Source organism: Paenibacillus sp. EB106-05-06-XG162 (assembly GCF_058791655.1).
The window spans coordinates 57,672-288,357 of record NZ_JBYTDT010000004.1 but is presented as its reverse complement, the minus strand read 5'-3'; the positions used below and the strand labels follow the sequence as shown (position 1 = coordinate 288,357).

At 46.2% G+C, this 230,686-nt stretch carries 237 protein-coding genes, 1 pseudogene, 1 riboswitch and 1 other annotated feature (2 of these 240 only partly in view); of the genes and pseudogenes, 205 read left to right on the top strand and 33 right to left on the bottom strand.

Annotated features, from left to right (window positions below; genetic code table 11):
- From AC3WU2_RS12525 to AC3WU2_RS12515, 3 genes are all read right to left on the bottom strand, one after another.
- Positions 1–1,458: the 5' portion of a sensor histidine kinase gene (locus AC3WU2_RS12525; protein ID WP_492454497.1), read on the bottom strand. Its footprint begins 195 nt before the window's first position; only the first 1,458 of its 1,653 coding nucleotides appear in the window; it begins with the start codon at positions 1,456–1,458; its stop codon lies beyond the left edge, outside the window.
- Positions 1,459–1,499: 41 nt separating this feature from the next.
- Entirely contained in the window at positions 1,500–2,873 is a 1,374-nt protein-coding gene (locus AC3WU2_RS12520; protein ID WP_492454495.1) for a response regulator transcription factor, read from the bottom strand.
- Positions 2,874–3,145: 272 nt separating this feature from the next.
- Positions 3,146–4,324 carry a winged helix-turn-helix domain-containing protein gene (locus tag AC3WU2_RS12515; protein ID WP_492454493.1) on the bottom strand — a complete coding sequence of 393 codons (1,179 nt, stop codon included), beginning with the start codon at positions 4,322–4,324 and terminating at the stop codon, positions 3,146–3,148.
- Between the two features lie 253 nt (positions 4,325–4,577).
- On the opposite strand from AC3WU2_RS12515, the gene AC3WU2_RS12510 reads away from it, so the two are divergent.
- Both AC3WU2_RS12510 and AC3WU2_RS12505 read left to right on the top strand, forming a co-directional pair.
- Positions 4,578–9,725 carry an AAA family ATPase gene (locus AC3WU2_RS12510; RefSeq protein WP_492454491.1) on the top strand — a complete coding sequence of 1,716 codons (5,148 nt, stop codon included), beginning with the start codon at positions 4,578–4,580 and terminating at the stop codon, positions 9,723–9,725.
- Positions 9,700–9,909 carry a hypothetical protein gene (locus tag AC3WU2_RS12505; protein WP_492454489.1) on the top strand — a complete coding sequence of 70 codons (210 nt, stop codon included), beginning with the start codon at positions 9,700–9,702 and terminating at the stop codon, positions 9,907–9,909. Before AC3WU2_RS12510 ends, AC3WU2_RS12505 begins: the two co-directional genes overlap by 26 nt.
- Before the next feature lie 65 nt (positions 9,910–9,974).
- Here AC3WU2_RS12505 and phnE (AC3WU2_RS12500) read toward each other — a convergent pair whose 3' ends face one another.
- The 4 genes from phnE (AC3WU2_RS12500) to AC3WU2_RS12485 form a co-directional block, all read right to left on the bottom strand.
- A complete protein-coding gene (gene phnE, locus AC3WU2_RS12500; RefSeq protein ID WP_492454487.1) occupies positions 9,975–10,772 on the bottom strand; it encodes a phosphonate ABC transporter, permease protein PhnE in 798 nt (265 codons plus the stop codon).
- Positions 10,769–11,581, bottom strand: coding sequence for a phosphonate ABC transporter, permease protein PhnE (gene phnE / locus AC3WU2_RS12495; protein ID WP_492454485.1), 813 nt, complete (start codon positions 11,579–11,581; stop codon positions 10,769–10,771). The genes phnE (AC3WU2_RS12500) and phnE (AC3WU2_RS12495) overlap by 4 nt, the downstream gene beginning before the upstream one ends.
- A complete protein-coding gene (phnC, locus tag AC3WU2_RS12490; protein WP_492454483.1) occupies positions 11,578–12,354 on the bottom strand; it encodes a phosphonate ABC transporter ATP-binding protein in 777 nt (258 codons plus the stop codon). Before phnC ends, phnE (AC3WU2_RS12495) begins: the two co-directional genes overlap by 4 nt.
- A gap of 87 nt (positions 12,355–12,441) precedes the next feature.
- Positions 12,442–13,407, bottom strand: coding sequence for a phosphate/phosphite/phosphonate ABC transporter substrate-binding protein (locus AC3WU2_RS12485; protein ID WP_492454481.1), 966 nt, complete (start codon positions 13,405–13,407; stop codon positions 12,442–12,444).
- 261 nt (positions 13,408–13,668) lie between these two features.
- On the opposite strand from AC3WU2_RS12485, the gene AC3WU2_RS12480 reads away from it, so the two are divergent.
- A complete protein-coding gene (locus tag AC3WU2_RS12480) occupies positions 13,669–15,597 on the top strand; it encodes a bifunctional 2',3'-cyclic-nucleotide 2'-phosphodiesterase/3'-nucleotidase (protein WP_492454479.1) in 1,929 nt (642 codons plus the stop codon).
- 45 nt (positions 15,598–15,642) lie between these two features.
- Here the strand turns inward: AC3WU2_RS12480 and AC3WU2_RS12475 are convergent, their stop codons facing one another.
- Positions 15,643–15,852, bottom strand: coding sequence for a DUF6199 family natural product biosynthesis protein (locus tag AC3WU2_RS12475; protein WP_492454477.1), 210 nt, complete (start codon positions 15,850–15,852; stop codon positions 15,643–15,645).
- 160 nt (positions 15,853–16,012) lie between these two features.
- On the opposite strand from AC3WU2_RS12475, the gene AC3WU2_RS12470 reads away from it, so the two are divergent.
- From AC3WU2_RS12470 to AC3WU2_RS12415, 12 genes are all read left to right on the top strand, one after another.
- Positions 16,013–16,492 (top strand): GNAT family N-acetyltransferase, encoded by a 480-nt coding sequence (locus AC3WU2_RS12470; protein WP_492454475.1) that lies wholly within the window; start codon positions 16,013–16,015, stop codon positions 16,490–16,492.
- Between the two features lie 18 nt (positions 16,493–16,510).
- A complete protein-coding gene (locus tag AC3WU2_RS12465; RefSeq protein ID WP_492454473.1) occupies positions 16,511–16,918 on the top strand; it encodes a zinc ribbon domain-containing protein in 408 nt (135 codons plus the stop codon).
- 69 nt (positions 16,919–16,987) lie between these two features.
- Complete coding sequence (locus tag AC3WU2_RS12460) at positions 16,988–17,542, top strand: hypothetical protein (protein WP_492454471.1); 555 nt, start codon at positions 16,988–16,990, stop codon at positions 17,540–17,542.
- A gap of 24 nt (positions 17,543–17,566) precedes the next feature.
- Positions 17,567–18,154 (top strand): HAD family hydrolase, encoded by a 588-nt coding sequence (locus AC3WU2_RS12455; RefSeq protein ID WP_492454469.1) that lies wholly within the window; start codon positions 17,567–17,569, stop codon positions 18,152–18,154.
- 49 nt (positions 18,155–18,203) lie between these two features.
- Complete coding sequence (locus tag AC3WU2_RS12450; RefSeq protein WP_492454467.1) at positions 18,204–18,785, top strand: DJ-1/PfpI family protein; 582 nt, start codon at positions 18,204–18,206, stop codon at positions 18,783–18,785.
- Between the two features lie 5 nt (positions 18,786–18,790).
- Complete coding sequence (locus tag AC3WU2_RS12445) at positions 18,791–19,474, top strand: GNAT family N-acetyltransferase (protein WP_492454727.1); 684 nt, start codon at positions 18,791–18,793, stop codon at positions 19,472–19,474.
- Between the two features lie 107 nt (positions 19,475–19,581).
- On the top strand, positions 19,582–20,460 hold the full coding sequence (locus tag AC3WU2_RS12440; RefSeq protein ID WP_018755046.1) for a radical SAM/SPASM domain-containing protein: 879 nt from the start codon (positions 19,582–19,584) through the stop codon (positions 20,458–20,460).
- Between the two features lie 36 nt (positions 20,461–20,496).
- Positions 20,497–21,216 (top strand): DNA alkylation repair protein, encoded by a 720-nt coding sequence (locus tag AC3WU2_RS12435; RefSeq protein ID WP_492454465.1) that lies wholly within the window; start codon positions 20,497–20,499, stop codon positions 21,214–21,216.
- Between the two features lie 353 nt (positions 21,217–21,569).
- The gene (locus AC3WU2_RS12430) at positions 21,570–22,169 is read left to right on the top strand and encodes a class I SAM-dependent methyltransferase (RefSeq protein ID WP_492454463.1); all 600 of its coding nucleotides are present in this window, start codon (positions 21,570–21,572) and stop codon (positions 22,167–22,169) included.
- Positions 22,159–22,653 carry a DedA family protein gene (locus AC3WU2_RS12425; protein ID WP_492454461.1) on the top strand — a complete coding sequence of 165 codons (495 nt, stop codon included), beginning with the start codon at positions 22,159–22,161 and terminating at the stop codon, positions 22,651–22,653. Before AC3WU2_RS12430 ends, AC3WU2_RS12425 begins: the two co-directional genes overlap by 11 nt.
- A gap of 15 nt (positions 22,654–22,668) precedes the next feature.
- The gene (locus tag AC3WU2_RS12420; RefSeq protein ID WP_492454459.1) at positions 22,669–23,355 is read left to right on the top strand and encodes a response regulator transcription factor; all 687 of its coding nucleotides are present in this window, start codon (positions 22,669–22,671) and stop codon (positions 23,353–23,355) included.
- Complete coding sequence (locus AC3WU2_RS12415) at positions 23,345–24,451, top strand: HAMP domain-containing sensor histidine kinase (RefSeq protein ID WP_492454457.1); 1,107 nt, start codon at positions 23,345–23,347, stop codon at positions 24,449–24,451. The genes AC3WU2_RS12420 and AC3WU2_RS12415 overlap by 11 nt, the downstream gene beginning before the upstream one ends.
- Here AC3WU2_RS12415 and AC3WU2_RS12410 read toward each other — a convergent pair.
- On the bottom strand, positions 24,396–25,259 hold the full coding sequence (locus AC3WU2_RS12410) for a helix-turn-helix transcriptional regulator (RefSeq protein ID WP_492454455.1): 864 nt from the start codon (positions 25,257–25,259) through the stop codon (positions 24,396–24,398). The two genes, AC3WU2_RS12415 and AC3WU2_RS12410, sit on opposite strands and share 56 nt — an antisense overlap.
- Positions 25,260–25,396: 137 nt before the next feature.
- Here AC3WU2_RS12410 and fabF point away from each other — a divergent pair, with 137 nt between their 5' ends.
- Together fabF and AC3WU2_RS12400 are read left to right on the top strand one after the other, a co-directional pair.
- Positions 25,397–26,635 (top strand): beta-ketoacyl-ACP synthase II, encoded by a 1,239-nt coding sequence (fabF, locus tag AC3WU2_RS12405; RefSeq protein ID WP_492454453.1) that lies wholly within the window; start codon positions 25,397–25,399, stop codon positions 26,633–26,635.
- A gap of 93 nt (positions 26,636–26,728) precedes the next feature.
- Positions 26,729–27,691, top strand: coding sequence for an acetylxylan esterase (locus tag AC3WU2_RS12400; RefSeq protein WP_492454451.1), 963 nt, complete (start codon positions 26,729–26,731; stop codon positions 27,689–27,691).
- Positions 27,692–27,752: 61 nt separating this feature from the next.
- Here AC3WU2_RS12400 and AC3WU2_RS12395 read toward each other — a convergent pair whose 3' ends face one another.
- The 3 genes from AC3WU2_RS12395 to AC3WU2_RS12385 form a co-directional block, all read right to left on the bottom strand.
- On the bottom strand, positions 27,753–28,547 hold the full coding sequence (locus AC3WU2_RS12395; protein ID WP_492454449.1) for an ABC transporter ATP-binding protein: 795 nt from the start codon (positions 28,545–28,547) through the stop codon (positions 27,753–27,755).
- Entirely contained in the window at positions 28,531–29,457 is a 927-nt protein-coding gene (locus AC3WU2_RS12390) for an ABC transporter permease (protein ID WP_492454447.1), read from the bottom strand. Before AC3WU2_RS12390 ends, AC3WU2_RS12395 begins: the two co-directional genes overlap by 17 nt.
- Before the next feature lie 70 nt (positions 29,458–29,527).
- Positions 29,528–30,574, bottom strand: coding sequence for an ABC transporter substrate-binding protein (locus tag AC3WU2_RS12385; RefSeq protein ID WP_492454445.1), 1,047 nt, complete (start codon positions 30,572–30,574; stop codon positions 29,528–29,530).
- A 280-nt stretch (positions 30,575–30,854) separates the two neighbouring features.
- Between AC3WU2_RS12385 and AC3WU2_RS12380 the strand changes: the two genes are divergently transcribed.
- From AC3WU2_RS12380 to aspA, 5 genes are all read left to right on the top strand, one after another.
- On the top strand, positions 30,855–32,549 hold the full coding sequence (locus tag AC3WU2_RS12380) for a M3 family oligoendopeptidase (protein WP_492454443.1): 1,695 nt from the start codon (positions 30,855–30,857) through the stop codon (positions 32,547–32,549).
- A gap of 286 nt (positions 32,550–32,835) precedes the next feature.
- Positions 32,836–33,669, top strand: a complete 834-nt coding sequence (gene thiD / locus AC3WU2_RS12375; protein ID WP_492454441.1) for a bifunctional hydroxymethylpyrimidine kinase/phosphomethylpyrimidine kinase — start codon at positions 32,836–32,838, stop codon at positions 33,667–33,669.
- A complete protein-coding gene (thiE, locus tag AC3WU2_RS12370; protein WP_492454439.1) occupies positions 33,666–34,331 on the top strand; it encodes a thiamine phosphate synthase in 666 nt (221 codons plus the stop codon). Before thiD ends, thiE begins: the two co-directional genes overlap by 4 nt.
- Before the next feature lie 58 nt (positions 34,332–34,389).
- A complete protein-coding gene (locus AC3WU2_RS12365; protein WP_492454437.1) occupies positions 34,390–35,613 on the top strand; it encodes an MFS transporter in 1,224 nt (407 codons plus the stop codon).
- A 169-nt stretch (positions 35,614–35,782) separates the two neighbouring features.
- Positions 35,783–37,207 (top strand): aspartate ammonia-lyase, encoded by a 1,425-nt coding sequence (aspA, locus tag AC3WU2_RS12360; protein WP_492454725.1) that lies wholly within the window; start codon positions 35,783–35,785, stop codon positions 37,205–37,207.
- A gap of 453 nt (positions 37,208–37,660) precedes the next feature.
- On the opposite strand, the gene AC3WU2_RS12355 is transcribed toward aspA, so the two are convergent.
- Complete coding sequence (locus AC3WU2_RS12355) at positions 37,661–38,521, bottom strand: AraC family transcriptional regulator (protein ID WP_492454435.1); 861 nt, start codon at positions 38,519–38,521, stop codon at positions 37,661–37,663.
- 130 nt (positions 38,522–38,651) lie between these two features.
- Between AC3WU2_RS12355 and AC3WU2_RS12350 the strand changes: the two genes are divergently transcribed.
- From AC3WU2_RS12350 to AC3WU2_RS12340, 3 genes are all read left to right on the top strand, one after another.
- Positions 38,652–41,147 (top strand): CoA-disulfide reductase, encoded by a 2,496-nt coding sequence (locus tag AC3WU2_RS12350; protein ID WP_492454433.1) that lies wholly within the window; start codon positions 38,652–38,654, stop codon positions 41,145–41,147.
- A 19-nt stretch (positions 41,148–41,166) separates the two neighbouring features.
- Positions 41,167–41,427 (top strand): metal-sensitive transcriptional regulator, encoded by a 261-nt coding sequence (locus AC3WU2_RS12345; protein WP_018755065.1) that lies wholly within the window; start codon positions 41,167–41,169, stop codon positions 41,425–41,427.
- A 137-nt stretch (positions 41,428–41,564) separates the two neighbouring features.
- Positions 41,565–42,863 (top strand): alpha-glucosidase/alpha-galactosidase, encoded by a 1,299-nt coding sequence (locus AC3WU2_RS12340; protein ID WP_492454431.1) that lies wholly within the window; start codon positions 41,565–41,567, stop codon positions 42,861–42,863.
- Here AC3WU2_RS12340 and AC3WU2_RS12335 read toward each other — a convergent pair.
- Positions 42,860–43,813 (bottom strand): L-lactate dehydrogenase, encoded by a 954-nt coding sequence (locus AC3WU2_RS12335; protein ID WP_492454429.1) that lies wholly within the window; start codon positions 43,811–43,813, stop codon positions 42,860–42,862. The genes AC3WU2_RS12340 and AC3WU2_RS12335 overlap by 4 nt on opposite strands.
- 194 nt (positions 43,814–44,007) lie before the next feature.
- On the opposite strand from AC3WU2_RS12335, the gene AC3WU2_RS12330 reads away from it, so the two are divergent.
- Positions 44,008–44,292, top strand: a complete 285-nt coding sequence (locus AC3WU2_RS12330; RefSeq protein ID WP_314585194.1) for a HesB/YadR/YfhF family protein — start codon at positions 44,008–44,010, stop codon at positions 44,290–44,292.
- A gap of 77 nt (positions 44,293–44,369) precedes the next feature.
- Here AC3WU2_RS12330 and msrB read toward each other — a convergent pair whose 3' ends face one another.
- On the bottom strand, positions 44,370–45,335 hold the full coding sequence (gene msrB / locus AC3WU2_RS12325; protein WP_492454426.1) for a peptide-methionine (R)-S-oxide reductase MsrB: 966 nt from the start codon (positions 45,333–45,335) through the stop codon (positions 44,370–44,372).
- A gap of 209 nt (positions 45,336–45,544) precedes the next feature.
- Here msrB and AC3WU2_RS12320 point away from each other — a divergent pair, with 209 nt between their 5' ends.
- From AC3WU2_RS12320 to AC3WU2_RS12245, 16 genes and pseudogenes are all read left to right on the top strand, one after another.
- Positions 45,545–46,738: a peptidylprolyl isomerase gene (locus AC3WU2_RS12320; RefSeq protein ID WP_492454424.1), complete on the top strand. Its 1,194-nt coding sequence runs from the start codon at positions 45,545–45,547 to the stop codon at positions 46,736–46,738.
- 97 nt (positions 46,739–46,835) lie between these two features.
- Positions 46,836–47,135 (top strand): antibiotic biosynthesis monooxygenase family protein, encoded by a 300-nt coding sequence (locus tag AC3WU2_RS12315; protein WP_492454422.1) that lies wholly within the window; start codon positions 46,836–46,838, stop codon positions 47,133–47,135.
- A 186-nt stretch (positions 47,136–47,321) separates the two neighbouring features.
- Positions 47,322–48,113, top strand: a complete 792-nt coding sequence (locus AC3WU2_RS12310; RefSeq protein WP_379348915.1) for a lipid II flippase Amj family protein — start codon at positions 47,322–47,324, stop codon at positions 48,111–48,113.
- A 34-nt stretch (positions 48,114–48,147) separates the two neighbouring features.
- Positions 48,148–48,615, top strand: coding sequence for a GNAT family N-acetyltransferase (locus AC3WU2_RS12305; RefSeq protein WP_492454420.1), 468 nt, complete (start codon positions 48,148–48,150; stop codon positions 48,613–48,615).
- A 134-nt stretch (positions 48,616–48,749) separates the two neighbouring features.
- On the top strand, positions 48,750–49,175 hold the full coding sequence (locus AC3WU2_RS12300) for a GNAT family N-acetyltransferase (protein ID WP_492454418.1): 426 nt from the start codon (positions 48,750–48,752) through the stop codon (positions 49,173–49,175).
- A 37-nt stretch (positions 49,176–49,212) separates the two neighbouring features.
- Positions 49,213–49,340, top strand: a pseudogene (locus AC3WU2_RS12295) (metal-dependent hydrolase); the annotation flags it as partial.
- Positions 49,341–49,788: 448 nt separating this feature from the next.
- Positions 49,789–50,871, top strand: coding sequence for a nucleotidyltransferase family protein (locus tag AC3WU2_RS12290; RefSeq protein ID WP_492454416.1), 1,083 nt, complete (start codon positions 49,789–49,791; stop codon positions 50,869–50,871).
- A 32-nt stretch (positions 50,872–50,903) separates the two neighbouring features.
- A complete protein-coding gene (locus AC3WU2_RS12285; protein WP_492454414.1) occupies positions 50,904–51,629 on the top strand; it encodes an HAD family hydrolase in 726 nt (241 codons plus the stop codon).
- Entirely contained in the window at positions 51,604–52,185 is a 582-nt protein-coding gene (locus AC3WU2_RS12280; protein ID WP_492454412.1) for a GNAT family N-acetyltransferase, read from the top strand. The genes AC3WU2_RS12285 and AC3WU2_RS12280 overlap by 26 nt, the downstream gene beginning before the upstream one ends.
- Positions 52,186–52,253: 68 nt before the next feature.
- Complete coding sequence (locus tag AC3WU2_RS12275; protein ID WP_314585209.1) at positions 52,254–52,817, top strand: FAD-dependent oxidoreductase; 564 nt, start codon at positions 52,254–52,256, stop codon at positions 52,815–52,817.
- Positions 52,818–52,931: 114 nt separating this feature from the next.
- Positions 52,932–53,774, top strand: coding sequence for a DegV family protein (locus AC3WU2_RS12270; RefSeq protein ID WP_492454409.1), 843 nt, complete (start codon positions 52,932–52,934; stop codon positions 53,772–53,774).
- Between the two features lie 193 nt (positions 53,775–53,967).
- Positions 53,968–56,037, top strand: a complete 2,070-nt coding sequence (locus tag AC3WU2_RS12265; protein WP_492454407.1) for a copper-translocating P-type ATPase — start codon at positions 53,968–53,970, stop codon at positions 56,035–56,037.
- A gap of 123 nt (positions 56,038–56,160) precedes the next feature.
- Complete coding sequence (locus AC3WU2_RS12260; protein WP_018755082.1) at positions 56,161–56,586, top strand: hypothetical protein; 426 nt, start codon at positions 56,161–56,163, stop codon at positions 56,584–56,586.
- Between the two features lie 101 nt (positions 56,587–56,687).
- A complete protein-coding gene (locus tag AC3WU2_RS12255) occupies positions 56,688–57,047 on the top strand; it encodes a hypothetical protein (protein WP_492454404.1) in 360 nt (119 codons plus the stop codon).
- Positions 57,048–57,136: 89 nt separating this feature from the next.
- Positions 57,137–57,838, top strand: a complete 702-nt coding sequence (locus AC3WU2_RS12250) for a response regulator transcription factor (protein WP_492454402.1) — start codon at positions 57,137–57,139, stop codon at positions 57,836–57,838.
- Positions 57,838–59,148, top strand: coding sequence for a HAMP domain-containing sensor histidine kinase (locus tag AC3WU2_RS12245; RefSeq protein WP_492454400.1), 1,311 nt, complete (start codon positions 57,838–57,840; stop codon positions 59,146–59,148). Before AC3WU2_RS12250 ends, AC3WU2_RS12245 begins: the two co-directional genes overlap by 1 nt.
- Positions 59,149–59,185: 37 nt before the next feature.
- On the opposite strand, the gene AC3WU2_RS12240 is transcribed toward AC3WU2_RS12245, so the two are convergent.
- The gene (locus AC3WU2_RS12240; RefSeq protein ID WP_018755086.1) at positions 59,186–59,905 is read right to left on the bottom strand and encodes a Crp/Fnr family transcriptional regulator; all 720 of its coding nucleotides are present in this window, start codon (positions 59,903–59,905) and stop codon (positions 59,186–59,188) included.
- Positions 59,906–60,226: 321 nt separating this feature from the next.
- On the opposite strand from AC3WU2_RS12240, the gene adhE reads away from it, so the two are divergent.
- The 20 genes from adhE (at position 60,227) to AC3WU2_RS12140 (ending at position 87,273) form a co-directional block, all read left to right on the top strand.
- On the top strand, positions 60,227–62,839 hold the full coding sequence (gene adhE / locus AC3WU2_RS12235; protein WP_492454397.1) for a bifunctional acetaldehyde-CoA/alcohol dehydrogenase: 2,613 nt from the start codon (positions 60,227–60,229) through the stop codon (positions 62,837–62,839).
- A gap of 171 nt (positions 62,840–63,010) precedes the next feature.
- Positions 63,011–65,275: a formate C-acetyltransferase gene (gene pflB, locus AC3WU2_RS12230; RefSeq protein ID WP_492454722.1), complete on the top strand. Its 2,265-nt coding sequence runs from the start codon at positions 63,011–63,013 to the stop codon at positions 65,273–65,275.
- A 58-nt stretch (positions 65,276–65,333) separates the two neighbouring features.
- Positions 65,334–66,080 (top strand): pyruvate formate-lyase-activating protein, encoded by a 747-nt coding sequence (pflA, locus tag AC3WU2_RS12225; protein WP_492454720.1) that lies wholly within the window; start codon positions 65,334–65,336, stop codon positions 66,078–66,080.
- A 194-nt stretch (positions 66,081–66,274) separates the two neighbouring features.
- Complete coding sequence (locus AC3WU2_RS12220) at positions 66,275–67,660, top strand: extracellular solute-binding protein (protein WP_492454395.1); 1,386 nt, start codon at positions 66,275–66,277, stop codon at positions 67,658–67,660.
- A 110-nt stretch (positions 67,661–67,770) separates the two neighbouring features.
- Entirely contained in the window at positions 67,771–68,655 is an 885-nt protein-coding gene (locus tag AC3WU2_RS12215; RefSeq protein ID WP_492454393.1) for a carbohydrate ABC transporter permease, read from the top strand.
- A gap of 2 nt (positions 68,656–68,657) precedes the next feature.
- Entirely contained in the window at positions 68,658–69,485 is an 828-nt protein-coding gene (locus AC3WU2_RS12210) for a carbohydrate ABC transporter permease (RefSeq protein WP_492454718.1), read from the top strand.
- Positions 69,486–69,506: 21 nt separating this feature from the next.
- Positions 69,507–71,345 (top strand): cache domain-containing sensor histidine kinase, encoded by a 1,839-nt coding sequence (locus AC3WU2_RS12205; protein WP_492454716.1) that lies wholly within the window; start codon positions 69,507–69,509, stop codon positions 71,343–71,345.
- A complete protein-coding gene (locus AC3WU2_RS12200; protein WP_492454391.1) occupies positions 71,320–72,915 on the top strand; it encodes a response regulator transcription factor in 1,596 nt (531 codons plus the stop codon). The genes AC3WU2_RS12205 and AC3WU2_RS12200 overlap by 26 nt, the downstream gene beginning before the upstream one ends.
- Positions 72,915–74,540 (top strand): glycoside hydrolase family 3 protein, encoded by a 1,626-nt coding sequence (locus AC3WU2_RS12195; protein WP_492454389.1) that lies wholly within the window; start codon positions 72,915–72,917, stop codon positions 74,538–74,540. The genes AC3WU2_RS12200 and AC3WU2_RS12195 overlap by 1 nt, the downstream gene beginning before the upstream one ends.
- Before the next feature lie 164 nt (positions 74,541–74,704).
- Complete coding sequence (locus tag AC3WU2_RS12190) at positions 74,705–76,894, top strand: stalk domain-containing protein (protein WP_492454387.1); 2,190 nt, start codon at positions 74,705–74,707, stop codon at positions 76,892–76,894.
- A gap of 164 nt (positions 76,895–77,058) precedes the next feature.
- Positions 77,059–77,526: a Fur family transcriptional regulator gene (locus AC3WU2_RS12185; protein WP_018755097.1), complete on the top strand. Its 468-nt coding sequence runs from the start codon at positions 77,059–77,061 to the stop codon at positions 77,524–77,526.
- A gap of 5 nt (positions 77,527–77,531) precedes the next feature.
- Complete coding sequence (yidD, locus tag AC3WU2_RS12180) at positions 77,532–77,783, top strand: membrane protein insertion efficiency factor YidD (RefSeq protein WP_492454384.1); 252 nt, start codon at positions 77,532–77,534, stop codon at positions 77,781–77,783.
- Between the two features lie 589 nt (positions 77,784–78,372).
- On the top strand, positions 78,373–80,355 hold the full coding sequence (gene metG / locus AC3WU2_RS12175; protein ID WP_492454382.1) for a methionine--tRNA ligase: 1,983 nt from the start codon (positions 78,373–78,375) through the stop codon (positions 80,353–80,355).
- 242 nt (positions 80,356–80,597) lie between these two features.
- The gene (locus AC3WU2_RS12170) at positions 80,598–81,587 is read left to right on the top strand and encodes a metal ABC transporter substrate-binding protein (RefSeq protein WP_492454380.1); all 990 of its coding nucleotides are present in this window, start codon (positions 80,598–80,600) and stop codon (positions 81,585–81,587) included.
- 29 nt (positions 81,588–81,616) lie between these two features.
- On the top strand, positions 81,617–82,396 hold the full coding sequence (locus AC3WU2_RS12165) for a metal ABC transporter ATP-binding protein (RefSeq protein WP_492454378.1): 780 nt from the start codon (positions 81,617–81,619) through the stop codon (positions 82,394–82,396).
- A gap of 21 nt (positions 82,397–82,417) precedes the next feature.
- Complete coding sequence (locus AC3WU2_RS12160) at positions 82,418–83,227, top strand: metal ABC transporter permease (protein ID WP_492454714.1); 810 nt, start codon at positions 82,418–82,420, stop codon at positions 83,225–83,227.
- A gap of 14 nt (positions 83,228–83,241) precedes the next feature.
- The gene (locus tag AC3WU2_RS12155) at positions 83,242–83,946 is read left to right on the top strand and encodes a cytochrome c biogenesis CcdA family protein (RefSeq protein ID WP_492454376.1); all 705 of its coding nucleotides are present in this window, start codon (positions 83,242–83,244) and stop codon (positions 83,944–83,946) included.
- Positions 83,947–84,038: 92 nt separating this feature from the next.
- Complete coding sequence (mntR, locus tag AC3WU2_RS12150) at positions 84,039–84,464, top strand: transcriptional regulator MntR (protein WP_018755104.1); 426 nt, start codon at positions 84,039–84,041, stop codon at positions 84,462–84,464.
- 183 nt (positions 84,465–84,647) lie between these two features.
- A complete protein-coding gene (locus tag AC3WU2_RS12145; protein ID WP_492454373.1) occupies positions 84,648–86,225 on the top strand; it encodes a family 10 glycosylhydrolase in 1,578 nt (525 codons plus the stop codon).
- Between the two features lie 73 nt (positions 86,226–86,298).
- Positions 86,299–87,273, top strand: coding sequence for a patatin-like phospholipase family protein (locus AC3WU2_RS12140; protein ID WP_492454371.1), 975 nt, complete (start codon positions 86,299–86,301; stop codon positions 87,271–87,273).
- Between the two features lie 51 nt (positions 87,274–87,324).
- On the opposite strand, the gene AC3WU2_RS12135 is transcribed toward AC3WU2_RS12140, so the two are convergent.
- Positions 87,325–87,630 (bottom strand): hypothetical protein, encoded by a 306-nt coding sequence (locus AC3WU2_RS12135; RefSeq protein ID WP_492454369.1) that lies wholly within the window; start codon positions 87,628–87,630, stop codon positions 87,325–87,327.
- A 24-nt stretch (positions 87,631–87,654) separates the two neighbouring features.
- Positions 87,655–88,602, bottom strand: a complete 948-nt coding sequence (locus tag AC3WU2_RS12130) for a DUF1385 domain-containing protein (protein WP_492454367.1) — start codon at positions 88,600–88,602, stop codon at positions 87,655–87,657.
- Between the two features lie 173 nt (positions 88,603–88,775).
- Between AC3WU2_RS12130 and AC3WU2_RS12125 the strand changes: the two genes are divergently transcribed.
- The 4 genes from AC3WU2_RS12125 (at position 88,776) to efp (ending at position 91,577) form a co-directional block, all read left to right on the top strand.
- Positions 88,776–89,330 (top strand): YqhR family membrane protein, encoded by a 555-nt coding sequence (locus AC3WU2_RS12125; protein ID WP_492454365.1) that lies wholly within the window; start codon positions 88,776–88,778, stop codon positions 89,328–89,330.
- An 88-nt stretch (positions 89,331–89,418) separates the two neighbouring features.
- The gene (gene aroQ, locus AC3WU2_RS12120) at positions 89,419–89,856 is read left to right on the top strand and encodes a type II 3-dehydroquinate dehydratase (RefSeq protein WP_314585244.1); all 438 of its coding nucleotides are present in this window, start codon (positions 89,419–89,421) and stop codon (positions 89,854–89,856) included.
- A 48-nt stretch (positions 89,857–89,904) separates the two neighbouring features.
- Entirely contained in the window at positions 89,905–90,978 is a 1,074-nt protein-coding gene (locus tag AC3WU2_RS12115; protein ID WP_492454712.1) for a M24 family metallopeptidase, read from the top strand.
- A 41-nt stretch (positions 90,979–91,019) separates the two neighbouring features.
- The gene (gene efp / locus AC3WU2_RS12110) at positions 91,020–91,577 is read left to right on the top strand and encodes an elongation factor P (RefSeq protein ID WP_379348415.1); all 558 of its coding nucleotides are present in this window, start codon (positions 91,020–91,022) and stop codon (positions 91,575–91,577) included.
- A 115-nt stretch (positions 91,578–91,692) separates the two neighbouring features.
- On the opposite strand, the gene AC3WU2_RS12105 is transcribed toward efp, so the two are convergent.
- Positions 91,693–91,923, bottom strand: coding sequence for a hypothetical protein (locus tag AC3WU2_RS12105; RefSeq protein ID WP_018755113.1), 231 nt, complete (start codon positions 91,921–91,923; stop codon positions 91,693–91,695).
- 205 nt (positions 91,924–92,128) lie between these two features.
- Here AC3WU2_RS12105 and AC3WU2_RS12100 point away from each other — a divergent pair, with 205 nt between their 5' ends.
- Positions 92,129–93,382 carry an aspartate kinase gene (locus AC3WU2_RS12100; RefSeq protein WP_018755114.1) on the top strand — a complete coding sequence of 418 codons (1,254 nt, stop codon included), beginning with the start codon at positions 92,129–92,131 and terminating at the stop codon, positions 93,380–93,382.
- A 181-nt stretch (positions 93,383–93,563) separates the two neighbouring features.
- Here AC3WU2_RS12100 and AC3WU2_RS12095 read toward each other — a convergent pair whose 3' ends face one another.
- The 3 genes from AC3WU2_RS12095 to comA form a co-directional block, all read right to left on the bottom strand.
- Positions 93,564–94,028, bottom strand: a complete 465-nt coding sequence (locus tag AC3WU2_RS12095) for a DUF441 domain-containing protein (RefSeq protein ID WP_018755115.1) — start codon at positions 94,026–94,028, stop codon at positions 93,564–93,566.
- Between the two features lie 84 nt (positions 94,029–94,112).
- Positions 94,113–94,862: a 2-phosphosulfolactate phosphatase gene (locus AC3WU2_RS12090; RefSeq protein ID WP_018755116.1), complete on the bottom strand. Its 750-nt coding sequence runs from the start codon at positions 94,860–94,862 to the stop codon at positions 94,113–94,115.
- 21 nt (positions 94,863–94,883) lie between these two features.
- Entirely contained in the window at positions 94,884–95,702 is an 819-nt protein-coding gene (gene comA / locus AC3WU2_RS12085; RefSeq protein WP_018755117.1) for a phosphosulfolactate synthase, read from the bottom strand.
- 164 nt (positions 95,703–95,866) lie between these two features.
- Here comA and AC3WU2_RS12080 point away from each other — a divergent pair, with 164 nt between their 5' ends.
- From AC3WU2_RS12080 to AC3WU2_RS11945, 28 genes are all read left to right on the top strand, one after another.
- Positions 95,867–96,133: a YqhV family protein gene (locus tag AC3WU2_RS12080; protein ID WP_018755118.1), complete on the top strand. Its 267-nt coding sequence runs from the start codon at positions 95,867–95,869 to the stop codon at positions 96,131–96,133.
- A gap of 76 nt (positions 96,134–96,209) precedes the next feature.
- Complete coding sequence (spoIIIAA, locus tag AC3WU2_RS12075; protein WP_018755119.1) at positions 96,210–97,211, top strand: stage III sporulation protein AA; 1,002 nt, start codon at positions 96,210–96,212, stop codon at positions 97,209–97,211.
- The gene (spoIIIAB, locus tag AC3WU2_RS12070) at positions 97,204–97,725 is read left to right on the top strand and encodes a stage III sporulation protein SpoIIIAB (RefSeq protein WP_018755120.1); all 522 of its coding nucleotides are present in this window, start codon (positions 97,204–97,206) and stop codon (positions 97,723–97,725) included. Before spoIIIAA ends, spoIIIAB begins: the two co-directional genes overlap by 8 nt.
- Positions 97,726–98,036: 311 nt before the next feature.
- A complete protein-coding gene (gene spoIIIAC, locus AC3WU2_RS12065; protein ID WP_018755121.1) occupies positions 98,037–98,240 on the top strand; it encodes a stage III sporulation protein AC in 204 nt (67 codons plus the stop codon).
- Between the two features lie 8 nt (positions 98,241–98,248).
- Positions 98,249–98,638: a stage III sporulation protein AD gene (gene spoIIIAD, locus AC3WU2_RS12060; RefSeq protein WP_026263728.1), complete on the top strand. Its 390-nt coding sequence runs from the start codon at positions 98,249–98,251 to the stop codon at positions 98,636–98,638.
- 19 nt (positions 98,639–98,657) lie between these two features.
- Positions 98,658–99,851, top strand: coding sequence for a stage III sporulation protein AE (gene spoIIIAE / locus AC3WU2_RS12055; RefSeq protein ID WP_492454357.1), 1,194 nt, complete (start codon positions 98,658–98,660; stop codon positions 99,849–99,851).
- Between the two features lie 34 nt (positions 99,852–99,885).
- Positions 99,886–100,656 (top strand): stage III sporulation protein AF, encoded by a 771-nt coding sequence (gene spoIIIAF / locus AC3WU2_RS12050; RefSeq protein WP_492454355.1) that lies wholly within the window; start codon positions 99,886–99,888, stop codon positions 100,654–100,656.
- Positions 100,657–100,693: 37 nt separating this feature from the next.
- Positions 100,694–101,335 (top strand): stage III sporulation protein AG, encoded by a 642-nt coding sequence (gene spoIIIAG, locus AC3WU2_RS12045; RefSeq protein WP_018755125.1) that lies wholly within the window; start codon positions 100,694–100,696, stop codon positions 101,333–101,335.
- 31 nt (positions 101,336–101,366) lie between these two features.
- Positions 101,367–102,140, top strand: coding sequence for a SpoIIIAH-like family protein (locus AC3WU2_RS12040; protein ID WP_492454353.1), 774 nt, complete (start codon positions 101,367–101,369; stop codon positions 102,138–102,140).
- A 142-nt stretch (positions 102,141–102,282) separates the two neighbouring features.
- Positions 102,283–102,771 (top strand): acetyl-CoA carboxylase biotin carboxyl carrier protein, encoded by a 489-nt coding sequence (gene accB / locus AC3WU2_RS12035; RefSeq protein WP_379348393.1) that lies wholly within the window; start codon positions 102,283–102,285, stop codon positions 102,769–102,771.
- Positions 102,772–102,789: 18 nt separating this feature from the next.
- Positions 102,790–104,133 (top strand): acetyl-CoA carboxylase biotin carboxylase subunit, encoded by a 1,344-nt coding sequence (gene accC, locus AC3WU2_RS12030; RefSeq protein ID WP_492454350.1) that lies wholly within the window; start codon positions 102,790–102,792, stop codon positions 104,131–104,133.
- 140 nt (positions 104,134–104,273) lie between these two features.
- Complete coding sequence (locus AC3WU2_RS12025) at positions 104,274–104,681, top strand: Asp23/Gls24 family envelope stress response protein (protein WP_492454348.1); 408 nt, start codon at positions 104,274–104,276, stop codon at positions 104,679–104,681.
- Between the two features lie 110 nt (positions 104,682–104,791).
- On the top strand, positions 104,792–105,331 hold the full coding sequence (gene amaP / locus AC3WU2_RS12020) for an alkaline shock response membrane anchor protein AmaP (protein ID WP_492454346.1): 540 nt from the start codon (positions 104,792–104,794) through the stop codon (positions 105,329–105,331).
- A gap of 13 nt (positions 105,332–105,344) precedes the next feature.
- Positions 105,345–105,575, top strand: a complete 231-nt coding sequence (locus tag AC3WU2_RS12015; protein ID WP_018755131.1) for a DUF2273 domain-containing protein — start codon at positions 105,345–105,347, stop codon at positions 105,573–105,575.
- Between the two features lie 152 nt (positions 105,576–105,727).
- The gene (nusB, locus tag AC3WU2_RS12010; protein ID WP_492454344.1) at positions 105,728–106,174 is read left to right on the top strand and encodes a transcription antitermination factor NusB; all 447 of its coding nucleotides are present in this window, start codon (positions 105,728–105,730) and stop codon (positions 106,172–106,174) included.
- A 111-nt stretch (positions 106,175–106,285) separates the two neighbouring features.
- The gene (folD, locus tag AC3WU2_RS12005) at positions 106,286–107,143 is read left to right on the top strand and encodes a bifunctional methylenetetrahydrofolate dehydrogenase/methenyltetrahydrofolate cyclohydrolase FolD (protein WP_492454342.1); all 858 of its coding nucleotides are present in this window, start codon (positions 106,286–106,288) and stop codon (positions 107,141–107,143) included.
- A gap of 11 nt (positions 107,144–107,154) precedes the next feature.
- Positions 107,155–108,513 carry an exodeoxyribonuclease VII large subunit gene (gene xseA, locus AC3WU2_RS12000; protein ID WP_492454340.1) on the top strand — a complete coding sequence of 453 codons (1,359 nt, stop codon included), beginning with the start codon at positions 107,155–107,157 and terminating at the stop codon, positions 108,511–108,513.
- Positions 108,506–108,775 carry an exodeoxyribonuclease VII small subunit gene (gene xseB / locus AC3WU2_RS11995; RefSeq protein WP_314585272.1) on the top strand — a complete coding sequence of 90 codons (270 nt, stop codon included), beginning with the start codon at positions 108,506–108,508 and terminating at the stop codon, positions 108,773–108,775. Before xseA ends, xseB begins: the two co-directional genes overlap by 8 nt.
- A gap of 31 nt (positions 108,776–108,806) precedes the next feature.
- On the top strand, positions 108,807–109,688 hold the full coding sequence (locus tag AC3WU2_RS11990) for a polyprenyl synthetase family protein (RefSeq protein ID WP_492454710.1): 882 nt from the start codon (positions 108,807–108,809) through the stop codon (positions 109,686–109,688).
- A gap of 716 nt (positions 109,689–110,404) precedes the next feature.
- Complete coding sequence (locus AC3WU2_RS11985; protein ID WP_492454338.1) at positions 110,405–111,010, top strand: hypothetical protein; 606 nt, start codon at positions 110,405–110,407, stop codon at positions 111,008–111,010.
- Between the two features lies 1 nt (position 111,011).
- Positions 111,012–112,901, top strand: a complete 1,890-nt coding sequence (dxs, locus tag AC3WU2_RS11980; protein ID WP_492454336.1) for a 1-deoxy-D-xylulose-5-phosphate synthase — start codon at positions 111,012–111,014, stop codon at positions 112,899–112,901.
- 14 nt (positions 112,902–112,915) lie between these two features.
- Positions 112,916–113,770, top strand: a complete 855-nt coding sequence (locus AC3WU2_RS11975) for a TlyA family RNA methyltransferase (RefSeq protein ID WP_492454334.1) — start codon at positions 112,916–112,918, stop codon at positions 113,768–113,770.
- 86 nt (positions 113,771–113,856) lie between these two features.
- Entirely contained in the window at positions 113,857–114,315 is a 459-nt protein-coding gene (locus AC3WU2_RS11970) for a hypothetical protein (RefSeq protein ID WP_018755140.1), read from the top strand.
- Between the two features lie 8 nt (positions 114,316–114,323).
- Complete coding sequence (ahrC, locus tag AC3WU2_RS11965; protein ID WP_018755141.1) at positions 114,324–114,773, top strand: transcriptional regulator AhrC/ArgR; 450 nt, start codon at positions 114,324–114,326, stop codon at positions 114,771–114,773.
- 24 nt (positions 114,774–114,797) lie between these two features.
- Positions 114,798–116,519, top strand: a complete 1,722-nt coding sequence (recN, locus tag AC3WU2_RS11960) for a DNA repair protein RecN (protein WP_379348367.1) — start codon at positions 114,798–114,800, stop codon at positions 116,517–116,519.
- A 107-nt stretch (positions 116,520–116,626) separates the two neighbouring features.
- Entirely contained in the window at positions 116,627–117,955 is a 1,329-nt protein-coding gene (gene spoIVB / locus AC3WU2_RS11955) for a SpoIVB peptidase (protein ID WP_018755143.1), read from the top strand.
- Positions 117,956–118,148: 193 nt separating this feature from the next.
- Positions 118,149–118,970, top strand: coding sequence for a sporulation transcription factor Spo0A (gene spo0A, locus AC3WU2_RS11950; protein ID WP_018755144.1), 822 nt, complete (start codon positions 118,149–118,151; stop codon positions 118,968–118,970).
- Positions 118,971–119,153: 183 nt separating this feature from the next.
- On the top strand, positions 119,154–119,582 hold the full coding sequence (locus tag AC3WU2_RS11945) for a hypothetical protein (protein WP_492454329.1): 429 nt from the start codon (positions 119,154–119,156) through the stop codon (positions 119,580–119,582).
- A gap of 61 nt (positions 119,583–119,643) precedes the next feature.
- Here AC3WU2_RS11945 and AC3WU2_RS11940 read toward each other — a convergent pair whose 3' ends face one another.
- Positions 119,644–119,814 (bottom strand): hypothetical protein, encoded by a 171-nt coding sequence (locus AC3WU2_RS11940; RefSeq protein ID WP_018755222.1) that lies wholly within the window; start codon positions 119,812–119,814, stop codon positions 119,644–119,646.
- A gap of 426 nt (positions 119,815–120,240) precedes the next feature.
- Between AC3WU2_RS11940 and AC3WU2_RS11935 the strand changes: the two genes are divergently transcribed.
- The 3 genes from AC3WU2_RS11935 to AC3WU2_RS11925 all read left to right on the top strand — a co-directional run bounded on the left by AC3WU2_RS11935 (position 120,241) and on the right by AC3WU2_RS11925 (position 122,643).
- On the top strand, positions 120,241–121,335 hold the full coding sequence (locus AC3WU2_RS11935; protein ID WP_492454327.1) for a C40 family peptidase: 1,095 nt from the start codon (positions 120,241–120,243) through the stop codon (positions 121,333–121,335).
- Positions 121,336–121,460: 125 nt separating this feature from the next.
- On the top strand, positions 121,461–121,862 hold the full coding sequence (locus AC3WU2_RS11930) for a hypothetical protein (protein WP_492454325.1): 402 nt from the start codon (positions 121,461–121,463) through the stop codon (positions 121,860–121,862).
- A 235-nt stretch (positions 121,863–122,097) separates the two neighbouring features.
- Positions 122,098–122,643 carry a DUF4352 domain-containing protein gene (locus AC3WU2_RS11925; protein ID WP_492454323.1) on the top strand — a complete coding sequence of 182 codons (546 nt, stop codon included), beginning with the start codon at positions 122,098–122,100 and terminating at the stop codon, positions 122,641–122,643.
- A 65-nt stretch (positions 122,644–122,708) separates the two neighbouring features.
- Here AC3WU2_RS11925 and AC3WU2_RS11920 read toward each other — a convergent pair whose 3' ends face one another.
- A complete protein-coding gene (locus AC3WU2_RS11920; protein ID WP_018755225.1) occupies positions 122,709–122,993 on the bottom strand; it encodes a DUF2627 domain-containing protein in 285 nt (94 codons plus the stop codon).
- A gap of 164 nt (positions 122,994–123,157) precedes the next feature.
- Between AC3WU2_RS11920 and lpdA the strand changes: the two genes are divergently transcribed.
- The 5 genes from lpdA to lipB all read left to right on the top strand — a co-directional run bounded on the left by lpdA (position 123,158) and on the right by lipB (position 128,904).
- The gene (lpdA, locus tag AC3WU2_RS11915) at positions 123,158–124,579 is read left to right on the top strand and encodes a dihydrolipoyl dehydrogenase (RefSeq protein WP_492454320.1); all 1,422 of its coding nucleotides are present in this window, start codon (positions 123,158–123,160) and stop codon (positions 124,577–124,579) included.
- 159 nt (positions 124,580–124,738) lie between these two features.
- Positions 124,739–125,725 (top strand): thiamine pyrophosphate-dependent dehydrogenase E1 component subunit alpha, encoded by a 987-nt coding sequence (locus AC3WU2_RS11910; RefSeq protein ID WP_492454708.1) that lies wholly within the window; start codon positions 124,739–124,741, stop codon positions 125,723–125,725.
- Positions 125,725–126,708: an alpha-ketoacid dehydrogenase subunit beta gene (locus AC3WU2_RS11905; RefSeq protein WP_492454318.1), complete on the top strand. Its 984-nt coding sequence runs from the start codon at positions 125,725–125,727 to the stop codon at positions 126,706–126,708. The genes AC3WU2_RS11910 and AC3WU2_RS11905 overlap by 1 nt, the downstream gene beginning before the upstream one ends.
- A 176-nt stretch (positions 126,709–126,884) precedes the next feature.
- Complete coding sequence (locus AC3WU2_RS11900; RefSeq protein WP_492454316.1) at positions 126,885–128,195, top strand: dihydrolipoamide acetyltransferase family protein; 1,311 nt, start codon at positions 126,885–126,887, stop codon at positions 128,193–128,195.
- 31 nt (positions 128,196–128,226) lie between these two features.
- Positions 128,227–128,904, top strand: a complete 678-nt coding sequence (lipB, locus tag AC3WU2_RS11895) for a lipoyl(octanoyl) transferase LipB (RefSeq protein WP_492454314.1) — start codon at positions 128,227–128,229, stop codon at positions 128,902–128,904.
- Here the strand turns inward: lipB and prli42 are convergent, their stop codons facing one another.
- Positions 128,905–129,006, bottom strand: coding sequence for a stressosome-associated protein Prli42 (gene prli42 / locus AC3WU2_RS11890; RefSeq protein WP_018755231.1), 102 nt, complete (start codon positions 129,004–129,006; stop codon positions 128,905–128,907).
- Positions 129,007–129,097: 91 nt separating this feature from the next.
- Here prli42 and AC3WU2_RS11885 point away from each other — a divergent pair, with 91 nt between their 5' ends.
- Positions 129,098–130,222 (top strand): M20/M25/M40 family metallo-hydrolase, encoded by a 1,125-nt coding sequence (locus tag AC3WU2_RS11885; RefSeq protein ID WP_492454312.1) that lies wholly within the window; start codon positions 129,098–129,100, stop codon positions 130,220–130,222.
- A 41-nt stretch (positions 130,223–130,263) separates the two neighbouring features.
- On the opposite strand, the gene mciZ is transcribed toward AC3WU2_RS11885, so the two are convergent.
- Positions 130,264–130,425 (bottom strand): Z-ring formation inhibitor MciZ, encoded by a 162-nt coding sequence (mciZ, locus tag AC3WU2_RS11880; RefSeq protein ID WP_492454310.1) that lies wholly within the window; start codon positions 130,423–130,425, stop codon positions 130,264–130,266.
- 120 nt (positions 130,426–130,545) lie between these two features.
- Here mciZ and AC3WU2_RS11875 point away from each other — a divergent pair, with 120 nt between their 5' ends.
- The 4 genes from AC3WU2_RS11875 to fur all read left to right on the top strand — a co-directional run bounded on the left by AC3WU2_RS11875 (position 130,546) and on the right by fur (position 133,591).
- Complete coding sequence (locus tag AC3WU2_RS11875) at positions 130,546–131,112, top strand: NUDIX domain-containing protein (protein WP_492454308.1); 567 nt, start codon at positions 130,546–130,548, stop codon at positions 131,110–131,112.
- Positions 131,109–132,314 carry an endonuclease Q family protein gene (locus AC3WU2_RS11870; RefSeq protein ID WP_492454306.1) on the top strand — a complete coding sequence of 402 codons (1,206 nt, stop codon included), beginning with the start codon at positions 131,109–131,111 and terminating at the stop codon, positions 132,312–132,314. Before AC3WU2_RS11875 ends, AC3WU2_RS11870 begins: the two co-directional genes overlap by 4 nt.
- A 79-nt stretch (positions 132,315–132,393) precedes the next feature.
- Positions 132,394–133,029, top strand: a complete 636-nt coding sequence (spoIIM, locus tag AC3WU2_RS11865) for a stage II sporulation protein M (protein ID WP_018755236.1) — start codon at positions 132,394–132,396, stop codon at positions 133,027–133,029.
- Positions 133,030–133,126: 97 nt separating this feature from the next.
- Entirely contained in the window at positions 133,127–133,591 is a 465-nt protein-coding gene (gene fur, locus AC3WU2_RS11860) for a ferric iron uptake transcriptional regulator (protein ID WP_492454706.1), read from the top strand.
- A gap of 201 nt (positions 133,592–133,792) precedes the next feature.
- Here fur and AC3WU2_RS11855 read toward each other — a convergent pair whose 3' ends face one another.
- Complete coding sequence (locus tag AC3WU2_RS11855) at positions 133,793–134,944, bottom strand: S8 family peptidase (protein ID WP_492454303.1); 1,152 nt, start codon at positions 134,942–134,944, stop codon at positions 133,793–133,795.
- Between the two features lie 115 nt (positions 134,945–135,059).
- On the opposite strand from AC3WU2_RS11855, the gene ald reads away from it, so the two are divergent.
- The 13 genes from ald to AC3WU2_RS11790 all read left to right on the top strand — a co-directional run bounded on the left by ald (position 135,060) and on the right by AC3WU2_RS11790 (position 150,052).
- Positions 135,060–136,166 (top strand): alanine dehydrogenase, encoded by a 1,107-nt coding sequence (ald, locus tag AC3WU2_RS11850; protein WP_492454301.1) that lies wholly within the window; start codon positions 135,060–135,062, stop codon positions 136,164–136,166.
- A gap of 109 nt (positions 136,167–136,275) precedes the next feature.
- Positions 136,276–136,509, top strand: a complete 234-nt coding sequence (locus AC3WU2_RS11845; protein WP_492454299.1) for a DUF4227 family protein — start codon at positions 136,276–136,278, stop codon at positions 136,507–136,509.
- Positions 136,510–136,587: 78 nt separating this feature from the next.
- On the top strand, positions 136,588–137,490 hold the full coding sequence (xerD, locus tag AC3WU2_RS11840; protein ID WP_492454297.1) for a site-specific tyrosine recombinase XerD: 903 nt from the start codon (positions 136,588–136,590) through the stop codon (positions 137,488–137,490).
- Entirely contained in the window at positions 137,490–138,707 is a 1,218-nt protein-coding gene (gene deoB / locus AC3WU2_RS11835; RefSeq protein WP_492454703.1) for a phosphopentomutase, read from the top strand. Before xerD ends, deoB begins: the two co-directional genes overlap by 1 nt.
- Positions 138,708–139,173: 466 nt before the next feature.
- Positions 139,174–140,505: a pyrimidine-nucleoside phosphorylase gene (locus AC3WU2_RS11830; RefSeq protein WP_492454295.1), complete on the top strand. Its 1,332-nt coding sequence runs from the start codon at positions 139,174–139,176 to the stop codon at positions 140,503–140,505.
- Positions 140,506–140,591: 86 nt separating this feature from the next.
- Positions 140,592–142,163 carry an MDR family MFS transporter gene (locus AC3WU2_RS11825; protein WP_492454293.1) on the top strand — a complete coding sequence of 524 codons (1,572 nt, stop codon included), beginning with the start codon at positions 140,592–140,594 and terminating at the stop codon, positions 142,161–142,163.
- A complete protein-coding gene (locus AC3WU2_RS11820) occupies positions 142,117–142,689 on the top strand; it encodes a PadR family transcriptional regulator (RefSeq protein WP_492454291.1) in 573 nt (190 codons plus the stop codon). Before AC3WU2_RS11825 ends, AC3WU2_RS11820 begins: the two co-directional genes overlap by 47 nt.
- 517 nt (positions 142,690–143,206) lie before the next feature.
- Positions 143,207–144,406 (top strand): D-alanyl-D-alanine carboxypeptidase family protein, encoded by a 1,200-nt coding sequence (locus tag AC3WU2_RS11815; protein ID WP_492454289.1) that lies wholly within the window; start codon positions 143,207–143,209, stop codon positions 144,404–144,406.
- A gap of 104 nt (positions 144,407–144,510) precedes the next feature.
- Complete coding sequence (gene spoIIAA / locus AC3WU2_RS11810; protein WP_492454287.1) at positions 144,511–144,864, top strand: anti-sigma F factor antagonist; 354 nt, start codon at positions 144,511–144,513, stop codon at positions 144,862–144,864.
- The gene (gene spoIIAB / locus AC3WU2_RS11805; RefSeq protein ID WP_492454285.1) at positions 144,861–145,334 is read left to right on the top strand and encodes an anti-sigma F factor; all 474 of its coding nucleotides are present in this window, start codon (positions 144,861–144,863) and stop codon (positions 145,332–145,334) included. Before spoIIAA ends, spoIIAB begins: the two co-directional genes overlap by 4 nt.
- A gap of 11 nt (positions 145,335–145,345) precedes the next feature.
- On the top strand, positions 145,346–146,101 hold the full coding sequence (sigF, locus tag AC3WU2_RS11800; RefSeq protein WP_018755251.1) for an RNA polymerase sporulation sigma factor SigF: 756 nt from the start codon (positions 145,346–145,348) through the stop codon (positions 146,099–146,101).
- Positions 146,102–146,285: 184 nt separating this feature from the next.
- Positions 146,286–147,014, top strand: a complete 729-nt coding sequence (locus tag AC3WU2_RS11795) for an NAD-dependent protein deacylase (protein WP_492454282.1) — start codon at positions 146,286–146,288, stop codon at positions 147,012–147,014.
- A gap of 143 nt (positions 147,015–147,157) precedes the next feature.
- Positions 147,158–150,052 (top strand): choice-of-anchor I family protein, encoded by a 2,895-nt coding sequence (locus AC3WU2_RS11790; RefSeq protein ID WP_492454280.1) that lies wholly within the window; start codon positions 147,158–147,160, stop codon positions 150,050–150,052.
- Between the two features lie 61 nt (positions 150,053–150,113).
- On the opposite strand, the gene AC3WU2_RS11785 is transcribed toward AC3WU2_RS11790, so the two are convergent.
- Positions 150,114–152,333 carry a heavy metal translocating P-type ATPase gene (locus tag AC3WU2_RS11785; RefSeq protein WP_492454278.1) on the bottom strand — a complete coding sequence of 740 codons (2,220 nt, stop codon included), beginning with the start codon at positions 152,331–152,333 and terminating at the stop codon, positions 150,114–150,116.
- 34 nt (positions 152,334–152,367) lie between these two features.
- A complete protein-coding gene (locus tag AC3WU2_RS11780; RefSeq protein ID WP_018755255.1) occupies positions 152,368–152,700 on the bottom strand; it encodes an ArsR/SmtB family transcription factor in 333 nt (110 codons plus the stop codon).
- A 161-nt stretch (positions 152,701–152,861) separates the two neighbouring features.
- Here AC3WU2_RS11780 and AC3WU2_RS11775 point away from each other — a divergent pair, with 161 nt between their 5' ends.
- The 23 genes from AC3WU2_RS11775 (at position 152,862) to AC3WU2_RS11665 (ending at position 174,140) form a co-directional block, all read left to right on the top strand.
- On the top strand, positions 152,862–153,497 hold the full coding sequence (locus AC3WU2_RS11775; RefSeq protein WP_018755256.1) for a stage V sporulation protein AA: 636 nt from the start codon (positions 152,862–152,864) through the stop codon (positions 153,495–153,497).
- Positions 153,460–153,921 carry a stage V sporulation protein AB gene (locus AC3WU2_RS11770; RefSeq protein ID WP_492454275.1) on the top strand — a complete coding sequence of 154 codons (462 nt, stop codon included), beginning with the start codon at positions 153,460–153,462 and terminating at the stop codon, positions 153,919–153,921. Before AC3WU2_RS11775 ends, AC3WU2_RS11770 begins: the two co-directional genes overlap by 38 nt.
- Before the next feature lie 157 nt (positions 153,922–154,078).
- Complete coding sequence (locus tag AC3WU2_RS11765; protein WP_492454701.1) at positions 154,079–155,653, top strand: spore germination protein; 1,575 nt, start codon at positions 154,079–154,081, stop codon at positions 155,651–155,653.
- 128 nt (positions 155,654–155,781) lie between these two features.
- Positions 155,782–157,113, top strand: coding sequence for a diaminopimelate decarboxylase (gene lysA / locus AC3WU2_RS11760; protein ID WP_492454273.1), 1,332 nt, complete (start codon positions 155,782–155,784; stop codon positions 157,111–157,113).
- Between the two features lie 153 nt (positions 157,114–157,266).
- A complete protein-coding gene (locus AC3WU2_RS11755) occupies positions 157,267–157,698 on the top strand; it encodes a peptidylprolyl isomerase (protein ID WP_018755260.1) in 432 nt (143 codons plus the stop codon).
- 161 nt (positions 157,699–157,859) lie between these two features.
- A riboswitch (FMN riboswitch) is annotated at positions 157,860–158,020 on the top strand.
- A 216-nt stretch (positions 158,021–158,236) separates the two neighbouring features.
- Complete coding sequence (ribD, locus tag AC3WU2_RS11750; RefSeq protein ID WP_492454270.1) at positions 158,237–159,337, top strand: bifunctional diaminohydroxyphosphoribosylaminopyrimidine deaminase/5-amino-6-(5-phosphoribosylamino)uracil reductase RibD; 1,101 nt, start codon at positions 158,237–158,239, stop codon at positions 159,335–159,337.
- Positions 159,338–159,371: 34 nt separating this feature from the next.
- Complete coding sequence (locus AC3WU2_RS11745) at positions 159,372–160,040, top strand: riboflavin synthase (RefSeq protein WP_492454268.1); 669 nt, start codon at positions 159,372–159,374, stop codon at positions 160,038–160,040.
- 29 nt (positions 160,041–160,069) lie between these two features.
- A complete protein-coding gene (locus AC3WU2_RS11740; RefSeq protein WP_492454266.1) occupies positions 160,070–161,308 on the top strand; it encodes a bifunctional 3,4-dihydroxy-2-butanone-4-phosphate synthase/GTP cyclohydrolase II in 1,239 nt (412 codons plus the stop codon).
- A gap of 36 nt (positions 161,309–161,344) precedes the next feature.
- Positions 161,345–161,812, top strand: coding sequence for a 6,7-dimethyl-8-ribityllumazine synthase (ribH, locus tag AC3WU2_RS11735; protein WP_314585341.1), 468 nt, complete (start codon positions 161,345–161,347; stop codon positions 161,810–161,812).
- A gap of 41 nt (positions 161,813–161,853) precedes the next feature.
- The gene (locus tag AC3WU2_RS11730) at positions 161,854–162,651 is read left to right on the top strand and encodes a segregation and condensation protein A (RefSeq protein ID WP_018755265.1); all 798 of its coding nucleotides are present in this window, start codon (positions 161,854–161,856) and stop codon (positions 162,649–162,651) included.
- Entirely contained in the window at positions 162,620–163,219 is a 600-nt protein-coding gene (scpB, locus tag AC3WU2_RS11725) for an SMC-Scp complex subunit ScpB (RefSeq protein WP_492454263.1), read from the top strand. The genes AC3WU2_RS11730 and scpB overlap by 32 nt, the downstream gene beginning before the upstream one ends.
- Before the next feature lie 116 nt (positions 163,220–163,335).
- Positions 163,336–164,013: a DUF2953 domain-containing protein gene (locus tag AC3WU2_RS11720; protein WP_492454261.1), complete on the top strand. Its 678-nt coding sequence runs from the start codon at positions 163,336–163,338 to the stop codon at positions 164,011–164,013.
- On the top strand, positions 163,986–164,474 hold the full coding sequence (gene ytfJ / locus AC3WU2_RS11715; protein WP_018755268.1) for a GerW family sporulation protein: 489 nt from the start codon (positions 163,986–163,988) through the stop codon (positions 164,472–164,474). Before AC3WU2_RS11720 ends, ytfJ begins: the two co-directional genes overlap by 28 nt.
- A 155-nt stretch (positions 164,475–164,629) precedes the next feature.
- Positions 164,630–165,835, top strand: a complete 1,206-nt coding sequence (locus AC3WU2_RS11710; protein WP_492454259.1) for a D-alanyl-D-alanine carboxypeptidase family protein — start codon at positions 164,630–164,632, stop codon at positions 165,833–165,835.
- Positions 165,836–165,856: 21 nt separating this feature from the next.
- Entirely contained in the window at positions 165,857–166,525 is a 669-nt protein-coding gene (locus tag AC3WU2_RS11705; RefSeq protein ID WP_492454257.1) for a nucleoside recognition domain-containing protein, read from the top strand.
- A 14-nt stretch (positions 166,526–166,539) separates the two neighbouring features.
- Positions 166,540–167,073, top strand: coding sequence for a spore maturation protein (locus AC3WU2_RS11700; RefSeq protein WP_018755271.1), 534 nt, complete (start codon positions 166,540–166,542; stop codon positions 167,071–167,073).
- 89 nt (positions 167,074–167,162) lie between these two features.
- On the top strand, positions 167,163–167,501 hold the full coding sequence (locus tag AC3WU2_RS11695) for a hypothetical protein (RefSeq protein WP_492454254.1): 339 nt from the start codon (positions 167,163–167,165) through the stop codon (positions 167,499–167,501).
- A gap of 20 nt (positions 167,502–167,521) precedes the next feature.
- Positions 167,522–168,268: a pseudouridine synthase gene (locus AC3WU2_RS11690; protein WP_492454252.1), complete on the top strand. Its 747-nt coding sequence runs from the start codon at positions 167,522–167,524 to the stop codon at positions 168,266–168,268.
- Positions 168,269–168,394: 126 nt separating this feature from the next.
- Complete coding sequence (resA, locus tag AC3WU2_RS11685) at positions 168,395–168,913, top strand: thiol-disulfide oxidoreductase ResA (protein WP_492454250.1); 519 nt, start codon at positions 168,395–168,397, stop codon at positions 168,911–168,913.
- Positions 168,914–168,985: 72 nt separating this feature from the next.
- Positions 168,986–170,662 (top strand): cytochrome c biogenesis protein ResB, encoded by a 1,677-nt coding sequence (gene resB / locus AC3WU2_RS11680; RefSeq protein ID WP_379348279.1) that lies wholly within the window; start codon positions 168,986–168,988, stop codon positions 170,660–170,662.
- Positions 170,659–171,921 (top strand): cytochrome c biogenesis protein CcsA, encoded by a 1,263-nt coding sequence (gene ccsA / locus AC3WU2_RS11675; RefSeq protein ID WP_492454247.1) that lies wholly within the window; start codon positions 170,659–170,661, stop codon positions 171,919–171,921. The genes resB and ccsA overlap by 4 nt, the downstream gene beginning before the upstream one ends.
- A gap of 70 nt (positions 171,922–171,991) precedes the next feature.
- Positions 171,992–172,708 carry a response regulator transcription factor gene (locus AC3WU2_RS11670; protein WP_018755277.1) on the top strand — a complete coding sequence of 239 codons (717 nt, stop codon included), beginning with the start codon at positions 171,992–171,994 and terminating at the stop codon, positions 172,706–172,708.
- Position 172,709: 1 nt separating this feature from the next.
- Positions 172,710–174,140, top strand: a complete 1,431-nt coding sequence (locus tag AC3WU2_RS11665) for a HAMP domain-containing sensor histidine kinase (protein ID WP_492454245.1) — start codon at positions 172,710–172,712, stop codon at positions 174,138–174,140.
- Between the two features lie 159 nt (positions 174,141–174,299).
- Here the strand turns inward: AC3WU2_RS11665 and serA are convergent, their stop codons facing one another.
- On the bottom strand, positions 174,300–175,886 hold the full coding sequence (serA, locus tag AC3WU2_RS11660; protein WP_314585360.1) for a phosphoglycerate dehydrogenase: 1,587 nt from the start codon (positions 175,884–175,886) through the stop codon (positions 174,300–174,302).
- 64 nt (positions 175,887–175,950) lie between these two features.
- Positions 175,951–176,179 (bottom strand) — a binding site (T-box leader).
- A 180-nt stretch (positions 176,180–176,359) separates the two neighbouring features.
- The gene (locus tag AC3WU2_RS11655; protein ID WP_018755280.1) at positions 176,360–177,274 is read right to left on the bottom strand and encodes a hypothetical protein; all 915 of its coding nucleotides are present in this window, start codon (positions 177,272–177,274) and stop codon (positions 176,360–176,362) included.
- Between the two features lie 66 nt (positions 177,275–177,340).
- On the opposite strand from AC3WU2_RS11655, the gene AC3WU2_RS11650 reads away from it, so the two are divergent.
- The 3 genes from AC3WU2_RS11650 to AC3WU2_RS11640 are packed head-to-tail and all read left to right on the top strand — an operon-like array spanning position 177,341 to position 179,060.
- The gene (locus tag AC3WU2_RS11650; RefSeq protein WP_018755281.1) at positions 177,341–177,934 is read left to right on the top strand and encodes a CPBP family intramembrane glutamic endopeptidase; all 594 of its coding nucleotides are present in this window, start codon (positions 177,341–177,343) and stop codon (positions 177,932–177,934) included.
- 3 nt (positions 177,935–177,937) lie between these two features.
- Entirely contained in the window at positions 177,938–178,186 is a 249-nt protein-coding gene (locus tag AC3WU2_RS11645; protein WP_492454242.1) for a hypothetical protein, read from the top strand.
- Between the two features lie 25 nt (positions 178,187–178,211).
- Positions 178,212–179,060, top strand: coding sequence for a metallophosphoesterase (locus tag AC3WU2_RS11640; RefSeq protein ID WP_492454240.1), 849 nt, complete (start codon positions 178,212–178,214; stop codon positions 179,058–179,060).
- Positions 179,061–179,086: 26 nt separating this feature from the next.
- On the opposite strand, the gene AC3WU2_RS11635 is transcribed toward AC3WU2_RS11640, so the two are convergent.
- A complete protein-coding gene (locus AC3WU2_RS11635) occupies positions 179,087–179,929 on the bottom strand; it encodes a polysaccharide deacetylase family protein (RefSeq protein ID WP_492454238.1) in 843 nt (280 codons plus the stop codon).
- Between the two features lie 95 nt (positions 179,930–180,024).
- Here AC3WU2_RS11635 and AC3WU2_RS11630 point away from each other — a divergent pair, with 95 nt between their 5' ends.
- From AC3WU2_RS11630 to AC3WU2_RS11345, 58 genes are all read left to right on the top strand, one after another.
- Positions 180,025–180,459 carry a hypothetical protein gene (locus tag AC3WU2_RS11630; RefSeq protein ID WP_492454236.1) on the top strand — a complete coding sequence of 145 codons (435 nt, stop codon included), beginning with the start codon at positions 180,025–180,027 and terminating at the stop codon, positions 180,457–180,459.
- A 355-nt stretch (positions 180,460–180,814) separates the two neighbouring features.
- Positions 180,815–181,429 (top strand): genetic competence negative regulator, encoded by a 615-nt coding sequence (locus AC3WU2_RS11625; protein ID WP_492454234.1) that lies wholly within the window; start codon positions 180,815–180,817, stop codon positions 181,427–181,429.
- Between the two features lie 129 nt (positions 181,430–181,558).
- Entirely contained in the window at positions 181,559–182,251 is a 693-nt protein-coding gene (prsW, locus tag AC3WU2_RS11620) for a glutamic-type intramembrane protease PrsW (protein WP_018755287.1), read from the top strand.
- Positions 182,252–182,525: 274 nt separating this feature from the next.
- Entirely contained in the window at positions 182,526–183,887 is a 1,362-nt protein-coding gene (gene ypeB, locus AC3WU2_RS11615; protein WP_492454232.1) for a germination protein YpeB, read from the top strand.
- A gap of 141 nt (positions 183,888–184,028) precedes the next feature.
- Entirely contained in the window at positions 184,029–184,682 is a 654-nt protein-coding gene (locus AC3WU2_RS11610) for a flagellar brake protein (protein WP_018755289.1), read from the top strand.
- Positions 184,683–184,745: 63 nt separating this feature from the next.
- Positions 184,746–184,976 carry a hypothetical protein gene (locus AC3WU2_RS11605; protein ID WP_018755290.1) on the top strand — a complete coding sequence of 77 codons (231 nt, stop codon included), beginning with the start codon at positions 184,746–184,748 and terminating at the stop codon, positions 184,974–184,976.
- A gap of 134 nt (positions 184,977–185,110) precedes the next feature.
- Entirely contained in the window at positions 185,111–185,812 is a 702-nt protein-coding gene (gene cmk, locus AC3WU2_RS11600) for a (d)CMP kinase (RefSeq protein WP_492454229.1), read from the top strand.
- Positions 185,813–185,815: 3 nt separating this feature from the next.
- On the top strand, positions 185,816–186,388 hold the full coding sequence (locus tag AC3WU2_RS11595; RefSeq protein WP_018755292.1) for a lysophospholipid acyltransferase family protein: 573 nt from the start codon (positions 185,816–185,818) through the stop codon (positions 186,386–186,388).
- 111 nt (positions 186,389–186,499) lie between these two features.
- Positions 186,500–187,735 (top strand): 30S ribosomal protein S1, encoded by a 1,236-nt coding sequence (gene rpsA, locus AC3WU2_RS11590; protein ID WP_492454226.1) that lies wholly within the window; start codon positions 186,500–186,502, stop codon positions 187,733–187,735.
- A 27-nt stretch (positions 187,736–187,762) separates the two neighbouring features.
- Positions 187,763–188,824 carry a type 2 isopentenyl-diphosphate Delta-isomerase gene (gene fni / locus AC3WU2_RS11585; protein ID WP_492454224.1) on the top strand — a complete coding sequence of 354 codons (1,062 nt, stop codon included), beginning with the start codon at positions 187,763–187,765 and terminating at the stop codon, positions 188,822–188,824.
- Between the two features lie 31 nt (positions 188,825–188,855).
- Positions 188,856–189,491 (top strand): YphA family membrane protein, encoded by a 636-nt coding sequence (locus AC3WU2_RS11580; protein ID WP_492454222.1) that lies wholly within the window; start codon positions 188,856–188,858, stop codon positions 189,489–189,491.
- Positions 189,492–189,545: 54 nt separating this feature from the next.
- Positions 189,546–190,868, top strand: coding sequence for a ribosome biogenesis GTPase Der (der, locus tag AC3WU2_RS11575; RefSeq protein WP_018755296.1), 1,323 nt, complete (start codon positions 189,546–189,548; stop codon positions 190,866–190,868).
- Between the two features lie 21 nt (positions 190,869–190,889).
- A complete protein-coding gene (gene plsY / locus AC3WU2_RS11570) occupies positions 190,890–191,504 on the top strand; it encodes a glycerol-3-phosphate 1-O-acyltransferase PlsY (RefSeq protein ID WP_492454220.1) in 615 nt (204 codons plus the stop codon).
- The gene (locus tag AC3WU2_RS11565; protein WP_492454218.1) at positions 191,497–192,543 is read left to right on the top strand and encodes an NAD(P)H-dependent glycerol-3-phosphate dehydrogenase; all 1,047 of its coding nucleotides are present in this window, start codon (positions 191,497–191,499) and stop codon (positions 192,541–192,543) included. Before plsY ends, AC3WU2_RS11565 begins: the two co-directional genes overlap by 8 nt.
- Positions 192,544–192,619: 76 nt before the next feature.
- Positions 192,620–192,892: a stage VI sporulation protein F gene (locus AC3WU2_RS11560; RefSeq protein ID WP_018755299.1), complete on the top strand. Its 273-nt coding sequence runs from the start codon at positions 192,620–192,622 to the stop codon at positions 192,890–192,892.
- 126 nt (positions 192,893–193,018) lie between these two features.
- Positions 193,019–193,321 (top strand): 2Fe-2S iron-sulfur cluster-binding protein, encoded by a 303-nt coding sequence (locus tag AC3WU2_RS11555; RefSeq protein ID WP_492454215.1) that lies wholly within the window; start codon positions 193,019–193,021, stop codon positions 193,319–193,321.
- A gap of 206 nt (positions 193,322–193,527) precedes the next feature.
- Positions 193,528–193,872, top strand: a complete 345-nt coding sequence (locus AC3WU2_RS11550; protein ID WP_492454213.1) for a 2Fe-2S iron-sulfur cluster-binding protein — start codon at positions 193,528–193,530, stop codon at positions 193,870–193,872.
- Positions 193,869–194,621: a YphF family lipoprotein gene (locus tag AC3WU2_RS11545; RefSeq protein ID WP_492454211.1), complete on the top strand. Its 753-nt coding sequence runs from the start codon at positions 193,869–193,871 to the stop codon at positions 194,619–194,621. The genes AC3WU2_RS11550 and AC3WU2_RS11545 overlap by 4 nt, the downstream gene beginning before the upstream one ends.
- 21 nt (positions 194,622–194,642) lie before the next feature.
- The gene (locus tag AC3WU2_RS11540; RefSeq protein ID WP_492454209.1) at positions 194,643–195,389 is read left to right on the top strand and encodes a DsbA family protein; all 747 of its coding nucleotides are present in this window, start codon (positions 194,643–194,645) and stop codon (positions 195,387–195,389) included.
- 13 nt (positions 195,390–195,402) lie between these two features.
- Positions 195,403–195,840 carry a disulfide oxidoreductase gene (locus tag AC3WU2_RS11535; protein WP_492454207.1) on the top strand — a complete coding sequence of 146 codons (438 nt, stop codon included), beginning with the start codon at positions 195,403–195,405 and terminating at the stop codon, positions 195,838–195,840.
- A gap of 375 nt (positions 195,841–196,215) precedes the next feature.
- The gene (gene spoIVA, locus AC3WU2_RS11530; protein ID WP_492454205.1) at positions 196,216–197,694 is read left to right on the top strand and encodes a stage IV sporulation protein A; all 1,479 of its coding nucleotides are present in this window, start codon (positions 196,216–196,218) and stop codon (positions 197,692–197,694) included.
- Between the two features lie 198 nt (positions 197,695–197,892).
- On the top strand, positions 197,893–198,996 hold the full coding sequence (locus AC3WU2_RS11525) for a sugar ABC transporter substrate-binding protein (RefSeq protein ID WP_492454203.1): 1,104 nt from the start codon (positions 197,893–197,895) through the stop codon (positions 198,994–198,996).
- A 44-nt stretch (positions 198,997–199,040) separates the two neighbouring features.
- Entirely contained in the window at positions 199,041–200,558 is a 1,518-nt protein-coding gene (locus AC3WU2_RS11520; protein ID WP_492454201.1) for a sugar ABC transporter ATP-binding protein, read from the top strand.
- Positions 200,555–201,550: an ABC transporter permease gene (locus AC3WU2_RS11515; RefSeq protein WP_379348224.1), complete on the top strand. Its 996-nt coding sequence runs from the start codon at positions 200,555–200,557 to the stop codon at positions 201,548–201,550. Before AC3WU2_RS11520 ends, AC3WU2_RS11515 begins: the two co-directional genes overlap by 4 nt.
- Before the next feature lie 218 nt (positions 201,551–201,768).
- Complete coding sequence (locus AC3WU2_RS11510; protein ID WP_018755309.1) at positions 201,769–202,041, top strand: HU family DNA-binding protein; 273 nt, start codon at positions 201,769–201,771, stop codon at positions 202,039–202,041.
- A gap of 111 nt (positions 202,042–202,152) precedes the next feature.
- Positions 202,153–202,389 (top strand): trp RNA-binding attenuation protein MtrB, encoded by a 237-nt coding sequence (mtrB, locus tag AC3WU2_RS11505; RefSeq protein ID WP_018755310.1) that lies wholly within the window; start codon positions 202,153–202,155, stop codon positions 202,387–202,389.
- A gap of 56 nt (positions 202,390–202,445) precedes the next feature.
- The gene (locus AC3WU2_RS11500) at positions 202,446–203,027 is read left to right on the top strand and encodes a hypothetical protein (RefSeq protein WP_492454198.1); all 582 of its coding nucleotides are present in this window, start codon (positions 202,446–202,448) and stop codon (positions 203,025–203,027) included.
- Positions 203,028–203,143: 116 nt separating this feature from the next.
- Entirely contained in the window at positions 203,144–204,010 is an 867-nt protein-coding gene (locus AC3WU2_RS11495; protein ID WP_492454196.1) for a heptaprenyl diphosphate synthase component 1, read from the top strand.
- Positions 204,011–204,014: 4 nt separating this feature from the next.
- Positions 204,015–204,746: a demethylmenaquinone methyltransferase gene (locus AC3WU2_RS11490; protein ID WP_492454194.1), complete on the top strand. Its 732-nt coding sequence runs from the start codon at positions 204,015–204,017 to the stop codon at positions 204,744–204,746.
- Positions 204,739–205,608: a UbiA-like polyprenyltransferase gene (locus AC3WU2_RS11485; RefSeq protein WP_018755314.1), complete on the top strand. Its 870-nt coding sequence runs from the start codon at positions 204,739–204,741 to the stop codon at positions 205,606–205,608. The genes AC3WU2_RS11490 and AC3WU2_RS11485 overlap by 8 nt, the downstream gene beginning before the upstream one ends.
- A gap of 1 nt (position 205,609) precedes the next feature.
- On the top strand, positions 205,610–206,260 hold the full coding sequence (locus AC3WU2_RS11480; RefSeq protein ID WP_492454192.1) for a UbiX family flavin prenyltransferase: 651 nt from the start codon (positions 205,610–205,612) through the stop codon (positions 206,258–206,260).
- A complete protein-coding gene (locus tag AC3WU2_RS11475) occupies positions 206,217–207,083 on the top strand; it encodes a menaquinone biosynthetic enzyme MqnA/MqnD family protein (protein WP_492454190.1) in 867 nt (288 codons plus the stop codon). Before AC3WU2_RS11480 ends, AC3WU2_RS11475 begins: the two co-directional genes overlap by 44 nt.
- The gene (locus AC3WU2_RS11470; protein ID WP_492454188.1) at positions 207,080–208,054 is read left to right on the top strand and encodes a polyprenyl synthetase family protein; all 975 of its coding nucleotides are present in this window, start codon (positions 207,080–207,082) and stop codon (positions 208,052–208,054) included. The genes AC3WU2_RS11475 and AC3WU2_RS11470 overlap by 4 nt, the downstream gene beginning before the upstream one ends.
- A 59-nt stretch (positions 208,055–208,113) precedes the next feature.
- Complete coding sequence (ndk, locus tag AC3WU2_RS11465; protein ID WP_492454186.1) at positions 208,114–208,557, top strand: nucleoside-diphosphate kinase; 444 nt, start codon at positions 208,114–208,116, stop codon at positions 208,555–208,557.
- Positions 208,558–208,576: 19 nt separating this feature from the next.
- Positions 208,577–209,368: a CheR family methyltransferase gene (locus AC3WU2_RS11460; RefSeq protein ID WP_492454184.1), complete on the top strand. Its 792-nt coding sequence runs from the start codon at positions 208,577–208,579 to the stop codon at positions 209,366–209,368.
- 75 nt (positions 209,369–209,443) lie between these two features.
- Positions 209,444–209,608: a hypothetical protein gene (locus tag AC3WU2_RS11455; protein WP_018755320.1), complete on the top strand. Its 165-nt coding sequence runs from the start codon at positions 209,444–209,446 to the stop codon at positions 209,606–209,608.
- A 177-nt stretch (positions 209,609–209,785) separates the two neighbouring features.
- Complete coding sequence (gene aroC, locus AC3WU2_RS11450) at positions 209,786–210,955, top strand: chorismate synthase (protein ID WP_492454182.1); 1,170 nt, start codon at positions 209,786–209,788, stop codon at positions 210,953–210,955.
- Between the two features lies 1 nt (position 210,956).
- A complete protein-coding gene (gene aroB, locus AC3WU2_RS11445; protein WP_492454180.1) occupies positions 210,957–212,051 on the top strand; it encodes a 3-dehydroquinate synthase in 1,095 nt (364 codons plus the stop codon).
- On the top strand, positions 212,052–212,423 hold the full coding sequence (gene aroH, locus AC3WU2_RS11440; protein WP_492454178.1) for a chorismate mutase: 372 nt from the start codon (positions 212,052–212,054) through the stop codon (positions 212,421–212,423).
- 394 nt (positions 212,424–212,817) lie between these two features.
- Complete coding sequence (gene trpE, locus AC3WU2_RS11435; RefSeq protein ID WP_492454176.1) at positions 212,818–214,368, top strand: anthranilate synthase component I; 1,551 nt, start codon at positions 212,818–212,820, stop codon at positions 214,366–214,368.
- A gap of 34 nt (positions 214,369–214,402) precedes the next feature.
- A complete protein-coding gene (gene trpD, locus AC3WU2_RS11430) occupies positions 214,403–215,446 on the top strand; it encodes an anthranilate phosphoribosyltransferase (RefSeq protein WP_492454174.1) in 1,044 nt (347 codons plus the stop codon).
- Positions 215,436–216,227 (top strand): indole-3-glycerol phosphate synthase TrpC, encoded by a 792-nt coding sequence (gene trpC / locus AC3WU2_RS11425; RefSeq protein ID WP_492454172.1) that lies wholly within the window; start codon positions 215,436–215,438, stop codon positions 216,225–216,227. The genes trpD and trpC overlap by 11 nt, the downstream gene beginning before the upstream one ends.
- A 14-nt stretch (positions 216,228–216,241) precedes the next feature.
- Positions 216,242–216,928, top strand: coding sequence for a phosphoribosylanthranilate isomerase (locus AC3WU2_RS11420; RefSeq protein WP_492454170.1), 687 nt, complete (start codon positions 216,242–216,244; stop codon positions 216,926–216,928).
- On the top strand, positions 216,925–218,136 hold the full coding sequence (gene trpB, locus AC3WU2_RS11415; RefSeq protein ID WP_492454168.1) for a tryptophan synthase subunit beta: 1,212 nt from the start codon (positions 216,925–216,927) through the stop codon (positions 218,134–218,136). The genes AC3WU2_RS11420 and trpB overlap by 4 nt, the downstream gene beginning before the upstream one ends.
- On the top strand, positions 218,117–218,929 hold the full coding sequence (gene trpA, locus AC3WU2_RS11410; RefSeq protein ID WP_492454166.1) for a tryptophan synthase subunit alpha: 813 nt from the start codon (positions 218,117–218,119) through the stop codon (positions 218,927–218,929). The genes trpB and trpA overlap by 20 nt, the downstream gene beginning before the upstream one ends.
- Before the next feature lie 19 nt (positions 218,930–218,948).
- On the top strand, positions 218,949–220,046 hold the full coding sequence (gene hisC / locus AC3WU2_RS11405) for a histidinol-phosphate transaminase (protein WP_492454164.1): 1,098 nt from the start codon (positions 218,949–218,951) through the stop codon (positions 220,044–220,046).
- Positions 220,047–220,097: 51 nt separating this feature from the next.
- A complete protein-coding gene (locus AC3WU2_RS11400) occupies positions 220,098–221,198 on the top strand; it encodes a prephenate dehydrogenase (protein WP_492454162.1) in 1,101 nt (366 codons plus the stop codon).
- 616 nt (positions 221,199–221,814) lie between these two features.
- Positions 221,815–222,408, top strand: a complete 594-nt coding sequence (locus AC3WU2_RS11395) for an RNA polymerase sigma factor (protein ID WP_018755332.1) — start codon at positions 221,815–221,817, stop codon at positions 222,406–222,408.
- Complete coding sequence (locus AC3WU2_RS11390) at positions 222,405–222,995, top strand: anti-sigma factor family protein (protein WP_018755333.1); 591 nt, start codon at positions 222,405–222,407, stop codon at positions 222,993–222,995. Before AC3WU2_RS11395 ends, AC3WU2_RS11390 begins: the two co-directional genes overlap by 4 nt.
- A 108-nt stretch (positions 222,996–223,103) precedes the next feature.
- Positions 223,104–223,691: a histidine phosphatase family protein gene (locus AC3WU2_RS11385; protein ID WP_492454160.1), complete on the top strand. Its 588-nt coding sequence runs from the start codon at positions 223,104–223,106 to the stop codon at positions 223,689–223,691.
- A gap of 131 nt (positions 223,692–223,822) precedes the next feature.
- Positions 223,823–224,947, top strand: coding sequence for a hypothetical protein (locus AC3WU2_RS11380; protein WP_492454158.1), 1,125 nt, complete (start codon positions 223,823–223,825; stop codon positions 224,945–224,947).
- Between the two features lie 272 nt (positions 224,948–225,219).
- Positions 225,220–225,399, top strand: coding sequence for an IDEAL domain-containing protein (locus tag AC3WU2_RS11375; protein WP_018755336.1), 180 nt, complete (start codon positions 225,220–225,222; stop codon positions 225,397–225,399).
- A gap of 125 nt (positions 225,400–225,524) precedes the next feature.
- On the top strand, positions 225,525–225,950 hold the full coding sequence (locus AC3WU2_RS11370; protein WP_492454156.1) for a DUF2487 family protein: 426 nt from the start codon (positions 225,525–225,527) through the stop codon (positions 225,948–225,950).
- Between the two features lie 180 nt (positions 225,951–226,130).
- On the top strand, positions 226,131–226,664 hold the full coding sequence (locus AC3WU2_RS11365) for a Rieske (2Fe-2S) protein (protein WP_379348172.1): 534 nt from the start codon (positions 226,131–226,133) through the stop codon (positions 226,662–226,664).
- 16 nt (positions 226,665–226,680) lie between these two features.
- On the top strand, positions 226,681–227,352 hold the full coding sequence (qcrB, locus tag AC3WU2_RS11360) for a menaquinol-cytochrome c reductase cytochrome b subunit (protein WP_379348170.1): 672 nt from the start codon (positions 226,681–226,683) through the stop codon (positions 227,350–227,352).
- A gap of 17 nt (positions 227,353–227,369) precedes the next feature.
- Positions 227,370–228,251 carry a c-type cytochrome gene (locus AC3WU2_RS11355; protein ID WP_492454153.1) on the top strand — a complete coding sequence of 294 codons (882 nt, stop codon included), beginning with the start codon at positions 227,370–227,372 and terminating at the stop codon, positions 228,249–228,251.
- A 68-nt stretch (positions 228,252–228,319) separates the two neighbouring features.
- A complete protein-coding gene (locus tag AC3WU2_RS11350) occupies positions 228,320–228,970 on the top strand; it encodes a DUF1405 domain-containing protein (RefSeq protein ID WP_492454151.1) in 651 nt (216 codons plus the stop codon).
- A 70-nt stretch (positions 228,971–229,040) separates the two neighbouring features.
- Positions 229,041–229,934, top strand: a complete 894-nt coding sequence (locus AC3WU2_RS11345) for a sporulation protein YpjB (RefSeq protein WP_492454149.1) — start codon at positions 229,041–229,043, stop codon at positions 229,932–229,934.
- An 87-nt stretch (positions 229,935–230,021) separates the two neighbouring features.
- Here the strand turns inward: AC3WU2_RS11345 and AC3WU2_RS11340 are convergent, their stop codons facing one another.
- Positions 230,022–230,686, bottom strand: the 3' portion of a protein-coding gene (locus tag AC3WU2_RS11340; RefSeq protein WP_018755343.1) for a YitT family protein. The gene runs 205 nt beyond the window's last position; 665 of the gene's 870 nt are visible here — the last part of the coding sequence; the start codon falls outside the window, past its right edge; the stop codon is at positions 230,022–230,024.

The following is a 230,686-nucleotide window of genomic DNA, read 5'->3' as shown; positions in this document are numbered from 1 at the left end:
GGTCATTCCAGCCCCGTTGTCTTTCACCTGAATATTCATATAGCCGTCCTGGGCTGCAACGGTCACTTCAATGACTCCGGCTTCATCGCCAAGGCCGTGGTACAAGGCATTCTCGACAATCGGCTGCAGGATAAACCGTGGGATCGTCTGTACAAGCAGCGCCTCGTCAATCTCGTACCGGACATCGAATTGGTAATCGTATCGAATGCGCTGTAAAGCGACATAATCCTTCAATGCGCCGAGTTCTTCATTCAGTGTGACGACTGCGCCTTCCTTGCCGAGATTGTAATGAAGGACCCGGGTGAAAATCGAGACGAGCCGATCGATCTCATCCTGCCCGTTCATACGTGCAATCCATTGAATTGTATTTAACGTATTGTGAATGAAATGCGGATTAATCTGATACAGCAGCTTCTCTACTTCCAAATGTGCTTTCGTCCGTTCCTTTTGCTCAATTTCGGCGAACAGCTCCTTGATATTTGCTCGCATCCGATCGAACTCAAATAATACGGTGTCGAATTCGCGGATATGCGTCAGTTTGAGCTGAGAATTAAATTTGCTGCTGGACATCAGGCGGATTTCTTTCAAAATTTTACGGATGGGCCGATACACCGTTCGCCACACCAACAGCGCAAGGGCTATACTCATCACAAGGCTAGCCAGACTGATGCCTCCGTATTTCAAAAGCCAGGATCGAAACTCCTTTTCAAAATCACGTTTCTGAATCGCAACGACGATGCTCCAACCTTGATCACTGCTTTCTTGGAACAGGTAAGCGCCGGCGGTATTCTGCAATGAAAAATCAGAGTTAGGAGAGAACTGGCTCGGGTCGTCGCTGTACGCGACTTTTCCGTTTTGATTCAAGAGAATATGCGAGGCGTTCATACCGTATTGTTTTTTATGAATGATTTTTTCGAACAGGAGAAGATTTGTTTCGAGATAAACGTAAACCGACTGTGGCTTCATCCCGGGAACATCGATAGGTCTAGTCATGGAAAAAACGCTATTGCGGCTGTGTTTGTAGGCTGTTGTGTGGGGACCGTAAAACGACGCACCCTTAACTCGGGATAACAAGGGGAGAGCTTCGAGTGCAAAATCTGTGCGAATATCTCTGTTTTCAAACCGGATTTCCTTCGGATCAGAAAAATAATAGAGGATCACACCCAAATACGGATTTGTAAAGTTGACCAGGTTCATGTTCCGCTGAATCTCTGTCGTTAACTGCATCTGCTCGAATACCCTTTGGGACGCAAGCAGTCTGGACAGCGATTGTCCGACACTTCCTTCCTGTGAAAGCTGCAGGGATGCGTACTCCATATTGCTGAGCGTATTTTCGAGGTTGATACGTGTTTGCGCCAGCGTGTTCTGAATACCGTTTTCGATTTTTTGCTGGAACACATTTTGTAAGGCCAAATAAGAAATGGCCCCCAGCAGAAGGAGCGGTATCAATGTACTCATCAAGAGGGTGGCTACCAGCCGAGATTTTAAGGAGGTGAAAATCATAGATTCGATCCGCTCCTCTCACATGCCTTCCGGTATTCCATCGGACCCGTGCCAACGCGTTCGCGAAAGATTTTGCTGAAATATTTATCATCCTTATAGCCCGACAACTCGGCAATCCGGTAAATCGGATAAGCAGTTGTCTCGAGCAAAGTTTTCGCTTTGTTGATTTGCAAACCTTTCATATATTCACCAAATGTTTTCCCAGTGATCTCTTTGAAGCATTCACTGAAATAACCGCTGCTCATATTGATTTTGGCCGCGATCATGTCGCGATTGACATGTAAATCCTCCAGCTTCCTCATAATGTGAAGCGCTTTCATGACGGAAATGATAATCTCGTCAAAATAATCAAGCTGCTTCATTCTGCTCCGAATCCGGCTGCGTATTTCGTTAATGCATGCCTTGAATTCCCGCCAGGTTCCTATAGAAATCGGGTCTGTCCTGTTCACGTCCAATTCACCGATGGGGAACAACTCCCGCCAAAGCTGCAGCAATTCGCACAGCATGTCCTGCAACTGGGGGGCGCCTGGTTTGGTCCGTTCGATTGAAGCGCATAGGTTGTTCCAAGCTGTCTCCTCATGAAGCCAATGAAAGGAGAACCACATTTCGTCGAGTATGATCTGGTCCTTATCGGTTTTCTTGTCCTCCGGCGGCGCAGGCAGCAGTACGTCGTATACTTTCCGATGCGGCTCGCATTCGTAAAACAGGTATCTTCGTAGAGCCGATACAGAAGGCTGCTTATGGTCGTACACCTGCAGGAGAACGAACTCATTCGACTCAGCAATGAACTGCCGAATCACCGATTCCTGTAACGTAGAGGTTAGCGACCATACATTTTCGCCCATGGCTGTGATGGAATGAACACCTGCACGCTGCAAATCGGTATACACGTGATTCATAGCGAGTGGATTTCGTGCGGCAATCAACATTTGAGTTCTTTCATCTGCATTGGGATGGGAAAGCGGTCTGCTGGATAGTTGATTCGCTTGCTCAAATTCGATTCTTTGAACAATGCGACATAGAATATCGTCCATACTTTCCTTGTCCAGCTGCGTTTTGACGACATAATCAATCGCTCCAGCGCGCATCGCCTCTTGGATATAATGAAAATCCTGATGGCAAGTGAGGACGACAAAACAAGTCCTCGGATGTTTGATACGCACGGCCTTCATCAGTTCAAAACCGCTCATTGTGGGCATGGTCAAATCAACGAACAATAAGTCGATCGGATGCTGTTCCATGAATTCGAGCGCGGCTCGGCCATTCCCCACATCCCCGATAATAAGAATCTCGTATTTTTCCCATGGCATTGTGGAAATGAGTCCTTTGCGAACAAGCCTTTCGTCATCTACGATCAGTGCTTTCAACATATGGTTCACCGCCTCGATTTCTTTTCGATACAGAAGTGTGAAATCATTATATACATAATTTGGGGAGGTTTAAAGAAGAATCCCCGCTTTGTAGGAATAGAAAAGCAGGACAAATAAGCTCAGACGGCAATCGTCTGAGCTCTTTCTTACCACAATAGAAAGTTTAAGTTTTCGGCATCCGAAAATAGGTTTCTTATTGGCGATAAAACCTACCTTTGACCGCGGTCGCTCATCTTCGAAATAAGCCTCGATAGAGGTTTTCTCACGCTGCGTTACAATTGCAAGCTTTGTCGATCAAATTCCGTCCCGAGGAAAGCGGCAAACCGCTCAAAGCATGCTAGGATACTCTTCTTCATGGCTGAATCAACGACAGTATGATCCTCCCACCACCAATGTTGGACGGTTAATGGGGACTTTCCCCGTTGCTTGGCTGGCTCGAATCGAGCGACGATGTCGTCACCATACACGACAGGAAGCACATAGTAACCATATTTGCGCTCCGCCACTGGCTTGTACACTTCCCAGCGATATTCAAAATCGAATAACTGATGAATAAGTGTCCGATCCCACAGCAAGTTATCGAGTGGTGCTAGAATACAAGCGCGTTTCACAGGTGGGTCGTAGGATAGGGCTTTATCCAAGCAATCAAGATCTGTAGTACGAAGATATAATGGATATTGCAGGCCTTCCACTTGCACCTCCGTAATCCATTTCTTATCGAGCAAGCTTGCAAAAGCCTCATTCCGCTGAGAGCTCTTCATCCCGCCAATCCCAATCCAGGCATCGCTCGGCCGATTCCACAGCAATCCAACACTGCCAATCCGACGCAGCACATACCATGCGTAGAAATCTTCGACCGTCTTAAAAGGGTCTGGCGAGCCATAGAGCTCCGCTGGAATCCACCGTTCGGATAAATCGTAAAACTTGCGCGTCTTTGCTTTATGATGAATGACCAAATGACCCGCGTGATACATTCCTTCCAATGCAGCCCGTGATAGTCTAGCTGGCCCCCATGCCCATTCGACCTTCTCTTCTTCATTAATATCGCTCGAACATAGAACGCCCCGATGTTCAACTTCGGCATGTACGCGATGGACAGCTTCTTGATTCTGATCACACCAAACTTGATAACGTTTCCGGTGCTTTACGAAAAAAGGCCAATCTTCCATTGGAAAGATCGACATGCACTTATCCCAATAATCGATCAGCTTGCGATCTTGATAGAGCAGTTCCCCGAGCATGCTGCGGTCAAATTGAAAAATTCGCGATTGCAGGACAAGTTCGTGATTCATGCCGACGACGTTCAGCGGATCGAATTGGATACAGCCCACTTGGCGAATGTAGGCGAGGATGCCTTCCTTGCCGATATAAGCAGCATCACGGCTTAAACCGTGATAGTACAATAAAAACTTTCTGGCCTGTTGCTTCGTAAGAGTGATCGCAGACATCATTTCACCTCAGATAAGGATTCTTAGTCTCATTATAATCTGAAAACCTGACAACAGGGTGTCATGGATAACAAATTAATCAGAATCCGATTCGTAGTCATATGACAAAGTGATGACAGCAGTCACTACTGGCCAATGCCATTTAACTCTAGAATGTACTATCGAGAATAATGAAGAGATGGTAAGCATTCTGCTAATATCATCCATACTTCTAATAGGAATGGTATAATAAGGGGAATATTGGGTTGATCGGCATATGAACAATAGAATCATAACAGACAATGGGGGCGGTGCAATGCTGCAATTCGCAGGATATGAGTTTGTTGAATGGATCGGAAGCAACGAGGAGATTATTCTATGCCGAATGATCATGATAGAAGACAACATATGTGTGATTGCCAAAACAACTCGGGATACGTATCCAGGCTCGTCGATGATTGCCGCTTTTCAAGAGGAATATGATCTTCTCTGTCATTTCGAAGGGAATGGATGCGTTGAACCGTATGCATTCATTATGGATGGCGAGCGTCCCGTCCTCATGATGCGGGATCATGGCGGGTTCACGATGGCTCATCTGCTGCATTCTCCGGGTTGTGATCTGAAACTAAGGGACCGGATCGCCATTGCACTTGGTGCTGTTGATTGCTTGCTACAGCTGCATCAAGAGAGAATTACGCATCAGGAAATGACTCCATTGCATTTTATCGTGAATCCTGATACGCATGAAGTCGCGATTGCCGATATCCGCATGAGCACAAGCCGTGAAGGCGGAACACCCTTGCGATTCGATGCGAGACTAGATTCCCTGCTCCCATACATCTCTCCTGAGCTGACAGGCAGGACGGGACTGATGCCTGATCATCGATCTGATTTCTATTCGCTTGGGATCGTGCTCTATGAGTGGTTTACAGGCACGCTGCCCTTTTCGCCGCGCGATGCAGCGGATACCGTCTACCATCATTTGGCCAGTAAGCCAGAACCGATGAAAACAAAAGATTTAACCATTCCGTATATGTTATCGGCGATTGTCGACAAATGTATGGCCAAAATGCCGGAGGAAAGGTATACCAGTGCATACGGATTAAAATATGATTTGGAACAATGCTACAGAAGTTATTGCGAATCCGGTCAGATCGAGCCCTTCGTCCTTGGAAGTAAGGATCTGCCGGATCGGAGACTTGCTGGAGATGGCTTCTATGGGAGGAAAATGGAGCAAGCTCGGCTGCTTAAGGCGTTAAAGCGAGCCGCAGCGGGATCAACGGAGATTGTCTGGGTAAGCGGGAGCGGCGGGATTGGTAAAACGTCGTTCGTGAATGAAACTTTCCGTGCTTCTGGGGTATGTTATGTCGGTTCTTGCAAATATGATCCGCACCATACCGCCTTACCCTACGAAGGATGGATTCAAATGATCAATCATCTCGTAGATCAAGTGCTCATCGAAGATGATCTGCTTGTCGATGTATGGAAGCTGCGTATAGCCCATGCTGTAGCAGGTTATGGTCAATTGTTGATCGAGCTTGTTCCTCGACTGGAATTATTGATCGGGAAGCAGCCAACTGTCGCACCGCTCCCAGCCGTTGAGGCGAAGCAGCGGTTCCATGTGGTCTTGGTTCGGTTTATTCAGCTATTTCTGCATCAGGAGCATCCACTCGTGTTGTTTCTGGACGACTTGCAGTGGAGCGACGATGAGACGCTGCAATGTCTAAGGTCTCTGTTAGAGGATCGAGAGACAAGACAATTGCTCGTGATTGGGACGTATCGCGACGATGTTGTTCAAGACACCTCTCCATCTCCTCTACAATCATTGCAAGAGTATGTGCAATCCCGTGCGAGACAAGCGGAACATATTCGACTGACCTCGCTAAGTATAACTGATTTGCAGCAACTGCTCGGTGACGCGATGCAAGTTGAACAGGAGGATACGAAGGAATTGGTTAAGATCCTGCGCCACAAGACGATGGGTAATCCGTTTTTTGTGAGGCAATTTTTGCAGGATTTAGTGGATGCTCAATATATCTATCTACACGAGCCCAGCCGGAAGTGGCAATGGGATCTGGAGAGAATTACCGAGATGAATATCGCGGATAATGTGGCTGCTTACATATCGGATAAGTTATTACATTTACCTACGGAGACTGTATTCGTGATTGGAAGAGCTGCGATCCTTGGTCGTAAATTCAATGTGGACATGCTCGCCGTCCTAACGAATCGGACTCCATCGCAATGCTCTGAAGCGCTGCAAATTGCTGTACACGAGCAGCTGCTTCAAGTGATTGGTGAGGAACGACTGACTTATATGTTCCAACATGACCGGATTCAACAGTCTGCCTACTTGCTCGTGTCTGATGCCGAACGATCATCTGTTCATTTGCAAATCGGACGGTTGCTAGCTGATCGAATGAAGGAAGGGCATGAGGAAGTTCTTTTTGAAGCGGCAAATCACTTTCATTTGGTATCAGAACAGATCATCATGGATTCAGAGCATCGCCTTCTCGGCGCAGAGCTGAGCTTGCAAGCAGGATTGAAGGCCAAACAATCGACTGCGTACGAGACGGCCCTTGGTTATTTGCGAAACGCAACGGATCTACTGGGGGAAGAAGGATGGGAATCTCATTATGCATTGACCCTTCAAGCTTTTCAAGAGCGGGCGGAAGTAGAATTTCTATGTGCGCATTTCGCTGAGGCAAACGATCTGTTTCATCTGCTGATACGCAAAGCGGTATCCGATCTGGAGAAGGCGCGTGTCTATAAAATGAAGATTCAAATTGAGGCGAATCGTGATAATTATGATGAAGTGATTGCGTTAGGTCGCACGGCGCTGAAATTGCTGGGAATGAATCATCATTTTAACCCAAGTACGATCGAATTGCTGGCTCATTGGCTAAAGGTGAAGCGTAAATTAAGCAGGAAAACATTGGATTCACTCCAGCGATTACAGACGATGACAGATGAGAAGCTTCAACTGGCGATGTCTATTCTAGTACATATCACGAATGCCTTGTTCCTAACCAATAAGAAGGGTTGGCTCGCATGCACTTTAATCTTGATTCAAATGACGCTTGATGAGGGGATGTCACCCGAAGCATCGATTGGATTTGTTGGATATGCTCTTTTCACGTATTATATGTTCCATCAGAAAGAAGAGGCTGCCAAGTGGGGAATGCTTGCCTGCGAATTAGCGAAGCCTCACCCCGTATTGTATGTGAAGGTATTAACTTCATTTTCGCTTTGTTTTGATAGTTGGCGCCAATATGCACCTTCGTTGCTGGAGACATTTTCGAGGCAGGCAGGTTATGTCGGTCTAGAATCAGGGGATCTATGGCATAGCAATCAGAGTGTATTAATTCATTGCAGCATATTATTGCATTACGGTCATCCGCTGGGAGATATTTATGCGCGATTGATTGCACATGGCCGGAGCATTAGGCGCAATAATAACAGCCTGCACTGGAAGCAAGCTGCAGTATTTGCGGCCCTGCTTGTTCGATTAACTGGTTACCGCTCACCGGATGATCCTTACGCAGAGACGGACGTCTTGATTGCAGACTTTGCAGAATCATTGCATGGGGATCCGACGCACTTGGTTCAAGAGCTTGTATGCACGTTTCAATATTTGCCAGGATATGTGTTCGGTCAATACGAGGAAGCGAAGGCAGCATTGGCAAAGGCGGCGGCGATTATTGCATCGCGACCTCCTTTTGAGAGCGATAATATGGTTCATTATTTATACGAATCTCTTGTGTGGGCGCAATTCTATGAGGGGGCTAGCCTTAAGGAGCAGCGTGAATATATGGCGAAGCTGCATAAACGAATGGTTATGTATCGGCGATATGCGAAGCGAAGTCCAGCAAATTATGCGCATAAATACTTATGGATTCAAGCTGAGATCGCACGTCTGAAACGGCAGAACAAACAGGCAGAGCTTCTATACGAGCAAGCAATCGAACAGGCGAAATCGAATGGATTAATCCATGATCTTGCGATGATTGCAGAGGGTTATGGGCGATATGGTCTTCGTCATGGGAGACAGCAGCTGGCCAAAATGTATATGACGGAAGCTTATGAAGCGTATTCGCAATGGGGAGCACATGCCAAAGTGGCTGATTTAGAGGAGAAGTATCCACACCTCTTGCAAGTGAAGCGTGAATCGGAGCTTGCGCGAATCGATTACCTCTCCGTCGTTAAATCTGCACAGGCTTTGTCCGGTGAGATGGAAATGAATCGGCTGCTGCATACGTTAATGCACATCATGCTGCATAATGCAGGGGCGGAATCAGGTGCGATTATTTTCGCTCAGGAAGGAAGATGGATCGTTGAAGCTTATGGGTCGGTAGAAGAAATGAACATCGCGTCCATTCCGTTACAAGATGCATCCGATATCCTTCCGGTTGCGATGATCGGATATGTCGCTAGAACAAGAGAGGAATTGGTTCTGCATGACGCTTCGAATGAAGGGATGTTCATGCAAAATGCATACATCATCAGCAATAAGTTGAAATCCGTGCTTTGTCTGCCGATATTACATCAGAATAAACTGATTTGCCTGCTCTATATGGAGAATAAGCTTGCCCCTGGTGTCTTCACTTCGGATCGATTGGATGTGCTTAAGCTCTTAGGTTCTCAGTGTGCCATTTCAATTAAGAATGCGCAACTCTATTCGGGGATTCAATATTTGAAAGATCATCTTGAACAGCAAGTGGAGGAGCGCACTCGAAGTCTGGAGCGATCCATGCGCGAGACGGCGGCGGCGCTCTCTGAGATGTCCGTCTATGCGGAACGGAATCGCATTGCACATGATATTCACGATATTGTCGGGCACACATTGACCTCGACGATTCTCCAGATTGAAGCAGGCAAGCGATTGCTGAACAAAGATCGGGAGGAAGCCTCGAATCGGTTGAAGGAAGCGCAAGACCTTGTACGTCACGGTCTCCATGAAATTCGAAGTTCGGTGCATATGTTGAAAGAGGACAAATATTATGACCTTGTTCAAGCGCTGCATCAGCTGATCGAAGAAACGCGGCGGAACACGGGGGCTGTCATACACGCCTCCATCGGTATGCTTCCTGAGCTAACATTAGCATATAAGAAAACCATATATCATGCTGTGCAAGAAGGGCTGACGAATGGTATTCGACACGGTGAGAGCAAGGAATTCTATTTCACCCTGGAGTACGTAAAATCGATGATAAAAATGAAATTTAAGGATTGCGGTATTGGTGCAAGTGAGATCCATTTAGGATTTGGACTCACGGCAATGCGTGAGCGGGTGGAGCAGCTCGGCGGCCAACTTGTCGTTGATTCTGAACCTGACCAAGGTTGTCTATTGCGAATAGAATTACCTTATTCGATGCGAGATACAGGGGGGTTGGATGCCTATGATTCGAATATTGATCGCAGATGATCAACTGCTGACGAGGGAGGGTCTTCGGACGATCCTTGAAGTTCGTAATTATATTAGTAATCTATATGGGAAATTAGATGTGGTGGACCGTGCGCAAGCGATTTTCGGCTCCAGAGTCTTTTGTAGAATGTGCAGAATTTTGTTAATGGGAGATGGAGTAATTGTAGTTCATGGTGTTATTTGACCCAAGGCACGTTGTTAAAAAGGGAGGTCTCTTAGAGATCTCCCTCTTCTGCTATGGCGAGTCGATTATATGATGCGTTTGCGCAGCCAACCGGATACAAGGTCAGTCAGGATAATCAGTAGGATAATGCCGAGCAGAATGATACCGACGCGGTTCCAGTTCCGTACTTGAAGCGCGAAAATCAACGGTGTGCCGATCCCACCAGCGCCTACGAGACCAAGTGTCGTCGCAGACCGGATATTGATCTCGAAGCGATAAATCGAATAGGACAAAAACTGCGGGATAACTTGTGGAAGAACGGCGTACCGCAAAACTTGAAGGCGATTTGCACCACAGGCGAGCAGGGCTTCCTCAGGACCAGGATCAATGTTCTCAATCGTCTCGGCATAGAGCTTGGCCAACATGCCAATCGAATGGATTCCGAGCGCGAGAACACCCGCAAATGAGCCGGGACCGACGGCCTTGATGAACAAGATCGCTACGATAATTTCGGGAAATACGCGAATGATGCTAAGTACGACTTTACCACTGCCCGAGACGGCCCACTGCTGACTCATATTGGAGGACGCCCAGAATGCGAAGGGAATACAGGTTACAGCCGCAACGACGGTTCCTAGTATTGAGATGACAAGGGTGTCGAGCAAGCCTCGCAGCAAATCTTCACCTTCAGGAATATAGACGAAGGACCAATCCGGATGCAGGAACCCAGTAAGGATGGATTTCGAGACCGATCCGGCTGTCTTCTGTAATCCTTCGAATTGCATACCTTGTATGGCCCAATAATAGATGGCAATCATCAATGCAGCAATCACCCAGAAGCGAATGCGGGAGCTGATGGGTCTCTGCAATGTATCTAGTTTCATAGCAATTTCCTCCGTATCACAGCACTACCATAATCGATCATGAGAACGATGGCTAGCGTCAATAGAATAATGATAGATGCCCGGTCATAACGGAATAAACCTAGTGAACGGTCAAGCAGCAGTCCGATTCCGCCAGCACCGACAAGTCCAAGCACAGAAGCTGCTCTGACGTTGACCTCGAAGGTATATAGGAAGTAGGAGACGAAGTAGGGCAATGCCTGCGGCATGACGCCGAAGATGATCAATTGAATCCGGTTGGCCCCGACAGCGGTCATCGCTTCAAGTGGGCCTGGATCGATGGCTTCGATGGCTTCAAAGGTCAGCTTCGCGATAATCCCGAACGAGAAGAATACAAGCGCCAGCATCCCGGCAAAGGGGCCAATCCCGAAAATTGCCACGAATACGGCGGCGAACAGCAGATCAGGAATTGTCCGTACAAGATTCAGGATCATGCGCATCGGGATCGATATCCATCGATTGGGCATGATGTTGTAAGCGCACAATAACGCAACAGGAATCGCTAGTAAGCCGCCAATCGTCGTTCCCATGATCGCGATTTGGATGGTCTCCAACATCGGTCCCCAAATGGTCGGCAGGTAGCTCCAATCCGGCGGGAACATTTCTTGCAGGAGCGAACCCATCTGCGGTAAGCCGACAACTAACTGATAGGGTGTTACCTCAGTACGAATGGAGCATGCGATCAGTACGAAAATGAATAGCAGCCATGTGGCGAGTCGTTTGTAACGATCGGTTAACGGTGCATTGGACGATGGTTGATTTGCTGAAGTCTGTGATAAAGAAGACCTCATAATACGCCTCCAACTCCCAGCAGCTCGTCCTTCTGGATTGGCCGACCATAAATTTCGGCGAAGACCTGATCCGTTGCTTCTGCCGGCGTACCGTCAAATACCACTTCACCCGCTCGTAGTCCGATAATTCGAGTCGCATATTCGCGCGCCAAGTCAATAAAATGAAGATTGATAATGGTCGTAATGTTCATCTCTTGATTGATCCTTTTCAAGTCGTCCATCACTTGGCGTGTGGTTAGCGGATCGAGTGATGCAACAGGTTCATCTGCAAGAATGATCCGAGCTTCCTGTGCCAAGGCGCGAGCGATGGATACGCGCTGTTGCTGCCCACCGGATAATTGGTCTGAACGTATATAAGCCTTCTCGCGAATGTTGACCCGTTCGAGGGCATGAAGTGATAGCTCAACATCTTCCTTGGGAAACAGACCGAACATCGTCTTGAATGTAGAGTGATAACCGACGCGCCCTGATAGCACGTTGCGGAGGACAGTGGATCTTTTGACAAGGTTGAAGCTTTGAAAGATCATGCCGATATCTCGGCGTATCCGGCGAAGCTCACTGCCTGTGGCACGCGTGACGGATTTGCCATTTACCTTGATCTCTCCAGATGTAATGTCGTTCAATCGGTTAATGGAACGCAGCAGCGTTGATTTGCCCGCGCCGGACGATCCGACAATGACCACCAGCTCGCCTTCATGAATCGTTAAGTTCACATTTCGAAGTCCTGCTGTTCCGTTTGGATACGTTTTGGATACTTGCTCGAACGTAATCATTTTCGTAACACTCGCTCTCTATCAATATAGTGAAAATAGAAACAACACCGTCATGAGGGCTCATGAACGGTGCTGCTCCGTGTTCGCTTACTTAATTTCTTGGCCCACGGCTTTTGCATACTCGCGCACAGGCTCAAAGTTCTTGTCGTCACCTTTGACATAACCTACATGCGTGTATATATCTTTGATGATCTGAGCACCTTCTGTATCATTCGTGATATCGATAAACGCTTGGCTGATCTTATCTCTCCAGCTTTGATCCATATCGTTACGAACACTTACGGTATCGTTAGGTATCTTCGCCGTGAAGTGAAGTACGCGCGTCTTCTCGAATACGTCTGGAACGTCTTTCGCTACCGTGTTCCGTGCGTCTTGGAAGTTAGCGACAGCATCGACTTGACCGTTCAAGAGCGCCATCAGCGCTGCATCATGACCTTTAATCGTAACTCCTTGAACATCCTTGTCTGGGTCGATTCCAGCTTGTTTCAATTCAGCGGCTGGGAAAACATATCCGGCGGACGAAGTTACGTTTTGCCAACCTATTTTTTTACCTTTCAAGTCAGCGAGTGTCTTGATTGGAGAATCTTTCATCACAACGATCATTGCTTTATAGAAATCAACTTTCTCCGTCGTCGGTTGACCTGTTGCATCATCTACACCGAAACGCTGTGCTTGGAGCAGAAGATCTACCGCTTTCTTATTATCGTGTGCCAGAACATAGGCGTTCGGGGGCAGGAATCCGACGTCGACTTGCTTCGAAGCCATGGCCTCGACGATTGTATTGTAGTCAGGTGAGACAGAGACATGAACCGGGATACCTAGGCGGTCGCCAAGCAATTTCTCCAGCGGCTTCGTCTTCGCTTCAAGCGTATCAGCATTTTGTGATGGGACGAACTGTACGTTAAGTTCTTTTGGAACGTAGGCTGTGCTCGCTGCTGCAGTTGAGGAATCGGCATTCACAGTCGTTTCGCTGCTTGCATTTTTGGATCCACATGCGGCAAGGCCTGTAGCCAGGATAATCGTCATACAGATGGTCATTGCTTTTTTGAACATGTTCAAGTTCCCCTCCAGGATTCATATATATTCTATGAGCATCTATCAGATGGATTCATCTGACATATAGGAGCGTAACATAGTGCAAAGATGCAAGGGTTAACTGGGATGGGTATTTGTGTAAAATGAATATGAAAAATGGGGAAGATTGTTATCGGACTGTAAGATGTGAATTCCATGTAAATTACAAGCGGTGAAAAACAAGTTATAGTAGGGATAATGAGATACAATGACGTGTCAGAGAGGGGAATGACGAAGCCAATGGACAATATAATACGTAAGGAGCCGTTGATTACGCTGCGAATTTTGGAGACAACAGACGTGCATGCGAACCTGATGGATTATGACTATTACAGAGATATCCCAGCCCCTGAGCTTGGTCTTGTGCGGACGGCTTCGCTTGTGCATCAGGCTCGGGCTGAAGTTTCTAATACATTGCTTGTAGATAATGGGGATTTGATTCAAGGTACGCCGCTCGGCACTTATTTTGCGAAAATCAATCATGAAATTGAACAGCGTTCGATACATCCTGTCTATTCCGTCATGAATGCGATGGGATATGATGTAGCGACATTTGGCAACCATGAGTTTAATTATGGACTGGATTATTTGGAGCAAGTGGTTGGTGACGCTGATTTTCCCTATGTCAATGCCAACGTATACGTTGCCGAAGGGACAGAACATATTAACAAATTCCAGCCCTACGTCTTGTTGAAAAAACCTTGCATCGATCATCATGGTACGATCCATGAACTTATGATCGGAGTGATCGGTCTTGTTACGCCGCAAATTATGGAATGGGACAAGGCGAATTTGGAAGGGAAAGTAACGGTAGACGATATCGTCAAGACGGCGGCGGAATTCGTGCCGAGGATGCGATCGGAGGGGGCTGATGTTGTCGTCGTTTTGGCACATACAGGCTTTGATGGAGCGGATACGGGGGGACAGGGTGCGGAGAATACGGTGTTGTCGCTTAGTCAAGTCCCTGGGATCGATGCCATCACGTTCTCACATACACATAAGGTGTTCCCGACGAGAGATTTAAAGTCCCTAGACATTTCGTTCAAGGATGCGCAGGGAAATCCGTTGCCTGGTATAGATTATAAGAAAGGGACCATTCATGGCGTAGCGGCAGTACAGGCCGGTTATGGCGGGGCAGAATTAGGTGTCATTGATTTGACCCTTGCTTGGCACGAGGGCAGGTGGACGGTCGTTGATTCACAATCTCATAACAAATCGATTTATGACAGGAAAACAGGTGAGCCGCTCGTATACCCTGATTCACGTTTGGTAGAATGCATTGCGTCAGCGCATCAAGCAACGGTAGACTATGCGAACGCGCCGATCGGGATGACGAGTGAACCGATTTATAGTTATTTTGCGTTTGTACAAGATGATCCGTCGATTCAAATGGTGACGAACGCGCAGACGTGGTATGCCAAACGTTATATCGAGACACATCGGCCGAAGGACAGGCACGTGCCGATTCTATCGGTTGGCTCGCCTTTTAAGGCCGGAAGGAATGGACCTTCCGAATATACCGATATCGACGCAGGTCCGATTGCGATCAAGAGTGCGAGTGATTTGTACTTATATGACAACCTGCTAAAGGCGGTTAAAGTTAAAGGAGCAGTAGTTCGGGAATGGTTGGAAATGTCAGCAGGTGCTTATAACCAAATTGATCCTTCGAATCCGGAGGAGCAGCCGCTGCTTAACCCATTGTTCTCCGTCTATAACTTCGATATCATCGACGGCATAACCTATGAGATTGACGTGACCCAACCAGCCAAATACAATCCAGACGGAACGATCAACGATTTGAATGCCCGTAGAATTGTCAATTTGAAGGTGAACGGCGTACCGATTGAGCTGAATGATGATTTCATTGTGGTATCGAATAACTATCGGGTGTATGGCGGCGGCAATTTCCCGGGCATTCTAGAGGCAGAGGTGGTCATCGATTCCGCAGATGAGAATAAGCAAGTGCTGATGGACTATTTGCTTCAAGAGAGACATCTCGATCCTACTGCAGATCACAATTGGCGAATTGCCTCCATTGAAGCTCCAGTGAAAGTTACGTTTAGAAGCGCACCGGCCGCGGTGAAGTACTTGGATGACATGCCTCGTATTCAATATACGGGAAGGCACGACGACCAAGGGTTTGGAATTTATATGCTTGATTTGCGCTGATCAATATGGAGGACCTTAGACATTGTCTAGGGTCTTTGTTGCTGTTCACCCTATCGTGAGGATTCCGATTAGGATGAAGATTGATCCGGCAAGTATCATAATAAATCCTATGTACCTAGCGATAGACAGATACGTATCGCTTGGTTCGGAATCTTTATTTATCATCCAGCGTTCTTTCGGTCGCCATCCGATGGATGGATAGGTATATCGGAGTATGCCAATTGCAAGAAAGACGATGCCGATAAAAATGATCATTACGCAACTCTCCTCCATTTTTGTCTATTATTTGGATAAAAAAATCAACTCATCTATGTTAAACTAGGAATAGATTTGCTTCCAAATACTAGAATATCATCCGGTTTTGGCAAGCGAAAGTGGCAGAAATATTTTGATTGAAGTGGAGGGAGTGTGGAACTTGGAGCTTACATATAAAACTTATGAATCAGCCGATCCAATCCCATACGATTTATTATTACTTGCAGATCCATCGAAAGACATGGTGGATGATTATTTTCGTCGCGGACATTGTGTGCTAGCTTATTGCGGAGATCGCCTAGTAGGCGAGTTCGTCCTGATTCCAACGCGGCCGGCTACAGTGGAAATTGTGAATATTGCAGTCGATGAAGGCGCCCAAGGCCAAGGGTTCGGGAAAAGATTAGTGAAGCAAGCCATCCAAGAAGCCAAGCGGCTTGGTGCGAAGACCATTGAGATTGGTACAGGGAACTCAAGCGTGATGCAGTTGTATTTGTACCAGAAATGCGGCTTTCGGATTGTGGGTGTTGATGTGGATTTCTTCGTACGACATTACGAGGAAGCGATTGAGGAGAATGGCATTCCGTGTCGTGATATGATCCGGCTTGCTATGGATATCCATCAAGAACAGGCAAGTCATTGATCTAGGAAGAGGGTGGGGATGCAGATGATCGAGTGTCCATGGTGTCATGAAGAAGTTACGATCAAGCACGGGAGATGCCCAGCGTGCAAGAAGAAGCTGCATGAGATTTCAGACGAAGATTTTGAAGAGCTTCAGGATCCGTTGATGCTAGAAGAGGATGAGGAAGAAGAATTTGAAGAATGCAGTGTCATGGAAATGATCGAAGATCGCTTCAAATGCGCCAAGTGCCAGGGTACCGCTTGTAGTGCGAAGGAAGTCGCCATGACAGGAACAGGACTCAGTAAATTGTTCGATATTGAACACCATCACTTTCTATTTGTCTCCTGTCTGGCATGTGGATTCGTAGAGATCTATGATCCCGACGTGCTTGAAGGCCATAAGACAGGACAGCTCAGCACCGTCATGGATATTCTATTCGGCGGGTAGTAGTAGTGATAGTATGCAGCATCATCTGCAGCAGTTGAATTAAATCATAGGATGAAGAGAGGTTAGAAAGTGAACTTTCAGTACAAACTCTTTTCTATCATTATTGGGATTTCTTTTCTCATCTATCTAGCGGGGTATGCTGTGATGCTGTCTGTCATTCGGGTTCTGGATATCACGATAACTTGGGGATCTCTATGTATCGTCATTTTGCCTGGTATCGTCTGGTTCATTCTCTTACGGTATTGTTGGGATAGGGTTGATACCAGACGCTGGGGAAGGAGAATGATTAGCGGAAGTGCTGTTCTAGTTATGCTGATTACGCTTGTACAGCTTGCATCCAATGAATATTATTCCCATTTCAATGCTGCTCGGTGGCTGAGTGATCCAGAAAGTCGGGTTCGTATGGTGTCTGATTTATTAAGCACACGCGATCTTAAGGGGCTGAAGCGACATGAGGTCGAGGAAGTGCTCGGGGCACCAACGGTTTTAACGTATCGTGACCAATCCACTCATCTAACGTATCGCCTCGGATTAGAACGAAGTGTTTTTAGTTTGGATCGTTCTTGGTTACTGCTCGATATGGAGCAAGATTGTGTTATCGATGTTCGAATAACAACAGGTTAAGTTGCAAATAGGGGGGGACATTCCTTGCAGAATAGGTCGCAAGTGATCTTCGATGTTGCAGGTGTGCTCATTTCGAACTTCTCCCCGCATTTCTGGGATGAGATTGTGACTTATGCCGAGGCGCGATCAGCGACGGAATTGCGTAGGCAATTCAAGTCAGAGCTCCGACAGAATTTGTGGAGCAGGGCTGTTCCGGATACGGCGTTCTTCACTTGGATCGCGGACCAAATCCCCGCTGTACACGCCCAAGACGTGGAACGTATCCTTTATTCTCATCTCGTACCGTTGCCCGCCATGGAACATCTATCACGATGGAGCCAGTCGGCAGATATTCATCTCCTCACGAATCATCGCACAGAGTGGATAACTCCTATACTACGCCCCGTTCAACGCTACATCACCAGTATGACCGTTTCAAGTGAGACGGGGTACTGCAAGCCAGATCAGCGGATGTTTCAAAGTGCTCAAGAGAAGCTTCTTAGGAACGGATCTATTCTTTATGTGGATGACCAGGAGAAGAACTTCGCACCTGCTATAGCCTTAGGTTGGCGTACCTTATTAGCCGATGAGACAGGCTATTGGATGACACGTGTGGAAGAACTGCTATTATAGATTACCATGTCCAGGAGCTGCTAGTGTATTGGAAAGAGAGGGATGCGTGTTGAAAATCGCATTTGTGTTGTTTGACTGCGTAACGTTTTTAGATTTTGTTGGATTCTATGATGTGATTTATCATTTGAATCAATTCGAATCATCCAAGGGCGTCACCTGGGATATTTGCGGGCTGACAGACGAAATTACAGACGAGCTCGGAATGAAGGTGAAAGTCCAGAAAATAAGGCCGCATCTGGCAGACTATGATATGGTGTTCGTGCCCGGTGGTCTAGGGACGCGGAAGCTTCGATTCGATGAGACATTCGTAAGTTGGCTGCGCGAAGCGCAAGATGTGAAATATAAAGTCTCGGTCTGTACGGGTTCGTTACTCTGGGGAGCAGCAGGCGTCCTGCAGGGCAAAAAAGCTACAACGCATCCAAGAGCATACGGTCTGCTCGCGGAGTATTGTGATGTCATTCAGGAGCGGATTGTCCGAGATGGCAACGTCATTACGGGCGGCGGGGTAACGACATCGATTGATCTGGGCTTATACATCATAGAATGGTTAGCAGGGGTAGACGCGATGCATGAAGTAAAGCAGCAATTGGATTATCCGTATGTGTCGCCGAAGGTGGTCGAGTTCATTTGAAGCCAATGATTTCCGATGCAGAGCTCATAAAGATTCAAGCGAGAACTCTCTATCGATTGAATGCAGTGGAGAGGATAACGGGAATCAATGAGGGTGACTTTTCCGGGGCGCCGCTGTTGTTCATAGGGAAGACGCAGGAGCGTATCCAGTGCTACTACCATCATCAGATGTCTGATTCGTTAGTAACCGAGTTGGAGGAAGCGATCAGCGATCCTATCTCCATCAACCAGCTCTGCCGTATCATTGAACAGTATCATCCCATTCAGAACATCTGGATGGGTCCTGCCTATGTTTACACGGGGCATTCTACCCATCGGATGGAAGAAGATCAACGTATCGTACAGATTACGCAGCACAATAGCCTATTACTAGGAACGTATTTCGCAGAGCTGCAGGATGTGATTGAAGCCAAAAGCCCAGTCTTCGGATACGTGGTAGAAGGCAAAGCCGTCTCTGTCTGCTGTAGTGCGAGAACTTCGGAGGCGGCGTCAGAGGCAAGTCTTTATACAGCCGAGCCGTATCGTGGCAAAGGATATGCGGCACGCGTCGTCTCTCGGTGGTGTGAGCATCTTCATGCGCAAGGGCGAATTGCGCTCTATAGTACATCATGGGATAATATCGGTTCACAGCGTATTGCGCAGAAGTGTAATCTCGTTCCCTACGGGGCTGATTTTAGTATTTATATGTAATGGCTATCTGCTGCCGATATTTTCACTATTGATCTTATGAATTCATTTATGTCATGATTGATAGGATGGATATAGATAAGTCAACATTGGAAACGGAGAATCGGTACGTGAAGAAGTTTAAGAAATTTTATATAGAGATTACGAGTATATGCAATTTGGCATGCACTTTCTGCCCACAGACAGGCCGCAAGGCGAATTTTATCAAGGTGGACGCGTTCACGAATATACTTGATCAGATTAAACCTCATGCAGAGTATATTTATTTCCATGTCAAAGGCGAGCCCCTCCTTCATCCGAAAGTCGATGAGTTGCTCGATATTAGCGCGGAGAAAGGGTTTAAAGTCAATATTACATCCAATGGGACGCTGCTCCATAAGAACAGGGAGAAGCTGCTTGGCAAGCCTGCGCTGCGTCAGATGAATTTCTCGCTTCACAGCTTCGATGGGCATGAAGGCTCAATAGATAAAGAAGGCTATGTCAAAATGGTGCTTGACTTCGTCAAAGAGGCACTGGAGAAGACAGAAATTATATTCTCGCTGCGGCTCTGGAATCTGGATGAAGATAACCAGACGAATCTAGAGCGCAGTCGGAACCGTGAGATATTGTCATTGATTGAACAAGAATTCAATTTGGATTATCGCATTGAAGAGCAGTTCAAACGCGGCAGCGGGTTGAAAATTGCCGACCGTGTCTATATTAATATGGATCATGAATTCCAATGGCCAAGCCTTCAAGCACCTGAAATTGAGGGTCCGGGTTTCTGTCATGGGCTGCGCAATCAAGCCGGGATTCTCGTCGATGGCACGGTGATACCTTGTTGTCTAGATGGGGAGGGTGTCATTAATCTGGGGAATGTGAACCAGACGAACTTCTCCGAGATTATCGAGAGTGATCGAGCGAATCGCATGGTTGATGGATTCTCACGTCGCGAAGTCGTCGAGGAATTATGTCGGAAATGTGGGTATCGACAACGGTTTGGCACATAGGAAGAGCAGTGGAATAATGAATCGTTAGGAGTTGTGATGCGGGTGACCTTAACTTTAGAAGAAGTGATGGACAAGCTTGAAGCCATGGGCACAGAACAGACGAAGAAAACCTTCCTTCGCCATGGTGCGCAGGAACCGCTCTTTGGGGTTCGGATTGGCGATATGAAGAAGCTCGTTAAGGACGTGAAGAAGGATCAAGCATTAGCCAAAGCCCTTTATGATACAGGCAATGCGGACGCGATGTATTTGGCAGGGCTGACCGTAAACCCTAAGACGGTGACAAAGGACATGCTGCAGCAATGGGTGAAGCAAGCGTATTGGTATACGCCCGCGGAATATACAGTTGCGAATATTGCGGCGGAGAGTCCATATGCGCTTGAACTGGCACGAGAGTGGATGAAGTCTCCGTCCGAGATGATCGCGACCTGCGGCTGGAGTACCTATGCGAATCATGTTATGATTACGCCAGATGAGCAGCTCGACATGGCAGAGATTCGCAATCTGCTGCAGCAGATTGCGAAATCGATCCATACAGAGCGGAATCGGGTCCGTTACACGATGAACAGCTTCGTCATTTCCGTTGGTGCATCCGTGAAAGAGCTTCATGAAGACGCGATGCGCGTTGCAGAACAAATCGGCCCCGTTCGTGTCGATATGGGCCAGACGGCATGTAAAGTTCCGCTTGCTACGGAGTATATGAACAAGATCGCCGCAAGAGGAAGTCTTGGGATGAAGAAAAAAACATGTATATGTTAGAACCTTAATAGAGGTTGTTCAAAAAGTCATCATTTGATCACGAAGTCATTCAAGAAGCATAATCGACATCGAATCTTACGTTCACCTTCGAAGTCCGGTACTCATTTAGGTTTCGCCTAAACTCCGTTCCTCCTTCTTCAGTTTCTCGCAACCTTCTCGGTGCTGAAATGCCGACTTTTTGAACACGCACTAATAGAATAGGCAAGTCTTCAAGAAGTCGCTGCTCGGGATGTCGTACGGGAGCGGCTTTTTGTGCTAGGAAGAAGTCTTCAAAATTTCTTTAGATTTTGCTCTCTCAGAACTTCAGATTTGGTCGATACACTTAGTCTTACTTAGAGAGGGAGTGTATAGCGATGAATTGGGCCGAGGATAAGTGGTTATTCCTGCAGAAGTTTATGGTGAACCCGAGAGAGATTGGGAGCATTACGCCGAGCTCCAGATTTCTAGCGTGCAGCATGTTGAATGAGGTGGATTGGGAATCTACGCATTGTATTGGTGAGCTAGGTTCGGGTACTGGCGCGATTACGGCGCATTTGGCTGAGATTGTGGCTCAGAAGAAGAACTTGCCAGAAGACATGAAGGTATTTTTGTTCGAGAAAGACAGGGTTATGCGAAATCGTCTGGCTGCAGCGTATCCGCGATTTCAAGTTGCTGAGGATGCATTAGATTTGCGAGTAGAAGCACGACAACATCATCTTCAATTCTATGATTGCATCCTGAGTGGACTGCCATTCTTCAACTTCAGCCCATTGCTGCGCAACCAGCTCATGGACGAAATATATCGGTCGTTAAGACCGGGGGGACAGTTCATCGCCTTTCAATATTCCTTGCAAATGAAGCAGGAGCTGAGTCGATATTTTGAAATCGAGAAGATCAAGTTCGTGGCTTTGAATATCCCGCCTGCTTGTATATATGTCTGTCGTAAAAAAAGGACTGCGGACAATGAACGCTGATCAATTGCTGCATTGGATCGACCAGTTCGGTTATGCCGCGTTATTCTTTGCTTTATGGCTCGGGATTGTCGGGCTTCCGATCCCCGATGAAGTGATTGTTATGACCGGTGGAGCTGTTAGTCAGTCGGGCTTGCTGCATGCGTTCCCTGCGTTTATGTTGACATACATCGGCGTGATTACCGGTCTATCGATCGGATATGTGCTTGGGCGATATTGCGGACCCCTGATTTTGGAAAGGCTGCGTAACCAGAAACGGCTGAGACGATCCGTCGAGCGAGCAGAGCGGCTGGTCAGCAGCTATGGCGGGTATGCATTGCTGATTAGTTATTTTATCCCCGGGGTTCGTCATATCTTACCTTATCTGGTAGGAATGCATCAGATGTCTTATCGTAAGTACGCAGTATTCTCTGCGACTGCGGGATTGCTCTGGACCGGCGTTTATTTTATCGTAGGTCTGAAGGCGAGCTATTATATTCAATCGTAAAGGAGGTGGGCTGTTATGCCGACCGTGTTGGTAGTGGATGATGATCCAGATATCCGTGATGTCATTCATGTCTATCTTCGGAATGAAGGTTATCAAGTGGTCGAGGCGGCTGATGGGGTGGCGGCACTCGATATACTACGCAGTGAACGGGTCCATCTGATGATTCTCGATGTGATGATGCCACGAATGGATGGCATTCTTACATGTATGAAGATAAGAGAGGCATCAGGGATTCCGATTATTATGTTATCGGCTAAAGATGCGGACATCGATAAAATCACTGGTCTCACCTCGGGTGCTGATGATTATATGATCAAGCCATTCAACCCATTGGAGCTTCTCGCTCGAGTCAAAGCGCAATTTCGCCGGTTGACTCTCTCGAATTCAGCGTTAAATAGCGACGAAGTTATTCAAGTGCAGGATCTTACCATAGATCGTGTGCAGCACCAAGTCATCGTTAGAGGGCAGGTCGTAAGTCTGACGCCGATTGAATTCTCGATTCTGGAATTACTTGCAAGTCATCGCGGTCAGGTATTTAATGTGGATCGGATCTATACACTCGTCTGGAAGGAAGTAACCGGGTTCTCGGATAACACCGTGATGGTGCATATCCGCAATCTTCGCGAGAAAATTGAAGTAAACCCCCGAAGCCCCGTATATATCAAGACCGTATGGGGGGTTGGCTATAAAATTGATCAATAAACTCTGGGATCGTGTCAGCGGCAAGAAGAGCATCCGTGTCGCAATACTGTGGCGTTTTGTGAGTAGTATCATCATCTTGTTTATGTTTTTTTCTTTGTATGAGTTTTTCACGCAAATACTACCCTTGAAAGGAAAAGGATTCCTAGTGGTATTGGATCCAATCATTTTTTTCGGCGGGCTAATGATCATTTTCTTCACGATGACAAGGCCCATTGTTCGTTATGTGCTTCAGATGGCCGAGGGTTTGAAGACGATATCTCAAGGGGACTTGAACTATCGCGTGCCCGTTCTCCGTGAAGATGAGTTAGGGACCGTTGCGCAGCGTATTAATGAGATGGCAGAGGCGCTGCTCCAGCAGCAGAACAAAGAGCGTGAGCTGGAGAAATCGAAAATGGATCTCATTACCGGGATTTCCCACGATCTTCGCACGCCATTAACAAGCATTATCGGGTATTTAGGATTGATTCGTAACAAATCGTACCAGAATGAAGAAGAGCATGAACGTTTCGTTCAGAATACGTATAAAAAAGCGACGCAGCTTCAGAGCTTGGTTGAAGATTTATTCGAATACACGCGATTAACCTCACATGATGTCACGGTGAACAAAATACCGATGGATGTCAGGGAAATGTTGGAACAGTTGCTAACGGAATTTGAACCGATTGCGGAAGAATATCAGGTCGAAATACGATGGTCCTTGGGCAGCCATCCAGAATACATTGTTGCAGATCCAGAGAAAATCATTCGTGCGTTGGATAATCTGCTGATCAATGCGCTGAAGTTCTCGCGAAGACCCGGAGTCATACAGACGACGCTCCATGTGGAGCCTTCAAACGTATTAATTACGATTGAGAACGATGGGCCGCCGCTGACAATCGAGCAAGAGCAGCACATCTTCGATCGATTCTATAAAGCGGATCATGCGAGAAGTATGAACGCCATTCAATCCGGTTCGGGACTTGGGCTATCGATCGCGAGAAACATTGTCCTGCTGCATAGCGGCGACATTACATTACGGCACAACGAGGGACATTTTGCATTTACAATTCAGCTTCCGCGAGCACAGATTTCGGATGCATCAGTTTTCGTAGTTTAATTTCGGTATTGGACTCTGGTGCGGGCGTGTAAATGCTGCACTTCAAATCTTGTGTGCCTTGAACCTGCAAAGAGGTGAGGTGGAACAGCATCTTGCCTGCTTTGGCATGTCTAAATTCAATGACTACATCGGGTGCAGAACTGACTTGGCTCTGATTCCAGAGCTGTTCGAATTCAGGGTACGCGGTTTGCATGTCACGTAGAAACTGTTCATACCAAGGATCATCCACATATTGACCATAATACGTCCGGAAAATCGATAAGAATCCGTTCACGAACTCGGACCAATTCCCAGCAAGGCTCTTGAATTCTTTACGTGCGAATAACAATTGAATCAGATTGCGCTCCTCGCGTGGAATCTGTTGGAAGTCTATGAATACATGCGCGGCCGCGATATTCCAGCCAACGATTTGGAAGCGGCGATCCGAGATGATCGTCGGACAATAGGTTAATTCTTGCAGAATGTGCTGCAAGGAAGGGCTGATCTCCGGTTGTTCTGCGGTCATAGGTATCTGCGGGTTGCCTGAATCGAGTGCGAGAGAAAATAGATATTTGCGTTCATCGCTTGTTAATTGAAGGGCATTCGCGACACAATCCAATACTGAAGCAGACACTTTAATGTCTCGGCCTTGCTCCAGCCAGGTGTACCATGTGGTGCTGACACCAGCCAGTTGAGCGACTTCCTCTCTTCGAAGTCCGGGTGTTCTGCGGCGTGTGCCGAGCGGTAATCCTAGCGCATCCGGTTGAACCTTCGCTCGTTGTTTGGTTAAAAATTCGGATAGGGCCTGCAGTCGTGTATGATGGTTCATCGATCATTCCGCCTTTCTAATGGTTTCATTAACATAGTACCTGGTACTTATTATACTAGGATAAACAACAACTTGTAATATGATAATCCCTGTGCAAAAATAACGTCAATACGAACGAATCAAAGGAGGCTCTCAACATGGAAAGAGTCGTAATTACAGGGATGGGCGCAATCTCGCCGCTAGGGAATGATATCGACACCTTATGGGATGCGATGGTTCAAGGGAAGTCTGGTATTTCGCATATTCAATCATTTGATACAGCAAGACATAAAGCGAAAATCGCTGGTGAAGTTAGAGGTTTTGATGCGGAGGCGCAATTTGGGCGCAAAGAAGCGAGACGAATGGATCGATTCTGCCAATTCGCCGTTGCTGCGGCAGATCAAGCGGTCGAACAAGCTGGGCTTCAAATGGATCAAATTGACCATGAGCGGTTCGGCGTCTACGTCGGCTCAGGGATCGGTGGGATTCAGACCTTATTACAACAAGACGGCGTGTTGCAAGAACGAGGACCTGAACGTGTAAGTCCAACGCTAGTGCCGATGATGATCTCGAATATGGCCGCGGCGCTCATCAGTATGAAATATCAAGCGTTAGGGTCGACATTGTCGCCTGTGACAGCTTGTTCCATAGGAAATACAGCGATAGGGGAAGCCTTTCGCTCGATTCGATCGGGTGAAGCGGATGTGATCCTGGCAGGTGGTGCAGAGGCAGCAATAACGGAAATATCGTTAGCTGGCTTCGGGAATGCGACAGCCTTATCCACGCGGAATGATACGCCTGAACAAGCAAGCCGGCCGTTCGATCAAGGTCGGGATGGATTCGTGATGGGAGAGGGCGCAGGAATCTTAGTGCTCGAATCTCTTACGCATGCACGGAGCCGCAATGCGACGATCTACGGTGAGGTGATCGGTTATGGTGCAAGCTCAGATGCGTATCATATGGTTGCGACACATCCCGAAGGGTTAGGAGCTTCGCGAGCGATGTCGAAGGCGCTAAGCGACGCAAGAATTACGCCAGAACAGGTGGATGTGATTAGTGCACATGCGACGAGCACTGAACTCGGCGATATCTCTGAGACCGCTGCGATTAAGCGTGTATTCGGCGAGGCTGCATATCGCATCCCTGTGACGGCGAACAAATCGATGCTCGGTCATTTACTTGGCGCATCAGGTGGTGTCGAAGCGATTGCTCTCGTGAAGACACTCATGGAGGGGGTCATTCCTCCAACGATTAACTTGGACCAATCAGACCCAGCCTGTGACTTGGATTACGTCCCGAACGTCGCGCGTCAAGCGGATGTACAGATCGGGATGTCGAACTCCTTCGGGTTCGGAGGACATAATGCTGTGATTCTTATACAAAAATACGAATCGTAATTGTCATGACGATGATCCATATATTGACAGGCATATGAAGACAACGTAACATCGGGATAAAGCAATGATTACATTGTCGGAAGGAAGATCCATATGCCGTTAATTGACTTACCATTACAGCAATTATTCGAATATGAAGGGATCAATCCACGTCCCGATGATTTTGACGCGTATTGGGAACGTGCCTTGAAGGAACTGCATGCGACCGATCCGGAAACCGAGCTCGTGCAGAGCCAATTCCAGACGCCGGGCGCCGAATGTTTTGACTTGTATTTCAATGGCGTGCGAGGTGCCCGCATTCATGCGAAGTATCTGCGCCCTAGGCAAGTTACGGATAAGCATCCCGTTGTTCTCCAATTTCATGGATATACCGGGAATGCCGGGGAGTGGGCCGATAAGCTTGCGCTCGTATCACTCGGATACTCCGTGCTTGCCATGGATGTGCGCGGTCAAGGGGGATTATCCGAAGATGTCGGCGGTGTGAAAGGGAATACGCACAATGGGCATATTATTCGCGGTTTAGACGATCATCCAGACAATTTATTGTTCCGGCATATTTACCTGGACACCGCACAGCTCGCACGTATTGCCTTGGATTTGCCGGAATGTGATCCTGAGCAATTGTTCGCTTGCGGTGGATCTCAAGGCGGGGCATTGACTATTGCATGCGCAGCGTTGGAGCCACGTGTGAAGAAGCTAGCTCCGATGTATCCATTCTTATGCGATTATAAGCGGGTCTGGGAGATGGATTTGGCGAAGGATGCCTATGAGGAGCTTCGGAGATATTTCCGATTGTTTGATCCTCAGCATGAGCGGGAGTCGGAGATATTTACCAAGCTGGGGTACATTGATCTTCAGTATCTGGCCGACCGGATCCAAGGGGAAGTCATGATGGGCGTAGGACTCGCTGATACGATTTGCCCGCCTTCCACGCAATTCGCTGCTTTCAACAAAATAAAATCGAATAAACGTGTAGAGATATTCCCGGATTACGGGCATGAATATTTGCCGGGATTCTGGGACAAGACCATCCAGTTCTTTCTTGGGCGATACTGATCTACGCTATCTAGGCATAAAGAAGCCCCTATCGCATACGAGGCGATAGGGGCTTCGTGTATTATCCTAGGACGACTCTATCGTCTGAGAGTGCCTGTCCGCTGATTGATTCGAATTCGCCGAGCAATTGCGGGACGGTGAGCGTCTTCTTGCGTTCTTCGCTTACATCCATAATGATGCGTCCTTTATCCATCATAATTAATCGATTGCCAAGACGGATCGCTTGATCCATATTGTGCGTAACCATGAGCGTTGTGAGCTGCATGTCGCGTACGATGTTCTCCGTTAACGTCGTAATCAGCTCGGCACGAGACGGATCAAGTGCTGCTGTATGCTCGTCGAGCAGTAGGATCTGCGGCTTCGTGAACGTCGCCATTAATAGGCTTAACGCTTGACGCTCACCGCCGGACAATAACCCGACTTTGGCCCTTAGGCGATTCTCCAGACCGATCCCAAGACGCTGGAGCTGCTCATAAAAGAATTCACGCTTCTTCTTATTTACTCCGAATGACAATCCGCGAGATTTACCGCGTGTATACGCGATTGCAAGATTTTCTTCAATCGTCATACGAGGGGCTGTTCCAGCCATCGGGTCCTGGAATACACGGCCGATCCAGCGGCTGCGGCGGTATTCTGGAAGATGAGCAACTGCTGTACCGTCGATTCGTACGTCACCGTAGTCCGGGGTCATCACGCCGGAAATAATATTCATGAGCGTGGATTTGCCTGCACCATTACTGCCAATGACAGTAACGAAGTCACCTGGGTTCAACTGCAGCTGGATATTCGTTAGTGCAATTTTCTCATCCGGTGTTCCGGGATTAAACATCTTGGAGACGTTAGAAATTTGAAGCATTGCGTGTAACCCCTTCCTGCTTGGCTGCGATGGATGATAATTCAGCTGCGCGTCTCTTGGCAATATTCTTCTGCCGCACAGAGCGTTGGAAGGATGGCAAGAAGAGAGCGACAATAACAATAACCGCTGTAATTAGCTTCAAGTCCGAAGCATCGAGCCATTCCACACGGAGGGCGAAGGCGACGACAATCCGGTAGACAATAGAGCCCAGGATCGCGGCGAGTGTCGCCCAGAATACCGTTCTTGCACCGAAGATCGCTTCCCCGATAATCACCGATGCAAGGCCGATGACGATCATTCCCACGCCCATTGAAATATCCGCGAAGCCGGATTGCTGCGCAATCAAGGCGCCGGATAATGCGACTAATCCATTGGAAATGCTGAGGCCCAGAATCGTCGTATTGTCGGTGTGAGCGCCGAAACTGCGGATCATGCGTGCGTTATCGCCTGTTGCTCGTAGAGCAAGTCCGAGATCTGTATGCAGGAAGTAGTCCAGTAACAGCTTCACAACAATGACAACGATGGGCATCAAGATCAATGGATGGATTCCAGTGAAGAGCGTGTCCGATCCAAGCAAGGAAATGTTCGGTCGGCCCATAATGCGCATATTGATGGAGTAGAGGGCAATCATCATGAGAATACCGGACAACAATCCGTTAATTTTCCCTTTCGTATGAAGCAGCCCAGTACATGCACCAGCGAGCATCCCACCAATCAGTGCTATGATGGTTGCCAAGATCGGCGAATATCCATGTGAGACCATGACCGCTGCAATCGCGCCTCCCGTTGCGAAGCTACCGTCTACGGTTAGATCGGGGAAATCGAGAATACGGAACGTGATGTACACGCCAACAGCCATTAAAGCATATAGAAGACCAAGTTCTATCGCTCCGATTAACGAATCTACCATACATACAACCTCCTAAGTTAGTTAGAAAAAAGAGTGAACTCGCTTGAAGTTCACTCCACTGGAAAGTTCATTATTGAATAATATTTTTTTCAGGGTCTTGTACGGCTTTTTTCATGTCATCCGTTACGGTAATACCTTGTGCAGCTGCGGATTTCAAGTTCAGGATCAGATCGAGCTTCTCTTGCATGGATACCTTCATCTCGCCTGGTTTTTTGCCGTTCTTCAGAATGTCGACCGCCATTTGACCTGCTTGGTAACCATGGTCGAAATATTTGAAGCCAACTGTAGCGAATGCGCCTTTCTCAACCGTATCGCGATCGCTAGAGAAGAAAAGAAGCTTCTTGTCATTTGCTACTTGAATAATACCGTCTACTCCGCTTACAACCATATTATCGAGCGTAATATAGAACGCATCGACGCGGCCGATTAACGATTCAGCAGCTTGTTTCACTTCCGATGTATTGGTCACAGCCGCTTTGACGAGGCCGATATTGTGCTTCTTGAATTCTTCTTCTGCCTTCTTCGCCATGACGACGGCATTCGGCTCACCTTCATTGATGACGAGCCCGATGTTCTTGATATTCGGGAAATTACTTGCAATGAAATCTGCGAGCTTCGTCGTTGCCTCTGGATTCGTATCGGAAGCCCCTGTAATGTTGGCGCCCGGTTGATCCAGATTGCTTACGATTTTCGCGCTAAGCGGATCTGTCACTGCAGCGAATACAACGGGAACGTCTTTCACTTGTTGCGCAACAGCAAGTGCTGATGGTGTAGCAATCGCGAAGACGAGGTCGTTCTTGCCGCCGGCAATTTTCTGTGCAATCGATAAGTTATTCGTATTGTCGCCTTGTGCGTTATTGTAATCAATTTTCAAATTTGTGCCTTCCACGATTCCTGCATCTTTGAGCGCAGCGATAAATCCTTCACGTGTAGCATCTAGCGATGGATGTTCAACAATTTGCGAGATCGCAATCGTGTAAGTCTTCGTGTCACTTGCAGCCCCTTCAGAAGTCGAACCTCCATTACCTGGAGTTTCACTCGCAGTCTTCTGGCCGCAAGCGGCGAGAGCGATAAGGAGAGTGGTCATCATGAGTATCAAGCTTAGCTTTTTTTTCATTTGAATTACCCCTTTTCTACTTTTGTCTCATTAACGCTTTTACCCTTTTACTCCATAAAGTAATAGAGCAAAAAAAATCAAAAATTTGACATTGGTAAATAATATTATTCATAGTTTAATGGGCGTTACGAATTCCGTCAAACATTTATTTTTGTATAGATATTCGGGACATTGTATAAGAATCTATCATACAAAATTACTATTAGAACGTAGCACATTTTTATCGTATAATAGAAGATATTTCCTAATTTATTCAATTTAAGTGAAAGGTTGTGTCCATGTGAAGTTTAGTGAGTATCGTTATGAACGACCTGATGTTACCCAAATTGAAGAGCAATTCAAAGCTTTAATCCAAGAATTTAATGAGGCAACAACCCTGGAAGCCCAAGATGCGTTAATCGGCAAAATCAACAAGCTTCGCAGTGATGTGAGTACCCAATTCGAGCTCGTGATGATTCGCCATTCGATCGATACGGATGATGAATTCTATAAGGCAGAGCAAGACTTCATCGACGAGACGGGCCCCGTCATTCAAGAATACATAACGGATTATTATCGTGCACTTGTGAATTCGAAGTTTCGTGAAGGCTTGGAAGCGAAATGGGGCCGCCAGTTATTCCAGCTAGCAGAATTATCGCTGAAGACCTTCCATCCGGATATTATTGAAGATCTGCAAGCAGAGAACAAGTTAGGTACGGAATATTCGAAGTTGATAGCTGCCGCTCGCATTCCTTTCGAAGGGGAAGACCGTACGCTGTCGCAATTGGCGCCTTTCGGACTCTCGACCGATCGCGACATGCGCCGCAGAGCCTCTGAAGCGAAGTATGAATACTTTGCCGAACATGAAGCAGATTTTGACCGTATTTATGATGAGATGGTGAAGCTCAGAACCAAAATGGCGCATAAGCTGGGTTTCAACAACTATGTAGAAATGGCTTACGCGAACTTGAGTCGTACGGATTATAATGCCGAAATGGTCGCTAACTTCCGCAAGCAAGTGCAAGAGAAGATCGTACCCGTTGCAATGAAATTGAAAGAACGTCAACGCAACCGGATCGGCGTGGATAGCTTACACTATTATGATGATAAATTCAGCTTCAAATCCGGCAATGCGACGCCGAAGGGTGATCCTGAATGGATTATTCAGAATGGCGCGAAGATGTATGCAGAACTGTCGCCGGAGACGGATGAGTTCTTCCAATTCATGATGGATAAAGATTTGATGGATCTTGTTGCGAAGAAGGGAAAACAAAGCGGAGGGTATTGCACATACATTAGCGGCTATCGTTCACCGTTTATTTTCTCCAACTTCAACGGAACCTCGCATGATATCGATGTGTTAACACACGAGGTGGGTCATGCGTTCCAAGTATTCGAGAGCCGTGATTATGAGACGCCGGAATACGCGTTTCCAACCTATGAAGCATGTGAAATCCATTCAATGAGTATGGAGTTCTTCTGCTGGCCTTGGATGGAATATTTCTTCAAGGAAGATACGGATAAATACCGATTCAATCACTTGTCAGAAGCCTTGCTCTTCATACCGTATGGGGTATCGGTGGACGAATTCCAGCATTTCGTCTATGAGAATCCAAATGCGACACCAGCGGAGCGTAAACAGGCTTGGCGCGACATTGAACGTAAATATTTGCCGCATCGTCAGTATGAAGATCAAGCGTACCTGGAGCGCGGTGGATTCTGGCACCAGCAAGGTCATATCTTCCGTTCGCCGTTCTACTATATCGACTATACCTTAGCACAAATCTGTACATTCCAATTCTGGAAGAAGATGCACGAGAACCGTGAGCAAGCATGGTCGGATTACTTGCACCTTTGTAAGCAAGGGGGCAGTAAATCGTTCCTTGAGCTTGTGAAGGAAGCGAAGCTCATCTCGCCATTCGAAGACGGATGTGTTGCTTCGGTCATCGACGTGATCGAGAATTGGTTGAACACGGTGGACGATACGGCACTGTAAGCGCTGCGTATTCAAAAAAAATAGCATATGCAGATCGGGAGCCTGTGGAAGCAAGCTGAGAGTACGACTAATCCGTCGTAGACCGTTTGAACCTGTTGGGTAATGCCAGCGTAGGAAGTGAACATGTGTACTTAAGAACACTATGCCTCCCGCATAGTGTTTTTTAAGATCGTGTCCGGCGCTCACGTTTCTTCGATTGAGGAGAGAGGGGAGCTCTAGCCTCGAATCTTACTGCGGTATTGCCCTCGTCTCCTGATCTGATAAGCATGAAAGGTTGGGGCGATACATGAACGAACCGTTTACTATAATGCATTCCATAGCAACAGCATTAACGATCGCGGGCTCGGACAGCGGTGGGGGTGCTGGCATACAGGCAGACCTCAAGACCTTCCAAGAGCTGCAGGTGTATGGTATGACAGCTATAACGGCCATAACGGCACAGAATACGCTGGGGGTTCAAGCGGTATATCCGATGTCTCCCGAAGCTGTGTACCAGCAAATTGAGTCCGTCGCCACCGACATGGGTGTGGATGCAGTCAAGACCGGCATGTTGTTTAGCTCAGAGATCATTCGGGGGGTTGCGGAACAGGTCCGGAGATTTGGTTGGAAGCACGTCGTCGTGGACCCGGTGATGATTGCAAAAGGTGGCTCTGCGCTCCTGATGACCGAAGCAATCCGTTCGCTTCGAGAGGAGCTGATTCCACTATCCTATGTCGTTACACCCAATATCCCAGAAGCTGAAGTATTAACAGGTCTATCTATTCGCAATATGGAGCAGCGAAAAGAAGCTTGTAAAGCTTTGATCCATATGGGCACGCGTCATGTCATTCTGAAAGGCGGTCATGATGAAATGAGCGGCGAACAGGTCGTGGACCTCTTCTACGATGGCAGGCAGTTCATAGAGATTGCAAGTCACCGTGTGAATACACGCCACACCCATGGAACAGGATGTACCTTTGCAGCGGCTCTAACCGCTGAACTTGCCAAAGGGACAGACATTTTGCATGCCGTATCCATCGCTAAATTTTTCATTCAAACCGCGATTGTTCACTCCCTTGGCATTGGCCATGGCCATGGACCTACGAATCATTTCGCGTTCAGAGAGTTGGTGAGGGCATGAGAGCAGATGTGCAGCGTATTCGGAATTGGATGAAGTTGTATCTGGTTATGGGTAGCTCGAATTGTAAGTTGAACCCGTTAGACGTCGTGGATCAAGCGATTGCAGGAGGCATTACATTGTTTCAGTTGCGGGAAAAAGGCCCGAATTCGTTAGCAGGCGAGGCTAGAGATCGTTTTGCACGACAAGTTAAGAGCAGATGTCAGCGGCACGGGATCCCATTTATCATCAATGATGATATCGAATGGGCCGCGGCCTTACAGGCCGATGGCGTCCATATTGGTCAAGAGGATGCCTCGTTGGATGAAGTTCGTGAGCGGCTCAGCGACCGAATCATTGGCGTATCCGTGCATACCCTCGAAGAAGCAGAGCGAGCAATCGATGAGGGGGCGGATTATCTTGGGATCGGTCCGATCCATGCAACATCAACGAAGCTGGATGCCCAGGCCGTACAAGGAACGACGTTGATTCGCGAGCTGCGTGCCCGAGGCATAACCATTCCGATCGTCGGTATCGGCGGGATCACGGCGGATCGGGCAGATGCCGTCCTGCAAGCCGGAGCCGATGGGGTTGCTGTGGTATCAGCCATCACGATGGCGGAAAATGTTCGCGTGGAGACGTCGAGGTTAAGACAGACTGTGCTGCGGAACAATCTTACCTACTAATCTTCTCTTGACCACCTCCAGTAAGTGATATAATGGATAAATATGTTTTTTTGGGGAGGTGAACCGTATTTTATTACGAAATCGAACATTTATGATTCTGATGTTGGGTGAGGTTATTGCAGGCACAGGCATCTGGGTTAGTGTAATCGCGAATCTGCAATTTATGCAGCACTTGGTGCCCTCGGATTTTGGGAAAAGCTTAATTCTGATGGTCGGCCTATTTTTAGGGGTTCTGATCTCTCCTCAAGCCGGCGTATGGGTCGACAAGTACGACAAACGTAAAATTTTGTTATTTACAAGCATATTTCGATGCTTCGCTCCGATCTCCATGTTTGCAGCGCTGCATTTCCAATCCATTGCATTCATGTTGATCTCGGTTGTCATCATGCAGCTTGCAGCTACGGTGTATATGCCGGCGGTTCAAGCCTCATTGCCTGCGATTGTACCGAAGAATGAACTGCTCAAAGCGAACAGCCTTTACTTCAATATTACGACCATCGCGCGTATTGGAGGTACTGCACTTGCTGGTGTTATGGTGCTCGTGTTTGATTTGTTTACGCTCTATCTGATGTCGCTCATTTTCTATGTGGTGCTCGTCATATTGAATCCTTTGCTTCACATCCCGCGGCTTGAAGGATCAGCAGCTCGCAAACGCGAGAAGATGAAGTTTAAGGAAATTTTTCCGATGATTCGCCAAGAACCTGCTATCCTAATCACGCTGATGAATGCTGGAGTACTGACATTATTCCTAGGTGGATTTAATCTCCTCGTATTGAAATTCAGCACGATTCAGCATTCACCCGATTTGATGGGCTGGATCTATACCGTGGAAGGCACGAGTATTCTACTGATTAGTTTGTTAGCCAAAAGACTGATGGGTACGCGGAATTTGATGTTCTATTCGAATCTCTTTATGTTCCTATTCGCTCTAGCATTTATTGGATTGTCTTTTAGCGAGAGTCGATTCGCCGTATTGGGCTCATTTGCACTGTTCGGATGCGCTGTCGCCTTTTTCTTCCCGATGATCTCGACGATTTTCCAGATCAAAATCCCTCAAGAAGCGCAAGGACGATTTTTCTCTTTTCGCGGAATGTTAGACCGGATCATGTTCCAAGTCGCGCTGCTCGCAACGGGCGCATGTCTAGACTGGTTTGGCATTTCAACGTATATGATTAGCCTCGCGATTCTTACGGTGTTGAGCGGGATAAGTGCACTTGTCATGAGTAGTCAGCGTTCGATTGATATCCGTCATGATTCGGAGCCGAGCACGATAAAGGCTTAAGACTATGGCATAAGATTCGTAAGGACTCCAAAGATCAGAGGATGTTTGGGGTCCTTACTAGATTTAATATTTTCATATGATATAATGGTCATGTAAACGCTTACGAACGATTCGTCACCGCTTCAGGAACCGTTCCATAACAGCTCTGACCTATTAGGGGGAATGAATGATGGTACAAGCACAAGTGCGTCTTGAGAAGGATTTTCTAGGAACGAAGGAAGTGCCCGTGAATGTCTATTATGGTATTCAGACAGCACGCGCAATCGATAATTTTCCGATTACGGGTTATCGTATGGATGAGGAATTAATTAAAGCGATCGTGATGGTCAAGAAGGCCGCGGCGCTTACGAATATGGAGATTAGACGGTTACCTGCGCATATCGGCGAATTTGTCGTACAAGCGGCAGATGAGATCATCGCAGGACAATGGCACGAACAATTCGTGGTCGATCCGATTCAAGGCGGAGCGGGGACATCGATTAACATGAATGCGAATGAAGTCATCGCCAATCGCGCCTTGGAGCTGATGGGTAAGGAAAAAGGAGATTATCTAGCGATTAGCCCGAATACGCACGTAAATATGGCGCAATCGACGAATGATGCGTTCCCAACAGCCATTCATATTGCAACACTAGCTTGTATCGAGAAGCTGCTCGTGACGATGGAACAACTTCGTGAAGCCTTTTTGAAGAAATCAGCCGAATTTGATCATGTCATCAAAATGGGTAGAACGCATCTACAAGATGGCGTTCCGATTCGCCTTGGGCAAGAGTTCGCAGCATATGCGAAAGTATTGCAGCGCGACATTCATCGGATTGGGCAGACAAGACAACATCTATATGAAGTGAACATGGGTGCAACGGCTGTAGGGACAGGGCTGAATGCTGACCCACGATATATTACACGCGTCGTCGAGACCTTGGCTTCGATCAGCGGATTCCCGCTGGAAAATGCGGAAGATCTGATTGATGCAACGCAGAATACGGATGCCTATACCGAAGTATCTGCCGCGCTTAAAGTCTGTATGATCAACATGTCCAAAGTCGCCAATGATCTTCGGCTCATGGCATCAGGTCCGCGCGCAGGACTTGGCGAAATTCGTCTTCCGGCCCGCCAACCGGGGTCTTCCATCATGCCAGGCAAGGTGAATCCTGTCATGTGTGAGGTCGTTAATCAGGTAGCGTTCCAAGTGATCGGTAATGACCACACGATTTGTCTTGCATCGGAAGCGGGACAACTCGAATTGAACGTGATGGAGCCTGTCCTTGTGTTCAACCTGCTGCAATCCCTTCGGATCATGAACCAAGTCTTCCAAGTCTTCCGCAAAGATTGTGTGGAAGGCATTGAAGCGAATGTGGAGCAATGCAAAGACTATGTGGATCGCAGCGTTGGGATCATTACTGCGCTTAATCCGCATCTAGGCTATGAAGCGGCTGCACGGATCGCACGACTTGCGATTGAGACCGGAAGAGCTGTGCGGGATCTGATTCTAGAGCATAACCTTCTTAGTGAAGAGGAGTTAAATATCATCTTGGATCCATTTGAAATGACGCATCCAGGCATTGCTGGCGCAGCGCTGTTAGATCGGGAATAAGATCGGATACGAGCATTCATATCGCTTTTGTGAGGAATATTACTGCCAATCATCTGTAGTTATCGTAAAATATTTCCAATCCCATTCGATGGAAAGATAGGCGGTGAGTATGGATGAATGGAAACTGCATAGGCTGTACCGATTCACGAATGATAACAGATGAGGCAATTGAGCGCATGATCAAGAGGATTGAGTGTTCGGATTCATTTCATCTAGTCGATGATGACACCTATCATCATCGACTCGCATCCTGCATGCGTTGTCAGGAATATGAGGGTAGAGAATGCAGAGTTTGCGGGTGTATTATGGTCATCATGGCGAAGTTGTTCAATACCCGTTGTCTTCACCAGCATGGCTCCAAATGGGATGAACCCGTTAAGAAATGGAATTAATAGTAGGAGCGGTCTGAAGTTGCATAAACTTCGGGCCGCTTCTTTTTGTAACAGGTTGGAGTCAATTGGAAGTTCTGCTGTGCATAAGTGCGCGGTGTTCGGAAGGCGCAATACCATGAAATTTCTTATACTGCTTGGAGAAATATAGTGGGTCTTTGAAGCCAACAGATGAAGCAATCTGATCAATCGTAAGCTTTGTGCCAAGGATGGATTGTGCACGTTCCATGCGGATTTTCGTTAGAAACTGCATGGGTGACATCCCAATGATTTGTTTGAACATTTTGGACAGATAGATGCGGTTATAACCTAATGCGTGTGACATTTGTTCAATGGACACTTGTTCTGCGTATTGATAGGTCAGCCAACGAACAGCTTGCTCTACTTGGCGTTCAATATCCGATTTGGCGTCGAGCGGTGGGATATGGCTGTAGGCTGGTTGAGAACGACCGTAAGCTGCGAATATCAGCTTCATATAGCCTGTACTCTCCAACTCGCATAAGGGATCGCCTTGTTGCAAGGTGTTGTATAACCTACGATATAAGGGATGCATTCGTCGATGATCTACGGTATGCACGATCGGATTCTGGGGCGTGATCTGCAATTGCTGCAAGAGCGGGTCAACACCCGTACCGAGGAAGGCCATCCAACAGTAATGCCAAGGGTCTTCTTCATCCGCTTGATATTTGTACATTTCCTTCGGGAAGATGAAGAAACTATCGCCTGTGCCTAATTCGTACGTTCGACCACGCAGTTGAAATGTTCCACGTCCCGAAATGACGTAATGTACAAGGTAATAGTCTATAAATGTTGGCCCCATATGATGCAGAGGCTCGGTTTGCGATTCTCCGCTAAATAATGGTTCGAGCTCGCCAGGAGCCGGGTATGGATTGACGACCATTCGGACGAAGGGCTCTCGATACATGGATGTCACCTCACAAAGTCTCTTACAGACAGCCTACCACAGGTCACTGGACTTGGGAATGATTATGCTCTATAATATACCCCGTGGGGTATTTTATTATTTCGAGGTTAAGCAGAGAGGAGCTAACATCATGGGGAAGAAAATTGTTATTGTCGGTGGCGTTGCAGGGGGAGCGAGTGCTGCAGCTCGATTACGGAGGCTAAGTGAGCAGGACGAAATCGTCATGTTCGAGCGTGGGGAGCATATCTCGTTCGCCAATTGCGGACTGCCTTATTATATTGGAGATGTAATCAAGGATCGTAAGAAGTTGTTGGTTCAGACCGTTGAAGGGATGTCCGGTAAATTTAATCTGGATGTTCGTAACTATAGTGAAGTCACCGCGATTCATCGGGATCGTAAAGTTGTGGAAGTGCGTCATGTCGTAACGGGTGAGACATATGAAGAGGCATATGAACTCCTTATCTTATCGCCTGGAGCGAAGCCGATCCGTCCGCAGATCCCAGGGATTGAGGAAGCAGAAGTTTCCTTATTCACGCTGCGTAACATTCCCGATACGGATCGCATCAAATCCTATGTTGATCAAGCGCAGCCGAAGCATGCAGTTGTTATTGGCGGCGGGTTCATCGGGGTGGAGATGGCGGAGAATCTACGGGAACGCGGTCTTGAAGTGGCATTGGTTGAAATGCAGAATCAGGTCATGGCACCGCTGGATGTGGAGATGGCCGCAATTGTTCAGCAGCATATGACGGCGAAAGGGATTGAGCTTATTCTGGAAGACGGTGTTGCTGCATTTGAAGCACATGGGAAGACGATTCAATTAACGAGCGGCAGAAGAATAAACACCGATATGATCATCCTTGCAATTGGCGTTCAGCCGGAGAATCAGCTTGCCAGAGACGCAGGACTTGATTTAGGGATTCGAGGGGCTATTCAAGTGAATCCATCCATGCAGACGAGTGATCCGACTATTTATGCAATCGGGGATGCGGTCGAGGTGAACGATTACATTCATGGCTTCAAGACGATAGTGCCGCTCGCCTGGGGTGCGAATCGTCAAGGCCGATTAGTCGCTGACCATATTAACGGCAAGAAGGTTGCCTACGCCGGGGCATTAGGTACAGCGATCGTGAAAGTATTCGATCTCACGTCTGCCGTGACAGGCAGCAATGAAAAGACGCTGAGCAAGTTAGGTATCGAATATGAAGTGATTCATGTCCATCCGAGCTCGCATGCCGGATATTACCCAGGCGCTTCACCAATTTCCTTGAAATTGGTGTTCAATAAGGAGACAGGGCAGATCTATGGCGCGCAAGCTGTAGGAGCCGATGGGGTAGACAAACGAATCGATGTCATTGCCACGGCGATCAAGGGAGGCTTGACGGTTCTCGATTTGCCAGATCTGGAACTGAGCTATGCACCACCGTTCTCTTCAGCCAAGGATCCAGTTAATATGGCAGGTTACGTCGCTTCTAACATCGTTGATGGACTCGTAGAAACGGTACAGTGGCATGAGATCGATGAGATTATCGCGCAAGGCGGGCTCGTTATTGACGTTCGAGAACCAATCGAGCGGGAAGCGGGCTTCATTCCGGGATCAATCAACATCCCACTTGGTGAGCTCCGCAATCGTATGCAGGACATTCCTGCGGATCAGACTGTGTACGTCTCATGTCAGGTTGGACTGCGAGGTTATCTCGCAGCACGAATTCTGACTGAACATGGGCGCCAAGTGAAGAATGTGGATGGTGGGTACAAAACCTATAGCGTGATTCGGAGGGAACAAGCGGATATGGAGAAGCGAAAACAGCAGCGTGAGGTAGACGCAGAGGTGGTATCGACTGTGGCTGCAGCTGAGGAGACGGTTCAATCGGTTGTGACGCAGCCCCGCACCATTCAGGTAACGGTAGATGCTTGCGGCTTGCAGTGTCCAGGTCCGATTCTACAGGTATATCAGACAATCAGTCATATGAAGGATGGCGAGATTGCTGAAGTTACTGCGACCGATCCAGGGTTCTCGAGCGATATCGCATCATGGTGTGAGAAGACAGGCAATACGTTGCTGGAATCATCCTTCGAGAATAAAGTCTGTCGTGTGTTGATTCAGAAAGGCAGTGTGAACAACGCAGTGGAATCACAATCTAGTACTGTCAAAAATGGTGCGACACTGGTCGTATTCAGCGGAGATTTGGACAAGACGATCGCATCGTTCATCATCGCGACGGGTGCGGCTGCCATGGGGAAACCGGTGACGATGTTCTTCACATTCTGGGGACTGAATGTGCTGCGGAAGTCCGGGCCAAGCGATACGACGGTAGATAAGGACCTGATGGAGAAAATGTTCGGAATGATGATGCCTAAAGGACCGAAGGCACTGCCGTTATCGAAGATGAACATGGGCGGCATGGGTGCTAAAATGATTCAATATGCGATGGACCGCAAAAATGTCGACTCGCTGGAAACGCTAATGAAGAATGCCGTAGATGTTGGCGTTAAGCTCGTAGCTTGCACGATGAGTATGGACATTATGGGGATCAAGGCAGAAGAATTAATCGATGGTGTAGAATACGGCGGCGTCGCAACCTACCTTGGCGATGCGGAAGATGCAGGCTTGAATTTATTTATTTAGACAAGAGGGGTGTCGGAAGATGGAATATACAGATCAGATGCGTAATCGATTGCGAAGAATTGAGGGGCAGGTACAAGGCGTGCTTCGCATGATGGAGAATGAAAAAGATTGCCGTGATGTCATTACGCAGCTCTCGGCCATTCGTACCGCGGTGGACCGAACGATAGGTCTTGTCGTCGGAACGAATCTAGCGGAGTGTGTGAAGGAAGAGCTGGGCAAAGGGAATAACCCGGATGAGGTTATACAGGAAGCGGTTCAGCTGCTTGTTAAGAGTAGATAATCTATATAATATTGCATTTCTCCATATTCATGTTGTTTCCTTCCATAGTGCCAAGAACTTGGGCTGAGTATAGTTAATACAAGAGGCCCAAGTGGTTGAGGGGACCTGACTGATGAACCTGATGGAGGCGGAAACAGATGTCGAAGATTACATTTCTCGGTGCAGGAAGTACAGTATTTGCCAAAAATGTCCTAGGCGATAGCATGATGACCCCAGCGCTTCAAGGATTCGAAATTGCCTTGTTCGATATTGATTTGGAGCGTCTAAGAGATTCGGAGAAAATGCTGAATAATCTCAAAAATACGCTCGGAAGCACGTGCCGAATTGTGGCTTATACCGATCGCAAAGAAGCGCTGCGCGGTGCAAAGTATGTTGCAAATGCAATTCAAGTGGGTGGATATGACCCTTGTACGATTACGGATTTCGAAATTCCGAAAAAATACGGTTTGCGCCAGACGATTGCCGATACAGTTGGGATTGGCGGGATCTTCCGGAACTTGCGTACCATTCCGGTTATGCTCGATTTTGCAAGAGATATGCAAGAGGTATGTCCTGATGCGTTGTTCATGAACTATACGAACCCAATGGCTGTGCTTACGAATGTCATGAATACGTACGGGGGTATTAAGACGGTAGGTCTATGCCATAGTGTACAAGTATGCGTACCGCACTTGTTCTCTCAATTAGGAATCGATACCGAAGGCGTGAAATACCAAATCGCGGGGATTAACCATATGGCATGGCTTCTTTCTGTCACGAAAGACGGCGAAGATCTGTACCCTGAAATTAAACGTCTGGCAGCACTGAAGCAGCAAGAGAGCCATTATGATAAGGTGCGCTTCGAAATGATGCTGAAATTCGGATATTATATCACGGAATCTTCGGAGCATAATGCGGAGTACCATCCGTACTTCATTAAACGGAATTATCCAGAGCTGATTGAGCGCTTTAACATTCCATTAGATGAATATCCGCGCCGTTGTATCGAGCAAATTGAAGGTTGGAAGAGAATGCGCGATTCGCTGGTGAATAACAACGATCTAACGCATAAGCGTACGCATGAATATGCGTCACACATCATGGAAGCGATTGAGACAGATAAGCCGTTCCGGATCGGTGGTAACGTGATGAATACGGGATTGATTACGAACTTGCCGCGTGAAGCTTGTGTCGAGGTGCCATGTCTTGTGGACCGTAACGGGGTTACGCCTACGTATGTCGGGGATCTTCCACCGCAATGTGCGGCATTAAACCGTACGAATATTAATACACAGCTCCTGACGATCGAAGCTGCAATGACGGGCCGCAAAGAGCACATCTACCACGCCGCAATGCTCGATCCGCATACAGCTGCTGAGCTGTCGATGGACGATATCATCGCGATGTGTGATGAGCTCATTGAAGCCCATGGAGACTACTTGCCTAAATATGTTTAATGCTTAATGGATTGAAGTGCCTGTTTGAGAATATTGGCCGAGTGATGCAGCTTCTGAAGCTCATCCTCGGCTAATTTTAATTCCACGACTTCTCTTACGCCTGAACGGTTCACGACCGCTGGCACACCCAGATATACGTCATTTAGCCCGTATTGTCCTGTTAGCAGCGTCGACACGGAGAGCACCGCATTCTCGTTCCACAGAATAGCCTTGGTTAATCGCGCGAGCCCCATGGCGATACCGTAGTAAGTTGCGCCCTTGCGCTCTATAATTTGGTAGGCAGCATCGCGAACATTAATGAAGATTTCATCCAGCTTCTCCTGCGACGGATATCCTTGCTTCTGCTGATAATCGCGAAGCGATCGACCGCCGATATTTGTGTTGCTCCAAATCGGTAATTCAGTATCCCCATGCTCACCCATGACATAAGCATGCACGCTTCGCGGGTCAATATCGAATTCTTGTCCGAGCAAGAAGCGAAGACGCGCCGTATCGAGGATTGTACCTGAACCGAACACACGGCCCGCAGGCAATCCGGAGTACTTCTGCGTGACATAGGTTAAGACATCGACAGGATTCGTCGCGACGAGGAAGATCCCTTGGAATCCGCTCTTCATGACTCCATCGACAATGCCTTTGAAGATCGAAGCATTCTTATTGATCAAATCTAGCCGCGTTTCGCCAGGTGCTTGGTTCGCTCCTGCCGTGATGACCACGAGATCGGCTGTTGCGCAATCCTCATAATCGCCCGCCCATATTTTCATATAAGGTGCAAATGGAATGCCGTGGTTCAGGTCCATTGCATCCCCTTCCGCTTTAAATTCATTCTTATCGATAATAACAAGTTCTGTTGTTATCCCTTGGTTCAATAGTGCGAAAGCATAGCTTGCGCCGACGAATCCGGAGCCAATTAAGGCGACGCGTGTAACACGTTGTTGATGTTCATTCATGATTAACACTCCCATTTTCAAAAAAATTTGTAGCTTATTACTCGGTATGTAAGATGATATAGGTCCCCATACAGTGTACCCTCTAAACAAAGATATGTATGCAATAACGATGGCCATTTTATGAAAATATTGGGTTTAACCGCTTACATCTTGAATATATAACGATAAGGCCATTGAATGGAGGAGGGTAACCGATGAAGCTGCATGTGACAACATCCGCTGTGGAATGTTTTCAGAAGGAATGGGGTTTTGCCCGTGGAGATGTCGTTCGTATTTTTGTTCGTTATTGCGGAATGAGTGAGGATGGGCCTTATTGGCTGGGGATCCAGCATGATCGTCCAATGTTCATCGGGTTGATGGCCATTGAAAATCATATTACGTTCTACATGGAAGAGCAGGATGTATGGTTCCTCGAAGGCCGTAACCTAACGATTGATTGCGAAGGGGAGGAGATCAAGTTCTTCATGCCGTCAGCATAATGCAAACGCCGAAATCCCCCCGCATCAGTGGGTCGGATTTCGGCGTTTCTTGTTGGGTCAGCAACGGCTGCTCAGCATTAGGCTTGGAATAAACTCTTGTAGATGCCGTAACCTTCTTCCTCCAGGCGATCGACAGGAACAAACCGAAGGGCAGCGGAGTTGATGCAATATCGTAGACCATTCTCCCCAGGTCCGTCGTTGAACACATGGCCAAGATGCGAATCGGCCTCTTTGCTTCGGACCTCCGTACGGATCATGAGATGGCTCATATCGACTTTCTCTACGACTTGATGGGCTCGTAGCGGCTTCGTGAAGCTCGGCCATCCGCATCCAGAATCGAATTTGTCTAGCGAACTGAATAGCGGTTCGCCGGAGACGATGTCGACATAGATCCCTTCGCCATGATGATCCCAGAATTCATTGCGGAACGGTGGTTCTGTTCCGTTGTTTTGTGTTACTTCATATTGGATTGGCGTAAGCTTGGCATGAAGTTCATCCTTGCTGAACGCCTTCCCCCAATGCGCTGCGATGAAGGCGTCGCGTCCAGATCCTGTACGGTAACGCTTATAATGAGATGGATTCGTTCGATAGTAGCCTTGATGATAATCTTCTGCTGCATAGAATGGAGCTGCTGGTAGAATCTCGGTGGCAAGGGGCTTATCGAAACGTCCGCTCGCTGCGAGAGCTTGCTTCGATGCTTCGGCTTGCTCACGCTGCTCCTCTGAATGGTAGAAGATGGCGGTCCGGTAAGAAGAGCCGCGGTCATAGAACTGTCCGCCTACATCGGTTGGGTCGATCTGCTGCCAGAAGAGTTCGAGCAGCCTCGTGTACGGGAAAATTGCAGGGTCGAACGTAATTTGGACGGCTTCGTAATGCCCCGTCGTCTCGGAACAGACTTCCTTATACGTTGGGTTCTCGGTGTGTCCGCCTGTGTATCCAGATACGACTTGATGGATTCCTGGCATTTCATCAAAGGGGGATACCATACACCAGAAGCATCCACCAGCAAAGGTCGCTAACGCTTGATTCGTTGCAGATGACATGGTTGTTTTCACTCCGTTTCTAAGAGGGTTACTGTGATCTTTATCATAATAGATGTGACGGTCCGTTACAAATCGGACAGTGTAAACCTTAAAGCTGCCTTAAGGAAAGCAAGTGGTTTTTTATCTAAGTTTAAGGTTTGGAGAAAGGTGTTCTGGTATAGTGTGTGGAAAGAATACTCATACCATGAAAGTTGAAAGGGAGTTATGACGTGGAAAATAAAGAAAAGAAGAATCTTACGGAAGAGGAGGTAGCTGCATCGGCAGCTTCAGAGGGGACAGAGAACACGCCATCGAGCGATGAAGCTGAGGTTATTGCTGGACAAGCCCATTCCGAGGCTGAGCATACAACAGAACAAGAACACGAATTGGAGTCGGTACAACAAGTGACAGCGCAAGAAGAGAAGCCTGCATTGGAGCAAGTCGCTGCAGCGGTAGCCCCGGCAGATCAGAATGCCATTGCAACAGCACCTGCAACAGTAGCAAGACGGAATATGACGCCGGTATGGATGATGATCTCGGCTGTTCTATTGATCGGTCTTGTATTCGTGACTTTGAAGCCGCCTTTAGACAAAGGAAAAGAAGTTGTTGCCTCCGTTAATGGTACGGACATTACAAGAGATAAGCTCTATGACGCTATGCTTGATGCGGGTGGTACGAATACAATCAATAGTTTGATCATGTACGAGGTGGTCGACCAAGAGGCGAAGAAAGCGAATATTACAGTCTCCGAAACAGACATTGACAAGGAAATAGACAATATTAAGAAATCCTCTGGCAGTGAGGAGGGCTTTAACCAAATGCTGGCGCAGTATAACCTAACAGTCGAAGCGCTGCGCAAAGAAATGATACCGCAAGTGCAATTAACGAAGCTGCTTACACCGAAGGTCAATGTAACGGATCAGGAGATTAAAGATTTCTACGAAGCGAATAAAGCTTCGATGTCCACGCCAGAGCAAGTTCGTGCTTCCCATATTCTTGTGAAGACGAAGGAAGAGGCGGATGCCATTGAGAAGGAATTGAAGGGCGGGGCAGATTTTGCAGCTCTTGCGAAAGAGAAATCAACAGATACCGGTTCGAAGGTAAATGGCGGCGATCTGAACTTCTTCGGCAAAGGCCAAATGGTGCCTGAATTTGAAGAGGCAGCTTTCAAGATGAAAGTGGGCGAGGTCAGCGAACCTATCAAGTCGCAATTTGGCTACCATATTATTAAACTAACGGATAAAAAAGAAGCGGTTAACCCAACGCTGGACGATAAAAAAGTAGAGATTAAAGAACAATTGACAAAGCAGAAAATTTCGGAAATGTCGAATGAATACATTCAAGGCTTGCGCGATAAAGCGAAAATCACGAATACACTCGACAAAACGGCTAAAAAAGAGACAGCTTCAACACCAGCTAAATAAGGGAATTACGATTAGAGCATCCCGTGCTGCCTTAGGGTAGGGGGATGCTCTCTTCCTATATAACAAAGTTGGATCGATTAAAGGGAGGGCATTACCCATGATTCTCGAAGTTGCTATGTTACAAGTTAAACCAGGTTTGTCAGAATCATTCGAGGAAAGCTTTCGTGAGGCATCTAAGATTATATCGAACATAAAAGGTTATGTTCATCATGAGCTGCAGAAATGTCTGGAAGAGGAGAATAAATATGTACTGCTCGTGCGATGGGAGACAATTGAAGATCATACGATAGGATTCCGGGGATCGGAAGAATATTTGGCATGGAAAGCCTTATTGCATCATTACTATGACCCCTTCCCTGTCGTTGAACATTTTGTCTCTGTGATTCCTGGTACATAAAATTGTGCAAAAAACAATACATTTTGTCAGAACATATGATCTTATCAATGGTGGTAAAAAGTGGTACAATGAGGGCATAAAGACTCTTGGTGGCTACGATGTTTACGACTAGATCATCTTCGACTCACAGTCCACCACGAGAATGCTTCGATGGTGGGTTGTGTTGTGTACATTGGAGGGGAAATGATGCTGCAACAACTATTGATCGTCTCGCTGCTCACGATGATAATTCATACCTCGGAGACGTTATCCTATGCTGTACGATTTGCGGGTGTTCGAACAGGAAAGCTAGCAGTATCGCTAACCCTATCGGGTATGATTGTGCTCGTCGCCCGAACCTCCAACATGCTGCAAGGCGTTATGGTCGGGAAGATGATAGACTATGCCAAGCTCAACGCAGGATTTCCTCTTGAGAAATATTTCCGTCTGATTATCGGTTCGGCGTCGATTGGCACGGTGCTCGCCATGCTGTTATTTCCTTCTGTCGTATTTCTTGCAGGTCGTATGATATCACACTTAGAGGTGTCTGGTTCGATTCCGAAGCTGCTCACGAGTGTATCGCTGGACAAGCTGAAGCATGCCCGGACCCATCTCCGTAGACCCACATTGAAAATGCTGAGAGCCTTGCGAATCTATAATGTTCCCAAAAGGCTGCTCCTATTGAACTGTGTCGTTACGTCGATCTATACCGTTGGGGTGTTAGCTGCGTTATATGCCTCTTTCGTGGCAGTATCTGGTATCGCTGCATCGCAGTCCTCGGGACTGATTAATGGGATTGCGACGATCATTATGACCGTGCTAATTGATCCGCAGATTGCGCTCATGACCGATCGAGCACTTCGTAATGAAGCAGATCAGGATCGGCTTGGCAAGGTGTATGGACTCATGATGATGTCTCGTTTTGTGGGTACATTGCTGGGGCAAGTGATCTTCATGCCTGCTGTCGTATGGATCGAATGGATGACGGCACGGATATAGACTATTTTATGAGGAAGAAAGTGAGGCAGAGGAAATGGAGAATTCCGTATGGATCAAGCAAGCAGGGGTAGAGGATGTCCCTCATTTAGCTCTATTATTTAATCAATACCGGATGTTCTACGGTCAGTCGTCAAATTTGGATGGCGCAGCAACCTTTCTAGAGGAGCGGATTACGCACAAGGAATCTACGGCATTCATCGCGTATTCATCACCAGAAGATCGCCGTGGTCTTGGCTTCGTTCAGTTATATCCTTCGTTCTCTTCCGTTTCCATGCAGCGATTGTGGATCTTGAACGATCTCTTCGTAACGTCTGAAGCAAGGAAGCAGCGTGTTGGACGTCAACTCATGGATATGGCCTATCGCTTTGCACTTGAATCAAGCGCGAAAGGACTGACCTTGTCCACTGCACATGACAATAAGATAGCTCAGCGCCTCTACGAATCACTTGGATACGAACGAGATGAACATTTCTATACATATGAGCTTTATTTCAAGGGCTAGCGCGCTATTAGGGAGAAGTTGTTCCATGGCGCCATGTTAAGGTCTTATGATTCATATTTTATCAGATCGTGTAATCGTATATAATGGGGGTTCGAAGAAGTTTCGTAATCCTACCTATAATGGAGTGAATGATCATGTTAGAACACATCAAACATCGACTTAATGAGGAAGAAATTCGTGAACTGATTGGTTACTCCGTTTTCCCTGATCCTGACCGGATAGAGCAAGCCGTTGCACGCTACCAACAAGAGGATCAGTCTCAGTTGTACGGCGCGGTTGAAGAGGATGAAGTGATAGGGATTGTCGGTTTTACGATGGATGAAGATCATAATCTCATCTTGCAGCATATCGCGGTTCGACCTGAGAATCGGGAACAGGGTTACGGACGCAGCATCATGTTGGAGTTGATTGGGCTCACGAATCCGAAGTCGATTGTTGCTGAGACGGATGAAAATGCAGCAGATTTCTATCGTAATATTGGTTTTACTGTATTTAGTCTGGGAGAGAAGTATCCTGGAGTAGAGCGGTTCCGCTGTGAGTATATAACGGAAGAAGATTAGTACAGGGAAAATGAACATGGAAGCAGCTTGGGCATAGAAATCCTTTCTCCATCCAGATTCGGGCGAAGTGAAACTTGCGACGAACTTAGGAATATATGTGCATGGCACGGCAAGCATCACACCGCCCACATTACGACTTTGCGAGAGCGTATGGGCTGGTCTTAGTGTTACGATTTACGAGTGACCAGATGATGGTCTTGGGCGAGCGAAGATTGGGTACCGAGCAGACAGATGGACACCAACACAACAAGAGATACGCGAAGCTTGGAAGCGAAAATTCTCATTGTTCTAACCTCCTGTAACAGGTTTGGATGAACCATGCATGCTTGGGAATCGTTCTGCGACTCAATTAGGACCGGCATTAAGACATGTTCAGGAATATCGTGTGTTTTGGGGTAAATATCCCCGTATCATGACTGTATCAGATAAGGCTTTTCTTATACAACAGGCAGAGGCAAGAAATTAGGAATTTCATCCTACAAGTGAGCAATAAGGGCAGTTTTCTGGCGTTTGACGCATCCAAGAAAACTGTCCTTTTTTCCAAATAAATACACATTTGATTTTTATTTTGGATTATAATAAATGCACTTAACAGGCATAGGTGGTGGCTTGAATGAATTGGGAACAACAGCTGACGCAATGGATTTCGCAGGACCGGGATGTGATCGATGCCCTTCGCTTTGTCCGGGCGCTCAAAATGAATGAAGGTGCGATCGCAGCAGGGTTCATTCGCAATTACGTCTGGGATCGGCTTCATGGATTTGGTGCGCGTACACCGCTCAATGACGTGGATGTCATTTATTATGATGCAAGTTCGAAGTCAGAGGAGAGGGATCGAAGATTCGAGAAGGAACTCATGAAGCAGATGCCGCAATATCAATGGTCTGTGAAGAATCAGGCGCGCATGCATCTACGTAATCATCACGCGCCATATCACTCGATCGCAGATGCGATGCTGCGGTGGCCTGAGACGGCTACGGCTGTCGCGGTTCGTATCAATGACCAAGATCGGATTGAGATTGTTGCCCCTCACGGACTGGATGATTTATTTCAATTATTGGTACGGCGTGGACCCTATTTTGAAGATGTGGATTATTTCCTGCAGCGTGTTGAGTCGAAAAATTGGCGTTACTTATGGCCGAAGATAGAAGTGATAACACATGTAAGAGAAGAGGATACGGCATCGAAGACGATCCATATTCGACAACTTCAAAAGACAGACGTGGAAGCCTTTACAGATCTACGTCTCGAAGGATTACGCCTCTATCCGGAATACTTTGGCGAAAGTCTGGAAGAGGCGATGAAAAACCCAATGGAGAAAATTCGATCGAAAATCGTGAGTACTTCAGATCGATTCGTGCTTGGTGCGTGGACGGAAGAGCAAGAATTGGTAGGAGTGATCGGATTTTACCGGGAATCTGGTGTGAAGTTCCGTCACAAAGGCGTGATCTGGGGCATGTATGTGACACCTTCCGAACAAGGTCATGGCATTGGAAGAACATTACTGCAGCAGTCCATTGTACATGCACGTAACATTGTCGGACTAGAGCAATTAAACTTATCGATTGTTACAACCAATCAGACGGCAAGACGTCTTTATGAGCAAGCAGGGTTTCAGGTGTACGGTCAAGAGGCGCGTGCGATGCGATGGAACGACCTGTATTGGGATGAAGACTATATGTGTTTGCAATTATAAGAATTTAGAGATTGTGGATGGAGGGGAAGTCATTGATTAGAGCAGTGGTGTTTGATTTTGATGGATTAACTTTGGATACGGAAACCCCGTGGTACGAATCGCTTCAGCAAGTGTATGCGAAGTATGGTATTTCATTTCCAGAAGAATTGTTCAACAATGCGATCGGAGCTAGTCATGAGGCTTTCAATCCTTACCGTTATTTGGCTGATCAACTGCAAGGGCAACCGGATGAAAGGGAGCTTCGAACAGAAGTACACGAATTATTCTTATCCAAAATGGAGAAGCAGAAGCTTCGCGAAGGTGTCCTGGATTACCTGATCGCGGCGAAGCGTGCCGGTCTCAAGATCGGACTTGCATCGAGTTCACCACGGGCATGGGTAGAGAGTTACTTGAAGAAATACGAGATTTACGACTACTATGAATGCACCTGTACCGCTGACGACGTAGAACAAGTGAAGCCAGATCCCGCATTATATCGCCTTGCCCTGAAGCAGCTAGGGGTTGAAGGACATGAAACGATCGCCTTCGAAGATTCAGTCAATGGGTTAACGGCTGCCAAAGCAGCGGGATTATACGGCGTAGCGGTTCCCAATGCACTTACCCATCGTTTGTCGTTTACAATCCAGGACGTGATGCTCATGTCGATGGCGGATCTACCGCTTGAGGTACTGATACAGCGGATTGAGGAACTCGATCGCAGCAGACAGCAAGTCATAAGTGGAGGTGCTGCTGATGCTGAGCATGGAAGAATTATTTAGGAACTTGCCCCGGCTGGAGACAGAACGGTTGATCCTTCGTAAAATGCGGAGAAGCGATGCGCGGGATTTATTCGCATATGCCTCCAATGCAGAAGTAACACGTTATACGATGTGGAATACACACCGAACGCTGCGTGATTCGGAGCTTTTTCTTGATGCGATTGAACAACGCTACCGGGAGGGGCAGGTGACGAACTGGGGGATCGAATATAAACCCAATGGCAAATTCATTGGGACGTGTGGATTCGTCTATTGGGCGCCGGAACATCAACGTGCAGAGATTGGTTATGCATTATCGGCAGAATACTGGAATCAAGGGATTATGAGTGAGGCTGCGCGTGCGGTCCTTCAATTCGGATTTCAGAAGATGGATTTGAATCGTCTAGAAGCACGCTGTAATCTGGAGAATATTGGTTCGGAGCGGGTGATGCAGAAGGTTGGAATGACCTACGAAGGTGTGATTCGTGAGCAGCTCTTCATCCGAGGTCGGTTCGAGAGCGTCAAGCTGTACTCGATTCTGCGTAACGAGGTTCCTGTCGCAATTGGAAGTAACTAGCAACCCACTCCGAAAGATCGTATAATTAAGTTGTATAAGGAACATATTTCGATAAGGGAGAGATGGAAATGTATGATGTAATTATTATTGGCGGCGGTACGGCAGGCGGAAGTGCAGCGATTTTCGCAGCAAAAGCAGGGAAATCTACGTTGATTATTGATAGCAATCAGAGTATGACGAAGCGTGCATGGATGCTGAACCATTACGGCATCAAGGAAATATCAGGACCAGATCTCATTGCCCAAGGCCTTGAGCAGGCTGCAAGCTTTGGCGCGGAATATGTAGAAGCGAAAGTAACGAATGTGACAACGACAGAAGAAGGAATTCAAGTACATACCGATGGCGGTGACTATACGGGGAAGCATGTTCTGCTTGCAACAGGCGCGTTGACAGACCTCGCGAATCATATCGGTCTTGAATTAAAAGAAGGCCGTGAGCCGCGTATTAAGACAGTTATAGCGGTAGATGCTGACGGACGGACGAGCCAAGCGAACATTTGGGCAGCGGGTACGGTAGCAGGTACAAGTGTCCATACGATTATTACATCGGGTGACGGCGCTAAGGTTGCGATTAACATTATTAGTGAATTGAACGGCGAACGTTATGTGGATCACGATGTCTTGAAATCTTAATCCTATGAATCGATTGCGAGATTAGGAAAATTCCTAGTATTGAACTCGTGTCATGATGTCAGTATAATGAGACGGATACGTAGTACATCATGATGACGGGAGAATCACGAATCTATGACGATCAAAATCATTACAGATGGCAGCTCAGATCTTACACAGGAGCTCTCAGAACAGTACAACATTTCATTAGTACCGCTGTGCGTCCAATTTGGACATGAACAGTTCAAATCCAATATGGACTCAGAATTGTTCTATGCCAAGATGCAAGCGTCCGAAGAGCTTCCGAAGACATCGAGTCCTTCGCCGATGGCGTTTCTAACCCAATTTAAGGCGGCGGATCCGAAACAGCCCATTCTTGTATTGACGTTATCTTCCGTCTTAAGTAGTACTTACCAGCATGCATTAATGGCGAAAGAGATGTATCGTGATGAAGGCTTCACAGGTGAATTGGAAGTGATCGATGTGAAGACGACATCCATGGGTCTCGGATTAATTGCGATTCGCGCGTCCGAATGGGCACATACGATGGCATTTGAGGCGCTGCTTACACGAATTCAAGCACTTATTACATCCTCGCATACTTTATTTACTTTAGATACATTGGAAAATGTCATTCGCGGGGGGCGTATGAGCCGCCTGGCAGGGAAGGTTGCATCGGTTCTGAATATAAAATTGCTGATGCAGGCGAGTGAAGAGGGAGCGGTCGAGGTCGTAGAGAAACTTCGCGGGACGCAAAAAACAATGAAGCATTTGATGGAAAAGGTAGGGGAAACTTGGCATCATGCCGATAAATCCTGGATTGCATGCGCCCATTCGAATTGTGAAGAGCGGGCCAAAGCCTTCATGAAGGATTTGGTGAGCAAATATCCATTCGATAAAGTGATTATTACGAATATGGGCCCAGTCATCGGAACGTATGCGGGTGAAGGCGGTATTCTCGTAAGTTATTCTTCATAGTGCATTGATCTAACATGCGGAGATCTATCCGCATGTTTTTTATTTCATTCGGAACAAAGCTTTCTCCAATTCCCACTGTGAAACATGTTGCACGGGGCATGGGGGGTTGTTATGATAAAGGAATAAGGTATGAATCGGTTGAAAAATCGAAATAAATAGAATGAGCTATGCAAGATGGAATGAGGTTGTGTCGATGGATAAGAAGGAATTGCAAGTTCGTAATATAGATGCATTCGAGAAGTCGAGTGCCACCTTGGACAATCGAATAATGAAGAATACTCTAGCGGAACAGCAGAAGAATCTGATTCTATCCGTGATTTTATCTTTACCTCTCTTATGGGTGATGATCTCACGTTTTGCCTGGATGACGAACATGTATGTTCCTTCGTTCTTACTTAATCCGTGGGTACAATTTATTCTTGCAACCCCGGTGCAGTTCTGGATTGGCCGTTCCTTCTATGTGGGCGCTTGTCAAGCACTGCGACGTGGGATTGCGAATCTAGATGTGCTCGTCGTGTTAAGTACGACATCCGCATACGTTTACAGCCTAGTTGCCATGATCAAATGGACGAATCAATATTACTATATGCCTGGCGTCTATTTTGAGACAAGTGCTCTATTGATTACGTTGGTACTCATTGGGAAGCTGCTCGAGTCTCTAGCGAAAGGGCAGACTTCTGCGGCAGTGAAGGCCTTGATGCGTTTAAGACCCCATTCAGCGACGATTATGCGGGACGGTCAGCCCGTCAATGTTACGATTGAAGATGTCCAAGTGAATGATATTCTGCTCGTTCAACCGAAAGAACAGATTCCTGTAGATGGTACGATTGTGGAAGGCGCATCGTTCATCGATGAATCGATGTTAACTGGAGAAAAGAGCCTTGTCTCCAAACAAAGCGGTGATCGTGTCTTTGGTGCAACGATTAATGATGAATCGAGCTTCTATCTGAGAGCAGATCGAATCGGTGGACAGACCGTACTGTCCCGCATGATTAAAGTGGTGGAGGAGGCGCAGCAATCGAAAGCGCCGATTCAGCGGGTTGCGGATTCTGTTGCGAGTGTATTCGTGCCTATTGTGGTTATGATTGCTATCATCACGTTTGGTTTATGGTATATGGTCTTCCAGGCTGGAGATCTTGCGGCTGCGCTTGAAGCGGGAATATCGGTATTGGTTATTGCTTGTCCTTGTGCACTTGGCCTGGCTACCCCTGCATCCATTATGGTTGGCTCTGGTCGTGCAGCGGAAGTTGGTGTTCTATTCAAAGGCGGCGAGTTCCTCGAATCCACGCATGAAGTCGACACGATTGTGTTAGATAAGCGGGGGACGATTACGAAGGGACTTCCTACGCTGACAGAGGTAGCGCTCGAGCCTAATCTTGATCAAATTCAAAGCGGACTGAATGCGGAAATGCTGCTGCGTTGGATTGGGCTTGCTGAACGCAGTTCTGCTCATCCGATTGCTGCTGCTATTGTTCGAGGGATCGAAGAACGAGGTATAAGCCTCGCAGACGATACGATTAAGATAGAATATCTCGAGTCTTATGCAGGTTATGGGATACGTGCTGTTGTCGATGGGCATGACCTTGTGATCGGTACCAGAAGATTGCTCAGTCAATATCATATTGGCTTCAGTGTCGCAGAGCCTAAGCTGGCTGCACTAGAATCATCGGGCAGAACAGCAATACTCGCAGCGGTTGACGGAACTTATGTAGGTACACTTATGGTATCGGATGAGGTGAAAGAAACGACGGCGTCTGCCATTGCACGATTGAAGCAAATGGGGATTGAAGTGGTCCTCATGACAGGAGATCACCGTCGGACGGCGAACGCCATTGCGCATGAGGTTGGGATTGTTCATGTCCTTGCGGAAGTGCATCCCGATGAGAAAGCAGAAGCCATTCGAACGTTACAGACGGAAGGACATCAGGTCGCTATGGTAGGTGACGTATCCAATAATGGAGCTGCACTAGCCGCTTCAGATATCGGTATTTCGATTGGACCGAGCTTGGATGTGGCGATGGATGCAGGGGATGTCACCATTATGCGAGAAGATTTGAACTCGATTGCAGATGCCATACTGATTAGCAATAAGACGATGAACAATATGAAATTAAATCTGTTCTTAGCGCTCGTGTATAATACGATTGCGATTCCTATCGCGGCTTTCGGCTTGCTAGAGCCTTGGATTGTTGGAGCAGCGATGGCGCTAAGTTCTATATCGGTTGTGTTGAATGCTTTACGATTACAGAAGGCGAAATGGTAGTAATTTCTTAATTTGGGACTTTTGAACGAGTGATATCATTTTGTAATCGCTTTGATACCCTTTTTCGTACAAACTGTATCATAATAGAATGGTTAGATTATGTGCGGAAAGAGAGTGTCGACGATGAATTCAAAGAAACTAATCCTCGGAATTTACGCATTGATGTTAAGTTTATTCATCATATCGTGTTCTACAACAGATCATCTCGATTCCGAAGCCCAGGTACTAAAGAGTACGCAGGTGAACACGGTTCCTACGATTGCTATTGGTATTAATGGTGGAAATATCGTTCCGAATCTTACGAAATCCATTTTAAGTAAGTATAAAGAGGGGATCACATTGCGGCAGCTTCTTGAGGGCAGTGGTGTCATCAAATTAACTGCAGATGGTAAAGATATCGTATCTGTGAACGAAGTCGCCTTGGATTCGCGGCTCCATTGGGGAATTCTACTCAATGGTAACCCGCTGACAAGCGGAAAACGGATGGATATGGTCATCAAAGAAGACGATATTCTAGAGATCGTAGTGAAAGAAACGAAAACGAAATAAATCACGTTGATTTTCATACACTTTTCACATCATTTTTCGATAATCCTCACATGATTGGGCGCTAATATTAGGTTATACCCAATCGAGAGGAGAGTTACAAAATGATTAATTTGAAAAAAACCGTTGTAACATTTTTGACAGCTGCACTGATGGTGGTTAGCGCTGGTACAGCAGCCTTTGCTGCAGATGCACCAACGACAGCGAAGAAAGTAGATACGAAGGCAGCAGCAAAGGTAGAGACAAAAACGGCAGCAACGAAAGCTGTGAAGGTTACTAAACCAGCACCTGCTCCTAAAAAAGCGAAAACGGTGAAAGTCGTTAAAAAAGCCGTTAAATCGAAACATAAAGCTGCGACGCTTAAAAAACATGTATCAAAACATAAAAAACATCATCACAAAGCCATTAAAAAAGCTAAAACAACAACGGCAAAAGCAAAAACAACGACGAGTAGCAAGAAGTAAGCAATTGATCCATAAAGGCGGGAGGACGGAGTCTTCCCGTCTTTCTTGCTTTCTGCTAGAGTGAAAGGAAGACGAAGGGGGAGCATGTGGTGTCACATATATTTGTTGTTGATGACGATCCGAATATTTTACAACTCATTTCAGAGTATCTGCGTAAGGATGGGTTTCAAGTGACATCCTTCCCTGATGGTCACGAACTTGTGGACCGAATTCGTTCAGAGGCGCCGGACTGTCTGATTCTAGATATTATGATGCCAGGCGTGAATGGGTTGTCACTTCTTACAACGATTCGTACATTCACGGAGATGCCGATTATTATGATTTCAGCACGCGGGGAGGAAGAGGATCGGATCATTGGTCTGGAGCTGGGGTGTAATGATTTCCTTCGTAAGCCGTTTCATCCCCGTGAACTTGTTGGGCGTGTGAAAGGTATGCTGCGTCTCGTTCAAATGCATAAATCTGTGGACGCATCGACGTCAGAACATGGAACGTATCTAACGGTTGGGAATATGAAGGTCAGTGAGGAGCTTCGCCGTGTTGAGGTGGAGGGGATGGAGATATCCTTCACTTCTCGTGAGTATGATTTGCTCGTATTCCTAGCGACTCATATGGAGCGTCCATTCAGTCGAGAACAGCTGATTCAGCAGGTCTGGAAATATGATTTCTTGGGCGAAGTCCGCGTTGTTGACGATCTTGTTAAGCGGCTTCGTAAGAAGTTGGGCGACGCAGGAGCAATGTTTCATATTGATACGTTGTGGGGTTTTGGCTATAAGGCGACGGTGAAAAGCTGATGCGTACGATTCGAGGTCGAATTTTTATTGCGCTCATTATTGTCATGATTTTCTCCGTCTTCACGTCCGTCTATATGGTAGATCGGCTCGTCGATGGTATGTTAATGGACCAAGCAAGGAACCAGTTGCGTATTCAGATGGAGAAAGGGATTCAAATTATTGAAGGCGGCGATCCCGAGGATTTAAGCACAGATGATTTGGAATTGCGCTTTCGGGATCGGATGTACTATGCTGATTTTTTTATCCTTAACAAAGAAGATAAGATCATAGCTGCAGGAGATGATGAAATGATTGGTCGAACTGCGCATATTTCGATGGCGCGACAGGATCATTTCTTCGAGCTGAACCAAGAGAAAATGATGTATACGCATCAAAATCTAAAAAATGGGCTGCGCATCATTGTCTATACACCAATGGATATTTTGAATCAAGTTTCAGATCGAATTCTCCATATCTCGATAAGATCGGTCATTATCAGCTTCGTCGTCATCTTCATCGTCGGCTTATGGCTAGTCTGGAATACGACGAGACCGCTTATGAAGCTTAAAGAGGCGGTGAGCCGATTTGAACCATCGTATCGAGGCGCACGGATGCCGAAGGGAGACGACACGGAAATTGGACAGTTAATGAATACATTCCACACGATGTCCGAACGTATTAGGCTGCATCATCAGCAGCAGACAGAATTCCTCCAGAACATATCGCATGAACTTCGTACGCCTTTAATGTCTATTCAGGGATATGCGGAGGCGATTAAAGATCAGGTGGTGTCCGTAGAAAAAGGGGTAGAGGTCGTATCGACGGAATCCAAACGGCTGATTCAATTGGTCGATAAGCTGCTGCAGCTTACAAGACTAGAGACCTTAGACGAAGTATGGAAAATGACGCATGTGGATTTGAAAGAGTTGATTGAGCAGGCTGTGCAGTTATTGGGACCTGCTGCTAGTGAACGTCAGGTTAAGATCGAAACACATGCTGCTGCGATGGAGCTCTCTATACCAGCGGAGCAAATTTTTCAGCTGACCATTAATTTTCTGCAAAATGCGGTTCGCTACGCAGCGACGGAAGTGGAAGTAACACTGGAACAGACGCCAAGTGGGTTTTGTATCATCGTTGATGATGATGGTCCAGGGGTGCCCATCGCAGAGCGGCAATCTGTCTTCGAACGGAATTATATCGGTGAAGCGGGAGTAACGGGAATTGGGCTCGCGATTTGCAAGCATATTGCAGATAAGCTGCAGACGAAGGTCGAATGTCTGGAATCACCGAATGGTGGTGCGAGGTTTACATTTGAATATAAGATAAAATAAAGACCACCTATGCTTTCTGACTAGGCGGTCTTTATTATTAAATGCGGCATATCGATAATGGGCATTTCTCACAATGACAAATTTCCTGCAGCTGCGCAACATCTTTAATGACGATGAGTCCGCCTTCGTATTCGATGGCATCTTTCTTACGCAAGTCGCTAAGCATCCGGTTTACACTTTCACGTGTCGCACCGATCATATTGGATAAGTCCGTATGTGTTACTTTCTTGTTGATAATCGTGTGTTCTCCGTGCGGTTCACCATAAGAATTACTTAGTCGAATAAGCGTAGAGCATAAGGCGCCAGGCTTGCCATAGAGCATGAGGTCACGGAATTTCGTCTGCGTGAGCCGATGATGCTGTCCCATCCATTTCATGAACTCAATGGAGAAGTCGCAATGTTGGCAGAGGAGAAGCTCAAGATCTTTCTGCTCCACGATACCAATTTCTGTCTCTTCCATCACTTCAGCCGTGAAGCTGTGTTTGCCTTGGTTGAAGGGATCGACATTTCCGACTAAGTCCCCGGCTTGGTACATATACATAATGAGCTCTTTGCCCTCATCAGTCGATTTTGTGATTTTGACTCGGCCTTTGCTAATATAGAACAGTTTGTCGGTTGGATCGCCCTCCCAGAATAGATGGGATCCCTCTGGAAAAATTCGTTCTTTCATTACGACAGATAACCGATTGAAGTTCGTGTCCGAGAATACGCTTGTATTACCTGTTCTTTCTACATCGGTTGGAGATAGAAGTGTCATAATATCATTTCCTTCCTCTGATATGCACTTTTTTAGTTGTTAAAATCTATGATGTGCATTTCTTCACAAACTTATTTTATCACGTTTTGGATCACATCATAACGTTAATTTTTAAGTAAATTTGAATATTCAGTAAACATTGTGGTAAAAATCACTGACGAATAGTAAGCGAACATTGAAAAAAGAGTTAATGTGATGTCTTTCACAATATGTTCACACTTTGTGAATAATTTCACGTAGAAAATCGGGAAATAATATGTTATGATCAATTTGTAAGCGGAATTGTAAAATATATGTAGTTTAAATGGAGGATGGAGAACCATGGCAGTGAAAGATACAAAAGTAGAAAATACTGTACCTACTGTGCAAGAACACATCAATTCCCTCGTAATGAACGCGAAAGCAGCGCTTGACGAGTTCATGGGATTTAACCAGGAGCAGATCGATTCCATCGTTCAGGCAATGGCGCTCGCAGGACTGGATCAGCATATGGCACTTGCCAAAATGGCCGTGGAAGAAACAGGACGTGGCGTATACGAAGACAAAATTACGAAGAACATCTTTGCTACAGAGTACATTTACCACAGTATTAAATATGATAAAACGGTTGGCGTGATCGAAGACAACTCATTCGATAATTTCCAGAAGATTGCTGAACCTGTTGGGATTGTGATGGGGATTACACCAGTAACCAACCCGACATCCACAACGATGTTCAAAGCACTTATTTCGATTAAAACACGTAACCCGATCATTTTTGGATTCCATCCATCCGCTCAGAAATGCAGCGTTGAAGCCGCTCGTATTCTACGTGATGCAGCAGTCGCTCATGGCGCACCGAAAAATTGTATTCAATGGATCGAGTTCCCTTCCATGGAAGCAACAGATTCGTTGATGCATCACCCAGATGTTGCGCTTATCTTAGCAACTGGCGGATCAGGTATGGTGAAGGCAGCATACAGCTGTGGCAAACCAGCACTTGGCGTTGGACCGGGCAACGTGCCAGCGTTTATCGAGAAAACAGCGAATATTGAACAAGCAGTTACCGATCTTATTCTCTCCAAAACATTCGATAACGGCATGATCTGTGCTTCGGAGCAAGCCGTGATCATTGAAGAGCCGATTTATAATAAAGTGAAGAAAATCATGACAGACAATGGATGTTACTTCTTATCCAAAGAAGAAACAGCGAAATTAACAGGCAGTGCGATGAAAGGCGACAAATGTGCGGTAAATCCCGTCATTGTTGGACAGCCGGCAACGAAAATTGCAGAGATGGCTGGTATAAAGGTTCCTGAGGGGACTAAAATTTTGATCGCTGAGCTTGAAGGTGTAGGTACGCAATATCCATTATCAGCTGAAAAATTAAGTCCAGTTCTTGCTTGCTACAAGGTAAAAGATGCTCAAGCAGGTATCGATCGCGCAGCAGAAATTGTTGCATTCGGCGGTATGGGCCACTCGTCAGCGATCCATTCGAACGACCAAGATGTGATTGCACGATTCGCGGATCGTCTACAGACAGGCCGGATTATTGTTAACTCTCCATCGACCCATGGAGCAATCGGGGATATCTATAATACGAACATGCCATCGCTCACGCTTGGTTGTGGATCTTACGGACGCAACTCGACATCCTCGAACGTTACAGCAGTCAATCTCATTAACGTGAAAAGGGTGGCGCATCGTACCGTGAATATGCAATGGTTCAAAGTACCGGATAAAATTTATTTTGAAAAAGGAAGTACACAATACCTTGAGAAAATGCCGGATATTAGCCGCGTCTTAATCGTAACGGATCCAATGATGGTGAAGCTTGGCTATGTTGATAAAGTAGAACATTATTTGCGTAAACGCCAAACTCCAGTTGCGATTGAGATCTTCTCGGATGTTGAGCCGGATCCATCGACAGAAACGGTTGAACGCGGAACAGCGCTCATGAACAGTTTCCAACCAGATTGCATTATCGCACTTGGTGGTGGATCGCCGATGGATGCTGCGAAAGGCATGTGGCTATTCTATGAATACCCTGATACCGACTTCGACGATTTGAAACAGAAGTTCATGGATATCCGCAAACGGATCTACAAATACCCACGTCTCGGACAAAAAGCGAAATTCGTTGCGATTCCGACGACTTCCGGTACAGGTTCAGAAGTAACATCGTTCGCGGTTATTACGGATAAAGAAAAAGGCAATACGAAGTATCCTTTGGCAGACTACGAGTTAACACCAGACGTAGCGATTGTCGATCCTGAGTTCGTATACTCATTGCCTAAAGTAGCTGTTGCTGATACAGGCATGGACGTATTGACACACGCGATTGAAGCTTACGTATCCGTAATGGCGAGTGATTTTACCGATGGTCTTGCGATCAAAGCGATCCAGCTGGTATTCCAATACTTGGAGAAATCCGCCAACGAAGCTTGCCCAACTGCGCGTGAGAAAATGCATAATGCTTCGACGATTGCAGGGATGGCCTTCGCGAATGCATTCTTAGGCATTAACCACAGCTTGGCGCATAAATGGGGCGGTCAATACCATACAGCACATGGACGTACAAATGCGATCTTGATGCCGCATGTCATCCGTTATAATGCGAAGAAACCGACGAAGTTCTCGTCGTTCCCGAAATATAACCATTTCGTAGCGGATGAGCGCTACGCAGAAATCGCGCGTATTCTAGGATTGCCAGCGAAGACGACGGAAGAAGGCGTCAATAGCTTGGTCAAAGCAATCCGTGATCTGAACAGAAAATTAGGCATTCCTGAATCGTTCCAAGCGATTGGTTTCGATGCGAAGGATTTTGAATCGCGTGTTGATTATTTGGCAGATCGTGCATTCGAAGATCAATGTACAACAGCCAATCCGAAATTGCCGCTTGTAACCGAGCTAGCAGATGTCTATCGCAATGCCTTCTACGGTAAATTTGAATAAAGTTTTACGATTTCATAAATGTAGAAATTGGATGCGTAGAGGTGTGATGGATGTCACACCTCTATTGCGATAAATGAGCTAGAATAAGGATGTAACGACATAGTGAAAAAAGTTACAAAGTATGGTCAGCTGCTGATGAGCGGCGAAAATAGAAATAACGGAGGGATTTCGATGTCGGTGATCGAAAGAGAAGTTATGGACAAACAACAAAACGGATGGCGTGGATTTAAAGACGGTAAATGGAACAGAGAGGTAAACGTAAATAATTTTATCGGTCTGAACATTACGCCTTACCTTGGTGACGAAGCTTTCTTGGCAGGCCCTACAGAGAATACAACGGCCCTTTGGAAGATCGTATCCGAACTTACGAAAAAAGAAATTGCTAATGGCGGCGTGCTTGATGTAGATGTGAATCATCCTTCAACGATCGTATCCCATGGCCCTGGTTATTTAGATAAAGATAAAGAGCAAATCGTCGGACTTCAAACGGATGAGCCTTTCAAACGTTCGATCCAACCATTTGGCGGCATTAAAATGATGATTGATGCTTGTAAAGCATACGGCTTCGAATTGCCGCAAGAGATCATCCACATGTTCACAGATATTCGTAAAACACATAACCAAGGTGTATTCGATGCCTATACATCCGAGATGAGAGCTGCGCGTAAAGCGGGTATCATTACAGGCCTACCTGATGCTTACGGCCGTGGACGGATTATCGGTGACTATCGCCGAATTGCATTGTATGGTGTGGATTTCTTGATCAAGCAAAAACAACAAGACCTAAAGAACTTGGAACTTGATTCCATGACTTCGGATGTTATCCGTGACCGTGAAGAAATTTCTGAACAAATTCGCGCATTAGGCGAGCTGAAGAGAATGGGTGAAATGCACGGATTTGATATCTCGAAGCCAGCAATGAACGCGAAAGAGGCTTTCCAATGGTTATACTTTGGATACCTCGCAGCGATTAAAGAACAAAATGGTGCAGCGATGTCCTTAGGACGTTGTTCATCTTTCCTAGATATATATGTCGAGCGCGACCTTCAAGAAGGTACATTGACCGAAGAACAAGCACAAGAATTGGTCGACCATTTCGTTATGAAATTGCGTATCGTTAAATTCTTACGTACACCAGATTACAACGAATTGTTCAGTGGTGACCCAACATGGGTAACTGAATCCATCGGTGGTATGGGTGTGAATGGCGAGACACGTGTTACTCGTAACAGCTTCCGATTCTTGCACACATTGTACAACCTAGGTCCTGCTCCAGAGCCAAACTTAACGGTATTATGGTCGACGAAATTGCCAGAAGGTTTCAAAAAATATTGTGCAAAAGCTTCGATCGAAACGAGCTCCATCCAGTACGAGAATGATGATTTGATGCGTCCATACTTCGGTGACGACTACGGCATCGCATGCTGCGTATCTGCAATGCGTATTGGTAAACAAATGCAGTTCTTCGGCGCACGTGCGAATCTTGCCAAAGCATTACTCTATGCGATCAATGGTGGCGTAGACGAGAAATCTGGTGCTCAAGTTTCCCCAGAATTCCCGCGTATCACATCTGAAGTATTAGACTACAAGGAAGTCATGAAACGTTATCACAATGTGATGGAATGGCTTGCGAAGTTGTATGTCAACACACTCAACGTCATTCACTTCATGCATGATAAATACTCATACGAGCGTATTGAGATGGCGCTTCATGATAAAGAAATTCTTCGCACGATGGCTTGCGGTATCGCAGGATTGTCGGTTGTTGCCGATTCCCTAAGTGCGATTAAATACGCGAAAGTTCGCCCAATCCGTAACGAGAACGGGATTGCCGTTGACTTCGAAGTGGAAGGCGAATTCCCGAACTATGGTAACAATGATGATCGCGTTGACTCCATTGCGATCGAGCTTGTTGAGACATTCATGGGTATGATTCGTAAACACAAAACATACCGTGACTCCTTGCCAACACAATCCGTACTGACGATCACTTCGAACGTTGTATACGGTAAGAAAACAGGTACGACACCGGATGGTCGTAAAGCGGGCGAGCCATTTGCACCGGGTGCGAACCCAATGCATGGACGCGATAAGAAAGGTGCTCTTGCTTCCTTGAGTTCTGTAGCGAAATTACCGTATGAGCACAGCCTAGATGGGATTTCCAATACGTTCTCGATCGTGCCTAAAGCACTTGGTAAGGACGAAGAGTCGCGTAAAACCAACCTGACATCCATGATGGATGGCTACTTCGGCAGTGGAGCGCATCACTTGAACGTGAACGTATTCGCACGTGAGCAATTGCTTGATGCGATGGAACATCCAGAGAACTATCCGCAGCTTACGATTCGTGTATCTGGATACGCGGTTAACTTCATTAAGTTGACGAAAGAACAACAAATGGACGTTATTAACCGTACGTTCCATGGATCCATGTAATATCAATAGCAGACTGTTATAGCTATACAGTGCATTGCAGAGAGGATGCGTGAAGCGAGTGGAGGGACGTATTCATTCACTAGAAACTTTTGGCACCGTTGATGGACCAGGTATTCGTTTCGTGTTATTCATGCAGGGCTGTGCGATGAAATGTCAGTATTGCCATAATCCCGATACATGGGATACATCCGAAGGCAAGCATGTTACGATTGATGATATCATCAAAGAAATTGAGCCATATATCCCGTACTACAAAAACTCTGGGGGCGGACTAACCGTCTCCGGAGGAGAACCAACATTGCAAGCGGACTTCGTTGCGGCCTTGTTCCGAGAAGTGAAGAAACGGTGGGATCTGCATACGACATTGGACTCGAATGGATTCAACGATCCCGAATCGGAACGTATGGAGCATTTAATGGAAGTGACGGATTTGGTGCTACTCGACATCAAGCACATTGACCCAGAGAAGCATATGAAGCTGACTTCGCAATCCGTTGAGCATACGCTTAAGACGGCACGTTGGTTATCTGATCATGGGAAGAAAGTCTGGATCCGACATGTGTTCGTACCAGGCATCCATGATGATGAGAATGACTTGTTGAACCTGGGTCGATTCATCGGCACGCTTAAGAATGTCGAGAAATTCGAGATTCTGCCATACCATCAGATGGGGATTTATAAGTGGGAACAGCTTGGACGGGAATACCCGCTACAAGGTGTACCCTCTCCGACAGAAGATGAAGTCCAGCGGGCGTACCGTTTGATCGAGCAAGGAATACAAGAAGGTAAAACGGTCCAAATATAAAGTTTTGAATAAAGAACTGTTGATTTCTAATCCTAGAAATTGACAGTTCTTTTTGTTGTCATTTTATCTAATGGATTTTGGATTGTAGATGATTTTATCCCTCGATCATCGAAATGACGTCCTTACATAATAAGCAGTAAGACCTATAATAAAGGTGTAGCAAACAAATAAAAGTTTTTGGGAGGGTCTTCTAAATGAAGAAAAGTCTATTGATGTTATTGACATTCGTGTTCGTTGCTTCGATCGCGCTAGCAGGCTGTGGATCCAAAACAGCAGAAGAAAAACCTGCGACAACGGATAACAACACAACAACGACTGAACCAGCTAAAGAGCCAGAACAAGCGAAGCCGTTCGAAATGACAATTCGTCATACACAAGTCGGTGAGCAAAAGAAAACTCGCTTTAAAATGCTTCAAGAAGTTGTAGAGAAGACACAAGGCGAAGTGCAAGGCCTTACTTTCAAATTAGATGGCGTTGACTCCGACGTTAACCGTAAAGAAAAACTTAGAGGCGAAATGGCATCCGGCAGCGTACCTGATATCTTCGATGCATTCGGTAGCCCAGATGCAAAAACATATGCTAAAGCAGGAAAAATGCTTGATATCACGCCAATCCTTGAAGAGCTTGGCATTAAAGATAAATTCACGAACTTAGGCCCTTGGACAGTTGATGGCAAAGTATACGGTTTGCCAATCGGTGCATCCGCTGAGGCAGTATTCTATAACAAAGAATACTTCGAGCAAAAAGGCTTGAAAATACCTGGAACATTCGATGAATTCCAAACCTTGCTTGAGACAATCAAAAAGGATGGAAAAATTCCTCTAGCAGCTGGGTCCAAAGCATCTTGGGTACCGCTGATGATCACGAACAACCTATGGTCACGTACAGCTGGTTCGGATGTAACAGAGAAATTTAACACAGGCGATGCAAAATGGACAGATGCTGACGTTGTTGCAGCGTTCAAAACACATAAAGATTGGGTAGACAAAGGCTATTTCAAAAAAGGCGAGCTCGGACTTGAGTACGCTGATATGCGCACACAATTCTTCAATGGTGATGCTGTCATGATGTTCGACGGGACTTGGGCGTCTGTCTTGTTCAAGGAAGGTCAAGACGGTGGGAAGTTGGTCGGTAAAGTAGGATTCTTCAATTTTCCTCCTTTCACGAACGGTAAAGGGGACCAAACTTCCTTAATGCAAGACGTGAACAACGGTTATGGCTTCTCCGCTGAAGTTGCGAAAGACCCGCAAAAATTAGCAGCTGTAAAAGCATTCATCAAAAACTTGTACAACGAAGATATGCAAATCCGCGGCTTGGTTGAAGACGGCGTATTGCCTTCGATGAAAGTAGATCAAGCAAAAGTTGATGCATCGGTTAAAGATCCATTAATGAAAGAAATCGCTGGTGTATTGACACATGTAAATATTTCTTACGCAGCATTTGATTCGATCGTACCAGCAGACGTGAATACTGAAATTGGCGTTCAGATCCAAAAATTGATTGGAAACCAAACAACACCTGAGAAAGCAGCAGAAGCCATTCAAAAAGTTCAAGAAGAAGCAAACGCTTCGGCTGAATAATTCTAGAATGTGATAATGAAAGGGGCGCCACCCGCTACTTTAAATCAGGTGGCGCCCTTTAATCATTACACAAGAAACACAATCTTTTGGAGGATGGAGCGGATACTGTTATGAACAAAGCGATGAGAAACCCTTATATATACGCGCTCTTTGTTATTCCGGCCCTAGTGTTATTTGTAATGTTTTTTATCTACCCGCTAATTAATGCTGTATATTACAGTCTGACGAATTGGAACGGTGTTTCAGATAATTTAAAATTCTGGGGAATCAAGAACTATACGAAAGCATTAACCGATGAGACGTTCTGGAACGCAGTGAAGAATAACGGATATTTTATTCTTTTCTCTTGCTTCATTCAGGTTCCCATTATCGTCATTAGTTCCTTGATGATTGCGAATGTTAAGCGATTTAAATCTTTGTACAAGACGGCTGTGTTCATGCCAACGGTCATGTCTACGGCGGTTATCGGTATTCTATGGGGATTTATTTACAACTATGATGTTGGCTTATTCAATAAAATTCTTGGATTCTTCGGTGTTGAAGCCGTTGACTGGCTAGGCGATCCGAAATTTGCCATGCTCTCGATTCTAATTACGAACGGTTGGCAGTGGACAGGTTTCTACATTATTATGGTGCTCGCTGCCATTCTCTCGATTCCTAAAGATCTAGATGAAGCGGCAGAAATTGATGGAGCGACAGGGTACCAACGTGCGATGAAAATAACAATGCCGCTGATCATGCCGGTCGTATCGGTTGTTATTATGCTCTCGATCGCGGGTGCGATGAAGGCAGCGGATATTATTATTGTCATGACAAAAGGCGGTCCAGCAGGATCGACGGACGTTATGGCGACATATATGATCAAATATGCAATCACGAACTTTAAATATGGATACGGTAATGCGATTTCGGTCATCATTTTCGTATTTACAATGATTCTGACGGTCTTGTATCAAGTCTTGATTGCGAGACGGAGCGAAAGGATTGAATACTAATGATGAGAGCATTGAAGAAGAGTATTAACCACATCGTCCTAATGGGCTACTTGCTCATCATTTTGTTCCCGTTTCTTTTCGTCGTCTTCTCATCCTTTAAGCTGAATAACTCAGAGATCGCGTTAAGTCCATTCGGTCTGCCTGAACATTTCGTTTGGGATAACTATGTAACGGCATGGGTGAATGCGAAGATCAACGTTTATTTCTTAAATAGTTTGTACATTGCCGTGCTATCATCCTGCGTAACGATCCTCATTGGTGCGATGATGTCCTTTGCGGTTACACGGATGCGTTTCGGTAAAATTAGCTTGCTACTATTCCAGTTGATCCTACTTGGTATGCTAATTCCGAACACATCACTTATGCTGCCGATCTACTTATTGATGCAAAAAATGAACGTTCTGAATACGCATTTGGCACTCATTATTCCTTATGTTGCGAATGCGATTCCATTCACGGTCATCATTATGGCGCAGTTCATGAAGTCCATCCCTTCTGAGATTGAAGAAGCGGCTGTCGTAGACGGGTTGAGCGTTGGCGGTATCTTTGCTAAAATGGTGTTGCCACTCACGATTCCCGCGATTGTAACGGTATTTATCGTGAACTTCCTAGGGAACTGGAACGAGTTCTTACTATCGAACTATTTCATCTCGAATGATGAGCTTAGAACGCTTCCGACCGGTATGGTTCAATTCCGAGATGCGTATCAATCGAACTATGCTCAGATGTCGGCGGGTATCGTCTATAGTGTCGTGCCGGTTATGGTCATCTATGCTGTACTACAAAAGAAGATTATCGAAGGGGTTACGGCTGGTAGTGTGAAGGGGTAACCGGAGGAGAGTGGGATTATGATGATGAATTTAAGACTTAAATTATTCACAGCATTTATAACGCTCATCATTATCCCGCTCGTTCTCGTAGGGGTTATCACTTACTTCGTCACTTTCGATTTGATAGAGAAGAAGTATAGTCAACAAGCAGAATTCTCACTCAAGGCGATTAGTCAGAACATTCAGTTCGTCTTCAGTGAAATGGACAAGGTCACGGAGAATGGGATCGCAGGGAATGTGGTTCAGACCGCCATCGGTGCGGTCAATTCCCGTGAACTTGATCTATCGGATGCCAAGCAGCTGAAGCTGAATGAGAATCAACGAAACTTCCGCGTCAATCTCTTCAGCCATCCGACGATTAGCTTTGCCTTTGCTTATAATCTCAAGGATGCGACGATCGCTTCGATATTTACGAAAGAGAACTTCACAGCGTTACCTTTTGCTAGATTCAAGCGTGAACCGTTATATCAAGAGGTTGTCGAACTGAACGGAGCGCCCAAATGGGTCGGTCCGTATGAATACAAAGAGATTACAGGTACGGATCCTGTGTTCACGCAAATTCGGATGGTCAAAGAATTAACGACGATGAAAAATATCGGTGTGCTGATTACTCAGATTAAGAACTGGGAGATTGAGCGCATTTTTAATGACTTCCGCTATAGTAAAAATTTAGAAGACACCCGCTTTTTCCTCGTGAATGAAGACGGGTTAATTCTCTATGACACACAAGAACAATACAATGGCAAAAATATTAACCCGTTTCTCGGCAAACCGATGAAATTCAATTCCAGCTACCAAAGCTATCGTGATGATTTTAATCACCATGAGAGCGTTGTCTCTGTGAATAAGTTGAAGGATAAGCAGTGGTACCTCGTATCCACGACATCTTGGAACTCGCTGTCTCAGGATATGGGGATATTCCTAAAATGGGTTGTTGGGATTCTGTTCATTAGTTTACTTGCCGCATTCCTCTTCTTCTGGTTATTCATGAATCGGATTACGAAATCGATCATTCGTATTGTGCGGTTCATGCGCCGGGTGGAGAATGGAGATTTGTCTGCTCGTGTAGATGAAGAGGGCAATGATGAATTGTTTTTACTTTCGAAAGGATTCAACAGCCTTATCAGCCAGGTGAATAACCTATTCGAAGAGGTGAAGATAGAGCAGAAGCACAAAGCACAAGCGGAGCTCCGAGTGCTGCAAGCGCAGATCAAGCCACACTTCTTATTCAATACCCTCGAATCGATTAACGTGCTGGCGATACAGAATGAAGGACGCAAGGTTAGCCAGATGGTCTATCGTCTTGGCAATATTTTGCGGATTAGCATTCAGGATAAAGAAGAGATTATGATTTCCCAGGAAATCGAGCATCTGCGCAGTTATCTAGAGATTCAGAAGTTCCGATTCGATGAATTGTTCAATTTCGATATTCAGATGCCTAGTGAAGTCTTGAACTCGATGATTCTCAAGTTAACGCTGCAGCCGCTCGTCGAAAATTCCATTCAACATGGGTTCGAAGGGATCACGCATCAAGGATTCCTACAGGTGACAGGGTACGTCGAGGGAGACGATATTGTGATCACAATTCAAGATAACGGGATTGGGATATCGAACCGGCAATTACGTAAATTCCAGTACATGAAAAATGATGATACGCTCACGTCTGAAGGCCAAGATATCGTGATGAATGAACGCCGCGGCCTCGGGCTGCGGAGTGTGGCGGATCGTATTCGAATTCAATACGGATATCGATATGGTGTCTATATCTGTTCAGAAGAAAATCAAGGTACAATCATTCAAGTCAGAATTCCGAAGTATGGGCCAGGTGAAGTGTATGAAGCTAAAAGCGATGCTCGTTGATGATGAAATCCACATTTTGAACAACTTGAAGATGGTACTTCCATGGCAAGAGATGGATATCGAGATCGTGGCTTTGGCACGCAACGGTGTTGAAGCGCTTGAGGTTGTGAAGCAAGAACAGCCTGATCTGATCCTGTGCGATATTCGGATGCCTGTTATGGATGGACTGAATTTCTTGAGCGAGCTACGGAAGATCGATACGGAATGTGAAGTGTTGATGCTCACGGGCTATGAGGAGTTTGAGTATGCTCGGGTTGCCTTGCAGCACGGGGTGCGCGATTATATCTCAAAGCCAATCAATTATGAGAATTTGGAAGACGTGGTTAGACGGATTGCCGGCATGATCCGGACAGCTCGCATGGAGAAGCAGATGGCGGAGCGCCGCTGGGGCAAAATGATCGATTTAGCCTATGAGAAAATGATGTTCGACGTGCTCATGGGGTATTCGAATGGGGATGCGAATTATTTCATTTCCCATGAAGATCAGCGGATTGAGGATTTAGAGTATGTTGTGATGATCGTCGATTTAGATCATTATTCGGTGAAATCGGTGACTTGGAATGATAATGAACGGAAATTGTGGAACTTCGCCGTGAGTAATGTGCTTCAGGATGCGCTCAAAGAATTCCATTTGAAATATGCGGCATTACAGACCCGGGAAGGGGAATGGTGTCTCATCATTCAGTTCTACCATGATTCATTCCATGTGAGTAAGGAAGAGATTCAGAAGTGGGTAACCTGTCTGCAGAAGGCTGTAAAAGAAAACGTCAAAATGACTGTTAGTGTCGGTTATGATAGAGGCCCTATCTTAATTCGCGAGCTTGCTCTATCCTATAAGAATATTCAGCGATATCTGCTCACCAATCCAGATCAAGAACAGATTATCTCTGTGGGTGATAGTGTTCCGAGTCAGACAGAGCCTACGGGCTCTCAATGGGAATTGATTGAAGAGATCGTCTCTGGCTTACGGCATGGTGATCGAGGTAAAATTGAGAAGTCCTTGCACGAACTGAAGACCAGTCTGATCGTATCGGCAGATAATTCGCTTGCGCAGGCAGAGAAGTTCTTCTACTACATCGTGATTCATTTATTGCGGGAGATGCGAGAGATGGACGTCTTATCTGCTACAGAAGAGGAAGAAGTATGGGCGAAGTTCAGGTATAAAGTAAGCCTGAAGGAGCTGCTCGTCGTCATTACAGAGCTCGTAAACCGTGCGCTTGATGTAACGTCGAGTAAGAAGTCGAGTGAACTATTGATGATCTCGGCCAAGGACTATATTCAACGCAATTTAGGTTCCGATATCGGAATTGATGAGATTGCAGATCATCTGGGTATTAGCTGTAGTTATTTCAGTCTATTATTCAAAAATTACTTCGGAGAGACCTTCGTCGAATATTTAACGAAGCAGCGGATGGAGCTCGCTAAATCGTTATTAGTCATCAGCGATAAGAGCATCACGCAGATTGGATCGCTTGTTGGTTACATGGAACGCCGATATTTCACAAAAGTATTCCAGAAGTACACAGGTATGACCCCTTCAGATTATCGGGAGAGAAAGGCGGAAGAATAATGAGCAAATTAGAGAATTTATCACTAGCAGAAAAAATCGGTCAAATGGTGATATGCGGATTTAATGCTTACACATCGGATGCGCATATCGTACAGCTAATTGAGAAACATCATATTGGTGGCGTCATCTATTTCCGTCGCAATTATGCGAACGTTCAGCAAATGGCAGACCTTTCTTATGCGTTGCAGCAGTTCAACAAGAAGAATTCTGATATCCCGCTCTTTATCAGTATCGACCAAGAAGGCGGCATGGTAGCGCGGATTGATACCGATGAAGTCACCCTTGTTCCAGGCAATATGTCGATCGGTGCTGCGCGCGATGCGCAGCTCGCATATGAAGCGGCTGTGATCTGTGCGCGCGAGCTTCGCCTTATGGGGATCAATGTGAATTTTGCCCCGAGTCTCGATATTAACAATAATCCGAAGAATCCCGTCATTGGCGTTCGCTCTTATGGAGAAAGCGCTGAACTTGTAAGCGAGTTAGGCATTGCGACCATTGAAGGCTATCAATCTTCGGATGTTGTTGCAACAGCCAAACATTTCCCGGGACATGGTGATACCGCTGTCGATTCACATTATGGATTGGCTTCCGTACCGCATGATCGTGAGCGTCTCATGCAGCTTGAGCTTGCGCCGTTCATTCGTGCGATTCAAGCTGGTGTGGATATGATTATGACCGCACATGTCATGTTCCCAGCATTCGAGCCTGGACAGATTCCTGCCACGTTATCGCGCAAAGTGCTTCATGACTTACTTCGCGTTGAGCTCCAATATGATGGCGTTATCGTTACGGATTGTCTCGAAATGCACGCGATTTCCAAAGAGTTCGGTGTTGCGGAAGGCGCAGTGATGGCGATTGAAGGGGGTGCAGATATAGTCCTTGTCAGCCATACGCTGGAGGAGCAAGTTGCTGCAATTGAAGCCTTGATGCAAGCGGTGCAATCGGGCCGTCTATCCGAAGAGCAAATTAATGCTTCTGTTGAACGTATTCTATCCCTCAAAGAAAAACGTCGTATGTCAGATATTCATCCATTAACGGGTGGGGTTGCTGCGCAGTTCGGAACGCCTGAGAGCAAGGAAGTGATCCGTCAACTTACGGAGAAGAGTATTACGATTGTGAAGGATGAAGATCAACCAACATTTGATCGTTCTGCACCTACGCTTGTGATCTGGCCGGAAGTAAGACATCATACCGAAGTGGATGAACCGATTGAGCAAGCGTACACCTTAGGGCCTGCATTGGCTGAGCTGGGGGTGGATGTGAAGGAATTGCGTGTGAGCACACATCCAACGTCCGAAGAGGTGGCTTCGGCACTTGCACTCGCTGCAGACTATGAACAAATCATCGTTGTTACATACAACGCAGTATCTGAACTGCATGAAGGGCAAGTGGCCATCGTTCGACAAATAGCAGCAAGACCGAATGTGAACTTGACCGTCGCATCGACTAGAAACCCATACGATTTGAATCAGTTCCCTGAAGTGAAGCGCTATGTATGCTGTTATGAGAATCGACCCATGACGATGGCAGCATTAGCCAAAGTGTTGACGGGTAACATTGATGCACAAGGCAAACTTCCTGTGACGCTTTCACCTGATTACTCGTTTGGAATGGCAGTTAACTAGGCAATAATAGAGGCTAAAGACCGATATCCATGGGACAACGGATGTCGGTCTTTTCATAATATTTTAATAATCAAGAAACTTTCTTGAATTTTCAACGTCTATATACTTGGAAAGAAGCCGACGGCGCTTCACAAAAATGTAGACACGTGTAGAAGGAGTTCTTTATGAAAGTATTTAAAACAGCACTCATCTCGACATTTATTATCGCTCAATTATGCATTGCTTTGCCGGCATTTGCCGATGGAAGCACGACGCCAGGTACGACACAAGGCGATAATACGCAGCAGAAATCGCAGAACCCAACGCAAAATTCGACAAATGATGGATCGGCTGTAACGCCAGAAACGGAAACAGAAAACAATCAGCAGCCGGGTGGTACTGTAGATCCTACAAACCCTACGAATCCTACGAATCCAACCAGTCCTACCAACCCAACGGGCGAAGTAACGCCTGATCCAGATGTTCAATCGGTGAAGACGGACGATCAGCTTGTACTGATGATGAACAGCAACAAAATGTATCGTAATGGTAAAGAGGTGTTGGCGCTTCAACCTTTAACGGTGACGAAAGGGATTTCTTATATTGCGCTTCGATCGATCGCAGAGCAAGCTGGGTTTATCGTTAAGTATGACGCGGTAACGAAAGAGACAATCCTTAAGAGCGGCCAGCAAGAAGTTCGCTTCAAGACGAATAGTGCGGCGTACACGATTAATGGTAAATCGTACAAAGCAAGCGGTAACGCTTATCAACAAAAAGATGTATTCATGGTTCCACTGACTTCGATTACAAAGGCATTAAATATCTCTTATAGCGTAGATAATGTGGCGAAGAAAATTACGTTGAACCTCTACTCCGCACCAACAGCAAATTTCACAGTCTCACCTGGTGAAATTTTCGCAGAGCAGACGTCTGTGACATACAAGGATCAATCTTCGGACCCGCGTGGCCTAGAGATTGTACAGCATCGCTGGGAAGGCAATGAGAACATCTTCATGGAGCCAGGGACGCACACGATTACCCATTGGGTAATGAATGCAAATGGCGTATGGAGTGAGCCTTATTCTGTAACCATCGAAGTCAAACCGAAGAACTTGCCGCCAGTGGCGAAGTTCACAACGGACAAAGATACGTACAAAATGGGTGAATTGATTACATTTACCGATGAGAGTACAGATGATGAAAATGATTTTAAAACGGAATGGGTTAATAAGTCCATTGGTTATTTCGAACCTGGTGAGAAGACAATTACGATTCGAGCAACAGACCGCTTGGGTCAAGTTAGTGAGTACTCAAAGACCATCACCATCACCAATGAAACGCTGTATTTGCATGATGACTTCCTCAAGTTATATACACCGGTAGGTGAGAAGTTCACATTAGAGAAGAACAATATTTGGGATCTTGCCAAAGCGCCATTCTCTTCGACGGATTCGCAGCAGACATTACTTCGCAGTAACAGTCCAGAGAGTCTGTCTACGGAAGGGATTGTCTTCCGCGACACGATTCAAGGTGAAGCGAGATTCCTCGTTCATCATAAGAATATTTCAAATCAGAATTTGAAAGTATATGTCGTTGTTACGAACCCAGGCACGATGCCTACGAATGTGACTGTCAAAGATGTTGGATTTGCAGGTCCGAATGAATACGAATCTCTTACAGGTAAATCCTCTGTAGAGCGTTATTTCAAATCGCTTAATAGCGGATCACTTGGTCAGACGACGACTTTGCAGCCAGGTGAGACGAAGGTAATCTTCTCTGAGCTTAGCGCGCAAGCGATGAAGCCAGGTCATGTCGTCAGCTTAATGGGAGATGTGAGCTCGGATTCGGAAGTGACTTATCAAGTTGCAGCCGTAGCAAGCAGCAAAGACATTTTGAAGACTTTGCCAAGCTTAACGTTGTTAAATCGCGATAATATTCATATCCGTGGTACTTATGAGAATGCGAATCGTCTGATCGAGCTCAATCAAGTCGTTGGCGATAAGCCGTCCCGTATTTCGCTAGCAGATAATAATGATGATTTGTATCTGAACGGTATTGATAATACGAACGGCATGCCGAGCATCAATATGGGGAACTACGGTGTGATGTACACGATCCGACTCAACCATGTTGCACCGAATACGTTGATCGCATTCAACCCACGTGGCGGCATCTACAAAGGAATTTTCGTCGTTAATGGACAAATGACAGAAGCACCTAGCAATGGAACGCTCGTGAACAGCAATGATGCGAGTGTGGTCTATCGTACAGGAAGTGCAGAGGAGACAGTAACGATTCTCTTCACACCTGTATCCGGTAGTAACTTGCCTGTAAGCATGCTGTTCTTCCCATTGGCACAGCAACCACAATCCTAAGTTTACCCACGACCGTGAGGTCCTTCGTTTGAAGGGCTTCACGGTTTTTTTATGTACGGAATTCAGAGCCCAATGGGGTTCGATTGACGGGTGTCCGATAATGTTGCATTATTAGAGGATGGATGTACAAATGGACACGTAGTGAACAGATGGGGGGATGGAGGTTGCTCAAGACAGAAGAAATTGTGCAGATCATGTCCAAACAAGGTCTGCGAATCACCGATCAGCGCCGAACGTTGGCGAAATTGTTCGCAGAGTCCGAGGGCTACTTAACACCTAAAGACGTGTATGAATATATGTGTAAGCATTACTCGGGATTAAGCTTCGATACCGTATATCGAAATTTACGCGTGATGCAGGAGCTTGGCGCATTAGAGCAGATTGTGTTCGAAGAAGGTGTGAAATTCAAAGCGCGCTGCGCAGAGAATCATCACCATCATCACTTGATCTGTCTTACATGTGAGAAGACGTATCCGATCACGTTCTGCCCGATGCAATTGACGGACGTACCCGATCAGTTTCAGGTTGTGAAGCATAAGTTCGAAGTCTTCGGTTATTGCAAAGATTGTCTTGCGGTTGAAGCTGGAGATTCAGGCAGTCAATCCAGCCTGTCTGCTGCACGTACGGAGTAGGGGCTATGAAATGGGTGCTAAAGGCTCCAATTCATTTCTATCGGAAAGTGATTTCACCGCTGAAGCCGCCAACTTGTCGTTTCTATCCGACATGTTCTGCTTATGCGCTAGAGGCCATAGATGTACATGGTCCTGCCAAAGGGTCCTGGCTCGCGATCAAACGGATTGGCAAATGCCATCCCTTTCACCCAGGCGGTTATGATCCGGTTCCTCCACCGAAGTCGAAGTCAGAGTCGACTGGAAACCCACTGTCTTGACATTGGAAGCCGGACTCGTTATATTCATTTTATAGTGCGAGTTCAAAAAGTCGGCATTTCAGCACCGAGAAGGTTGCGAGAACCTGAAGAAGGAGGAACGGAGTTTAGGCGAAACCTAAATGAGTACCTGAAATGTTTCCAGAGGAAACATACTTCGTAAGCATAGGCTCTTCGAGGGTGAACGCAAGATTCAATGTTGATTATGCCTCTTGAATGGCTTCGTGATCAAATGATGACTTTTTGAACCTCTTATATATGTTATCCGAGGAAGGGATAAGTACATGTATGTAGCCTAGATCAGAGAGCCGGGGAAGCTGAGAACCGGTATAGGTGAGGATATGGAAAATGGTCCTGGAGGATTTGCTCTCGAGCAAAGTTTATACGCAAGCATTCGAATGATGAAGATGCGTAGAACTTTGTAAGGTTGCAGCGTGCCCAGCGTTAATGGACAGTCCGACACGGACTGGTTGAGCCTTTCTATTGCGAAATAGAGAGGGAAATTGGGTGGTACCACGTGAGCATACTCTCGTCCCATTGCGGGCGAGAGTTTTTTTGTATTTTCATCACATTAAAGGAGATGTCTTTCTCAATGAGTAAACCAGCGAACACATTCTATATTACAACCCCAATTTATTACCCAAGCGACAAGCTGCACATCGGTCATGCATACACAACAGTTGCAGGGGATGCAATGGCTCGTTACAAGCGTCTACGTGGATTTGATGTACGCTATTTGACAGGGACGGACGAGCACGGTCAGAAAATCGAACGTAAAGCACAAGAAGCAGGGAAGACGCCTCAGCAGTTCGTAGATGATATCGTATCGGGCATTCAAGAGCTATGGAAGAAGCTTGACATCTCGAATGACGACTTCATTCGTACGACAGAAGACCGTCATAAACGAATTGTAGAGGTTGTTTTCGATCGATTGCTGCAGCAAGGAGATATTTACAAAGGCGAATATGAAGGCTGGTACTGTACACCTTGTGAGTCGTTCTTCCTAGAACGTCAGCTTGTGAACGGTAACTGTCCAGATTGCGGACGTCCAGTTGAGCTGGTGAAGGAAGAGAGCTACTTCTTCCGGATGAGCAAATATGCGGATCGTCTGCTTGCCTACTACGAAGAGAATCCAGAGTTCATTCAACCAGAATCGCGTAAGAATGAGATGATCAACAACTTCATCAAGCCTGGTCTTGAAGATCTTGCTGTGTCCCGTACAACCTTCGACTGGGGCGTGAAAGTGAAAGGCGATCCGAAGCATGTCGTCTATGTATGGATCGATGCGTTGTCGAACTATATTACGGCACTCGGGTACGGATCAGACAATGATGAGCTCTTTAACCGTTACTGGCCGGCGGATGTACACCTTGTTGGTAAAGAAATTGTACGCTTCCATACGATTTATTGGCCAATCATGCTAATGGCATTAGATCTTCCACTGCCGAAGAAAGTATTCGCACATGGCTGGCTGCTCATGAAAGACGGTAAAATGTCTAAATCCAAAGGGAATGTTGTCGATCCAGTAACGTTAATCGACCGTTATGGCCTTGATTCACTTCGTTACTACTTATTGCGTGAAGTTCCATTCGGTTCGGATGGATCGTTTACACCGGAAGGCTTCGTTGAACGTGTGAACTCGGATCTTGCAAATGACCTTGGGAACCTGTTGAACCGCACAGTTGCGATGGTTGACAAGTATTTTGGCGGCGAAGTTCCGGCGTATGCTGGTGATGTTACAGCCTTCGATGCGACGTTACGCGAAACAGCACTTCAAACGGTGCAAAAGGTCGAAGAAGCACTAGATACGATGGAATTCTCCGTGGCCCTAACAGCAATTGGCGGATTCATCAGCCGTACGAACAAGTATATTGATGAGACGCAGCCGTGGGCACTTGCGAAAGATGAAGCGAAAAATGCGGAGCTTGCATCCGTCATGGTGCATCTGGTTGAAGCACTGCGGATCAGTTCCGTGTTATTACAGCCATTCTTGACGCAGACGCCAGTGAAGATCTGGGCACAGCTCGGCTTGGAAGCAGGTGAATTAACCGCATGGGATAGCACCCATACGTTCGGTTTGATTCCTGCTGGAACGAAGCTCGTGAAAGGCGATCCGATCTTCCCGCGCTTGGATGCAGAAATTGAAGTGGCTTACATCGCGCAATCAATGACAGGCGGCGTGACACCAGTGGTGGAAGCGGCGTCAGAGCAAGCAACGGATGCTGCAGTCATTGAAGCTCCGGTTGATGTCGAAGAGATTGCGATTGACGATTTCATGAAAGTTGATCTGCGTGTAGCTCAAGTATTAGCGGCGGAGCCTGTGAAGAAAGCCGATAAATTACTCAAGCTCCAATTGGATCTTGGTTATGAGCAGCGTCAAGTCGTATCGGGTATCGCGAAGTTTTATACGCCTGAACAATTGATCGGACGTAAGGTTATTTGCGTCACGAATCTGAAGCCTGTGAAGCTGCGTGGTGAGTTATCGCAGGGGATGATTCTTGCAGCATCTGCTGGAGATCAATTAACACTTGCGACGGTACCAGATTCCATGCCGAATGGTGCCATAGTGAAATAAGTAAGATCATATCAGGAAAGGCCGATAGAAGCCATGGAAGTGGCGTCTTATCGGTCTTTTTTGCACGGAAGGCAGAGGTATGAAGGGGATTCATAGTGGTGAGATTAAAAGTACCTGAATCGCTTCGGGGCCAATGCACTACTTTGTGGTGTTATTTAGGTGTTGACAGGTTTCATGAAACTCCTTATAATCCTAACAGTAATGTTTACGATTAAGAGTAAAGCCTTGGGAGGGGATTGACGATGAAATCGATGCGTAAATATATGATAGGGGCAGTCATAATGATCTTTGCGATCATGCTTACTGCATGCGAACAGAATAACGCCATAAAGCTGGAAGAGGGGAAAATAAATGTCGTTACGACGATCTTCCCGATTTATGATTTTGCCAAGCAAATTGGGGGCGATCATGCCAATGTGATGAATCTGATCCCGACAGGCGTCGAACCGCATGATTGGACACCGAAAAGTCAAGAAATCTCGGTAACATCCAAAGCGCAGCTGCTGCTCTATAATGGTGCAGGCCTTGAAGGCTGGATTCCGAATTTCCTGCAAGGGCTGGGAAAAGACACACCGCTAAAAACGGTTGAAGTGAGTCATGGGATTGACATGATTCATGCAGAGGGCGATGACGGGCATCACCATGGCGAGGAAGCGGGCAATAAAGACGAGCACGATCATGGCAGCGATGGAGCACACGGCGATGATATGTATCTGGACCCGCACACGTGGGTAAGTCCAAAATCTGCACTCATCATGGCGAAGAATATCAAGGATAGCTTCATTACAGTAGATGCTGCGAATCAAGCGGACTATGAAGCGAATTATGCGAAGTTAGAGAAGAAGCTGCAAGATCTGGACTCGAAGTTTGAGACAGAACTTGCGAAGACGAGCAAGAAAGAGATCGTCGTATCGCACCAAGCGTTCGGATACTTGGCTCGCGACTACGGTCTCACGCAAAAAGCCGTGATGGGATTGTCACCGGAAGCAGAACCGCGCAGTCAAGACATTATTGAATTAACGAAATATGTGAAAGAACATAACGTGAAATATATTTTCTTCGAAGAATTGGTATCGGATCAGATTGCGAAGATGCTAGCGAGTGAAGCGAAGGTTGAGACGTTGGTATTAAATCCAATCGAAGGCCTAACACCGGAGCAGGACAAATCTGGTGAAAATTATGTTACATTGATGGAACGGAATTTGCAAAATTTAGTTAAGGCTTTACAATAGAGTGAGAACAAGTAAAGGGGAATGCGATAATGACGATTGAATCATCTACGAATGCACGGTGCCATCAAGATGTGATTCGGCTCGAGCATGTCTCATTTGACTATCAAGATCAATCGGTCATTCGTGATTTGGATTTTGCTGTACAGCAGCGAGATTTCGTCGGGCTTATCGGCTCTAATGGTGCAGGGAAGTCAACGTTAATGCGAATGATTGTAGGTCTCTTGAAGCCAAAGAGCGGCCGCATCGAGCTATTCGGAGAACCTATAGAGCAATTTAACGGCTGGCAGCGAATCGGTTATGTACCACAGAAAAATTCATTTAACCCTCTATTTCCAGCAACCGTTCGTGAGGTTGTCCAATCTGGGGTGTATGGGAAGCGGAATGTCGCGAGACGGATTCAGAAGGAAGATATTCAGAAATGTACGGATGCCATGGATGTGATGCGGATTGCAGATCTCGCGTCCAAACGGATCGGGCAACTCTCAGGTGGACAACAGCAGCGGGTATTCTTGGCTCGCGCCCTTATTAATAATCCGGAGCTGCTCATCTTGGATGAACCGACTGTAGGGATTGATATTGAGACACAGCATGACTTCTTCCAACTCGTGCAGCACATGCATCAGCATCATCGCATGACGTTCCTGATGGTATCACATGACATGGATATGATTGAAGCCTACTTGGGACAAGAACCTGTACAGCAGAGCGGCAAATTAAAGTTCTTTGTGAAGCACTCCCATGAGATCGAGAACTGCGAGGCTTTGAATCTATCGCATACGCTCACGGTTCGAGAGACAGAATCACTTTAAAGGGGACGAACGGAATTGAATATGATTATAGAGTTAATGACAAGCGATTTCTTCTTGAAAGCGTTCGTCGGAGGCGTTCTCATCGCGGTGGTTGCACCGCTGATGGGAACTTTTCTCGTGTTAAGACGGCTATCCATGATCGGGGATACGCTCGCGCATGTAACGATTGCCGGTGTTGCACTGGGGTTCCTGCTGCAGGTCTATCCGTTAGCCGTCGGTTTGATCTTTGCATTGCTCGCTTCGTTTGCGATAGAGCGGTTGCGCAAAGCTTATAAGACCTATGCAGAGCTGTCCATCGCGATTATTATGTCGGGTGGGGTTGCGTTGGCATCGCTCTTCTTCACGCTAGGTAAGAACTTTAACTTGAACGTGACAAGTTACTTGTTCGGTAGCATCTATACATTAACTGATCTTGATATTTATGTGGTCGCAGTCGTTGCGGTTCTTGTACTTATCGTCGTTGCGGTGTTCTGGAAAGAACTGTTCCTGCTCACGTTCGATGAAGATGCAGCAGCAGTGTCGGGCCTGCCTGTCCGTGCATTGAACATCATGATTACAGTCCTTACGGCACTGATTATTAGTGTGTCCATCAAAATTGTCGGTGCACTGCTTATCTCCGCGTTGCTAACGATTCCCGTGGCGTGCAGCTTGTTGATCGCACGCGGGTTCCGTCAATCGATTATCTTCTCCGTGATCATAGCTGAAATTGCGGCGATAGCCGGTCTCTTGGTCGCTGGGGTATGGAGTCTCGCACCGGGGGCGACGATTGTATTGATCTTAATTACGATTCTTATCGTGACCATGACGGTAAAGCGTGGTCTTAAAATTTAGGAGGACGATTCTACATGAGCGTATGGATTGCATTCTGGGCGGGGCTGGCTTCCTTTATCTCGCCCTGCTGTTTACCGCTATATCCTTCTTACATATCATTCATAACAGGTGTGTCCGTCAATCGTCTGAAGACAGAACAGAACACACGTGAAGTACGGATGCGCGTCATGTCGCATACGTTCTTTTTCGTATTAGGGTTTTCGGTTGTTTTTTATGCGCTAAGTTATGGTGCGAGTTTAGTAGGGGACTTATTTGTAGATTATAAAGATTTAATTCGTCAGATTTCCGCGATATTAATTCTAGTGATGGGGTTATTCCTCGTCGGATTATTCCAGCCGCAATTCCTGATGAAAGAACGGAAATTTCAGTTCAAATTTAAGCCGGCTGGTTATATTGGTTCCTTCGTATTCGGTATCGGATTCTCTGCGGGTTGGTCCCCGTGTGTAGGGCCGATTCTGACGGCGATCATTGGACTTGCTGCTACGGAACCAAATGCATGGCTGCGCCTGATTACAGCGTACACCATCGGTTTTGCCGTACCATTCTTTATATTTGCATTTTTCATTGGCTCGACCCGTTGGATTCTGAAATATTCGAACCGTCTGATGAAGATTGGCGGCGTGATCATGATCATCATGGCGATCCTATTATTTACGGATCAGATGAGCCGGATTACGATCTGGCTGCAGTCCATTACGCCAAGTTGGTTGAAGTTCTAGAGTCGTGAATGTTCGGACAGACTTGCATTTGGTCCTGTAAAACATGTATCATATTGAAGTACAATTTATAATGTTGGAAAAGAGGGGAACCAATGCCTACACCGAGCATGGAGGACTATTTGGAGCGAATTTACAAACTGATTGACGAAAAGGGCTATGCACGGGTATCTGACATCGCAGAAGGTCTTGAAGTTCATCCCTCCTCAGTGACGAAAATGATTCAAAAGCTCGATAAAGATAATTACCTCATATATGAGAAATACCGTGGCTTGATCCTTACGAACAAAGGGAAGAAGATGGGGAAACGTCTCGTTGAACGTCATCATTTGTTGGAGGATTTCTTAACGATCATTGGTGTTCAGCATGAGAATATCTATACGGATGTCGAAGGGATTGAACATCACTTGAGCTGGGATTCGATTACTTGCATCGAGACATTGGTCGAATACTTCAAGCGTGATCCCGAGCGGTTACGTCATTTGCAAGAAATACATCACGAGTTGAATAACGAATCCTAATCGTAATGATATTGATTCGCACACGTTAGAAGAAGCGTCCATTCCTTTCCGGAATGGGCGTTTTTTTGCTTTATTGATGATGAAATTAGTCATTTTCCCGCTTATCGCAACTTTGTGGGTTGTTTTGCTGTCTATTACATGGACGATTATAATAGAAAGATGACTAGAAACAGGAGGTAGAGAATGAAGTTTAGTAGAATGATTCTTGTTGCACTGATTATGTTACTTATGATCCCATCATGGACAGCTTTCGCTGCGGGTCAGACGAAAGAAATAGCCCTGTTCCTAAATGACCGACGCATCGCAACGGATGTGCCGCCTTACTTGACGCCGCGTACGAATGTGACGATGGTGCCTTTGCGTGTCATTAGCGAATCGCTTGGCGCGACGGTAGATTGGAAGGATAGAACGGCGACAATCTATCAGAACAATAATACGTTGATTTTACGAGAGAAGAATCGAGTTGCGAATGTAAATGGCAATGAGGTGAAGTTGGATGAAGCGGTAGCGATTCGAGATTCCCGCGTTCTCGTTCCACTACGATTCGTAGCTGAGAATTTAGGCGTAACGGTCGTATGGGATGGCGTCACCCGTACCATTACGATGACTTCTTCAAATGAAAATAATGATAATAATGATAATAATGATACATACCCGAATCAAGACTTGCGTGGCGCTTGGGTGTCCACCGTTTATAATTTGGATTGGCCTTCGAAGGCAGGTCTTCAAGTTGAGCAGCAGAAGGCTGAGTTTACGAAATTGCTAGATGATCTGAAAGGGATGGGCATGAATGCGGTATTCGTACAGGTGCGTGCTGCATCAGACGCATTCTATCCATCGAAGCTTGTACCATGGTCCAAATATTTAACGGGGGTACAAGGGAAAGACCCAGGGTATGATCCACTTGCTTTTATGATCGAGGAGACACATGCGAGAGGAATGGAATTCCATGCATGGTTTAACCCGTTCAGGGTCAGTGTGGACAGCAAAATAGAGAGTCTCTCGGCTGACAATCCAGCGGTTCAGCATTCGGATTGGGTCGTGCGCCATCAAGGCAAGCTGATGTTCGATCCTGGTATCCCGGCAGCCCGTGAGCACATTCTGCAAGCGATCATGGAAGTCGTGAACAATTACGATATTGATGGCGTTCATTTGGATGATTATTTCTATCCTTACGGTCAGGATAAAGAGCCTTTCGCAGATGATGCAAGTTATGCAGCATATAATAATGGACAATTCAACAATAAGGGCGATTGGCGCCGGGATAATGTGAATCAGTTCGTGCGAACCCTCGGTGAACAAATTCATCAAGCCAAACGTCATGTCAAATATGGAATCAGCCCATTTGGTGTGTGGCGTAACAGCAAGCTCGATCCAACAGGCTCAGCGACCAATGCAGGTGTAAATAGCTATGATGATCTATATGCCGACACAAGAGCATGGATTCAGAACGGTTGGATTGATTATATTGCCCCTCAAATCTATTGGAACAATGGGACGAAGGCTGCGCCATACGATAAGTTAGTGGATTGGTGGGTCAACGAGACGAAGGGTACCGATGTCAAGCTCTATGTTGGCCACGCTGCCTATAAGTTAGGGACGACGGAAGCGGGATGGTCTAGCAGTAATACGATCATAGAACAGCTGGATTATAACCGTCAAAACGGCGGCGTTGAAGGAAGTCTATTCTTCCGAGCGAAGACCCTTCAATCGAATGTACTTGGCATTGCAGATCGGTTACAAGCCTACTATTCTCGTTAACATAGTGACAACCACCTCCGGCATATACATAGATTAGAAGACCTATGTCAGTTGCCACGGAGGGGGTGGGCGGATGCTAGTGAATGCGGTGTTTGAAGGCGGCGGAGTCAGAGGGATTTCGCTGGCAGGGGCGGTGCGTGCAGCCGAGGATCATGGGGTGACCTTTCATCGCGTAGCAGGTTCATCGTCAGGTTCGATCGTAGCCTCATTAATCGCAGCGGGGTATACAGCAGAGGAGATGCGTGAGATCATCATGAGCACACCCTTCACCTCCTTTTTGAAGCGCGCCCCTATCTTTAATATCAAAGTTATTGGACCAATTACACGCGTTTTGTTGAAAAAAGGGTTATATTCAGGTGAAGCCCTGGAGACCTGGATTCGGAAACTGCTGCTGAAGAAAAATATTAGAACCTTCGGAGACATTGCCCCAGAAAAGCTTCGTATTATTGCTTCAGATATCTCTAATGGCAGGCTGCTGGTGCTCCCGGACGATATTGAGCTCTATGGTATTGATCCGAACAAGTTCGAAATCGCCAAAGCGGTTCGGATGAGCACCAGCATTCCTTATTTTTTCGACCCAGTCATGATCCGGAGTTGGAACGTACAAGGCGGTTCTAAGCCATTCTCCAAGCAGTTCTCTTACATCGTGGATGGCGGGTTGCTCAGTAATTTCCCACTCTGGTTATTCGAGAAAGATCGTAATCCAAGAACCAAGCAGTTGATTCCGACCATTGGATTTCAGATGGTGGGGAAGCAAGATCAACAGCCGCATTCGATTGGAGGGCCATTTACGATGTTCGAAGCAATGTTCGAGACGATGATGTCTGCGCATGATGAACGGTATATCGAACAACATAATCGATATCGGACCATTAAGATTCCAACTCTCGGTATCCGAAATACGCAATTTGAGATTTCGACAGAGCAAAGTACTAGCTTATATGATTCAGGCTTACTTGCGGGAACGCAATTTTTTGAACGATGGACCTATGAAGGGTATGAGGTTCAATTTAAGAAGTTCCAAGCAGAAATGTCGTGGAAGAAATGAAAAAAGAAGCTCCTTGTCTGCTGCATGCAGATGAGGAGCTTTTCTTTGAGTTTAGTGGAACCGAGGAATGTTATCATCACCGTCATCTTTACCTTTGGATCCTTCAATCACGCGGAAAGGAACGGTCTTACGTTTTGGTTTATGCGACTTCGCGTACTTCGCTTCTGTCCGCTGAGATACCTTAATCTTCGGTGCTTTCCGATAGCGGCCTGGCGGGAATTTCAGGAGCAGGAACACAATTCCGAATACGATCACGGGTATGAGCAGCCTGTATTCGCCTCTGGTAATGGAATACACTACGCCGAGCGCCGCTAAAGCCATGATGACAATAAAGGAAATTCGATGCCGATTCACCATACTACATCATCCTCTCGAAATGAATTACCCTTTAGAGATTTGCTGATCAAGCTCTCTCATTCGATTGAAGGAAGCGATTGATACTTCGACTTGGTCATCTGTCGGTTCTTTTGTCGTTAACAGCTGCAGCCATAGGCCCGGATAACCGAGGTATCTGAGCACTGGCGTGTCACGAAGCATGTTCGTGAAGCGGAGCGCTTCATACGATACACCAAGTACGACTGGCAGGAGCAGGAGACGTTGAATGATTCGTTCGGTTAAATTATCCCAGTTGAAGAAGGAATAGATTATAACACCAATAATGACCGATAAAATAATGAAACTGCTTCCGCAACGGTAGTGCAGCGTGTTGAAACGTTGGACGTTGGCAACCGTCAGTTCTAGACCTGCTTCATGGGCGCTGATCACTTTGTGTTCTGCACCATGGTACTGGAACAGCCGCTTGACTGGCGGCGTAAGGGAGATCGCCCACAAATAAATTAAGAGTAAAATGATTTTGATAATGCCTTCAATAAGGTTGTGTAATATTTTATTATCGAATGCTTTTCCAAAGAGCAGATTTTCAATAAAAACTGGCACTAAAGTTAGAACAACTTTTCCAAAGATGAATGCAATGATGCCTGCGACCGCAACCCCGACGATCATCGCCAAGTTAAACCCGGAATTCTCCTTTTCCTTGAGCTTGGCCTTCTCTTCTGGATCATCCACTTCGTCTTCGGCATACATCTCGGCAGAGAAGTTCAAATGCTGCGAGCCCTTTGCACTGGAATCAACGATCCCCACGATACCACGGATAAAGGGGACTTTCTTAAGGGCGCTGACCCATGGTTTATCATTTTTCGGTACTTCATAAAATGTTATTTCGTTATTCTTGCGCCGAACCGCTGTCACATTGACATTTTTACCGCCAAACATGACGCCTTCGAGCACAGCTTGTCCACCGTATACAGCGGCTTTCTGGTTATTCGACAACGAGTTCACCTTCCTTAGTATATTCAAATCGTACAAGTCGTGATCATCATCACACTACAATAACGGATTCCTTCCTATTGTAACGAATTTAACGTTGAAATTCCACTTGTTTACGATTCCAGCAATTGCACATACTAGCGAACATATAAATGATGAAGGGAAGTTGAAATCAGATGTTACAACATGAAGAGCAGACGAGATCAACATTAACGAATCCGTTGCGGTTTGCCATCCAAATCGGTTTTTTTGCTGGATTGATCTGGGGCGGCATAAGGTGGGTGTTTTACATATTTCAATTCACGACCATTACCCCAGGGTATTTGGCCGAGCCGTTCTATAAGCATCCGTATTTGATGACCATGCGTGGTCAAATGGTGGGATGGGTCTATTTCATCCTATTGTCGATCCTAGCAACCATGATATATACTTTCTGCTTGCGTAAGTTGAAAGGCCCATGGCCTGGAATTGGCTATGGGATTGTCTGGTGGGTGATTCTTTATGGTTTTATTGGTCCTATGATGCATATGATGCCCATGCTTACAAAATTAAGCAGGACGACGATTTTGACGGAGTTTTGTCTATTTTTGATATGGGGGCTATTTATTGGATATACGGTAGCCGTGGAGTACACGGATGAACGAGGAAGAGAACCGGGTCATGCGAAGAAAGGACAGGATCACCAAAACGTAGGTCATAACCCTCAACCTGAAGGAGCAACGAATTCGTAAGAGACTGCTTCTCAAATTACCCCGACCTATGGTAAAATATCGTGTGGTACACGTTCCACATTGTACATAAGACGGGTGATGAAATCGGATGCAAAAAATACTTGTACTCAATGGTCCTAATCTGAATATGCTCGGAATTCGAGAACCAGGCGTGTACGGTTCGGTAACGTTGAAGGATATTGAATCCATGCTGCGCTCGCAGGCGGAATCGCTTGGACTAGCTGTGGATTTCTTTCAATCGAATCATGAAGGTGCGCTGATTGACCGTATCCATGAAGCTTATCAACAGGTTGATGGGATTCTGATCAATCCCGGGGCGCTTACGCATTACAGTTATGCGCTTCGTGATGCCATTAGCGGTGTAGCCATTCCAACGGTTGAGGTTCATATGTCGAATATCCATAAGCGGGAAGAGTTTCGGCACGTGTCTGTTACTGCACCCGTCGTCATTGGACAGATTGCCGGATTCGGCGCTGTAAGTTACGAATTAGGCCTTCTCGCACTCTATCGTCATTTATCTGCATAAGGACAGATCATTGGCATTTCAATTTGGGATGAAAAGAGGATGGAACAATTGGACAATAAACGCGTGGTTCAGCTTCGACAAGCGATGCAAGCTGCTCAATTGGAAGCAATTCTAATTACGAACGAATATAATCGCCGTTATTTAACGGGGTTTACAGGAAGTTCCGGGTATGCCTTGATCACACGGGATAAAGCCTACTTCTTAACGGATTTCAGGTATGTAGAGCAGGCGAACAGCCAAGTGCAGGGCTATGATATTGTTCAGCACAAGGCGGTCGTCATGGATAGCATTCGCGAATTGTTAGGCGGACAAGTGAAACGTCTTGGATTCGAACAAGCTCATGTAACCTATGGTACGTATACGAAGTATGCGGAGCAGCTCGCAGGGATTGAACTAATCCCGACATCAGACCTTGTTGAGGATATCCGTAATTTCAAAGACGATGAAGAACTCGCGATTATGCAAGAGGCTTGCGATTTGGCCGACCTTACGTTCGCGCATATTCTTCCGATGATCAAACCGGGTGTTACCGAAGAGTCCCTTGCGCTAGAGATGGAAATGTTCATGCGTAAGAATGGTGCGACATCTTCTTCCTTCGACACGATCGTAGCTTCTGGGGAACGCTCTGCGCTTCCTCATGGCGTAGCGAGTCCGCGTGTGATTCAAGGGAATGAATTGATTACGTTCGATTTCGGCGCGCTGTACAAAGGGTATTGCTCGGATCTTACGCGTACAGTCGCTCTAGGAACACCGTCTGCGAAGCATCGCGAAATTTATGATATCGTTCTTGAGGCACAGCTCCATGCGGTCGAGAACATCCGACCTGGGATGACTGGTAGTGAGGCAGATGCCTTGACGAGAGATATCATTACACGGTATGGTTATGGTGAATATTTTGGCCATAGTACCGGACACGGCCTTGGGATGGAGGTTCATGAATCGATCCGCGTTGCCAAGGGCAGTGATATGGTTTTAAAACCCGGGATGGTCGTTACCGTAGAGCCAGGCATTTATTTGCCAGGTATCGGCGGTGTACGCATCGAGGATGACATTGTCATCACGGAGACTGGGATTAAAATATTAACTCATTCGAAGAAAGACTATCTACAATTAGATATGTAAGAATGGGCTAGGCAGGATACGAACTTTAGGAGGAATTTTTAGTGATTTCAGTAAATGATTTTAAGACAGGACTTACCGTAGAAGTAGAAGGCGATATCTTCACAGTACTTGATTTCCAACACGTTAAACCAGGTAAAGGTGCAGCGTTCGTTCGTTCGAAATTGAAGAACCTTCGCAACGGGAATACCGTGGAGCGTACATTCCGTGCGGGTGAGACCATTGGTCGTGCGCAAATCGACAACCGTGACGTTCAATACTTATATAACAGTGGAACAGAATATACATTCATGGACAACGAGACTTACGATCAATTCAGCCTAACAGCAGAACAATTGGAATGGGAATTGAACTTCTTAATCGAGAACATGAACGTTAAAATCGTCAGCTATAAAGGTGAAATTCTTGGAGTTAACTTGCCGACAACGGTTGAGCTTAAAGTTGCTGAGACGGAGCCAGGCGTAAAGGGTAACACGGCACAGGGTGCAACGAAGAACGCGAAGCTCGAAACAGGTCATAACGTTCAAGTGCCTCTATTCATCAATGAAGGTGATGTACTTATCATCGATACGCGTGAAGGTAAATACAGCTCCCGCGCTTAATACGAATATACAACAAACCCCTTTCAACACCATGGTGTCGAAAGGGGTTTGTTGTATAACTACCTCTATATGTAGGGGATATAGAGACCTGAATGAAGTTTAGCACTCGGGGTCCTTAGAACAAGGAAAGTGCTAGTGTGTCCGATTCGCGCTTCGAATGAAGAATGGCTTCACAACCGATAATTTCAATACTAATTAACGTATCCAAGCATTTTTTAATCGCTTTTTTTCCGGTTTTCATTTTGGAATCAAGGGCCGTTAATAATGCAGTTAGTGTTTTTTTATTCATCGATGTGTAGAATACAGGAATTGTTTTATTCTGAAAGTTGATAAGTTGTTTTGTCATAGGAGACACCTCCGAAATGATAAAGTTATTGAACTTATGACCCTATTGTACAGGGCGAACATTAAAACTATCTTAAAATTCTGTTAAAAGTATGTGAGAAATTACGAAAATATCGCGTTTTTCTTGTTTTTTTCCACAACACGGAAGGAATATGTTATAATATTCAAAATTATTATACAGTTGTTCAATAGGGAGTGAGACAACATTGGCTTTATTCGTCATGAAATTTGGGGGTAGCTCTGTTGGAGACACGGAGCGAATGAAGCGCGTTGCTAGACGAATTGTAGAGAAAAAAGAAGCTGGAAACCGCTGTGTCATTGTTGTATCTGCCATGGGAGACACCACGGATGATCTGATCGATCAATCCAAATTGCTTAATCCGAATCCACCTGCGCGTGAGATGGATATGTTGCTCACGACCGGAGAACAGATCTCAGTCGCGCTATTGTCAATGGCGATCCATCAGTTAGGACATGAAGCCATTTCTTTTACTGGATGGCAAGCTGGCTTCCGGACAGAGGCTGTACACGGAAAAGCGCGGATTACAGATATTCAACCCGAACGTATCGATGCAGCATTAAATGAAGGAAAGATTGTAGTCGTGGCAGGGTTCCAAGGCATGTCCGATGAGGGTGAGATTACGACCTTTGGACGCGGCGGATCAGATACGACGGCCGTTGCGCTGGCAGCAGCGATCAAGGCTGATGTATGTGAGATTTATACGGATGTGAACGGAATTTACTCGACAGATCCACGAGTTGTCAATTGCGCTCGTAAATTGGATGAGATTTCGTATGATGAAATGCTCGAATTAGCGAATCTTGGCGCAGCGGTACTTCACCCGCGTGCTGTTGAATATGCGAAGCATAATAATGTATGTCTAGTGGTTAGATCAAGTTTTACTGATAATGAGGGTACGGTCGTGAAGGAGGAGACAGTCATGGAACAGGGCGTAGTGGTAAGCGGAATCGCATTTGATAAGAACGTCGCAAGAATTAGTATTCTTGGCGTACCGGATTTGCCGGGGGTATTGGCACAAGTATTTACAGCACTTGCGAATGCAGGCGTTAACGTAGATATTATTGTACAGAGTGGTGTTCAGAACGGAACGGCAGATTTCTCCTTTACGGTAAACTTGACGGATTGTGAACAAGCGATCGAAGTCATCCGTGGTATTCGTGAGGAAGTTCCTTATGATCATGTCACATCGGAGACGAATCTGGTGAAGGTATCGATTGTTGGTGCAGGAATGGTCAGTAACCCAGGGGTAGCAGCGAAAATGTTCGAAGTGATCTCCCAGCAAGGGGTAAGCATCAAGATGGTAAGTACATCCGAGATCAAGACGTCTTGCGTGATCGATAGCGAGAAATTGCATGAGATCGTACGCGCGTTGCACACAGCTTATGGTCTGGACACAGCTGAACAGGCCGTTGTAGGCGGCCCGCAAGTTCGTCGTTAAGGTTTATTCTCGTGATCATAAGTTGTTAGCGGCTTATCAGCACCGAGAAGGTTGCGAGAAAGTGAAGAAGGAGGAGCGGAGTTTAGGAGAAACCTAAATGAGCACCGGACTTCGAACTTGAACGCAAGATTCGACGCCGAGCCAGCATCTATGAAATACAGCGTGATCATAAGCCGCCGCTCTAGAGGATGCGGTTGAGAATGATTTGGATGAGCTTCATAATGACCGCAGTAAGTCCCGCAGCCATTAAGGGACCAACAGGTATTCCTTTGAAGAACGTAATACCGATAATTGAACCAAGTACTAGACCCACAATGATTTGTGGGTCTATTTTTAATGTTTCAAGCCCTTTGGCGTTCATAATAGTCGCAATTGCACCGCCCGCGATGGCGACGAGGCCTGGCCAAGATGTGATTGTAGCCCAGACATCTTTGGTTGCAATGCGCCCAGATACGAAAGGGACAAGTACGCCCATCGTGAGAAATAGCAGCCCAAGCTCCAGACCCCGACGTTCAATTGTCGGCAAATAGCGGTCCAGATGGACCAGCTTCACGATCAAGAGCAGGCAGGCTGCTGTTGTTATAATAGATGAGCGGCTAATTAAGCCGATGATAATAAGCACAACCATAATGATTTCGCCGTTCATCGTAACGCCCCTGTCCCACTTGGATTTCATAGAGTAAGTGTATGAACAGCAGCTTGTTTTAGAACTATTTCCCGTAGGAAGAGACTATCTGAATAATAGTGGCGAATTCTGCGCGAATGGCTTCATCGCTGCTGGTTGACCCGAGATGTAAGGAACAAGCGGAACGGAATTCACCCCAGCACAGTACTCGACATCCTCAGCGAACCCAATCTTCGTCAATCTTCGCCCACCTGCGCAATGCATCAGGGCTTGCAGAATGCGATCTTCATGTTGGATATATGCACTATGCATGGCTAATCCGAAATCGTTCACTTGAATCACGGCATCCAAATCACTCTGTTTCATAAGTTCGTCAATGATCAATCCTGCACAGAGACCGTCTTCCAGAGCGAACACATCTTGTGCGCCTGCACAGAGAAGGACAATATCTTTGCGCAGCTGCAAAGCAACATTTGCGCAGGCGGAAGCATTGATGAGCGCACCTGCTAGAATATGCGACGCTTTGTGTGATTTCTGGATGCCGCGGGTTCCATTGGTTGTGGTGAGAATGACTCTCTTATCTAGAATTTCTTCCGTCATGTATTCATAAGGTGAATTCCCCGCATGAAATCCAGCGATTCTGCGACAGAATCGCTCACCTCCGAGAATGTCGCCCGTTTGTTGACAAGATCTTGCTTGCTGAACCGTCTCTACAGGCAGAACCTCGCTCGCGCCATGTGCTAATGCGGTAATAATCGTACTCGTCGCGCGTAGAACGTCAATGACGATCGCTGTTTTATGAATAAAATCATCCGATCTCGCCTCGTTAACACTGGCGATCACATCTACCTGCATGATTTTTCACTCCTAAATAAGTTAAATACTATAATCGTAGGATTGATGTAGAAGCTCGAACGTGTCGGATCGCAGTCCCCGTCTCAGCGCTTCAAGCGACATAACCTCTTGAGGAGGGATGTTGCCAAGGTTGACTTTTGGACCCAATTGCTGAATGAGATAGAGCTGTTGGCTCTTCAGCGGTGCTTCCCACAATACCCAGTCCATATTGGGTATATGCAGTAGCGTCCGTTCGAATTCCTCTTCTTTACAATCACCCTGCTCATTATAAATACCTACACCCATCCCGGACTCCCGTCCCTCAATGGTAATTAACTCCGAGCCGTGATCATGATCTTCATAGATTGTATTTAACAGCTCGGTATAATCAATGCTCTGGCCTGTTAATTTCTTCCCATATTCTGAGAACACATGAAGTCCTTGATCGATTCCACGCTCAATCAGTTCCGTTCGGAGCTGACGTGAGATATCGATTGTACCGTCGGAGACTTCTACCCCTGTAAATCCCAAATCCACGATCGTATCGAAGAAAGAAGATACGACACCCTGCTGTACGGCAACTTCAAGAAAAGTTCCACCCGGAATAAGACAAATGCCGTACTTTTTGGCTAACTCGGCTTTTTGTCGAATAATCTCAACAGGATACAACGGCGATGTTCCGAAACCAAGCTTGAGGATATCGATATAACCACCGACGGTGTGCATCAAATCTTCGAATGCTCGCGGCCCAAGCCCCTTATCAATCACCATTGTTTTGCCTGTTGTTCTAGGTTTTTGCATACGTACATTGGAGGGATCCGCTAGACGGGGATGCCAACACGGACTAGTTATGACTTCCATATTCAACGCTCCTTCATGTTGCCTGAATGAATTCATGCAAGCAATATATGCGACTTCTCCTAGTCAGGTGCCTATTCCAATCTTAATTTCGACATGAACGAGTTGACCTATTTGAAGACAAGCGTGCATACATTAAATGAAATCGAAGGAAGGGGGTGTATGGAATGCTGAATAAGATTGTACTCAGTATGGCAACGCTTCGCATGATTTCAGGATCTCTCGAGATTATCGCAGCATTGCTGATGCTTCGATTTAATCAAGTGGAGAAAGCATTGATCGTGAATAGTTCGCTTGCATTAGTCGGACCTCTCGTCTTAATTACAACCACCACGATTGGATTTGTTGGGGTCGCGGAGAAGCTCTCGTGGGACAAGATCGGTTGGGTACTGCTCGGCATTAGCTTCATTCTTTTTGGAATCTTCAAAAAATAGGACGAGATTAGGCATAAAAGCTTCGTACAAGCATACATATGTGGTAAACGCTAGGACAACTATGGGGGTTCTTTCGATGAAAAGTACAACGTGGGTATCCATTTTTCCAAGTAGTATTCAGGAGTTGTTGAGCAAATTGCCTGAGCCCATCCTTGATCGCATTGAAGAAGTTCGCGTGCGACAGGAACGCCCCTTGGAACTGAATTATGCAGGGCAATTCCATTACGTAAGCCGGCGCGGGGTGTTAACGGATGTACCACATGAGGGATACAGACCAACAAGAGAGGATGGCAATCGGCTGCTCGATTTCATCACGAACCATTCTTTGTACACGATGGAAGAGGAACTTCGTAAGGGATACATCACAATTCAGGGCGGCCATCGGATTGGACTTGCCGGACGAGCCGTACTCACGAAGGGACATGTCGATCACTTGCGCGATATTACAAGCTTCAATATTCGGATAGCCCGTGAAATGCAGGGTGTTGGAGATTCTATTATTCCCTACTTACTCGATTTTCGGCACCAGACGGTCAATCACACGTTGATCGTATCGCCGCCTCAACATGGAAAGACGACCCTGATTCGTGATTTGGCTCGGCTCATGAGTACTGGCCAGTGGAGACATCCAGAAGCGAAATGGAAGGGATTGAAGGTAGGCGTTGTCGATGAACGTTCCGAGATTGCAGGTTGTATGAAAGGTGTACCAAGCTTTGATGTCGGCCCGAGAACAGATGTCCTGGATGGTTGCCCGAAAGCCGAAGGGATGATGATGATGATTCGCTCGATGTCACCAGATGTCATGCTCGTCGATGAGATTGGCCGCCCTGAAGATGCAGAGGCCATTCGTGAAGCACTCCATGCAGGGATTCGAGTCATTGCAACCGCACACGGCGGAGAACTCGAGGATGTGCTCCGCAGACCGGTTCTGAACAAGCTGATGTCGGACGAACTCTTCCAGTCTTACGTTGTACTCAGACGTTCTGGTCGAGGGATGAGCAGACGCTTCTATGATGCCAGACGAAGACTTCTGCACCCCGATGGACTAGCTATGAAGGGCGGCGGGATGGATGGTTAAATTAATCGGTGCTGTCTTGGTGATCGTATCAGGAACCTTATTCGGCTTCTATCAAGCAGCACAATTCGCGAACCGACCGAAACAAATTCGAGCCTTCATCTTGGCACTTCAGCGATTAGAGACGGAAATCCTGTACGGCTTCACACCGCTAGCAGATGCACTGGGTAAAATAGGGCAGCAGCTCACAGATCCGTTGAAGTCGATTTTTACAGAAGCCGCGAGGCGGTTAACGGATCATCGGTCGAGCGTCACTGCCCAAGAGAGTTGGCAGTTCGCCGTTGAAGAACAGTGGAAGCACACCGCGATGAAACAGAGTGAGAAGAATATCATCTATCAGTTCGGCTTCACCCTTGGAACAAGTGATAGGAACGACCAAATTAAGCATATACGCCTTGCCATCAATCAATTGCAGCATGAAGAAGCAGCGGCACAGAATGAACAAGGTCGTTATGAGAAAATGTGCAGAAGCCTCGGTCTACTCGCCGGCGCATTAATCGTTATATTGATCTACTAGAGGTAGTTCAAAAAGTTACCTTTTGATCACGAAGTATACCAGGGGGCAGGTTCGACATCGAATATTGCATTCAGACTCGAAGTATATGCTTACGAAGTATGTTTCCTTTGGAAACATTTCAGGTACTCATGCAGGTTTTCCTACACTCCGTTCCTCCTCAAAGTTTTGCGGAGCAAAACTCGCTTCGGAAGCCTGGCTTCATCTTCAAGCAATCTTCTCGGTGCTGAAAAGTTAACTTTTTGTACTTTCATTACAATCAATCTACTTCCACCTGCATAAGAGAGAAGTAGATTTGGAGAGGTGCCAAAGGGATGAACATAGATGTAGGCGCAATTTTTCAAATTGCAGGAATCGGCATCATCATTGCAATGATTCATACAGTGTTGAAGCAAATGGGCAAAGAGGATATGGCGCATTGGGTGACGGTCATCGGCTTCGTCGTCGTATTGTTCATGGTCGTTCGGCTCCTCAATGATTTATTTCAAGAGATTAAGACGATCTTTCTCTTTCAGTAGGTGATGAGATGGAAATGATTCAAATGGTCGGTCTTGGACTGATCGCTACGGTACTAGTTCTTATCGTAAGAGAGCAGAAACCGATGTTCGCTTTTCTAATCACCACCTTCACAGGTATCGCAATTTTCTTGTTCCTAATCGGGAAGATTGAAGCGGTCATTCAAGTGCTGGAAGACTTGGCCCTACGCTCGGGAATCCAACTTGTGTACCTGAAGACGATTCTTAAGATTATCGGAATCGCTTATATCGCTGAATTCGGAGCGCAGATCGTGAAAGATGCGGGGCAAGAAAGTATTGCGAGTAAGATCGAGCTTGCTGGAAAAGTGCTGATCATGGTGCTCGCGATTCCCATTATTAGCATCATCATCGAGACGGTCATTCAATTGCTGCCGGCCTAAATGAAATGGAGATGGAACCATGATCCGAAGAATTGAAGATCCTACAAAGCTACGCATGGTGTTAATCTTCATGTTCTGCTTCTTCATTAGTTGGACCACGCACTTGGTTGCAGCTGCGCCGATGGATGGGTTGGTTCAGAGCCAAGCCAAAGATTTGCCGACGGGTGAAATCGAGCAATATTGGGACAAATTGATGAATCAGTATGGTGGGTTTTTTCCAGATCAGCAGTCGCCCAGCTTCATGGACATGCTTCTACCTGAAGGGAAAGGATTTAGTCTGAAATATGCGTTCCAAGGTCTGTTGAAATTCCTGCTCCATGAAGTCATCTACAATGGCAAGCTGCTTGTTACCATCGTGGTCCTTACCGTATTCAGTATGATTCTCGAGACGCTGCAGACCGCATTTGAACGAAATGCAGTGAGTAAGGTCGCTTATTCCATTTCGTACATGATCATTGTCATCATCGCGATTAATAGCTTTAATGTCGCGATTGGATATGCGAAAGAAGCAATCGAGAGCATGATTCACTTCATGATGGCCATGATTCCATTACTATTCACACTGCTCGCCTCCATGGGGAATGTTGTAACGGTATCCGTCATGCATCCACTGATTATTTTCATGATTAACACGGTTGGAACCATGATCTATGCGGTGGTCTTCCCGTTATTATTCTTCTCAGCTGTCTTGCACATCGTTAGTACATTGTCTGATAAGTACAAAGTCACCCATCTAGCGAATTTGCTTCGCAACGTTAGTGTAGGCTTACTCGGGATTCTGCTTACCGTATTTCTTGGAGTCATCTCCGTACAAGGCTTTACAGGCGCAGCGGCTGATGGCGTTACGATCCGAACAGCCAAATATATTACAGGCAACTTCGTACCCGTCGTCGGCAAAATGTTCTCTGATGCCGCTGATACCGTAATCTCTGCTTCCCTGCTGGTGAAGAATGCGATTGGCCTGGTGGGTGTGATTATCATCTTGTTCCTCTGCGCATTCCCAGCGCTCAAAATATTAACGCTTGCGCTGATCTACAACATATCAGGTGCCGTGATGCAGCCGCTAGGAGATAGTCCGATCGTAACCTGCTTGCAGACGATTGGGAAAAGCATGATCTACGTCTTCGCGGCGCTGGCAGCGGTCGGTCTCATGTTCTTCCTAGCGATCACTATCATGCTGACGGCAGCGAATGTGACGGTGATGATGCGATGAAGCGAGAGCTATTGCCTCAAGGGAGCGATGATCCATGATGGAATGGCTAGGTGGCTGGCTGAAGCAGATTATCTTCATTATCCTGCTCGCGACGTTCATTGATCTGATCCTGCCGAATCGCTCCATGCAACGATATGTCAAGTTGGTCATCAGCTTGCTGATACTAGTAACGATCATGACGCCGATCTTATCGATATTCCGCAGCAGCTTCGCTGATCAACTCGCAGAGAATTACACCGAGATGAGTGAGCGGACGAGTCAGGGGAGGAAGTTCGTCGGCGTGGATCAAATTATGCGCGAAGGGGATCGACTCAAACGTAAGCAAGAGGAGAAAGTGATTCAATCTGTAGAGACCCAGCTGGCAGCGCAGATCAAGACACAACTGGAAGAAGAGACGGGATCGAAAGTCACGCAGGTTCATGTGAAAATCGGCAACTTAACGCAGGACACGAAGCCGTCAGCCACGATGACCGAGCAGATTAATGTAGAAATGGAGAAACCGAATATTCAATCCGTCGAAGTCTATTTTGATCCAAGTCGTGAGCAAGAATTGAAGCAACAAGAAACAGGTGATCCAATCGCTGCGATGAAGCCGATTGAAGGGGTGAAGGTGGACATTCAATTAGATCCAATCGGATCTAATGAAGATGCTGCGACGCCAGTACAAGCAGATCCCGTGGAAGAGCAGACGACACCTGAAGAACGAGTTCTTAGCGATCGTGCGGTGGCCATCCTTAAGACGAATTGGGGCGTTTCCGTGAATCGAATCAATATTTTTATGGGGCGAGATACGAAGCTCCATTGAGAGATCTTACGACTAACCAAACTGGAGGTGAAAATGTATGGCGAAATGGCTGCAATCAATCGAGAAATGGGTCGGCGGTGGACCTGGAGGAACGAAACGGGTTCAGACCTTCCGCTGGCTGCTGATTCTAGGACTCATCGGCGTTGGTCTGCTCCTCTTCGCAGCCTTCAATCATATGAATGTGAAGCAAGTGGACTCAGTGAACGAAGGAAGGGAACCGCCGCGAGATCAGCCGACATCTGCCGTATCCACGCCGGAAGATACATCGCAGTACACATCCATTGAACAGGCGATGGAAAGTCGGATGAAGAGCATTCTTGAGAATATCGTCGGTGTTGGCGATGTTGAAGCGGTCGTTACGATTGATTCGACAGAAGAAATTGTGTATCAGAAGCAAATGAAAGACAGTCAGCAGGTCACCGAAGAGTCTGACCCGAATGGCGCTAAACGGCATGTCACGCAATATTCACGCGATGGTGAGATCGTAACGCTCGAAGTATCAGGCAATCAGACACCTGCCATCGTGAAACGAGTCAAACCGAAAATACGAGGGGTTGTCATTGTAGCAAAGGGTGCGGAGAACCGCATTGTAAAAAATCTGATTATTGATGCAATCGAGAAAGGCTTCAGTGTTCCCTATTCCAAAATTTCAGTTGCCCCGCGCAAACAAGCGCAATAACGATAATAATTATTTTAGGAGGAATATGAAAATGAATACAAAAAGACAAACGATTTGGCTCGTAAGTATGCTCAGCATTATGGTGGTATTATCTGCGTATTATCTGTTCACAGAACCAGCAAGCTCGAACTCAAATACGAATAAGGTTGCGCAGAATAGTCAAGTCGAACAGACGAAGAAAAATGCAACAGAAGCGAGTGCGAAAGGCACGCCAGACAGTTTAACCGAAGTGAAGGTGGATGAAGTGACAGATCCGAACCTGAATGCAACGAAAGATGCGAATAAAGCGAAAGATGGCGGGGCGGACAAAGGCAAAACAACGGAATCTGATGCAAAGAAGGGGACTGATAAGGCTACGGATTCCAAAGCAGGAACTTCGGCAGACTCCAAAGTGTTGGCATCCGATAAAACAGATGAGGCGATTCTAGATGAGCTGAGTAAAGAGGGAACCAATTCGGTGGATACGCTCGCGGCGGTACAACAAGAGCGGAATCAAAATTACAGCGCACAAATGGATAAGCTTCAAGCTATCGTGAATGATATGAACAAATCCCCTGATGAATACACCAAAGCAGAGCAAGAAATGACGGCGATCGAAAGCCAGGAACAAAAGATTACAACCATTGAAGAGGAGCTTCGCAAGCAATTCGGTAAAGCCGCGATTCAACAGGACAAAGATAAATTCAAAGTTGTCGTCGCGAGTGACCAACTGGAAATTGCCGAAGCCGTACACATCGTAGACATGCTGGTCAAAGAATTAAATGTAACGCAAGACAAGGTCAGCGTACAACGCGTTGCTCCATAAATTGGCAGGAAAATGCGGAGAGTCCAGAAAAACTGGGCTCTTTCCATTTTAAAGGTTTATGATATAATACTAACGGTATAAGTGTCAGGGCTGTACCGTTTATTTCCAATGGGTTAACAAAGCTGAAGGAGTGAATATATACATGTTTAAATTGAGCGAGATCAAAGAATTGATCAAGTTAGTTGATCAGACATCCGTTCAGGAGCTAGAAATTGAAAACGAAGGTACACGACTATTTATTCGCAAACCGGGTAAAACCGAAGTTGTCAATGTTCATGCTGCACCGATTCAGCCGACGTATCAACAACAGGTTGTTCCAGCTGCAACGGCTGCACCAGTAGCCCAAGTTCAAGCAGAAGCTGCACCTGTAGCTCAAGAAACGAATAGCAATCTACATAAAATTGTGTCACCGATGGTAGGGACATTCTATAGTGCTTCTAGTCCGGATGCGAGCGCTTTTGTAAGTGTTGGCGATAAGGTGAAGGAGAAGTCGGTTGTATGTATCATTGAAGCGATGAAATTAATGAATGAATTGGAAGCAGAAGTAAAAGGCGAGATCGTTGAAGTGCTCGTGGAGAACGGTCAATTGGTTGAGTTCGGACAACCTCTTTTCTTAGTGAAAGCCGAATAAAAGGGAGGGCCCTCGAACATGAAGTTTCAGAAAATATTAATTGCTAACCGCGGTGAAATCGCGGTTCGTATTATTCGTGCAGCACGCGAAATGGGAATTTCAACCGTTGCTGTATATTCCGAAGCGGATCGTGATTCGCTGCATGTAAGATTTGCTGATGAAGCTTATTGTATTGGACCTACGTTGTCCAAAGATAGTTATTTGAATTTGGCGAACATTATGAGCGTTGCTACGTTAACAGAATGCGATGCCATCCATCCAGGGTACGGGTTCTTGGCAGAGAATGCAGACTTCGCAGAAATCTGTGATTCTTGTAATGTGACGTTCATCGGTCCATCACCGGATGCGATTAGTCGCATGGGTGACAAGGCCGTTGCGAAACAGACCATGAAGGATGCGAACGTACCTGTTATTCCAGGTTCGGACGGATTAATCGAGGATCTGGATGAAGCGATGATGATCGCTCGCGATATCGGCTATCCTGTTATTATCAAAGCAACGGCAGGCGGTGGCGGTAAAGGAATCCGTCTTGCAGAGAACGAGGAAGCTTTAATTCAGCAAATTACGATGGCACAACAGGAAGCACAGAAAGCTTTCGGGAATGCCGGCGTTTATCTAGAGAAGTTCTTAACGGGCATGAAGCACGTAGAGATTCAAATTATGGCTGATAAGCATGGCAATGCGGTGCATCTCGGCGAGCGGGATTGCTCTGTGCAGCGTCGTAGACAGAAGCTCATTGAAGAAGCGCCGTGTTCAGTGCTGTCGCCTGAGGTTCGGTCTAAGATGGGGGAAGCAGCGGTTCGTGCAGCACTAGCCGTGAACTATTCTGGCGCAGGTACGCTTGAATTCTTGCTTGCTCCAGACGGTGAATTCTATTTCATGGAAATGAATACTCGGATTCAAGTAGAGCACCCGGTAACAGAGATGATTACGGGCGTGGATCTAATCAAGGAGATGATCTCGGTTGCGGAAGGCAATCCGTTATCATTTAGCCAAGAGGATATAGAAATCCAAGGATGGTCGATTGAATGCCGTATTAATGCAGAAGATCCAGATCGTAATTTCATGCCATCACCAGGGAATATTTCATTTTATCTTGCACCGGGCGGCTTAGGCGTTCGCGTAGATAGCGCAGCTTATCCGGGTTATACGATTTCACCGCATTACGATTCCATGATTGCGAAGCTTATCGTATGGGGAGCGACACGTGAAGAAGCTATTGCCAAAATGAAGCGTGCACTCGGCGAATTTGCTATCGAAGGAATTCATACTACGATTCCATTCCATCAACGTCTACTCGAGCATCCGAAGTTCATCGAAGGCGATTTCGATATTAAATTCCTTGAAGAATATGAGGTTTAATCGCGAGTTATACAGGCTTTGAGCGCAGGAAGTGGGATAGGCCTAGGTTTGTCATAATTCCTGCTAAATGATATAGTATGTATAATAAGATGCGAAAAGATCGGAACTGCATCGCGAACTTATTGGAGGTGCTTACATTCATGAATATGATCCCTATGGATTATGAAAAGACAGATTTAGGCTCAATACAGATTGCTCCTGAAGTGATTGAAGTGATCGCTGGCTTAGCAACGGTTGAGGTGAACGGCGTAGCTGGAATGAGCGGAGACTTTGCAGGTGGAATTGTTGAATTATTAGGGCGTAAGAACTTATCCAAAGGTGTTAAAGTAGAGGTAGGTCAACGTGAAGCTGCGGTTGACGTGTCCATCATCGTGGAATACGGTCATCGCATTCCGGAAGTATCTGCTGAAATTCAGCGCAGCGTGAAGCATTCCATTGAGATGATGGCAGGTCTTAATGTTGTAGAAGTGAACGTACATATCCATGGCGTGCATTTTAAGACAGCTGAGAAACCTGAAGAAGAAGAATCACAACTAAGGGTAAGGTAATTCAGCCATCCATGACTTAATGCTGGACTGAGTCACCTTTTACAAATGGAGAACCCCGGGCCGAGTATGCGTCAGGGGTTTGCTCTAATTTTAAGGAGGCATGCATTTGCATGATTAAAATTTTGGACAGGCTCCTGTTATTCTTCTATAGTATCGTCATCGGAGCTGTTGCTGTCTGCGCTGTGCTCTACGCTACAAATGTATTGGATCGATCACTGTTAATGGATACGGAGTTATGGCTTGATAATATTGTCATCGCTGCGGCGGCTGTCATTATTCTAATTAGTTTACGGTTCTTCTACATATCTATTCGAAGAGATCGTACAAATCACCAATCGATTGATCTGCGTAATGAACATGGAGATATTCATATTTCGATGGAGACGATTGAGAACTTGGCGCTCAAAGCAGCATCCAAAGTCCGCGGTGTGAAAGATTTGAAAGTGAAAATCCGTGTCTCTGAAGCAGGTCTTGAACTGATCATCCGCACGTTCGTTGATGGCGATACATCTATTCCAGAAATGACTGAAGAAGTTCAACGTCAGGTTCGCGAACATGTAACGGAGGTCACAGGAATTCCGGTGGCGACGGTTTCGGTGTTCATTGCGAATATCGTTCAGACACAATCTTTTAAGTCAAGAGTAGAATAGAGGTGATTTTCCAATGTTGAAGCAGATTTGGGAAAGTCACGGGGGACGCATACTCGGAGTAACAGCAGGGATCTTTCTGGGCTTAATTTATTTTATCGTCGGTTTTTGGGACATGCTGTTCTTCGCATTGATTATTTTTATTGGGTATACCCTGGGCAAACAACGAGATTTGAAGCTGGGCAGCTTATTTCCATGGGCTCGGATATGGGAATGGCTGACGGGCAGATGGAGCATGTTTAAATGAACCCTGTGAGCGACTCCTAATTTTGTGACTCCGCCTTCCATGGAATCGGATTAGGAGCAGTTCATAGGTTTTTTTATATCACAACCGACCCATACTAGGATAGAGCGTATGGATGGATTCGTGATGACGATTATAACTTTTGGAGGAACAATATGAAGCGGCGCTTAGCTAGAGAAATTACAGTACAGAGCTTATACCAGATGGAAATGAACGGTGTGGCTGCCGAAGAAGCAGTATCCATGGTGCTTACCGAAGTGAAAGAGGAGAACGAGACTGAGATTGAGATTCGCAATTTCAGCGAAATGAACACCTATGTTTTAAGTCTAGTTCATGGCACCTGGACGAACAAAGAACGGATCGATCAGCTGTTGTCCGAATACTTGAAGAACTGGCAGATGGACCGTCTTTCGCGTGTTGATCGTCAAATTTTGCGCCTCGCATGCTTTGAGATGGTATTCAGCGAAGACGTACCGCCGAAGGTTGTCGTGAATGAAGCGATTGATTTGGCCAAGCATTTTGGTACTGATGAATCCGGTAAGTTCGTGAACGGTGTTCTAGGGAAGATGATTCGTGAGCTAGAGCAGATTAAAGCCAATTAATTGGCTTTTTCATTGTGTAAACAAAGTGTGAGTAGTACAAGTGTTTCAAGGCTTTGTTGACAGATCAAAAAACCAATTGATTCGCGATTGATATGAAGGGGAGAGAAAACCATGACAGCTGTAAAAATTGATGGTAAAGCCGTATCCGCGTCCATTCGAGGACAAATTCAAGAAGAAGTTGTTGGTCTGAAGAAGCAAGGTATCGAGCCAGGGCTTGCGGTCATACTCGTTGGAGAAGACCCAGGGTCGAAAGTATATGTAGGTAGTAAAGAAAAAGCATGCATCGAGTTAGGATACTATTCCGAAGTGCATCGTCTACCTGATACGACAACGGAAGAGGCATTACTCGCCTTGATCGATCAGTTGAATAACCAAGCGGACATTCATGGCATTCTCGTACAATTGCCATTGCCGAAGCACATTCATGAGAAATCGGTTATTGATGCAATTGCCGTTGAGAAAGATGTAGATGGGTTCCACCCGATTAATGTGGGGAACTTGATGATTGGTGATGACAGTCTACTGCCATGTACACCTGCAGGTGTGATTGAGCTAATTAAACGTACAGGTACAGATATGGCGGGTAAACATGCTGTTGTGATTGGTCGCAGCAATATTGTCGGCAAGCCCGTATCGATGCTGCTCCAACGTGAGAATGCAACAGTGACCATGTGTCACTCCAGAACATCGAACATGCGCGAGATTACGAAGCAAGCAGATATCCTTGTTGTTGCTATCGGCCGTGCGAATTTCGTTGACCATACGTACGTGAAGCCGGGCGCGATTGTCATTGATGTAGGTATGAACCGTCTGGATAACGGCAAATTAGCGGGCGACGTTGATTATGAAGATGTGCTCGAAGTAGCTGGAGCGGTAACACCGGTACCAGGTGGTGTTGGTCCGATGACCATCACGATGCTTATGCAAAATACGCTGATCGCGGCTCGTAGAGCACACGGCCTGAAATAAGGGTGAAGTCGATGGCGGAAGAGCGCATATTATCCATTAAAGATCTGAATCGATATATTCGGATGAAGCTCGAATCAGATGATTTGATGCAGGACGTCTGGATTCGAGGGGAAATATCGAATTTTACCCACCATTCCAGCGGACATATGTACTTCACATTGAAAGATGCAGACAGTCGGATCAAATCGATCATGTTCGCATCACACAACCAGAGGCTGGCTTTCCGTCCGAAGGAAGGGACGAAGGTTATTGCCCGGGGCAATGTATCGGTGTATGAACGAGACGGTCAGTATCAATTTTATGCGACACATATGCAGCCGGACGGGATCGGAAGTTTATATCTTGCTTACGAACAATTGAAGAAGAAGTTAGATGAAGAAGGACTGTTTGCGGCACATCGGAAACGACCGCTGCCGAAGTTCCCGAGAGCGATCGGAGTCATTACCTCGCCGACAGGTGCTGCCGTTCGAGATATTATTATTACACTCCAACGACGGTATCCTACAGTACCGATTCTCCTTTATCCCGTTCTCGTTCAAGGGACACAAGCGGCACCTTCCATTGTGAAGGCGATTGAGGGGATGAATCGGCATCAAGAGGCCGATGTATTGATCGTAGGCCGTGGTGGAGGATCTTTAGAGGAGTTATGGGCATTTAATGAAGAGATTGTGGCGCGAGCGATTTATGCATCCGGCATTCCGGTAATTTCTGCAGTGGGGCATGAGACTGATTTTACGATTGCTGATTTTGTGGCCGATCTGCGAGCGGCAACGCCTACAGCGGCTGCGGAGCTTGCAGTGCCGCATCATTTGGAGCTAAAGCAGCATTTTCTCCGTCTTGAGCAACGCATGGAGCATGCGTTAGCCATGCGGATGCAGCAGGAGCGTGACCGTCTTGAACGATTGAGACGTTCTCCTTACTTTGTGCATCCCCGTAAATACTTGCTACAGCATGCGGAGCGCCTTGATCGGCTGACGGAACAGCTTCATTACCGTACGCAAGGGTTGATGCGCAAGTCTGATGAACGTTGGTCGAAGTTGCAGCATCGTCTCGTAAGACGTAATCCGCAGGAACAAGTTATTTTTGCCCGGAAAAGGGTTCAGTCAGAAACGCACCAGCTGTTGCAATCGATGCAAGCGATGCTGAAGGAGCAGAAATTGAAGCTCATGACTGGGATGAAGCAGCTTGATGCGCTCAGTCCGCTCAAGGTCATGCAGCGTGGATATAGTCTTGTATATGACGAGCAGGAGAAGCGCTTGATTAAGTCACTTGCTGATGTGCAGCCAGGTGACATGGTCCATGTGAAAGTGAATGACGGACAATTGGAATGTCAGGTGTGGTCAATGAAAGGAGAGGACATGCATGGCTAAGAAGGTCGAGAAAGAAGCTCCAGTAAGCTTCGAGGAAGCAATTCAGAAGCTTGAGTTGATTGTCGAAGAACTCGAGAGCGGGGACGTGCCACTCGAGAAAGCGATCGAGTTATTCCAAGAGGGCATGATGATGTCGCAGCTCTGCGGCCAGAAGCTCGAACAAGTCGAACGTAAAATCGAAGCACTGGTTGAAGAGAATGGGGAGTTCCGCAAAAAACCTTTCACGGGAATAACCGACGATGCGGGGGATACTGTTGGCTAAGTTAAATGAGACAGAAGATTTTACAGAATATATGACAAGATCCAGAGCAGCAGTGGAAGAAGCTCTATCCGGCAGCATTCCCCTTGATTGGGAGATGCCTGCCTCTTTGCGTGAGTCGATGCGCTATTCCCTGCTTGCTGGTGGAAAACGAATTCGTCCTATCCTTGTTCTAGCAGCAGCCGAAGCTGTGGGTGGAGCAGAGCTTGTTCCATCGGCTATGCCAGTTGCCTGTGCAATTGAGATGATTCATACATACTCGTTGATTCATGATGATCTGCCGGCGATGGATAACGATGATTACAGACGTGGGAAACTCACGAATCACAAAGTGCATGGGGAAGCAATGGCCATACTCGGCGGGGATGCGCTATTGACACATGCATTTCATCAAGTGGTTCAAGCATCAAGGAAGCATCGGGTTCCAACGGATCAAGTGCTTGCAATCATTGAGGAACTGTCGGTTCTTGCTGGCGCGAGGGGAATGGTCGGTGGACAAGCAGCGGATATGATCGGCGAGCAGGGGATTACATCGCTTGAACAGCTGCAATACATCCATCTGCATAAGACAGGAGATTTGATCGTATTCTCGCTTCGTGCAGGTGGCCGAGTTGCAGGCGCGTCGGAAGAACAACTCACTGCACTAGAGACTTTCGGACGACAAATCGGGCTGGCTTTCCAGATTCAAGATGATGTGTTGGACCTCATTGGAGATGAACAGAAGCTTGGCAAAAAGACGCAAAGTGATGTGGCGCAGAGTAAGGTGACATATCCATACTTTATCGGTATTGAGGCATCTCAGGTGGAAATTGAACGTCTTACACGGGAAGCAAAAGAAGCGATTGAAGGCGTGAACTTAGCGAGCCCGCAGCGTCTAATCGAGCTAGCTGATTATTTAATGAAACGCGACCATTAATTGCTGCGTATAAAATACAGTATTATGATATAATAAGTCGTACGTAGAGTGGTGCAGTATTCTAGTCAGTCTACCGTTTCTGAAGGCGGGGCTAAAAATTCGCTAAAGGGCACATCGATGAAGTTCCTGGTGTTGGCTTCTGACGCCCAGTCGGGGGTTGATGCTGGGAGTTAAGGTCGTGGGGCGATCCACAATGGCATGTGGGCGTTGACCCCGCTTCCGCGGAGGCCCAAGTATGTGGCAAGACATCCTCGTATGAATTGCTACGGCTTGGGGTATGAACCTGTATTGCGAGTCGGGATTGACTCATATATGGATTAGTAGAAGCAATATCTAAGGATGACTTGTTTGCAGCGTAGCCTGCCTTGAGCGGATTCACAGGGATTGCAGATGTGTACGAGGCTAGCGCTTCGGCCAAAGTGTTAACCTTCGGATGCTGCATGAAAGTTCGTCTGCAAAAGAGGATATGAAGCGGTTCAGGATTGCTGAGGAAAACTCCTAGACTGTTTGCGTACGTGAGACTTCTTGAGGATTATAGTGTGGACTAAGTGGTAATCTAGTCTGATGTTCGGCAACGACGTCAAGATGGGCATAAAGGGAAACCGCCTGATCGGCAACGTGAAGGAGACCTGTCTGGGAAAACCTACTGGACCTAAGCCACAGCGTTTACTCTCGAAGTTACCACTCATCTCTTTCTTATATTGGGAGAGATTGAAATGAAATTTTCATTGAAGCACTCCATGAAATGGAGTATTTTTATTTCTATTGTTACGTTCCTATTGGCCTGTATCTTCTCGGTCATCTCTACAACGGTTTTATCGGGTGTCGGATTTGGCATAGGCGTCATCATCGTCTTGCTGCTGATCTTGATTGGCATTGTGTTCGATATGATGGGCCTAGCAGCGGCGGCTGCGAGCGAGAAACCTTTTCACGCGATGGCTGCAGAGCGAGTTAGGGGCTCAAGACAAGGGATTTATATTATCCGAAATGCGGATCGATTTTCGAATATTTGTAATGACGTCATCGGCGATATGACGGGGGTCATCAGTGGTGCTGCAAGCGCGCTCGTCGTCGGTAATTTGCTTCTCTCCATGAATCAAGGCAATGAAATGTTTCGAATGGTCACGAGCGTTGTGTTTGCGGGATTAGTATCTGCGCTCACGGTTGGAGGTAAGGCGGTTGGCAAAAGTTTTGCGATTCACTACTCCACGGCTATCGTGCTCTCGATCGGGAAGTTCTTCGATCTACTGGAACGAAGACTCCACATTCGAATTTTCACGAAGAAAAAAAGCAAACCGAACAATGGAAAGCGAGGAAAATAACGTGTTACTCGAACAGATTAATCAACCAAACGATTTAAAGAAGTGTTCGGTTGAGGAGCTCGCTCAATTGTCGGGAGAGATTCGTCAATTTTTGATCGAGAAACTATCGGTCACTGGGGGACATCTTGCGCCGAATTTGGGTGTAGTCGAGCTCACGGTTATTTTGCACTACTTGTTTGATAGTCCGAAAGATAAAATTATTTTTGATGTTGGGCATCAAGCTTATGTGCACAAAATACTAACAGGTCGTAGAGAACAATTCGATACGCTTCGCAAGTATAAAGGACTATGTGGCTTCGTCAAGCGTTCAGAGAGTGATCATGACGTATGGGAAGCAGGGCATAGCAGTACTTCTTTGTCAGCAGCAATGGGTATGGCGACTGCGCGTGATCTTAAAGGGGAAAACAACCGTGTCATTGCTGTGATTGGTGATGGTGCGTTAACCGGCGGGATGGCGTTTGAAGCGCTAAATCACATTGGGCATGAGAAGAAGAATTTGATTGTTGTATTGAATGACAATGAAATGTCGATCGCCCCGAATGTTGGCGCGATGCATCATTACTTAGGTAAAATTCGTTCGGACAAAACATATAAGCGCGCCAAAGAAGAACTTGAAAGTTTCTTGAAAAAAATTCCTGCAATTGGCGGGGCGCTCGCGAAGACGGCAGAACGTCTGAAAGACAGCCTGAAATATCTCGTTGTATCGGGTGTGTTGTTCGAGGAACTCGGGTTTACATATCTGGGTCCAGTGGATGGGCATGACCTCGAATCGTTGCAAGATACGTTCAAGCAGGCAAGTCAAGTGAATGGACCTGTTCTTGTCCATGTCCTTACGACCAAAGGAAAAGGCTATTCTCCTGCAGAAGCAGATTCCCATAAATGGCATGGCATTACGCCATACAAAATCGAGTCCGGTCAAGTCGTGAAGGCTGTAGGCAATCCGATGTATACGGAAGTATTCAGTGATGCGATCATTGAACTTGCGGAACAAGATCCACGCATCGTTGCTGTGACCCCTGCGATGCCAAGCGGATCAGGACTTCTGAAATTTGCAGCACGCTTCCCTGATCGAATGATTGATGTCGGCATTGCCGAGCAGCATGCTGCGACAATGTGTGCCGCGATCGCAATGGAAGGGCTAAAACCGATATATGCGGTTTACTCGACGTTCATGCAACGTGCATATGACCAAATCGTGCATGATATTTGTCGTCAGGATGCGAATGTCATCTTCGCGATTGATCGTGCAGGGTTCGTTGGTGCAGATGGCGAGACGCACCAAGGGGTCTACGATATCTCATTCATGCGCCATATCCCGAATATGGTCATGATGATGCCGAAAGACGAGAACGAGCTTCGGCATATGCTGAAGACGGCAGTCGACTATAATGACGGGCCAATCGCCGTTCGGTATCCACGTGTGAATGGTGTTGGTGTAGCCTATGATCCTGTGATGACACCGATTCCGATCGGTGAGTGGGAAGTTGTGCGTGATGGCGAATCCTTTGCGATTGCTGCAATTGGTCCTATGGTTCAAGTTGCACTTGAAGCCGCAGAGCAATTGAAACGCGAAGGGCTGAATGTTCGCGTAATCAATGCAAGATTCATTAAACCATTAGATGGCGCGATGCTGCAGCAGCTCGCCAACGATCGGTTAGATCTGATCGTAATGGAAGAAAGCGCCCAAATGGGTGGACTCGGCAGCGCGATTCTGGAATACTATGCAGAACAAGACATCTACGATATGCGTGTCAAACTCATGGGAATTCCAGATTACTTCGTAGAGCACGGCAGTGTGAAGGAGCAGCGCCAAGAGGTTGGTCTTACAGTTGAACACGTGATGGCTGAGATAAAGAATATGAAACCGCGCATTCGGTCGCGAGCGAAGTAGAAGAGGGTAAATGAATGTCTGAACAGAAAGAACGGATTGACGTTCTGCTCGTTGAGCAAGGTTTTTTTGAAAGTCGTGAGAAGGCGAAAGCCGCGATTATGGCGGGTATCGTATTTAACAAAGATGGGGAACGGCAAGAGAAAGCTGGGTCGAAGATTCCTAGGTCCACGGAACTTCTTGTGAAGGGCCAGTTGCATCCCTATGTGGGTCGTGGCGGACTGAAGTTAGAGAAGGCGCTGCGCTATTTTGAGATCGATATGAACGGACGTGTCATGCTGGATATCGGTGCTTCGACGGGTGGATTTACCGATTGTGCATTGCAGCATGGCGCAAGCTATGTTTATGCGATTGATGTAGGCTACAATCAGCTTGACTGGTCGTTGCGAAATCATGAACGTGTTGATGTCATGGAGCGCACCAATTTCCGGTATACGACACCAGCAGATCTGAAGGGGCCGCGGCCGAATATGGCATCCATTGATGTATCATTCATCTCCCTGAAGATTATCCTTCCGCCACTCATTGAATTGCTTGAGGAGCCAGCACAAGTTGTGGCACTGATTAAGCCGCAATTCGAAGCGGGGCGTGAGAAAGTCGGGAAGTCAGGCGTCGTGCGTGAACCGAAAGTTCATGAAGAAGTGCTGACTTCGATTTTGACGTACGCGGCCGGATTAGGATTTAGGCTGCAAGGCTTAACCTTCTCCCCCATTACGGGTGGTGAAGGGAATATTGAATTCCTGGCATGTTGGGAATGGAAGAGACCATCCGATGTGCAGGGCGAGGCTGAACCGTTGGATACAGCGAGAATTGCGGCTGTCGTCCAAGAAGCAGCGAACACGTTTACAGGAAACTCATCCACCAAAGGGTGAGTTTCTTTTGTTTGAAAGGCCCAATCCTCCTCGAAAAAAAAGGAAATCGATCCGTAGCCTCGAATATATTCTCGAGGTGATTCGTAATGGGACACAGTGATGAAATTGTCATGGTCGGTATCGTGGTAATCGCTGTATTATGGGCTTATTTTGGACTTAGAAGATGGCTGCATTCCCCACTTCGTACGAACTACTCAAGCGTGCCAATCCATACCGAAATGAATGAGAACACCGTCGCATTCCAATTGATGGAACAGGATGGTTATGAGATCATCGGTGGTAAGGTTCGAATCCCATTTTATTTTCTTGTGAATGATATACAATTAGATAGCCGGTTATTCGTGGATTACGTAGCGAGGCGAGATGGACAGACCTACATTGTAAAGGTTGCTCGCGATCGTAAACCCATCGAGTGGACAGCCAGCAGCGTGAGAGATCGGCTGTTGCCTTATTTTCTGCTGTACAGTGATATTGATGGGATTCTATATGTAGATGAGAAGGAACAGCAATTACAACAAATTCATTTTCAACTTGAAGAAGAGTGAGGGATTTTATGAAGGGAAATCGTCATATCAAAATTCGTGAAATTATAACGAACCGAGAAATTGAGACGCAGGACGATTTGGTCGAGGCATTACGGTCTTCGGGATTTCATGTGACACAAGCGACGGTATCTAGAGATATGAAAGAATTGCATTTGATTAAAGTACCGATGGATGATGGGCGGTATAAATATTCATTGCCAACAGATCAACGCTTCAATCCGGTACAGAAACTAAAGCGGGCGCTCGTCGACAACTTTGTACATATTGATTCGACGAATAACCTGATCGTTATGAAGTGTTTACCAGGAACAGCGAACTCGATTGCCGTTCTTATGGACAATCTTGAATGGACTGAGATTATGGGGACGATTTGTGGGGATGACACGATGTTGATCATTTGTCGCACGAAAGAAGATAGTGATAAGATCGTCGGGCAAATCATGTCCTTTATTTCATAATTTTCTTAAGTTGGGGGTGGCCGGATGTTAGCGGCTGTATCAATACGAAATCTTGCGGTGGTCGAGGCGGTGACCGTCTCTTTTCATAACGGGTTTCATGTACTGACAGGGGAGACCGGTGCAGGTAAATCGATCATCATTGATGCGTTAAGTTTAGTCATCGGCGGACGTGGTTCAGCAGATTTGGTGCGGTATGGGTGTGATAAGGCCGAAGTTGAGGCGCTGTTCGAACTGCCTCCCGATCATCCGGTATGGTCCGTGATGGCGAATCTAGGCATCATGGCGTCAGCTGAGGAGCATTTGGTGATTCGTCGTGAGCTCAGCTCGCAAGGAAAGAGCATGAGCCGCATTAATGGACAGCTGGTGAATTTATCGATGCTGCGAGAGATAGGTGAGCATTTGGTGAATATTCATGGTCAGCATGAACATCAATCGCTCCTGAAGGTCGATAAGCATTTATCTTTGCTGGATACGTTCGGTGAAGCGACCATCGGACCTGTGAAGGATGCGTATCAGCAGGTCTATGCTCGTCATTCTAAGTTACGTAGAGAGCTGCAGGAGCTCGAGGATTCCAGCCAAAAGGCCTATCAGATGCTTGATCTATATCGGTTCCAGATCGAAGAAATATCGAATGCTGGACTCAAGATCGGTGAAGATGAATTGTTAGCGGAGGAAAAACGCAAGCTTGCGAATGCGGAACGGATGATGGATTCCGTAAACGACGCCTATGGACAAGTCTATGGTAATAAAGGTTTGGATGCACTCGGTAAGGCTGTCTCCAAATTAGAGGATATTATGGCCTTCGATTCACAGCGGCTTGGACCGATTGTGGAGCAGCTCCAGTCCGCCTTTTATCAAATTGAGGATGTCGCCTTTCAACTGCGGGATTATCGTGAAGAGATCGAATTCAACCCTGTACGGCTTGAAGAAGTGGAGCAGCGTCTGGATCTGATCTCATCTTTCCGTCGGAAATATGGCGACAATGTGGAAGAGATCTTGAACTATCTGGAACGAATCCGTAAAGAAACGGACATGATTGAGAATAAAGATGAAATGATCCAGAAACTGCAGCAGCAAGTGGATCAAGAATTTGTACAGCTTGTTAAGCTTGCAGGACAGCTTAGCGGGCTTCGTAAGCAATGTGCTGAACAATTAGCCTCTGAGATGGAAGCGGAGCTCAAGAGCCTCCAGATGGAGCGTACGCGGCTTGAGGTTAAATTGGAACGAATGGAAGCCCCTGACGGTCTTGATGTCGATGGGGTACCTGTAAGATTTACGAAACATGGATATGATTCGGCGGAGTTCCTGATTTCTCCGAACCCTGGAGAACCTTTGCGTTCATTACATAAAATTGCGTCAGGTGGGGAATTGTCCCGGATGATGCTTGCGTTGAAATCGATTTTTGCCACGATTGATCGTGTTCCTGTCTTGGTATTCGACGAAGTGGATACAGGAGTTAGTGGTCGCGCTGCACAATCGATCGCTGAGAAAATGTCATCTTTATCCCGTCAGTGTCAAGTATTCTCGATTACACATTTGCCACAGGTGGCTTGTATGGCAGATCATCATTATTTAATTCAGAAGAATGTCGTTGAAGGGCGCACCATGACACAGGTTGAAGAACTTGTGGAAGAGGGTCGGATCAAGGAGTTGGCACGGATGCTCGGCGGCGTGGAAATCACCGAAAAAACGCTGCATCACGCACAAGAAATGTTAATTTTAGCGGATACAAGGAAAGCGGTCTAGGAATCATTTGCAGTAATAAAACGCTCTAGCCAAGGTTATCTTAAAGGTACGCAATTGGCGACAACCTTTCTCGTCAAGCGATAGAAGGAAAGGGAGCGTGTGACACCTTGAACTCCAAGCAGAGCAAAAGATTTCTTGGTCTTTTACTTGTCTTCTTCGTTTGTATGCTTAGTACAACGGCACCTTTTCAGTATTTCTCGACGTTCCCGAGTGAAATTAGGTTATTCTCGGGACAGCAAAAGGAACTTCGGCTGAATATGCCGGTAATGGCCCAGGCGGTGATTGATCACCCCGATATCATTTCGGTCAATGGAACAGCACAGCCATCTTTGAACGTCTCCCTGAGGGAGCCAATTCGTCTGAAGACACAGCAAAGCGGTCAAGCGGAATTAAAGCTTCGCTTATTTGGCAAGATTCCACTGAAGACCGTTAAAGTGAATGTTGTGCCTGATTTGAAGGTCATTCCTGGCGGGCAGACGATTGGTGTCAAAGTAAAATCAGCCGGTATTCTGGTTGTCGGGCATCATCTGGTTGCTGTGAATGGTCAGCGTAAAGTGTCTCCCGGTGAGGATGCAAACATTCAAATGGGTGATTTGATTACTCGAATGAATGGGAAATTCCTGAATGATGTCACCAAAGTAGCACCTGTTGTCACTGCTGCTGGGGAATCCAAACAACCGATTGAGCTGACGATTAAGCGGAATCAGTCCGAGTTTACAACCCAATTAACACCCGCTTATGATGTAGAAGAGAAGACATGGCGTCTTGGACTCTATATCCGGGACTCTGCAGCTGGTGTTGGAACGCTGACGTTTTATGCTCCTGATCAAGGTGTATTCGGTGCATTAGGGCATGTCATCACTGACATGGATACGCAGACACCGATTGTTGTTGGCGACGGAGAAATTGTTCAGTCGAACGTCACTTCCATTTCTAAGAGCCAGAATGGGGAACCCGGTGAGAAAAAAGCTTATTTCCTCAAAGAGAGTAAAGTTCTTGGGAATGTCGAGCGAAATACGCATTTCGGTATTTTTGGCAAAATGAAAGAAAATCCTGATCACAGCTTATTTAAGGAAGGAATTCCGGTTGCTTTTGCAGAGGATGTGAAAATCGGTCCTGCCCAGATCCTTACCGTTATTGACGGTCAGCAGGTAGAACGCTTTGATATCGAAATTGCGCACGTCACACATCAGTCGAGTCCTGCGACCAAAGGGATGGTTATCCGAATTACTGACCCACGTTTAATTGATAAGACAGGTGGGATCGTACAAGGCATGAGCGGTAGTCCGATTATTCAAAATGGGAAGCTGATCGGTGCCGTAACACATGTATTTGTAAATGATCCGAAATCCGGCTATGGATGCTTTATTGAATGGATGCTGCAGGACGCAGGTGTGATGCTGAGATCCTCGAACACAAATCTTAAGGCGAGCTAGCAGCCTTAAGATTTTTTGTCGAATTGAAACGAACGTTGTTGTGAAATGTAGCAAAATAATTATTATAAAATATATTGTGAAAAAAATAAAGAAAATAATTATTCGACAGAAGGAATTTAATGGTGTATGTCGAATTTCTATTCTCGGACAGGTAAAAAAGAAAATTTTACTAGGAATTAAGGGAGGATATCGTGTGCAAAAGATTGAGGTATTGTTAGCAGACGACAACCGGGAGTTTACAAACTTATTGGCAGAGTATTTTTCGGAGCAAGGAGATATGAGCGTAGCAGGTATTGCTTATAATGGGGAGGAAGTATTACGTATCATTGAAGAATCCCGTCAAGTGCCAGATGTGATTATCCTGGATATCATTATGCCACATTTGGATGGACTAGGTGTTCTAGAACGGTTACGTGAGATGAATTTGAGCCCGCAGCCGAAAGTGATTATGCTGACCGCATTTGGACAAGAAAATATTACACAGCGCGCTGTTCAGCTTGGAGCTTCCTATTACATACTAAAACCATTTGATCTGGAAATTCTTGCGAATCGTGTTCGTCAATTGGTGGGTACACAAAGCCTTAGTTCGTCTTCCGGCAGTATGTCAATCTCGAATACCGTGAAGTCGTCGAGCAATGTAGTACCAATCGCCAAAGGCGGTAAGAACTTAGACGCGAATATCACATCCATTATTCATGAAATTGGTGTACCTGCCCACATCAAAGGATATCAATACTTGCGCGAAGCGATTACTATGGTCTACAATAACATCGAAATTCTTGGTGCTATTACGAAGACTTTGTATCCGGCGATCGCCGAGAAATTCAAAACGACACCATCACGTGTCGAGCGTGCGATCCGTCATGCGATTGAAGTGGCATGGACGCGTGGCAACATCGACAGCATCTCTTACTTGTTCGGCTACACAATCAACATCTCGAAGTCGAAGCCTACCAACAGTGAATTCATTGCGATGGTGGCGGATAAGCTGCGGATTGAGCATAAGGTGAGCTAAAAGTGAAATAGTAGAAAATAAAAAGGCTGCAATTCGCAGCCTTTTTTTGCATTATCAGAAGCATGTACATATAATGTTCAATAGCATGATGTTTGTTGGATTTTCCGTTAAATATCATGTATCATGGCAGTTAAAATAGCATTTACATGCTCCATCATAATGTACATAGGGAGAGTATTTGAAATGGAACATCATGAACAGAACATTGATCAGAGACTAACGAATCTCACTCGTCAAATAAATGCTTTAGATGAGAAATTAAATGTGATCTTGGAGTTTTGTTTGAAACAAAACGGTTATTCGCAGGAATTAAAAACGGATTTAAATGGTCTTAGGGAAGAGATGAAATCCATGAAGATGCTCTCGATCATGAATCATGAACCTAGAGCAGCTCATTCAAGTGTTGTATCTGTCGGTGGATTGACAGCAGAACCGATGATACTACAGCCTACAGCAGCAGTTCCCTCGCAACGTAAAGTATGTCCGGAATGCGGGGCTGTCGATCAAATGGAACAAATTAAGGACACCATCTATGATGAGCATGGGAATGTACTACGTACAGATGCTCCTGCGCTGGAATGCCAAATTTGTGGAGAGATAGTTCATCTTTAATGAATTGTATTTTCAAGTAGAAACCGTCCAGTACATGTACTAGACGGTTTTTGTGATGTACTTATTGTTGGTCTTCAGCAGATTGCGCAGCAGCCGAGGATTGATTTGTAAAAGCTTCAGCCGCTTCTTCCGCAGAGAACTCTGTATCGGATGTATTCGCAGCAGGCATTTTATTGAGTTCTGTGGATTGAACCTCCGCTTTTGAAGCTTGATTGTGAGAATTATTGTTCATGTTGACACCTCCTTCATTCCATAACAGCCATAGGTTTCCACGATTTGTGATTTTCATGCACGATAAGTGGAATTTTTATTATACCTTGTTACTAGATAGAGATTCCTATTTCGATCTTTTATTTACAATAATGTAATTTTTCATAACTTATTTAGAATCCAGCATCTACCATTCATTTACAAAAACAAGTGGTTTTAGTGACTATAGTCCTATTTTAAAAGTTACAAAAACGTAACTTATATGAATTTGGTCCGATAGTAGGTTTAGAAGACTACTGGTATAGTAAATAGAGTAATTGGAATTGAACTAAACAATTTGATAGTAAAAGTCAATATTGCAATATTTTGACAGTGTAATCACAAACACATCACATTCATAAGCGGTACTGTATTTCGCAGTATCGGACATCAGGGAGGATACTTAATCATGAAAAAGATGTTACTAGGCCTTATTATGTGCACTATGGCATTCCAAATGGGTGCAACGACAATCCGTGCAGCGAGCGCACCAGTCGCAAATCAGACAAGCTCTAATTTGGGACAAGGTTCAAACACAACGAACTTGCTAGTTGATGAAAGCGATCCGGATCTGCCTAACTTGGAAGAGGTATCGACATTTGCGGCGGCGTCATCTAAAGCAGTTCAGACAGCTGCCGGCGCAAAACTTGCAACAGTGAAAAATAAAGTGAATTTGCGAGTAGGACCTTCTACAGCAACAAGGGTGCTGCGCAATCTGCCAGCAGGTGAGAAAATAACAATACTGGGTCAAGCGAATGCAAGCTGGTACCATGCACAAGACAGTTCAGGTAATATCGGATACTTAAGCACCGCAGCGAAATATCTTAATATTACGGGAAATGCAGAGTCAGGCCGAATTGTCGCAAGAGTAAATTTAAGAACCCAACCATCGACGAATGGAGCAATTATTAAGAAATTAGAATCTGGCCATGTCGTAGGCATACTGAAGAAAGTCGATGCTAATTGGTTGCAAGTATGGGATGGAGAAGGTCAGGTTGGTTACATAAGCTCAAGCAGTAAATATATAGAAATTGGCGGTACGGTTGCTCCAACGCCGTCTTCGTCTAAAGTCGAGAAAGTCATTACTACAGGAAAGAAATATTTAGGTGTCCCTTACGAGTTCGGATCCGATCGTAATACGACTAAAACCTTTGATTGCTCTGATTTTGTCAGACAAGCCTATAAGGAAGCGTTAGGTATTGTATTACCATCGGATTCACGCAAGCAGGGTGCTTGGGTGAAGAGCAATTCAACAGCGAAGAAAAGTATTGCCTCATTGAAACGCGGAGATCTGATGTTCTTTATGTCCTATAAAGGTTCCAAAGCTTCTTATTACAATGGTGTGAATAAGAACACGGAACGGATTACTCATGTGGGAATCTACCTTGGAAATAATCAAATTTTGCACACGTATTCTACCAAATCAGGCGGTGTTCGTATCGATTCAATCCAGAATACAGCTTGGGAACATCGTTTCTTATTCGGCGGTAGTGTCGTTCAATAGAAGTGTATTGTGGAGAGCCCTCTGAACCAGAAATGGAATCAGAGGGCTTTTTATAGTTGGGAACCTCCTGTTGGAGGCAGAATACAATAGATGGAAGAAATGAACCGGAGGAGGTGAGGTGTACGATGGCATCAAGTCAACATCCCAATACGCAGAGAAATGATGTATTTAATCGAGATCATAAACACTTGCATGCCAATCAACGTCACCCTTATCTCGATTTATCGATACAGCAATGGGCTGTGATCATTGCGTTATTCTCAAATGCCCTGTTCATCGAATCTGTCATAGTCAACCGGAATAAAACGATTCAAGTGATTTTGGCAGGAGATTTCAGTAAAATGACGGGCGCATTCTCGCCGAATAATCTGACAGATGGTTCATTAGCGTTGTTCGAAGCCATAGAAGCGGCGGAAGAGGCAACTCATTCTCACATACAACACCACCCGCCGCACCGGGACGCGGTTGAAAAGAAAGATGTGTTCAAGTCGAAGAAAAAGAAAAAACGATCAGATAAGCATAGGTAGTAATTTGTTCATGTGAATTGCTTGATCCTGAATTATAGTGCAAACCAAAAAGTAATCGTAAAGAAGCGTCCAGTTCACAAAATTGGCGCTTTTTTGATATTGTTAAATACTTGGCTTGGATTTTTAGTTAAAGTAATTTTAAAGTTGAATTTTGGAAATAGAAGAAGGATTATGTAAAATAGTGTCGAAGTGATATAAGTCAAAGTTATATTTTCAGAAAATTGGGGGAATTAGTGTGAAAAAGTTACAAATTATGGTATTGGTATTATCAGCATTTTTAGTGTTCACAGCTTGTGGCAGTAAGGCGGATATCAAAAAGTCAGAAGACCAAGGAACAACAGCAACAACGACATCTACGGCAGATAAACCCGCTGAAGCTGAGAAAAAAGAAGAGAAGAAAGCTCCTGAATCATATAAAGTTGGAGATGCAGTTGATTTCAACAGCTTGACTGTTACTCTGAATGGAGTTAGAGAATCCGAAGGGAAATTGATTAAGCCTAAAGATGGAAAGAAATTCGTCGTTGTTGATGTAACTGTAGAAAATAAAGGAGATGCAGATAAAACAATTTCATCCCTTATTCAAACAGCAATGTCAGACGGTGACGGTTATAGTTATTCGATTGCGCTCTCAGACGATGAAAAAGCTAGTTTAAACGGAAATGTGGCTGCAGGGAAAAAGTTACGTGGAGAAGTTACATTTGAATTGCCAAAAGAAGCTAAAGAACTTGAATTTACCTTTAAAGGAGCACTTGAAAAAGGTTCAATTACTTGGAAATTGTAATTTAATTGAAAAAGAGCACTCTCTGACAATTGTTAGAGAGTGCTCTTTTTATTTCCCTATGGTAATTATCCCTGCGGTCTCGCCCGCTTCTTCTTAAATCGTGGTGCCACATAATTCCGTTTACGATCGCGATAGAATGTCCATCCTCCAATGAAGATGATGCCGAATGCGAAGAGGACAAGCCCACCAAGGAATGGAAGCCATGTAAAGTCCGGCGATATTCCTGTATTGCCATGTTCTGAGAAATAGCCGAATAAGGCATCTTTCATAAGAAGAAATCCGTAAGTCGCAGCAAGACCGGGGATTACGAGCAGCAGAATTGCGATAAATCTGGAGATCATTAGTTTCATAACTTGCCCTCACCCTGAAATTGAATATATTTCTATCATACAATGGTTGGGAAAGGTTGTCTAATGAAAGAAGCTTGCTTGGTAAACATCTCAAAACAAGGTACAATAGTCACAGGAAAACGAAGATGAAATGAATGTGTACATATCGGGAGGTTCGAGAAACGATGGCATTGAACTATGATGTAGCAGTACTTGGTGGCGGGATCGGCGGCTATACGGCGGCGATACGCGCAGCTCAACTCGGTAAGAAAGTGGCGATTATTGAGCAAGATTCACTTGGGGGCACCTGCCTTCATCGAGGCTGTATTCCGAGCAAGACTTTCCTGCGTAGTGCAGAGGTGTATGCAACACTTCAGGAACGTGAGCAATTTGGTATCTTTGCAGACAACATTTCCGTACAATTTGATAAAATACAGCAGCGCAAAGCAGGTATTATAAATCAACTTCATCGCGGCGTTATTTACTTGATGCAAAAAAATAAGATCGATGTTATCCAAGGAAAAGGGCGCGTAATCGGACCTTCGATCTTCTCACCGAAGAGCGGTGCAGTCGCTGTCGAATTGCAGGATGGGGAGATGGAGACGATTGTTTCCACGAATCTGATTATTGCGACGGGTTCACGTCCGCGCACACTACCCGGCATCGAGATTGATGGACAGTATGCAATGACAAGTGATGAAGCACTAGAAATGAAGGAATTGCCTAAATCGATCATCATCGTCGGTGGCGGCGTGATCGGGGCTGAATGGGCATCCCTTCTAAGCGATTTTGGTGTCGAGGTGACTGTAGTAGAAATGGCTGCCCATTTATTGCCGACGGAAGATCAAGAGTTAGGCAGTGAATTGCAGCGGTTACTGAAAAAACGTGGTGTTCGTGTGCTTACCGGAGCAACGCTTCATCCAGAGAGCTACAGCACAGAGAATGGACACGTCCATATTCAGGTGACAGTAAAAGGATCGCAAGAGACGCTCCAGGCTGAGAAGCTGCTCTTATCTGTCGGCAGACAAGCCAATATTCATCAAATCGGTCTGGAAAATACAGACATTAAAGTGGATCGCGGCGTCATCGTTGTGAACGAATATATGCAGACGACAGAACCACATATCTATGCCATTGGCGATGTCATTGGCGGGCTTCAACTCGCTCATGCCGCAGCGCACGAAGGGATTGTTGCAGCGGAACGCATCGCAGGTCTCCATCCGCACATGGCAGAGCCGCATCTTGTACCGCGTTGTATCTATACACGTCCTGAAGTGGCGAGTGTAGGGTGGACGGAGAAGCAGGCGACAGAGCAAGGAAGACAAGTGAAGGTGGCGAAAGTCTCCTATAAATCCATCGGTAAGGCGCTTGTCTATGGAGATAATAATGGATTCGTGAAAGTGATTGCGGATCAAGAAACGAATGATATTCTGGGTGTCCATATGATTGGTCCTCATGTAACCGATCAAATCTCGGAAGCTGTACTCGCGCAGATTCTCGATGCAACGCCGTGGGAAGTGGGGCAATCCATCCATCCGCATCCGACTTTATCAGAAATTATGGGTGAAGCCATGCTTGCAATTGATGGAAAAGCGACAGGGATCTAGGCATGTCTGGATTAAAGAACATTTTCTTTTTTTCTGAAAAGGGATTATAATATGTTTATCTCCTAGTCTTAGTACCAGGTTATAAAACCAAACGGGAAGAAAAAGGATGGTGTTTACGTGAATTCAGAAACTTCCGTACAACAACAATCGAAGCATGAAATGCTCGGACTTAGTCATCAACAAGTCATTGACATGTACAAATATATGCGTATGGCCAGAATGTACGATGAACGCTGTCTCGTACTGCAACGTGCGGGGAAAATTAATTTCCACGTGTCAGGGATCGGTCAAGAAGCAGCGCAAGTGGCTGCAGCCTTCGCTTTGGATCGCGAGAAAGATTATTTCCTTCCATACTACCGGGATTATGGATTCGTACTCGCCGTTGGCATGACCTTGAGAGAATTAATGCTCTCGCTCTTCGCCAAAGCGGAAGATCCGAATAGTGGCGGCCGTCAAATGCCAGGCCATTTTGGAAGCAAACGTCTTCGGATTGTTACGGGTTCAAGTCCAGTAACAACACAAGTGCCGCATGCGGTAGGTATTGCACTCGCAGCGAAGATGAAGAAGAAAGATCATGTCTCATTCGTTACATTCGGTGAGGGATCCAGCAACCAAGGGGATTTCCATGAAGGTTGTAACTTCGCGGGTGTTCATAAATTACCTGTCATTTTTATGTGTGAGAACAATCAATATGCCATTTCGGTGCCGGTACATAAACAGTTGGCTGGCAAAGTGAGTGACCGTGCGCTTGGTTATGGGTTTCCAGGTATTCAAGTTGACGGGAATGATGTGCTTGAAGTATATCGTGTCATGAAGGAAGCTCGTGAACGTGCTATTGCCGGTGAGGGTCCAACGTTAATTGAAGCGATGATGTATCGTTTGTCTCCGCACTCTACGTCAGACAATGATCTTGCTTATCGTACAAAAGAAGAAGTCGATGAGAACTGGAAAAAAGACGGTGTCGTCCAATTCCAAAAATATTTGATGGCATGCGGAATCTGGTCTGAAGAGCAAGAAGTAGAGCTGGCAGCGTTGATTGCCAAGCAGATCAAAGAAGCAACGGAATATGCCGATCAAGCACCATTCCCGAAACCGGAAGATACGCTGCTTCACGTGTATGCTGAAGATGGAGAGGTGAATGCATAATGCCGGTCATGGAATATATTGATGCGATTCGTCTAGCGATGCGAGAAGAGATGGAGCGCGATGAAGATGTGTTCGTTCTTGGGGAAGACGTTGGTACGAAAGGCGGCGTGTTCACAACGACGAAAGGTCTGATGGAACAGTTCGGGGAAGCTAGAGCACTTGATACACCGCTAGCCGAATCTGCGATCGCGGGTGTTGCGATTGGAGCGGCGATGGTCGGCATGAAGCCGATTGCTGAGATGCAATACTCTGATTTCATGTTCCCTGCAACGAATCAGATTATTAGTGAAGCAGCCAAAATACGCTACCGTTCGAATAACGATTGGACATGTCCTGTCGTGATTCGTGCGCCAATTGGCGGGGGGATTTTTGGCGGTCTATACCATTCGCAGTGTCCTGAATCGGTATTCTTAGGGACCCCAGGTCTGAAGATCGTTGCGCCATACTCCGCGTATGATGCGAAAGGTCTGCTCAAAGCAGCGGTTCGTGACCCGGATCCAGTTATTTTCTTCGAGAATAAGAAATGTTATAAACTGATTACGGGCGATGTTCCTGCGGACGATTATGTGGTGCCAATTGGCACAGCAAATGTACTTCGTGAAGGAACAGACATTACAGTCATCAGCTACAGTCTTCCGCTTCATTTTGCCATGCAGGCTGCTGAAGAGCTTGCGAAGGAAGGCATTAGCTCTCATATTCTAGATCTGCGTACGATCCAACCGCTGGATAAGGAAGCGATTCTAGAAGCCGCGAGGAAGACGGGCAAAGTGCTCATTATTCACGAGGATAACAAAACAGGCGGAGTCGGGGCCGAGGTGTCCGCGATTATTGCCGAGGAAATGCTCTTCGAGCTTGATGCGCCAATTATGCGCCTATGCGGGCCAGATGTACCTGCGATGCCAATTAGTCCGCCAATGGAACGGTTCTTCATGCTCAATAAAGATAAAGTTCAAGAGGCAATGCGTAAGCTGGCATTATTCTAACCACAAATAAAATTGATTCGTTTCGCAGCAAACGGAACATTCAAATTCTATTTGGCGATAAAACCTACCTCTAAACGCGGTCGCTCATCCTTGGAGTGCCCCGAATTGGAGGTTTTCTCATGGTTCAATCGTTGCCTCTGGGTGACGTATATTGAAAAAGTTCAGGAGATGAGAGTATGTCAAAACCTACTACATTCGTGGAGATCACGATGCCGCAGTTCGCTGAATCGCTCGTATCAGCGACGATTGGAAAGTGGTTGAAGCAGCCTGGAGATCCGGTGGAGCAATATGAGCCCCTCTGTGATGTCATTACCGATAAAGTAAACGCTGAACTACCATCGACGGTTGAAGGGGTTCTGCGTGAAATTCTCGTGGAAGCTGGAGAGACTGTCGATGTCGGCACAGTGATTGCATATGTTGAAGTTGCAGGTACAGGAGCTAATACAGCACCGGAAGCTTCTAGCAGTACGGTGGCAATTGAGGAGCCTGTATTACAAGGCGATCAGAGCATGAGACACCGCTACTCGCCAGCTGTACAACAGCTTGCAGGAGAACATGGTGTAGATCTGAATCAAGTGATCGGCACAGGTTTAGGCGGGCGCATTACACGCAAAGATGTACTGCAGTTCGTGGAACAAGGCCAATCGGCTGGCAAAAATCCAGCGTCGGAGCAAGCCGCACCTTCGAATCAAGGGGGATCAATCAACCCGGTCCGTCACTCCGGATTGCATTTGTCTGAATCTCCGCGTATTCCGAAGATTGAAGTGGAGAAACAACAAACGGTCGGAAACAACGAATATTTCATTGATGTTACGCCGATTCGTAATACGATTGCGCGCAATATGCGCCAAAGCGTAACAGAGATCCCACATGCTTGGACGACGATTGAGGTCGATGTGACGAATCTTGTGGTACTTCGTAACAAGTACAAAGATGAGTTCATGCGTCGTGAAGGCATTAACCTGACGTATCTCGCGTTCTTGCTCAAAGCTGTCGTCAATGCGATCAAAGACTATCCAATCATTAACTCCGTTTGGGCCGTTGACAAAATTATTGTGAAGAAGGATATTAACTTATCCCTTGCCGTCGGAACGGAAGATTCAGTACTTACGCCGGTAATTAAAAAAGCCGATACGCTGAATATCGCCGGACTTGCTCGTGAAGCTGATCGCCTTGCGAAGGCAACGCGTGCAGGTACTTTGAAGTTGGATGATTTGCAAGGCGGAACCTTTACCATTAACAATACCGGGTCCTTTGGCTCGATTCTCTCTTATCCGATCATTAACTATCCACAAGCGGCGATTCTTACGTTCGAGTCGATCGTCAAACGTCCTGTCGTCATTAATGACATGATTGCTATACGTTCGATGGCGAACCTCTGCTTGTCTCTAGACCATCGGATTCTAGACGGCGTCATCTGCGGCCGCTTCTTACAGCGCGTCAAAGAGAACATGGAAAGTTATGATCTCGATACTAAATTGTACTAAGTGTACTTTGGAAAGCGTGTGAAACAATAACATGAGTCAGACACTACAAGTCAATTACTATCCGATGATGGAATATGGCCAGGCTTGGGATATGCAGAAATCACTCGTCAAGCAAATCGATCGAGAAGAGGCTTCCTCTTCTCTGATCCTGCTCGAGCACCCACCGACCTATACCATTGGTTCACAGCGACATCCAGAACATCTGCTCTTGAATGAGGCTGAATTGCAGGAGAAGGGTATCTCGGTATTCGAAATTGATCGCGGTGGCGATATTACGTACCATGGCCCGGGTCAATTGGTGGGATATCCACTTGTCATTCTGGATGGGGAAAAACTAGATTTGCGCGGGTATTTAAGACACCTGGAGCAAGTCATTATTAATTATTTAGCGAAATATAATATTGAGGGCAGTCGTAAGCCTGATTATACAGGCGTGTGGGTTGGAGATACGAAAATAGCCGCGATCGGAGTCAAGTTCAATAAACGTAGACACCGGCGCGGCTTCGTGACGAGCCATGGATTTGCATTTAACATTAAATCGGGAATCCAGCATGAAGGATTCACCGGAATCGTTCCTTGCGGCATTCAGCAGTTCGGCGTGACCTCGCTTGAAGATATCACGAATTTGCCTTTTACCGTGGAGCAAGTGGCTTCCGAGATCATTCCATACTTCTTGGAAGAGTTCGGATTTGAGCTTGTCCAGCAATAATTAGGAGTATAAGAACGGCTCAATGACCATGAAGAGGGTTGATCCCACCATGGCTGCCAGCATGAGATAAACAACAACGCGAAACCATTTTTTTTGATTCATTAGGATGTATTCTCCTTTAACTAGAATTGAATGTGTAAGTTCTCGGGGTTGAGTTCTATTTTAACGCATGATGACGCGGGAGGGAAGTCCGATGGTACAACAAGAACGATTAGTACAGCAATTTATTAGCTTGGTTCAAGTTGATAGCGAGACGAAATACGAGCAGGAAATCTCCAAGGTGTTAAAACAGAAATTTACGGATCTCGGATTATCGTGGACGGAAGATGATGCAGCTGAGAAAACCGGTCATGGCGCAGGCAATTTGTTCGTGATGCTTCCGGCTACGGCAGGGCAAGAACATCTCCCAACGATTTTCTTCACATCGCACATGGATACCGTAACACCTGGCAAAGGGATTAAGCCAAGCATCGGAGAAGACGGCTACATACGCAGTGATGGCACAACTATTCTTGGTGCAGATGACAAAGCAGGTCTTGCTGCGATGTTCGAAGCGATTCAAGTGATGCAGGAGAACAACATTTCACATGGACCGATCCAATTCGTGATTACAGTCGGTGAGGAGTCCGGTTTATTCGGGGCTCGTTCGATGGATGCGAAGCATATGGTAGCGCAATACGGCTATGCACTCGATTCGAACGGTGAAATCGGCGGTATTGCAGTTGCTGCACCGACGCAAGCAAAGATTTTCATGAAAATTTACGGCAAGTCTGCACATGCGGGTGTGAACCCAGAGGATGGCGTAAGTGCAATCCAAGTGGCAAGCAAGGCAATTTCACGTATGAAATTAGGCCGAATTGATCATGAGACGACAGCGAATATTGGAAAGTTCGAAGGCGGCGGCGCAACGAATGTCGTGTGTGACTTCGTGCAGATTGACGCAGAAGCGCGCAGTATTGTCCAAGACAAAGTGGAGGCTCAAGTTGCTTCGATGAAAGAGGCCCTGGAGTCGGCTGCGGCAGATATGGGAGCACGCGCGGAATTTGAGCATGTCATTCTATACCCGGCGTACAAATACACGGAGCAAGACGAGGTTGTACAGCTTGCGATGAAGGCGATTCGGAATATTGGCAAGACGCCTCGAACATTCCATACTGGCGGTGGCAGCGATGCGAATATCTTTAATGGCTTCGGCATTCCGACCGTGAACTTGTCCGTTGGTTATGAAGATATTCACACAACCAAGGAACGAATCAAGGTGGAAGATATGGTTAGCTTGACGCAGTTAGTCATCGAAATCGTCAAACTCGTCGATTAATAAAATAAATTTTGTAAACTCCTTAGCGATGATGCTCATCGTTAAGGAGTTTTTGGATTTTTAGGCAATGAGGTACGGGATTGAAGAACGGCATGTAACGATGTCTGATCGGAGTGCCCCTTTCCCAGCTGGCGTAGATGATGGCGAATTTCCCATGCTTTACCGACCATTTGCAATTGTTCCTGAGCGATATAAATTTTCATCCGATCGTCCTCCTAAGGTTTAGGTCTTGGGCTTACAATTTGATATAATTCAGTCATATGAACATATGGGACAAGTTATGCAGCCCAATCCAAAAATCAGAGAAAAATAAGGAGAGTTGAATGACCATGACCGATCAGAAGGAGAAGTTCGAAGAGATTACACTTAGCACGGAGCCTATTTTTCAAGGGAGAGTCATTTCATTACAAGTGGATACCGTGCGACTTCCCGATGGGAACACGGCTAAGAGAGAAATCGTGAAGCATCCTGGCGCTGTCGGCGTACTTGCATTGCTTCCGGAAGGGATGCTGGTCGTCGAGCAATACCGTAAGCCTTTAGGCCGCTCACTGGTTGAGATTCCTGCTGGGAAGCTGGATGCAGGCGAAGATCCGATGGATGCAGCTCGAAGAGAGTTAGAAGAAGAGACAGGGTATCGCTGCGGTCAAATTCGGCATCATAGCTCATTCTATACTTCACCAGGGTTTGCTGATGAGATGATCCACCTCTATATTGCTGAGGAACTGGGGCAAGGTGAGCGCAATCTCGATGAAGATGAATTCGTGGACGCGAAGATAATCACATTGGCTCAAGCCGAACAATATATCGCTGATGGACGTATTCGGGATGCGAAGACCATGATGGCAGTATACGCGTGGAAGCTCTACACATTAACAGGGCAAATCGGATGATGCAGCGCAGTAAGGAGCCAACGGCACTTCGACATTACTTTGCTGACCTGCACATTCATATTGGCCGAACCGAGCAGGGGAACGCGGTGAAGATCAGTGGGAGTCGGGATTTGACGTTTGCCAATATTGCGCATGAAGCGGCCAATCGGAAAGGCATTGAATTGATTGGTATTATCGATAGCCATGCGCCATCCGTTCAGACGGATATCATGCGTTGTCTGGATCGTGGAGAGATGGAAGAAGTAGACGGCGGAGGGATTCGCTATAAGGATACGACGATCTTGCTCGGCAGTGAGATTGAGGTTCGTGATCCTGGCATGGGTGCAGCGCATTTGCTTATTTACTTGCCCACATTGACCCACATGCAGGAGTTCACCTCCTGGATGTCACGTCATATGAAGAATGTAGAGCTCAGCTCGCAGCGTATTTATGTAACAGCACGAGAACTGCAATCTGAGGTCGTAAGTCGGGGCGGATTGTTTGTGCCTGCTCATATTTTTACGCCGCATAAGAGTGTCTACGGAAGCTGTTCTGCGCGGATGGCGGACTTGCTGGATCTGGATCAAATTCATGGGGTTGAATTGGGGTTAAGCGCGGACTCGGAGATGGCTGGACTCATCTCTGAACTAGACCGATATTCTTTCTTGACGAATTCCGATGCGCATTCCCTGGCGAAGATCGGAAGAGAATACAATGTGCTGCAGATGGCAGCGCCGAACTTTGAGGAGTTTGCTCGGGTATTGAACCGAGAAGCGGATCGGCATGTGGCGGCGAATTACGGGCTAAACCCGCGGCTTGGCAAATATCATCGGACTTACTGTAAGCAATGCGAATCCATTATTGATGAAGGCACGTCGACAGCGGCTAGATGTCCTTATTGCGGCGCAGCGAAGTTCGTTCGTGGCGTAATGGATCGCATTTGCGATATTGCAGATCGTGAGGAGCCTATCCTTCCTGCTTACCGCCCTCCTTATCACTATCAGGTACCTCTCGAATTTTTACCTGGATTTGGTCCGAAGAAACGGGAGGCACTCCTTGCGCGCTTCGGTACGGAGATGCATATTCTGCATCGAGCAACTGCACAGGAGTTGGCTGAGGTTGTGGGAGAAGTGCTCGCAGATGATATTATTCAAGCTAGAACAGGAAAACTAGGCATTGTAGCCGGCGGTGGGGGAACCTACGGCAAAATTACGAAAATATGAAAAGGTTCAGATAACTTTAATCATACTCTATCTTTCCCTCTCATAATCTAGTAATAGATGTACAAGGGAGGGAACAACGATGGTTCAGTTAATTCGCCAGACATTTCGCGATCAGATGAGTTTATATGTTTTTGTGGCCGTTTTATTTATTGTAGGGGTCGTATTCGGGGCGCTGATGGTCAATGCGCTCTCGCTTGAGCAGCAGCAGGAACTTAGCGGATATGTCGGTAATTTCATTCATACGATGGATGGGAAGAATACGCAGTATGCCTCGCAGACGTTCTGGACGAGCGCATTTGATAATATGAAATGGGTACTGCTGATCTGGGTTCTAGGCTTGTCTGTGGTCGGTTTGCCTTTTATTCTTGTACTGGACTTCGTGAAAGGGGTCTTAATCGGATTTTCGGTAGGGCTGCTCGCAGGACAATTTGCTTGGAAAGGGGTCCTATTCGCACTCGTCTCCATTGCACCGCAGAATATGATTGCGATCCCAGTGCTCTTCATTGTCAGTGTAGCCGCGATTTCTTTCTCCCTGTATATGATCCGGAGTCGTGTGATGATGCGTCGGAATTTCATGATTAAACAACCATTTCTTACGTACGTGACCTTAACAGCGACAATGGCTGTCACATTGCTCGGTATTTCGGCATTCGAGACTTGGGTCTCTCCGACCTTGATGCAGTGGGTTGCTCCAATGTTATTAGAGGCCGCCTAAGGGGTCGAATCTAGTAAATGAATTGACTTTATTCGCCCTAACACCCTATAATGAAAACAATGAAAAGGCATGCGGAAAGGTGTAAAGGGGGGTCATGATGGAAGAGCGGATCGATAAAATTAAACAGCAGCTTCAATCGCAAGGTTATAAGCTAACCCCGCAGCGTGAAGCAACAGTCCGGGTATTGCTCGAAAATGAAGACGATCACCTCAGTGCGGAAGATGTCTTTATGCTCGTCAAAGACAAAGCGCCTGAAATCGGATTGGCTACTGTATACCGAACCCTTGAGCTGCTCAGTGAACTGCATGTTGTTGAGAAATTAAATTTCGGCGATGGAGTTGCCCGTTACGACCTTCGTACGGATAGTAACAAACACCACCATCATCATTTAATTTGCGTACAATGTGGAGCTATGGATGAGATTCGTGAAGACTGGCTTGGACCGCTTGAAGAACGTCTCGAGGCCGAGTTCAACTTTACAGTGCTTGACCATCGGCTTGACTTTCAAGGCATATGCAGCAGATGCAAGGACAAGGAAAAGAATAAAGGGATGGATTCCTAACACGAAAGCTCTTCAGTCTCGTCATGAGACCCGAAGAGCTTTTTTTGTTACCACATAGGAAAGTTAACACTATTAAAGCGATAAAGCGTGTTAAAAAAATTTCCTATTGGCGATAAAAACTACCTTTAGACGCGTTCGCTCATCTTTGAAAGGACCTCGATAGAGTTTTTCTCATCCCTTTGGCAATAGAGAATATGCCAACTAACGCTTGCGCTTCTTGCTGGCGCTAATGAGCTTCAGTGCTGCGCGATTCACTTGTAACAGGCCGGCGCCTTGAGCAAGTCTGGAATAGCCTTTCAACTTAACGGCAGTCGATGTCATCAATTTGTTGATTTGATTCGTGGATAATCGTCGATTAAGACGCAGGAGAAGGGCTGAGCTGCCCGTGACATGCGGAGCAGAGAATGAAGTGCCTGAGCCAGTGGTCGTTCCCTTGCCGATCCGCAGTGATACGATATCTGCGCCTGGTGCGGTTAAGTCGATCCCTTTGCCTCGACTGCTGAAATCTGCAATTTGATTGCGTTTATTGGATGCAGCGACGGCGATGACCTCGGGATATTTCGCTGGCTCATCGATTCCTCCTGAATTTTTACCGCTGTTCCCTGCGGAAGCGACGATAACAATTCCCTTTCGATGGGCTTTGCGAACAACGCGACGAAGCGACGCGCTATGTTGGTTGAGTCCGAGACTCATATTAATGATTTGGATACGATGCTGGATGCACCATTCGATCCCTTCAATAATATCGGAGACGAACCCATTGCCAGAAGCATCCAGCGCCTTCACCGAATATAATTTAGCAAAAGGTGCAGCGCCTGTAATCATATTTCGATTCCCTCGGGCAGCTGTGACCCCAGCGACGAAAGTTCCATGGCCGTTATTGTCACGAAAGGATAGTTTCGGATTGATCGTGTTTATGCCACCGAAGACGTTCAGATCTGTACTCGGTCCGATGCCTGTATCGATGATGCCGACCCGGATGCCTTGACCTATTGAAAGGGGCCATACTTGTGGTGCCTTTATACGCCGTATTCCCCAAGGAATTTTGAAGGAACGAGCTAATAACCGTTTTCCAGCTTTGACGCTGCCGTGTGCTTTGACGGGAATATCGGTCTCGATACTGTGAATTTTGGGATGCTTAGAAAGATCATGCAATTGTTTCGGATTTCGAACATGACAGCAGACCATACGTGCTGTCTTTACTTGTTTGAGCAGATTGATGTTATTGTTTTTCAAAAAACGCACACACTGATGATAGCTTTTGTTGTCTTTGAAAATAATGATTTTCCGCTGACTGTGCTTTGTAGCCTTTGATTCAATCGCAGCAGCAAGCATTGAGTGCAGTTTCCCCATGTGGCTTAAATCCCACCTTTTCAACGAATGAATTACCACCAGCGTATGTGGACGAAAGCCATGGGGTGCTACAAGGATAGAGCCTGATTATTATGATAACAGTGGAGGCGTTCAAATGATTATTGGCGTACCGAAGGAAATCAAAAACAATGAATACCGTGTAGCGCTTATTCCGGGCGGTGCAGCGCAATTGATCAGCAGCGGTCATCAGGTGCTCGTAGAGCAGGGCTGCGGCGTTGGGAGCGGCTTCACGGATGCTGAATATGAAGCGGCGGGGGCCGTAGTATGTTCTGTCGAACAAGTATGGCAGCAAGCAGAGATGATCATGAAGGTGAAGGAACCTCTGCCAGAGGAGTATGATCGATTTCAAGAAAATCAGATCCTGTTCACCTATTTGCATCTCGCGGCGGCAGGCGGGTTAACCGATGCACTGCTCGTGAAGAACGTTGCAGGTATTGCTTACGAGACCATCCAGCTGCCTAATGGCAGCTTGCCGCTTCTAACACCGATGAGTGAAGTCGCAGGCCGAATGTCCGTACAAGTTGGCGCCCACTTCCTAGAGGCATATTTTGGCGGACGTGGTGTTCTCCTTGGTGGCGTTCCAGGGGTACCTGTGGGTGAGGTCGTTATTCTAGGTGGAGGGATCGTCGGAACGAATGCGGCGAAGATGGCGATCGGGCTTGGGGCGAGTGTAACGATCATTGAGCGAAACGCCGATCGAATGCGTTATTTGGATGATTTGTTTGGTGGTCGATTACGAACGTTAATGTCGAATCAGCATAATATTAGCGAAGCTGTGAAAATAGCCGACTTATTAATTGGTTCGGTCCTGATTCCAGGTGCACGTGCCCCTCGGCTTGTGACGGATGCGATGGTTCGTACGATGAAGAAAGGCGCTGTCATAGTGGATGTAGCTGTGGATCAAGGCGGTTCGATTGAGACCATTGATCGCGTTACGACCCATGATAATCCTGTATATGAGAAACACGGCATTATTCACTACGCTGTTGCGAACATGCCTGGCGCTGTGCCTCGCACATCAACTTTTGCACTCACGAATGTGACGTTTCCCTATGCCCTAGAAATCGCGAACAAAGGGATTGTAGCTGCCTTGCAAGGAAATCCTGCATTATCTCTTGGCGTGAACACATATAAGGGTCAAGTGACGTACCGTGCCGTTGCCGAGGCGGTAGGCAAACCATATGCACCGCTGAATATTTAAGATGTGGGAGCTGCTTCATCTTCGTCTAAGCGTCTGAGTAAAATCATAAATCCGTAGGACTTGTCATACGATGTGGTAAATAACTCTGTCGTAAAGCAGGTGGATTGAAATGATCTTCTCCGTACGCAAATGGCTGGAGCGGCTCCGGTTTTTAATTCTATTCCTCGCGTTCACTTATTTCATGGTCCAAGTTCTGAGTATTGTGTCCGGATGGATTACGCCAGTCGATCGTTATCGTGAGCCGCAAGGTAAAGCGATGAAGGTATTTCATCAAGATATGTCTGAAGCCCCACATGAATCGATGAAGGAAAGATTGAAACTTTTTTATTGGTATGGCGAGTGAATCCCCTTCCGGTGCAGGAGATTAAAGGCTCGATGTTGAAATGAATTAGAGATGATAATGATAAGGGAGCTTGATTGAATGGACAAACATCTGCGAGCCTTTATACATTTTCTCTCGGAGGAGAAAAGATTATCTCGGAATACGCTTGAATCTTATGAACGCGACCTCACACAGTTTATTTCCTATATGAATCAGAAGCCGCATATTGACGATATTGGGGCGATTAAGAAGACGGATGTTGCACAGTACATCATGCACCTTAAGCATCTGGGACGCGCGCCGTCGACTTTGTCGCGCAGTATTGTATCGATACGGTCTTTTTTTCATTACTTGTTAAGTAATCAGCGAATTGTGATGGATCCTTCGATTGAGATGGAAGCGCCCCGATTGGAGAAGAAGGCGCCTAACGTATTAACAATTGAGGAAATTGAGAGACTGTTAAATGCGCCTCCAAGCGGGACACTGCAAGGCATCCGAGACAAGGCGATGCTAGAAGTTCTCTATGCGACGGGAATCCGGGTCTCTGAGCTGATCTCGCTGGATTTAGATCATGTACATTTGGATCTCGGCTTTATTCGGTGTACCGCAGGAAATGGTCGAGAACGGATTATTCCACTCGGACGAATTGCAGCAGTGCAATTAGCAGAATATATTCGTGAAGCGCGTGAGAAGTTGTTGAAGGGAAATGGGGAGGAGCAAGCATTGTTCGTCAATCAGCTCTCGACAAGGCTCACACGGCAAGGGTTCTGGAAAATTATTAAGAAGTATGCGAAGGAAGCGGAGATTGAACATGAAATAACGCCGCATACACTGAGGCATTCTTTTGCTGCACATTTGATTGAGAATGGTGCAGATTTGCGTTCGGTGCAGGAGATGCTCGGGCACGCAGATATTTCCACAACCCAAATGTATATGCTGCCGTCCAAGCGAAGCATGAAGGATGTATACGAACATGCGCATCCAAGAGCGCGATTGACTTGATGACAAGACTGAAAGGAAGTTGGACAGCGATGAGTCAGAAGAAATCATTCAAGCGAATATGTGTCATTGTGCTCGATAGTGTCGGGATTGGAGAACTGCCTGATGCCGATAAATTCGGGGATCGAGGTTCCCATACCTTAGGGCATATTCTTGAGCGGATGCCGAATATTAAGCTGCCGCACATGGCTGTATTAGGATTAGGGAACATTGCTCCGCTGGGATCAGTCAAACCTGCAGCCAGTCCTACAGGATATTATGGGAAAATGGCTGAGGTCTCTGTCGGCAAAGATACGATGACCGGACACTGGGAGCTCATGGGGCTGAAGATCAATAAGCCATTCAATACATATCCGAATGGGTTCCCTCCCGAGTTGATCGCGAAATTTGAGGAAGAGACAGGGCGCAAAGTACTCGCAAATAAGCCGGCTTCAGGTACAGAGATTCTAGATGAATTTGGCGAGGAGCAGATGCGAACAGGCGCATGGATTGTCTACACCTCAGCTGATAGTGTATTCCAATTGGCTGCTCATGAAGATGTTATTCCGCTCGATGAATTGTATCGTGCCTGTGAAATTGCCCGCCGTCTGACGATGGCGCCTGAATTCTCTGTAGGTCGCGTCATCGCACGTCCTTATGTAGGGCAGCCTGGATCCTTCAAGCGGACGCCGAACCGTCATGATTATGCCGTGAAGCCGCCGGAGCCGACAGTCATGAATGCGATTCAAGCATCCGGCCGTGATGTTATTGCGGTTGGCAAGATCAATGATATTTTTACGGGAGAAGGGGTTACCGCAACGCATCCAACGAAGAGCAATGATGACGGTATTCAGAAGACGATTGATGCGCTGGATCAACCTTTCCAAGGACTGCTGTTTACCAATTTGGTGGACTTTGATTCGTTATACGGCCATCGTAGGGATCCTGAGGGTTATGGACACGCATTGGAGGCCTTCGATCTGCGGCTGCCTGAAATCATGCAGCGGATTGGTGAGGAGGATATGCTCGTCCTTACAGCCGACCATGGGAATGATCCGATTCATGCGGGAACAGATCATACGCGCGAATATGTACCGGTTCTGGTCTATAGTCCAGCGCTTAAGCATCCAGAATCACTTGGTGTAAGATCGACCTACGCTGATCTGGCCGCGACGATCGCTGAGAACTTCGACGTGAACCCGCCATACCATGGCACGAGCTTCCTGCAACAGCTGAAGTGATCGTCGCTCGTCGCGTGAAAGATAAATTCCTGCGGCTCGTCGTTGCCCTCATTCCACGCATTTAGTACGAGAACTGTCACAACAAAGAACCGACAGGTTCCGCTTGAAGCAGGACCTGCCGGTTCTTTCAACTTCCTATGTGAAGCGTCTGGGCTGGGTTAGATAGCTGTTGGAAATTACTGAATGCCTGTTTTCTGTAAGGCATGGTCCCAACTGGGGTAGTAGTAGAGTGCATTTTGCATCAGCTCGGGATGAGACTTTTTGATACTTTTCTTATTCAAAGATTCTCCATTTTGGTGTAATCTTCGAATCTGGTCAATGACATCATCAGCGTTCATATGAGCTTCGATCGGTATCACTCCTAGATATTTGATATTTATCATTTTATCCAGATTCCAGCAGCTATAATCCTTTATTTAATCGTTCACAATTTTGTCACATTATAACATTTCAGGAGGCTGAAACAATGCGAGCAGTAGACATCATTCAGAAGAAAAGAGACGGCGAAGAGTTAACACGGGAAGAAATTTCATTTCTGATCCAAGGATATAGCGATGGGAGCGTCCCGGATTATCAGATGTCTGCGTGGGCCATGGCTGTCTTTTATAAAGGCATGACGGCTCGTGAGACAGCAGATTTGACACTGGAGATGGCACATTCAGGAGATGTGATTGACTTAAGCCCAGTGCACGGGGTGAAAGTAGACAAGCACTCCACAGGCGGTGTTGGAGATAAGACGACCATCGCACTCGCACCGCTCGTTGCGGCTGCAGGTGTTCCTGTTGCGAAAATGTCAGGTCGTGGCCTAGGGCATACGGGTGGCACGATTGATAAGCTCGAATCCATCTCGGGATTCTCCGTTGAATTAACGCGTGAACAGTTCTTTGCCCAAGTGAACCGAATTGGTGCAGCCGTGATCAGTCAGAGCGGCAATATTACGCCAGCGGATAAGAAGCTCTACGGTCTGCGTGACGTGACAGCGACAGTAGAAAGTATTCCTCTCATTGCAAGCTCCGTCATGAGCAAGAAGATCGCTGCAGGCGCGGATGCGATTGTCCTCGATGTGAAGACAGGGAGCGGGGCATTCATGAAGTCTCTGGATGATTCGATTGCGCTCGCGCAGGCGATGGTTGATATCGGTACGGAAGTTGGACGGAACACGATTGCGTTGATTAGTGATATGGATCAGCCGCTTGGCTTCGGAATTGGGAATGCGCTTGAAGTGAAGGAAGCGGTAGAGACGCTTCGTGGCGAAGGACCAAAAGATCTAGAGGAGCTGACGTTGATCTTAGGAGCGTATATGGTGATGCTCGGCGGACAAGCTGCAACGGTTGAGGAAGCAAGAGCGAAGCTCGAAGGGCTGATTCAAGACGGTACAGCATTGTCGAAATTGAAAGAAATGGTCGAAGCGCAGCAAGGTGACAGTTCACAAATTGAAGATACATCGAAACTTCCTACGGCTGCAGAACTTATAGATGTGACGGCTACAGCTGATGGGTATGTAACAGCCATTCAGGCAGAGGAAATTGGTCTTGCGGCGATGACGTTAGGTGCGGGGCGTGAGACGAAGGATTCTCAGATTGACCTCGCTGTAGGTATCGTACTTCGCAAGAAGATTGGGGATGCCGTGAAGGTCGGTGAGACGCTTGCTACGCTGCATGTGAATGGAAAGGATGCGGCACAGCGCGAGACGGCCATCGCACGTGTGCGTGAAGCTTATCAGATCGCAGATGAGCGCGGAGAAATGAAGCCGCTAGTATACGCTATAGTCACGAAAGATGGCGTTCAACGCTTCTAATCACATGAAAAACTGCTTGTAAGTTACTCAAATTTGAGTATACTAATAAAGTGGTTGATTTTGTGAGAAAAAGTGAGGAATGAAGGATGTCTACAGAAGTTAAAAAGGGGAATCAGACGCTGATCGTAACTGGCTTGATGCTGGCACTGCTTCTTGCAGCGCTGGACCAGACGATTGTATCCACTGCGATGCCGACGATCGTGAAGGAACTCGGCGGTTTGGATAAATTCGTATGGGTGTTCTCAGCCTATATGATCGCGAGTGTGGCAGGGATGCCGATTTTTGGTAAGCTGTCTGATATGTTCGGGCGGAAGCGGTTTTTCATGTTCGGGTTGATTGTTTTCATGGCAGGCTCCGCATTATGCGGTATGGCACAGGACATGAACCAGCTTATCATTTACCGTGCGATTCAAGGGATCGGCGGCGGCGCATTGATGCCGATTATTTTTACGATTATATTTGATATTTTTCCACCAGAGAAACGTGGGAAGATGCAAGGGTTATTTGGTGCCGTATTTGGTATTTCCGGGGTAGTGGGTCCTCTGGCGGGCTCATTCTTTACGGATTATGTAGATTGGACGTGGATCTTCTATATTAACTTGCCGCTCGGTGTCATTTCATTCTTTATTATCTTGTCTGCGTATCATGAATCGAAGGACAATAAGAAGCAGCAGATCAATTGGATCGGAACGATTCTCATGATTGCGACGATTCTCTGCTTAATGTTCGCGCTTGAACTTGGCGGTAAGGATGGTTATGGCTGGGATTCATGGCCGATCATCGGTTTGTTTGTTGGATTTGTCGTGTTATTAGCACTCTTCCTCTGGCAGCAGACGGTTGCGAAGGAACCGATTATCCCACTGGGGTTATTCAAGAACAAATTGTTCAGATCTTGTATGGCTGTCGGTTTCTTCTACGGTGCATTGATGATTGCGGGTGCAACGTATATTCCGTTGTTCATTCAAGGAGTATTCGAAGGCTCAGCGACGAGTGCCGGGTTGGTGCTCATGCCGCTGATGTTCTCTAATGTCATCAGTAGTATAGTAGGCGGCCGATTGATTAACAAGTATTCATATCGTGCCATCTTGAGTGTATCCGTCGCACTTGTGCTTCTATCCGTGATCTTACTGAGTACGATTACGATTGACACGAGCAAGACGATGATTACGCTGTATATGGTCATTATGGGTCTTGGCATCGGAGCGTCGTTCTCAACCATTCCGATTGCAGCCTTAACGAATATTCCGTTCCATCAACGCGGTACGGTGAATTCCTTGAATACGTTCTTCCGGACAATTGGTTCAGCGATTGGTGTTACGATCTACGGAACGCTCCAATCCCGTCATCTGCAAGATGCGATTCAATCGAAGATTGATCCCGCTTTTGCTGCGAAATTGGGTGATGGCCGTGGGTTGTTGCAACCAGAAGTTAGAGAGATGATTCCTGCGAATGCATTGCATCAGCTGTTGTCTGGACTCGCGGATTCGATCGCTTATGTATTCCAATGGTCTATTGTTATTGCAGCATTCGCGGCAGTATTTATCTTCTTGATGGGGAATGCAAGGCTTGAAGTACCAGGTAAGACCAAGGACGGCAAAGAAGGTGACAATCATGTCGATCAAGCTGGCCATCCTCGGACTGCTGATGGAGTCAGATAGCCACCCCTATGAGCTCAAACAACGTATGAAAGAACGTTCCATGGCGTATTACATGAAAATCCAAGAAGGTTCTCTATACTATGCCATTGATCAATTGCGTAAGGATGGGCATATCGAGGTGTGTGAGGTTCAGAAGGGCTGTAACCGACCAGACAAGACGATCTATCGGATTACAGCCTCCGGGATCGAATTGCTGAAGCAATCCATTCATAAAGAAATGGAGATGCCGATATCCATCTCGAAGCCGATCTGTGGCGTACTGACCTTCTCAGAATATGCCGATTCCGATAAGTTTCAAGAGAAGCTTAAGACACACTTGATTCAGACGGAGCAGCGGATGAAGGAGATGAAGCAGTTGTATAACGATGCGTTATCCACCGCTCCATTGTCGCAGCTTTATGTCTATCGCAGTTCCTACGAGCATTGCTTGGTCGAATTGAATTGGATTCGAGAGGTGTATGAAGAAGCTGTGAGAGGTCATCTCGGTGTCAGAGGGAACCCGTATCAATGGGAGCCTATTCCATAAAAAAGATGCATATAATAGACAAGATCCGAAGCGTTGCAAGTGTCCCTTGCGCGTATCGGATCTTTTTTTTGTTCGAAGATACGCTTAACGTCCAATTGGAGGACAACGAAGTCGTTTCTTCTTATTTGCGTATGTTGTTGTTCCTTTGTTTGAAATACATGCCTAACTAAAACAATGAAAGCCCTACCTCTCTTCCATCCTTGCGGCTCCGAAGACCGCGCCAGTGAGAATTAGTACGAATACAACCATGAAATTCATTTTGAGAAAAGATGATACGAAAATCTGAAGTGGGTTTGTGTTACATCGTGATCTAACTTTCCAGAGGAACTTCTAGAGGAAATAAATATTTTATTGCGGTGAATCTATATAGAATACCAGAAAAATTGAACATTTGCAATGGAATATTTTCCAATCAAATAGCCAACACTGAGGAGAAGCAGCAAAATGGCCATACAAGTCTGTCTAAGACTGCACTTATATTTTTTGGTGGCCATATTATTTTAGGAGGGGAATTCTTGTGAGAAAAAGGTTAATGATATGGAGCTGTATCCTTATGATCAGTTCGATTGCGGTACCTTGGTCTGTCTATGCAGAACCTGCGAAGAAACCTGCAGCAGAGCCTTCCGCTGCTTCTTCAGAGCTAGCAGCCAACGCAAAATCTGCCGTGCTCATGGATTCGGATACGGGTACAGTCATCTTCGAGAAGAACAGTCACGATCGCTTGCCGCCAGCAAGTATAACAAAGATTATGACCATGGTATTGGTGATGGAAGCCATTGATCAAGGGAAGCTAAAGCTGACAGATCGCGTACAGACTAGTGAATATGCGGCTTCTATGGGAGGATCCCAGATTTTCCTCGAACAAGGTGAAGAAATGACAGTTGATGAGATGCTCAAAGGGATTGCCATGGCATCCGGTAATGATGCATCGGTGGCCGTGGCAGAGAAAATAGCCGGAACAGAAGAGGCCTTCGTTCAAATGATGAATGCAAAAGGGAAAGAACTCGGCATGAAGGATACGCAGTTTAAGAATTGCAACGGATTGCCTGTAGCGGATCATTATACATCAGCTCATGATATCGCTCTAATGTCTCAGGCGCTCTTGAAATATAACGGGATTACGAAGTATACCGGCGTATACCAGGATTATCTTCGCAAAGATTCAGCCAAGCCGTTCTGGCTGGTGAACACGAACAAGCTCGTACGATTCTATTCAGGGGCTGACGGCTTGAAGACAGGCTTCACATCGGAAGCGAAATACTGCTTGTCTGGCACAGCGAAGCGTGATTCACTGCGAATAATCGCAGTTGTGATGGGTGAACCGAACACGAAGACTCGGAATCAAGAAGTGACGCAAATGTTCGATTACGCGTTCTCGCAATATACGAATCATCCGATTTTCAAAGTCGGGGATACCATTGGTTCTGTGAAAATTGAGAAGGGCGACGTAGAGTCCCTTTCGATCGTTGCAAAGCAGCAATATAGTATTCTACTTCGCAAAGGAAAACAGTCTTCCGATAATATTCGGCATGAACTGGTTGTTCCGAACGAGCTCAAAGCACCGATAGCAGCGGGAGATCCGATCGGAAAGCTCGTCGTCTATCAAGGGGATGAGGTCGTGAAGGAATTCTCTCTTGAAGCACCTGCAGCAGTAAGTAAAGCCAGCTACTGGACACTGTTCAAGCGGACCTGTGAGAAGTTGTTTTTTGTAGATTAATAGCGCGTTTCTTCTAGTTTTGTCGGGAGGCAGGAATTGGTTTTTCCGTTGTAGAAATGTAAGCGGAGTAACCAACCATGCAATCGGAGAGGAGAATGAGCTACATGAATCTACAATTGGAGCTTGAGCAGCGCCGCCAAGTGCTCATCGTGCGACTTCGCGGGGAATTGGATCATCATACCGCAGAGACGGTTCGTACACGTATGGATGAGGCGATACAGAGGGGTAAAGTGGAGCATTTAGTATTAAGCTTGGAAGACTTGACCTTTATGGATAGCTCCGGTCTTGGTGTCATTCTTGGACGATATAAAGTAATTAAGAATTTAGGCGGTAAAATGGTGGTCTGTCATGTGAACCCTTCGGTTCACCGTCTATTCGAACTATCTGGGCTTTTCAAAATATTGGCCATCTACGAAAACGAGCGTTCGGCGCTCACAGAATTGGAGGTCGTATCATGAGCGAAAAGCTAGAGGATGTAACACAAAACGGCGAAAACTTCATGACACTGCAATTTGCCAGCCGTTCGGAGAACGAAGCATTTGCGAGGGTGGCTGTAGCAGCCTTTGTTACGCAGCTTGATCCAACCATGGACGAGCTGACGGATTTGAAGACGGTCGTCTCAGAAGCCGTAACCAACTGTATCATTCATGGTTATGACAATGATCCGAACGGGATCGTGAAGATCTCCGCGCAAATCATAGAGGAGACGATTTCGATTACGATTGAAGATAACGGCCATGGCATTGAGGATTTGGAGCTTGCGAAGCAGCCGCTCTATACCTCGAAGCCTGAGCTTGAACGGTCAGGGATGGGGTTCACCATAATGGAGAATTTCATGGATGAATTCGAAGTGATTAGTGAGCTCGGCTCAGGCACACGGATCCGCATGAAGAAACGGATTGAATCTAAGAAAGCTCTATACAATTAGGGGTTGGACGAATGGATGTCGATTTGAAGAAAACTTCGCAAAGTTATCTCGACGATACGGAAGTCAAACGTCTGATCGCGCTGAGCCAAAGCGGTGATTCGATCGCACGAGATACACTTGTTAATTGCAATATCCGGCTCGTCTGGTCAGTTGTACAGCGATTTATGAACCGGGGCTATGAGACGGATGATTTGTTTCAAATCGGTTGTATTGGACTACTGAAATCAGTCGACAAGTTCGATCTGTCGTATGATGTGAAGTTCTCCACTTATGCAGTGCCGATGATTATCGGTGAAATTCAGCGGTTCCTGCGTGATGATGGTACCCTCAAGGTAAGCCGATCGCTTAAGGAGCTCGCGAATAAAGTTCGTAAGATGAAGGATGAGCTGTCGAAGACGTTGAATCGCCTGCCGACGGTGAAGGAAGTTGCTGAAGCGCTTGGCATTGAACCGGAGGATGTGGTCTTCGCACAAGAGGCGAACAAACCTCCGACGTCGATTCATGAGACCGTATTCGAGAATGACGGTGATCCAATCACCCTCATGGATCAGATTGCGGATGAATCGCAAGAGAAGTGGTTCGATAAGCTTGCGCTGAGTGATGCGATTGAAGGATTGTCCGAACGCGAGCGGCTTATTGTCTACCTACGATATTATCGAGATCAGACACAGTCTGAGGTGGCAGGGCGGCTTGGTATTTCCCAAGTGCAGGTCTCAAGGCTAGAGAAAAAGATTCTGCAATTGATCAAAGAACAGATCGCCCAATAGTTGTCGCGTGTAGAGTCATGGCTGGAATCCAGTCATGGCTTTTTTGTTTGTAAACTTCCCTGTAATTGCGTGATCCAAAGATGACTTGTTGAACAACCTCTTTAAATTCGAGAGCTGGCCAGGCAATTTATGATATAGTCTGTTACAATAGAAGGATCGAAGAAAAGAGCAAAGCAGGTGTCGTATGCAGTTGAATGAATGGAAGAAGCTCGTCAGCGAGAGTCGGAACATCGTATTTTTCGGCGGTGCGGGGACCTCGACGGAAAGCGGAATTCCTGATTTCCGATCGGCGAGTGGTCTATATAACACAGGGACGAATGAGAAATATGCGCCGGAAGACATATTAAGCCGGGACTTCTTCTGGGAACGGAGAGAGGATTTTTATACGTTCTATAAGTCCAAAATGGTCTATACCGATGCGATGCCGAACCAAGCGCATGAAGCGTTGGTCAGGCTCGAGCAGAGAGGCCAGCTCAAGTCGATTATAACCCAAAATATTGACGGTCTTCATCAAAAAGCGGGCAGCCAAAACGTGCTTGAATTGCATGGTTCGATCCACAGGAACCGTTGCACGGATTGCGGATCGCGTTATGGACTGGATGCGGTGATAGCATCGGAAGGGATCGTGCCTTATTGTAAGAATTGCGGAGGGCTGATCAAACCAGAAGTCGTATTATATCAAGAAAGTCTTGATATGGAGCTTCTTGATCGCGCGGCCCATGATATTCAGCAAGCCGATATGCTGATCGTTGCCGGCACTTCGCTGACCGTTCAACCCGCAGCCGGTCTAGTCCGGTTGTATCGGGGCAACAAGTTCATCCTCATTAATAAAAGTTCAACCCCGATGGATCGTATGGCGGACCTCGTCATTTCGGATAGCATTGGTAGTGTCTTAAGCGAGCTCGTTGAATAATGATCAGGCGAAAGAGGCTGTTCCTTAAAGGGACAGCCTCTTTACAAATTCTCAAAAAATCATTAACAATGCCTTAATAAACACGCATTACACTTCTACTAGTACAGTTGCTGCAAATTTGAATGTATAGGAGTGAATGGATTGTGAACAAGCATAGCAAGAAACTGCTTGCGATCGTATTAACATCACAATTAGTGCTCGGGGGCATGGTAACCGGCGGTACGCTGGCTAAGGCAGAGGGTGAAGTCATTCCGGATATACATAATGGAGAAACATCTACATCGCAAGAGACTCCAGCAACAGCAGAGAAGATGGTTGCACCTGAGCCATTGTCGATTAAGACGACAACGTTGCCCGACGCCGAAGTTGGGCAGCCGTATTCAGTGACGATTGCCGTCTATGGCGGTATTGCACCGTATTCGTTCCAAGCGACAGGATTGCCGAAGGGGATGCAAATATCGCCCGATGGCATCATTAGCGGAACGCCGACGTCGATTACGAACGGGGCGGCCGTGTCGGTCGCTGTGACGGATGCGAGCACACCAAGCCCGTTGCAAGCGATGCAGTCATACCAGTTGAAAACGGTGTACCATCGCTCGTACATCGCAGATCGCATCAGCATCGAGAAAATCGGAGAGTTCGCTGTCGGTACGACCAATGCGGACGGCGGTGTCGCTGAAATCGTGAAATACAATAAAGACAATGGAAAGATGTATCTGGTCAACGGTTCTGCCACGCCGCCCAGTCTTGAAATTGTCAATTTAGGCCAAGGCAAAGGTCAGCTGCAATTGGATAAAACGGTACTCGTGAAGGACTTATCGGAAAAGGACGGCTTCGTGTTCGGTGATCTGACGAGCGTTGATATCGATCACGTGAAGAAGCGTGTCTATGTCGCCGTGCAAGAGAAGGATGCGATGAAGCAAGGCAAGATTCTTGCCTTAGATTACGAAGGGAACCTTACAGCTTCATATCCAGCAGGCGTTCAGCCGGATATGGTGAAGGTAACGCCCGATGGAAAGTACGTGTTGACAGCCGACGAAGCAGAGCCGCGATTAGGTACGCAGGACGCGCCTGGCAGCGTAACGATTGTAGATACGGACACCGGAGAGAGTACGCAATTATACTTTGATAATCCGCAAGTCATTGATGATGCCGTACATATTCGGGATAAAAAAAATCTCGCCAAGGGTGTCATTACACAATCAGCGGGCAAAGAAGAGGCGAAATATGATCTAGAGCCGGAATATATCGCGTTGTCAGAGGATTATAAGACGGCCTATGTGGCACTGCAGGAGAATAATGCCATCGCGACCGTGGATATCGCATCGAAACAAGTGATATCTGTGAAGAGCCTCGGGCATAAAGATTTCAATGCGGCAGTAAATGCGCTGGATCTTCAGAAGGATGGCAATATTCTGCTGGAGAATGCGCCCTTCCAAGGTGTCTATATGCCGGATGGAATCAAAGCCGCGACCATGAACGGGCAGACCTATCTCTTCACGGCAAACGAAGGTGATGCAACGGAATGGCCAGGGATGACGAACGCTGTGACTGTTAAAGATGTGAAAGCCGCATTGGATCCGAATTCGGAGGCCTATGCCTTTCTGCGCGGTTCAACGAAGTACGATAAAGTTGAGGTTGCTGCTGATTTTGGAAAAGATGGGATTTACATGTTCGGGGGGCGTTCGTTCTCGATCTGGAAGGCTGATAGCATGGAACAAGTCTATGACAGCGGCAGTGATTTCGAGACGATAACGGGTCAACGTCTGCCAGATTATTTCAACGCTAGCAATAGCAAGATTGCGAAGGATGATCGAAGCACGAAGAAAGGCCCTGAACCTGAGGGGATCGAGCTTGGCGTCGTAGGGAACAGAACGCTTGCATTTGTCGGCTTGGAGCGAGTGGGCGGCATTATGACCTATGATGTTACCAATCCATTGTCGCCTGCATTTGTGAATTATACGAATACACGTGTATTCCAAGATAGCCTTGGCAAGGCGAATTTAGATACGGACACGGGTCCAGAAGGGATCGAGTTCATTCCGGCGACGGACAGTCCTACAGGACAACCGCTCTTGCTTGCAGCATTTGAAGTGGGCGGCAGAGTTGGGGTGTACCAATTGAACGTGACGCAAGTGACCTTGGACCGCAATGCCGTATCTTTAACGGCGCAAGGTTCCTCCGCAAAGTTGAACGTAGTCGTTCGACCGGCAGGAGGTAGCGATGCGTCTGTGGTTTGGTCCAGCTCGGACGCCACGGTAGCTGCAGTCGATGCACAAGGTAACGTTCAGCCACGCAAGGTCGGCACCGCTGTAATTACAGTAACCAGTGCAGACGGGTATGGCAGTGCGCAGGCCATTGTCACGGTTACTGCGAATCCAGGCCCGAGTCCGAAACCAGACGGACCGACATCAACACCGGGTCCATCGACGACGCCTGCACCTATCGTAACGCCAGGACCAACGCCTGAGAAGAAACCAGAGCCTGCGCCGAAGCCTACTACCGTACCAACCCCTGCGGATGTGAAGGGGCATTGGGCCGCAAGCTATATTCAGAAGCTACTGGACAAAGGCATTGTTGTGGGAAGACCCGACGGCAGCTTCAAGCCGAATGACAAAATAACAAGAGCCGAGTATATAGCGGTGTTATTCCGATCACTGAACATGGATGTAGCCGCAGCTGGAGCAACATTCAAGGATGTCTCACCCGAGGCGTGGTATGGTCCTTATGTGGGAGCTTTACACGTGTCCGGTATTATTACAGGCTTCCCAGATGGTCGCTTGCAGCCGAATCAAGCGATGACGCGTGAAGAAGCATGCGTGCTCCTATACCGTGCGTGGAAGAATAACCTTCCAGCAGGAGCGGGAAGTGCGTCGAAGCTTGTGGATGAGTCGCAGCTCTCGCCTTGGTCTAGAGATGCCGTTAAAGCGCTGGTGCAAGCCGGAATTATTCAAGGCTCATCGAATGGCGATCTTCAGCTGAAGCACTCGATCACGCGTGCTGAAGTCGCGAAGATGGTCGCTGCAGTCTTGGCGTAGCAGCATGAATCGAAAAGAACCCTCAACCCCATGACGGGCGTTGAAGGTTCTTTTTGCGTTTTTATTGTTTCCGCTGGATTAAGATCGTCAAGCTGAGCAAAGTGACGATAATCGTCGCGCCCATATCGGATAGGATGGCGAACCATAGCGTCAACCATCCGGGAATGGTGAGGAGAAGAGCGATGATTTTGAGCCCGAGCGCGAATACGATATTCGTACGAATGACGCGGTTCACGCGTCTTGCAATACGTATAGCTTCCGGCAGTTTGCCGAGGTGGTCCTGCATGAGGACGAGGTCGGCTACTTCGATAGCGCTGTCCGTTCCTTTTCCCATCGCAATTCCTAATTGTGCGGAAGCGAGGGCAGGTGCATCGTTAATCCCGTCGCCGATCATGGCAACCGTCCCTTGCGAAGCAAGGGTTCGCACTTGTGATACTTTATCCTCAGGCATTAGCCCGCTGTAAACTTCACGCACACCAACCGCGGTTGCAACTTTGCTCGCTGTTCGCTCATGGTCTCCTGTCAGCATTACGGTACGACGAATGCCTAGACGATGCAATTCATCAATTACTTGTGCACTTTCGGGACGGATTTCATCCGCAATCCCGAACATTCCTAGAATATGATCGTCATCCGCGATTAGGACTAGCGTGAGCCCTTCCTGTTTTAATAATTCAATATCTTTCTGAGCGATAGAAGGGATAACGAAATCCGTTAAGCTTCGTTCATTACCTACACGGTATCTTGTTCCTTCGATCATTGCGACGATCCCTTGCCCAGGTACAGTCTGAATAGAGTCCGGTTCCTGCATTTCAATATCCGTATCCGCGATTTTTTTCATAATCGCTTTCGCGAGCGGATGGGAGGATGATTTCTCAATCGCCGCGGCAACAGGGTAGAACCGATCATGATTATACGTGATGGTTCTCTCCACATGCGGTTCGCCCTTCGTGAGTGTTCCCGTCTTATCAAATGCAAGGGTATCGACCTTGCCTAACTGCTCCAGATGAACGCCGCCCTTAATCAAAATACCGTTTCGTGCATTGCGTGTAATCCCGGACACAATGGCAATCGGAGATGAGAGAATAAGTGCACATGGACAACCGACAATGAGTACGGCAAGACCTTGATAGAACCATGCTCCCCAGCTCGCACCGAGGAATAGCGGAGGTACCAGCATAACGAGTATGGCGATGACAATGACTGCTGGCGTGTAATAGGTTGAAAATCGATTAATGAACAGTTCGGTCGGCGTCTTCGTCTCTTGCGCTTCCTCAACGAGGTGCAGAATGTGAGAGAGAGAGGAATCCGCATAAGCTTTATTGATTCGAACTTTCAAGACCCCTTCGTTGTTGATGCTTCCGCCAAATACTGATTCGCCGACACGCTTATCAACTGGCAGCGACTCACCGGTGATGGCTGCTTCATTCACGGAACTGTGACCTTCCATGATCGTGCCGTCTGAGGGGATCTTCTCACCAGAGCGGACGAGAACGATATCTAAGACCTGAAGAGCTGCGATCGGAATGATGGATTCAACACCATCACGAATGCGTGTGGCTTGCTTCGGCGCGACTTGAAGCAGCGCCTCCATCGATCTACGAGCTTTCTCCATTCCGAGTCCTTCAAGCCACTCATTCAGACCGAATAGGATTGCAACAAGCGTCGCTTCTTTCCATTCCCCAATCGCAATAGCCCCGATTAACGCAATAGTCATTAATGTATCAATATTGAACTTCAAACGAAGGACGTTGCGAGCACCTTGCATGAAGGTGCTGTATCCGCTAAGTACGATGGCAATCAGGTACATCCCGATGGATACGGCATTTCCCATGGCGCTGCCCCAAATTGCACTGATACCAAATAGCAACGTAGAAGTAATGAGTATTATCGGTAAGCGTTGTCCGCCCGCATGCGAATGATCATGACTATGTGCGTGGTGGTCGTGCCCGTGATCATGACCTTTGTGATCATGGGCATGGCCTGGATGTTGATGGTCTTCTCCATCTCCGTGCGCAGGGTGCTGATGATGATGTTCATGTTCATTATGTTCCGTTGATTCGATATGATTCGATGAATGGAGCGGCTCCATTCGTGCACCGTCACGACGTAGAATCTGCTCAACTTGATCGATCGCTATATTCGAATTGACGGTTAATTTACCTGTGTTATAGCTTATTGTCGCTTCAGCGCCATGCTCGAGCTTACGTATTTCTTCTTCCATTTCACGTGTGCAATTTGCACAGCTAAGTCCACGTATACGAAATTGTTGTTGTTCCATAACAGCTCACCTCTCATGCTATTCTTGGTCCTAGCTAGTCATGACATGCATGGTGTATCGCTTCAGATAGTAAATCCATGACGTGCTGATCATCATGCGAGTAGTATAGGGTTGTTCCGGCTCGGCGAAATTTGACGAGTCTTAGATTTTTGAGAAATCTTAATTGATGGGACACTGTTGATTGAAGTAAGGATAATTCTTCAGCGATTTCATTGACTGAGCATTCGCGCTGTGAGAGTAAATGAAGAATGCGAATTCGTGTCGTATCTGACAACGCTTTGAATGTCTGAGACACCATGAATAGCGTTTCCTCATCCAAGGTCGTGCAGGGAAGGGATTCTTCGGAACGTTGATTAGGATCATGCATGGGTATGTACACCACCTTAATGAATATATGAGTATCTATACATATAATGTAATACATCTTGTCGATGGATGCAAGAGATTTAAGTGACTAGATTTCAACAACAATTCCCATACTAAGGGTACACATGGAACGAAATCCGAAAAAAGGAGGATCATTTTTGGATGGAACTTCGATCCCCCCCTACACTATATTTACGTCTTCGAAGACGTGTTTCACTTCAGCGAGGAAAATCGATAACCCTTGGCCATATTGCAGAGCTGCTCATCGATCCCACTTGGTACGACAGGCTGTCAGGGCTCGTGTTATATCATCCTCGGAAAGAAGATGGCAATATCATTATGATTGATATGATGCGCATTGTGAGCGCCGTGCATCAGATAGAGCCAGGAATGAAAATTGAGTATTTTGGCGAGCCTCATGTGTTGATCGATATTGTAACCCAACCGAAGAAGCCAAGCGTTCTGCTGTTCATTCTAGTGTGGTTATTGCTATTCTTCGGCTCTGGACTCGCTATAATGAATTTCCATGCGGATGTGAGTATGCTCGAAGTTCAACAACGCATTGTCGAGCTGATTTCGGGACAGAAGACGCAGCGGCCTATCTTGTTTCAGATTGCCTATTCGATTGGAATAGGTTTTGGTATGGTTGTGTTTTTTAATCATGTATTTAAGAAGAAATTTAATGAGGAGCCGACACCGCTTGAGCTTGAGATATTTCTGTATCAAGAGAATTTGAATCATTTTGTTGTGACGGGAGAATATGATCGGCTTCAGAAACAAGGTGATTCGCGTGATTGATGCGCTTGTGATATTCAGTAATCTATTCATCGGATTGGCTGGAGGTATCGCAGTGGGAGGTGGGCTTGTTGCGTTATTTATCGTGTTGGATATTATACCGAGGCTAGCCCAACTAACGCGCTCTTACGATAAAGTACATTGGTTCGAAGGGGCGATGGTCTGCGGTTCATTATATTGGACAGTCGCTGACTTCTGGGATTTCAAATTCGGAGTTGCGTGGCTCACACCGATATTGTCTGGATCGATTGGCCTTCTCCATGGATTATTTATCGGATTACTCGCTGCAGCTCTAACAGAGGTACTGAATGTACTCCCGATTCTAGCCAAAAGACTAGGTATCGTACGTTACATGTTCGGATTATTAATGGCAATGGTACTTGGTAAAGTAACTGGGTCATTATTTGATTGGTTAATTTATCACTAAACAAGATTGAGATGAGGATAAAGGGAGATTTAGCATGCAGACGAATAACAATACACCCCATGAAAATGATGTTCCGAATGAAGCCATGAATCTCATGGGGAAAAATGCAGACCCGATTCCTGAACATTTGCATCCCGACCACCACCGTAGCCAGGATATGCAAGGGCATGATCAAGGGAACCAGGACCAGAATAATGATCAGACTCATCATCGGAATAGCGAGAAATCGGATACCATTGAGGAAGCGATTATTTATTGGCAATCGGATGATCAAGTTGCAAAAAGGCTTGAACAAATAAAGAATACATTGCAGCATGTCGTTGGCCTTAATAAAAGCTTTGATGTCATATTTCGGGAGATGACCTTCGGAGATCGTCGAACGGGGCTATTCTATTTGAATGGATTTGCTAAAGACGAAGTGATGACCTTGGTATTGGAACGATTAACGTATCTTATGCCCGAACAATTGACCGCGAATGCGGTAAAAACAATTTTTGAACGCTATATCCCTCACATTCAAGTAGAGAAAGTGCATAAGATGAGTCAAACCATTAACAAAGTGCTTGCGGGTGGGAGTGCACTGTTCATCGAGCATGAATCGATTGCAATAGTGATGGATGTAAAGAACTTCCCCGGCAGAGGGCCGGAAGAGGCGTCACTGGAGCGGGTCGTACGCGGTGCGCGTGACGGGTTTACTGAGACGCTGCTAACCAATGTCACGCTCGTGCGCCGCAGACTTCGGGATCCAGGACTTCATTACGAGCTTATTCAAGTGGGCCGAAGAACACGGACAGATGTTGCTATTGCCTTTATCGATGATATTGCCAGTTCCAGAGATGTGGAATCGATACGCAACAAGATAAAAGAGCTTGACATTGACGGTCTGCCGCTAGCTGATAAACAGCTGGAGGAAGCGATCATTAACAAGAGCTGGAATCCCTTCCCCCTCGCAAGATATTCGGAGCGACCCGATGTTGTTGCAGCTCAACTATTAGAAGGCAACATCGTCTTATTCGTGGATACTTCCCCTTCTGTAATGATCCTGCCAACGACCTTTTTCGATTTATGCCAGCATGCGGAAGAGAACCGGCAGACGCCATTTATGGGGACCTATTTGAGGTTGGTGCGATTCATTGGTATATTCGCATCACTTTTCGTGCTGCCGATGTGGTTGTTGCTGGCCACGCATCCTGAATTTAAACCAGCTGTGTTTAATTTTATTGGAGCGCAAAAAGTGAGTAAGCTGCCTTTAATAGTCCAGTTTCTCATTGGAGAAATCGGGGTAGACCTGATGCGGATGGCTGCCGTTCATACGCCAACACCGCTTTCGACAGCGATGGGGTTAATGGCGGCGATTCTCCTCGGTGATGTCGCGGTGAAGGCAGGGTTGTTCGTTCCCGAAGTTATCTTATACATGGCCGTCGCCGCCATCGGGATGTTCGCGACACCGAGCTATGAATTGTCCCTTGCCAACCGGATTGTTCGATTGCTACTGTTGATCGCAGTGGCTATTTTTGGAGGAGCTGGATTCATTGTCGGATCAACAATCGTCATCTTGTTTCTTGCAGTGCATCGGTCTTACAACTCATCGTACCTGTGGCCGTTCATACCATTTAATGCAAAGGCGATGCTCAATATTATCATCCGTAAGCCTGTGCTAAATATGAAAAAACGCCCGAGTTACAACCAAACTGTCGATAGTACGAAAATGAGAAAGCAAAAATCCGAATAAATAAAAATACAAATGATCTGCAAATTAGTCCATTCTTCTTCTACAGATTATTTGCTATAATGTTGTAAAATTTGGAACGTAAACATTTCCAATCCGACATATAGATGAAAAAGTAGAGGAGATATGATATGTACTTACATGGCACAAGTCAGATTAATTCCCAAGGACATTTAGAGATCGGCGGATGCGACGTCACGGATTTGAAAGCTCAATTTGGAACCCCCTTATATATTGTGGATGAGGAATTGGTTCGCAAACGTTGCCGTGAGTATATTGCAGCTTTCCGTGAATCCGGATTGAATTTTCAGGTTGCATATGCATCCAAGGCGTTCTGTGTCATGGCGATGTGCCGTTTAGCTGATGAAGAGGGCTTGTCTCTTGATGTTGTATCTGATGGTGAGCTCTATACAGCGCTTCAAGCGGGTTTCCCTGCACACCGTATTCATTTCCATGGAAATAATAAGACGATCGAAGAGATCGAGATGGCGATTGATGCACGTATTGGTTGCTTCGTCGTCGATAACTTCATCGAATTGCATTTGCTCAATTCCATCGCAGCTGAGAAGGGTCAGCGTGTGAACGTTCTCTTGCGTGTAACACCTGGCGTTGAAGCACATACCCACGAATATATCTCGACTGGCCAGACGGATTCGAAGTTCGGATTTGATATTGGTAATGGGTCTGCGTTTGTTGCTGTACGTGAAGCTTCAAGCCTTACGAATCTTGATTTGTTGGGCGTTCATTCGCATATTGGTTCCCAGATTTTTGAGGTGGAAGGATTCCAGATGGCGGTTGAACGTGTTGCGCAGTTCGCGCTTCGAGTGCGTGATGAACTGAATGTGATATTTAAAGTGGTAAACCTCGGCGGAGGCTTTGGGATTCGTTATGTGGAAGGCGATACGCCTCTTCAAGTTTCGCAATATGTTAAAGCCATCACGGATGGCGTGAAGATGCATTTCGCTGCATTAGGCGATACGCTTCCTGAGATCTGGGTCGAACCAGGCCGCAGTATCGTCGGGGATGCAGGGACGACGTTGTACACCGTGGGTACGAGCAAAGAGATCCCTGGTGTACGTAAATATGTCGCTGTTGATGGCGGCATGACGGACAACCCGCGCCCAGCGCTGTATGAATCCAAATATGAAGCGATTCTAGCGAATCGTGCTAATGAAGAGACGGTTGAGACCGTATCAATCGCTGGGAAATGCTGCGAGAGCGGTGATATGTTGATCTGGGATTTAGACTTGCCAAAAGTGAACAGCGGGGATCTGCTTGCTGTTGCTTGTACAGGAGCGTATAACTATGCGATGGCGAGCAATTACAACCGGATTCGTCGCCCATCTGTTGTGTTCGCAAAGGATGGGCAAGCGGACATCGTGGTTGCACGTGAATCGTTCGATAATATCGTCGGGAATGACATGATTCCTGAGCGGATGAAGAAAGTAGCTCTAACGAAATAATCGTAATTGAGAGTTCACAGGGGCCCCCTTCGGTAGAAGGGAGGCCGTTTTATGTTTTTCAATGGAACTTTCATAGAAGTTTTGCTTCTCCAGCCTATTCATAGTAAACTAAGGTGTAGATTTTTACATAACAAATAAGGAGTGTTCTATACAATGGCTAAACAAGCAAACATCAAAATGGCGAATGGCGCAGAAGTTGTAATTGAATTATTCGAAAAGGATGCGCCGAATACAGTAGCGAACTTCGAAAAATTAGCGAATGAAGGGTTCTATAACGGACTTACGTTCCACCGTGTTATTCCTGGATTCGTCGCGCAAGGCGGATGCCCAAAAGGAACAGGAACAGGCGGCCCTGGATACACAATTAATTGCGAAATTAATCCGAACAAACACGAGCGCGGTGCACTTGCTATGGCCCATGCAGGCCGTAACACAGGCGGCAGCCAATTCTATATCGTGTATCAACCACAACCGCATTTGGATGGACAACATACTGTATTTGGTAAAGTTGTATCAGGTATGGAGCATGTCGATACATTCAAAGGCCAAGACCGTATGGAAACGGTTCAAGTGACTGAAGTCTAAATTTTAGCATACATAAGATCCCGTAGGCATTGGCTTGCGGGGTTTTTGTTTTATGTGGAGGCTTGAGGATCATCTCTCTATAACATGGTTCAGGCCTTCTTGCAGTGATGGATGTGCTTGCTTTTTGTAAGCGCAGATGATAAGCTGTGTGAGAAAATGTGATGTTCCTTCGGGGTAGGGTGAAATTCCCAACCGGCGGTGATACGAGCGTAAAACTCGTGAAGTCCGTGACCCGGATCCATGTCTTGGCAGCAAGACGGGTGAAGGCTGACTCGGTGTAAATCCGAGACCGACAGTAAAGTCTGGATGGGAGAAGGAAACGAAAGACACAGAATCGAATCTGCGGGAGTTCACGCGCTTTTTTTATAAAAGGCAATTGCGTTGACTTTATTTGGTGACGTCTATTTAAAGATGAATCAGGATTCGTTTCATAGGTATGAGTCTGACGTTGAACCGAACTTCTAACCCCTTGGGCATGCACCAAGGGGTTTTTTGCCATGCTAAGAAGAGAACTGGAGAGAGAAAGGTGGGGATGAGGGTGGAAGTCATGAATGATGCATTTTATATGCGACTTGCACTTCAAATGGCTGAGAGAGCCGTTGGCCAGACGGGAATTAATCCGGTTGTTGGATGTGTTGTTGTCAAGGACGGGCGTGTTGTCGGGCTCGGTACGCATCTGCAGCGCGGCACGGGGCATGCTGAAGTCCATGCACTGAATATGGCGGGAGCAGAAGCTGCAGGAAGTACCGCATATGTGACGTTGGAGCCTTGTAGTCACTATGGAAAGACGCCGCCTTGCAGTGAACGGTTGATCCGTGAAGGCGTGAAACGCGTCGTTGTCGCTTGTCTAGATCCGAATCCACAAGTTGCGGGGACAGGGATCGAAATGCTACGTTCGCATGGGATCGAGGTTGTAGTAGGTATCTTGGAAGCTGAAGCGATCAAACTCAATGAGAAATTTATTAAATATATAACGACAAGACGTCCATTCGTAACGCTGAAGACAGCGAGCACATTAGATGGCAAAGTTGCATCAAAGACTGGCGATAGCAAGTGGATCTCGAACGAGATGGCTCGCGAAATCGTACATACACTCCGCCATCAGCATCAAGGCATTATGGTCGGGATCGGAACCCTACTCGCGGACGATCCAAGTCTAACGACTCGACTGCCAGTACCAGGTCTGCATCCAACACGAATCGTTGTGGATTCGAAGCTTCGTATTCCGAAGGATGCTAAAGTCCTTCAGGATGGGGTTGCGCCAACGATTATTATTACAACGGATCAGGCAAATCCGGAACGTGTACGAGAGATTGAAGCGCAAGGGGCTACCGTGCTTCGCTGCGGCACAGGTGACCATGTCGATGTAGCACTAGCGATGGATCGATTGGGCGAGCTGGAGATCAGCTCGATATTGCTCGAAGGCGGCGGACGCTTGAATGGCTCGATGCTTGAGGCAGGTTGTGTTGATAAGGTCATGCTCTTTTTTGCACCGAAGATTATTGGGGGCTTCACAGCGCCTGGAAATATCGTCTTCGATGGATTTGAGAAGATGAGTGAGGCCATCACATTAAAGGAAATAACGGTGGAACAGCTCGGGGATAATGTATGTATTACAGGATACCCTGCTCGCGGTTAGTCTAACGAATTGAATGGAAGGGAGGGAGAATACGATGTTTACAGGATTGGTCGAAGAGATTGGAACTATGCGGCGCATCTATCGCAAAGGAGAAGCCATGATTCTACACATTGAGGCATCTAAGATTATGGATGACGTGCAGCTCGGGGACAGTATTGCTGTAAATGGGGTTTGCCTGACGGTGATCGCTTATGATCAGGCGTCCTTCTCCGTGGATGTGATGCCACAGACATTCCGACATACGAATTTGAGTCAGCTGAAACCAGGGAGTCGGGTTAATCTGGAACGAGCGATGAAGGCGAATGGCAGATTCGGCGGCCATATCGTTCAAGGACATGCGGACGGAACAGGAATGATTATCGGTCGGTCCGAAGATGCGAATGCGGTCGTATTCGAGATCAAGCCGGATGAAGATGCGATGTTCAAATTTATTATCCCGCAAGGCTCCGTTACATTGGATGGCATTAGTCTAACGGTGGTCAAGGCTGACCCAGCGGATAGCGTCTTCTCCGTATCAATCATTCCTCATACCTTGGCAGATACTGTGCTGCAAGAGAAGAATGCCGGGTCAACCATCAATATCGAATGCGATGTGCTCGGCAAATATGTCGATCATTTGCTGCACTACCGTTCAAATGGAGAACAGACTAAACCTGGTAGCCGAGTGACCGAACAATTTCTAGCAGAGAATGGGTTCATATAAATCTGGAAGAAAGCGAAGGTGATTGGAAGATGAGTGAAGAACGCTATCGGTTCGATCCGATTGAGGAAGCCATATATGATCTGATGATGGGTAAGGTCGTTATTGTCGTAGATGATGAAGACCGTGAGAATGAAGGGGACTTCATTGCGCTTGCAGAGAAGGCGACCCCTGATGTGATTAACTTTATGATTACGGAAGGGCGTGGTCTTGTCTGTGTGCCGATTACGGAAGGGCGTGCAGAGGAACTAGACTTGGCACCGATGGTATCTCATAATACGGACTACCATGGCACAGCCTTTACGATATCGGTCGATCATATCGATACGACGACAGGGATTTCGGCTTTTGAACGTTCCAGTACGGTGAAAGGTCTGATCAATCCAGCGTCAAAGCCGGAAGATTTCCGCAAGCCTGGTCATATGTTCCCGTTGGTTGCGAAGAAAGGCGGGGTTCTACGTCGTGCCGGGCATACGGAAGCGGCTGTTGATTTGGCCCGTCTATGTGGATCTTACCCTGCAGGTGTCATCTGCGAAGTGATTAAGGAAGATGGCACGATGGCAAGGCTGCCGGATCTCGTAGAAATCGCGAAGAAGCATGACCTGAAGCTCATCACGATTGAAGAACTGATCCATTATCGGAATGAGAAGGATAAATTGGTTAAACGTGAAGTTGAAGTGAAGCTCCCAACAGATTTCGGTGAGTTCCATGCAGTTGCCTACACGAATGAAGTGGACAGTAAAGAACATGTCGCGCTCGTGAAAGGCGAGATTGATCCCTCGAAACCCGTGCTCGTGCGCGTGCATTCGGAGTGCCTGACCGGTGATGTATTCCATTCCCATCGCTGTGACTGCGGACCGCAATTCGAAGCGGCAATGCGTCAAATCGAACAAGAGGGACAAGGGGTATTGCTCTACATGCGCCAAGAGGGCCGTGGGATTGGGCTCATTAATAAGTTCCGTGCGTATAAACTGCAGGAGCAAGGGCTGGATACCGTGGAGGCGAATCTAAAATTAGGCTTTCCTGCTGACCTTCGTGAGTATGGCATTGGCGCACAAATTCTGAAGGACCTGGGAATCCGCCAAATTCGTCTTCTAACGAATAATCCACGCAAGATTAAAGGTCTGGAAGGGTATGGCCTTGAAGTCATTGAGCGCGTCCCTATTCAGATGCAAGAAAACAAAGATAACACTAAATATCTGCATACGAAACAAGCGAAGCTAGGGCATATGCTAAAGTTCGATGATGTCGAGCAGAATGAAGTGAAATAATATAAAAATCGGAGACAAAGAAAGGAATGTTGGAGCATGGCGAACATTTTCGAAGGACATTTAGTATCTAGTGGATTAAAATACGGGATCGTTGTAGGACGGTTCAATGAATTTATTACGACAAAACTGTTAAGCGGTGCGTTGGACGCACTGAAGCGTCATGGTGCAGAAGACAATGAAGTTGATGTTGCTTGGGTACCAGGCGCATTCGAGCTTCCATTAATTGCACAGAAAATGGCGGAGAGCGGCAAATATGATGCAGTGATAACCCTAGGTACCGTTATTCGCGGCTCTACACCACATTTTGACTTCGTGTGCAGCGAAGTAGCGAAAGGTGTAAGTGCAATTAACCTGAAAACAGGTGTTCCTACAATCTTTGGTGTCATCACAACAGATAGCATCGAGCAGGCTATTGAGCGTGCAGGTACCAAAGCAGGGAACAAAGGTTGGGAAGCGGCTGTGACTGCGATTGAAATGGCGAACTTGACGAAACAGTTCAAATAATGCTTATCTATTAATAAGAAGATAAGCGGGAGGAAGTCATTTTGACGACGGTAACGTATAAGCTGGAGACATTTGAAGGACCGCTCGATTTGCTGCTGCATCTCATTGATAAAGCGGAAATTGATATCCAGAACGTGTCAATCAGTGAAATTACGGATCAATATATGGAATATTTAAATACGATGCAGGAGCTGGAGCTCGATGTGACGAGCGAATTTCTTGTGATGGCGGCGACGCTCCTCTCCATGAAAAGCAAGCTGCTGCTACCGAAACCTCCGGTTATTGAATGGGATGAAGAATTTTATATGGATCCTGAGGATGAGCTTGATCCACGTGCGGAATTGATTCAGAAGCTGATTGAGTATCGGAAGTATAAAGGAATTGCAGATCATCTCCGGGAGAAGGAGCTAGAGCGGAGTCTGATCTTCTCGCGTGAACCCGAGGATTTGACGCCTTTTATGCCGACGGTGCAAGAAAATCCAGTCGAAGGTCTTCATACAGCGGATCTGATCAAGGCCTTTCAAAAGGCATTGCGCAAAGCGACGCGCCGAAATACCGTTGCAAGAATCCATCGTGATGAAATTTCGGTGAAAGATCGCATTCGAGATGTCGTTTCTACTTTACATCGGGTAGGCAGAGGCGGTAAAGTATTATTCTCGAAGCTGCTAAATGAAGAGATGGACCGGCATGAGATTGTCGTAACCTTTCTAGCCATCTTAGAGCTGATGAAGATGAAACAGATCCGATGTTATCAAGATCAATTATTTGATGATATTGTGATCGAATGGAAGGGGGACGAGAGCATCGATGGACTTCAAGTTAATGAAATCAATTATTGAAGGACTATTATTTGTGGCAGGCGACGAAGGATTAACAGCAAGGCAAATCGCCGAAGTCGTCGAACAACCGCTTGATTTAGTGCTTGATGTGATTCATGATTTAAAAGGGGATTATAAGCGTTCCAAGCGAGGTATTCAGATTACAGAGATCGCAAATGCCTTTCAATTGACGACAGTCCCGGAGCATGCACCTTATTTCGAACGATTGGCCTATTCACCATCGCGTTCCACATTATCCCAAGCGGCGCTGGAGACGTTATCCATTGTTGCGTATAGGCAGCCGATTACACGTGTAGATATTGAAGAGATCCGTGGTGTGAAATCTGATCGTGCACTGCAGACCTTGATGTCTAAAGATCTAATTGAGGAAGTAGGGCGTGCAGAAGCCATTGGCCGTCCAATCCTCTACGGGACGACGAAATCATTTTTGGATTATTTTGGACTCGATAGTCTCAAAGGGCTGCCGGATTCTTCTCAATTTGAGAGTGATATGGATCTGGATGAAGAGACACAATTGCTCTTCGAGAAGCTCGATGGTCGTCAAATGACGATTGATGATATGAAATAGGTTATACACCCAAGACAGTCTATCTCGGTTGAACCGAGATAGGCTGTTTTTGTCATGAAAAGAAGTAATATCAGCCATACTATCCGAAGGGAAAAAGAGTCAGGGGGTTCTTGCTTGTGTGGATCTGGATTGTACTAGGAATAATAGGCTGTATCCTTATCGCCGTGCTGATTGCAGCATGTACGTATATCGATATTAAAATTTTGTTCAATAAGGTGGAGAGAGACGACTATCTTTCGATTAAAGTACGAATGCTCTTCGGTCTTGTAAAATTCAATTATCAAATTCGACAAATTAAGTTCAAGGGGTTCGATCAAGGATTCCTTATGAAGCGGGAGAAGAAGGATAACGTGTTAGGGCACTCCCATGATCATATTCAACTTAATATTGATTTCATTCAGAACATCTACGATCATATTTTGCTAATCATTCGGTTTACGGCGGATTTTAAACGTTGGGTGCAAAAGCTGCTTCGACGTGTGCATTGTGATGTTCTCACCTGGGAGACGCATATCGGGTTTGAGGATGTCGTTGAAACCGGGATGGCTACAGGAATCATCTGGGCTCTAAAAGGAACAATTATGGGCTGGTTGTCGCATACGATTCGGTTAGAGCATATGCCTGAGCTAGAGGTACATACGCATTTCAATGACCCGCAATTTACCACTGAGTTGCGCTGCATAGCGAAAATTCGCTTCGGACACGCTATGATTGCAGGCGTTGTTCTTCTTGTACGCATTGTGAAAGTGAAAGGAGGACTGAAGTTATGGCAGAGCATCCTATTCAAGGCTTGATGCAAACTTCGATGGAAAATATTAAGAAAATGGTGGAAGTGAATACCATCGTAGGAGAGCCGGTTCAGACACCGGACGGCAGTATTATTCTTCCGATCAGTAAGGTTGGATTCGGATTTGCTGCAGGTGGCAGTGAGTTTCATACAGAGGATCGTGCAAAATCCAAATCAAACGATCCAAAACATGATCAGGCCGATGTAGCGCTTCCTTTTGGTGGCGGTAGCGGCGGTGGTGTATCCATCACTCCAATGGCCTTCCTGGTCGTAGGGACACATGGTGTACGTATCGTATCGCTGGATAACCAGACACATCTTGTTGAACGGGTTATCGATTCAATTCCGCAAGTTATGGAGAAGTATAAGACCATGACGGAGAATAAATCGAACGCGAAGTCGAGTGCGGATTCAACGACGAGTCCACCTGAACCAAGCGGATATATGCCTCCGAATTTCTCGAATTAACAAGAACACCGCTTCGCGGCAAAAAGATCGCGGAGCGGTTTTTTTGTACCATGAGCTTCCATTTTTAAGGATACAGTTCTTTTGAATAGGACATACTCTGATGTGGATAAGCATATAGATGAGAAGACAAGGAACCTATAACACGGAGGGCGAAAATGAGAAAGGCCATAAGTTTACCGAAGATGATGATATTCTTCGTATTGTTCTGGGGAATTACGAGTGGCTCTGCTTGGGCGACAGGTAACCGGACAATAGAAACCGAAGTACGGACGAATGCAAAGGCAGCTGCGCTCATTGATGTCACGTCGGGGCGTATTTTATGGAGCAGTCATGGCGACGAATCCATGCGTATTGCAAGTTTAACGAAAATTATGACAGCGATCGTTGCGATTGAACATGGACGATTGTCTGATAAGGTTGAGGTCAGTAAACGCGCATCAGGCAAGGAAGGATCATCGATCTATTTGAGAATCGGTGAGGAAATGTCCCTAGAGAACATGTTGTACGGGCTCATGCTACGTTCAGGAAATGATGCAGCCACAGCGATCGCCGAGCATATCGGTGGCTCTGAAGAAGGATTTGTACTGATGATGAACCAGAAGGCAGAAATGTTAGGGCTGCATAATAGCCACTTCATGAATCCGCATGGTTTGGATGCGGAGGGTCATTATTCATCTGCGAATGACTTAGCTGTATTAACGGCATATGCGCTTAAAAATCCGATCTTCCGTGATATTGTAAAGACGAAGGTGAAAAAAGCGCCAAATCCGAATGATAATTGGGATTATAGCTGGCTGAATAAGAACAAGATGCTGCAAATGTATGAGGGTGCGGATGGTGTGAAAACAGGGTATACCAAAAAAGCGCTTCGCTGCTTGGTCAGCTCTGCTACCCGTCAAGGACAACAGCTTGTTGCTGTAACACTGAATGATGGTACGGACTGGGTTGACCATAAGAATATGCTCGATTATGGATTTCAACACTTTCCGCTCAAGGATATTTATCAGAAAGGACAAGGGGTACAGAATTACCCTTATCAAATTGGAAAGTCATTCTCCTATCCTTTTGCAGAAGGGGAACTGGAACAACTTCGGACGAAGCTCGTGGTAACGGTCCGCTCATCGATGGATTACACCCTTGGGGAACGCGGTAAACTGTATGTATTGTTAGGTGATAAACAATTAGGGGTCATTCCACTATATGAGAAGGACAGTACGCTGTTAATGACGAAGGATCGATCTGCGTTCGCGAATGAGCAAGTGAATGCAGCCTATGCAAGCCGTTCATCCCATCAAGCTCGGGGAAGCTTGATTGATGTTGCGAGAGCGGTGTTCAACGCATTGTTCACAGCGTTCGATTGACGGATAGGGGGAGAGGAAGACGTGGTCAATTTCATTTGGTTATTTTTTATATTGGTTGGATTTATAGTTGCCGTACTGCAGGGTCGAGTGGATGATGTGACCAAGGCGCTGTTTACGGGGGCTGAGACCGGTGTAACGGTTTGTTTTGGACTCATTAGTATTCTCGTCTTCTGGCTCGGTATCATGCGCATCGCGGAAGATGCAGGGTTACTGCAGAAGATTGCGAAGTTGTTAGGTCCTATTGTCCGGTTTCTATTCCCTGATGTCCCGAAGAACCATCCGGCGCTCGGGTATATCATGTCGAATATGAGTGCCAACTTGCTCGGGCTCGGTAATGCGGCGACGCCGATGGGGATCAAAGCGATGCAGGAGCTTCAGAAATTGAATCCGGACAAGGATGCTGCTTCGCCAGCGATGTGTACATTACTTGCCATGAATACGTCAAGTATTACATTAATTCCGACGACCTTAATCGCGATTCGATTGAAATTCGAGTCTTCGAACCCCGCAGAGATTGTCGGTACAACATTGATTGCCACGATGATTGCGACTTGTGCCGCGATGTTAATCGATCGTTGGTACAGGCATCGATATTATAAATCTAGACCGATCCCACCGCTGCCGAAGACACCACCGCGGTCGAAGACACCACCACCACCGAATCGGTCTGCCCCGACATCGACGACATGAAAGGGTGATCTGACATGTATTCGATTATTTCAACGATTTCAACGTGGGCCATTCCTGCCATTATTGTGTTTATCCCATTATACGCGTTTTTTCGTAAGGTACCGGTCTATGAGACCTTCGTAGACGGTGCGAAAGATGGATTCGATACAGCGATTCAGATTATTCCACATTTGGTCGGGATGATGGTGGCGATCAGTGTATTTAGAGCCTCAGGTGCCATGGATTTGATGGTCGGATTCGTCCGTCCCTTATTCGATGCGATCGGTATACCGAGCGAGGTGCTTCCGCTTGGAGTACTTCGACCGATTACAGGTGCGGGCTCTCTCGCTTTTACGACGGATCTTATTCAACAATTCGGACCAGATTCTTTAATTGGGCGTATGGCTTCGACGATCCAAGGAAGCACAGATACGACGATCTATGTCCTTACCGTTTATTTTGGTGCGGTGGGCATTAAAAAAGGAAGGTACGCCCTTAAAGTTGGTTTGCTGTCCGATCTAATCGGTTTCGTTGCAGCAATAGTGGTCTGTTTCTTGGTGTTCGCATAGAGCATCAAGATACTGGACACCAATAGATCATATCAACCATATACTGTAGCAGTTCTACTTCGCGTAACGCGAGAAAAGAGGCGGACTGTATGCAGATTCAAGGATTTATTATTCATCATTCCGTTTGCCCCTCGATTAATGGCAAAGGGTTTGATTTTTTTATTTGTGCGGATGCCACGATTATTCCTGCTACCATTCCCATGGACGAGGAATACATCCATATTTGTTTTGAGGGTGATTATTCCAAGATCTTTGATCTGGCTCCTGCCCATCAGGAGCAGCTTTTTGTTGCCCAGAAACTTCTGGTCACGCTTGCTTCATTGTATCAGATTGATCCCAATCAGCTCTTTTCGCATACCGAATCATGCCCCGGATCGATTTTCCCATGGAATGAACTTGTGATTTCGGAGCAGGATAGGTATCATTAGATCGAGGTGAAGGATAAAGCATGGAAAGATTACAGAAAATTTTGGCAGCTGCCGGGGTTGCATCTCGTCGTAAATGCGAAGAATTAATCCTAGAGGGCAAAGTAGAAGTGAATGGCGAGACGGTAAAAACTCTTGGGGTCAAGGCTGATCCAACGCAAGATGTGATTACTGTGAATGGACGAGCTATTCAATCCGAGAGTAAAGTGTATTTAATGATGAATAAGCCGAAGGGTGTCATAACGAGCGCTACCGATCCGAAAGGACGCAAAGTCGTTACAGATTACGTGACGGGGATCAAGGAGCGGGTATACCCTGTAGGCCGTCTTGATTATGATACGGAAGGTTTGTTATTGCTGACCAACGATGGAGAGTTCGCAAATCTGCTCACCCATCCGAAGCATCATGTACCTAAGACTTATCTCGCAACGGTTGAAGGCATTCCTCATGGCGATAAACTCGAGAAGCTTAAGGAAGGCATTATGCTGGATGATGGCATGACGGCGCCGGCCGAGCTGGAGTATCAGGATATCAATGTTGAAGATAAGCAGGCGACGATTCGGATTACGATCTACGAGGGTCGGAACCGTCAGGTGCGCCGGATGTTCGAAGCGATCTCTCATAAAGTCATCAGGCTCAAGCGGATCAAATTCGGCGATTTGTCGCTGATGAATTTGAAGCGCGGTAGAACGCGCCCGTTAACGCCGAATGAAATCAATGAATTGAAGCAATTAGCCTTATCGAAAAAGAATAAAGAACGCCGAAAGTAACCGATCTCGTACACATAAATTTCAAAATTCCCCAGATGTCGATAACCGAATTTTAGCTATAATGTTCATAGGATATCTAATTAATACATCGCAAGGTGTGATGTACATCATTGAAGGGGACGTCAGATGAAGAATTCGAGAAGAATCGTACAGATTGTTATTTTGCTTGGCGTTTTCATATTGGGTGGTTATGCTATCGGGTCTGCCGTATTCAAATCGGATGATAAACCTGGACGTGGCAGTGAACCGCCCGCTTTTTCTTTAGTTGGTTTGGATGGCAAAGTACATAAGCTGGATGAGTACACAGGGAAAGGCCTTGTCATCAATTTCTGGGGCTCTTGGTGTGAACCGTGCGTCAAAGAAATGCCGCTGCTCGAGAAAACGTGGAGAGCTATGAAAGATAAGAACGTTGAGATTATCGGTGTAAATGTTGGTGAAGATGAGCTCACGGTCAAAAATTTCGTTGGGCAATTCGGTGTAGATTTTCCGATCCTATTAGATAAGGATAAGCTCGCTACGAAGAAATATGCGATCGGTCCAATGCCGACGACGTATTTTGTAAACAGCAAAGGGAAGATCACGGATATCTATGTCGGGATGCTGGACGAAGACACGCTTGAAGAGCGACTGAAACAGTTAAACTAACTGTTTCTTTGGCATGTTTTGAAAGGGTGTACATCATTAGTTCGAGTTAAGGATCAGTAGGAGGTCTTCACAGTGTTTCAAAATACGAAATGTGAGTGCGGGCATCAGAATCATGTTGGCACGGTGCTCTGCGAATATTGCGGTAAACCGCTGAATGATGCGGAGGATGCGAATGAACCGCTGGAAATGCGCTATGACGGCGTCGCACGGAAATCTCAGAAAGCTAACCCGTCGCTTATCGACAAGGTTTGGAATTTCTTCTCATCGGTTAAGATTGCGGTCTATTTAATTATTACTACGCTGCTTGGTGCGACGCTCGGAACGATTTTTCCTCAAGAGAGCACCTTCATTAACGGGGATCCGTCGACGTATTACGAAAAAACCTACGGGACGATCGGGAAAATATATTACACGCTCGGTCTATCACATACGTATACGTCCTGGTGGTTCGTTGCGTTGCTGGTAATGATTGGGACTTCGCTTGTGATCTGTAGCCTGGATCGTGTTCTACCACTTTATCGTGCACTTAGCAAGCAGCAGATTCGTAAACATATGCGATTCTTAACGAGACAGAAGGTCGTCTATCAACAAGAGATCGCACTAACAGGGTCCGCTGAGGAATGGGTTGCACAAGCGGTGAAGCCGCTTCGCAAAAGACACTATCGCGTACATACAGATGGCTCTGCGCTGCTCGCAGAGAAGTATCGTTTTAGCCGTTGGGGTCCTTATATCAATCATATTGGACTGATTATTTTCTTATTAGCGGTACTCGCACGAGGAATTCCAGGCTGGTATATGGATCAATATATCGCTTTTCCAGAAGGGGAAGTGAAGCGGATTCCGGATACGAACTATTATCTGAAGAATGAGAAGTTCACGGTCAAGTATTATAAGGATTCCGAACTTCCGAAAGAAATGCAGGGCGAGAATCGGTTGATCGCCGAATTGTATGAGACGAATGCAGTGCTCTACGAATGTGTGGAGCAATGTGACGATCCGTCGAAGAAGCCGGTGCTTAAGGAAGTGACTCGTCATAATATCGAAGTGAATAAACCGCTGGATTACAATGGGTTTATGGCGTATCAGACGGATTATGATCCGACGCTGCGCCTGCGATCGGTCAAACCGGAATTCCGTAATAAGGAGACCGGTGAGGTCTATGGCGAATTCCAATTGGAAATGCGTGACTCCGCGCTGTCCTATGACGTAGGGCCATATCATTTGGAGCTGAAAGAGAAATATCTCGATTTCGGATTAAATGAGGAAGGACAACCAGTGACCAAATCGCAGGAACCAAATGCGCCAGCCTTCTTGTTCCTCATTACAGGACCTGATCTCGCGAAGGAAGGTGAATTGTATTTCTACTTCCCGCTTCAGATTGACAAGGAACGGTTCGATCAAGAGGCACTCAATGCCAAGTTAAGCGGAGACTTCGCGAAGAAATTCGAGATCAAAGTCAATGGTATGAAAAATGTTGGACTAAGCACGACGTCGTTCTTAACGATCCGCGTTGATAGTGCGATGCCTTTTATTTGGGTGGGTGCTGCGATCTCTATGCTCGGTCTCGTGATGGGCTTCTACTGGAATCATCGTAGAATTTGGCTGCGTTTTGACGGGAAGCAGTTAACACTCGGAGGACATACGAATAAGAACTGGTATGGCATGCGAAGCGATGTGGCGAATTTGCTGAAGCAAATGAATATCGAAGTGGATGCAAAATCGCTAGATAACGGAGGAGAAAATCGATGAAATCTTTATTAGACTTTAGTGGTGATGCTTTTTTAGCGGCATTTTTCTTATATTGCTTGGCCTTCGTATTCTACGTGATTGCAATCTCCGGGAAGATGTGGAAGAAATCCGACCCGGCAGCACATTTGAAGCGCTGGAAAGTGATATCGTTTACAACTTCAACGCTTGGTACGATCGCGCAAATTACATATTTCTTTACGCGTTGGATTGGCGGAGGCCATATTCCTACCAGTAACATGTATGAATTCATGTCATTTCTCTCCATGATGATCATGGTTGCATTTACGATTGTGTATTTAATTTACAGAACTGCGGTATTAGGCGTGTTCGCAGTACCTGTTGCGATTATCGTCATGGCCTATGCGTCGGTGTTCCCGCAAGAAGTACAGCCGTTAATTCCAGCGCTCAATAGTATCTGGCTCAAAATTCACGTGACGACGGCTGCAACGGGGGAAGCTTTCTTCGCGGTTGGTTTTGCTGCAGGACTGATGTATCTTCTACGTACGGTGGACTTTGCATCGAAGACCAAAAAAGCGGTTAGAGCGCAGCGCTGGGTAGAGATCACATTGTTGTCAGTACTCATTATTATTGGTTTTATCGCCTCTGTATTTACGTTCAGAGCGATGGGTTATGAAGCTGTCTTCAAACAAACGATTGTAACAGTTGACAGCCAGCAGCAGGAAAGTAGTAAAATAGAAGAGGTCAAATACAAGCTGCCTGCCATTGTAGCCCCTTATGATAGCGAAACCGTGAAATTCGACTCCTTCTTGGGGATGAGCAAACCTCTATTCGAAGCTCCATCTTGGATGAATGGAGCAAATGCGGGACGGAAGCTTAACACAGTCGTTTGGGCCTTAATCTCAGGTCTTATCCTGTATGGTCTGCTGCGACTTATTGTACGCAAATCGCTTGGTGCAGCGATTCATCCTGCGATGGACGGCATTGATCCGGAAGATTTGGATGAGATCAGCTACCGTGCCATTGCGATTGGATTCCCGCTCTTTACCTTAGGAGCACTTATCTTCGCCATGATCTGGGCGCAAATCGCTTGGTCGCGCTTCTGGGGATGGGATCCGAAGGAAGTATGGGCGCTTATTACTTGGTTGTTCTACAGTGCATATTTACATTTGCGTTTATCGCGCGGCTGGCAAGGGACGAAATCATCATGGCTTGCCGTTATTGGTTTCTTAGTCGTCATGTTCACACTTGTCGGCGTCAATCTTGTTATTGCTGGTTTACATTCTTACGCAGGAGTATAGAGGGGATAGGTCGAATATACTCCAATGCAGATAAATAGAGTTCTACATAAATTGTTGGAGGAGTGCCTACATGACGGATCAATTGAATCGGATTTTGGTAGTCGATGATGAAGAGCGGATTCGCCGCTTATTGAAGATGTATTTGGAGAAGGAGGGTTATATTATCGAGGAAGCCGAGGATGGCGAGACGGCATTGCAGAAATCGCTCGACTCTGACTTTGATCTTATCTTGCTCGATGTTATGCTCCCAGGGATCGATGGGGTAGAGGTGTGCACACGTCTGCGTCAATCCAAAGCGACTCCGGTCATCATGTTAACTGCTAAAGGAGAAGAAATTAACCGTGTGCAGGGGTTTGAAGTGGGGGCAGATGATTATGTCGTCAAGCCTTTCAGCCCGCGAGAGGTCATCTATCGTGTGAAGGCCATTCTGCGCCGTTCTTCCGCAACTGCATTCTTATCGAAAGAAGCGAATTCAAGCAACAATATCGTATTCCCGCATTTGCTCATTGAGCATGATGCGCATCGTGTAACAGCAGGCGGACAAGAGGTCGGCCTTACACCGAAAGAATATGAGCTTCTGCATTACTTGGCGGTTTCCCCGGATAAGGTATTCTCGCGGGAAGAGCTGCTTAAGGATGTATGGAATTATGAGTTCTTCGGCGACTTACGGACAGTGGATACCCATGTCAAACGGTTGCGTGAGAAATTGAATAAAGTCTCTCCTGAATCTGCAGCAATGATTACAACAGTCTGGGGCGTCGGTTACAAGCTTGAGGTGCCGAAATAACGTGATGTTGTGGAAAAGTGTCGTAGGTAAGCTATGGATGACCATCATTGGTCTTGTTGCACTGATTCTTATGATTTTGGGTGTCTTTCTGTTACCTTATATCGATGTGTATCACTTTAAGAATTCCTATGATGTTAAGCGGCTATTTATTTTTACAGGGATCGTCGGGTTTTCACTCACGACGGTCTTTGCTTTTTTCTTGTTCTATAAAATTACGCAGCCTCTACGGATGCTTAAGAAAGCTGCGGATCGTATTCGAAAAGGTGAGTATAACACCGATGGTCTGAATATCCGTTCTACCGATGAAATCGGGGAGCTGGCACATACGTTCAGTCATATGGCGAAAGAAATGCAAGTCACCATCCAGGACTTGAACCATGAGAAGGAGCATTTGTCGAGCATTCTACGGAGTATGACTGATGCAGTTATTACCTTCGATGCCGAAGGCAAAGTCGTTTTAGCAAATCCGAGGGGCGAAGATATTCTTCGCGCTTGGAACGACTTATCTTGGGATGGAGACATGGCTGAACGGGAAGATGATTCATTCCATATTCCTGAACCGTTGTTAGCCTTGTTCCAAGCCGTACTTGAGACGCGTAGTGATCTGACCGACAAGCTCCATGTGCAGCAAGGCGTGTTCTCCGTTGTTATGGCGCCACTTCATTCGCAGGAAAGTGTTCGTGGAGCCGTTGCTGTGCTCCGTGATGTAACTGAGGAAGTGAAGCTTGAGAAGTTACGTAAAGATTTCGTGGCGAATGTCTCTCACGAGATTCGTACACCGCTCTCTATGCTTCAAGGCTATAGTGAGGCATTGATGGATGACATTGCTGCATCGCCGGAGGAGCGCCAAGAGCTGGTCCAAGTGATTCACGATGAGTCGCTGCGGATGGGAAGACTGGTGAAGGATCTACTCGATCTAGCGCGTATGGAAGCAGGACATATCGAGATGCAGCACGAGAGCGTCCAAGTGGATCAATTGATCCAGCGCGTATACCGCAAGTTCGCAGTACTCGCGAAGGAGCGTGACATCCATTTGCTGCTTGAAGCGCCATCGGAGCCGATGATCTTGGAAGCTGCTGACGAGGATCGATTAGAGCAGGTACTGACGAACTTACTAGACAATGCATTTCGTCATACGAATGCAGGGCTTCAGATACTTCTTTCCGCGGGTTATACGGAGACGTCGAAGGGCAGAATGTTGGTACTTAAGATAGCTGACCAGGGACAAGGGATTCCTTCGGAGGATGTGCCGTTTATATTCGAGCGTTTCTATAAGGCTGACAAAGCTCGTACGCGCGGAGCGAACGGGGGAACAGGGCTTGGACTTGCAATTGTCAAAAATATCGTGGATGCACATCATGCCACGATTGCGGTTCAGAGCACCGTTGGTCAAGGCACGACATTCACAATTACGTTTCCTGTCGAAATCTAATTTGAAATGACAAACACTCTCGTTATGAGGGTGTTTTTTGTGTTTTTTGGTGAAGGAGGCAATAAAATCTTGTTGTTCGTGGAACATCGCGATAATAAGAAATGCCCTCCGACACCAGGGAGTGGTGCGTGGAGGGCATTGTATTAAGAACCTATTTCATTAGAGTGTAATTTCTTTGGCTTTCAGAATGCCGTCAATTTGAAGCAATTGTCCGATCACGTCTTTTGGTAATCTGCGATCAACAGACAGCGCCATAATTGCATTACCGCCAGCCTCAGAACGACCTACTTGCATGGTTGCGATGTTGACATCGTTATTTCCTAAGGTTGTACCAACGCTGCCGATCATACCCGGTTTATCGGTGTGAGAAATCAGGATGAGCGTTCCTTCTGGAGCAACGTCTACAGTAAAGCGATCAATTTGAACAATGCGCTCACCATAACCGTTCAGTAACGTTCCGGCAACGAGACGTTCTTCCGTAGAAGACTTCAACGTAACTTGAAGCAGGTTCGTAAAACCTTTCGTTGCTGCAGACTTCTGCACCACGACGTTTACATCACGGACCTTGGCAAGATGCATGGAGTTGATGATATTCACATCCGAACCAAGATGGAAAGATAGTACACCTTTAATAATATGACGTGTGATCGGTTGTGTATCGAAATCTGCCAAATCGCCGGAGTATTTCACGTGAATTTCTTGTACTGGACCATGGATCATTTGAGCAACGAATACGCCCAGCTGTTCACCAAGTTTGAAGTAAGGCTGCAACTTATTGAGCACGTTCGCAGGAACTTGCGGCATGTTTACGGCGTTCTTGTACGGCTCATTGCGTAGAATATGGAGTACTTGCTCCGATACATCGATGGCCACGTTCTCTTGCGCTTCGATTGTCGATGCACCCAAATGCGGTGTGACAACGATTTTCGGATGCTTCAAGAATGGATGATCAGCACGAGGAGGTTCTTCCTCGAATACGTCGAATGCGGCACCAGCGACAATTCCTTGATCGATCGCTTCAACGAGTGCGAGTTCGTCAACTACGCCGCCACGAGCACAGTTGATGATACGCATTCCTTTTTTCATAACCTCAAATTGAGGTCCCGAGATCATATGGCGTGTCTCTGGTGTCAATGGTGTATGCACCGTCATGAAGTCTGCATTACGGATGATGTCGTCCACTGTTGCAAGAGTCACTTGTAATTTCTCTGCACGCTCTTCCGTGAGGAACGGATCGTAAGCGAGGATCTCCATCCCGAAGGCTTTAGCGCGTTTGGCAACTTCACTACCGATGCGACCCATTCCAAGGACGCCGAGTGTCTTGTTACGAAGCTCAACGCCGAGGAAGGACTTACGGTCCCATTCGCCTTGAACAGTCTTCATGTAAGCTTGCGGAATGTGGCGGGACAAAGCCATCATCATCGCGAAAGTGTGTTCACAAGTTGTAATCGTGTTGCCGTCTGGTGCATTGATGACGATAATTCCTTGTTTGGTTGCTGCTTCGAGGTCGATATTATCGACGCCGACGCCTGCGCGACCAACCACTTTTAAATTTTTGCCTGCTTCCATAATGCGAGCAGTGACCCGAGTTTGGCTGCGAACAAGTAGGGCGTCATATTCCCCAATAATCGCGACGAGCTCATCTTCACTGAGTCCCGTTTTCTTCTCTACCGAAATGTCGGCGGCGTCAACCAATTGCTGAATACCCATGTCACTGATCGGATCCGATACTAATACTTTGTACATTGTGTAAACCTCCCTTTATTGGTTAAAAAAAATAAAAACTCTCAATCCGCATACTACTACCGTAGTAAGGGACGAGAGTTCAATTCGTGGTGCCACCCTAATTCGCTGCTAAACCATCTAGCAACCTCAATCGGTCCAAAGACCATGAACGATAACGGATTCTGCCGACTGCACCTACTTCGATTCAATGCAATAACTCAGGACTGCTGAACTGACTGTTGCATACCGCCGATTTCCACCAACCATCGGCTCTCTGTAGGCTGCCCTAGCGTTCGTTCCATCAATGCTTTTCACAATTTATTTCCAATAATGTATCATCGGAACTGAATAGTGTCAATAGGAACTTGCTGAACTGTGATGTTTGTCACACAATCTTCGATATTGGTAATGATATGTCACGTGAAGCCTTGATTCGAAGCGAACTTGAATAGTGATTCCTAGGTTTGTTATGATGCTAATACTGTGTTTCCCACTTATTCGTAGAAGAATGGGAGTTGTGGCAGTAGTTCATCTTTATAGTACCGGTTTTTATTTTTCTTAAACTCATTGGCTTTTATCGCATCGGTACGAAGTAGTAAATCGACGAATTGATGAATGTATTGGACGTTCAACTCGCCACTTTGTCCATTTTGAATCATTTGATCGATTTTCGTCGTAATATCTTGTGGGTAGTAAGGTTGATACATATTCTTCTCTAGCAGTATATTGGTGATGAGAAGATTCTTGACCGCAATCGGATAACTCTTCCACTCTGTAATCGAGACTTTCGGCTGGAATACGACTTGCTTAGGAATTTCCGAATTCATGGTAGAACTCCATTTTAATATGGCAAAATACATTTGTTCTTGGGCTCGTAAGGTGTAATTCATAGCGCTTTTGATATATTCGTCCTTCGCGAGTTGCTCTACTACAAGTGACCCGGGTATGGAGTTCGCCTTGCTAATGTATTTTGATGTACCCGTACTGAATAATTTTAATGATTTGAGATAGTTGGTCTGGGCATCTTGAAGTAATGGAGAAGTGCCATTGATCGCGCTTTGATTCGCTTGTTTATATTGTTCGTCGGCAAGTTTGCCAAGTGCGCGAACGATCGAGGCATTATCCGTTGTTGGATCGCCTGCATTTAATTGGTCCATATCCTCGAACCACGTATTCTGAAATTCTCGATACGGCAGTAGAACTGTGTGATAGAATGATACTAGATCTTGCTGCGGATACGTTCCGACTCGCTTTATTTGCTTGGTGGCAGCCGTCTTCGCGTCAAATGTGGCTTCCGTCCGATCGGTCCCAACTTTCAAGCCATAAAAGAAGGATCCAACCGCACAAATGAGCATGAAGATGAATCCGAGACTGAAAAAGAGATAAATTCTAGAGGGTCTTTTTTCCATGTGAAGCGCTCCTTCGATTACTTTGAGTTTAATTAGAATACAATACTTAGAACAGGCAGGACAATGATGAAAAAAATCAACTTTAAACGCTTCAAGCTCAGACAAGTGACGGTGAATGATCTCAATGACCGCTTATTATTGATTAATTTGTATATCACGCAAGCTCTTACTCTTATTATCGGTATTATATGGCTCATTTTTCAGAGAAGAAATCCGTTATCTCTATTATCATGGCCAGAGGGCATCGAATTTCTTTATTGGGGAGTCGGTCTCTCTGTTCTTGTCTTGGCTGCAGATCTTCTGGCGGGGCGATTTGTCCCGGAGGAGGCCATGAATGATGGCGGGATTAATGACATGCTCTTCAAGAAGCGGCCGCTCTGGCATATTTTCATCATTGCGGCGGTCGTATCGATCTGTGAAGAATTGTTATTTCGTGGTGCGATTCAGCATACCTTAGGTCCTTATTGGACGAGTATTCTATTCGCTGTGATACATGTACGTTACTTGAGACATTGGATTCCGACAGGGCTCGTGTTCGCGATCAGTTACGGAATGGGGTACATTTACATCCAAGCAGGGACCTTATGGGCACCTATCATCACACATTTCATCGTCGATTTCGTATTAGGACTGATCATTCGTTACCGGAGGGATTCATGATTCATGAGCAAGCAGTTAAGTCGAATTGAAAAGTACGGGCGTCGTAGTGCGCGCAAAGATAATGGTGGGCGGAAAAAAACAAAAACAGAGCGTCCGTTAGATTCGGAACAATCCGCAGAAGTTGGATCGCGACGGGAACTTCATCCCTCGTATCGAGGGAGATTAACGCGGCTCTTCTATCACTCGCTTATCGTACTTTTTATTCTATTGTTAATTGGTTTACTATATTGGGGACGCAAGATGATGGCATAATCAAGAGCGAGGGGAAGAAGTTATTGTGTTCTGGGTAATCATTGCGATATTCATCTTATTGATCGTGTTCGTTCTGATTCGAATGAGTTATGAAGCAACACATACGGTGATTCAACAGGAACATATTGCGCTGTCTGAACTACCGGAACATTGGACCGATACGACGTTCATGTTCATCAGCGATATTCATCGACGTAAAATCTCGGAGGAATTGGTAGAAGCTTTGATTGTGAAGCATCCACAGATTGAACTGGTGCTGATCGGAGGCGATTTGACCGAGCGTGGGGTGCCGCTTGAACGAGTGAGGCATAATATGCAGTTACTACGGAAGATCGCACCTATTTATGCAGTGCATGGCAATCATGATTACAATGCCGATTACAGACAATTGGATATTGTGCTTCGGGAGAGCGGCGTTCAAGTGCTTGATAATGAGGCGATATGGCTGGAAAAAGAAGATCAAGGTGTGTGGCTCGTCGGTTTAGATGATCTGCTCACGGATCGGGCGAATTTGAGGCTAGCTTTTGCTGAGCCGAGATTACAGCCAGCCTTTACGATCATGCTCGTTCATGATCCCGGCATCATTCAGCAATTGCATGACGAACCGATTCATCTGATACTGGCGGGTCATACGCATGGAGGACAATTTCGTTTGCCCGGGATCGGCCCACTTGTAACACATGGGATATACCGTCAATATTCGTGTGGATTATATACACTAGACAGAATTATTCGTAAGGGAAGCGACAAGCTTATCCAGGTATTCATTAGCAGAGGGTTTGGTACATCCCATCTTCCACTACGTTTATTTTGTCCTGCAGAGGTTCATATCATTACGCTCCACCAAGAAGAAAAGCAATCCAAAACACCTTAATTAGAGGTTCTGGATTGCTTTTTTTATTACATGACCTTCTCGAAATCAATGGCTAGCGGGTTGACGAACGTGTACCCTTTGTCTTCTAGTTTGGTCAGTAATTCATCCAAGGCTTCAACGGTCCAAGGCAATTCGTGCATCAGAATGTTGCTGCCAGGATGGAGCTGCTCCAATACATTTTTAATTACCGCATCAGGTTTGTTTTTGTTCTTCGAATCCCAATCGAGGGATCCATTCGACCATGTCATGAACAACATCCCGTTGTCCTTGACAATTTTGCGTACCGTGTCGTTACCAATACCGAATGGGGGGCGGAAGAACTTCGGTGCTTCTCCGATCGTATCTTTTACAATTTTCTGTACATCTTCAATTTGTTTTTTGATATTGGCCTCGGATTCCTTCTTCAGATTGATGTGATCCCAGCTATGATTGCCGATGATTTGTTCCCGGTCGTGGATTAGCTTTAACAGCTCAGGATGTGCTTTGACACGATATCCATTGACAAAAAATATAGCTTTGGCTTGATGTTTGTCCAAAGTATCAATCAGACTATTGATCATTTTCTCATCTTTTGGACCATCATCGAAGGTCAGCAGAACCACCTTCTTCTCAATCCCTTCCTGTGCAGGAACAATGTTATAGACTTTGTTCATGACGTAAGACTTGGCGATTGGGGCTTCTGTGCTTGCAGGCTCGTCAGTAGGCTTCTCTGATGATGGGGTTTGGGTATCGTTCGCAGGTGCTTGAGTTTCAGTACTGGCAATTGGCTGCACCGGAATTTTGTCTTGTTCAACACTTTTTTGGCCGCAAGCCGTGAGGCTGATGACGAGGGTGAGCAGAATGAACCATTTTGAGGTTGTAGGCTTCATGTTTGTTAGCTCCATTTCCTTATTTTAAACGGGATGAGTTTTAACTGAAGGGTCACAATATGTAATGATCTTATCATAAAGAGGAGGTTTTCGTCGTGAAAATGACAGCTTTTATGATTGGCGGTGTGCTTGGTGCGGCTGCAGCCGTATATATTAGCAACAACAAGCAGATGATGATGGCCAAAGCAGGTGATATGGGTCAATCCGTGAATGACTGGATGAGTAAAGCGAAGGATAAAGTAATTGAAGTGACGCTAAGCCCAGCGTTCGGGGATGCGACAGCTTCCTCAGCAACTTCAACAATGTCATCCTCAAGCCAAGCCCCAAGTAGCTCTGCATCGTCTACACCTTCTTCATCAGCCACTTCCAGCTTCGCATCCTCAACCATGTCTGATACCGAATTCGGTTCAGATCAGTCGTCAGGAGCAAGCCCAAGCAGCCATACTCAGCTGAAGGATCTGATTAATAAATCAGCTTCTGTCAAACGTGAAGTGGACGCCATTCTGAAAGAAAATAACACCTCCTTATAAGATGCACCAAGAAGATACGCTTATCAGCCTTAGTCAGGCGATAAGCGTATCTTCGGATTTATAAGAACAGTTTATTCGTGAGTAGCGTAAAATCATATAGGTTGAAAAAGAATCATGTTGCACATGAGAAATGTGTGATATGATTCTTTTTTTGTGCGTTTTTATTTTATCCTCGGTTCGAACTTACTAGTGCAAACGAGGAAATTTAGTGTTACCATGATATTTGAGGGCGTTTGTGAGCACACATTATATGTAATTTCATAAGCTGTTATAACCGATGCTTTCAATGGTATAATGGAAGATACATTTAATGATTTCTATATTATCAGCTTGATTGTTTAAGGAGGATCCTGTCATGAAAATAGAACGTCTAAGTACAAATAAGATACGGATTTTCCTTACGTTCGATGACTTGTCAGAGCGCGGAATCCAAAAAGAAGATATGTGGAGAGAAATCCCCAAAGTTCATGAATTATTCAGCGAAATGATGGATCAAGCCTATACAGAGCTTGGATTTGATCCAACAGGACCGTTGGCTGTTGAAGTGTTTGCACTGCCTGCACAAGGAATGGTGGTCATCGTGACCCGTGGAAAATATGATGTCCCTTCACTAGGTGTGAATTTAGAAGATGAGTTAGAAGAGGAAGTCTATGAGATGGAAGTAACCATGGAGCAAAGCGATACCATTATGTATGCATTCGCCGACTTCGAGCACCTCATCGATCTGGCCCATTTGATAGCGTCGCATGTCGAGGAGGAAGGAAAGTTATATTATTACAAAGATCGTTATATTCTACATCTAGAGCCCAAGGATTTAGAACAAAGTGCTTATAACGCGCTTATTGCTCTTCTCGCGGAATATGGAGAGGCGACTTCTGTGACCCCAGCGGTACTTGATGAATATGCCAAAGTCATTATGCCTTCCAATGCGATTGGTACGATTTGCGCTCATTTCACACCGCTGCAATAATCTTACGAAGTCAGTTTAGCTTCGCAAAACTAAGCTGATGCTTACGAAGTCAAAGTTTTACTCTGTAAAACTAAGCTGATGCTTACGAAGTCAGTTTTGCTTCGCAAAACTTTTAGGAGGTCATATTCGGTGCCTTTGTTCTCAATTCTAACGGCAGCAATCGCGCCGGGTATCGCGTTGCTTGTATATTTTTATCTCAAAGATCGATATGACAGTGAACCGATCTCCATGGTGGTCAAAATATTTTTACTCGGATTTCTCATTGTACTGCCGATTATGGTGATCCAACATGGGATACAGCTGTGGTTAGGAAATAATCCTTACTTATTCTCCTTCGGTATTTCTGCCGGAGTTGAGGAAGCTGTCAAATGGTTCGTGATCTATCATATTGTCTATAATCATACGGAATTCGATGAACCTTATGATGGTATCCTCTATACTGTCGCGGTCTCGCTCGGATTTGCAACCATAGAGAATTTACTGTATGCATGGTATAGCCATCCTTCGTTTGGTACCTTGCTCGTTCGCGCGTTGCTGCCTGTTTCTGGACATGCACTTTTTGGTGTCATGATGGGGTATTATTTCGGTAAAGCGAAATTCTCAGAAGGAAAACGCAAGAGACGGTATTTACTCTATGCGGTGGTTATCCCGCTCTTCTGGCATGGTGTGTATGACTACGTCTTACTCACCGTCAAAACGTATTGGATTTGGTACATCGTTCCTCTTATGGTGTATTTATGGTATCGCGGAATGATGAATGTGAGGAGCGCGAACTCTCGTTCGCCTTTTCGTCTATTAAAACGTGAAGAAATACAAGATTAAACGATTAAAATCCGGTTATACTTCATAATGAGGTGATCGGATGCGGGTCAAAGTTAGAATTCGGTGCAGGAACTGCGGAGAGAAATTTGTCCTCCGAGGGAAGAAAGAACGCGGCCGTATTGAAACAGGATTCAAACAATGTCTTTGTAATAATACCCAAGATTTTGAAATCGAAGAAGACCGTTATTAGGGCGATCGATCGGGAAATGCATAAAGCTTCCTTTTTTGAATCACACTAACGTCAGTTTGTGATGAGAAAGGAGCCGTTTGTACAATGTATAAGCGAATGAGTGCAGTGTTATTTCCGATTGTCGCCCTAATTTTGATTGCGACTGCTTACTGGGGATATCAACAGTACAAGCAGAAAAATGCGGTCATTTTAAAGGCGGAAAGCCAGTATCAGAGAGCGTTCCATGATCTCTCGTATCATGTTGAGAAATTACATAGCGAATTAGGTAATGCGCTCGCAGTAAATTCAGCTTCTCAAGGGATGCATCGTAAGAGTTTGGCTAATGTATGGAGAATTACAAGCGAGGCGCAGAGCGAGATCAATCAACTTCCATTGACACTGCTGCCTTTTAGTAAAACGGAAGATTTTCTGTCCCATATTTCGAACTTCTCGTACAAGGCTTCGATGCGTGATATGACCAAGGAGCCTTTGTCGAAGGATGAAATGAAAATGCTCAAGACACTCTATAGCAATTCGGAGCAGATTTCGAACGATCTTCAAAAGGTGCAGGCAACGGCACTGAAGAACAATCTGCGCTGGCTGGATGTGGAACAAGTCATGGCGAGCAAGACTCAGAAGATGGATAATTCCATCATCGATGGATTTAAAACCGTTGACAAAAAGGTCGGCAACTATCCTGAGATTAACTGGGGACCAGCCGTAGCGAGCGTGTATAGCAAACGTTCCGTTACGATGCTGTCAGGCCAGAATGCGACGAAGGAAGAGATTAAGAAGAAGGCATCCACGTTCCTCGGCGATCATAAGATTACGGATGTCAAAGTGGTTGAGAACGGGGCAAAGACAGAATACGCCTCTTACTCGGTTACAGGGAAACGCAAAGATACGCAAACGGTCGTTCATTTGGATTATACGAAGCGTGGCGGACATTTGATCAGTTATATGGATACACGAGACATTGGCGCGAAGAAGATTTCGAAGGATCAAGCGATGGAAGCCGCGCAGAAATTTTTGAATGAGCATAATTATCCGGAAATGGTGCCGGTAAGCTATGACGAATACGATAATATTGGCAGCACGATCTTTGCGCACAAGCAGCAAGGGATTATATTCTATCCAGAACGTATTACGGTACGTATTGCGCTGGACAATGGCGAAGTGACAGGGATTCAAGCGAGTGACTACGAATACAAAAAGCATGTATTTGATAAGAAAAATACGAAGCCGAAGCTAAGCGTCGAACAAGCGCGGAAATATTTGAACCCGGATCTCAAGGAGAGATTCAACCGCTTGGTGATGATTGAGAATGAGCTAGGAAAGCCGACCCTCTGCTATGAGTTTGTCGGCGATATCAACAGCGCCACCTACCGGATCTATCTCAATGCGAATACGGGCATGGAAGAGAACATTGAAGAGCTAAAAGGGATGAAACAGAAAAATCCTGCTTAATAATAAGATCCAACAGAGCCTTTCGACAATCCTGTCGAAGGGCTTTTGCTATTGACGCAATATGTTATAATATGGCTAGATTTTTGTATTCATTGATCGATGGTTAGACGAGAAGAAATTTAGATATGGCAGGTGATTCGGTTGTTACCTCGAGTAAGTGATCTGGTTTATATTCAAGTGGCTTCAACAGATGAACAGGAAGCGAACCACGAATATAAGTCCCGCATTGTAGAAATGGATGAGACTAATCTATTCATTGAAATTCCGTTAGATGAGCGAACGGGGCGATATAAGCCGCTTCATCTAGGCGATGAGCTCTCTGTATATTTTCTTACGGAAGGCGGCGTTAAGAACTACTTCAATACTTATGTGTGTGGGACACGTCAGGATGTTGTCCGAATGGTTGCCATTAAGAAGCCGGAACTCGAATCCATTTCGAAGATTCAACGTCGTAATTTCTTGCGCGTAACAGCTGAATTAGAGCTTGCCGTGAAATTAATGGATCAAGTGCAGTTCATCGCAATTACGGAAGATGTGAGCGGGGGCGGTATATCGTTTCGCTGTGACGCGAAATGGAATGTGAAGCCGGGTCAGCAAATATCTTGTTGGTTATTGATTCCTTATCGTAACGGTGCGGTTGAACACGCACAGTTCACTGCTGAGGCCGTACGTGTCAAGCCACTGACGCATGACAAGCAGCTCGTGATGATGAAGTTTAGTGAAGTCAGCGAGACGGAACAGCAGAAGATCATTCGTTTTTGTTTTGAGAAACAATTTGATTATCGTAAAAAATAACAGGCATAATTCATACATAATTTGGAAACAATAGCCTCCAATTCGTGTTGGAGGGTGAATCAGATGCGTAGGAATAAAGATCAGCAAGCGGAACAATATGTGCAATTATTTATTCAATTTGCGAACCGTATTGAGAAGCATTTGAAAAGATGGCTGTGGATATGCTGCTGCTTGCTCATCGTGTGTCAAATTCTGCTTCGAATCCCTATGGTACGCGGGTTTATCTCAGGTGTCGATCGTTTGGAAGGAGTTCCGATTTCAAGCCAAAAAATACCGAACAAATCGCTTCCATAGCGGATTATTTTTTGCATCTCTCTTCTTTGTGTGGTATAATTTTCACGTCGCAGGCAACGCCTGCTTTTTTCTTGAAATTTAAGGATGAATGAAGTCGTTTCGACTTGAGGAACGTTTTGAGGAGGAGCAACCTGTTGTTGAATGCGCAGCAAGGTACACTAGACAAGATCAACATTGCAATTGATGGCCCTGCAGGAGCAGGGAAAAGTACGGTAGCTCGTCAGGTCGCGAAGAAGCTTTCTTATGTGTATGTTGACACAGGAGCGATGTACAGAGCTGTAACATGGTTTATGATGGGCCACGACATTTCAGCAAGTGATACCGATCGTGTTCTTTGTGCCATGAAAGAGCTACATATTGAATTAATTCCCGGTGAACTGACACAACAGGTTATCGTGAATGGTGAAGATGTAACAAGCTATATTCGTACGAACGAGATTAGTCAGCATGCATCCAGTTATGCGAAGATTGGTCCGCTTCGATCCGTCCTCGTCGACATGCAGCGCCAGATGGCTGCGAGCAAAGGCGTTGTGATGGATGGCCGCGATATAGGTACACATGTGTTGCCACAAGCTGAACTGAAAATTTTCCTCACAGCAAGTGTTGAGGAGAGAGCTCAGAGGCGCTATCAAGAGATTAAAGATAGTCAACAGATTACGCTGGAGCAGCTCATGCATGATATTGCTGCACGTGATCGCCAAGATGAACAACGCGAAATTTCACCGCTCGTCTGTGCTGAAGATGCGATTTCATTGGACACAACCTCTATGAACATTGATGAAGTTGTGGATCAGATTATTGACTATTGCATAACCAAAACGGATGGAGCGAAGTAAATTATGTTGTATAATTTTTGTAGAGGCCTTTTACGCGGATTATATCGATTATTATTCCGTCTCGAAGCGATTGGCATAGAACATGTGCCGTCTGAAGGTGGCGTATTGCTCTGCTCGAATCATGTGAGTCTATTCGATCCGCCAACGGTGGGGATATGTTTGGAGCGCAAAGTGCATTTCATGGCCAAACAGGAATTGTTCAAGATTCCGTTACTCGGGAAATTAATTCATGAGCTAGGTGCGTTCCCAGTTAAACGTGGTGGGGTGAGTAAAGAGTCGATCAAGATCTCGCTCAATATCCTACGCGATGGCAAAGTAATGGGGATATTCCCAGAGGGTTCCCGGCATTCTGAAGGTGAAGGGAAGAAAGGGGCTGCAAGCTTTGCACTTCGAAGCGGCGCCGCTGTCGTACCTGTAGCTATTATCGGGAGCTATCGGTTATTCGGTAAAGTGAAGGTGGTATACGGCAAGCCAATTGACGTTACTCCTTTCCAGGAAGATCCGAAGACTGCAGTGGATACACTTACAGATGAGATCATGAATCGAATTGATCAATTAAAGCATCAATATCGATGATTTCATGCATGATTTTTTAATTTGGAAAGATACTACATTTTAATGGTTTTGAACGCTGCCCACTGTGGCAGGTTTAAATAAATGGGGCTTTGAACTGAGGAGGTATAACGAATGTCGGAAGAAAATGTGCAAGTTGAAGCAGTTGAGAATCAAGCAGATCTCGACAACATCGTATCCATCAAAAAAGGGGACACGGTGAAAGGAACAATCGTTAAGATTGAGGATAACCAAGCCATTGTTAGCTTTGGATATAAATATGATGGTATTATCCCGATTCGTGAGTTGTCTTCTGTACAAGTTGACAATGCAGCGGATGCGGTACAAATTGGCCAAGAAGTGGAGTGTAGAGTTGTGACAATTGATGATCAAAACGAAAAAATGGTATTATCCAAGCGTCAAATCGATAGTGAGAACGCATGGGAGCAATTGCAAGCAAAACTTGACAGCGGAGAAGTCTTCGAAGTTGTTGTAGCAGATGTCGTTAAAGGTGGCCTTGTTGCTGATGTAGGCACACGCGGATTCATTCCAGCATCGATGGTTGAGCGTCATTTCGTTGAAGATTTCAGCGATTACAAAGGTAAGACGCTTCGTGTGAAAGTTAAAGAATTGGATCGGGAGAACAACAAAGTGATCTTGTCTCAAAAAGACGTATTGGATCAAGAGTTCGAAGCGAACAAATCAAACATCATTGCAAACATTCAAGAGGGCCAAGAAATTGATGGTACAGTACAACGCTTGACGCAATTCGGCGCATTCGTTGATATCGGTGGCGTAGACGGTTTGGTTCACGTGTCAGAGCTTGCTTGGACGCATGTTGAGAAGCCTGCTGATGTGGTTCAAGAAGGTCAAAGCGTACGCGTTAAAGTATTGAAAGTAGATCCTGCGAACGGCAAAATTAGCCTTAGCATCAAAGCTGCTCAACCAGGTCCTTGGGATACAGCAGCTGGACAATTCAATATCAGCGATATCGTAACAGGAACAGTTAAACGTCTTGTGAACTTCGGTGCATTCGTAGAAATCGCTGCAGGCGTTGAAGGCCTTGTACACATTTCTCAAATCGCTCACCGTCATATTGGTACTCCTCATGAAGTATTGAAAGAAGGACAAAGCGTTCAAGTGAAAATCTTGGATCTGAACGTTGCTGAGAAACGTGTAAGCCTCAGCATCAAAGAAACAGAAGAAGCTCCTGCAGAAGCTCCTAAAGCTGAGAAACAACCAAGATCTTCGGCTAGAGCGCCTAGAGAAGAGATTAAATTGAACAACCCTAACGTATCGCTTAGCAACGAAGGCATGAGCTTCTCTCTTGCAGAGAAATTCGGCGACAAACTAAGCAAATTCAAAAACTAGAACAATTCATACGGGGGGAATGGAGAGATGCGTGTTTCGCGCAAAGTTGAGCATTTGCAGCATGCGCTGCAAACGGGTCAGAGCGGAAAACACGGACTTTCGGATATCCGGTTTGTGCATCAATGTCTGCCTGAGCAGTCTCTCTCTTCCGTGTCACTCGAATCGTACATCGGCGAGCTCAAATTGAGTTCGCCGATTGTTATTAATGCGATGACTGGAGGAGCACGTGAGACAGAGGCAATTAACCGTGATCTAGCAATAGCGGCGAGAGAGACAGGTATTGCAATGGCGGTCGGTTCGCAAATGTCTGCGATTAAGCATCCGGAAGTACGGTCTAGTTATACGATTGTTCGAGAGATGAACCCGAGTGGTCTGGTATTCGCCAATTTGGGAAGTGAGGCAACCGTTGAGCAAGCGAGAATGGCTGTCGATATGCTTTGTGCGAATGCCTTGCAAATTCATATCAATCCGATGCAAGAGCTCATTATGCCGGAAGGGGATCGGGATTTTCGAGGTGTCCTTGAACGCATTGCTCAAATTGTGCGCGCCATCGATGTTCCTGTCATCGTGAAGGAAGTCGGATTCGGAATGACCGTTGAAGCGGGCAAGAAGCTTCGAGATGCGGGGGTATCCGTGATCGATATCGGGGGATTTGGCGGAACGAATTTCGCTGCGATCGAGAACGCTCGGCGTGAGGAGTCGATAGGATGGCTGAATGACTGGGGAATTCCGACAAGTTGCGCTTTGTTGGAAATAGGACAGGCTATTCTACCGAACCGGATTATCGCTTCCGGAGGCATTAACAATGCACTTGATCTATGCAGAGCGCTGTCGATTGGAGCCGGAGCTGCAGGACTTGCAGGAACGTTCTTAAAGACATTGAACCAAGAAGGAATAGATGCAGTAATTCAGCAGATTACCAATCTCAATGATCAGCTATCGCTCATCATGACCGGGCTCGGCGCATCAAGAATCTCCGATTTGTGGCATGTACCGATGATCATTGGCGGGGAAACGGCGCATTGGTGTTACGCACGAGGAATCGATATTAGGGCTTACGCCCAAAGGCAGGATCCTCGGTTAAAATAGACTCGATTGACAGATAATAGGAGCAGTTGAGGTGATCCTATTGAACGCTGGTACAATCGCGTTATTGGTGTATTTAATTGTTCTGATATTACTTAGCAGTGGTTGGAGAGAAGTATTTATTTCATCTTTGTCCTATCGATCTTGTTTGTTGTTTATGATTCTTTTTCCCATTGCTGCGTTATTTACGATACCTATTCACTCTACCTTGACCTTGAATATGGGGGTGGTGGTTCTACTTGTAACAGCAGTATATTGCTTGGATAAGCTGGAACCATGGTATCGTAAAATCTATGTCATAACGGTTACCTTATTAATTGGCGTCGTATATGCGTTGTTCGGGCATTTCGTCATCTTGGATCCGATCTTTATCTGGGTGTCATCGCGATGGGATCCCGTTATCGTATCGGTGGCTTGCGTTCTTCTCGCGGTACATACCATTGAAGAACAGCTAATCATTATCACGGTTGGTTTCTTGTTTGGTGATGCTATTATGCAAGGAATGACAGGTGGGGCAGGAATCACGTTGGGGACGGCTGCATGGTACGATCAATGGTGGATTTCAATCATAACAGCAAGATTATGTGCGTGGTCTTTGGAGAGCGTCATGCTGCTCGGTAAGAATACGGCTGGTTTTTTCTACGAACGGCTTAAGAGCTGGAAGAAATAAAGAAATTTAGCTTCATGATAACTGTGAAGCATTCGATATAGGAGGAAATGGATTATGTCTAGACCCGTAGTAGCCATCGTGGGACGTCCTAACGTTGGTAAATCGACGATTTTCAACCGAATTATCGGGGACCGTCTTGCAATCGTTGAAGATAAGCCTGGGATTACACGTGACCGTATTTACGGTACGGCGGAATGGAATGGTGTTCCGTTCAGTGTAATTGATACAGGTGGTATCGAAATCGATGGCGAGGATGTTATTTTGAAGTCGATTCGTGTACAAGCTGAGCTTGCGATCGAAGAGGCTGATGTGATTGTATTTATGTGTGAAGCGAAGAGTGGCCTTACGAATGCGGATGAAGAGGTAGCTCAACTATTGTTCCGCTCAGGTAAGCCGATTGTTTTGGCCGTTAATAAAGTTGATAATCTAAGCCGTATGGATGAGATTTATGAATTCTACAGCCTTGGCTTAGGAGATCCTGTTGCACTATCGGGTTCGCATGGAACCGGGCTTGGCGATTTGCTCGATGTCGTTGTAGAGCTTCTACCTGAGAAAGAAGAAGAAGTATATGAAGAGGATGTCATCCGCGTCGCATTGATTGGACGTCCGAATGTCGGAAAATCATCGCTCGTGAATGCAATCCTAGGGGAAGAACGCGTTATCGTTAGTGATATTGCGGGGACTACTCGGGATGCGATTGATACACCATTTGAACGTGATGGACAGAAGTATGTTCTTATCGATACGGCAGGTATGCGTAAACGAGGTAAAGTCTACGAATCGACTGAGAAATACAGTGTCATGCGTGCGATTAAAGCCATTGAGCGAGCGGATGTTGTACTCGTCGTCATCAATGGGGAAGAAGGAATTATTGATCAAGATAAGCATATCGCAGGATATGCGCATGATGCGGGGAAAGCGTCAATCTTTGTCGTGAATAAGTGGGATGTTGTCGAGAAGGATGATAAGACCATGCAACAATTTACGCAAAAGATCCGTGATCATTTCCTATTCATGACGTATAGTCCGGTTGTCTACTTGTCCGCGCTGACGAAACAGCGCCTTCACAAGCTTCTGCCTGTTGTTCAGCATGTATCCGAGCAGCATGCACAGCGCATCCAGACGCATATTCTGAATGATATAGTCTCAGATGCGATTGCGATAAACCCTCCACCGACAGATAAAGGTCGCAGAATGCGGATTAATTACGTGACACAAGTGGCCGTGAAACCACCGACAATTGTTGTCTTCGTCAATGATCCTGAACTTATGCATTTCTCATATGAACGGTACCTTGAGAATAAGATTCGGGCTGCATTTACGTTCGAAGGCACACCGATTCGTATCTTTACACGGCGGAAGACCGATCAAGAATAGAGGATTAAAGGGAGGAGAACCGTGGTTCTAGCGATTATCTCAATCATTCTAAGTTATCTCATCGGTGCGATTAGCTTCAGTGTCGTCATTGCCAAATGGCTGAAAGGCATTGATATTCGCCAGCATGGCAGCGGCAACGCAGGTGCAACGAACACGTTACGAGTCCTTGGTAAAGGGCCGGGAATCTGTGTATTATTGCTTGACATGGCCAAAGGTGTCTTAGCGGTATGGCTAGGCAAGTGGATGGGCGATATTTCGGCCTGGGTTCCCGTTCTATGTGGTATTGCGGCGATTGTCGGACATAATTGGCCTATCTATTTTCGGTTCAAAGGCGGGAAAGGGATTGCGACGACGATTGGTGTCATGGCAACCCTTGCCTTCTTGCCATCCTTATTCGCGGGAATTACGGCGATTATTGTCATTGCTGTAACAAGGTATGTATCACTTGGTTCATTAATACTCTCCGCGGTATTGCCTATTCTACTCATTGTGATGAATCGTCCGTATGAAGTATTATGGGCGAGCCTACTCTTGTGTGTATTCGCATTCGTCAGACACCGTTCGAATATCGTGAAGATTGTTCAGGGGAATGAGAACAAGCTGGGTGCGAAGAAAGGGGAACGTCGCGTTGTCTAAAAAAGTAGCTGTCCTTGTAGCAGGAAGCTGGGGTACTGCACTAGCCAGCGTCCTTGCCAATAACGAGCATCATGTCATGTTGTGGTCGCGAAATGCCGATCAAGTGAAACAGATTAATGAACAGCACCGGAATGAACGTTATTTGCCCGGGGTTGATTTATCGCCTCGGATCGAAGCGACGACTTCGATGGAAGAAGCTGTTCGTGATGCGAAGGCTGTCTTGATTGTTGCTCCGTCATCTGCGATGAGAGCTGTGGCACGTGAGTTGAAGGCTTATCTTCAGGCTGATACCTTGGTTATTCATGCGACAAAAGGCTTCGAGACGGAGACGCTGAAGCGTATGTCTACCGTGATCGCTGAAGAATTAGAATGCGATGCTTCAGATATTGTTGTTTTATCCGGGCCAAGCCATGCGGAAGAAGTCGTACGGTTGTGTCCGACAACAGTTGTCGTCGCGTCGGCGAATCTTCAAGCAGCTGAAGAAGCACAAGATTTATTCATTAACTCCTTTTTCCGCGTCTATACGAACCCGGATGTGCTAGGAGTCGAGTTATCGGGTGCGCTCAAGAATATTATTGCGCTCGGAGCAGGTCTTTCAGATGGACTCGGCTATGGAGATAATGCGAAGGCAGCGCTGCTAACTCGTGGATTAGCTGAGATTGCAAGACTGGGTCTAGAGATGGGTGCGAATCCGATGACCTTCGCAGGACTTGCTGGTGTCGGAGATCTTGTTGTGACATGTACAAGTCAACATAGTCGAAATTGGCGGGCAGGGTCGAAGATCGGGCAGGGCAAATCGATTGATACCGTGCTGCAGGAGATGGGTATGGTCGTCGAAGGCATTCGAACCACCAAAGCTGCTTACGCGTTAGCGCGTGATTATCATGTGGATATGCCAATCACAGACCAACTCTATCAAGTGCTGTTCGAGAATAAACCAGGCAAACAAGCTGTGGAAGCGCTCATGGGTCGTGTGCGTAGGCATGAGATTGAGGAAATAGCGAAGACACAGAAGGAAGATTGGCTTAGAAATTCGTAGACTCTGTTCGTACGCCTACACCAAGCAGCTTTCCCCCTCATATGATGTGTAGAAGTTACGTCAGAGGAGGGGTACGATGGCCAAAAATGTGTCTAAGGATATATTAAATAAAGTGAAAGAGAAGACCGGTAAAAGTATAACCGAGAATCAAATCAAAAAATTAGCCAGCAATGTGAAACCTAGTACGATGCAAAGCGAATCCCAGCTGCGGGAACTCATTAAGCAAGTATCGAACATGGCTAAAATTCCAGTATCGGAAGCAACCGTCAATGACATCATTAAATCCGTAAAGAACAGCGGCGGCTTGAGCAATATGGAGTCTGTGATGAAGATGTTGATGAAGAAGTAGGTAACCGAAGAACAAAAGTGGACTCTGAGATTGGAAGAGTCATCTTTTGTTCTTTTTTTTTGAGTGCTATAATGTTGTGGGGCCTGTATGATATAAATAGTTGACAGCAGAGAAATGGGGGCTATTATGGGACAAGCAATACAGTTAATCGGTAAAAAAGTCACAAAATCTATCGAAGCGGAAGTTGGAAAGTCGATCCTCGACTTGGCGATCAAGCATGATGTGGACTGGGGTTTCTCCTGTACACGGGGTACTTGTGCACGCTGCCGGTGTACTATTGAGACAGGTACAGAGTTCCTGGAGCCGCCGACGGATGCGGAACGGAATCGTCTGGATGACGAAGAGATCGAAGAGGGTTATCGACTCGGCTGCCAAGCGATCATTCGTGAGGCAGGCGCCATTACCGCCAAGAACAAAACATACTTCTAGAAGGAAGTTCAAAAAATCACCTTATGATCACGAAGAATTATCGAGAAGCGGTATCGACATCGAATCTTGCATTCAACTTCGAAGTCTGGTGCTCATTTAGGTTTTGCCTAAACTTCGCTCCTCCTTCTTCAGTTTTATGCAACCTTCTCGATGCTGATAAGCCGATTTTTTGAACAACTATTTAACTCAAAAGTGAGGCATATCCGATGCAGTGCGAAGTAACATTTGAACCGGAACATCGAAAAATACAAGTGAGACCTGGCATTTCCATATTAGATGCAGCACGACGCGCCAAAGTCGCCATTCGTACGCGATGTGACGGAAGGGCTTCTTGCCTAATGTGTAAAGTTGAAGTGCTGAATCAAGAAGGGCTAATGCCTCCGACGCAACAAGAAAAATTAAAACTGGGCTCGCTCGTCGAACGTGGTATTCGGCTTGGTTGTCAAGCGCGAGTTAGCGGTGATACGTCGGTTAACGTCCCGGAAGATCCGCTCAAAGCAGCGATTCGGAAGCAGCTTGCCCGTCAGAAACAGGAGGATGACTGGTTGTGATTGCAAGAGCACGTATCAAGTACATACGAACAGCCGGGATCATGGTGGTGCTTACCATGCTGGCCTTATCAACAACGGGATGTCTGTATCCCAAGGAACTCCGCGCGGAGAACCAGGTCTCTTATCGTGAGACGGTTTTGCTTGTGCAGAATGCAGTAGAGGCATATCAGAAAGAGAAAGGTATATTACCCATTATGACGAGCGGTACAGATGTTCCGAAGTTCGAGAAATATCGGATTAACTTCGAACCCCTGGTGGATGGGAAATATTTGAGTGATGTGCCGAATGCTTCTTACGAAAAGGGCGGTCCAGGTTACTTCATCATTATCAACGAGGAAACCAAGCCTGCAGTAAAATTGATGGATCTGACGGTCTACCAACATATGAATGATATTCAGAAGCTCGTCGATCAGTTCGCGAAAGCGCATCCAGGTACCTTGCCGCTGGGGAATGAATTGTATCCAGATTTCTATCAAATCGATGCAAAGCAGCTAAACGGTAAAATGCCAGAGATCAAGAGCGTCTATTCCGGGGAAGCGGCACCAATCATGATCGACAAGAAGGGGAAAGTCTATGTCGATTATGCTGCAGATATTGTAACTGCAATCCAGAAGGCAGGGGGAAATGTGAATGCTAAGGTAGTGGATTTACGTGATTATTTGGTCGAGGCGTCCTTCTATTCACCGGTAAAATCAACAGCATATCATTGGGTGAATGAGCAGCCCGTTCCTGTGCGAAGTAAAGAATAAATCATTGGAGAGGTGACCAAGATGGGCGAGAGCAAACTTAAGAAAAATTCGTCAACATATAAGGGGAATAAGTCAAAGTCGAAACCGAACAACAAATTTTTTGGATGGTTTCTAGGGATTGTCGTTGTGTTACTAATTGGAGCATTAGCAGCCATTAGTGCCCTCTCCCCATCCAAAGCGGATGGGCCGCCAGTTGAAGGCAAGAAGTATGAGATCTCGACTGTTGGGCAGCCGGTCTTAGGAAATAAAGATGCCAAAGTAGAAATTGTGGAGTTCGGTGACTACAAGTGTCCATCCTGCCGTCAGTTCGAAACAGATGTGTTCCCGAAATTGAAAGAGCAATATATCGATACGGGTAAAGCGAAAATAAGCTTTATCAATTTCTCGTTCATGAGTGAAACATTTAAGCTGTCAGATAACGATTCGAAGCGTGCTGCACTGTTCGGTGAAGCGGTATATAAACAGAACCCAGAGGCGTTCTGGACGTACTACCAGCATCTATACGAGCAGCAAGGTGATGAACGTGAAATATGGGCAACAGAAGAGATGCTCTCGAATATCGTGAAGGATATTCCGGGCATTGATGTGGAGAAGGTCAAGAAAGAGGTTCAAGAAGGGCTGTACGATAAAGAATTGGATAACGATCACAAGATTGTAAATCAGCTTGGCATTACGTCAACCCCGACCATTTTTGTCAATGGTCAACCGATGGGTGAACCAACTCTAGAGAGTGTCTCCAAATTGATAGAAGCCGAGCTGGCGAAATAACGGAGGGCTTTTCATGAGACAATGGATGCTGAAGTATGGGCTCTATGTTGCGTGGCTCATTTCCATAATTGCAACCGTAGGAAGTCTATACATGAGTGAAGTGCTGTTGTATGAACCGTGTCGATTGTGCTGGTTCCAGCGCATCTTGATGTACCCGCTCGTAATTATTCTAGGGATTGCCGCTTATGAACATAATACACGTATCACCAGATATGCACTGCCGCTTGTCCTGATCGGCGGCTCCATTTCGACTTGGCATATTCTTGAGCAGAAGATTCCTGGAATTGCGAAGCTGGCGCCATGCAAAGTGGGTATTCCTTGCAATTTTGACTATTTGAATTGGTTCGGTTTTATTACGATTCCTATGCTGGCTTTAACAGCATTTGTTCTTATTGCCATCGTACTTATCATCATCGGACGCGGAGCACAAGACCAAGAGTCTGATCATTAATATTTAGTAAGTCCTTCAAGCGGGTAACCGTGTTGAGGGGCTTTTTATTTTGTTAGAGGCAAATAAGATGAATATGGTTGCCATTCCGCTCATATATCATACTTGGAAGGCTTCATGGACGGTAACACCTCGAAGAGAGAGATGACGAGAATCTATTTTTTTACAAACAAACGTCATATTTTTTCCACTCGCTCATAAGATGTTACTAGTCCAAATGCATGTACGAGTTAACGTCGCATTGCGCGCATTTCGCATAGTTGATTCCTGGCGGCGGCAAACACTGGCGACAACGGCAACAGCTCATACGTTGCAGTGAATAGTGATCAAGTTTTCTGGTAGATTCGTCTATCAGAGAAATTTTAGGAGGGGATATCAGTGGAAAAAGTGGACATTTTTAAGGACATTGCTGAGCGTACCGGCGGGGATATTTACCTCGGGGTCGTCGGTGCGGTCCGCACGGGAAAATCAACCTTTATCAAACGGTTTATGGAGACGGTTGTTTTACCCAACATAACAAGTGATGCAGACCGCGCTAGAGCGATTGATGAGTTACCTCAGAGTGCTGCGGGCAAAACGATTATGACGACTGAACCGAAATTCGTACCGAACAATGCGGTACAAATCCGGGTCGCTGAAGGCCTTGATGTGAATGTGCGCGTTGTGGATTGTGTGGGCTACGCGGTATCGGGTGCCAAAGGATATGAGGATGAGAATGGACCTCGCATGATCTCTACGCCTTGGTTCGAAGAACCGATTCCATTCCAAGAAGCAGCAGAGATTGGGACGCGCAAAGTCATCCAGGAGCATTCGACGTTAGGCGTTGTCGTAACGACAGATGGTACGATTGCTGAAATTCCTCGCAGCTCCTATGTTGAGTCCGAAGAGCGAGTCATCGCTGAATTGAAGGAAGTCGGCAAGCCGTTCGTCTTAATCATTAACTCCACGCGCCCTCGCAGTGATGAGGCATTGCAATTACGCACCGAACTCGCTGCCAAATACGATATTCCTTGTATGACGCTCAGCGTCGCCACGATGGGTGAAGAAGATGTGATGGGCGTATTGCGCGAGGTACTCTACGAGTTCCCAGTGCATGAAGTGAACGTCAATCTTCCGAGCTGGGTGATGGTGCTGAATGATAACCACTGGCTCCGGAGCAACTACGAGAACTCTGTTCGCGATACGGTGAAAGACATTCGCCGGTTGCGTGATGTAGATCGCGTTGTGGCTCAATTTATGGAATATGATTTTATCGATCGTGCAGGACTGAGCGGAATGAATATGGGTCAAGGAGTTGCCGAGATTGACCTATATGCACCGGATGAACTGTATGATCAAATCTTGATGGAAGTCGTCGGCGTTGAAATTCGTGGGAAAGACCATCTCTTGCAGTTGATGCAGGAATTCAGCCATGCGAAGCGGGAATATGACCGTTTCTCCGAAGCGTTGGAAATGGTCAAGACGACGGGTTATGGAATCGCAGCGCCGACGCTTGCTGAGATGCAGCTCGATGAACCTGAGCTCATCCGTCAAGGTTCAAGATTCGGTGTACGCTTGAAGGCAACTGCACCGTCCATTCATATGATCCGTGTGGATGTTGAATCAGAATTCGCACCGATCATCGGTACCGAGAAACAGAGTGAGGAACTGGTACGTTACTTAATGCAAGACTTCGAGAACGATCCGATCAAGGTATGGGATTCAGATATGTTCGGTCGCTCTTTGCACTCCATCGTGCGCGAAGGCATTCAAGGCAAAATTGCGATGATGCCGGATAATGCCAGATATAAACTGCAGGAGACACTTGGACGAATCATCAACGAAGGCTCTGGCGGTTTGATCGCAATCATTTTATAGGACCATTTCATTCCATATTTAAGCAAAGAGGCGCTTACAAAAGCGTCTCTTTGTCGTTTTCCGGGAAAATTAGCCAAAAACTTTCATAAAACCAATTTACAAGGTCGGAATTAAAGGTTATAGTATTGCTTAACGAATCTATGGGAAATGGTTCCTGTAGATTACTAGATTAAGAACTTGTTACGGGGGGAAATGAAAATGAAAGCAAAGCTTGGAACAGTAAGTAAAAAGTTGACGTTAATTTCCTTGATCTTGATGTTATTCATCATCAGTGCATGCGGCGCAAAGGATACAGCAAGTGATGTCAAAGCAGATGCCGGCTCAGAGAAGACAGCAGATGCATCGAAGGATCTACCGCTTAAAGGAAAGAAAATCGCACTCGTGATGCAATTTAACATCGGTACATTCTCGCAGCAATATATCGAAGGTGTGAAGGAAGAAGTGAAGAAGTTCGGCGGTGAAGTGAGCGTATTCGCTGCAGATAGTGACCTGACGAAAATGGCTTCGAATTTGAATGTTGCGATTACACAGCAGTTCGACGGGATTCTAACGGATCACGGAACGGCTGAAGCGCTTCAGGCGGGCATTCAAAAAGCTGTAGATAGCAAGATCCCCGTGGTTGCTTTTGACGCGGATGTCAAAATTCCAGGTGTCACTGTGCTTCAGCAAGGCGATCAGAAGATGGCAGAAATGACGCTTGAGCAAATGGGCAAAGATATCGGCGGTAAAGGTAATATCGTTAAAGTATGGGTTGCAGGTTTTGCTCCAATGGAACGCAGACAAGTAGCGTATCAAGATTTCCTGAGCAAAAATCCGGATATTAAAGAGGTTGCAACGTTCGGCGCAGCGTCCGCGAATACAGCACTCGATACGCAAGCTCAAATGGAAGCGATATTGAAGCAATACCCGAACAAAGGTGACATTTCAGCGGTATGGACAGCTTGGGATGAATTCGCTAAAGGTGCGTCACGTGCCATTCAACAAGCAGGCCGCGATGAGATTAAAGTATATGGTATCGACATGAGCGACGAGGATTTGCAGATGATTCAAGACAAAGCGAATCCATGGGTAGCATCCGCTGCAGTAGATCCGAAGGATATTGGCCGCGTCCAAGTTCGTTATCTCTATCAGAAACTGCATGGTGACACGACAGATGATACGGTAGTACTTGACCCTGTATTCATTCACCGAGATGCGCTTCCTGCGGAGCAAGTATCGACGACTGATCTGTCCAAATATATTAAAGGTTGGGGCAGCAGTTCCCAAGGATTACAAGATTGGATGAAAGATTACGAGAAATAAGGAATAGTACATTGAACAACAGAGCGAAATGAGGTTCGAATGCGATGACTGCAAACCAAGAGACGTTACGTCTAACGCGCATCACGAAGTCGTTTGCGGGAATTCCGGCGCTCAGCGAAGTGGATTTCACCGTTCATTGCGGTGAAATTCACGCGCTTCTCGGCGCAAATGGAGCTGGCAAAAGTACATTGATGAAAATATTGTCCGGTGCCTACACCCTAGATTCCGGATCAATCACGATTGGTTCACAAGAGATTCAGATGCAGTCGCCATCGGATGCGAAACGACAAGGCATCCATTGTGTATACCAAGAGGTAGATACCGCGCTTGTACCGCAGATAACCGTTGCCGAGAATATCCTACTAGACCGACTTTCCAACAGGGAAGGCGGTTTATGGCATTCTTGGGGACAAATCTATCAGGAAGCAGAAGCAGCGTTAGCCAAATTAGGCGCATCGATCGATGTTCGTCAAAAAGTAGAAGGACTGAGCCTTTCCGAGAAACAAATGATCTTAATCGCGCGAACGTTGGTGGAGAAAGCGAAGTTTATTATTTTCGACGAACCAACGGCGCCGCTCAGCCATGAAGAGACGAATAACCTATTCCGTGTCATGAAGCAAATGAAAGAGGAAGGAATTGGTTGTATCTTTATTTCCCATCGATTGCCGGAAGTATTCGAGCATAGTGATCGAGTGACGGTTATGCGCGATGGCAAGCATGTGTATTCGGAATCCACTTCGAGATCTTCCATTGATGAGGTGATCGGGCAAATGCTCGGCAAATCCTTCGATGAAGAGTTTCCGAAGCGGACGGTACCTATCGGTGAGGTCTTGCTCAAGACTTCGCAATTGACTTCGGGGAACAAGGTCAAGCAGGTCAATCTCGAGGTTCGTGAAGGAGAAATCGTGGGCGTGGTCGGACTTGTCGGCGCAGGAAAAACGGAGCTATCGAATGTGTTATTTGGCTCACTGCGAAGTGATAGCGGACACGTACAGTTACGCGGGACATCACTTAGGCTGAAAGAGCCTACAGATGCGATAGATGCAGGGATCGTGCTCGTACCAGAAGAGCGTCGCAAGCATGGGATTATGGTCGAAGACTCCGTACAGCACAATCTAAGCTTGCCGCTTCTCAAGCAGCTTAGCCATTTCGGCTTCGTTCGCAGCGCGATGGAACAGGCACATGCGGGTCGCCTCATTGAGCGTCTGGGTGTGAAGACTTCTTCCATGAAGCAGCAAGTAAAGTTTCTAAGCGGCGGTAATCAGCAGAAGGTTGCGATTGGGAAATGGGTAGAGACCAAAGCGGATGTATTTCTCTTCGACGAACCGACGAAAGGTGTCGATATTGGGGCGAAGAGCGACATTTTCCGATTGATTGGGGATCTTGCCGAGCAAGGCAAAGGCATTCTTTATTTCACTTGTGAATTTGCGGAAGCCATCGGTATTGCGGATCGGATTTTTGTGATGTGTGAAGGCAGAATTGTGAAGGAGTTCCGTCAAGAAGAGGCAACACAAGAGAAACTATTGTATTACGCAAGCGCAGGTCGGGAGGAACAGGCATGAAGAACAATGTGCTGCAATTATTATTTCGGTATGGATCATTATTTGTCATTTTTGGCGTTATACTCTTTTTCTCTTTAACGCTTCCACACTTTTTCAGTTATGCGAACTTGGCTGATATTCTACGTTCGATTTCAATCGTAACCTTCGTAGCTATCGGGGTAACCCTTTCGCTGATTGTAGATGGATTTGATTTGTCTGTAGGATCGACCGTTTCGATCTCGACCGTCGTTGCGGCATCCTTGATGGTATGGTATGAGCAACCGCTCTATATCGTCATTTTGGTTCCGCTATTGATCGGGGCCGTCATTGGTTGTGTCAATGCTTTCTTTATCGTGAAAATCCGCATTCCAGACTTACTCGCGACGCTTGCGGTCATGTATATCGTATCTGGATTGCATAAGACATACACGTCCGGCTACTCCATTTATAACAACATGCAGTTCCAAGATGGCACGAAAGCGCCGGGTAAATTCAGTGAATCATTCTTATGGCTAGGACAAGGCGAATGGCTTGGGATCCCGATTCCCGTCATCTTGCTTATTATCGCCGTAGCCGTTGTTCATATTTTCTTGACGTACACGCGCTTCGGCAGACAAATGTATGTCACAGGTGGGAATGAAGAGGCTGCACGGTTGTCTGGGATTAAAGTCAAAAAAGTACGTACGCTTGCTTATATCGCTTCCGGTATGTTCGCAGCATTTGGAGGTGTCTTGTTCGCAGCACGGATTGGATCGGGGCAGATCGATGCGGGTGCGCCACTCCTCATGGAAGCTGTTGCAGCGGTATTCGTCGGATTCTCCGTAATGGGTGCAGGGAAACCAAATGTGATCGGGACATTTTTCGGCGCTGTCTTGATTGGGGTACTTGTGAACGGATTAACGATGATGAATGTGCAGTATTTTATGCATGATATTATTAAAGGTATCGTCCTTGTCCTCGCTCTTGCAGTCACGTTCTACTACCTGCATCGGACCAGATCAGGGAAGAATTAAGCAAAGTTTTGGATTTTTCAATCGTATTATGCGCTAAAACAACCGTGGGCACTTGAAATTCTGGGCACAGTGTATTACTATAAGTTTGTTCCTGCCTGCACGAAGGTGCCGGGCCGTTTTGAGAAAGACGAATATCCAAGCAATATGTATAATTTTTAGCGAAACGGTAAAGACAGTATGATATTGGAGCATAATCCTTCTGGGGAGGTGAAAAGAGCATGAACAAATCTGAATTGATTGCACAAGTAGCTGAGGCAACTGAGCTTTCGAAGAAAGATGTGACTAAAGCAGTAGATGCAGTATTTGATGCCATTTCTGCAGCACTTCAAAGCGGCGATAAAGTTCAACTCGTTGGCTTCGGTAACTTCGAAGTACGTGAACGTTCCGCTCGTAAGGGTCGCAATCCGCAAACGGGTCAAGAAATCGAAATTCCAGCTAGCAAAATCCCAGCGTTTAAACCGGGTAAAGCACTTAAAGACGGAATTAAATAAACGATTGTACATATTAGAGTGTTTTAGAATTAGTCCGTGACTGTTGTTCACGGCTTTTTCTTTTCTATTCGATGGATGAGGGAGAAGAACCGAAGATTCGAAGGGAGTGTCATGCAGGTGGAAGAGAAAAATAACAGCAACGCCGAGTATATTATCGTCAAGGCCAAATCCCAAGGCGTCCAAGTCATTGGCTTAACGCGTGGACAAGATACAAGATTCCATCACACCGAGAAGCTAGACAAAGGTGAAGTGCTTATCGCGCAGTTTACAGACCACACTTCAGCGATCAAAATTCGCGGCAGTGCAACGGTATTGACCAAATATGGTACGGTGGAAACAGACAGCTAGAAAATTTGCAGGCATAGCCTGCTTTTTTTGATTGTACAATGCAGTAGGGGTTATTCATGGACGAACAGGTCCATGCGAAAGGGGCGCTATTTATGCGTTTAATTAAACCGATCTTACTTGCATGTACAGGATCACTGATGGTTACACTAATGATTTCTTTGCTCGTACACGGGTATATGCAACCTCCTTCTGATCATAAGACGCTGCCGGTATTTTCCGAGGCAGCACCGATCGACATTCATTCGAATAATCTGGTAGATGTCCTTGCAGAGCTGCCTCTTCAAATGCATATTGGTCGTGTGGTCTGGAGCGGAACTACGCTTACCCTCGATCTAAATGTGGGGAATACACCTAATGCGGCTCAAGACATCTATAAGCATATGCATCAGATTATTTTATTCAGTTTCACCCAAACAACGAATGTGAAGCAGCTCTTTCTACGATTTGTAACGCCGGATGACGGATCCACCTCGACGAAGCGTCTACTCCTTGCAGCGGATGCAAGCCGAGATGATTGGGATCGTGCGGATTTGGAGATGCTTCGTACATTAACGATCGGACTTTCTCCTGAAGTTGAAGACAAGCTGCATTTACGATATACCGCATTATGGAATAAAAAATTCGGATCTAAGGATTAATTTCTGTCAAAAAAAGCGAATGAGATTCAGTGCGTGGGTAAATAACTTATGCTATAATAATTTAGATTGCTCGGTCTACAGAATTTTGTACTCGCAGTATGCTCGGAGGCATCTTAATGAAACGATATCGGATTCCAGAATTGGCCGAAAAGGCTATGAAACATGATATGATCAGCAGCAACATGGAGATGCCCGATTTCCCGGACGCTCGCATTCGTCTGTTGTTTGTTTACTTGGATAAAAACCCAACTATCAAGCGAAATAGCGAGCTATATGCACTCGCTTCTTCTTTGGTGCAGATGGGTCTTGACACTCATGACTTGATCGATACCGATGACGAGAAGAAATCGGAGCGAGAGATGCGAACGCGTCAAGTTAACGTACTAGCAGGAGACTTTTTCAGTAGTCGATTTTACCAGTTGCTCGCACAAGCGGGTGAAGTGAATATGGTGAGGCAGTTAAGTGAAGCCGTGTGTGAGGTGAACCGGCAGAAGATGAATTTATACATGCGTGTGAAGCAATTGCTGCTCTCAACCGATGAATATTTATCACTTCTCGTTCAGCTCAAGATGTATTTGCTCACCGCTTTCCAGTCCGTCATAGATGAGGTGAATCAGAAGACTTGGCCGGATATGCTCCGTGCTTTTACACAATGTGAAATTGTTCGTGAAGAAATGAACAAGAATAACGAATTACGTTCGTTCAAAGGATCATGGGCCTATTGGCATATCCTGCAAGAGGGAACAGAAGAAGACCAACTGTTGCTGCGGGATAACAAAGTAGAAGTTCGTCATATCCAGTCCTTATGGACGAAATATAATATACACAATTTATTATTAGACAAGCTTCGTCAGACCATTGCTGATATTCAGAACATGCTTCGCGAGCCCGTCTCAGAGAAGATTCATCGAGACCTTATGAGTATTGCAGAGCCATTCCTTCGAATAACGCATGAGCCTCTGACAGTCGTGAAGGAAGGTTGAGGAAATGATGGATACGAATTCATCCAAAACAAAGGAACAATTCGTTCACGCCGTCTTCGAGAATATTGCTCCGAAGTACGATATGATGAACGATGTCCTGAGTTTTAGGCGCCATAAGGCGTGGCGTAAATTTACGATGAAGAAGATGAATGTGAAACCTGGGGATACGGCGATTGATCTCTGCTGCGGTACCTGCGACTGGACCATTAGTATTGCAGAGGCTAGTCAGACAGGGAACATTGTCGGTCTTGATTTTAGTCAGAATATGTTGGATGTAGGTAAAGTGAAAGTGGATCGCGCAGGAAAAACCCGGCAAATTGATTTGGTACAAGGCAATGCGATGGAACTCCCGTTCGAAGATAATCAATTTGACTATGCGACGATCGGCTTTGGCCTTCGCAACGTACCGGATTTGAAACGGGTACTTAAGGAGATGCAGCGTGTTGTTAAGCCAGGAGGGATGATCGTATGTCTCGAATTATCCAAGCCGACCTGGCAGCCATTCAAAGGGATTTATTATTTCTACTTCCAAAAGGTTCTTCCACTCATTGGCAAATATCTTGTGAAGCGTTATGAGCAGTATAAATGGCTTCCAGATTCCTTAGTTGCTTTTCCAGGTCGATATGAACTAGCGGAAATATACCGCGAGATTGGACTGCATGATGTTCAAGCTTATCCACTGACCGGTGGTATTGCTGCGCTTCATATTGGGATGAAGGAGCGTAACAATGTTTAAGAAAATTGCTATATTTCTAGAAATGATCAAGTTCGAACATACATTATTTGCATTACCCTTTGCATTCATGGGCTCCATTCTTGGCTCGGTTGTCGTGCATCATCATTTACCTTCTTGGGCGCAGATTGGTTGGATCTTACTCGCTATGGTAGGGGCAAGAACGGCAGCGATGTCCTTGAATCGTCTGATTGATGCAGCGATTGATAAGAAGAACCCGCGTACGGAAGGTAGAGCTATTCCAGCGGGGTTGCTCAAAATCGGAGAGGTCGTATTATTTACCATCGTTTCATTCGGATTATTATTTTGGGCGGCAGCTGAACTCGAACCGCTTGCAATGCGCTTATTGCCAATTGCGGTCTTTTTTCTTGTGTTCTACTCTTATACGAAACGCTTTACATGGCTATGCCATGTGGTACTTGGACTCACCATCGCACTCGCTCCTTTAGGTGGATGGGTGGCTGTTACGAATAGTGCTGATTGGTCGGCCATTGTATTCTATCTTACCGTCGCATTCTGGACAGCGGGCTTTGATATTATTTATGCGTGCCAGGACTATGAGTTTGATAAGTCGCAGGGTCTTCATTCTATACCTGTTCGCTTCGGGCTGAAAGGTGCACTATGGATCGCTCGCGGTTTTCATATTCTTACAGCGATTGGATTCATCTCGTTATACCTGATGACAGATTTGAGCTGGATGTACTTTGCCGGCATGATTATTGCCTATGCGATTCTTTTCTACGAACACAAATTGGTGAAGCCGCATGATTTAAGCAAAGTGAACACGGCTTTCTTCTCGATGAATGGAATCTTAAGTGTCGTCGTATTTGTGTTTACATTCCTTGATTTGGTGGTGTTCCACTAAGATGAACATCATGCCGCAATCGAAGCGATGGGCTGTCGGAATCACGGGTGCTAGCGGCTCGATTTATGGAATTCGGTTGATCGAGGTCCTGCTTGCAGCGGGGTTCGAAGTGCATATCATCATCACGGATGCCGGATGGCGTGTGATCAAAGAAGAGCTCAGGTGGGAAGTTGTTAAGCGCCAAGATGTATTGAACCAGAAGTTCGGGCATTATGAAGGTCACTTTATCTATCATCCGATTCAAGACATCGGCGCGAGCATTGCAAGTGGATCCTTCCGCGCAGCCGGAATGTTTATTATGCCTTGTTCGATGGGGACGTTATCGTCCATCGCTCACGGAGCATCAGATAATCTGATGGGACGAGCTGCTGACGTGATGCTCAAGGAAGGGCGTCCGCTCATCATCGTGCCACGTGAGACACCACTGCACGCAATACACTTAGAAAATATGTTGAAATTGGCACGGCTGGGCGTTCGAATCGTACCGGCTATGCCAGCATTCTATTATGGGCCTCAGACCTTGGACGACATAGTGAACTTCCTTGTTGGTAAGGTGCTCGATCAGGTCCATATCGATCATGAATTGTACATCAGATGGGGGGATTCGGATGAGCAGCAAGTCAAGCAGTCCGATTCGCATCGGAGAGATTAATTATACGAATGTCTGGCCGGTGTTTTATCATTTTTGTCCAGAGCAACTAAGAATTAACGTGGAGACGACGCATCAAGTCCCTGCACAGCTCAATCAAGCAATGCTCGAAGGAAGAATCGATTTGGGCCCGATCTCGTCGTTTGCCTATGGCGCATCTTGGGAGAGATATGTTCTATTCCCTGATTTATCAGTAAGCGCATTTGGTCCTGTTCGATCGATTCTATTGTTCTTGAAGAAACCGCTTGAAGAGGTGCTGCATGGTACGATCGCACTAACGAATACCTCAGCAACATCGGTAAATTTACTCAAGATTATTATCGAGAAATTCTATGGCGGTTCACCCACTTATCTCGTGATGGATCCGTCGCTCCCTGAGATGATGGAACAAGCGGATGCGGCCCTCCTCATTGGAGATCATGCCATTCGAGCAGATTGGCAGCATACCGATTATGAAGTGATGGACCTGGGTGAACGTTGGAATGCATTTACTGGTGAATGGATGACTTTTGCGGTCTGGGCTGTGTCTCGTCAAGTGACGGAGAACTATCCAGTAGAGATGCGTTCGATTCTGCGAGCATTCCATGACAGCAGAGAGCGAATAAAGCAAGATGTTGAGCCGATCGTACGTAAAGCTACCATTGAAATTGGCGGTACACCAACTTACTGGCGTCGATATTTTGGAGGATTATGCCATGATTTTGGACAATCGCAGCAAAATGGGTTAGAATTGTATTTCCGATATTGCAAGGAACTCGGGCTTATTGATAAGGAAGTTGAAATCTGCATTTGGTCAGATAATACGGTCACACAGGTGAAAGAATGAAACTAATGGAACTCTATACGACGATGAAGAAAGACGTGCAGTTCATCGAGAATCAGCTTGAGTCTGAGATTCGCTGTGACCATGAGCTGCTGAGCGAAGCGTCATTGCATTTATTTAAGGCAGGGGGGAAACGGCTTCGCCCTGTCTTCGTACTGCTGTCTGGCAAGTTCGGGACCTATGATCTGGAGCAGCTGAAGTATGTTGCTGTTCCGCTCGAGATGATTCATATGGCTACGCTCGTTCATGATGATGTGATTGACGATGCGAATACAAGACGGGGACAGCTCACGGTCAAATCCAAATGGGATAATAAAATTGCCATGTACACGGGGGACTACCTCTATGCCAAGGCTTTGACCATTGTCACCCAATTACATAATCCAAAGATTCACCAGATCTTGTCGAAGGCCATCGTGCAGATGTGTATCGGTGAATTGGAGCAATTAAGAGATTTCTTTAATACGAATCAATCGATACGTAACTATTTGCTCAGAATACGGCGTAAGACAGCCTTGTTGATCGCAATAAGCTGTGAACTAGGAGCGGTAGCTTCGGGCGCTTCTGAAAAAATTAGTGCAGCTTTATATCGATTCGGTTACAATGTAGGAATGGCTTTCCAAATCCGCGATGATTTGCTCGATTTATGCGGGACGGAGAAGCAAATTGGCAAACCGCCTGGCAGTGATATGCGTCAAGGCAACATTACATTGCCAGTTTTGCTTGCGCTCCAAGAAGACAAGCTTCGGGAACCATTGCTGTTCGAGATCGCAGAGATTCAGCGACAGGAAGGCAATTATGATGCATCTACCGCGATTCGAATGATTCGTGGCAGTCAAGGTCTTGAACTGGCTGAGCAAATGGCGGATCGATATATCGCCAAAGCACTGCGTGCTTTGGAAGGACTGCCGAATAGCAAAGCGAAGAAGAATTTAACCGACATCGCTCACTTTGTTGCGAAGCGTTCCTACTAACATGAAGGTAGTGAACGATTGCATATATAGTTTTTTGACTAATCTGTGAGGTGAAAGTTGTGGAGAGAACATTTTTAATGGTTAAACCAGATGGCGTACAACGCGGTCTCATTGGGGAAATCGTAAGTCGTTTTGAGAAGAAGGGGTTTCAGCTTGTCGCGGCTAAATTAATGGTAATTCCGCGTGAGAAGGCCGAATATCATTATGCAGAGCATGCGGCGAAACCGTTTTTTGGAGAACTCGTCGATTTTATTACGTCTGGCCCTGTTTTCGCCATGGTATGGGAAGCAGATCAAGTCATTCCATTAGCTCGTGCAGTGATTGGAAAGACGAATACATTGGATGCGCTTCCAGGGACGATTCGCGGAGATTTCGCTGTCCACACGGCTTTCAATTTAATCCACGGCTCCGATTCACCAGAGAGTGCAGAGCGTGAGATTAACAACTTCTTTGAACCTCATGAATTAGTCAGCTATGAGAGAGCAATTAAACCTTGGATCTAGTCCGAAAGGTGATGTTTGGATGGAGAACCTATTAGAGAGAGATGAAGACTATACTGTATTTATACGTAAGATTAAGGAGAAATCCGGTATTGATCTTGCGCAATATAAAGAGGCACAAATGAAGCGTCGTCTAACGACGCTTCGCCTTAAACATGGATACAACACGTTTGTCGCTTTTTATGATGCGATGATGAAAGACAAAGTGTTGTTCTATGAGTTTTTGGATCGGATGACGATCAATGTATCGGAATTTTGGCGAAACCCTAATCGGTGGGATGTTCTGCGAACGAATATTTTGCCGACATTATATAAAACTAACCCACGGTTGAAATTATGGAGCGCGGCGTGTTCCACGGGTGAAGAGCCTTACTCATTAGCGATGATCTTGGCCGAAGCGGGCTTGCTCCGATCTAGTCAGATTCATGCCACGGATATTGATGATGGAGCTTTGCAGCGTGCGAAAGATGCGTTATATCTGGAACGGTCCCTAAAGGAAGTTCCGCCGAATTATGTAGAGCGTTATTATACGAAGCAAGGCGATTATTATCATGTTAATCCTGAACTCATCCAATCCATTCAATTTAAAAAACAGAATTTACTCGAGGATACCTTCGATTCACAATATGATTTGATCATTTGCCGCAACGTCATGATTTATTTTACAGAAGAAGCGAAGTCGAAGTTGTATCACAAATTTGCTAAAGCATTAAGACCTGGCGGTGTATTGTTCGTAGGAAGCACGGAACAGATCTTCACACCAGCGCAATATTCGCTTGAATCCTCAGAGACATTCTTCTATCGAAAGAAATAAAATCGATATGGATGTATAATACGCGCGATTCCTGCCAATACTATGGTCAAGTGCCAAATTTGGAGGGTTCGCAGAATGGACAAACGGAAAGTCATTGCTGCATATCGTCGTGGATTCCTTACGATTCAAGAATGTGCGCAAATATTAGGTGTTGAATCTGTGCAGATGAAAGGGATCATGAATGATCCGCAATTCGCGGATGTTCCGATTGCACTTAAGAAACATTCAGCTAACGGATAGCAAGGCCCTCATGGAAAATGAAATCGGATGATGAACACCTTCACTTACGCTAGTTTGCGTGGTGGAGGTGTTTTTGTATCGCTTGGTTGTCAAACGTATCCTCCTATACTATAATGAGTCAAGATATTAACGGATTTTAGCCAATTGCAGTTTTACAGTTTAAAGGGGGAAAGCAACGTGACTTTACGTTATTTGACAGCTGGAGAAACCCACGGACCACAGCTTACAGCAATTATTGAAGGACTGCCTAGTAATTTGACGTTAGATTTCGATGAATTGAATTTCCAATTGCATCGTCGTCAGAAAGGCTACGGCCGCGGACGCCGGATGCAAATAGAGAAAGATACAGCGAATATTGTTGGCGGTGTGCGCCACGGGAAGACAACAGGAGCCCCTGTTGCGCTGGTTGTCGAGAATAACGATTGGAAACACTGGACGAAGATTATGAACATTGAGCCAATGGAAGGTACGGACGAAGAGAAGCGTCGTGTACATCGTCCACGCCCAGGGCACGCGGATTTGAACGGCGGCTTGAAATATAATTTGAAGGATTTGCGCAATGTGCTTGAACGTTCAAGTGCTCGCGAGACGGCAGCACGTGTGGCTTGCGGTGCGATTGCTCGTCAGCTGTTAGCTGAGTTCGGTATTAAAGTAGGTGGACAAGTGATCCGTATTGGGGAAATTGAAGCCCCTGCGAATGATTTGCCTTTGGATGAACTTATCCGACTTACAGAAGAGTCTTCCGTTCGCGTTGTTGATCAAGAGACAGAGAAGAAGATGGAAGCTTATATTGATCAGATTAAGGTGGAAGGCGATTCCATCGGCGGGATCGTGGAATGTATCATTGAAGGCGTACCCGTTGGACTTGGAAGCCACGTTCAATATGATCGTAAATTGGATGGACGCATTGCACAAGCGGTCATGTCTATCAACGCATTCAAGGGTTGTGAGATCGGAATTGGCTTTGAAGCAGGCAAGATTCGTGGTTCACAAGTCCATGATGAGATTCTCTATACTGAGGAACAAGGTTACCATCGTGCAACGAACCGTCTTGGTGGGTTCGAAGGCGGAATGACCAATGGCATGCCAATCGTCGTTCGTGGTGTGATGAAGCCAATTCCAACGTTGTATAAGCCATTGGCTAGTGTGGATATTGATACGAAGGAACCGTTCACTGCACAAGTTGAACGTTCGGATAGCTGTGCTGTTCCTGCCGCAAGCGTCGTGATGGAGCATGTCGTTGCGTGGGAAGTTGCGAAAGCATTCTTAGAGAAATTTGGTGGCGATTCCATCGAAGAAATTCGTGCCAACTTGAACAATTACTTAGCACAGTTGGAGAATTACTAATATGAGAGAACTGACAGTTGATTTAGGGGAAAGATCATATCCGATCTATTTTGGTGAAGGATTGCTCCACCAAGCGGCGCAGTTCTTTACGAAACGTGGCATTACATCGAAGAGTCCAATCATGATCGTAACAGATTCATCGGTAGCGCCTCATTATTTGTCGGTACTTGAAGCTGCTCTTCAATCGGGTGGCTATCGTACGGCTAGCTATATTGTCCCATCGGGAGAGAAGTCGAAGTCGTTGTCTCAACTCGAAGAAATTGTGACCGTGGCGCTCGAAGCAGGGCTGGATCGCTCCTCGACCGTGGTTGCCTTGGGGGGCGGTGTTGTCGGAGATCTTGCTGGATTTGTGGCTGCGTCTTATATGCGCGGTATCAAATTCGTTCAGGTGCCAACGACAATCCTTGCGCATGACAGCAGTGTTGGCGGCAAAGTTGGCGTTAATCATGTACTTGCGAAGAATATTATCGGCGCATTTCATCAGCCGGAGATGGTGCTCTATGATTTGAATACACTTCGTACCCTTCCAGCCCGTGAAGTGGCTTCGGGACTTGCGGAGATGATCAAGCACGGTCTGATCTGGGATGCTGAGTTTGTTGCATGGATCGATGGGCATGTGCAGCATTTGCTTGCGTTAGAACCAGAATCGTTAAGCTATGGATTGTACAAAGGATGCAGTGTAAAAGCGAGCGTCGTTGCTGAGGATGAATGTGAGAACGATTTGCGCGCGATTCTGAACTTAGGGCACACAATCGGTCATGCGCTTGAAGCGGTGTCTGGTTATAACGAGTTGCTGCATGGGGAAGCCATCGCAATTGGTATGGTGGGTTCCGCGTTGATTGCGAAGCACTTAGGATTTGATGCATCGATCCATGAAGAGACGAAGCGGATTTTCACGAAGTTTGGCTTGCCGACATCGATCCCTCCACATCTGAATGTGGAGCAGATCATGGATGCCATGATGCATGATAAGAAGTTCAAAGAAGGTTCGATGGTCTTCGTCGTACCGACTGCGATTGGACAGGTGGAGATTATGAAGGATATCTCTGCGGAACTCGTCCGTCAAGTGGTAATAGAATTGAAGGAGGAAATTTAAGTGATGGTACGCGGCATACGTGGTGCGACGACCGTAACGGCGAATGATGATCAAGAAATTCTGTCCGAGACAATCGTGCTGTTAAATGAAATTGTACGGGTGAACGATATCGTACCTGAAGATATTTGCTCCGTGTTTGTGACGATGACGACGGATTTGGATGCTACTTTCCCAGCAAGAGCCATTCGGCAAATGAATGGATGGGAGCTTGTCCCTCTCATGTGCTCCATTGAAATACCTGTTAAGGGTGGATTAGAGCGCTGTATCCGACTCATGGTTCAAGTAAATACGACAAAACGTCAAGATGAAGTAAGTCATGTCTACTTGAATGAGGCAAAGCGTCTTCGCCCGGATCTTGTAGCACAGAACTAGCCTATTTGGAACCTGGTCCGTGAGGATCAGGTTTTTTTGTTAGTTCAGGATGCATCAGTTTTCACCAATTCATTTAAATTCTTGGGAACGGATTGACGGTATTCCTCAGATACGTTATAGTGTTCATATTATGTAAGTGTTTGTGAGCAGAGCCAGAGCAGAGCTAGTTTAGATGAGTTGAGATGAGCAGTGTCCAGTCGAGTTTAGTTATTTTTTGAGATGAGTACATGGGAATAATATATAGTTATAGTTCTTGTCGTATATGGCATGGGCTTAGCTTGTATTCCGCATACTCCTGGGCAATTATTATCGAAGTCTAACCAACCTCTACCTTTGGTAGAGGTTTTTTTGTATACCCTGCGGCAAATACCACGAATGTGAGGAGTGAATGGATATGACCAATACAACTTTAGAACAAGTCATGCAATATGCTGAGAAGTATAACCTCATACCTGTGGTTCGTACGATCATGGCGGATACCGAGACACCCATTCGGATCTTCCAACACTTCTATCAGGAGCCGAGAGCGTTCTTGCTGGAGAGTGTCGAGGGTGGTGTGAAATGGGCAAGGTACTCTTTTATTGGAACAGATCCTTTCCTGATGATTCGTGGTAAGAATGGTTCGATTGAAATTGAGAAGAATGGTCAAGTGGAGCGGGTGGTAGAGAAGCCCATCGAGACGTTGAAAGCGTACCTGCGTTCCTTCCGTTCTCCAGCCATTGAGCAAATGCCTCCCTTCACAGGTGGGGCGATCGGGTTCTTCGGATATGACCTGCTGCAGTACTATGAGAACTTACCGGCGCATGCTGTCGATGATATGAACATGAATGATATCCAGTTTATGTTCTGCGACCAGGTCATTGCGTTCGATCATATGAAACAACAGATTCAAGTAATGGCTAACATTCATATCCCTGAATTTGCCTTAGATAGCGATATTAAGACGCTCTATGAGCAAGCGGTTCGTAAAATCGAATCCATGATGGATCGCTTAAGACAGCCCATTCCACATGCTATGATGAGCAGCCTACCGATTCCAGAACAAGTTGACCTTGGCGACGTCGCATCGAATATTTCGAAAGAGCAGTATATCGCGAATGTGCATCAAGCCAAAGCGTTGATACGAGCGGGAGATATTTTTCAAGTGGTCTTATCGCAACGCTTCCATTTGGAGACAGAGGTCTCACCGTTGCAGGTCTATAGAGTACTCCGCACGATGAACCCTTCTCCTTATATGTATTATTTGAAAATGGATGATGAGGTTATTGTAGGTGCGTCACCAGAGGCGCTCGTAAAAGTGAAAGATGGGCGGATTGAGACGAAGCCGATCGCAGGCACGAGACCACGGGGAGCGACACCGGAAGAAGATGAAGCGCTGGAAAGCGAACTGCTCTCAGATGAGAAAGAGCGAGCTGAGCACCTCATGCTGGTTGACCTAGGTCGGAATGATATCGGGCGTGTATCCGAGTTTGGAACGGTACGTTGCGACACATACATGGAGATTGAACGTTATTCACATGTGATGCACATTGTCTCGAACGTATCGGGTCAGCTCAGACGAGATAAAGACTTCTTCGATGCATTACTCTCTTGTATGCCGGCGGGAACCTTATCTGGTGCACCTAAGATTCGAGCGATGGAGATCATAGCCAAGATGGAGCGGGAATCACGCGGCGCGTATGGGGGGGCAATCGGCTACCTTGGGTTTAACGGCAATATGGATACATGCATTACAATTCGGACGATGATCTTCAAGAACGGCAAGGCTTATGTGCAAGCAGGCGCCGGTATCGTCTGGGATTCTATCCCCGAAAATGAGTACCAAGAGACCGTCAACAAAGCCATGGGCTGTTTGAAAGCCATTCGGATGGCAGAAGCGATTTTCCCGAACCAACGTAAAGATGAAGTTCAATATACGAATTTGGATTATTTCGTAAGAGCATAGCCCGTAGCTGAGATAAGATTGAGGAGGAGCAGAGATGAGTAGAGAAGATCAGGTTATTATTGATGCGATTGATAAACTGATAAGTGGTCATGATTTAACGCGTGAAGAGGCGCAGGGGATCATGAATGAGATTATGGAAGGGCGTGCGACATCAGCCCAAATCGGCAGCATTCTCACCGCTATGCGGATAAAAGGAGAGACGATTGACGAAATCGCTGGCTTCGCGGAAGTGATGCGGTCCAAATCGAACCGTGTGTTGACAGAACAGCACCAACTGCTTGATACTTGCGGTACAGGCGGCTCAGGAATTCATAAATTTAACATTTCGACGGTATCTGCAATCATCGCTTCAGCGAATGGCGTACGCGTGGCGAAACACGGCAATCGTACGGCATCCGGCCGTGTAGGCAGTGCTGATGTGCTGGAGGCGCTAGGCGTTAACATTCATTTGACGAGTGATGCTGCAGCCCAATGTCTCAATGACATTAACATTTGTTTCATGTTCGCTCAGGTCTATCATCCTTCGATGAAGCATGCGGCTGGTCCGCGTCGTGAGCTGGGTGTTAGAACAATCTTCAATATGCTCGGTCCACTGACGAACCCGGCAGGTGCTGACCGTCAATTGCTTGGTATCTATGATCGTTCCAAGACGGAGACGATTGGCGGAGTATTGAGTCAACTTGGACTTAAACGAGCGATGGTCGTGTCGAGCTACGATGGACTGGATGAGATTAGTATCTCAGCTCCTACGAGAATTACAGAGCTTCGTAACGGTGACCTACAGACCTATGATATTGATCCGGAGCAGCTGGGACTACGTACTCATTCGCTAGAAGCGGTGATGGGCGGGGATGCAGAGACCAATGCCATGATCATACGGAACATCCTTCAGGGTGAGCAGGGGGCATATCGTGATATTGTGCTTGCGAATGCAGGAGCTTGCATCTATGTGTCAGGACAGACTTCGACAATGCAGGAAGGCGTGAAATTGGCTGGTGATCTGATTGATTCAGGCAGAGCCCTCGCCAAATTAGAGCAACTTATTAAGACGACAGGAGAAATCGCATATGTTTCTTGATCGGATCGTAGCAACGAAGAAGTTGGAAGTGGAACAACTAGCGGAATCATTTCAGTTATCGATTGCAGAGCGGCAGATTGCAGCCATGCCGGCATGTTTAGGGTTTGAGAAAGCTTTGTCGACGGGACGTCATCGCGCAATGGGATTAATTGCTGAGGTGAAGAAAGCCTCTCCGTCCAAAGGATTAATTCGTCCGGATTTTCATCCGGTTGCTTTGGCAAAAGGCTATGAAGAAGCGGGAACTGATTGCATTTCGGTGCTGACTGATACGCCATATTTTCAAGGAAGCAATGCTTATTTAAGCGCCGTACGGGAAGCGGTAAATGTACCGATACTCCGGAAAGATTTTATTATCGACGAACGTCAAATTTATGAGGCACGCTTAATCGGTGCGGATGCCGTGCTCCTCATAGCTGCGATTCTTACGAAACAGCAGATCGATAGCTATCTTGCAACAGCGAAGTCCATCGGACTCGATGTTTTGGTCGAGGTACATGACCGTGCGGAATTTGAGACAGTACTTGATTTGGGGACAGCAACATTAATCGGGGTAAATAACCGGAATTTGCATACCTTCGAGACGAACATTCGAACGACGGAAGAATTGATTGGACTCATGCCGCAAGGGATTACGAATGTAAGCGAGAGTGGGATCTCAAGCTCAGCCGATATGGCATATTTACAGTCTATCGGAGCTCATGCCGTATTGATCGGTGAGCACTTCATGCGTCAGAAATCAGTAGAACAAGCTATCGTTGATCTGATGGGCGAAGTACAATGAAAGGGGCTGCGCTCATGAATGTAGAACAACTCGTGCAAGTTCCCACCGTGAAAATTTGTGGACTTCAAAGCGTTGAAGTGCTAAAATCGATGATACACTTACCTATCGATCAAATCGGATTTGTATTCGCGAGAAGTAAACGACGGGTTAGCCTCGAGCAGGCCGCCCAGATGATCGCCTATATTCGTGAGCAGAATATGTCTAGACCCTTGGCGGTTGGCGTGTTCGTGAACCCCGATCTGCATGAAGTCGTGGAATTATTACGTACGGTTCCGCTGGATGTCGTGCAACTGCACGGACAAGAAAGCCCCGAGTTCTGCAAGGTATTGAAAGATAATTGCAATGTTCAAATTTATAAAGCACATTCGATGAAATTAGATCAGGAGGATGACCAAGGTGCTGAAGCATGGGATGCCTACCGAGGTGTCGTCGATGCTTTTCTCCTGGATAGTTACGATCCTGTATATATTGGCGGTTCGGGCAAGATCTTTAATTGGGAATTAATTGCTCCTTATCAAGCATGGGCGAGAGCAGCAGGTATTCAATTGATCGTTGCAGGCGGACTAGACCCGGATAATGTTCGGCGTTTAATCGTAGAACGAGCACCAGACGGGGTAGATGTATCCAGCGGCGTAGAGACGGATGGCGTGAAAGATATCGCGAAAGTGACAGCATTTGTAGAAAGGGTGAAGTTACAATGAACCAGGTACCAGATCAGAATGGACGTTTCGGTGAATTCGGAGGGAGATTCGTTCCTGAGACATTGATGAACGCATTATTAGAATTGGAAGCAGCTTATCATCAATATACGCAAGATCCAACATTTATCGAAGAGTTAAATTATTTGCTCAAGCAGTATTCCGGCAGACAGACACCACTCTATTATGCAGAGCGTTTATCTTCGCATTTAGGCGGAGCTAAAGTCTATCTGAAACGCGAAGATCTGAATCATACGGGAGCACATAAAATCAACAATACGATTGCACAGGCACTGCTCGCCAAACGCATGGGCAAGACGAAAGTAATTGCAGAGACAGGCGCAGGGCAGCATGGGGTAGCTACGGCAACGGTCGCAGCACTGCTTGGACTTGAGTGTAAAGTGTTTATGGGTGAAGAAGATACGAAACGTCAGCAATTAAATGTTTTCCGTATGAAATTACTCGGCTCAGAAGTGATTTCTGTGACATCCGGCTCGAAAACATTGAAGGATGCAGGAAATGAAGCGTTAAGATACTGGGTTAGTAACGTGCAGGATACCTTCTACATCCTCGGTTCTGTTGTAGGTCCGCATCCATATCCAATGATGGTTCGGGATTTCCAACGTGTCATTGGGGATGAGGCGAGAGCACAGATCCTGGAGGCGGAAGGACGTCTGCCGGATGCGATTGTGGCTGCGGTTGGCGGCGGCAGTAATGCGATGGGGATTTTTTATCCGTTCGTGCAAGACGAATCCGTTCGATTGATTGGCGTTGAAGCTGCAGGTCGAGGCGTGAACACAGAGTTTCATGCCGCAACGATGACGAAAGGTTCCAAGGGTGTCTTCCAAGGTTCGATGAGTTATCTACTACAAGATGAATATGGACAAGTTATCGAAGCTCATTCCATATCAGCGGGGTTGGATTACCCAGGCGTTGGACCTGAACATTCCTATCTCAAAGATTCAGGAAGAGCTGAATATGTTCCAATTCGCGATGATGAAGCATTAGAGGCTCTGCAATTATTATGTCGGACGGAAGGCATTATTCCGGCACTAGAGTCAGCGCATGCGATCGCTCAGGTTGTTAAGGTCGCTCCGACGATGGGTAAGGATGAGATTATTGTCGTGTCTCTATCTGGGCGCGGTGATAAGGATGTTGAATCCATCATGAAATACTTGGGAGGTAGCACGGATGCAAACGAATCGCATTGATCAATCATTCGAGAAGCTGCGGGCGGCAGGAGAAACAGCACTTATTCCTTTCTTAACGATCGGGGACCCCGATATCCCAACTTCGATTCAAATTATTAAGGAGCTGGAAGCAGCAGGGGCACATATGGTAGAGCTAGGAGTTCCTTATTCAGATCCTCTTGCGGATGGACCGGTTATTCAACGTGCATCGTCCCGAGCATTGAAACATCGGATTACCATTATGGATTGTATTCATGTTGCGAGGGAAGCTAGAGAGCAGGGTGTAAATTTACCCTTCATTTTGTTCACTTACTATAATCCGGTGCTTCAATTAGGTCTAGAGCGGTTCTTCGAGTTGCTTGCTGAGAACGATATCAGCGGCATTATTATTCCGGATTTGCCCGTAGAAGAAGATCATCATGTCCGTGAATTGGCTGTTAAGACGAATATTCACTTAATTCCGCTCGTTGCACCGACATCGCAAGATCGAATTGAACGCATTGTTCGTAATGCTGGCGGTTTCATTTATTGCGTATCCTCACTTGGGGTTACGGGTGAGCGTTCGTCCTTCCATGAAGGGATCGAATCCTTTATTCAATCTGTGAAGGCAGCGTCGAACCTGCCTGTTGCTGTTGGCTTCGGAATTTCAAGTAATGAACAGTTCCGTATGTTCTCACAAATGTGTGATGGTGTCGTCGTAGGAAGCGCCATTGTGCGGAAAATTGAAGATGAGCTGCCGAACCTTGGTTCACCGACGACAAGGAATGCAGCGTTCTTGCATATCCAAGATTTTGTGCGACAATTAAAGGCATAAATTTGAAAGGATGATTACGATGCAGCCTAAATCAAATATAGTAAATTTACCGGTGTACCAACCGGGTAAACCCATTGAAGATGTGAAGCGGGAGTTAGGCTTGGCGGAAGTGATCAAGCTGGCGTCCAACGAGAACCCATTCGGTTGCTCAGAGAAGGCGAAGCAAGCAATCGCGAATGAACTATCGCAAGTAAGTATTTATCCGGATGGCTTTGCCGTAGAATTATCCGCAGCGATAGCGGCGCATTTCAATGTGAACCCGAATCAGTTGGTGTACGGTGCAGGTTCGGATGAGATCATTCTTATGATTGCCCGCGCATTTATCGTCCCGGGTGACGAGACGATTATGGCGGACCAGACGTTCCCGCAGTATAAGCATAATACGGATATTGAGGGCGCCGTATGTATTCAGGTCCCGCTTATTGATGGAAAGCATGATCTCCCTGGCATGTTAGCTCGGATCACAGAGAAGACGAAGGTTGTCTGGGTCTGCAATCCGAATAACCCGACAGGTACAATTGTATCCAAGGAAGAGTTAGTCACATTCCTGAATCAAGTGCCGAAGCATGTGTTGGTTGTACTTGACGAAGCCTACTGTGAATATGTGACAGATCCGTCTTTCCCAGATGGTCTTGAACTCTTGCCGCAATATGAGAACCTCATTACATTGCGTACGTTCTCCAAAATTTATGGCCTAGCTTCCTTACGGATCGGCTATGGTATCGGACATCCTGAGGTTGTGAAGCTGATTAATCAGGTTCGTGAACCCTTTAATACATCGCGTTTCGCTCAAGCTGCTGCTCTTGCTGCACTTGGTGACCAAGATTTCATTCGGCAGTGCCGTGATTCGAATGCTGCAGGAATTGCTTATCTGCAAGCAGAATTCGCTCGTCTTGGACTGTCGTCGTTCCCTGCACACGGGAATTTCGTTATGTTCGATGTACAGCGTCCTGCCATGACCGTCTTCAACGAGTTGATGCGTAAAGGGATCATTGTTCGTGCAGGGCATAAATATTATCCAACCTATATTCGCGTGACTGTAGGCAGTGAAGAACAGAATCGCAAATTTATTCAAGCACTAGAAGAAGTATTGCAGGAAGTTGCTGTAGAAGCATAGATTTCCTAGAATCTTTAGCGTGACTATATTTCATAAAAGAAGTGAACTGACATGTCGATCAAAATTGCAATTTACGGTGTAGGACTGATCGGTGGATCTCTGGCCTTGTGTTTCAAAGGCAAGCCAGGGATCACGGTGATTGGTCACTCCAATAACCCCAAATCAGCTCAGAAATATTTAGACCGCCATGTCGTCGATATAGCGACGACGTCATTTGAAGAGGCGGCGCTGGATGCTGATTTTATTTTCATCTGTGTCCCTGTAGGTAATCTCGAAGAGTATCTGCGGCGGTTAAGCGAGCTGCCACTCAAGCCAGGCTGCGTGATCACGGATGTCGGCAGTACCAAGGCTTCCATTGCCACATGCGCGCGGCGAACGGATTGGAGCAGCATGGGTGTCACCTTCATCGGCGGCCATCCCATGGCAGGTTCGGAACGATCCGGCGTTGAGGCGGCTTCTACCTTATTGTTCGAGAATGCGTATTATGTGCTCACACCAGAAGAAGATGTCGAAGAAGAGGCTTACCATCGCCTAGAAGAACTTCTGAAATATACGAGAGCTCAAATTGTACGGGTAGATCCGCAGCTTCATGATGATATCGTCGGTGCGATTAGTCATTTACCGCATCTTATTGCGGTTGCGCTCGTGAATCAAGTTCGACAATACAATGACACCAACCCGTTATATCAGAGTCTAGCGGCTGGTGGTTTTCGTGATATCACACGTATAGCGAACAGTGATCCGTATATATGGCGTGATATTCTACTCAACAATAAGAATGTCTTGCTTGGCTTGTTGAAGGATTGGAACGATCAAGTGGCGTCCTTTATCGATATTCTGAACCGTGAAGATGGGGATGGAATCATCCAGGAGTTCACGCAAGCGGGAGCCTTCCGCAGTCAGTTGCCTGAACGACGCAAGGGAATGATCACTTCGCTGTATGACGTCTATGTCGATGTGCCGGATGAGCCGGGTGTGATTGGCCATATTGCGACTGAGCTCGGGAATCAACACTTGAACCTCAGCAATCTGCAGATTATCGAGAGTCGTGAAGATGTTCCGGGTGTGCTTCGTTTGTCGTTCCGTAATGAAAAGGATTGGGACCGTGCTCAGCAGGTTTTGCCTACACTAGGCTTCACAGTATACGTCTAAATTTTAAAGAAGTATTTTTTGGTAAAATAATGTTGACAAAATGAAAACGTATACATATAATAAAAGTACAGTATGGTTTCTCTCCACTCCTATCCAAATAATTGCACTTTGTGCAACCGCCTACAAGTTAGGCGGTCTTTTTTTTGTTCATTTACATAATTGATGTGATAATGTGCGTAATCCGTGTTTTATTGGTTATATTTAATGCCTTTACATTGTGCGATATTTAAGATAACCTGTTGACTTACCCATAGCCATCATAGCTGATAGGCATCCGCGATTTTAACTCAGATCATGACTTTATCTACGTCATATAACCATCTTATGTATTTACTTCCAATGTCGCGGCTTTTTTAGGTCATATCACTTAATAGTTACTATTTTTTCATCGAATGACGTGCAATTCTTAAAAAATCTTTATCTTTGAAAAGGATAAGATATGATACAATAAAATTTAGGTATCTTACCCTAATATCTGGATTAAATTATCAAAAACGTAAATAAAAGTGCGGATTTCGAATAAAGTGATGAATGCACCGCAACTTTTTATACTCAGTTCGGTATAACTATGTAACGAGCTGGGATGTTCTTGGAAAGGCAAGGAGGGTCGTATTTCATGACCGATTCCCAGATTATTCGTGAAATTAAAGAGGGGAACGTCGAGCTCTATGCAGAGCTAATGAGGCGTTACCAACGCAAGATTGTTGCATTTATTTTTCATATGCTCAAAAGCGCGCAAATGGAATTGCTAGCTGAGGATTTATGTTCCGAGACGTTCTACAAGGCTTTTCGCAGCCTGCATTCGTTTCGTGAGGTGGATGCTTCTTTTTCGACATGGTTGTATACAATTGCTCGAAATACGGTACTAAGTGAATTGCGCAAGCAGAAGGCTGCGAGTATATCTCTAGATGAGAGCGGGTATGTGCCTGTTGCGTCCAGTGATATTGTTCCAGAACAAGAGGTGCTGCGCAGTGAGAAAGTTAGCTTAGTCCGCGAGGCGATTAACAATCTTCCAGAGAAGCAGAGATCGGCCCTAATATTAAGAGAATACGATCAGATGGATTATCAAGAAATCGCTAATATTCTCGGGCAAACGGTGAGTTCCGTTAAATCCTTGTTATTTCGTGCACGAGCAAGTGTGAAGAATCAATTGGAACCCTATTTTGCTGAACCGATTTACGAGGAATATGAAGGGATGAAATCCAGATGAAGTGCGAAGAAGTCCAAGAATTGTTAGGGGAGTATTGGGATTTGCCTGAGGATGATGCTGTTCGTCTCCATGTAGACCGACATCTTGAACATTGTGTGGATTGTACTCAGCAATTCAGAATATGGGAAGAAAGCCAGACGCTGATTCAAGAATTTACGGCGCCCGTTGACACAATCTATGGAGCCGATATGGATTTAAGCAGGAATGTTATGGAGCGAATTTATACAGAGTCAGATTGGCTGATGCCTGTCTCGAGTCGAAGTTACTCGTTCTCAATGAAGCTAAGACGGAATGCAACGGCATGTATTGCTGGATTTATGGCTATATTCCTATGTAGTTTTCTATATTTAATGATTGCTGGCGGGCCATCGGATACAGACCAACTGAATCAGATTAATGCGCTCGTTGGTGGAGATATGAACATTTCAACCAATTTTAATTTGAGTCAAATTGCAGTAGCTTACGCCGGCGATCCGCCGATCCTAGAAGTTGTGCCTACATATCCGCATTATTGGATCGCTCTCTCATTGTTAGGAATTACTTTTTCCTTGCTGCTCTTGAACTGGTTAGCAAGAGTCAGAAAATAGGAATTCTTAGGACGACATATGCAAATAATCAATTTGTTTATATAGATATAGATTCAAGGTCAGTTTAACAGCTGATTATTGATAAACTGTATAAGGGAGACGGAGATCTTGTTAATTGGCTTAATACGACACGGTCAGACCGACTGGAATTTAATTGGGAAAATACAAGGCCGGACCGATATTCCGCTGAATGAGAACGGAAGAAATCAGGCGAAATTACTGGCGGATCGACTCTCACGAGATACGTATACATGGGATTATGTCATCTCTAGCGGGTTGCAACGTGCAGAAGAGACGGCATCGATTATCGCCAAGTCATTGAATATTCCATTACTTCCTCCAGATGGACGACTAATAGAGCGTTCCTATGGACAAGTCGAAGGGACAACGCAAGAAGAACGTATCGCGCGTTGGGGAGACCAATGGCGAGACCAGAATCTTGGTCAAGAGACGAATGATGAGGTACGTGCTCGGGCGATGCAATTCCTTCAGGATATGAGCGGACAGCATTCGAATTCGAACATCCTCATGGTAAGTCACGGTAGTTTTCTTGCGCAGTTATATCTTGCGCTCTTCCAAGAACGATTCCAAGAGAATATTAAGAATCTTTCCTTTACCGTATTGGAGAAGAGAGATCTTCAGTGGAGTCCAATCCTTTATAATTGCACACGACATTTAGAAGAGACGAACGTCTAGCTCATGAGGAGCTGGACGTTTTTTTTACGTTCTAGGGAATAAAATTTGATAAAAACCCCATAATGGTATGTAAAAGACCCTGTTTTACACGGAACATGAACCGTAGTTAGCGACCGACCGGAGGAACCCGAATGAATTTTGCAGACATGCTTAGTTATGCTGATATTCATCAACTCACGAGAATTGCACAACACTACCAATGCGAATGCAATGAGAACTCGAAGAATGAGCTAATCCAGTCCATTCTTTCCACCGTCAGCCGTAAGGACATCTTTGAGGATCATGTAACACGGCTAAATATAGAAGACTTGCGATTTTTGAATTCTATTCTGTTCGATCATCGCGAGACATTAAGTCTAGAAGAGCTGGTCGCCTATGTTCAGCAGACGAAATTCGATCTACCTGACGCGGTACTTTCGTCGAATCCGAGGGATACCATTGTGAAATTTAAGTATTTAGGATGGCTATTTAACGGCTTCTCTCAACAGACGCGTTATTTGTTCCAAGTTCCTCTAGATCTTAAAGACCGCTTCCGCTCGGTTCTGGAACGTAAATTTCAGTCCGAGCTGCATTATACCTCTGAACCACCTGTCTATCGAGATGAGCAGATGTTGATCGTTGAAGATTTGCATTTACTGCTTAAATTCGTACATAACCATACGATCCCATTAAACGGAGAAGGCGTCATGTACCGGAGAAGTCAACAGCAATTGCTTGAGAGTCTCTCGGTAACAGAATCACTCGTTGGTAAAGGAGGATGGCGATTCGGTTACGGTCTAAGGTTTAAGGAATATCCCAATCGATTGTCATTTCTGTACGACTATGCGATTTACCAAGGGTTGCTGGAAGAGCGGGAGGAGCGCTTAATTCTGACTTCGGCCGGTCAAGATATGCTTGCACTCGGGAAGAAGGAACTGCTCACGAATATGTATCGATTCTGGCTCCGTCTCTATAAAAATGCTATTCCCAATTTGCTATCACTTGTCCATTGGATTGAAGCCTGTTCCCGGGAATGGGTAACTACACAATCCTTACAGCAAGTTATTGGACCGTTTATTAAGCCGTTCTATTATGACGATGTTGCTTCGATTATGGAACAGCGAATTCTACGAATGATGATGCATCTGGGGTTGCTTCGATTCGGTGAGGATGAACCAAATGGCCAGTTGGTCCAGATGACAACAATGGGAAGAGCTGTTGTACAAGGGGTTTACGTTCCCCATGATGATAAAATTGTGCTGCCATCACATTTATAAGATTGTGTATCGCTTAGGCGAGAGTACATTCAAAGCAATGGGGGGCGAATGCACAAAACGGTCGTGGAAACGCTGAATATGCTTTATTAAGGGCAGTTGGTCGTGCCACCCGGTAAACGAATTTTCTGCCTATACTCTTTCTCTAGGTTCACCCCGCCAAGGTCGTCCGAAAATGGCAGATGATGATTGGGCATAAGCGTCGAACAATGGAAAGATGCGGTGAGAGGAAAGGAATATAGGATCTCTTGGACGTAAGTGTGGAGGTGTATCCTATGGATAAAATGAAAGTTACTTATGAAGCAATGTTAAGTTTAACAGCTGAAATGGTGCTTGATGAGGCACTACGCAAATATCGAACTGAACAAATTTATCTGGAGATTGACAAAGCTTTGGCAACCGGGGATCGGATCTCCTTCCGAATACTGACGGATGAGCTGAAATCCATGAATTGAAGAGTCGCGCCAGCGGCTCTTTATTTTTGTAAGAACTTTCATGCTGAAAATTTCATGAAGATCTGAATGGTCTATCTTGTCCCTGGGAAAATTATGTTTATAATGGATGGGAGAGGAGTGATACCATGAAATTTAGTGAAATAGCAAGCGATCAATGGGAAGAATTGCAGCCGTATCTTGACACCTGCCTCCTCCCTGTCACAGGATTAACCGGCAAGGAATCGCCCTATGAAGCGACTTTGGCATTAGAGCAGCTAAGGGATTGGATGGACGAGGTGGAAGTTCCGTTTAAAGGACGAATGGTAACGTATCCTGCTTTCCATTATGCTGAAGAGAAAGATTGTGAAAGAGTCAATGCATTTTGTCAACATCTCAAAGAAGGTGGGTTTACCTACGTAGTTCTGATCTCAGCGCAATTATCTCTGACGGAAGAAATGGTTAAGAGTGCTGATCTGGCGCTGTCTCCAGCCACTGTAATCCCATCAGAGGAAGAGAATATTAGCCACATCATGACCCGCAAAATCCAGCAACTTTGGCACAAAAATGTCTAGACTAATTGTGACAAATTCGCAACATTTACCTGTGGCTTTCCGTGAACTTCCTAGAAATGTATTGGTAAATTCTTGACGCTATACAGGTCCTAAGATATTATAATTATGTCCTAGTTAGTGTGTGATTTTATTCATTGAAACGTAAGGAAACTATGGTTGGCAAAGGGGGTTGAACACAGAATGAGTAACCATAATGAACATGAGAAGAAGGGGAACGCAAGGAAGGAGATGACACGTCGTCAATTTCTTGCGTATACACTTGGGGGTACGACGGCATTTATGGCTGGCGGTGTAGCAATTCCGATGATTCGTTTTGCCGTAAATCCGTTATTGGAAAAGAAAGAAAAAGGGTCGTTCATTAAGGTTGTCGAAGAAACCAAAATTACGAATGAACCTCAGGAATTCTCTTTCCAAAGACACCAAGTTGATGGTTGGTACGAAAGCGATGCCAAATTATCTGCTTACATATCTAAAAGTGAGGACGGTAAGATTTTTGCATTGTCCCCGATTTGTCAGCATCTAGGCTGTACGATTGGTTGGAACAATGATAAGAATTTCCCGAATGAGTACCACTGTCCTTGTCACGGGGCTCACTACACCAAAGACGGCAAGAACTTGGCTGTTGCACCTCGTCCGCTAAAAGAGTATCAGATGAAAATCGAGAACGGTTTCATCTACTTGGGCGATTTGATGGATAACACAAGAGTTAAATAAGGAGGCGTAAAATCAGATGGCTAAAGGTATCTACAACTGGATAGATGAACGTCTTGATATTACGCCGATGTGGAGAGACGTTGCAGATCACGAGGTTCCTGAACACGTTAACCCTGCGCATCACTTCTCCGCATTTGTATACTGTTTTGGCGGATTGACGTTCTTTATCACTGTAATTCAAATTTTGTCCGGTATGTTCCTGACGATGTACTATGTTCCGGACATTATTAATGCCTATGCGAGCGTTGAGTTCTTGCAGACCAAAGTTGCATTTGGTCAAATCGTTCGCGGGATGCACCACTGGGGTGCGAGTCTTGTTATCGTAATGATGTTCTTACATACGCTCCGCGTATTCTTTACAGGATCTTACAAAGCGCCTCGCGAAATGAACTGGGTAGTTGGCGTATTGATCCTTTTCGTAATGCTCGGACTTGGTTTCACAGGTTATTTGTTACCATGGGACAACAAAGCATACTTCGCAACAAAAGTAGGTATGCAAATTGCGGATTCCGTACCGGTCATTGGTCCGTACGTAAAAGAATTCCTGCAAGGGGGAACAATCGTCGGAGCACAGACGTTGTCGAGATTCTTCGCTTTGCACGTATTCTTCTTACCGGCTGGACTCCTTGCACTCTTAGGCGGACACTTCTTCATGATTCGTAAACAAGGGATCTCGGGACCACTATAAGAGAGGAGGAAGCACGCGTGGCACATGGTCATAACTCGAAAGAAAAAGTCGTCTATGTTGGAGATTCGCGTATTCGTAAAAGAAGCGAAATTGCGACTCCGCCGGACTATACATCCTATCCGGGTAAATCCGAAGCCTTCATTCCGAACTTTCTACTGAAAGAGTGGATGGTAGGTTGCGTCATGTTAGTCGGTTTCCTCGTACTTACGATTTCGGAACCGGCACCGCTTGGTTATCCAGCGGACCCGACGAATGCGTCGTTTATTCCTGTACCAGACTGGTACTTCTTGTTCTTGTATCAGCTTTTGAAAATGCCCTATGCATCCGGAGACTTTGTCGTTCTTGGTGTTGTTGGTATTCCAGGCGTATTGTTCGGAGCACTTCTGCTTGCACCGTTCTTGGATCGTGGTAAGGAAAGACGGTTCTATAGAAGACCAATTGCTTCTTCGCTTATGTTCCTATCGCTTATTGGCGTAATCTATTTAACGGTTACTTCGTGGCAGGGATATGAAGAAGAATTGAAGCTTACTGGAACAACGCCTGAGCATATCGTACGTGAAGAAGAGGCAAGGGAGCGGGCTCTCGAAGGACTGCCTCCGAAGAGCAATGCGGCAAAAGGCACGGTTGAAGTTGCACTCGTTGCACCGGATGATCCTGCTATGGAATCGATGAAGACTGCAACCTGCTTGAGTTGCCATGGTACTGATTTGAAGGGTCAAGTAGGACCTTCTCTTCGCGGGATTGGCGATACGCTCACTCAAGACGATATTCTAGGTGTCATTAAGAATGGTAAAGGTAAGATGCCTGCCATGTATGATACGGCGAAATCGAGTGGGCTCTCAGATGAACAGATCACGGGTATTGCAGCTTGGCTTGCTAAGCAAAAAAAAGCACAGTAAACTTATAGTTAGACAGAACCTGATCGTATAGGCGGTCAGGTTCTCTTTGTATGGAAGGAGACGCATACGTGAAATCTTTCTTGTGGTACTGCAAGCAGATCTTATTGAATCGATTGATCTTATGGGCCTTGTTTATTTCGAATGGTGTTGGGACGATCTATGGCTACTACTGGTATAAGAATCAATTGATTGAAACGCTGAATAATAAGCCGTTATGGCAGATTGTATTCGTTCCAGATAGTCCAACGGCTTCACTGTTTTTTACCATAGCTGTAGGGTTCCTGCTCTTCCCGCCAACGTCTAAGGTATGGCGTGGGATCCGCAAGCTGGTTGAAGCGTTAGCCGTAGTGACTTCGGTCAAATACGGCATCTGGGCCATTACGATGATTCTTGCTGGAGCGGCACTTGGCGACCCGCTTGTATGGCAACACTGGATGCTTATGGCTTCACATTTAACAATGGCTGTGGAAGCTCTGATTTATATCCCATTTTTTACTTTTGGGCTAGCTACACTGGTTATCGCTTGTTTGTGGACGCTGCTAAATGACACCATGGATTATACTTTTGGCATATATCCATATCTTTCAAATCGTTTAGAGTCGTATATCACAGTCGTACGTAACTTTACATTTACCCTCACGATTGTTAGCTTTCTAATGGGATGGATGACATATTTTGCTGCTCGTCCACAACGGAGCGATTCCCGTTACAAACGCTAACAACCTTTCTCACGGTAAGTGTTCTAAGCGCGGACAACCTCACATAGGGTAAGTATGGGAGGGGATGTCCATGTTCTCAAGATTTTTTATGGTCATTATATTATGCGGTTTGTTAGTGGGCTGTCAGCCAAGCGCTGCTTCCAAATCGGATTCGAATACAGAACTCCGACCTGTTGTCGAACAAGTCGTGCCAACCAAGCAAGATCAGCAGGTGGTTTTGGAACAGTTCGCAGCAAAGGCGGAGAAGGTTTATAGGGGAGCCATATCAGGTGAAGCGATACAGGTTCGTGAGGATATCGCGCAGATTGAGCTCATGCTGAAGCAGATCCCGCTAGGTCAGTTGACTTCCGTCGATGGAATCAGAGCATTGACGAACACCATTATAGAGACGAAGCGAACCGTAAATGCGGTGAGCCTAAATCCAGATCGTTGGTTGCTCACGACGGCCAAGATGAGGCTTGCTGTAGATGCACTGGTGAACGCTAAGCATGGGTTGTGGACACAATATTATAAGGCATTTATCGAGGATATGGATCAGTTAGAGGCTGCTGCCAAAGCGCCGAGTAAGGAGAAGTTTGCTTCATCCTTTAGAGGATTACAGCAGCATTATGAACTCATTCGTCCAGCTGTCATTATTGTACATCCAGCGGATTTCGTCGAGAAGTTCGATTCCTATGTGTCCTTCTTACAGACGGCAACCCAAACGGAGCCATTCCAGGGGCAACATGCAGCTGAGGCCATATCCATTGGTAAACCGTTAATCCAAGAGTTATTTATGAAACGAACAGATAAGCCGACATTTGTTCCGCCAGTTGGTACAGGTCAAGACCCTTGGATCTGGATCGTAGGCATTGGAGCGGTTGTTGTCACTGTTCTGACCTACGTGGGCTTTCGCAAATATCAGTATGAGCAGGAACTTGCCCGACAGAAGAAGTTACGTAACCGCACGGATCGTAATAAATGAATTTTATGATATAAAAAAAAGCCTCTGGAATGCCACTGTAAATCGTGGCTCCTGAGGCTTCTTTTTTTGGAATGCAGGACGGAGTCGTTATTCTTCTTTAAATCCTTCACCATGGACGTCATGTACATCATTAATAATAATGAAGGCGCGTGGATCTACGGACCGGATGATGCCTTGCAAGGTTCGCATTTCGGATCTGGCTATAACGCAATAAGCCATATGCTTCGCCTGCTTTGAATAGGCGCCAATCGCGGGGATTAACGTCACCCCACGCTCCATTTCCTTCGTAATAATATCGGCAATCGCAGGAGCCTCATCGCTTATTATGGTAAAGGCTTTGGCTGCATAAGCACCTTCTTGAATGAAGTCAATCAGCTTAGAAGCAATGAATACCGTCACGAAGGTGTACAGAATTTTTTCTTTCGGAACTAAGAATAAGGCGGATCCAATGATGATAACATCGAACATGAGGATGATTTGACCCATGCTCCAACCAAAATTACGATTCAGAATTCGTGCGATGATATCTACGCCGCCTGTCGTTCCTCCGAATCGGAATACGATTCCAAGGCCTGCCCCAAGCGTTACACCCGCATATAAGGCAGCTAGAATGATATCATGTTCTGCGTTGAATGGATCGATGACACCGTTTGCAATGAGCAGTTCAATTAACCAGAGGAAGAAAGATAACGATAACACGCCAAGAATCGTGTAGGCCATAGAACGTTTGCCTAATATTTTTAGCCCCACGA

Excerpts from the sequence above, each read along its gene's own strand:
- AC3WU2_RS12275 (WP_314585209.1), top strand. The coding sequence starts at position 52,254 with ATGTATGATGTAATTATTATTGGCGGCGGTACGGCAGGCGGAAGTGCA.
- AC3WU2_RS12300 (WP_492454418.1), top strand. The coding sequence starts at position 48,750 with ATGTTAGAACACATCAAACATCGACTTAATGAGGAAGAAATTCGTGAA.
- lpdA (WP_492454320.1), top strand. The coding sequence starts at position 123,158 with ATGGCATTGAACTATGATGTAGCAGTACTTGGTGGCGGGATCGGCGGC.
- AC3WU2_RS11885 (WP_492454312.1), top strand. The coding sequence starts at position 129,098 with ATGGTACAACAAGAACGATTAGTACAGCAATTTATTAGCTTGGTTCAA.
- AC3WU2_RS12255 (WP_492454404.1), top strand. The coding sequence starts at position 56,688 with ATGATTAATTTGAAAAAAACCGTTGTAACATTTTTGACAGCTGCACTG.
- AC3WU2_RS12355 (WP_492454435.1), bottom strand. The coding sequence starts at position 38,521 with ATGTATCGAGAGCCCTTCGTCCGAATGGTCGTCAATCCATACCCGGCT.
- spoIIIAF (WP_492454355.1), top strand. The coding sequence starts at position 99,886 with ATGATGGAATGGCTAGGTGGCTGGCTGAAGCAGATTATCTTCATTATC.
- AC3WU2_RS11515 (WP_379348224.1), top strand. The coding sequence starts at position 200,555 with ATGAAGAACAATGTGCTGCAATTATTATTTCGGTATGGATCATTATTT.
- trpC (WP_492454172.1), top strand. The coding sequence starts at position 215,436 with ATGTTTCTTGATCGGATCGTAGCAACGAAGAAGTTGGAAGTGGAACAA.
- xseA (WP_492454340.1), top strand. The coding sequence starts at position 107,155 with ATGGCGGAAGAGCGCATATTATCCATTAAAGATCTGAATCGATATATT.
- AC3WU2_RS11420 (WP_492454170.1), top strand. The coding sequence starts at position 216,242 with ATGAATGTAGAACAACTCGTGCAAGTTCCCACCGTGAAAATTTGTGGA.
- AC3WU2_RS11690 (WP_492454252.1), top strand. The coding sequence starts at position 167,522 with ATGGAAAGATTACAGAAAATTTTGGCAGCTGCCGGGGTTGCATCTCGT.
- AC3WU2_RS12475 (WP_492454477.1), bottom strand. The coding sequence starts at position 15,852 with ATGATCATTTTTATCGGCATCGTCTTTCTTGCAATTGGCATACTCCGA.
- AC3WU2_RS12485 (WP_492454481.1), bottom strand. The coding sequence starts at position 13,407 with ATGTTCAAAAAAGCAATGACCATCTGTATGACGATTATCCTGGCTACA.
- AC3WU2_RS11985 (WP_492454338.1), top strand. The coding sequence starts at position 110,405 with ATGAAATTTTCATTGAAGCACTCCATGAAATGGAGTATTTTTATTTCT.
- AC3WU2_RS11625 (WP_492454234.1), top strand. The coding sequence starts at position 180,815 with ATGAAAATAGAACGTCTAAGTACAAATAAGATACGGATTTTCCTTACG.
- AC3WU2_RS12290 (WP_492454416.1), top strand. The coding sequence starts at position 49,789 with ATGAATTGGGAACAACAGCTGACGCAATGGATTTCGCAGGACCGGGAT.
- AC3WU2_RS11510 (WP_018755309.1), top strand. The coding sequence starts at position 201,769 with ATGAACAAATCTGAATTGATTGCACAAGTAGCTGAGGCAACTGAGCTT.
- AC3WU2_RS12345 (WP_018755065.1), top strand. The coding sequence starts at position 41,167 with ATGGAATATACAGATCAGATGCGTAATCGATTGCGAAGAATTGAGGGG.
- thiD (WP_492454441.1), top strand. The coding sequence starts at position 32,836 with ATGAACGAACCGTTTACTATAATGCATTCCATAGCAACAGCATTAACG.
- AC3WU2_RS11495 (WP_492454196.1), top strand. The coding sequence starts at position 203,144 with ATGAAACGATATCGGATTCCAGAATTGGCCGAAAAGGCTATGAAACAT.
- AC3WU2_RS11635 (WP_492454238.1), bottom strand. The coding sequence starts at position 179,929 with ATGAAGCCTACAACCTCAAAATGGTTCATTCTGCTCACCCTCGTCATC.
- AC3WU2_RS11470 (WP_492454188.1), top strand. The coding sequence starts at position 207,080 with ATGAAACTAATGGAACTCTATACGACGATGAAGAAAGACGTGCAGTTC.
- AC3WU2_RS12200 (WP_492454391.1), top strand. The coding sequence starts at position 71,320 with ATGAAGCTAAAAGCGATGCTCGTTGATGATGAAATCCACATTTTGAAC.
- AC3WU2_RS11775 (WP_018755256.1), top strand. The coding sequence starts at position 152,862 with ATGGAACTTCGATCCCCCCCTACACTATATTTACGTCTTCGAAGACGT.
- AC3WU2_RS12145 (WP_492454373.1), top strand. The coding sequence starts at position 84,648 with ATGAAGTTTAGTAGAATGATTCTTGTTGCACTGATTATGTTACTTATG.
- AC3WU2_RS12395 (WP_492454449.1), bottom strand. The coding sequence starts at position 28,547 with ATGCTTCAAATTTCTAACGTCTCCAAGATGTTTAATCCCGGAACACCG.
- AC3WU2_RS11475 (WP_492454190.1), top strand. The coding sequence starts at position 206,217 with ATGAGCAGCAAGTCAAGCAGTCCGATTCGCATCGGAGAGATTAATTAT.
- AC3WU2_RS11910 (WP_492454708.1), top strand. The coding sequence starts at position 124,739 with ATGCTCGGACTTAGTCATCAACAAGTCATTGACATGTACAAATATATG.
- AC3WU2_RS11740 (WP_492454266.1), top strand. The coding sequence starts at position 160,070 with ATGAGTGAAGAACGCTATCGGTTCGATCCGATTGAGGAAGCCATATAT.
- resA (WP_492454250.1), top strand. The coding sequence starts at position 168,395 with ATGAAGAATTCGAGAAGAATCGTACAGATTGTTATTTTGCTTGGCGTT.
- AC3WU2_RS11870 (WP_492454306.1), top strand. The coding sequence starts at position 131,109 with ATGATGCAGCGCAGTAAGGAGCCAACGGCACTTCGACATTACTTTGCT.
- AC3WU2_RS12155 (WP_492454376.1), top strand. The coding sequence starts at position 83,242 with ATGAGCGTATGGATTGCATTCTGGGCGGGGCTGGCTTCCTTTATCTCG.
- AC3WU2_RS11375 (WP_018755336.1), top strand. The coding sequence starts at position 225,220 with ATGGATAAAATGAAAGTTACTTATGAAGCAATGTTAAGTTTAACAGCT.
- pflB (WP_492454722.1), top strand. The coding sequence starts at position 63,011 with ATGTCGGTGATCGAAAGAGAAGTTATGGACAAACAACAAAACGGATGG.
- fabF (WP_492454453.1), top strand. The coding sequence starts at position 25,397 with ATGGAAAGAGTCGTAATTACAGGGATGGGCGCAATCTCGCCGCTAGGG.
- AC3WU2_RS12400 (WP_492454451.1), top strand. The coding sequence starts at position 26,729 with ATGCCGTTAATTGACTTACCATTACAGCAATTATTCGAATATGAAGGG.
- folD (WP_492454342.1), top strand. The coding sequence starts at position 106,286 with ATGACAGCTGTAAAAATTGATGGTAAAGCCGTATCCGCGTCCATTCGA.
- rpsA (WP_492454226.1), top strand. The coding sequence starts at position 186,500 with ATGTCGGAAGAAAATGTGCAAGTTGAAGCAGTTGAGAATCAAGCAGAT.
- amaP (WP_492454346.1), top strand. The coding sequence starts at position 104,792 with ATGATTAAAATTTTGGACAGGCTCCTGTTATTCTTCTATAGTATCGTC.
- AC3WU2_RS12245 (WP_492454400.1), top strand. The coding sequence starts at position 57,838 with ATGCGTACGATTCGAGGTCGAATTTTTATTGCGCTCATTATTGTCATG.
- AC3WU2_RS11490 (WP_492454194.1), top strand. The coding sequence starts at position 204,015 with ATGATGGATACGAATTCATCCAAAACAAAGGAACAATTCGTTCACGCC.
- spoIIM (WP_018755236.1), top strand. The coding sequence starts at position 132,394 with ATGGTTCAGTTAATTCGCCAGACATTTCGCGATCAGATGAGTTTATAT.
- AC3WU2_RS12140 (WP_492454371.1), top strand. The coding sequence starts at position 86,299 with ATGCTAGTGAATGCGGTGTTTGAAGGCGGCGGAGTCAGAGGGATTTCG.
- AC3WU2_RS11540 (WP_492454209.1), top strand. The coding sequence starts at position 194,643 with ATGGGCGAGAGCAAACTTAAGAAAAATTCGTCAACATATAAGGGGAAT.
- recN (WP_379348367.1), top strand. The coding sequence starts at position 114,798 with ATGTTAGCGGCTGTATCAATACGAAATCTTGCGGTGGTCGAGGCGGTG.
- AC3WU2_RS12095 (WP_018755115.1), bottom strand. The coding sequence starts at position 94,028 with ATGAACGGCGAAATCATTATGGTTGTGCTTATTATCATCGGCTTAATT.
- AC3WU2_RS11780 (WP_018755255.1), bottom strand. The coding sequence starts at position 152,700 with ATGCATGATCCTAATCAACGTTCCGAAGAATCCCTTCCCTGCACGACC.
- AC3WU2_RS12080 (WP_018755118.1), top strand. The coding sequence starts at position 95,867 with ATGCTGAATAAGATTGTACTCAGTATGGCAACGCTTCGCATGATTTCA.
- AC3WU2_RS11875 (WP_492454308.1), top strand. The coding sequence starts at position 130,546 with ATGACCATGACCGATCAGAAGGAGAAGTTCGAAGAGATTACACTTAGC.
- AC3WU2_RS11400 (WP_492454162.1), top strand. The coding sequence starts at position 220,098 with ATGTCGATCAAAATTGCAATTTACGGTGTAGGACTGATCGGTGGATCT.
- AC3WU2_RS12160 (WP_492454714.1), top strand. The coding sequence starts at position 82,418 with ATGATTATAGAGTTAATGACAAGCGATTTCTTCTTGAAAGCGTTCGTC.
- AC3WU2_RS11900 (WP_492454316.1), top strand. The coding sequence starts at position 126,885 with ATGTCAAAACCTACTACATTCGTGGAGATCACGATGCCGCAGTTCGCT.
- AC3WU2_RS12335 (WP_492454429.1), bottom strand. The coding sequence starts at position 43,813 with ATGAATGAACATCAACAACGTGTTACACGCGTCGCCTTAATTGGCTCC.
- AC3WU2_RS11845 (WP_492454299.1), top strand. The coding sequence starts at position 136,276 with ATGATCTTCTCCGTACGCAAATGGCTGGAGCGGCTCCGGTTTTTAATT.
- AC3WU2_RS11975 (WP_492454334.1), top strand. The coding sequence starts at position 112,916 with ATGTCTGAACAGAAAGAACGGATTGACGTTCTGCTCGTTGAGCAAGGT.
- AC3WU2_RS11460 (WP_492454184.1), top strand. The coding sequence starts at position 208,577 with ATGGAGAACCTATTAGAGAGAGATGAAGACTATACTGTATTTATACGT.
- AC3WU2_RS11770 (WP_492454275.1), top strand. The coding sequence starts at position 153,460 with ATGATCGGCTTCAGAAACAAGGTGATTCGCGTGATTGATGCGCTTGTG.
- aspA (WP_492454725.1), top strand. The coding sequence starts at position 35,783 with ATGGTACAAGCACAAGTGCGTCTTGAGAAGGATTTTCTAGGAACGAAG.
- thiE (WP_492454439.1), top strand. The coding sequence starts at position 33,666 with ATGAGAGCAGATGTGCAGCGTATTCGGAATTGGATGAAGTTGTATCTG.
- ald (WP_492454301.1), top strand. The coding sequence starts at position 135,060 with ATGATTATTGGCGTACCGAAGGAAATCAAAAACAATGAATACCGTGTA.
- spoIIIAG (WP_018755125.1), top strand. The coding sequence starts at position 100,694 with ATGGCGAAATGGCTGCAATCAATCGAGAAATGGGTCGGCGGTGGACCT.
- AC3WU2_RS11520 (WP_492454201.1), top strand. The coding sequence starts at position 199,041 with ATGACTGCAAACCAAGAGACGTTACGTCTAACGCGCATCACGAAGTCG.
- trpB (WP_492454168.1), top strand. The coding sequence starts at position 216,925 with ATGAACCAGGTACCAGATCAGAATGGACGTTTCGGTGAATTCGGAGGG.
- phnE (WP_492454485.1), bottom strand. The coding sequence starts at position 11,581 with ATGAGGTCTTCTTTATCACAGACTTCAGCAAATCAACCATCGTCCAAT.
- yidD (WP_492454384.1), top strand. The coding sequence starts at position 77,532 with ATGAAATGGGTGCTAAAGGCTCCAATTCATTTCTATCGGAAAGTGATT.
- AC3WU2_RS11555 (WP_492454215.1), top strand. The coding sequence starts at position 193,019 with ATGGGACAAGCAATACAGTTAATCGGTAAAAAAGTCACAAAATCTATC.
- AC3WU2_RS11745 (WP_492454268.1), top strand. The coding sequence starts at position 159,372 with ATGTTTACAGGATTGGTCGAAGAGATTGGAACTATGCGGCGCATCTAT.
- AC3WU2_RS12125 (WP_492454365.1), top strand. The coding sequence starts at position 88,776 with ATGTTACAACATGAAGAGCAGACGAGATCAACATTAACGAATCCGTTG.
- AC3WU2_RS11395 (WP_018755332.1), top strand. The coding sequence starts at position 221,815 with ATGACCGATTCCCAGATTATTCGTGAAATTAAAGAGGGGAACGTCGAG.
- spoIIIAD (WP_026263728.1), top strand. The coding sequence starts at position 98,249 with ATGGAAATGATTCAAATGGTCGGTCTTGGACTGATCGCTACGGTACTA.
- AC3WU2_RS12515 (WP_492454493.1), bottom strand. The coding sequence starts at position 4,324 with ATGATGTCTGCGATCACTCTTACGAAGCAACAGGCCAGAAAGTTTTTA.
- AC3WU2_RS11370 (WP_492454156.1), top strand. The coding sequence starts at position 225,525 with ATGAAATTTAGTGAAATAGCAAGCGATCAATGGGAAGAATTGCAGCCG.
- AC3WU2_RS12305 (WP_492454420.1), top strand. The coding sequence starts at position 48,148 with ATGGAGAATTCCGTATGGATCAAGCAAGCAGGGGTAGAGGATGTCCCT.
- scpB (WP_492454263.1), top strand. The coding sequence starts at position 162,620 with ATGGACTTCAAGTTAATGAAATCAATTATTGAAGGACTATTATTTGTG.
- AC3WU2_RS12015 (WP_018755131.1), top strand. The coding sequence starts at position 105,345 with ATGTTGAAGCAGATTTGGGAAAGTCACGGGGGACGCATACTCGGAGTA.
- AC3WU2_RS11695 (WP_492454254.1), top strand. The coding sequence starts at position 167,163 with ATGCAGATTCAAGGATTTATTATTCATCATTCCGTTTGCCCCTCGATT.
- AC3WU2_RS12385 (WP_492454445.1), bottom strand. The coding sequence starts at position 30,574 with ATGAAAAAAAAGCTAAGCTTGATACTCATGATGACCACTCTCCTTATC.
- mtrB (WP_018755310.1), top strand. The coding sequence starts at position 202,153 with ATGCAGGTGGAAGAGAAAAATAACAGCAACGCCGAGTATATTATCGTC.
- fur (WP_492454706.1), top strand. The coding sequence starts at position 133,127 with ATGGAAGAGCGGATCGATAAAATTAAACAGCAGCTTCAATCGCAAGGT.
- AC3WU2_RS12105 (WP_018755113.1), bottom strand. The coding sequence starts at position 91,923 with ATGACAAAACAACTTATCAACTTTCAGAATAAAACAATTCCTGTATTC.
- spoIIIAA (WP_018755119.1), top strand. The coding sequence starts at position 96,210 with ATGAAAAGTACAACGTGGGTATCCATTTTTCCAAGTAGTATTCAGGAG.
- AC3WU2_RS11930 (WP_492454325.1), top strand. The coding sequence starts at position 121,461 with ATGGCATCAAGTCAACATCCCAATACGCAGAGAAATGATGTATTTAAT.
- AC3WU2_RS12430 (WP_492454463.1), top strand. The coding sequence starts at position 21,570 with ATGAATTGGGCCGAGGATAAGTGGTTATTCCTGCAGAAGTTTATGGTG.
- AC3WU2_RS12340 (WP_492454431.1), top strand. The coding sequence starts at position 41,565 with ATGTCGAAGATTACATTTCTCGGTGCAGGAAGTACAGTATTTGCCAAA.
- trpA (WP_492454166.1), top strand. The coding sequence starts at position 218,117 with ATGCAAACGAATCGCATTGATCAATCATTCGAGAAGCTGCGGGCGGCA.
- AC3WU2_RS12480 (WP_492454479.1), top strand. The coding sequence starts at position 13,669 with ATGGACAATATAATACGTAAGGAGCCGTTGATTACGCTGCGAATTTTG.
- der (WP_018755296.1), top strand. The coding sequence starts at position 189,546 with ATGTCTAGACCCGTAGTAGCCATCGTGGGACGTCCTAACGTTGGTAAA.
- ccsA (WP_492454247.1), top strand. The coding sequence starts at position 170,659 with ATGAAATCTTTATTAGACTTTAGTGGTGATGCTTTTTTAGCGGCATTT.
- AC3WU2_RS11655 (WP_018755280.1), bottom strand. The coding sequence starts at position 177,274 with ATGGAAAAAAGACCCTCTAGAATTTATCTCTTTTTCAGTCTCGGATTC.
- trpD (WP_492454174.1), top strand. The coding sequence starts at position 214,403 with ATGAGTAGAGAAGATCAGGTTATTATTGATGCGATTGATAAACTGATA.
- metG (WP_492454382.1), top strand. The coding sequence starts at position 78,373 with ATGAGTAAACCAGCGAACACATTCTATATTACAACCCCAATTTATTAC.
- AC3WU2_RS11830 (WP_492454295.1), top strand. The coding sequence starts at position 139,174 with ATGCGAGCAGTAGACATCATTCAGAAGAAAAGAGACGGCGAAGAGTTA.
- spoIIIAE (WP_492454357.1), top strand. The coding sequence starts at position 98,658 with ATGATCCGAAGAATTGAAGATCCTACAAAGCTACGCATGGTGTTAATC.
- phnE (WP_492454487.1), bottom strand. The coding sequence starts at position 10,772 with ATGAAACTAGATACATTGCAGAGACCCATCAGCTCCCGCATTCGCTTC.
- lysA (WP_492454273.1), top strand. The coding sequence starts at position 155,782 with ATGTACTTACATGGCACAAGTCAGATTAATTCCCAAGGACATTTAGAG.
- AC3WU2_RS12390 (WP_492454447.1), bottom strand. The coding sequence starts at position 29,457 with ATGGTAGATTCGTTAATCGGAGCGATAGAACTTGGTCTTCTATATGCT.
- qcrB (WP_379348170.1), top strand. The coding sequence starts at position 226,681 with ATGGCTAAAGGTATCTACAACTGGATAGATGAACGTCTTGATATTACG.
- AC3WU2_RS12025 (WP_492454348.1), top strand. The coding sequence starts at position 104,274 with ATGAATATGATCCCTATGGATTATGAAAAGACAGATTTAGGCTCAATA.
- AC3WU2_RS12520 (WP_492454495.1), bottom strand. The coding sequence starts at position 2,873 with ATGTTGAAAGCACTGATCGTAGATGACGAAAGGCTTGTTCGCAAAGGA.
- AC3WU2_RS11785 (WP_492454278.1), bottom strand. The coding sequence starts at position 152,333 with ATGGAACAACAACAATTTCGTATACGTGGACTTAGCTGTGCAAATTGC.
- ytfJ (WP_018755268.1), top strand. The coding sequence starts at position 163,986 with ATGGCAGAGCATCCTATTCAAGGCTTGATGCAAACTTCGATGGAAAAT.
- AC3WU2_RS11855 (WP_492454303.1), bottom strand. The coding sequence starts at position 134,944 with ATGGGGAAACTGCACTCAATGCTTGCTGCTGCGATTGAATCAAAGGCT.
- AC3WU2_RS11710 (WP_492454259.1), top strand. The coding sequence starts at position 164,630 with ATGAGAAAGGCCATAAGTTTACCGAAGATGATGATATTCTTCGTATTG.
- accC (WP_492454350.1), top strand. The coding sequence starts at position 102,790 with ATGAAGTTTCAGAAAATATTAATTGCTAACCGCGGTGAAATCGCGGTT.
- AC3WU2_RS11670 (WP_018755277.1), top strand. The coding sequence starts at position 171,992 with ATGACGGATCAATTGAATCGGATTTTGGTAGTCGATGATGAAGAGCGG.
- sigF (WP_018755251.1), top strand. The coding sequence starts at position 145,346 with ATGGATGTCGATTTGAAGAAAACTTCGCAAAGTTATCTCGACGATACG.
- serA (WP_314585360.1), bottom strand. The coding sequence starts at position 175,886 with ATGTACAAAGTATTAGTATCGGATCCGATCAGTGACATGGGTATTCAG.
- AC3WU2_RS12425 (WP_492454461.1), top strand. The coding sequence starts at position 22,159 with ATGAACGCTGATCAATTGCTGCATTGGATCGACCAGTTCGGTTATGCC.
- AC3WU2_RS12090 (WP_018755116.1), bottom strand. The coding sequence starts at position 94,862 with ATGCAGGTAGATGTGATCGCCAGTGTTAACGAGGCGAGATCGGATGAT.
- AC3WU2_RS11525 (WP_492454203.1), top strand. The coding sequence starts at position 197,893 with ATGAAAGCAAAGCTTGGAACAGTAAGTAAAAAGTTGACGTTAATTTCC.
- comA (WP_018755117.1), bottom strand. The coding sequence starts at position 95,702 with ATGGAAGTCATAACTAGTCCGTGTTGGCATCCCCGTCTAGCGGATCCC.
- AC3WU2_RS11935 (WP_492454327.1), top strand. The coding sequence starts at position 120,241 with ATGAAAAAGATGTTACTAGGCCTTATTATGTGCACTATGGCATTCCAA.
- AC3WU2_RS12505 (WP_492454489.1), top strand. The coding sequence starts at position 9,700 with ATGATTCGAATATTGATCGCAGATGATCAACTGCTGACGAGGGAGGGT.
- AC3WU2_RS11605 (WP_018755290.1), top strand. The coding sequence starts at position 184,746 with ATGCGTAGGAATAAAGATCAGCAAGCGGAACAATATGTGCAATTATTT.
- AC3WU2_RS12330 (WP_314585194.1), top strand. The coding sequence starts at position 44,008 with ATGAAGCTGCATGTGACAACATCCGCTGTGGAATGTTTTCAGAAGGAA.
- AC3WU2_RS12210 (WP_492454718.1), top strand. The coding sequence starts at position 68,658 with ATGAGAGCATTGAAGAAGAGTATTAACCACATCGTCCTAATGGGCTAC.
- mntR (WP_018755104.1), top strand. The coding sequence starts at position 84,039 with ATGCCTACACCGAGCATGGAGGACTATTTGGAGCGAATTTACAAACTG.
- spoIIIAC (WP_018755121.1), top strand. The coding sequence starts at position 98,037 with ATGAACATAGATGTAGGCGCAATTTTTCAAATTGCAGGAATCGGCATC.
- msrB (WP_492454426.1), bottom strand. The coding sequence starts at position 45,335 with ATGTCATCTGCAACGAATCAAGCGTTAGCGACCTTTGCTGGTGGATGC.
- adhE (WP_492454397.1), top strand. The coding sequence starts at position 60,227 with ATGGCAGTGAAAGATACAAAAGTAGAAAATACTGTACCTACTGTGCAA.
- AC3WU2_RS11820 (WP_492454291.1), top strand. The coding sequence starts at position 142,117 with ATGTCGATCAAGCTGGCCATCCTCGGACTGCTGATGGAGTCAGATAGC.
- lipB (WP_492454314.1), top strand. The coding sequence starts at position 128,227 with ATGAGTCAGACACTACAAGTCAATTACTATCCGATGATGGAATATGGC.
- AC3WU2_RS12170 (WP_492454380.1), top strand. The coding sequence starts at position 80,598 with ATGAAATCGATGCGTAAATATATGATAGGGGCAGTCATAATGATCTTT.
- AC3WU2_RS12265 (WP_492454407.1), top strand. The coding sequence starts at position 53,968 with ATGGATAAGAAGGAATTGCAAGTTCGTAATATAGATGCATTCGAGAAG.
- AC3WU2_RS12220 (WP_492454395.1), top strand. The coding sequence starts at position 66,275 with ATGAAGAAAAGTCTATTGATGTTATTGACATTCGTGTTCGTTGCTTCG.
- AC3WU2_RS11945 (WP_492454329.1), top strand. The coding sequence starts at position 119,154 with ATGGAACATCATGAACAGAACATTGATCAGAGACTAACGAATCTCACT.
- ribH (WP_314585341.1), top strand. The coding sequence starts at position 161,345 with ATGGCGAACATTTTCGAAGGACATTTAGTATCTAGTGGATTAAAATAC.
- AC3WU2_RS11560 (WP_018755299.1), top strand. The coding sequence starts at position 192,620 with ATGGCCAAAAATGTGTCTAAGGATATATTAAATAAAGTGAAAGAGAAG.
- AC3WU2_RS11485 (WP_018755314.1), top strand. The coding sequence starts at position 204,739 with ATGTTTAAGAAAATTGCTATATTTCTAGAAATGATCAAGTTCGAACAT.
- AC3WU2_RS11390 (WP_018755333.1), top strand. The coding sequence starts at position 222,405 with ATGAAGTGCGAAGAAGTCCAAGAATTGTTAGGGGAGTATTGGGATTTG.
- AC3WU2_RS12240 (WP_018755086.1), bottom strand. The coding sequence starts at position 59,905 with ATGACACTTCTATCTCCAACCGATGTAGAAAGAACAGGTAATACAAGC.
- nusB (WP_492454344.1), top strand. The coding sequence starts at position 105,728 with ATGAAGCGGCGCTTAGCTAGAGAAATTACAGTACAGAGCTTATACCAG.
- AC3WU2_RS11765 (WP_492454701.1), top strand. The coding sequence starts at position 154,079 with ATGCAAGGGCATGATCAAGGGAACCAGGACCAGAATAATGATCAGACT.
- AC3WU2_RS11550 (WP_492454213.1), top strand. The coding sequence starts at position 193,528 with ATGCAGTGCGAAGTAACATTTGAACCGGAACATCGAAAAATACAAGTG.
- AC3WU2_RS11920 (WP_018755225.1), bottom strand. The coding sequence starts at position 122,993 with ATGAAACTAATGATCTCCAGATTTATCGCAATTCTGCTGCTCGTAATC.
- AC3WU2_RS12350 (WP_492454433.1), top strand. The coding sequence starts at position 38,652 with ATGGGGAAGAAAATTGTTATTGTCGGTGGCGTTGCAGGGGGAGCGAGT.
- fni (WP_492454224.1), top strand. The coding sequence starts at position 187,763 with ATGCGTGTTTCGCGCAAAGTTGAGCATTTGCAGCATGCGCTGCAAACG.
- AC3WU2_RS12510 (WP_492454491.1), top strand. The coding sequence starts at position 4,578 with ATGAACAATAGAATCATAACAGACAATGGGGGCGGTGCAATGCTGCAA.
- phnC (WP_492454483.1), bottom strand. The coding sequence starts at position 12,354 with ATGATTACGTTCGAGCAAGTATCCAAAACGTATCCAAACGGAACAGCA.
- spoIIIAB (WP_018755120.1), top strand. The coding sequence starts at position 97,204 with ATGGTTAAATTAATCGGTGCTGTCTTGGTGATCGTATCAGGAACCTTA.
- AC3WU2_RS11365 (WP_379348172.1), top strand. The coding sequence starts at position 226,131 with ATGAGTAACCATAATGAACATGAGAAGAAGGGGAACGCAAGGAAGGAG.
- ahrC (WP_018755141.1), top strand. The coding sequence starts at position 114,324 with ATGAAGGGAAATCGTCATATCAAAATTCGTGAAATTATAACGAACCGA.
- AC3WU2_RS12280 (WP_492454412.1), top strand. The coding sequence starts at position 51,604 with ATGCTGAGCATGGAAGAATTATTTAGGAACTTGCCCCGGCTGGAGACA.
- AC3WU2_RS12215 (WP_492454393.1), top strand. The coding sequence starts at position 67,771 with ATGAACAAAGCGATGAGAAACCCTTATATATACGCGCTCTTTGTTATT.
- AC3WU2_RS11345 (WP_492454149.1), top strand. The coding sequence starts at position 229,041 with ATGTTCTCAAGATTTTTTATGGTCATTATATTATGCGGTTTGTTAGTG.
- prli42 (WP_018755231.1), bottom strand. The coding sequence starts at position 129,006 with ATGAATCAAAAAAAATGGTTTCGCGTTGTTGTTTATCTCATGCTGGCA.
- ypeB (WP_492454232.1), top strand. The coding sequence starts at position 182,526 with ATGTATAAGCGAATGAGTGCAGTGTTATTTCCGATTGTCGCCCTAATT.
- AC3WU2_RS11825 (WP_492454293.1), top strand. The coding sequence starts at position 140,592 with ATGTCTACAGAAGTTAAAAAGGGGAATCAGACGCTGATCGTAACTGGC.
- xerD (WP_492454297.1), top strand. The coding sequence starts at position 136,588 with ATGGACAAACATCTGCGAGCCTTTATACATTTTCTCTCGGAGGAGAAA.
- AC3WU2_RS12190 (WP_492454387.1), top strand. The coding sequence starts at position 74,705 with ATGAAAGTATTTAAAACAGCACTCATCTCGACATTTATTATCGCTCAA.
- AC3WU2_RS11535 (WP_492454207.1), top strand. The coding sequence starts at position 195,403 with ATGAGACAATGGATGCTGAAGTATGGGCTCTATGTTGCGTGGCTCATT.
- deoB (WP_492454703.1), top strand. The coding sequence starts at position 137,490 with ATGACAAGACTGAAAGGAAGTTGGACAGCGATGAGTCAGAAGAAATCA.
- AC3WU2_RS12310 (WP_379348915.1), top strand. The coding sequence starts at position 47,322 with ATGCTGCAACAACTATTGATCGTCTCGCTGCTCACGATGATAATTCAT.
- AC3WU2_RS11455 (WP_018755320.1), top strand. The coding sequence starts at position 209,444 with ATGGACAAACGGAAAGTCATTGCTGCATATCGTCGTGGATTCCTTACG.
- AC3WU2_RS11940 (WP_018755222.1), bottom strand. The coding sequence starts at position 119,814 with ATGAACAATAATTCTCACAATCAAGCTTCAAAAGCGGAGGTTCAATCC.
- AC3WU2_RS11905 (WP_492454318.1), top strand. The coding sequence starts at position 125,725 with ATGCCGGTCATGGAATATATTGATGCGATTCGTCTAGCGATGCGAGAA.
- AC3WU2_RS12040 (WP_492454353.1), top strand. The coding sequence starts at position 101,367 with ATGAATACAAAAAGACAAACGATTTGGCTCGTAAGTATGCTCAGCATT.
- accB (WP_379348393.1), top strand. The coding sequence starts at position 102,283 with ATGTTTAAATTGAGCGAGATCAAAGAATTGATCAAGTTAGTTGATCAG.
- AC3WU2_RS12195 (WP_492454389.1), top strand. The coding sequence starts at position 72,915 with ATGAGCAAATTAGAGAATTTATCACTAGCAGAAAAAATCGGTCAAATG.
- AC3WU2_RS11755 (WP_018755260.1), top strand. The coding sequence starts at position 157,267 with ATGGCTAAACAAGCAAACATCAAAATGGCGAATGGCGCAGAAGTTGTA.
- AC3WU2_RS11500 (WP_492454198.1), top strand. The coding sequence starts at position 202,446 with ATGGACGAACAGGTCCATGCGAAAGGGGCGCTATTTATGCGTTTAATT.
- hisC (WP_492454164.1), top strand. The coding sequence starts at position 218,949 with ATGCAGCCTAAATCAAATATAGTAAATTTACCGGTGTACCAACCGGGT.
- AC3WU2_RS12420 (WP_492454459.1), top strand. The coding sequence starts at position 22,669 with ATGCCGACCGTGTTGGTAGTGGATGATGATCCAGATATCCGTGATGTC.
- aroB (WP_492454180.1), top strand. The coding sequence starts at position 210,957 with ATGAGAGAACTGACAGTTGATTTAGGGGAAAGATCATATCCGATCTAT.
- AC3WU2_RS12315 (WP_492454422.1), top strand. The coding sequence starts at position 46,836 with ATGATTCTCGAAGTTGCTATGTTACAAGTTAAACCAGGTTTGTCAGAA.
- AC3WU2_RS11380 (WP_492454158.1), top strand. The coding sequence starts at position 223,823 with ATGAATTTTGCAGACATGCTTAGTTATGCTGATATTCATCAACTCACG.
- AC3WU2_RS12445 (WP_492454727.1), top strand. The coding sequence starts at position 18,791 with ATGATTTCCGATGCAGAGCTCATAAAGATTCAAGCGAGAACTCTCTAT.
- AC3WU2_RS12435 (WP_492454465.1), top strand. The coding sequence starts at position 20,497 with ATGCGGGTGACCTTAACTTTAGAAGAAGTGATGGACAAGCTTGAAGCC.
- AC3WU2_RS11595 (WP_018755292.1), top strand. The coding sequence starts at position 185,816 with ATGTTGTATAATTTTTGTAGAGGCCTTTTACGCGGATTATATCGATTA.
- AC3WU2_RS12410 (WP_492454455.1), bottom strand. The coding sequence starts at position 25,259 with ATGAACCATCATACACGACTGCAGGCCCTATCCGAATTTTTAACCAAA.
- AC3WU2_RS11990 (WP_492454710.1), top strand. The coding sequence starts at position 108,807 with ATGACAAGATCCAGAGCAGCAGTGGAAGAAGCTCTATCCGGCAGCATT.
- trpE (WP_492454176.1), top strand. The coding sequence starts at position 212,818 with ATGACCAATACAACTTTAGAACAAGTCATGCAATATGCTGAGAAGTAT.
- AC3WU2_RS12270 (WP_492454409.1), top strand. The coding sequence starts at position 52,932 with ATGACGATCAAAATCATTACAGATGGCAGCTCAGATCTTACACAGGAG.
- AC3WU2_RS11480 (WP_492454192.1), top strand. The coding sequence starts at position 205,610 with ATGAACATCATGCCGCAATCGAAGCGATGGGCTGTCGGAATCACGGGT.
- AC3WU2_RS12205 (WP_492454716.1), top strand. The coding sequence starts at position 69,507 with ATGATGAATTTAAGACTTAAATTATTCACAGCATTTATAACGCTCATC.
- xseB (WP_314585272.1), top strand. The coding sequence starts at position 108,506 with ATGGCTAAGAAGGTCGAGAAAGAAGCTCCAGTAAGCTTCGAGGAAGCA.
- AC3WU2_RS11645 (WP_492454242.1), top strand. The coding sequence starts at position 177,938 with ATGAGCAAGCAGTTAAGTCGAATTGAAAAGTACGGGCGTCGTAGTGCG.
- AC3WU2_RS12465 (WP_492454473.1), top strand. The coding sequence starts at position 16,511 with ATGCAGATGATCGAGTGTCCATGGTGTCATGAAGAAGTTACGATCAAG.
- AC3WU2_RS11700 (WP_018755271.1), top strand. The coding sequence starts at position 166,540 with ATGTATTCGATTATTTCAACGATTTCAACGTGGGCCATTCCTGCCATT.
- AC3WU2_RS12135 (WP_492454369.1), bottom strand. The coding sequence starts at position 87,630 with ATGGTGAATCGGCATCGAATTTCCTTTATTGTCATCATGGCTTTAGCG.
- AC3WU2_RS12165 (WP_492454378.1), top strand. The coding sequence starts at position 81,617 with ATGACGATTGAATCATCTACGAATGCACGGTGCCATCAAGATGTGATT.
- aroQ (WP_314585244.1), top strand. The coding sequence starts at position 89,419 with ATGCAAAAAATACTTGTACTCAATGGTCCTAATCTGAATATGCTCGGA.
- AC3WU2_RS12260 (WP_018755082.1), top strand. The coding sequence starts at position 56,161 with ATGAATTCAAAGAAACTAATCCTCGGAATTTACGCATTGATGTTAAGT.
- AC3WU2_RS11650 (WP_018755281.1), top strand. The coding sequence starts at position 177,341 with ATGAAAAAAATCAACTTTAAACGCTTCAAGCTCAGACAAGTGACGGTG.
- AC3WU2_RS11795 (WP_492454282.1), top strand. The coding sequence starts at position 146,286 with ATGCAGTTGAATGAATGGAAGAAGCTCGTCAGCGAGAGTCGGAACATC.
- AC3WU2_RS11970 (WP_018755140.1), top strand. The coding sequence starts at position 113,857 with ATGGGACACAGTGATGAAATTGTCATGGTCGGTATCGTGGTAATCGCT.
- mciZ (WP_492454310.1), bottom strand. The coding sequence starts at position 130,425 with ATGAAAATTTATATCGCTCAGGAACAATTGCAAATGGTCGGTAAAGCA.
- spoIIAA (WP_492454287.1), top strand. The coding sequence starts at position 144,511 with ATGAATCTACAATTGGAGCTTGAGCAGCGCCGCCAAGTGCTCATCGTG.
- spoIIAB (WP_492454285.1), top strand. The coding sequence starts at position 144,861 with ATGAGCGAAAAGCTAGAGGATGTAACACAAAACGGCGAAAACTTCATG.